Below are 230,686 nucleotides of genomic sequence, written 5' to 3'. Positions count from 1 at the left end.
GACAACGCAAACATCGCTGCCCGCAAAAGCTTCAGCCAAAAAAGCCCCTAAATAACTCAAGGTATCTGTACCAGTAATTAAGACAAAGCGTTTATGGCCTTGTGCATAAGCCGATAGTAGCAGCCGATAAAAATGAATAAAATCGTTAGGAGTAAGTTGGCTACTGTCTTTAATTAGACCGTTTTCTAGCCAAGATACGGGCGCTAGGTGCGTAGCTGCACTGTGTTCAGCCAATAGTTGTTGCAACGTCGGCAAAAAAACGTCTGCTGATAATGGCGTTAATGGACGTCCATAACTGCCAAAAGTGCCGCCAGCGTAAATGAGTTGAGTAGGTGTGGAGAGTGTTCTTTTCATAGCGGAAGAGGGCATAGTATGGTTACAATCAAGGAGTGGTGGAGAAAGTAATGATAATACGAGTAATTTAGCACGTTAAATAGTAGAAAAGCTAACTGCAAAAAAAATCAGCAAGTACTCTTACATTAATAGAATACTTGCTGATAGAAGAAAACGCTACTTTTTATGCAGTGCGATCTAGTAGTGCTTGCGCTTGGCTCTGCTGCTCGCTATTACCTTGGTTAATGACCTCAGTCAGTAAACGTTTGGCGCTATCATATTCACCCAATTGTACGTATTGACTGGCTAAGTCTAAGGTGACTTGATTGCTATCTAAGGTTTTAACAAAATCAAAGTCCGCCGCAAAACGTGATGAAAAGTCCTCTGTGGCTTCAACTTCAGTCTCAATAGTAGCGTTATCTAGCATATCAGTGCTATTGACATCACTACTGACATCATAATCGTTTTTAACCTCGACCGGTGTCGTCGCTGTTGGAGCGCTTGCTAAAGAGTCGAAGTCAAAATCATCATCGATTAAAGTATTGTCATCGAACCTGTCAGTAGTTGGCGCGTTACTAGAAGCTATTGTCTCATTTGTTTGATTGTCTGTCGTATCCACATCTTCGAAACTAATCTCGTCGATGCCATTGCTTTCCAAAACACGGTTATTCTCTGATGGATGGTCTTCAAGAACAAAGTTGTCAAATTCATCAAAATCATTCAAGCTATCATCAATAACAGCAGAAGTTTCATCTGATGATGATTGTACTTCAACTGGTGTGTCGTTATTATCATCTAAAATATCAAGAGATAAAGCAAAATCATCTTCTAATGAGCTGACGTCTGTCATAGACTCATTATTAAGATTCACATTAGCTTCGCTTGTATCAAGCTCTAAGTCTGCTAAGTCTAAGACAAAATCTTCATGATTTAATGTTATTTCATCATCAGCGTTGTTTAAATCATTTTTAGACAAAGAAGTATTAGTTTCCGACGCAGTATTATCCTGTTCTGCTAAGTCGAAGTCAAAATCCAGCTCACTATCGCTATTGTTGTCATTTGCGCCGCTGACCGTCGATGTTGATAAGCTTTCCTCATCGGCAATATCTAGCTCAATGACAGGTGCGGCACTAGTAGCAGCTGGCTCATCAATATCTTGTTCTAAGTCATCTAAACTGAGGGCAAAATCTTGCGTATTATTATCAAAATCATTAGAATTTGCTAATGCGCTGTCTGAGCTAGCGGTTAAATCGTTTTTATATTCTTGACGATTAGCTGCTTGTTCATTAAGACTAGGATCAATAATTGGATCGGTATTTTCGATTTTTTTCGCCGGCAAATCAAAATCGATACTTTCAAAGCCAGTATCTAGATTGTTATCAGCAGGTAAGGCACGTTCAGCCGCTTGGTTTTGTTCTTCCGTCAGCAATGCTTTTAAGTCATCAGCCTGAGCGATGCTTTTGGCATCACCATGCGTTTTAATGGAATCATAGACTTTATTAAAGTTATCAGACTCGTCTATTGTTGCGTATACTGCTAGAAGCTTTAGAGTTAGCTGGCTATCATTTGGCTTTTCAGCGAGACCACGATTGAGAGTTTCAATGGCTTTATCATAGCGCTGTTGCTCCATAAAACGCTGTGCTATCTCAATATGATCAAATCGCTTATCACTATTGACATTAGCTTGAGTATTAGTACCTTTAACGGCAGTATGTTTCGGTAAAGTTGCAGATTTATCTGCTTTATCTGCTTTGATACTTTGCTGTGCTGGTGGTTTTTGCGCTTTGTTCTTGCGCATTACCAAGACTGCTATTAGTACAATACATACCAATCCAGCGATAATATATAGCATATTGTCCATAGTTACTCCTATACCTACGATCATGGTTGCAGCATACGGCACTGATCGGCTAGGTAATTATTGATTGCGTAATTTTTCGAGACGAGCTTGTAGCTCCGCCAGTTTTTGGTTTTGTAATTGCAGTTTTTTAGTATAGCTGCCAAGCGTACTGTTGGCCTTTGATAAACGCTGCGCTTGGTCTGCGGTACTTTTTCTAGAAGATTTAAGAATATCTAACACATCTGTACTAAGCCCATTGCCCGTCGTCACACCTTTTTTAGTTTTAGTGCCATCGGCGCTACCGTCATAACCAGGAGCGAGCACGGAAAACTGGGCGGCTGGTAATATCTGCGTTTTCTTGGTTATGGGTTTCTCATTTGCTGCTTTAGGGGCAGGTTTTAGCGCAGCAGATTTTTTGGTAGTAGGTGTATTTGCTTGGCTATAATACTGTTTTTGAGTACTAATGGCTTCTTGCAACTTCTTCTGTGTTGGCATCACATCATAATTAGGTAGGCTTAACTCGGCATCAGCTTTTAGTTGATCGGCGTTTTTATTAATAAAAGCTTTCGGATTTTGCGCTTGAATCTCACTCATCACGGTTTGAACGTCAAGATTGTTTTTTTCTGCGATTTGCTGGGCAATAACCCATAAGTTATCGTTGCGTTGTACCGTATAGGTAATCTTGGAGTTATTATCATTATTCGCTGCGGTATTTACTAAGCCTAAAGAGACCGTTTTTATAGAAGGCTCAGTTGTCAGGATATTAGGTTTTGATGCGATTTGGTTTGTGGAAGCATTACTGTAAGAAACGTCCCTAGACGGTGCTTTATTTAAAAGAGTAGTCGTAGTCATTATATTATCAGTATTGTTTTTATCGGTTGCTACATTGCTATAAGGCGTGGCTGTAGTAGGTGCAGTGACCATGACGGCATTATTACTAATATCGTTGTTTTTATTATTCTTAAGCTGTATTTGACGAGTAATTTTTACATTTAGAATATCAAATATTTGCTCATTCATTGGCGCAGTTTTATGGTTGTCTAAAGCACCAGTTGGGTTTGGCGTGGTGTTTGTCTGCATAGCTACATTTTTGTTTGTAAGCGCTTTATTTATATCGGTATGATTATTCAAACGATTGACAGGAGAAGTCGTTGCGTTATTTTGCGTCATCGTTCTGACTGGCGATAAACTGGTTGCTGTAAGCGCCTGACTATTACTAACTTGAGATGCCGAGGCTTGGCTGCTCGGTAGTTGAATGCTAGGGACAGAGGTTTCTATAGCTCTTGGCTTTGAAGCCAGCAATTGAGTGGGTGGAGTCTTAGAGACGGGTAATAATGGAGGCGGATTGCCTTTTCTCACTGTTAATGGTTGCGCGTTAGTAGGAGAAACAGTCGGTAGATTAAGTTTGCTTGCTGCTGTCACACTATTTTTTGAAGGATTGATGGACAAGCTGCCATCGAGCGGCATAAGCAATGTTTTAGGGATAACGCTACGCTGCGCACCATCATTAATGGTTAGCACTATATCGGCAAAAGGTTTAGAGACAGGTTTTGTGGTCGTAATAAAGACCTGCCCACTGGTAGCTGAAGTAGGCTGAAAACGAACCGTCATTGAATCTGTTGGAGTCAAACCCATTTGCTGATAAAGGGTAGGGTCAGCTAAACTCGCGGAGAAATCAGGGGTTTGAATGTCATTAACAACAATACTGGCTGATAAAGGTTCATGCTGAGCTGAGGTAATGACAGTCTTACCCATGGTAGCCGCTTGGGCGTTAGATATAAGGGCGGCATAACTGATTGAATAAAGCAGCGCCATTGATACTGAGCGATGTATCGTAGTCAGGCGATGAGGTAAATGACAAGACATATGCAGCCCTTTAAAAATAAGTATTAACTATGTTGTTATAACAAAATAGCGTTTAGTTTACCAGTTTATTTCGCCGCCGTTATAAACAATATATTTATTGTTTGTTTAGTGTTTGCGCTTACGCTTTTATTTTTTTATCAAGTAACATGGCGTCGCCGTAGCTAAAAAATCGATAGTAGTTATTAATGGCATGTTGGTAAGCTTGTTCAATCGGGGCTTTACCTGCAAATGCAGACACTAACATGAGTAACGTAGACTTTGGCAAATGAAAATTCGTAAGCAGTTTATCTATCACACCAAATCTGAACCCAGGATAAATAAAGATATCAGTATCGCCCGCCCAGCTAGAAAGCGCTTGTCCATTAACCGCTGTTTTTTGATAAGCGGTCTCAAGGACGCGCGTCACTGTCGTGCCTATTGCAATCACCTGTTTGCCATTAGCATGGGTTTGGTTGATGAGGTCGGCAGTAACTTGAGGCAGATGAGCGTATTCGCTATGCATGGTGTGATTGAGTAAGTTGTCGGTTTTGACTGGCGCAAACGTACCAGCCCCTACATGCAAGGTAACAAAAGCAGTATGAATGCCTTTAGCAGCCAGCTTATCTAGGACGAATTTATCAAAATGCAAGCTGGCCGTCGGTGCAGCAACGCTGGCAAGTTTGGCTGGATCATGAAAAACGGTCTGATAACGGGTATTGTCAGTCGCATCGGCGTGGCGCTCAAAGTAGGGCGGAATAGGCAGCTCACCATAACGCTCTAAATCTGGCAAAATCAGCGCTTCAAAAGCTAAGATAAATAAGTTTTCTTGACGACCTATGACCACAGCCTGCATATGACCATCAGCAATCTCTAGCCGTTGCCCAAGCTTAGGTGCTTTACTGGCTTTAACATGACAAAGGGCGATATGCTCTTGGTCAATGCTCTTGCCATCTGTCGTTTCTAGCTGTAAGACTGTGCTATCTAAATCTGAAATGTTAACCAAACGCTCAATCAGCACTTCGATCTTACCGCCCGTGTCTTTTTGCCCGAACAAGCGCGCTTTCATGACTTTGGTGTCGTTAAAGACAATTAAATCGCCCGCATTTAGCAGATCGGGCAGCTCAGAGAATTGTTTGTCTATAATCTGGCTGTCGCTATCTTTCTGCTGATTAGTGGCTAAATATAGTAATTTTGACGCCGAACGCTGCGCTAAAGGATAACGGGCAATTAAGCTGTCCGGCAGTTCATAATCATAATCATCAACACTTAGATATTCTAAAGTTTCAGCATTTTTATCTAGCATCTTATTAGTGTTTTTAACGCTGCTCTTGTCAAGATTTTTGTCAGCAGTATCGGTGCAAGTCGTATCTAAGTTTACAGGTTGAGAATCAGTCATAGTTAGTCTTTCAGTAGATGGAGATTTTGCGGTAATTGTAGCAGAAATGCAGATATGAAAGAACGTTTTCCTCAGCTGCTACCGTTCATATTAAAGCTGAAAATAAATTAAATAGCCTAAGTAATAGTTATTGAGTCCTTAAAATTTATCTTTATCTTTGCAAGTCAAGTAAAGTGCCATTATTCAAACAAATCTAACTGTGGCAAAATTTGGGTAGCAGGCATCAATGAAGAAAACGTCACCCCGACAAGCCTAATAGGTAGTAAGCGCGGAATATCTGAAAACAACTTATCAAGCCAGTAATGGGCAGATTCGGCACTATCAAAAGCGGTAGATAAGGTATGTGAGCGCGTAACCTGAGTAAAGTCAGCGTATTTTATTTTAAGGGTAATGGTATAGGCGATGAGCTGTTTTTTGCGTAACTGATTAAAGGCGTCGGTATTTTGCTCATAGATTTGTCTGCGTAGCTCGTCATCGTGATTCAAATTATCCCTAAAAGTCGTCTCAGAGCCAACCGACTTGTGCGTACGCTGTGATTTAACGGGGCGTTCGTCACGGCCATGAGCGATGTCGTGATAAAACTGACCGCGCTTGCCAAATTCATTGACCAATAGTGCCGCGGGCGTGCGTCGTAGATCAGCGCCATTACTGATACCCATCGCATGCAAGCGCCGAGCAGTCGCTTTACCAATACCGTGAAAACGCTCAATGGGCAACGCGCTAATAAAGGCGTCGGCCTCCGCTGGCGTGATAACTGCCGTACCATTAGGTTTGTTAATATCAGAGGCAATCTTGGCGAGCATTTTATTAAATGACACGCCTGCAGACGCATTAAGCCCCGTCTGCACTAAAATCTGTGCCCGTAGCCAATTTGCCATTAGCGTGGCTGAGCCTTGATGTACGCTCAATCCTGTCACATCAAGATAGGCCTCATCTAACGATAATGGCTCAACCTGCGGCGTTAAACTGTGCATAATACGGCGAATATCTTGACTGACCGCGCGGTAGACATCAAAACGCGGCTGCACAAATATGACATCTGGGCAACGTTTACGTGCCTCATAACATGACATGGCGGAGCGTACACCAAACTGACGCACCTCATAGCTTGCCGCCGCAACCACGCCGCGACCATTTGGATCTCCGCCAACGACTAAGGGCTTGCCGCGTAGTTCAGGAAAGTCGCGTTGTTCCACACTGGCATAAAAAGCATCCATATCGATATGAATAATTTTACGAGGGGTAGGTTGAATAAGAGCGGTCATAACCACTATTTTACCTGATTTTATTATGAGTTTTAGCCTCTATCGCTTATAAAAGTTATAAAAGACTGAGCTTAATTTTGGGCTCATTATTTTACTTATCCTTGAATAAAGCGCCTCTTGTAAAAATTATAAATTTATACCGCTTGTCCTTAAATACCTACCGTCTGTCGGGAATGCTGCTTTCTATGTTACAGTTTTGCTACTAAAGTTCTACACTAGAGTTTCTATAAAAATAAAGAGTTGTTAATTAATTTAACGACCCATGTTGTATTGTTTTTAATAAAATAGGAGGTTGTTAGAGCTCGCGTCATTCTTATGGATTGAGTAATGCTAAAGCAGGATAGCTAAGGAGCTTGGTATGAATAATGAGCTAAAAGGGAGCGATTTAACCCGCGCGCTACTTAAACGAGGTTATAAGCGAGTATGGTGTGCAGTCGATGATGAAAGTGATGAGGAGGCGATAAAGGATCAATGTGGTAATGATTTTACCGCCTATATCGTGTCATTTAAAAATGGCTGCTTTTATTGTAGTGGCGGCATGTCATGGCTATGTGCGGTACCTATTAAGATAGTGGAGGTCACGCGAAAAGAGATGAAAATTTGAGCAGTGATATAAATAGAAAGCTATCTCTATTTAATAACCTCTAAATTAAGGGCAGTCCTTTTTTAGAGGTTGTTTCTCTAAGGCTAAGCATTTGGTGCATCAGGTTGCTGCATAGGGTCGGCGTCAGCAAAGGCTTTTAGCGTACGGCAATGGGCGTCGATTTGGACAATATTTGGATAAGGATTTAAGTCCACTTCAAAACGCCGCGCCGAAGAGACTTGCGGGATTAAATAACAATCTGCAAAGGTCGGGCTGTCGCCGTAGCAAAATTTCCCGCGAGTTTTGTCAGCGACCAAGCGTTTTTCTAACGCAGCAAAACCCTCACTTATCCAGCGATTACACCATTTTATGACCTCAGCCTCATCTACCGACAGCTCATTGCGTAAATATTGTAAAACACGGCGGTTATTAAGCGGATGAATATCACAACCAATCATTGCGCTTAACGCCCGTACTTGCATGCGCCCCGCAGCGTCTTTAGGCAATAATGGATTTTTAGGATAAACCTCTTCCAACCACTCTAAAATAGCCGGACTTTGAAATAACAGCAAATCATCGGCTTGTAAAACAGGCACCAACCCTTGAGGATTAAGTGCTAAAAATTCGCTTTTTAATTGTTCATCTTGTGCCAAATTAACCGCAATATAGTCATAATCTAAGCCTTTTAGGTTCATCGCGATACGCGTACGGTAAGACGTACTGCTGCGAAAATAGCCATAAAGTGTCATCATTATTTATTCCTTTTATTATGTTGTCTTGTTGGTTATATAAATGGGTATAATTATTGATAAAGTAAATAATTAATTGAGCAAAACATGCCCGTATCTGAAAACCTGACAGACAATCCTACTAGCAATAAAAACCAAGGTGGCGTGCAGTCACTTGAAATTGGATTGTCAGTATTAGACGTTCTAATCAATCACAACGAACCTATGATGCTAAAAGACATCGCTCAAGCTGTACAGATGCATCCGGCAAAGTGTCATCGCTACTTGGTCAGTCTTATTCGTAAAAATTATGCACGTAAGCTCAGTGATGGGCGTTATGGGCTTGGCGCTCGAGGAAATTCGCTTGGGCATGCGGACTTCAATCAACACAACCTATTAGAGCGCCTGACGCATGTGGCAACAGAGATTAAAGACACGGTAAACTGCGCGGTACAGATTGCCAAATGGTTTAGCGAAGGTCCGATTATTATTCAATCGGTTGAGCCAGACAGCCCGATTAGTATCATCACTCGTATTGGCTCGCGTATGCCATTGACGACATCAGCGACAGGGCAGCTGTTTGCCAGTTATCAGCCAGAAACGATTATTAAGCCATTGGTTATCGCTGAATGGCAGACAAATGATAAAGACACTATCGTAGAGCAATGGCAGAATTTTAACCAGTTGCGCGCCAACATTCTTACCCAAGGCTATGCCACAGTTACCGGCGATATGTTAATGGGGATTAATGCCATTACCATTCCAGTGCTTGTGCCGCAACTAGAAATCAACACCTCGACCACTAATCAGCCGCTTAGCAATAATCAACTATCTGCTAATGACAAACTATCTACTGATGATATGCCATTAGAATATGCCATTACCATCATTGGTACCACCGAGCAGTTACCAATGAGTGAGCAACATAACGTGGTTGAGCAGATACTAGCCATTGCAAGACGCTATCAAATAGCCTAGTCAAAACTTGCTATTTAACTTAACTACTGAATAAAGTAAGTTTTAACTATTGCATAAATTGACGCTGTTACTCACCAACGGGCGCCACGTCTCTTGCTTCAGCGAGTTCTTCTGCATGTAAAAACTGCGTATGAACGGGCGCACGTTTGGTGCGCGACCATTCATCTAGCATCTCATGTTTTATCTCTTCTGTAATCATCGAGACTTTTTCTTCTGAGGTACTATCATCGTAGGTAAGTTCCATACGATGGCCATTAGGATCAAAGAAATAGATAGAATGAAAAATACCGTGATTGGTCACGCCGACTACGTCGATGCCATTTTCTTCTAAATGCTTTTTTGCCGCGATTAAGGCATCCCGGTCTTTTACCTTCATGGCTAAGTGTTGCACCCAGTTTGGTGTATTGGGGTCAAAGCCCATTTCAGGCTGATTGGGTACTTCAAAAAACGCCAAGACATTGCCATTACCGGCATCTAAAAATACATGCATATAAGGGTCAAAGGCTTTGGTCGAGGGGACATGGTCCTCAGCGAATGCTAAGATAAAATCCATATTGAGATATTTTTTATACCATTCAACGGTTTCTTTAGCATCCTTGCAGCGATAGGCCACGTGATGGATTTTTTCAATTTTAAAACTCATATCAAACTCCTTTTGATAAAGCGTCCAACTTAATTGGCTGCCAGCACTTCGCTAAACTAAGTGGTGATAATTGTCTAACAGCCTAAGTAATTTTTTTACGCTTGTCTGATTTGTAATTACTTTATGAAATAGGCCTATTTGTCAAAATCAAAGCTAAGCGCAGGCAGTACTTTGCCGCGTACTTCACCAAAGCCAACACGAATGCCGTCTTTTTCGCTATAGCCTTTCATAATCACAGTATCGCCATCTTCGATAAAGCTGCGCGTTTCGCCGCCTTTTAAAGTGACGGGTTTGGTGGCATTCCAAGCAATCTCTAACATTGAGCCATAAGAGTCTGGCGTCGGTCCCGAAATCGTCCCTGAGCCCATCATGTCGCCGACTTCTACTTTACAACCAGTGATGGTGTGGTGGGTGAGCTGCTGCGCCATTGACCAATACATATATTTAAAGTTGGTCTCACAAACTACCGTTGCTTCATCGCTATTCTCAGGCAACAGCTCGACTGATAAATTGATATCAAAGCTATTGTTACTGTCTTTTTCATTGAGATAAGCCAGTGGTTTTGGTTCTTGCGTTGGGCATGCAGTCTTAAAAGGTGCTAACGCATCCATGGTCACAATCCAAGGAGATACCTCAGAGGCAAAGGTCTTGGCATTAAAGGGGCCTAAAGGTACGTATTCCCATTTTTGAATGTCGCGAGCTGACCAATCGTTGAGCAAAACCATGCCAAAGATATGATCCGCGGCTGCATCGACTGCGATCGGTTGACCGATATCATTGCCGCGACCCACGACAAACGCGGTTTCAAGCTCAAAATCTAGACGCTTACAAGGTGAGAAAATAGGACGTTCGTCAGGATTGGGTTTTAGCTGGCCTGATGGGCGTATTACATCGGTGCCACTAACGATGACAGTGCTAGCGCGGCCATTATAACCGACGGGCATTTCAGTCCAGTTAGCTAGTAGAGCGTTCTTTGGGTCACGGAACATGATACCGACGTTGGTCGCGTGTTCTTTAGATGAGTAAAAATCGGTAAAACCTGGTACGTGAACAGGCAGATGCATGGTGACGTCTGCTTGCTTAAACAGCGCTTTTGCCTGCAAGTCTTTGTTGTCGCGCAGTGTGTCACTATCAGCAGACAATAAGGTTTGAATGGTGCTGCGCGCCTTGGTCCAGTTGCCGCGACCAGAATCAATAAAAGCGTTTAGGGTTGGCTGATCAAAATAGGGGCCGCCTGCCAAACTTAATAAACCTTCTGCTTCGAGTATTGATAAGTCTAAAACGTGCTCGCCAATAGCAACACCTGCGCGACGATTGTTATTACCAGTAACGTCTTTAGCATCACTAAAAATACCATAAGGCAGGTTATGAATAGAGAAGTCAGAATCAGCGGCAATATCGATAAATGAGGTGAGGTTTTTGTCAATCGTTGACATGAGGTGCTCCTTGCTAAAGCGTGTATTGAATTACGTTATAATTAACTATTTACGTATAATGTAATTTATAGCCAAATAGATTGCAAGGTTTTTTGTGCAGTGTTTTTTATACAGTTTTTTAGAAAGTGGCAGACATAAAAAAAGGCTGAGTCATAACTCAACCTTTTTAATCACATGTTTTTTTTAAATTACGCTAGAGAGTTAGTCTTTTAAAACGTCAGCCATGGCATTGGCAACATAATCGATATTACTGCTGTTTAAGCCCGCCACACACATACGTGAGTTTGAAACCATGTAGATACCATATTTGCTTTGGAGTTTTTCAACTTGTTCAGGCGTCAGACCGGTAAAGCTAAACATGCCGTTTTGCTCAGTTAAATAATCGAAGTCACGGCCGGGGACTTTTTCTTCTAAGACCGATTTGAGCTTTAAGCGCATGGCTTTGATACGGTCACGCATGGCATAAACTTCGCCAACCCATTGCTCATGTAGCGCTTCGTCGTTCATGACGATATCGACCACGCGGCCGCCATGTGATGGTGGGCTTGAGTAGATGCGACGCACGGTTGCATTTAGCTGACCAAAGACGCGCTCCGCTTCGTCAGTGCTTGGGCACACGACCGACAGACCGCCGACACGCTCACCGTATAGCGATAAGTTTTTAGAGAATGAGTTACTGACAAATACGGGTAGACCTATCTCAACTGCTTTACGAATCGCGTAAGCGTCGCTGTCCATGTCTTTACCAAAGCCTTGGTAGGCGATGTCCATAAATGGAATCAATTCACGCTCTTTAATAACAGTTAGCGCGGTATCCCACTGTTCACGAGTCAAATCCATACCGGTTGGGTTATGGCAGCAAGGGTGCAGCAAGACAACATCGTTTTTATTCAAAGTTTCAAAAAATGCAATCATTTCATCAAACTTAACACTGCTGGTTGCTTTGTCGTAGTACGGATATTTACCGACCTCGACGTCAGAGCCTTCAAAGATAGCAATGTGATTGCCCCACGTTGGGTCGCTGACGTAGCATTTGGATTGTGGGAACCATTCATGGATAAACTCTGCGCCGACTTTTAATGCGCCAGAACCACCGATAGTGGCGATGGTTGCTACCAAACCGTCTTGTAAGATTTGCGCGTTTTTACCAAACAGCAATTCCTGGCAACCTTTACGGTGTCCTGGTAATCCTGCCATTGGCAAGTACGGACGAGGAGAGATAGGGTCAGCAATGCGCTGCTCCGCTGTTTTGACACACTCAAGGACAGGCAATTTGCCATCCTCATCATAATAAACGCCCACACCCAAATTTACTTTATCTGGATTGGTGTCAGCGGCAAATTTGTCCATCAATCCTAAAATCGGGTCACCGGCATAATAATCGATACGTTCAAACATTTTATTTCCTTACAAGGGAGATGAGTTAAGGCGTTAAAAAGCATAAACCAGTTTGGCGATTAACTCAATGTTAGATTCAGCGATACTGATTAATTAACGCATTTTTTTGTTTATTAGCAATTTTTTGGACAGATTTCAGCCTTTGCTAAATTGAAATAATAAGTGCTTTGATTGCCCTTAAACACGCTGCAAATCGTCAAAGTGGCTGGCAAAGTAAGTTTGCAAAAATTGCTTAAAAGCAATGCTGGCGGGCGATAAAGCGCGTGATGAGCGTTGATAAATAAAGAATCGGCGCATTTTAACCGGCTGTGCCAACGGGCGCATCTGCAAACCATTGGCGCTTACCCAATCTATCACCTCTGGCATATAAGGCAAGCACAAGGTAATGCCAAAACCTTGGCGGGTCATCTCAAGGGCGGTCGACATAAAGTTGACTTTATAGCGCGCCTGCTGAATATGGCTGGCGATTTCCTCATCAAGCTCAGCGGTGACTTGCTCGATAAATGGCCCTTGTAAAGTAATAAGAGGCGTATCTACCAAATCCTGCCAAATGACTTCTGATTTTTGCGCCAGCGCATGGTTATCTGGCATTACCACACAAAACGGCAGCTGATATAACAAATCGGCGCTGATGTCATCGTCAGGCTCCGTAAAACCACGCTCAGTACCGACGCCCAAATCTACCTCGATGTTTTGAATATGTTCTAAAACATTTTCTGCTGAGCAATCAAGTAAAGACACGCTGATATCCGGATATGCTTTAGCAAATCGAGCAATAACGGCTGGCATGGAGGAGGCAGCAAATTGCGATACCGCAAGTCTGACTTGACCTTGCGCCAAACTTGTCAAGCTACTGGCTTCATTTTCAAATAGCTGCATCTCATTTAAAATACGCCGCGCTTGCGGCAATAAATGATGACCAACGACGGATAATGACAGCTGGCGGGTGGTGCGGTCAAATAGCACGATACCAAGGCTGGACTCCAATTCTTTAATCAAACCACTGACGGCAGATTGGGTCAAATGCATCTGCTCGCTGGCACGGGTAAAACTGCCATTGTCAGCCACACTGATAAAAGCGCTCAATTGGCGAATACTGATATTCATAAGCAAACCTGATAAATAAATCAAAAAAAACGATTAGTCTTATAAATCAAGCTAATCTAATATAAATCACTCGTCAATAGGAATGATTGATGAAACTTATTTTTTGCTAATTTTTAGTGATGTATACCACCAATTGAAATTAAGGATGATGACAATGTCAGAGTTAAAGGCAGATTTATTTGATAACCCAATGGGCTTGCAAGGATTTGATTTCGTTGAGTTTGTCTCACCTGAGCCTGAGCTTGTCGAAACGCTATTTCGCAACCTTGGCTTTACTCATATTGCCAATCACCGCTCAAAAGATGTGGCCTTGTTTCGCCAAGGCGATATCAACCTTATTTTAAACCGTGAGCCAAAAAGCCATGGCAGCTATTTCTTAGGTGAGCATGGCGCGGGCGCTTGTAGCATGGGCTTTCGAGTAAAAAATGCGCAGCAAGCGTATGAGCTTGCTATCGAAAACGGTGCTGAACCAGTAGATGTGCCTACAGGGGTGATGGAGCTGCGCCTACCAGCGATTAAAGGTATCGGCGGCTCGCTTATTTATCTCATTGACCGCTTTAGCGATGGCAATTCTATCTATGATATCGATTTTGAATACCTACCGAGCGTCGACAAGCATCCAAAAGGCTTTGGCTTCAAGGTTATCGATCATTTAACTCATAATGTCTACCGTGGTCGCATGGCATATTGGGCCGACTTCTACGAGCGTATCTTTAACTTCCGCGAAATCCGTTATTTTGATATCACCGGTGAGTATACGGGTCTGACCAGTAAAGCGATGACCGCGCCTGACGGCAAAATTCGTATTCCATTAAACGAAGAATCAAAGCAGGGCGGTGGGCAAATTGAAGAGTACTTGATGCAATTTAATGGCGAAGGTATCCAGCATATCGCGCTATTGAGTGATGACTTATTATCTAGCATCGACAAATTAAGAGACATGGGTATCCCGCTGATGACAGCGCCAAATGATACCTATTACCAAATGCTGGATGAGCGCTTACCAAACCACGGCGAGAATGTCGCTGAACTACAAATGCGCGGCATCTTGTTAGACGGTACCACAGAAGGCGGTACGCCACGCTTATTGCTACAGATTTTCTCTGAAACCATCCTTGGTAGCCCCGTATTTTTCGAATTTATCCAGCGTAAAGGCGATTATGAAGAAGGCTTTGGTGAAGGTAACTTTAAAGCCTTGTTTGAATCCATCGAGCGTGACCAAGTCCGACGCGGCGCGATTGGTCAGCCAGAAACTGAAACGCCATAGTTTTAGCTTAATCGTTTATAAGTATAATAAATGGGCAGGGCAAAAGGAATTTGTCTTGTCCTTAATCAGCAAAGTACTGCTTGCGATGGTAAATCCAAAATACCTAAATTGAGGATTTACTGACGACAAGCGACTGTACTAACGCTAATAAAAGGAACACAGGCATGGAACGCCTACAAGCTAACAATACTATTCAAAAATCCCACAGTGCCAAGAGTGTGTCTTCAAATGCTCTCGGCGCTGATGATGCTAGCCATAGCGATTCAACCGCTGAGAAGCAACCTTACCTCTCGCATCAGCCAGACAGTCAGGGTCATATCCACTATAGTGACGATGAAAATGCCATGTGGCAGGCGCTGCTTACACGTCAAGCCAAGCAAATACCCAATCGAGCTTGCTCAGCCTATCTAGAAGGCTTAGAAAAGCTAAATCTGCCATCGACGCATATCCCGCAACTCCACGATATCGACGAAATCCTGCAAGCCACCACCGGCTGGCAAACCGCTGCCGTTCCTGCGCTTATCAGCTTTGGTAAGTTTTTTAAACTTTTAGCAAATAAACGCTTTCCGGTAGCGACCTTTATTCGCCGCTTTGAAGACATGGATTATATCGAAGAGCCTGATATTTTCCATGAAATCGTTGGCCATTGTCCGCTGCTGACCCATCCTGCTTTTGCCGCTTTTAATGAGACCTATGGCAAGCTGGGTCTTGATGCCAGTAAAGAAGAAAGGTGGTTTTTGGCACGGCTTTATTGGTTTACCATCGAGTTTGGCTTGGTAGGTAGTCACCCTGACAATCGCCGTATCTATGGCGGCGGTATCTTGAGCTCCCCTTCTGAAACGATTTATGCGCTTAATGGTAGCGATACATTGCAACAATCCAACCATCACCATCAGCAGCAACCTCAAAATCAGCCAGAACACCGCGCATTTGATTTGCTTGATGTTCTGCGTACGCCTTATCGCATTGACCATATTCAGCCGATTTATTATGTCATTGATGATTTGGATGCGCTGTTCGATATCGTCGATAGCGACATCATGGGCAAGGTCAAACAAGCAATGGCACTTGGCTTGTTTGAACCAACTTATGCACCAAAAAACTCTTAATACATTAAAAAATTTAGCATCGTTAAAATAACGATGGGGTAAAAGTGATGCTGTAAAAACAGTATTAACACGGACGTAACTGTATTAAACCTAACGGTATTAAAAAAATAATAGTTAACTTAAAAGGATATTATCATGACGACATTATCACAAGCCAGCTGTGAAGCCTGCCGTATCGGCGCTCCAACCGTCGACGACACAGAAGCACGCGAGCTATTACAACAAATTCCTGATTGGTCGCTCATCGAAGTCGACGGCATTAAGCAATTACAGCGTCAGTATAAATTCAAAAATTTTGTCACAGCGATGGCATTTGCCAATGAGCTTGCCGACATTGCGGAAGCAGAAGGGCATCATCCGGGTATTTTGGTAGAGTGGGGCAAGGTCACCGTCACTTGGTGGTCACATAGCATTAAAGGTCTGCATCACAATGATTTTATCATGGCAGCCAAGACCGATAGCCTACTGGGTAAGTCATGAGACTGGCAATAATCTTTGCAACTAATTAAACTTGTCCCACCCAAAACCAACCCTAACGCCAGAGTATATATGATGGCACCATAAGGATGTGTTATGCCTCCACAAGTACTTACCGAGCTATCTCCCAAGGTAGCTTTTATTATTGCCAGCGTTGTCATCGCGATTATGGGTGTGACCATGATCGGCTTTGGCTGGGTACCGCATCTGTCATTGATGCTTGCAATCGTTGTTTTATTAGGCCTTGGTATGTATAAAGGTCTAAGCTTTGAGAAGATGCAGGGGCAGATGTCATCGGGTGTTGTCAGTGGTATTGGTGCCATTTATTTACTATTTTTTATTGGTTTGCTGGTCGCCGCGCTGATGATGTCAGGTGCTATTCCTACCATTATGTATTATGGTTTTGATCTCATCTCACCGCAGTATTATTATATTTCGGCTTTTGTTTTGACCTCAATTATTGGTGTCGCTCTAGGCAGTAGTTTGACCACAGCCGCGACACTTGGTGTGGCCTTTATTGGTATGAGTAATGCCTTTGATGCCAACGTCGCTATTGCTGCTGGTGCAGTGGTTTCAGGTGCTTTTTTTGCCGATAAAATGTCGCCGTTGTCAGATACTTGTACGCTTGCCTCTTCTGTCGTCGGCATTGATTTGTTCGAGCATATTCGCAATATGATGTATACCACGGTACCGGCGTGGCTCATTACAGCTGGGCTATTTTGGTATTTCTCTGGCCAGACGGGTACGGGTGATTTAGGTCAAGTGACCTTACTGCAATCACAATTGGTCGATAGCGGCTTAGTCCATGGTTATGCCGTATTACCATTTGTCGTGCTAGTGGTATTAGCACTATGCCGAGTCAATGCCATTTATACCATCATTTGTACAATCGCGACCGCTTTAGTGCTTACTTATCTGCACAGCACGCCAAGTATTGGGCAGCTCGGCGGTTATCTATTTGCTGGTTATACGCCCGCCGAAAATTTAGAGCTGGGTGAAGTGGCGGGTATGATCTCACGTGGCGGTATGCAAAGTATGTTCTTTACTCAGACTATCGTGATATTGGCGTTAAGTTTGGGCGGTTTATTACGTGCTTTGGGGATCTTACCAGCGTTATTGTTAGGTATTCGTAATATGCTGACAAGCTCAGGACGTGCTATTTTTGCCGCGGCAATGGCAGCTTTAAGTATCAACGTGCTGATCGGTGAGCAATATTTGAGTATCTTATTATCAGGAACTGCGTTTCGTCCGACCTTTGAGCGTTTGAATTTACACCCCAAAAACCTATCGCGTACCATCGAAGACGCGGGCACGGTTATCAATCCATTAGTACCGTGGAGCGTGTGCGGGGTATTTATCAGCCAAGCGTTAGGTGTTCCGGTACTTGAATATTTGCCTTATGCCTTTTTCTGTTATTTATCGCTGCTGCTTACGATACTGTTTGGCTTCACAGGTATCACCATCAGTTGTAAAGATGGCTCTAGCATTCGTAAGCAACCAAAAGTACAAATGGCCAATTAGCGAACATTCATTTTTAAAATAAACCGAGATAGTATTGGTTGCATAAAAACCACTCTAAGTAACTTAGAGTGGTTTTTTTTGGTTAATTTGAGCGCCTAAACCATATATCTAAAAGTGGCTGAATAAGAGATAATAGAGGACATAGATTTTCGTTTACCTCAATAAAAAGGCAGTCCTGCATGACCCATAATAATCCATATAACCTGATACCCTTGCAACCTACGGGCAGAAATGAGACCAATACCGCCAATACCTATTCACCTGAAGATATGATTACCATTTACGAGCAGCAGTTTTTGACCGAAGTGCCAGAAGACAAGCTAACAGAGTTCTTACCTTTTTTAAAAGCGTTTTATGATATCGACGACCATACCTTAGATGTCAGTGCGGTGATTTTTGATGCGATTGCGGACGCTTGTATTATTTATAATCACAAAGTCAAAGTTGGGCGTTACGAAATATTAGAAGGCTTGGTAAAAGAAGAGATTGCAGAAGATATAAGTGATGCAGAAGGCGCTGAAGAGAAACAAGTACAAGCCTATACCCTAGAGTGTAAGCGTACTTTTTTTATCAATGAGGTGGAAATACCTTATCATTTTAATTTGTTTATCCATGGCGATAATTATTCTACCTTGACGAGAAGAGAGAGCGTGTTAGAAAAAATGTATTGGTTTGTCAGTGATAGCTTTGATGAGCAGTTATTGGATAATCCTGAAGATACTGAGAGCTTGGCGTCTATTAATAAGCAACTGGCAAGTTTGGGTATTCGAGAAATGGATCTGACTACTATTCATCAGCTAGTCGATTATTTAGAAGGTAACATCATAGATGATGACATGGCAGATGCGGTCAATAAGCTGCTAGATGAAGCCGAGTAGCATTGAATACACTATTCACTGTTATTCACTGTTAAAAAAGACCACGCTAAGCCAATTTAGCGTGGTCTTTTTTTGATAGGACAACCAATTTTAAACAGCAAGCAATAAAAAACCCTCGTAATCGATAGATTGCGAGGGTTTCGTATATGGTACCAGTGGTCGGTGCCATTGATTTGATATAATATATTGATATTTATGGTTAATTTTTTATTTTATTTTAATAGTGTACATGTAGGTGTACATAAAATTAAATATTCAACATACTATTGACCAAAAGCTATCCTTAAGCGATTAATTCTATCTACCTAAGTTATCTAGCCCTTATTGAAAGTTTTTTTGTACTCATCTTCAATAATTTGGCTTATAACCTTATTGGCAGTCGTTCCTTTAGCTTTCATGATAGAGTCCAATTGATCTTGATTTTTCTTATATATCTTGACTTCACTTAAATCTTCGTTTTTGTTGCTCGTTGAGAATTTAGCCCATGCGTCTTTCATGTTCTCTATAATTTTAGCTCTGTATGATATTTCTGCTATTGACTCAAGATCAATTTTAGGGTCGCTCATATCTATATCTTGAGTAGAAGTCTCATATGTGTATTTTACATTTGATAAGATATCAAGACTTGCTAAGATTAAATTGTACTTGTCCTCTAGAGAGGAGGGTATGAATACTTTCTGAAGTATAAGATAATCTCTCTTGTCTGAGCTCAGATAATTATAAGCCCATTCAATTTGATCACTATCATCACCCTTAAGCCACTTGATTTCTCTATCAGTACGATTTCTAAAATAGCTGGATTTGATTGTTTCTATACGCCCAATTAACGAATGATTGTTTACGTCTACGGGGTTTGCATAATACGGTAAGGTGAGTGGGGTATAGTTGAAATGCATGACCTCATATTTTAGATAATTCGAAATATGAGAAATTAACTCAGTACCTCCGACCATAGTTTTATCATAAAAAATACTTTGAACTAAATAAGCAATATGCAGAGCGTTACGGAGGTCATCTTTGATCCAGTTCAATGAGCTATCTGGCAGCTGGTTATTAATTTTAAATTGCATTAGGTCGTGAAAGTATGGAATTGGGTATGGCTGAGACTTGAATATGCTGATCAAAGTGGATTTGAAGGCTCCCTTATCCAATTCCATGTTAGCTGATGCATTCCCCCAATATATATTGTGCGCAAATACCAAGCTCTTGCAATCTGGCTGAAGAGTTTTATCCAGTAGAGACAGAGGATGTGAGCAGTACTCAGCAAGGGAATTATCAGAATGGGTTAGCCACTCAGAACGTGAGCAGCATTGAGCAAGGCTTACGAAAAAGCGTGACAGCAGTGAGCTAAAACCATCGGGCTAGAGATGCGACATAAGAAGGAGCTGATCATTCAGCTCCTTCTTTTATTGTTTCATACAAGGCCAGTCACTGGACTACATGGGATGCCGTAAAAAAATATGGGACTCCGTAACTGTATGAGAGGAAACGCTCTCATTAACTTATAAAGGAGAACACCATGGAACAGTTAAACGCTACACAACCAGTAATCGAGCAATGCAATCATATACCGCAGCTACTGAGTATTAAAGATGTTGGTCATTATACCGGTCTTAGTCGTTCTACGATCTACGAGATGGTCAATGAAAAATCTGATCGTTACGATCCAACGTTTCCTAAGAAGGTACAGCTGACACAGGTAAGGGTAGTGTGGGTAGCGAGCGAGATCGCTAATTGGATTAATACTAAAATTGCAGAGCGTTCAGCATAGATCTATCGTACAGTCTTAGTATTAAGGATAGGACGGTGTAATTTTTGTCCAAAGCAAAACAATTAGTTGATCTGTTATACGACTTTAATCCCATTAAGTCAGACTACTTAACTTCAATAAAATAATCTCTGACAGACTGATGTCGATTCAGGCTTTACAGGTTATGTCTCAGTGCTATATTGGATTTATACTTTAAATTTAACAGCGGACTCAAGAAACTCTAATTTGACGTCTAAGAAGTTAAAGCTATGCATAACAGCTAGTGATAAGTAAAAAGACACCAACTACATCCATGATACAGTTGGTGTTTTTTACATATACATTGACTATTTTTCTCTTGATCGCATACCGTCTAAAATTAATGCTTTTAGTAGGCTAATAGCCATTAAGATAATAATAAGCGAAAATGGTATTGCTGCGACAATCATAGCTGAGGTAATAGCATTTAGCCCTCCAGCCAGTAGTAACGCTGCAATTATGGCGGTTAAAGCAATACCCCAAACGATAATATGCTTTGACCCATTTTCAATTTTGTCTTTACCTGCAGAATTGAGCATATTAACGACTAATAATGCAGAATCTGCAGAAGTTACTAAATAGGTTAGTAAAAGTACCACTACCATGCCTGATAACATATTTGCCGTTACTGGTTCGAGCATAAAGCCAATAATCTCGAACAGCTGTGCGGTCAATCCTGAGTCAAATATTTTACCACCTGCCACACCACTTAACTCTAGGTTAATACCTGTACCACCAATAAATGAGAACCAAATAAATAAAGTGAGGCTAGGTGCTATAACACCGATCAAGCCAAACTCACGAATAGTACGATTCTTGGAAATACGAGCTAAAAACATACCAACAAATGGAGCAAATGCAATCCACCATGCCCAGTAAAAGATAGACCAGCTTGTTTGCCAGCTACCTAACTCGGAATTAGGGTCCCATACAGTAAAAACCATTGCGGGTAAATGCACGACATAAGTGAAAATACCTTTACCCAACATTTCTAAGGCAAACATAGATGCCCCGAAAATTAGGAAAAATGCTAATAGTAAGTAAGACAAGACCATATTAATATTACTTAACCATTTTATTCCACGTCCAACACCTGATAATGCCGATATTATCGAGAGGCACATAACCACAAACAGCGATACTAATAAAGCTCCCGTAGTTGGCTCCGGATTAACAGGATTAGTTACTAACCATGTGATACCAGTAATGCTATACAATCCTGAGGCAAAAGAACTCAAGCCTATACCAATAGTTTGAGCAATACCAAATAAAGTTGCAATTACTGCAGCAATATCAATCACATTACCTAATGGTCCTTCCAAATGCTTACCAAACAAAGGAGTTAGTGCGGAACGTATCGTTAATGGTAAACCACGGGAATAAGCAAAAAACGCTAAACAGATACCAACTAAACTGTAAGTTGCCCAAGCGCTAATACCCCAGTGGAGAAAGGAGTAGCGAAAAGCTGCATCTAAAGCACCTTCTGTCTTTGGTATGACGATACCATCAATAGCATTTAACGTATTAGCATTGACTTGATCTTGATAAAACGAAAATACATCAGCACCTTGAGGTAGTTTTAAGCCGTTGGCATTTAAAGCAGATATTATTATTTCTTTTGACATAATAGTATCTGGATTATTTGCTAAATGCCAAATTGGCTCGGCTGCACTATATGTTAATACACCAATACCAATACCTGCTCCAAAAATCATAGAAAACCATGAGAAGTTTGAGAACTCAGGTTTTCCATTAGGATCAGAGCCAAGTTTAGTGCGCCCAAATGCTGGCCATAAAATAACCGTCAGGCAAACCAATAGATAAAAGGCGATAGAGTAGGTGTAATAGCTATTGAGGTTGGCATACGACCAATTTTTCATAGCATCTAGCATAGCGCCGGAACGATCTACGTCACTTAAAATCCAGACTACGATTAACGTAACCAGGATTTTTGATGTGATAGTGACAAAGCGATTAAAATCCTTATAAAAACCTTTATCGTGAGTTTTTATATTCAACTCTTTTAAGGGGGGGCGGATAGGCATAGTTTTTTCCTTAAAACTTAATGCAGTTGACTACCTACGGTACTTGTTTATCGCATGATAAAAGGATTAGCCATCGGTTCAGCCGAAATATTAATCCATGTCGTTTTTGTACGTGTGTAGGCGAGTATTGATTCGCTACCGGCCTCACGCCCATAGCCTGACTGATTGTAGCCCCCAAATGGGGCCATTGGAGAAATAGCACGGTAAGTATTAATCCAACACACCCCTGAGTGAATTTGCTGTGAAACACGGTGTGCCCGGGCTAAATTCTGGGTGAAGACACCTGAGCCTAAACCATAAACACTATTATTTGCCATAGCTATGGCTTCTTCTTCAGTATCAAACGCAACTAGCGACATGACTGGACCAAACATCTCAATGGTTTGGGTTTCAATATCGGTATTCGGACATTCTACTAGTGTTGGACAAAAGTAGTTGCCTTCTGCCAAAGAAGCGTCTTTAGGAGAGTGACCACCAAAACGTATCGTAGCGCCTTGGGCGACAGATTTTTCTAGTGTATCTTTAATACGCTCAACTTGAGCTTTGGTACATAAAGGCCCAACGTGTGTCTCGGGATTTAGCGGATTGCCAATGACAATACCCTTGGCTTTTTCTTCTACGCGTTTGATGATTTCAGGCAAGATAGAGCGATGAACGAAGCCGCGAGAGCCTGCCACACAAGACTGTCCAGAAGCGCCAAAGTTGCCAGCGATCAAACCGTTAGCAGCACTCTCTAAATCCGCATCTTCGAAGACAATGATAGGAGACTTGCCGCCAAGCTCTAAGCTTGTGACCGCAAAACTATTGGCAGAGTTTCTGACCACGTGACGCGCCGCTTCAGGCCCACCTGTAAAGGCAATTTTATCGACATCAGGATGACTGGTCAGCGGAATCGCGCAGTTTTCGGCATCCCCTGTGATGACAGAGACCACCCCTTTTGGGAAGCCTGCTTGCTCAATCAATTCAGCAAACGCAAACATAGGACAAGGCGCGACTTCTGATGCTTTTAAAATAATAGTACAGCCCGCCGCTAGGGCTGGGCCAAGCTTAGTCGATGTTAAGAACATCTGGGCATTCCACGGTACGACAGCGGCGACCACACCGATGGGTTCACGAGTGGTGAAGACATGCATGTCAGGCTTATCAATCGGTAACGTCGCGCCTTCAACTTTATCAGCAAGACCCGCGTAATAACGGTAATAGTCACTGACATAGCGGGTTTGAGCGACCGTTTCGTGAGCCAGTTTGCCGCTGTCTGTCGTCTCGATCTCACCAAGTCTCTCAGCGTTTTCTTCGATCAGTTCAGCTAAGCGGTACAATAACTTGCCACGCTGAGTGGCGGTCATTTTTGCCCATTCAGGATTGTTAAGGGCGGCTTTTGCCCCGCTCACAGCGCGCTCAACATCTTCAGGGCTGGCACAGGCAAATGTTGCCCATGCTTCGCCAGTCGCAGGATTATAGCTGTCCAAGCGTTGGTTGTTACTGCCTTCGCACCACTCACCGTTGATATAAAGCTGGTAATGAGGTTTGGTCATGGTGATTCTCCAAATTTTTTAGGTTGTCTGTTTAGCCCGCACTAGAGTAAGAGACTCAAAATATTTATGCAAACGCAGGCATGACATCATCAATAAAACGGCGTAAAGAGTCGCGTTTTTGTTCATACGTCATACTAGAGTCGATCCAGAATGCAAATTCGTCATAACCCAATTCTTCATAGACTTTAAGCTTTTCAATGACTTGCTCAGGCGTTCCTATTGGCATGTTTTCTAACATTTTTTCAGGCGCATACATATCGATTGCTGCCATTTCTTCTTCGCTCAATGGCTCAAGTAATCCTTGACGAATTGGACGTTCGTTTTTGAACCATGCACCAAAATAGCAGTAAAAACGGCTGATAGATTTTGCCGCTGTCGCCACATCATCGGCATCACTACCAACATAAGCGTGCTGTAATAACATGATTTTTGGGTTCTTACCTTCGCCATGCTCAGCTTTGGCATTTTTAAATGCCGTCATGAGGTTTTGAATTTCGGTCATGCCTTGCCACAGTGGGGTGACTTGCACATTGCAGCCGTTTTCTACTGCAAAGTTATGGCTATGAGGGTCACGAGCTGCAATCCACATAGGCACGCCGCCACTTTGTACCGGTTTTGGCGCTGAGGTGGTCGATGGGAATTGGGTGTATTTGCCATCGTGGGCATAGTCGCCTTTCCACAGTTTTTGGACGGCAGGGACAAGCTCTCGCATGCGCCCGCCAGCTTCCATGGCATCCATACCCGGCATCAAGCGCTCGTATTCAAAATTATAAGCACCGCGCGCGATACCTAAATCCAATCTGCCGCCTGTGATAATGTCTGTCATGGCAGCTTCGCCAGCCAATTTGATCGGATGCCAGAAGGGTGCAATCACTGTACCCGTACCTAAGCGCACGTTTTTGGTGTGATGGGATAGATCAATCAAATTTAAAAATGGGTTGGGGGCGATGGTAAAATCCATACCATGGTGTTCGCCTGTCCAGATAGCGTGCATTCCGCCTTGGTCGGCCATTTTTGCCAGCTCAATAAAATCATTATGGAGCTGTTCATAAGATTGTGATTCGTCGAGGCGTTCCATGTGTAGGAATAGTGAGAATTTCATAAGGCATATCCTTTGCTATTTGTTTTTACTGACTGTATTTACAAGTCATGTTTGTTTAAGTGTCGTTTATGTATAAAATTTAGTGGACGCGACCTTGCTCTTCTTGGCCGACATAGACACCATAAAGACCGTTTTCGCTCTCTGCGGCGTAGCGAGTCATCATCGAATTCATGGCTGAGGTCGCAAAATCTTGTTTTTCAATATCATCGATTGCGACGTATTCACCAAGCTCTTTGGTCTCTGGCGAATTTGCAATGGCGCGGTAAAAGATATAGTTGGTATTGGTTTTGGTATTCTCATAGATTGAAAACACAGCGCCCAATTGCGCATCTATACCGTTATCTGTCAAAAACTGTTTGATGGCGCTGACCGCGTTGGTATTGTCATCGGTTGTCGTATTGGGTAAGACGGCTTTACCTTCGCTTTTGTTGATAATCACTTTACCGTTATGCTCGATAATGACGCCAACACAGACGTGTTTTTCTTGGGTACTGATGTCTGCCGCTTCGCGCTCTAATGCCAAACTAAAATAACCGCCTGATGCATAACCCAAACCATGGCCTTCACGGTTAGAGAAATTCAGTACTTCTCCCACCAAAAGATTGTGGTCACCTGCGTCGAGGTTACGTTCGGTTTTACAAGAAAAATGCGTGAGCGCACCATCGATAACAGGGTTGCCTTGCTCATCTTTGTGCCACTCAATCTGACTAAAACGGTCTTCTTTAGAGCTGGCAAATATGTTCGACACGGCCTGTTGGTCTTCACTTAAGATGTTGACAACAAAGCTTTCACAGTTAGCAAACACATCAAAGGTAGATAAAGATTTTGCTGGGCAAACCAGCAGTAATGGCGGATCAAGCGATACCGATGTAAAAGAGTTGGCTGTAAAACCGACAGGCGTACCATCTTTACTCACCGCTGTAATCACGGTCACCCCAGTCATATAACTGCCGAAGGCGTTGCGTAGCATTTTAGGATCAAGTTTTTTCATGAGAACCTCTTTTTTTAAATTAGGCATTAGCCGTATGGTACAAATCGCATTGGGTAAAAAATTTTGCCAATGCCGCATTAACAGCGTTAGCGTGTGTCATTTGTGCCATATGACGAGCTCCCGGTACGATAACAGCATTTGCATTGGGTAATATATCTACCATAGTTAATGACATTTTAGGGCTAGAATTTACATCCATTTCGCCTGTAAGCAATAACACAGGTATCGTGATGTTTTGCAATTCTGCTTTTTGTATACCGCGTAAGTATGCAAACATCTGATACGCTTTTGCATATCCTAAACGGTTACCGCCATTGAGCCATGATCGACACAAGTTAGCTTCGTTATCATATTGCGGATTACCATCGAACCATCTGGCAATCGGCTTATCGGTCACATTTTGATCAACATCATTGAGTAGCGATTCGGCACGGGCTTTTACATCTTGAGCGGCACTGTCTGGACGATCATAGATAGCGTTAAATGCAGCAACACCTCTTACCATTTCAGGATAACTAACTGCAGTTTGTAACGCTGTCATCGCGCCTAAAGAATGCCCAACGATAATGGCAGGCTCTCCGACGATATTCTGAATAAAGTTTATTAGCGCCGCTGCAAAGTCCTCTAACGTTAGCGTAGAAATGGGTAGTAAATCGCTTTCCCCATGTCCCGGCATATCAATCGCATAACAGCGATAACGGTCGCTAAAGGCTGCTATCTGCTGATACCAGCTTTCTGCTCGCAAACCTACGCCATGAACAAAAACGACGGGAGTAGTTTTGTCATTTTTATTATTACTGTCTTGATTACCACTAGAGTAATAAGCAATGCCGTCAGAAATTTCGCGTGACCATTCCATCAGTAGATGCTCCTTAAACGGCGGCTGGGTTATTCAAATCGTGACCGAGATCCTTTAGGTCTTGATAACGATCACCAATACGTTGGTGTGGACGACCACCTGTTGCACCACCTAATACAATCACAACTTCGTCGTCGCGAGGCGCATCAGGAATAGCAAATTGAACTGTCAAATAATGTGAGCGGCGACCAGCGTCATCTTTGTCCATCAGCGGAACCATGATAGGGGTATTAGCTGTGCCACGTATGTTTGTAAATGCTAAATACGTATTGGCAGATAATGCTTCACGATAAAAGTTACCGAAATGTAAAGTATGAATCAGACCTGAGGCATGCTCGATTTCACCATTTAGGCCTACTACAGCTGCTTTGCCATAAGCTTCAATCTTGTCAGCACCACCTGCTAAGGTGATAATTTTGTCAGTAAGCAGTTTACCCAACACAGGAGCGAAAGCTTGGATTCCAGGTTTTAAATCTTCAGCATAACGACCCGCCCACGGATTGGTGATGACTGCAGCGACCGCAAACATGCGTAATGGTGTGGCGGCTGATTTATAGCCTTCAATCAAAGTTTCTTCTTCAAAAGTGACAATTTTTCTAATCTCTGGTTTTTGCATGATAACTTCCTTTTAGTAATAAATAGTTCCTCACAACATTGGTATACCATAATACGGTATTAAATAAAATGCTAGCTTTTTTTGAAAAAAAATATTATGGTATACCATGATATGATGTACAAGGTTACTGATTTCTTGCACCATACTCGCTATACTTATTTTTTACATCTAAGAGAGCAGAGATTTTATGTTAGAAAAAGTAGAAAAACCAAAAACCTTAAAAGATACAGCGTTAGAGCAATTGCGACTGGCTATCATGATTGGACAGCTTGCACCAGGTCAAAGATTGGTGGAGCGCACCATTTGTGAACAGTTGGGCGTCAGTCGCACTGTCGTACGAGAGTGTATAAGGCATTTAGAGAGCGAGCATTTGGTGACTTTTTCTGCAGGCGGTTCTTCAGTAGCTGTTTTAGAGAGTGATGAGATTCGCCAGATTTATCATCTACGTGCAATGTTGGAGAGCGAAGCAGTTCGTTATTGTGCCGAGCAAGTGACACATGAGCTAGTAGAGATATTACAAAACCACTTAGTCCAAATTCGAGATAACTTACATACAGGAAACGTGGTTGAGGCGCTTGCGCATTCTTATTCGTTTTACGAGCATTTATTCGTGACGGCTGGAATGACGGTCGCATGGGAATTGACAGAGCGATTGAATGGCCGTATCGGTCGTTTGCGATTTATGACTTTATCTACCCAAGAGCGCGCAGTCAAAGGCCCAAATAATCTGCAAGAGATTGTTGATAATATTGCTCAGGGTGATAGCAAGTCGGCAGTCAAAGCCTGCCGTAAACATATTGATGAAGCTTGCCATATGGGGCTCTATCTCAACAAACAATAAAAGGGAATAATAATGGATAAACAACGATTTGAATTAGGTCTTACTCAGCGTAAAGCTACTTTGGGCGCCGAGTACGTTGAAAAGAACCTACAGGCTGCCGACGACTTTAATCGTCCATTTCAAGAAGCCATGACCGAATGGTGCTGGGGGTTTGGATGGGGTGATGAGGCGATTGATGCCAAAACACGTTCATTAATGAATTTAACCATGATTGCTGCTTTGGGAAAAATGCATGAATGGGAATTACATTTAAATGGGGCGATCAATAACGGTTGCTCTGTTGATGAAATACGTGCTGCTATACATGCTATTGCGATCTATTGCGGTGTGCCACAAGGTGTGGAGTGTTTTCGCATTGCCCGTGAAGTACTGACCGCACGCGGATTATTATAATCCTAAAGAAACCAGTTGGAGAGAGAGATGCAATTAAAAAACGATGCTTTGCTTAGACAACAAGCTTTTATCAATGGCATATGGTGTGATGCTGACAATAAAGAAACCCATGAGGTTTTAAATCCTGCAACAGGAGAGTTGATTGGTACTGTACCAATGATGGGAGCTGAAGAGACTCGCCGTGCCATTGAAGCTGCAAACAAAGCTCAGTCAACTTGGTCGAAAAAAACGGGTAAAGAACGTAGTAGTATTTTACGCCGTTGGCACACGCTGATTGCCGAAAATATGGAGGATTTGGCTATATTAATGACACATGAGCAAGGCAAACCCATAGCTGAAGCTAAAGGTGAAATACAAAGTGGACTGGATTATTTAGAATGGTTTGCTGAAGAAGCAAAACGTATCTACGGTGACTTTATCCCTGGACACATGCCAGACAAGCGCTTGATAGTGATTAAACAACCTGTTGGAGTAACTGCAGCAATTACCCCGTGGAACTTTCCGCATTCAATGATTAGTCGTAAAGCAGGCCCCGCGCTAGCAGCAGGCTGTCCGATGATTGTTAAGCCTGCAATGGAAACACCTTACTCTGCATTAGCAATGGCTTATCTTGCTCAGAAAGCGGGCGTCCCCGACGGTATTTATAGTGTCGTCACAGGTGACCCGATCGCTATCGGAGAAGAGATGACTACAAACCCTCTGGTTAAAAAAATCAGCTTTACTGGCTCCACTCGAGTGGGGAAAATCTTAATGAAACAGTGTGCCGACACTGTCAAAAAAATGTCGTTAGAGTTGGGAGGTAATGCGCCTTTTATCGTTTTTGATGATGCTGATATAGATGCTGCTGTGATAGGCGCAATGACAAGCAAGTACCGTAACAGTGGTCAAACTTGTGTGTGCGCCAATCGTCTATTTGTACAAGCAGGTATTTATGAAGAGTTCACCAAAAAATTGGCGGAGCAAGTGCGTGCTATAAAAATTGGTAATGGTTTGGAAGAAGGAGTGATGCAAGGTCCTTTAATCTCTCAGTCTGCGGCAGACAACGCTGAAGCGCTAGTCGCTGATGCTAAAAGTAAAGGAGCCACTGTATTGTGCGGTGGTCAAAGAGTTGAGGCAGGTCGCAACTTTTTTGAACCAACTATTTTGACCGACGTTAACAATGACATGCGTGTCGCCGATGAAGAGATTTTTGGTCCTATCGCGCCCATTTTCAAATTTGAGACAGATGAAGAAGGTATTGCTCTAGCAAATTGCACTGAATATGGTTTGGCAGGTTATTTTTATAGCCGAGATATCGGACGTGTATGGCGTGTCGCTGAGGCACTTGAAGTAGGTATGGTTGGTGTCAATACTGGTATGCTAACGACAGAGCTAGCCCCGTTTGGTGGTGTTAAAGAATCTGGCTTAGGGCGTGAGGGTTCAAAATATGGTATCGAAGAATATGTTGATACCAAGTATATTTGTCTAGATATAAATTGATATGAAGTCAAAATGATAAGTATTAGTGAATATAATATATGCTAAGAAATACATGTAAGTAAGATTAGTAAATAAGGTAACACTTTTTTCTTACTAGTAAGAGTCCAGAGGTTCTATGTTTCTGGACTTTTTTAAGGTTTGCTAGAACATTAGGATCAAGATTAGTTTTTTTATAACTACAGAGCAATGGAATTAACTAACGGCTTTTATTGCAATGAATTTTTAGAAAAAATATTGTAGAAAGGCACTTGGAATCAATAGAAGTTATAAATAGTCTTTTCAATAAAAAGACTATTTACAGACTATTTTAAAATAAAAAAACCATATAAATCAATAATTTAATCCTGTCTCTAGAGATTGAGTAAAAAGACTTTTCTAGTAATTAGTCTTATCTATTACCAACTGCATTAAAAATTCTAGAAAATTAAATAAGGGTCAAAACGTATAGTTTTACTGATTTATACGCTTACTTGAACACGCATATCTTCCGTATCTTCACAGTATTTTATTCTAAGCTCCTTAAAGCTAACCTGGCCATTTTGGATGGCTTGCTTGATGATTTTCTGTCGTTGGTTTAGCCTAGCATTTCCTGTTTTAACTTCTGCAATAATGAGATGCACGTCCTCGATAGGCACGTTGCCATCAGCGCATTCGTGCAAGTTTTGGAAGATGACGTAGTCAATCGGTTCACCCATAAATCGGCAGTCCGAAGGGTTGTAAGGAAAATCAGTGATAAAGGGTGTGAACTGCTCACCAATTTGACCTTTTAGTACATTGCGCTGCATATTGTTGGAACGCTTTTGAGCCTCTTTAATGTCTTTTGCTAATTGCTGTTGAAAGCCTGATTCTCTTTCAAGCATATCGTTCCTAATTTGCGCAACATCTCGTTCACTCTGTAGCAAGGCCTTATTTTGTAATTGTATCCGCTGTATAGCCCATATAAGCACGGCTAACATCAGCAGTATTATAATTAGTAAAGTAGTAGTGAGTGTCATAGCTTTATTCTCCGTATTATCAAGTAGAATCATATTTAAGCAGTAGGGGTCATATCCATTTCTTGCAGTCGCTGAAAGACAGTGTCTGAAAATGGTTTGAAGTAATTCCATGACTTATATTTTTGATTGTACTGACCACCGCCTTCGTTACGCCATTGCTTTAGTATCTCAATGACATCATGGTTGTAGGTCACACACTTAATAGATATCATGCCTGAATTGAAGACTCTGACATCTACCCAAGCATGGTTGATGGTAAAGCGATAGATCGTATAGCCTTTATCAAAGCTTCCGTTGCTATTCTCATCAGTACTGTTCTGGCAATTATAGATAGGCTCAGGTAATGGTGTAGGGGCTACTGGTATTGTGAGCGACTTCGGTGCTGGGAATATCCACTGCTTATTACTAACACAGTCTAAAATATGATCTTTGGCTTCCTCACTTGGCAACTCAATACCTTGCGTGATGATTTCTCTCAAATTAATCTCAATAGTCTTAACACCCAATTGCTTAATAAAATCCGCTTTATCAGTATCGATGAAAGAAGTCACAGCAACCTCAATAAACATCATTTCCCCGTCAACGGTTGCGACTATATCAGGTCGAATACAGCCAACAGCTTGTTCTTCAATAAGCTGATCAAACTCCCAAGTTTTATCCTCACTATTTTCGTCGTCAGGTAGTGATGGCAGTGTTAAATATCTCTCTTCCATAATGACTTGTTTAGCAAACTTGTGTAGGATACTTTCAGGATGAATAGTGCAGCTTTCCTTATTGCTGAGATGCGCAAAATGATGCTCATTCTTTTCACCTTTACGAGCCACTACAGGCTCCGCGCATTCAAAGCAAAAACACATACAAGCCAGCCCTCGCTCGACTTGCTTAACATTGACGATTTGCTTTTTCTCATTAACAGCGATTGACATTGACATAGTTACCATCCTCTTGTTAGTTGGTTAGGAGTGAGGTAACTATGAGGTGGAATTGAGTTTTAAAACAGCTAGCTATTAGGGTTTTAACAGGGGTTTAACCGGTACACTTCTATGAAAAACAAGCACTTAATAGTCTTTAGTGAGTTGCATGATCAGCTGTTAAATTATCCTCGTGATACCCTTTGGGATAAGTATTTGCAGACTATCGTCAATGAGCAGCTGAGAAAAATTGCATATTCAGATGAGGAGTTTGAGCCTGAGAAACTGTCAAGGCAACAGATATATGCTAAAGCAAAAAATGTTGATGAAAAAAGAGTAGACAGTCAACTTGCTAAAAATGCAGTCAAAATATCCAAGCTTGAACTTACGCTGGCAGCATTTATTGAGGATCAACCGGATTGTAAAAGAGCATTTATAAACCTAGGATATAAGCCGATCATTGTCACTTCAGCATCAGGGGGTGGTTCAAAAAATAAAACATTAATATGGATGGATATTGAGGTTATCGAAAATGAGGATGTAGCGCAGGAACGGATAGATGAATCTGCTGCTGTAGAGTCTGATGAGGAGGTTGATGACACTGAAGATGTAAGTATTGTTACTTACGAGCGTAAAGCTACTTCTGATATTAAGCTCTCTTTACTTGTTCGGCTTTTCTTCAGAAAAGGTGAGCTGAAGATGCTGAGTGTAAGCGGAATATTGCTTATGTTATTACTAATGCTGAATGCACTATTAGATGTTTTTATTGTCATATACTCAATACTAGTCCTTTTATTATTAAGTGATCTACCTAGCTTTAAACTTTGGCAAGCTATGGTTTTTGTAGTATTTATTCCTGTGGCTTATCTTAACTGGCGATATTTTCTTATGCCGTTACAGTCGTTACCTCAACATCGTGTGATTAAAGCACCTATGTTCTTTGCTAATATTAATGATGATAATGCTGATATTGAGATGTACCGAAACAAAGATAAGCTCAATATAGCAAGGATTACAGAGTTCACTGCGGTCTGTCCAATTTGCTCTGGAGTAATAGAGCTGGCTAACGGTAAGCCAGATCAAAAGGCACCGCTAGTAGGGCGGTGTAAGGAAGCACCTCATGCACATGTCTATAGCTTTGATCGGATGACGATGAAAGGCTACTTCTTAGGTGTGCCGAACTACTTATCTGATAAACTCTAAATCTTTAATAGTAAGGAACAGCGACTATATATTAGGCTCCCTTCTAAGATGCTGTTAAGATATGAGCCGAATTATTGTCTACATCCAGTTTTCATAACAAAGTTTATAGAATTCTAATAATAAGTGAAGGTGCATATGGATTCTGAATCTTATAGCTACGAACAGCAATATGATACTTCTATAAATATCATAGGAAGTATTAAAGAGCTAGATACGATCTCTAATCTGATTAAAGCTGAGTTATATCCAGACACCATGGATATAGAGCTGGTTAAGCGAGAGCTTGGGATTAGAACTGAAAGGAGTATTTCAAGAGTTGAGCATGGCGTCAAAAAAGCTTTCTTGTCTTTCGTTAGTGAGGAGCATGAACAGTTTTTTTATAAAATATTTAGTAAAGACCTTAATAAAGCCGATATGTCATTCATATTGTATTGGCAGCTTTTAGCCACAAACCCACTCTTTCGAGAGATAACGAAGGGACTGTTTGTTAAGTATTATTTTGAAGGTCGGGTGCACATCGATACAGATGACGTTTTAGGATATGTTGTAGAGCTCAAAAATAAAAATGGGACAGTAGACTGGTCTGAGAGCACGATAAAAATCATTGCCAATAAGTATCTTAACCTGATGGCTAAATTTGGATTCTTAGAAAAAAAAGGTAGAAAAAGAGTTTTTGTATATGCCACTTTATCGCCTGAACTACAAGTGATAGCACTGTATTTTTCTAGATTTTATCCGTCTGGAAGTAGTAGTGTTTTGTCTAATGAGTTAGCAAAGCTAAGCTTCATCTCACAAAATGACTTGATTCATAAATATAAGAAACTGTCAAAAAATGGATTGTTTGATATGAGCTTTAATGGTGAAGCCTTAGCATTTAAATTGAATGATGATATTGAGAGAGTAATTGATGTCTTATACGGGTAACTATCAAGCCAGATTTGCAAGCTTAGACGATGCACTTAGAAATAGTGATCAAATCGTTAGAAAGGCTAATGGTGGCAACAGCATCTTGTTCTCTTACCTCCCAGAAAAAGAGCAAGAGTATATCTCAGGTGCCAGACAGCACTATGGTGATCAATCTGAGTTCAAAGTAGAATTTATCGATATTAGTAAACTGCTTGTTACTTTTATTGATAGGGATGGTTGGGAGGATTTCTCCGCTTACTATAATGACATGAAGCCTAGCCACATTGTTTTTAAATCAGATGATCCAGAAGAAGACCTGTTTGACTTGATTATAAAAGCGATTAAAACAGCTAGTGCTAATGGTAGGATACCGTTTTTAATACGGAGCGGCTGCCTCTATGGTACTGGAATTGAAAACGTAAATATTATGGAACACAGAGATGTCATGAGCCTTCAGCATCCTTTAGTCATATTTTATCCATCAGCAATTTCTGAAGACAATATTCACTTTTTAAACTTTAAGCCAGCATCTAAGTACCGCTGCACTTTGGTAATGTAAGGAAAAAACATGACAACTATAAAAGACATACTTGTATTAGATCTTAATGAAGATATTAAGAACGTTATTGATCTTGAGGATCGGTCAGAGGCAGAGATCCAGCAAGAAATTGAGTCTTATATTGTTACTGAAGGGATTGGTAAGCATTTAGGTGAGTTTTCTGATGAGTTCACATCAAATATCAAAGAGACCGGGGTTTGGTTATCGGGCTTCTATGGCTCTGGTAAGTCTTATTTCGGAAAGATGCTAGGTTATATTATCGATAACCCTATCATTAATGGTACCCCTGCTAGAGAACGTTTTATACCTAGACTAAAAGGTGTAACTGACGCGAGCCTTATCGAGAACTCAATTCGTAATTTGGACAAGATTAATAGCCGTGTGGTTTTTTTGGACGTTGCAAAACAGAATACTGAACGTGGTTTAGCTTTCACCTTATTCGCCAATCTATTAAAAAACTTAGGTTTAAGAGACGATATCTATGGCTACATGGAGTTTGATCTTTTGATTGATGGCAAGCTCGATGAGCTTAAAGCCATAGTACAGAGACTTGAATCAGAGCCTTGGGATGAGCTTAAAAAAAGTAACCGCAGAGTTGCTGGAGTCATGCGTAGAGCTTATATCGAGATGGGGTATAGCGAAGGTGATTATGAAGATACCAAGAATATATACAGTGCTGCGATAGATGATTTCTCAGCCAGTAAATTTAAAGAAGCTTTAAATAGTTATTTTGAATTTGATTCTGACGAGACTTTGGTTTTTATTTTTGATGAAGCCAGTGAAGCTATTAGTCAAAGAAAATTCACACTATTAGACCTAGAGGGTATTAGTGAAGCGCTTTCAAGTGTTAGTAATAAAGTTTGGACGATTGCTATTGCGCAAGAAAAGCTTGATGACGTTATTAACAACGCAAACATAAGCCGAAGTAACTTAATAAAAGTAACGGATCGCTTTAAGACCAAGATTCATCTTGAATCGACCGAAGTAGACATTATCATTCGTAGCCGCCTACTAAAGAAAACAGAGCAAGCTAATGCAGACCTAATTGCTTACTATAAAAAGAATGAAGGTCTCATTAGTGATGCTACTAATCTAAAGTCTTCATTTCCAACGATAACAGAGTCAGCCGATGACTTCGCGATTTACTATCCTTTCCATAAGTATCAATTTGATATTTTACAAAAATTCCTATTCAGCTCAAATGCTTTAGTAGCTACACAGGTCGCTGCTCGTGGGATGATTATTACTACGTTTGATATCTTACGCAAGCAGATGCGAGATAAAGAGTTGTATGCTTTTACTCAAGGGTTTGAGATTTGTGATCAGGCTCAAACTGCACCACCAATCGATCTAGTTAATAAATACGATACAGCTAAGAAGACACTTAGAAATAGTGATATCGAAATTGATGGTGAACAGTTACTAAAAACCATACATTTACTCTCTGATTCCGAAGTGGTTGAACCAAACCTAGATAATATTACCAAGAGCTTTATTTCAGATATAACCAGCTATTACGACTACAAGCCTAAAATTGAGTCAGCTTTGGGTCTATTGCTTGATGCGAAAGTTCTACTATCATCTAATAATAACTTTAAGATCACCTCTGATCTTGAAGGTAAAATGTTAGAGGAGATGAATAGCTTTGATATCGAGTTGTTTAGAAAAAAACGTGAGCTCACTAAGCATTTAATTGATTACAAAGTATTTAATCCGGTGGCATCTTACAGTGATGGTAGCGACTCTTTTAAGTTTCATGTAATAACAGACTCAGGTGAAGAGTTAGTTGCATCCAATGATAAAGCGCTAAAAATTGTTGTTTATAGTTTATTTAATATTAATGAGGATAGGCAGGATGTCGTCGAGCAGTTGAAGCTTGATACACAATATCAAAAAGATACCATTACCTTAGTTCCTAAAACATCTGATTTTTCTAAAATTGATAAGTTAATAGGTGAGGTTGAGCGTTATAAGCATATTGAAGATAAGTACTCAAACGAAAAAGATGTTAATAAACGTCAAATTGTTCGACAGTTTCAAATCATTCGAGAAGAAAAACAAAGAGCGCTAAGAGGGCTAATCGAGGACGCCTATTACAACGCTACTCTAGTTTATATGTACAATGACGATCTGCTAGATAATGATGGTTTCAAGAGTGTTATAAATAGTAGTCAACGGGATGCAGTGAAGAATATCTTTACCAAGCGTTTATCAAACCAGCTGTCTGAAAGCTTAATTCCTAAGATTTTTAGCGCACACAAGGAGAGTGTCAGCGATTTATTTACGGCAAATGATTTTCAGTTTTTTGACAAAAACGGTAATTTTATCGGTGATAACCTTAAAGTTGTTGAAGAGCTGAATGCTAAAATTAAAGGGCGCTATATAGATGGCAAGTCTTTAGAGAGTGATTTTTCGGGAGCACCATGGGGCTATACCTATGGCACTTTAGCGGCTGCGCTTGCAGCTTTGCTTCGAGCTGGTCGCCTAACTGTTAAGTTTAATGACGTACCTTACTTTTCACATGACCAGAAAGCAGTGCATGAGGCCTTTACTAATACCACTAAGTTCAAGTCTGCTTCTTTTAAGTCGATTACCGCTAATTTAACGGCTACACAAAAGAGCCAAGCTGTACAGTTACTAATGGAACTATCAGCTGAGGATTATATTGATAAGAAAGTTGACTGGAACATTAACGACTTTGATTTAGCTGAAAGTATCAGCGCTGTGGCGACATATTTTATTAGCGCTATTAACAGCCTTCATAGTACTGAAGAAAATTTCGAAGAACTGTTCCCAGCAGTAATTGAGCTAAAAACTATATTACAGCCTTTTTCTGGGAAGGTGATAGAGAGTAACTATATTGATAAAGTTGAATTGCTCTTAGGTAATAAAGATGAGTTTAGTAATGCTATTAAGACGATTCTAAAAACACAGAAGTTTGTCAAAAACAACCTGCCAAAAGTAAAGGGTTTCCAACAGTTTATTGATAATGTCAAACAAGAGCTTGCGAAGGCAGAACGTAAGAACGTCGATATCGAAGACGCGTCTCAGAATTTTGATCGTCTATTTAAGCAAGATATAGTCAGAAACTTCGGTGAACTCCAACAGCAAGTACAGGTAGTGAAGGATGCTTACTATAAGCTCGTTAAAACGGCTTCAGAAGCAATGAGCCACGAGTATAGATCACTTCAGGGTAGAGTGGATGAAGCACAACGTGAGCTTCAAAAGTATCCTGCTGAACCTAACAAGCTAAACCTACAACAATTGGATTTAATAAAGAGTGCCGTTGACAAACGCGTGGTTGGTGAACCTACTCTAGGCTATAGTACCAACTGCTCAAATAGTGGTTATTCATTATCTGATATTTTGAATTACACTATTCAAGCACCTCTAAAAGACAATGATCTATTGATCTTAAGAAGTGGCTTTATTAAAGAGTTGCCACCACAGCCAGACGTCTCAGAACTTGTCACTAATATAGATAATAATGACGAGAATGACTCCGATGAACACATACCACCTGCACCTAAAAAACCTCGCAAGGTTGCTTTTAATATACCTAGCCGTGTAATGACTGTGCAGGACTACAAGACATTTTTAACTGGTCAACTGAGCGCGCTAGTGAGTGCAAAGCCAGAAGATGAAATTGAACTCGAAATAGAAATACAAGACTAAGGTAGAAATGGAATGAAGTTAGCTGATCACGTAGGGCAAATAAGAGAGTTAATAGAAGCCTCTTTCGATAAACAGTTTGCTCGATTAGGCTTTGGCAAGACCAAGCAAATGGACGACGACAAAGTTGCCAACCTACCTGACGAGGTTAAAGCTAAGCGTGAACGTTTTATCGCTATGCTCGATAATCATATCAGTGAGACAGGTAGCTACGAGAGTGGTCGTGAAAAGCTTTTAGATGAGCTAACTTTTACCCTGTTTAACCGTCTAGCTGCTATCAAAGTCATGGAAGCGGCTAACTTGTTTCCCCCAGTACTAACCAAGCAAGTAGAGCATGGAGACCGCTCACTTGGCCATAAAATGTGGTTAGAGATATATCCGCACATGCGTGATGAAGAGCTTGAAGGAATCCGAGACTATATTAAGTTTGCCTTTGATGAGTTAGGTGGGACGCTACCGCTCTATAGTAAAGCGTACGCCTATGCATTATTACCAGATACTATCAGTCTCAACGATATCATTGACCGATTCAATGCAGTCGAGAAAGATGAACAAATCACTAAAGAATATGTTGATGGTATTTGGAACAGTGATGATGTTTTAGGTTGGATGTATGAAAGCTACAATAACCAAAAGAAACAAGCCCACAAGGACAGTAAAGATAAAACCGAATACCATAAGGTCTCACTGCAATCGCAGGTTTATACGCCACGCTGGGTAGTGCAGTTTCTCGTTGAGAACTCACTTGGTAAAATGTATCTCGAAATGTACCCAAGCTCTGAGATTAAAGACAATCATAAAATTGCCAACGCACCTTCCACTCAGACTCGCACTCCCAAGCCATTACATGAAGTGAAAATCATTGACCCAGCGTGTGGCTCAGGTAACTTTTTACTGTACGCCTTTGACTTCTTCTACGAGCTATATATCGATCAAATAGAAAACTATGGCGCTGACTATGAAGAAAGTGATATACCCAAGCTCATTATAGAAAATAATCTGCATGGCATTGATCTTGATGATCGAGCCATTCAGCTAGCCCAGCTAGGTCTATTTATCAAAGCTAAGAAAAAGCGCAGCAGTATTGGTGAAATAAACTATAACGTCGTCTCATCAGACTTCTATCTACCTGAATATGATCATGTCCGCCAAATATTTGAACAAGGTAACACACTGGATAAAAACCAAAAAGAGCTGATAGAGAAGGTCTGGAGTGATCTACAGAACGCTTATAAGTTTGGTTCTCTAGTTAGAATTGATGAGCAAATACAAGAGCAGCTAAGAGCTGTTGAAGAGCGAGCTCATGATGATCTGTTTGCAGCAGCAGACTTAGCTGAGCACCAGAGCTTTGCTGAAACCTTCTTTAAGAATCTATCAGAAGCAGTAGAGCAGTATGCACGTACAAGCAGTGACACCTTTTTAACCAGTCAAACTCAGGATGCTATTACGTTCCTTGAGCTATTGACGACTAAATATGATGTGGCAACTGCTAATCCGCCATACACGGATAGTTCTGACTTTGGACCGGATTTGAAGGAGTTCATCAATAATAACTATAAGAAGCCTTATAACTTTAGTACTAACTTGTATGCAACCTTCATTAAACGTTGTTACGAGCTGACGAATGATAATGGCGTGATTGGAATGCTTCATCCTTTAACTTTCATGTATATTAAATCATTTGAATCTGTACGCGAGTTTATACTCAATAAGACAAGCATTAATATGTTGGTGGAGCTAGGCTTGGGAGGTGTTTTTACTAATACAAATGTACAAGTTGATGTTGCAATGTATGTTTTAGTAAAAGGAGAAGGTAATGGAGCTAGTACGTTTTTTGATTTAAAAAACTATAAAAACCATACTTTGAAATCTAAAATATTTGAAGATATTTATAACAATTATATCTTAGAAAAACCAGATAAACATATATATCAAATTTTACAGTCAAGTCTAAAGTCTATTAAAACATGGCCTTTTATTAGTTGGATTTCCGATGAATTTAGAGAGAAATTTAAAGGCGATTCTGTTAAAAGTCTTTTAAAAAATTGTGTGGGGCTTCAAACAGCTGATAATAATAGGTTCTTAAGGTTCTGGTGGGAGCTAGCTCCTTCAGAAAGTGCAGTCGATGGAACATCTTGGCTTACTTACGCTAAAGGTGGGCCGTTTCAGAAATGGTCTGGTAATTTATGGCTTAAAGTTAACTGGAAAAATAACGGCGAAGAAATAAAAAACTTTAATGATGAGAAGGGTAAACAAAAATCACGACCACAAAATGAAGCTTTGTATTTCAAAGAAGGAGTTACTTATTCTGCATCAGGATCTAAAGGTGCTTCATATCGGCTATTACCTGAAGGTTGTATTTTTGATGTAGGTGGTAGCGCTATTTTTCCAGTTAATAAATATAAAAATAACTCATATATCCTAGCTTTTTTTAATTCACCTTTTTCCAAATATGTTATCGAATGTTTGAATCCTACTGTTAATAAACAAGTAGGTGATGTAGAGCGACTTCCCTTTGTTATACCAGACAGAGAAATTGAAGAGATTGTTGAAAATCTTACTAACACTAATATAGGTATTATAGAGTTAGTTAATAGCTACAAAATTTATGATTCCAAATTTCGTAAAATGTCTTTTTATAACGGAATTAATGAATGGGTGCCTTCTTTTCGAACGTACTTAACTTATGAGAACCATCTTTTATCTCAGGTATTAATTAATGAAGTGGTTATAAATGAAAAGATATTTGAAGTATATGATCTAACAAAAAATGATAAAGAAATGGTAGTTGCTAAAGAAGGTAAAAGTGTTGGAGAGCTTCCAGTGCTGGAAGAAGCACGTCAAGCATATATTGCTGAGGATAGAAATACTATAGGATTCGAACTTGATAACGTAAAGGAGTTTATTAATTCGCTACCAGTTACAGAGTTCACAGAGGAATACGTTGCTAAAATTAATTCGGGCTTTGTTACGCTATATCATAGTAATAATGATTTAGAAGAATTCTGTATTCGTCATCAAGTTAACCCTATTAACGTATGGTACTGGTTTAAGCGAAGCAATGTAATACCAAAGCAGTGTATGCAAACGTTAGCAATGGAGTTTTTAGCAGATATAATACGTGAAATACTAATGGAAGATGATGATGGCGTTATTCCATTAGTACCTAATTCAGGTGAGAAGATTCTATTAGATCGCATAGAAGAAAAGTTTTTTGACAAAGGTTTGAACGCATTACAGTACTCTAGTTTTGATTCGGTACTTGGGCGACCACTTAATGACTATATCAATAAATACTTTTTTGCAGAACTGTCTGATCATTTAAAACTCTTTAAGCAGTTACCAGCTACCCCATTTATCTGGCACCTAACCAGTGGCCCAGAGCAGGGGTTTGAGTGCTATATCATTATCTATAAGTGGAGCCGTGATAACTTGATGCGTCTTCGCTCAGTCTATATAGAGAACCGTGAACGTGCCTTACAGAATCGTCAGAGTGATCTTGCTGAGAATGAGAGTGCCAGTGCTCAGAATGAAAAAGATCGTATCTTTAAGCAGCTAAAAGAGATTGAGGTTTTTAAGGGCAAGATTGATGAGTTGCTAGAAGAGGGTTATAACCCAATCCTAGATGATGGCGTAGGTAAGAATATCGCACCATTACAGAAAAAGAAAATGCTGGCTTACGATGTGCTAAATGCTGGCCAACTAAAAAAATACCTCAATGCTGACTGGTAAGGACGTCTTATTATGATTGACACTTGGTTTAAGAAAGACTTATCACGCATTCATGAAAAGTATCCAGTAGCAGTATTCATTGATGAAAGCGGTGAGGCTGAGTTCTTACTAAAAACTTTAGGAAGTGATAGTACGATTTATTTTACCAATACTGAATTGGGTGAGCTAGAGGCTAAGTATAAGATTGAAAAAGCGCTACAGCAGAACTCTCTATTGAATCAAAAGTTTGTGATCTACACTCAGCTAGCTAAGAGTAAGCTTACTTTTATACGTGAGTATTGTGAGACCAATGGTTGTGTTGAAATTCGCTATCTACAAAAGTATATCAGTGATAAAGTTCATGAAACCTTGAATATCAATATCAACCTACCTAAAGAAGACCTGATAGCTGCTGCTAAAGTGAGTGTTGGGAAAGATCGTACTTACTGGATGGATTTAAGTCATAAAGGTGCATCTGAGATATTTGATCTCAAAAAAGAACTTCTTCCTTTCGTTCATGATCCTAAGCGTTATGAAACAGAAAAGTATGATCAGGAAATACGTACAACTTTTTATCGTAAAGTTAACGATCTTCTTGGCCAAGAATATATGGACAAGCCAGCCAAAACACTAGCTGATGAAGTCGTCAAGGCCTTGTTAGATGGTCTAGCGACCAATAACTGTAATAGCACACTAATGGAAGTGTACTGCACTTGGTTAGACTCTATGAGCTATCGTGATTCATTTGCAGCTTACCTTGCTAAATACACGTTAGATGCGAACGTGGATGTATGGCGAGTTGATCCAAACCACCCTTTTAGGCAGGTAGATAATAATTGGCTAAAGCAAATAGGTCACAAGTTGGCTAACAACAAGCTTGAGCAAGGAGAGAAGTCTCAGCTGATAGCTAAACTAAGACAACGCCATAAGAGCAAGCAGGCTCAAGCAGTAGGAATTACCTTTTGGAAAGACATAATTACCTTGCTAGAGTTTGAGCCCAAAAATATTGCCTATCTAAATACTTTTGCTGAATGTGTCGATTACTATAAAGACCACTTCAGCCCTTTAGATACAGCAATACGTAATCTATATACTGAATTTTTGCAACAAGACGATGTCCTTGATCCTTTTCAAGAGTTGTATAAAGGCTATGTTGCATTATTTTTAGATAAATGGTTTATGTATTTCGATCAGTATCAAGAAGATCAGACTGGCATATTACAAGACATCATCGATTCAAACAGCGGTAAGATTGCAGTCATCGTAGGTGATGGGGTCGCTTATGAGATCGCTGAACAGGTAGCGATAAAGGTCGAAAGCTTAGGCAGCGACAGCAAATTAATACGGAAACATATCCTTGCTGACTGGCCTTCTGTCACTGAAAACAATATGAGCCATATTTATATCTCTGATGGAACCGTTGAGCCTATACAGAGTAAGCGTGAAAAATATCTCACAGCGAAAAACTCTGACACCAGTATCGACTATATACGTCTAGATGAAGTAAATGATGAAGCTTTGACAGGGCGAGTGCTAATTTGTACTTATAAAGACATCGACGACATGGGAGATAAGCTCAACAGTAAAGCGCTAAAATACTTCCCTGAGTCCATCGAATTTTTTGGTAAAAAAATCAACCAGCTGCTAAAAATTGGTTATGCAAAAGTTTATCTCATTACTGATCATGGTTTTGTACTAACTGGGCTTCTAACTGAAGCTGATAAGATTGTTATTAAGCCTACAGGCGACACAAGTATATCTGAACGTTATATGTGGACTGTGCACAAGCAAGATAATAATTTTGCAGAGAAGTTTGTTGAGAAAGCTAAGAGCTACAAAAACTTTAATTATCTTTACTTTGCTAAAAGTATGAGTCCTTTCAAAACGCCTAGTACTTATGGATTTGCTCACGGTGGGCTAGCGCCTCAAGAGCTGGTAACGCCATATTTTTGTTGGTCAAAAGACAGTGACGAAGGATTGAATTTAGAGGTATCTATTGCTAATAAAAGTGAATTGTTTAGCGTCACTGGAGAGCTCTATCGAATAGCACTGAAAGCAAATGCAAGTGAAGTAGATCTGTTCACACAAGAGCGAAAGGTCATGCTGTTATTTTCAGCTAATAAGAGCATGATCAATAAGAGTGATGTAATAGCCATTCAAAGTAACAGCGAGATCGGTAAAGAGTATACCTTTGATGGTCATAACGAAATTGAGGTGCAACTCATTGATGCGGTAACGAAACAGCAGCTTGATCGAGTTGTGGTCAAAAAGAATAGTGATCGCGACTTGGGTGGGCTTTTCTAAAAAGCTCATACTTCATTATCAGTATCGATATTACTATTAGAGCTTCTTTTAATTTTCCTAGCGGTATTTACTAAGAGTTAAAACAAGGAATTGGCAATGTTTGTCTTAAATGAGTTAGACCAAAAACTCTTAGAACATTTTAAAGGTTATGTGGTAAAAAAAGACTTAGTACGCTCAGTCAAGGTAGGGGCTAATGTACCTGTCTTTGTATTAGAGTACTTAATTGCTAACTCTTGCTCGACTGATGATGAAGAAAAGATCAAAGAGGGGATGAGCAACGTTAAGAAAATTCTTAGCGAACATTACGTGAATCCTGAAGAAAGCGCCTTAATACACTCTAAGATACGAGAAAAGGGTCGCTTCAAGATCATCGATAAGATTTCAGTTGAGTTGGATTCTAATAGAGATATGTACTGGGCTAGTCTACAAAACAGTAATATAAGAAATGGCAATATTCGAGATAGCCTAGTTACAGAACATGAAAAAATGCTGATGGGTGGCATCTGGGCAATCATCGACGTTGAATATGATTCTGATATTAAAATAGGCCAAAATATCTATCCTTTCGTTATCAGTAATATCAAGCCAATACAGCTATCTACATTTGATAATAGTAAAATAATTAGTAAGCGTAAAGAGTTTACTAAAAGTGAGTGGTTAGATGTTTTATTGAGAAGCTGTGGCTATGAGCCTAATGCAGAAGGCGTAAGCGAGCGCATTAAAATGTTATTGTTATCTCGTTTATTACCAATGGTTGAAAGTAACTTTAACTTTATTGAGCTGGGGCCAAGATCGACTGGTAAATCATTTGTATTTAAAGAGCTAACACCCTATGCAGTATTGATATCTGGTGGACAAGGAACAGTTGCTAAGCTATTTGTACATGGAACTACAAATAAAGTGGGGTCAGTAGGGCAATGGGATGCTATCTGTTTTGACGAAGCGACAGATAAGATTTTCAAAGATCGAGATGCCATCCCTTTAATGAAAGATTACATGGAGTCAGGATCGTTCTCACGAGCTGGTGCTGGAGGGGAAATTACTGGTGTCGCCTCGATAATTTTCAACGGTAATATTAACCAGCCAGTGGAAACCGTCTTACAGACTTCTCACTTATTTAGTCCGCTTTCAGATGAGGTGAATAACGATACAGCATTTTTGGATCGTATCCATTTTTATCTTCCGGGTTGGGAGATGATTAAGTTTTCACCTCATCATTTCACCTCTAACTTTGGCTTTAGTACGGATTATTTTTCAGAAGCGCTCAAGTCCCTGCGTAGAGTGACTTATACAGACGTCCTAGAGGATTACTTTTCATTAGGGTCTCATCTTAAGCAGCGTGATACTAAGCCTGTTAAAAAGACTGTATCTGGCTTTATCAAGCTAATGCATCCAGATGGGGAGTATACGAAAGAAGATGTTCGAGAATACCTAGAGATTGCACTCGAAATGCGACGACGCGTTAAGGAGCAGCTCAAACGTATTGGTGGTATGGAGTTCTGGGAGACTAACTTTTCTTATATCGACAAAGAAACTCAAGAAGAGCACTTTGTTGGTTTACCAGAAGAGAAAGGTTCGAATCTGATAGAAAACACACCGTTACCACCAGGTGTTTGTTATACCTGTACTAGTGATGGTGATAGTTTAGCTTTGGTTAGAATAGAGGCTGTAGTGACCTCTGGATCAGGCAAGATGTATATATCTGGAGTTAATAGTACGGTTGTTAAAGATAATATCAAAAACACCTATCAGTATATAAATGCCAATGAAAAAACGATTCTAAATGAGCAGCATTCTCTTAAGAATTACGATATAACTATTCAGATCACCAATATGCTAGGGGCTTCAATATCATCAGGTATTGGCTCAGCTGTGTACATAGCCATAGTGTCAGCTTTATATAAAAAGAACCTTAAGTCTGGACTTGCTGTACTTGGGAATATTTCTGTCGGTGGTGCTGTGGAGCGAGCTATTAACTTTGCAGATAAAATTACTATGCTTTCTGATAACGGTGCGAAGTCTGTGGTCGTACCAATTGATAATTTATCAGAGCTAACAGGTATACCTGCTACGGTGTTGGGTAACACTGACATACAGTTTTATCAAAACAACCAATTGCTAATGCAAAAAGCTATTCTTGTGGATTAACCTTTAATCATATAAGCAAGGTTTCAAATTAGATTTAATGAGTAATAGGGCTGAGCTATAGTGCGACATTTGGTGTCGCATTATAGCTCAGCCCTATTGTTTTATGTATAAACAAACGTTTATAATCATTATGTTTAGACTAGGCTTAGGAATTAAACATAATCAGGGATTATGGTATGTAGCTATCGGTCCAAACAATATGAAACAGCATAAATTGAAAGATTTAAAGGTATAAGTTACAGAGATTAATGTTAGTAAAAAATTTAAATAACTAATTATGGATAAGAGATATGCCTTTACCGTTTATTTTAGTGGGTACAGCTGTAGCATTAGCTGGCGTTGGTACGAAAAAAGGATACGATGGCTATCAAGACAAAGCTGAAGCGAAAAATATTATTGAAGGGGCTAAAAAACAGTATGAAAATGCAGCAAGCGATTTAGAGGCTGAGGACAAAGGTGTACAGGATAAGTTAGAAGAGCTAGGAGCATTACAGTTAGACATTGGTAAAGACTTCAATGAGTTTCAAATGATCGCTGAAGAATTATTGGGTAAACTGAATGATGCTAGCAAGGCAGATATAAAGGTAGATGTTCCGAAGTACCAACGAAAACGTATTGAAAGATTGTCAATGGATTCTATTACCTACGCTGGTAAAGTAGTTGGTGGTAGTGCAGTTGCAGGATATGCAGTATACGGAGGCGTGATGGCTTTAGCAGCAGCATCAACGGGTGCACCAATTTCTGCGCTTTCAGGTGTGGCAGCCTATAATGCGACAATGGCAGCTATAGGTGGTGGTTCTTTAGCTGCAGGCGGTTTAGGAATGGCAGGTGGAGCAGCGATCTTGGGTGGTGTGATAGCGGCACCAGCGCTTGCAATTGCAGGGTGGGCATATGCTTCCCATGCTGAAGAGGCATTATCAAAAGCAAAAGAAACAAGAGAAGAGGTAAGACAGTTTGTTAAAGAGACTGATATATCTCGTGGTTATTTGAGAGATACACGCCAGTATATTAGTAGAATTATCTTAGGATTGAACGGTATTCGTAAGGTTTTCAATAATTATTTGAAATACTTAAAAGCTGTTGAAGCAGAAATAAGCGAAGGTAATTTTGATATTTTGGAGAAAGAAAAAGACATCGTTTTAATGGTAGAAAATGGCTATGTCGTAGCCGCACTTCTTACAGATATTATTACTACTCCTTTGTTTAAGGTTAAAGAGAATAATGGTGTACCTATTATAGGTCAAGATGGAATACCTAAGTTCGAAACTAATGATGACGGCTCTAAAATATTAAACAAAAATAATATAACAAAGGTAATAGAAGACTCCCATCATAGCGTTGAGCAATTTAAACACTAGGAATTTATTATGTAAAGTTATTTTCTTGATTACTTTTTAACAGTTTAATCTGAAAGTATTTAAATATATAGATTTAAAAAAATAATATTAATCAAAAAATTTAAATAACTAATTATGGAGAAAAGATATGCCTTTACCGTTTATTTTAGTAGGTGCAGCTGTAGCATTAGCTGGCGTTGGTACGAAAAAAGGATACGATGGCTTTCAAGATAAGTCTGAAGCTAACAGTATTCTCGAGAAGGCTAAAAGAGATTACGATATAGCAGCAAGGGATTTAGAAATCGACGATAAGCAGGTCCAACAGAATTTAGAAGAATTAGGTGAACTTCAGTTAGACATAGGTAATGATTTTAACGAATTTCAAACCATTGCTGAAGAACTGCTAGGCAAATTAAATGATGCTAGTAAGACAGATATAAAGGTAAATGTTCCAAAGTATCAACGCAAACGTATAGAAAGGTTATCAATGGGTTCTGTTGCCTATGCTAGTAAACTAGCGGGTGGTGCATTAGGAGGTACAGCTGCGGCGTATGCAGTGTACGGGGGTGTAATGGCTCTAGCTGCTGCATCAACAGGTACGCCTATCGCCGCACTTTCAGGAGTTGCAGCTTACAATGCAACAATGGCGGCCATAGGTGGTGGTTCTTTAGCTGCAGGCGGTTTAGGAATGGCAGGTGGAGCGGCTATTTTGGGCGGTGTGGTAGCGGCACCAGTACTTGCGATTGCAGGTTGGGCATTTGCATCGCATGCTGAAGAAGCTTTGTCAAAAGCACAAAAAACTAGAGATGAAGTGCGGGATTTTCAAAGGCAGGCTCAAATCTCTCGTAATTACTTACAAGATACATGTCAGTACGTTAGCAAAATAACTTTATGTTTAAATCGTATACGTACTATATTTAATAGTTACTTAGAAGATTTGAAAATTGTTGAGATAGCAATGCGTAGAGGTCATGGCGATATCTTAGATCAAGAAGATAATATTGTTAGAATGGTAGAAAATGGTTATGCTGTCGCTGCAATTCTTACAGACATCATTACTACTCCTTTATTTAAAGTAAAAGAAAATGATGGTGTGCCTGTTGTTAATGAAGATGGAATACCTATGTTTGAAACCGATGAAAGTGGTGCTAAAATTTTGAATAAAACTGAGATAAGAAAAGTTGTGGAAGTATCAAAACGTAATGCTGAGCAATTCAGGGATTAGGGTTTTGATAAACTATTAGAACTGAGTTAGTTGATGTTCAAATTTAAAAGAGTAGAGGTGCTTCAAATTATGCTGTTCCTTTACTCTTTTTTTATGTGTTAAATATGGCTTTATATCTATAAGACTGAGTATTAATGAAATTGAGGAAGCTATTATGCAAAAAATCTCTAACACAGAATATGATTGGTTAGGTGAAGTAGGTAAAACGGTTACACATAGTTTAGTAACAACTTTCGGCTTAGATTTTCTGTTACTAGAAGATAAGAAAGGCGGTGATGTTGATACTATCCATAATGTTCGCAATGGTGTTTGGGCAACAGATGCTGAAAAAGAAAAATATGAAAATATTGAAAAGTACGACTCAGATTCTTATCATAAAGATAGAAACTATATAGCAAAAGGTAGAGAGGATAAAACTACTCAACAGGCGGGAGAGTTAGAAGATAGATACAGAAGCACTAGTATGGGAGTTGATGAGAAACGACAGTTAGATCATGTTATTTCGGCGCATGAGATACACTATGATGCTGGTAGAGTTTTGGCGGATATTGATGGTATAAATCTAGCAAATAAAGATACGAATTTCGCTTCTACTATTGCATATATTAATAATAAAAAAAGTAATAAACCTATACAAGAGTTTGTTGATGAGCTACCTGAGATGATTAGCTCAAAAAAAGAATCTGTAAGCAATAGTGAAAAAAAGATTGAGAGTATGCCTGAAAGTACTCCTGAGCAGCGTCATAAAAAGCAAGTGGTTGCGGATAAAATCCGTAAAGAAAAGAAGCATATTGAAGAGTTGGAGTCTGTCGATACTGTCGCTATGCTCAAAGCAGATGAACAAGCTAGACAAAGTTATAATAAAGAAGTAGCGAAAGCTTACTATAGTAGCAGTAAGTTCTTCAAAGGTACGGTTACTGCTGCCGCGAATAAAGGAGTTGCAATGGGTGCTAGACAAGCTATAGGTCTAGTATTGGCAGAGATTTGGTTTGAGCTCAAAGAAGCTTTACCAACTGTTTATCAAAATCATAAAGACATATTTGTTTTTGATGCTTTTTGGGAAGATATTAAGAATATCTTGTCGGCTGTTTTAGAGAGAGTAAAGCTGCGTTTCAAAGATGTAGTGAACACGTTTAAGGACAGCTTTATCGGTGGTATATTAGCCAGTGTCTCTACAACGCTATTAAACATAGTTTTTACAAGTGGGAAGCTGGTAGGAAAGTTAATTCGAGAGTCATGGAATAACTTAGTTCAGGCCATGAAACTGGTGTTTTTTAATCCACAGAAACTAGCTTTTGGTGATCTAATGCGAGAGGTTACTCGTATTATTTTAGCTAGTGTTTCAACGATCATTGGCGTAGCCATCAATCAACATTTAGTAACAGTTATCACTATCCCCTTTGGTACTGAAATAGCGGCATTTTTGAGTGCGTTATTTATAGGCCTCTTTACGGTAGGGACAGGATATTTTTTAGACCATAGCCCAGTGATGGAGAAGCTTTGGAATTTTCTGAATTCGATGAAAGATAAGTATGAAACTAGTCTCGATTTTATGAAAGAAGCAAATGCAGAAATAAATCTCTATGCAGCGGAACTAGCTAAGCTAGAATTTAACCTAAATGTAAACGAATTACAGTTACTAACTGATAACTTAAGTCTAGCTACAAGCGAGTCCCATAGAAGTATTGTTTTAAAAAATGAGATTGAAAAACGTAATATAGAATTACCATTCGAAATGGGCAATTCAGAGAGTACCAAGTCATGGCTACAAGCAAAATTCAACTCGAAGAAATAACCCCTTTTCCTTGTAACTCGTGCGGCAAATGCTGTCGCCGTGTTAACTTAAGCGAGTTAACTGTCTATTTAGATCGCGGTGATGGTGTCTGTCGAAACTTTAACGAAGTAAGTAATCTTTGCAATATCTATAATGAAAGGCCTTTAATCTGTAGAGTAGAGGACTACTATAGAACGTATTTAACTGATCAGATAGATTGGGATGATTTTGTCAAAATAAACATGAACGTCTGCGAAAACCTTTAAATGTATTATTGACTAAGAGTTTTAAGAATGGTTGTTAAACGTTTTTTAGTTAGCAATATATTGTTAAGTGGTTTTAAGTTTCGATAAATTAAGCGAGTTTTAATATGAACTATTAGGTATTATACTTCAGTAGCTCTAAAACCTTATCCTCTCCCAGCTGATCAATCAAAGCCTGTAGCTGGGCAGTGGAATCAGCTTGACCTTTAGCGTCCGCTCTAAACTTTGCTGTATCTCTGCCTTCTCTTAAGGCGTCTAGATAGTCCGCCCAATTCTGCATCATATCGCTACGATCATCAATGTACTCAAAACGCCCATAAGCGGCTCCGTTAGGATCTTTAGTGGTATGTCCTAGTGACATCTCTACAAGCAAGAGAGGGTACTTTAACTGCTCTTGCATAATGGTTTTTGCCGTGGCTCTAAAGCCATGTACACAATGTATGTTTTGATAGCCAAGTTTGTGCAGTTGATTGTTAGCAGTAGCGTCTGAAATGATCTGATGTTTTTTCGCTGTTTCACTATAAAAGACATATTCTGTATGACCATTAATCTTTTGCTGTTCACGTAGTATTGCCACTGCTTGAATCGGTAAAGGCACGACCATGTCTTTAACCATGTTCAACTTGCCTTGTCCCTTTAAAGGCTTAAACTGCCATGTGCTTTTTTCTAAGTCTAAATCTGACCATCTCATACGTCGCAAGTCACCATTACGCACAAATAGCAGAGCTAATAGCCTAAGGGAGTTGATCGTGTTTGGATCACTTTCTATAGTCTCGATATCACGTAGTAGCTTAGCTAAATCTTTAGGCTTAGTGATGGCAGGGCGATGACCATAATTAGATTTAGCTAATTGACTTTTAATCAATGCCGCAGGATTACTACTACAAAACCCGCGAGCACCAGCGTAAACAAATACATCACTGGCAATACCAGCACAGCGTTCAGCTTTGTCCGTAGGCTTACCATCTTTATTTAAAGACTTTCCTTGGATGTCTAAAAGCACTTCAAGCATTCTAGGTGAGTCAATCTCACTAATAGGATCATATAAGCTCTAAGCGTCCTTTCTTACGGATTAACGTATTGCTTTTCTGAGTCTGATCTAAGCTATCAAAATACTCCCAAGCAAAATGACTAAAAGAATTTTTAGTTTTACTAATAAGACTATTCTTTAATTCTTCACGGTGATTTTTGGGATCAATATTACGACTGAGTAGCTCTTCATAATCACGCCAGATTTCACAGGCACGGGCAAACGAGACGTTTGGATACACACCAAGCGATATACGTTTGTTTTTTGAGTGAGTAGGAGACAGGTAGCGATAAACCCATGACTTAGTGCCGTTAGGTCTGACCATGAGATACAGCATTGGATGGTTCTTGACAGAAACAAGATATTCTTTGGCATCAGCTTTATGACTGCTGATACTACGATCAGAGCTAATAGGTTTACGTGTTTCCATAGCTGCCACCCCAATGTACATTTAAAAGCCAGTGTACATGATAGTGTACATCAGATGCATGGATTGGGATAGATAAAGCAAGACAGTATAGGACGTCAGATACAACAAAGCCCCTGATATCAGGGGCTTTTGCGGCTCTATAAGATAGTATAGAACTAGGTATTGGTACCAGTGGTCGGACTCGAACCGACACGCTTTTAAAGGCAACGGATTTTGAATCCGTCATGTCTACCAATTCCATCACACTGGCATGTTAGGAGATAAAGTCTTTACTGCTAGACTATATTGAATTGGGCTACAAGGTTAACTCTGTATAGGCTGCGTATTATAGCAGGCTATTTTTAGCCGTCAAGAATTATTTATTATATTTAAGATAAAAATTCATTTTTAACCAACGAAGGCACGTTCAACGGCATAATCCGCTTGTACGCCCATACGTGGAGAGACGGTGAGACCGAAGTCGTCTAAAATTGTAGAGATATCCGCATTAAATGGCATACTACCGCAGATAAGTACTCGGTCATCGTCTTTATTCATTGGCGGTAGACCGATATCTTCAAAGAATTTACCTGATTTCATCAGATCAGTGATACGGCCGGTATTTCTAAACTCTTCGCGCGTGACGGTCGGGTAGTAGATAAACTTCTCACGGAACTCTTCACCAAAGATTTCATCGTTTGGCAGCTCTTCTTCGAACATTTCGCGATAAGCCAAATCCTTGACCTGACGTACGCCGTGTACCAAAATGATTTTGTCAAAACGCTCATAGACTTCAGGGTCGCGTGATAACGCTAAAAATGGCGCAAGTCCTGTACCGGTTGAGAGCATATATAAGTGCTTACCCGGCAACAAATCATCTAAGACCAACGTGCCAGTCGGTTTTTTACTGACCAGTAACTCATCGCCCACTTTGATATGCTGCAAGCGCGAGGTTAGCGGACCGTCTTGAACTTTAATAGAGAAAAATTCCAAATGCTCTTCGTAGTTGGGGCTGGCAATCGAGTAAGCGCGCAATAGCGGTCTACCATCGACAACGATACCAATCATCGCAAACTCGCCATTACGGAAGCGTAAGCCATCGTCGCGCGTGGTTTTGATGCTAAATAGAGAGTCATTCCAGTGATGAACCTCAGTGACCGTTTCGGTGCGGAGTTTTGACATAAAGCCCTCGTTAGTAAGTGGTAATGTGTATTCGCCCATTAAAAATGGTGGTAAGCAAAAATTTTTAAGGTAATAAAAAGTGTGAATAAGATTAAGCGCTTATCAATTATCAGTTCAGGCTAATTAAGCAAATGACATGCTAAGCAAATGAAACGGATAAAAAACCGTTATTTTAACATTATTATCAGGTTTTATAAGGCGTCAGATTGTAGCAAACAACGGCGCTGCCGGTAAAAGTAAACTTTGCTGCTTGTACTTTTAGACGTGTGCGTTATGAATGCAAGCCATTCTCAATAAATTTCTCGCTCATCATAACAAACTTTAAAATAAAAATCCGCCTAGCTGCCTGTCTGTACCATGATAAAATGGAATATCGTTAGCGAGTAATTTTCTATCATTGCCGCATGCCATGTATTATCAGCTATTTACTTTTGGAACTTGATTTATGACTTGTCAGACTTCCGCCGCTATTAACTATCATATATCGCCCATTATCGGTTACCACCGTGCGCCGCTGTCACAAAAGTTTGGCGCACCGAGGCAGCCAAATTTGGTGGCTATGACTAGTGTGATTGAAATGCTCGCGCCGTATGACACGCCAGCGGCATTTGTCGGACTGGAGGATTTTAGTCATATTTGGATCAGTTGGCAGTTTCATCATAACTATTTATATAAAGACAAGTTAGATAAAGACAAGCATTCACTTAATAATAAGCAGCAAGACAAAAATGATAGTAATTTTCGCCCGCAAGTGCGCCCACCGCGTTTGGGTGGCAATCAAAAAATAGGCGTATTTGCCAGTCGCAGTATGTATCGACCATCCGCGCTTGGACTGTCTGTGGTAAAGCTTGAGCGCATTGAGATGGTAGAAGGTCGAGTGTTACTTATTATCAGCGGTGCTGATATGATAGATGGGACGCCCATCATCGATATCAAGCCTTATGTGGCTTATAGTGATGCCTTGCCTGAAGCAAAAAGCGGTTTTGCGCCTTCGGCGCCGCATTTGTTGGACGTGACGACTACCGAATCGGCTTATGAGCAATTTGGACAAATTATCGCCAATCAAAGTGCAGATAATGCAGCGGAAGAAAATGCGCAAAATAAGCACTCATCCGTTAAAGCAGTCATTGATAAAATCCAAAAGCAGTTATTAAGGTCTGATTTTGATACTATCAAAGCCTTGATATCCCAAGACCCGCGCCCTGCTTATCGACATACAGAGACAGAGTCGTCATTTGTTATGCGCTATAAATCGGTTGATGTCAGTTTTAAATTGCTAGAAACAGGTGAATTGCAGATAATGAATATTGTCACAGTATAATTAAAGTAAAAATCGCCGCTGCCAAATGCCTTAAACCTCATAAGAACAAACCTTTAAAAGAAGACAACCATGCCTGTTCAAAAATATTCGATAGTGATTGATTTGCGTTGGTGCCTAGATGAATTATTGGCAGATAGGGTGATTGATCAGCGCGGTTATAATCTTGTCATTACCAGTCGCCGTAACAAGGCGCAGCATCCGCTGATTACGATTAGCGAGTTTGGGCTGCCAAATGGTCACGCGCTTAATAATAATTCTGAGAATAAATTGACGCTAGCATGGCTAAATCAGTGGCTTGCTGCCAAAGCAGATATGCCGCTGGTGCGTATTGATCCGTTAAAGGTCGATGTACCAGCAGTGACGCAGCTGATGTCGTTTGAGTATGCGCGTTCGCAGCATATTTTACCGATTGAAGTGACGCTTGATGAAGTGGTTATTGGTACTGACCAGCCATTTTATACCGATTGGCATGGCAATATCGAAAAGCTCATTAAATCAAAAAGCTATCGTACGGTCTTTATCAATCCTGAACAAATCAATCGCTATCGGCAAGAGTTTTATCAAGTCACGCAAGCGATTGCGGGCGCGAACTCCCTACATAAGCGTGCGGCAGCGGACGTCACCAACGTCGAAGCGTTGTTACAGCTGGGCGATAACATCAATCCCGATGCCAATGATCAACATATCGTCAAAGTGGTCGATTGGCTATTGCAATATGCCTTTGAGCAGCGCGCAAGCGACATTCATCTAGAGCCGCGCCGTGAGACTGGAAAAGTGCGCTTTCGTATCGATGGGGTGCTGCATAGTGTCTATGAGATGCCGCTTGCCATCATAGTGGCAGTCACTGCACGTATTAAAATTTTGGGACGGCTCAATGTGGCAGAAAAGCGTAAGCCGCAAGATGGACGCCTAAAAACCCGTACGCCCAAAGGCTTAGAAACTGAGCTGCGTCTGTCTACCATGCCGACTGCCTTTGGTGAAAAGCTTGTCATGCGGGTATTTGACCCAGAAGTACTGGTGCGCTCGTTTGCCCAACTTGGCCTGTCGGGTAAGCAGCTTGAAACGTGGCACGAGCTGACCGCGCATCCAAATGGGATTATCTTGGTGACGGGTCCGACGGGTTCTGGTAAAACCACCACCTTATATAGTACGCTCAAGCAGCTCGCCACCGAGCAGGTCAATGTCTGTACCATTGAAGATCCGATTGAAATGATTGAGCCGGCCTTTAATCAAATGCAGGTCAATCCAGGGGTTGATTTGCATTTCGCTGACGGTATTCGTTCTTTGATGCGTCAAGACCCAGACATTATTATGGTCGGTGAGATTCGCGATGCCGAAACCGCCAATATGGCCGTGCAAGCGTCTTTGACGGGGCATTTAGTGCTATCAACGTTGCATACCAATGACGCACCAAGCTCTATTACTCGTCTGCATGATTTGGGTATTCAGCCGTTCTTAACCTCAGCAACGATATTGGGCGTCATGGCACAGCGATTATTACGGACGTTATGCCCGCATTGTAAGCAAGCGCTTGATGTGACGCCAGATAGTGAGATAGCCATTCAATGGCAAGAGCTGGTGCAGCCTTGGCGCGCGCCTGTACCAACACAAGTTTATAAGGCGCAGGGCTGTGAGCACTGTCGCCATACGGGTTATCAAGGCCGCGTTGGTCTGTACGAGATTATGCCGTTATCCAATGAGCTGAAAAAACTGGTCGCCGCCGATGCTAATTTGGATACGTTGAAGCAGCAAGCGTACCGCGAAGGTGTGCAGCCGCTACGTTTATCGGGAGCAAAGCGTATTAGCGAAGGGTTAACAACCATAGAAGAGGTGATGCGTGTAGTGCCGCTGCATTAAAGGATGTCTCTAAAATACACCTCATTCAAAAAAACTATTCTTTAAAAAAATGCTCTGATAAAAAGCCTTTGTATAGACGTTTGTTAAACACGACTTGAAAAGCCAGCTTATCAGAGCAATTAATACTATTACTATTACCAAATCCATATTTTAAGATAATTTTATTTATTGATTCTTATTAACGAGATTGTTTATGTTTACAGATACGCATTGCCATCTAAACCGTTTGGATTTAACCAAGTATGATGGTCAATTGTCCGGCGCGATTGCGGCGATGAAAGAGGCGAATGTTAATCGTGCGATGGCGATTATGTGTGATTTTGCTGAATACGATGAGATTGCCAATATCGTCAGCACTTATAATGACGAAACGCTAAATCTTGGAATGAGCGTCGGTATTCATCCCTGTGAAGATATCGGCGTATTGCAGTCAGCGACAGTTGAGCGCTTGATAGAAACGGCTGATGCTGAGCACGTGTGGGCGATAGGGGAGACGGGGTTGGACTATTACTGGTCGACGGAAAATAAAAAAGAGCAACAAGCTAGCCTTGCGCGTCATATCTATGCCAGCCAACAGCTAAAGAAACCGCTTGTCGTGCATATGCGTGACGCCAAAGAAGATACGCTTGATATCCTAAAAGCAGAAGGCGCTGAACACGGTATTATCCATTGCTTTACTGAAGACTGGGAAACCGCAAAACGCGCATTAGACTTAGGGTTTTATATCTCCTTCTCAGGTATCGTCAGTTTTAAAAGTGCGCAAATGATTCAAGATGCCGCAAAAAATATGCCCAAAGACAGAATACTTATCGAAACCGATAGCCCGTATTTAGCACCCGTGCCTAAACGTGGCAGGCCCAATGAGCCGGCATACGTGCCATACGTGGCAAGCTATCTTGCCCAATTGTATGGCTGTAGTGGCGAGGAAGTCGGCGCATTGACTGCAAAAAACTTTGAAAATTTACTGGCACAGTATCACTAAAATGGTTATGCTATGACCAATCAGTCATTTATAGGCTTGTCTTGTAGTTCTGTGTTGAATGTGTTTTTGATGCTTAACTTAACCCTATGATTATCAATGACTATTTAGCAAACATAAGCATATTGCCTTTGATGGTATTGGCGTAGCCGTTATAAAATTTATAAGCGTGCTGCCAGTACACTGACAAAAGGGACGGTGGTATGCATGATATTGTCAGTTTTTAGGAGAAATTATGAGTCGTCAGCATCAGTTCAAGGCCCGAGAAGAAAATATCTTAGCGATGGCGGAGCAATTGCTACTTGAGTCAGGCGATGGTGATATCACTTTGGACAGTTTGGCAGACCAGCTTGATTTGGCTAAAGGCACCTTATATAAGCATTTCTCTAGTAAAGATGAGCTCTACCTGCGTATTATTATCCGTTACGAAGAGCAGCTGTTTGAGATTAACCGTATTGATGACTGTCCGTCGGCAGGCGTCGCGCGGATGATTTTTCAGCAGCTATTTAATCCGCAAAAAGCCATGCTCCTTAACCAAATCGAAGAGCGTTTGGCAGCATCAGTGACGGGTCTGAATCGCCTGTTCGGTGAGCTTTACGATATTCGTCGTCAGCGCATGAAGCGTTTGATTGATATTATCAGTGCGTATCTTCAAGAGCAGCACAGTAGCTTAAGTACGCGCGATTATTTGTCCTCGATTTGGGCGATGGGTCAGGGCGGTGCAGGATTATTAAACTCAAGCTTTTATCAGCGCTACTTAGGTCGCCGTGATACCTTGCGTTATGCTTTTGTGCAGCAAATGCTTGAGTTGCCAAGCCATTATCCCGCGGCCGATGATGAAGTCATGGATGAAGATATGCAAGAATTGGTAGAGCAAATCGATACTGAATCAGAAGAGCACCGTAATACCAATTACTAGCTTTTTATTCTATTTTAAACGCAGTCAGCTATTATTTTATAACGGTCCGTGTTGCTATCTTCTGTATGGCAACACGTTAAATTTCTCTTTTAACACGTGTACGAAGTCATAGTTTTTATAACTCGTCATGTCTTTCGTCGTTTGTATACCATTCAATATAGCGTTATTTTTAATACGGTGACGCCATTCTAGATGACTTCTGTATGTCAAAACCGACTTCCTCAATAGCAGCTCCTCACGCGCACATCCGCATCCGGCAAGCGGGCTTTACCCTTGTTGAAATCGTGGTGGTGGTGGTTATTTTATCCATATTTGCTGGCATGATGAGCTTGTCGGTCGGTAGTAGTGAGTCACGCAAAAACCGCGCCTTTTATGAGCATTTAACAGATTCTCTGAGCTACGTACGGCTTTTATCGGCTGAGCGTATGGCGCCCATGGGTTTGAGCTTACAAGCCGATAAACAAGGTCAAATGACGCCGGTCATTGTCACGCTATCAAACCCATATATTGCCTATCAAACTCAAGATTCTACGTCTTCTAGAGGCGATAGTACGCCTAAGAACGCCATGGAGCTGTCAGCAGATTTGACGAGTATGTCAGGTGCTGCTTCAGATAAAGTGCCCACACCAAGCTGGGAGATTGAGCCAGAAGTTAGTCTGCCTGAGTTGCCTGCTGGCATGAGTTTAAGCGTGCAAAGCCTAGATGCAGGGAGGCAAACAACCGCAGGCCAAACACAAGCACTGCAGCCATGGTTTACCGACCAAAACGTACCGCAAGTACTATGGTTTGGCACAGGTCAGGCCACGCCGGTGACGATTGAGGTGCGTCATAATTCGCGTTTGGTGGGTGAAGTCATTACAATTATGCCCGATGGTAGTATCTCGATAGGACAAGGGCTGTAGCTGATGATTAACAAAGATAAAGCCAAATTGACCTACAAAAATCCAAAGCCTGTTATATCAAGGCATGAGCAAGGATTTACCCTGATTGAAGTCATGGTTGCTTTAGCAATTTTGGCCGTCGTTGCCGTTGCCGCGAGCCGTGCGAGTAGTGCGTATTTAAGCTCAGTTGATGTTTTACGTACTCGCACGCTAGCGCAGTTTGTCGCACAAAACGCGGCAGCGGACTTGCATATTCAAGATACGTGGCTGACGGCCAACAAAACACAAACCATCAATGCCCAAGGTCGTGATTGGCAAGTGACAATGACCGCCACAGATGCCATCACACCTGCATTAAAACAGGTGAATATCGCTGTTGCACCCATTATAGATGGACAGACACGCAGCGCAGTAACGGATATCAACGTGATACTAAGTAACGCTGAGCAAGAGGTTGGTAGCTTGGATTTGAGCCGATTAAACCCTAATGGAGGCAATCCATGAAATCAAATCATGGATTCACCTTGCTTGAGCTGATGGTTGCGATGGCGATATTTGCTATGCTGGCGGTGGCAGGCTGGCAAGTATTTGATGGCGTTAACCGTGCGCGTGAACGGGCGCAGTTTCATGCGGATAATTTAGCGGTTTTGCAATATGCCTATCTGCAGCTACAGCAAGATATGAACCAAATGATTCCTTATCAGGCAGTGGATACGCAAGGTGCTAATTCCTTAATTAATAACGCCGCAACCAACAATACCGCAAATAATAATGGGAGTAATAATAACGCCAGCAATAGCAATCAAGAAAACGCACCAGCGCCCGAACCTTTTATGACTCTAGACGGCGCACGTATCAGCTTTGTGCGTTTTGCGGACCCCGACCCACGTTATCAGAGCAGCGCGAGTCTGCAGCATATCGAATACATTTTTGCCGATGAGGGCTTAATTCGTCGTCAATATACCAGTCTTGGCAGTGACAGCATCAGCTTAGATAGTGTATTGCTTAAAGGCGTCACGGCTGGGCGCTGGCAAGCTTATTTACCTGAATTAAGCACCAAATTTCCCAATAAAGACAATCGTAATAACATCAGCAATAACGCACCATCAGGGCAGACGGCGAATTCAGCCAATAAAACGTCTGAGACTATACTGTTACCAAAAGGGATTGCGCTTAACTTTACGTATCAAGATATGCCGATCACTTGGCAATGGGCACTGACGCCGCAGCCAATACCAAATGTCAGTACAAATAACAGTCATAAAAATACGCCTAACAATTCTAATGGCGATAGCAATAGTAATAACAACAATAACGGCAACAGTAATGGTGGCACCAATAACGATAGCGAAGCCAATGGCAATGCAGCCAATAATAGCTCAGGGAACGCTACTGAAAATACCCCTTTTGGTCAATGATAGAGGCTATTTATGCCAAACAAGCCACAAATAAGGCCAACGATGCCTATAACCTCTATAAAAGCCAATTCTCAATGTGGCGTCGCACTGCTAACTATTTTATTATTGGTGGTTAGTATTACTGTGGTTGCAGGGGCAATGCTTGCTAGCCAAAAAATTGCCATTCGGCGTAGCGGCTTATTGTTTGACCAAAACCAACTCTTACAAGATATTAATGCAGGTCAGCAATTGGCGGTTACCTTGATTCGTGCTGATGCCAAATTAAATGATACTGATAGCGAGCAGGATATTTGGGCGCAGCCAATACCGCCTTACACCCTAGGCGGACATAGTATCGACATCGAATTACGCGATGAGGGCAGTCGTTTTAATATTAATAATTTATATCATAATGGCGCTGTCGATACTGCTGCCTTGGCCGTTTTTCAAAGGCTGCTTACACAGCTAAATTTAGAGCCTGATATCGCCGTTGCGGTACTTGATTATCAAGATGCCGACAGCGAAGTCTACCAAGATGGCGGTGATGAAAATGTAGTATATGCTCAGCAGTCCAATCGCGGAGCGGATACAGCTTTACCCAACCAAGCGTTGCTTAGTATCGATCAATTAGCAGAAGTAAAGGGCGTTGATGCGCAAGTATTGGCGACACTGCGTCCCTATATTACGGCGGTACCATATTATTTACCCATTAATATTAATACCGCCAGTCCCGTTTTGCTTGCTGCCTTGGTAGAAGGTGCGAGCAGCCAGCAAATGCAGAGTATCGTTGAGTTGCGAGCAAAACAAGCCTTTAGCTCTGTCGATGATGTTTGGCAACTGCCCGTATTAAGTAGTGTAAAAGCAGAGCCGCGCAAAGCCTTGACGCCATTACTAGCGGTTGATAGCCAAGCCTTTATGGCACTTATTACCGCCTCTGATAATGCGACGGTTGGTCAGGCAAGACAACGCTTTGCGACCGTTATTATTAGCAAAACGGCTGCTGATAGTGAAAAAGAAAATAACAGTAATAATAACAGTAATGAAAATAGCAATGATGCTAATAACGCTGATGTTAATGCTAAAAACGTTCAAAATTCTGATAATAAAAAGCCCAAAGAGGTGCGTGTGCTAACGCAACGACTTTGGGCTTTTAGGCCAATTTTCTAATGGTTATAGATAATTAGTAATAAATAGCATGCAAAAATTAAGTCTAATTAATCATTTAAACGGGTTTCTTCGGTAGATTTCCAATTATAAGCACCATAAAACAGCATTTGTGCTTGGCGCGTGCAATTATGCAGCATCAGTTGTTTTTTCTTTTCTATCTCTGCCAAGTCGACCTCATCATCATGGTCTTCGGTATAGGTCAGCTCGAGCCAGTCAATAATCCAAGAAAAAAACATATTGACCCCAGCTTCTGCCAACAGTCTACGATCATAAGTATTGATGTGGGTAAACGCCGGCTGTAGCGCTAAGTCTTCTGCTAGGCTTTGACCGTGTTTTTTAATCAGCTCATTGATGGCTTTGCGTACCGCTTCTGAGCCGCCATAACGCTCACTGACTAAGAACTGCCAGTAGCAAGGTTGCTCGCTGACCATATATAAAAACATCTGAATACTTTTAGCGATTTGGCGCTCAAAGCTACGTTTGCGCCCAATTTGCAAGTTTTCACTTAACGTTGCCATCGTACCGCCCAACTCTTCGATGACTAAGGCGCGACCAAGCGACTCCATGTCATCAAAATGGCGATAAAACGCCGTCGGCACCACACCAACCTCGCGCGTGACTTGCCTGAGACTGATTGAGCTAAAAGACTGTCCTGTCATACACAAATCGAGCACCGCATTAAAAAAAGCGTGCCGTGTTTGAAGTTTCTTTTGTTCGCGACTACTCATAATATTTCAAAATTACCTGATAGATGTCTATCATACTCATTTCATTGCGAAAATACGAATAAAATAGAGGATTATCGTTAATGGTTTGCTTAAATTTTGGTTTGGCTCGGTTTTAAATTGTCTCTAAACTTCTTTTTAAACGAGCTGCTTAAACATGTTGTTTAAACAATGGTGCCCCAATGTCCTTGTAGCTCTTGCGCCAGTCGATAGGCTTCATGGTCATTCATACCGGTTATAAAGTCTAAAACATTAAGCATATTATCATAGGTATTATCTGCTAGAGTCCGGCGATGTTCATCGAGATGCGGCTGGAGTAATTTTAGCAAACGCTGCTGCTCAAAGGATATTTGGCTTATCGGCGCATTGGTTTCATTTGCCTCATTTGTCTGTTTTATCCAGGCGAGTGGCATAAAAGCATCGAGCAGGCGCTGCAAGCATTGATTGGCCATCAGCTCCATGCGTACCTTACTTGGGTGATTAAATATCTTTTCGCGTGCCAATTGCTTAGCTTGGTTAATGCCACTTTGTACGCTCGGCTCACAGTGCGCAAACAAGCTGCCTGGTAGCATCCCCGCCAACATAGTATCACTATTGGCTACAAAGGCATCGGTGACGGCATTGACCAAACGCATCATTGCACGTGCCCGCAGCGATGCCAGATGCTGTCTGACTGATACTTGAGTGGGTAGAATAAGCGTATCAGGGCGCTCGCCAATCAGCTCATAAAAAATCGCCGCAACCTCTGCATAGCTTAGCATATTCAAATTGATGCCATCCTCCAAATCTATCAGCGCATAGCAAATATCGTCTGCTGCTTCTAATAAATAGGCTAGCGGATGACGAGCAAAGCCATCGTGCTGCTTTGAATATGGCAAGCCTAACGTTTCTGCCAACTGCTCTAACTGCGCTGCCTCACTATAAAAGCAGCCAAATTTTTGCATGTTAATGGTGTGATTGCCTTGGTAAATGCGGTTGTTTTGATCAATAGATCTGTCTTGATAAACGGGATTGCTATGGGTCGCAAGCCAAGGGTATTTCATAAACGCGCCTAAAGTAGCGCAAGTTAATCGCATACCGCCTAAATCAGGGTGGTGCTCATTTCGGGTTAATATACGAAATCCTTGTGCATTGCCTTCATAAGCCAGTAAATCTAATTGCTCGTTATTATTCAGATTTTGCAAGATTTGCTTACGGTCAGGATGCATAAACCAGTCACGAATGGCGTACTCTCCGGCATGACCAAACGGTGGGTTGCCAATATCATGGGCAAGGCAAGCTGCTTGGACAATGACACCGACATCAGCGGGCGCGACACCGTTCGGTAAGCCGCCGCCCAACTTATCATGCAGCTTCTCTGCCGCCATGACACCTAAAGAGCGCCCAATACAAGAAACTTCGAGCGAGTGTGTTAAGCGCGTATGAATACCGAGCTGATTGGTCAGTGGATGAACTTGGGTTTTTTGGTTCAGCTGACGAAAGGAGTGTGAAAATACCAGTCTGTCGTAATCTTTATGAAAGGAGGAGCGTGCGCTGTCCTCGGCAGGAGCTTTTTTATGACTGCCTAAACGCTGCGCACTAAATAGTTTTGCCCAATGGTCACTAGAATTCGTGGTTTGATTAACAGAAACAGTCATCATTTATCGTCCGTTATTTATATCATTCTATTTTATTTTTGCTTTTAGAGAATTTAATTACTTTAACGTTATTCCCTTTATTATAATAAAAAAAGCCAGCGTTGAAGCTGGCTTTTGGTTGTTCTCTACTAAGACTGTGTAAACACGCAATCCGCTTGTACTTGTAAATATTAAACGTTGAACGTTAAACGTTAAAGCGGAAATGCATCACATCGCCATCTTGCACGATGTAGGTTTTGCCTTCTAAACGTGATTTGCCAGCAGCAGCTGCACCTTTTTCGCCGCCATACTCGACAAAGTCGTCATACGCAATGACTTCAGCGCGGATAAAACCCCGTTCAAAGTCGGTATGAATCACACCAGCAGCTTCAGGGGCTGTGGCACCAACAGCGACTGTCCAAGCGCGGACTTCTTTGACGCCAGCCGTAAAATACGTTTGCATATCAAGCAAATCATAACCGCCGCGAATCACTTGATCAAGACCAGCCTCTTCCATATCCATTTCAGCTAGGAAGTCTTTTTTGTCATCTTCATCAAGCTGAGCAATTTCAGATTCGATTTGATTGCATAGGGCAATGACAATAGAATCTTCGCCAGTGGCATAGTTGCGCACTGCATCTAGATATGGGTTATTTTCAAAGCCATCTTCGCTCACGTTGGCGATATACATGGTTGGCTTTAAGGTAATCAGACCATAACTTCTGATCAGTTTTTTCTCGTCTTTGTCTAGGTTAGCACCGCGGGCGGCTTTACCTTCTGCTAATAATGGCTCGATTTTTTTGAACACATCAAGCATAGCCGTCGCGTCTTTATCGCCACCTTTGGCTTTTTTGCTTAAGTTGGTAATAGCGCGCTCAACGGCCTCTAAATCGGCCAATGCCAATTCGGTATTGATGGTTTCGATGTCGTCGATAGGGCTGACGCGGCCGTCAACGTGGACGACGTTGTCATCATCAAAGCAGCGTACCACGTGGGCAATCGCATCGGTCTCGCGGATATTAGCCAAGAACTGATTGCCCATACCTTCACCTTTTGAGGCGCCAGCAACCAAACCTGCGATGTCGACAAATTCCATCGTTGTCGGTAATACGCGCTCGGGCTTGACGATATCAGCCAATTTTTTTAGGCGTGGATCTGGCACAGGTACGATACCGGTATTGGGATCTTTGGTGCAAAAAGGGAAGTTTTCAGCGGCGATACCCGCTTTGGTCAAGGCATTAAACAGGGTGGATTTACCCACGTTTGGTAGACCGACGATGCCGCAATTAAAACCCATAACATGCTCTCAATATATTAATAAAATCAGGCAATAACAGACTTGGTATGTAGTCAGTATAAAGCTTGGTAAAATAGGAACTCAAAATTGGGCATATTGTAGCAAATTTCAGCCAAAATGGGTGAGGTTGTTGTGCTTGCTATTTTAATTTTTACGCTCAATCACAATACTTAGTAATCTGTTTAATACCGCGGTTTAATACCATCCTTTAATATCATCGTTTCATATGAGTGTTCGTTATCAATGTCCTTCAGCGCCCTGTCTATTATGATAAGCTACTACCTATAAATGATGATGCATGCTGCTGCTGCGCTGTCATCAATAGCCAGCACGATAAACCATACCAAAGGCAATTGTTAATAATGACCACCATTTTTGCTACCCACCATTATAATTATCCGCAAAATTTCGTTGACATGAAACCCAAGCTGACGCGGCTTGAGCAGGCGATTAAAAAGCTCGAGGCCAACTTGATAAATGCGGATGCTGAAATATTAGAGAAACGGCTTGCCAGTCATTTAGGGTTACAAGTGGATTACGCTCGTGAGCTGAACCCTAACCAGTTGTTGGCTGCCACGACTATTGAGGGCAAAGTATTGGTCATCGCCGGTGCAGGCTCTGGTAAAACCAAAACCTTGACTTATAGAACCAGCTATCTGATAGAAAATGGCGTCGCGCCAAAAGAGATTTTGCTATTAACCTTTACCCGCAAGGCGGCCAATGAAATTAAAAGTCGCGCTAGAACTTTGCTGGCAAGCCGTCTAGATGATAGTCACATAAATGGTAAGGCGCTAAATGATATCACTAGCGGCACTTTTCACTCATTTTGCAATATGCTATTACGTCAATATTCTGGGCTACTTGGTATCAATCCGCGCTTTACGATTTTAGATACCGGCGATAGTGAAGATGCGATTGATTTGATTAATAAAGAAAAAAAGTATCCGACCAAAATAACCAATCAGGCGTTTCCGCGCAAAAAAACCTTGCAAAATATCTTTTCAACCTCTAGAAACCGCCGTATTCATATTCGCGACTTAATCGAGAACAGTTATCCTGATATTGCGGTTCATATACCTATTATTGAGCAATTGGCGGTCGACTTTCATGAATATAAGCGCGCCAATCATTTATATGATTTTGATGACATCATCAGCCAAGTGGTGCGCCATCTAAAGCACAATGATACCTTTCGTCAGCTGCTACAACAGCACTATCGTTATGTCATGGTCGATGAATATCAAGACACCAATATTCCGCAAAAAGAGCTGATAGATTTGATTTGTGCGCCGGCGTCGGTATCGCTGATGGTCGTTGGTGATGACAACCAAAGCATCTATGCTTTTCGCGGTGCCAATTATGAAAATATCTTACTATTTGGCGAGAGTTATCCTGAAGCAAAACTGATTAAATTAGAGCAAAATTATCGCAGTACGCCAGCGGTGCTTGATTATATCAATGCTTTATCGGCGCAAATCACGTTGGGCTATCAAAAGCAATTGTACTCGGGCGCATCTATAGAAGGCATTAAGCCAATATTTTGCCGTTTAAGTGATGAAACAAAAGAGGCTAAATATATTGCAGATAAAATCATCGAATTAAAACCAGATTACGATTATGAGGACTTTGCTGTCTTGTGCCGCACGTCCTTTCAATCCAACTACGTTCAGCTTGAATTTATGGAACGCAATATTCCCTTTATCGTCGTGGGCGGCATTCGCTTTATTGAGCGGCGTCATATCAAGGACGTTTTAGCCTTTGTCAAAATACTTTATAACCCAAATGATACCATTGCATGGCACCGTATTTTAACCTTGTTTAAAGGGGTAGGGGCAGTAACGGCGACGCGCTTAACCCAAGCGATTAATGCCGATAACAATGTTAATAATAATGTTAACAACAATACTTTTGAGCCGCTATTAGCACCATCATTTGCGAAGAAAAGCCCACAGCTTAAATCATTGCATACGACTTTAACCAAAGCCAGTCAGGCAGAGTCAGTGGAAATAGTGATTGAGCGAATTTTAGCGTTTTATATTCCTGTATTAAAAACGATTGAAGAGAATTGGCGTGAACGTAGTGAAGATTTTCGTGTACTCAAAAACTTAGCGACAGAACATGACAGTCTCGATAAATTCTTAGAAAATCTTGCCCTTGATCCGCCCAATGATTCTGTGGCGACTATGGATAAACCAGAAGACGACGATAAAGATAAGGTCACTATCTCGACCATTCATAGTGCCAAAGGGCTTGAATGGCCAGTGGTGTTTGTCAATTCTCTCGTCGATGGTATGACGCCGCACTATCGCTCGCTCAGTGATTTTGAAGAGTTAGAGGAGGAGCGTAAGCTGTTTTATGTTGCTTGTAGCCGTGCTAAGAGCAGATTATTTTTAACTGCGCCCGAGTATTTCTCAAGCTATTCGGGTTACTTTGATAAGCCGTCACGGTTCATCGCTGAGCTACCTGCCGATAAGTTGACGGTCGAGACTGGCAAGAAGCTTTTAGAAACACTAGCAAGTGAGGATCCAATTTGGTGGTGATTGGTTTATTCCTTGCATTTTGATTAGCCAAAATAGGTCTAATTTCTTAATAATTTCTACATTATTCCTATCAGAAATAGCTTTCAATTAAACGCATAACCGAAAGTATTAAATAGCAAAAATATTTCTATGATAAGGGTTTAATCTGATGCGCAATGCGTTACTATTACTCCCTTATCTGTTATTTCTCAACCTTGATATTCTGTATTAAAATCTTAAAAAAGGACGTGTTATGCGCTACGAAGTGATCGTTATCGGTGCAGGTATGGTCGGCACCTCAGCGGCTTGGCATTTACAAAAAAATAACGCCAAAGTTTTACTATTGGACAAAAAACTACCGGGCTCTGAGACTTCATATGGCAATGCTGGTTTGATTCAGCGCGAGGCGATTCATACTCATCCGTTTCCACGCCAGCTGACTGAAATGATACGCGTATTGCCAAACCAAGGCACTGATATTCGCTATCGAATCCCAGCGATTTTGCGCTATCATCAAGCGTTATTGCAGTATTGGAAATACTCGACGCCAGCTTCAATTAAAAAAATCGAAGCGGAGTGGCAGACACTGATTGAACATTGTACCAGTGAACACCAAACCATGATTGAAGCGTCTGGCGCTGAATATTTGATTAGCCGTAAAGGCTGGTTGCAGTTGCATCGCTCTGAAGAGACGTTTAAAGCAGCTATTGATGCTGCAATCAAAGACCGTGATCAGGGCGTTGAGCACAATGTCTTGACGCTTGACGAATTAAAAGCGATGGAGCCGAGTGCCAATTTTGATGAGTTCGTTGGCGCGATTCATTGGCTAAACTCTTGGCAAGTGTCAAACCCGAGCTTATTGGTGAAATCATACGCAAAAAACTTTCAAGAAATGGGTGGTACCATCAAAGAAAGCGGTGTCAATGAAATCGTCCAAGAAGCAGATGGCTGGAAAGTTGTTACCGACACTGACACTTTTTATAGTGATAAATTAGTCATTGCTGCTGGGCCTTGGTCTAACGATTTAATCAAACCGCTTGGTTATGATTTGCCGCTGTTCCCAATGCGTGGCTATCATCAGCATTTTAAAGTCACGGAAAAAAACACCATCAACCATAGTATGTTTGATATGGATAAGGGTTTTGTGATGGGTCCGATGCAGCAAGGTATCCGCATCACTACCGGTGCTGAGATGACCACCATGAATGCGCCAAAGAATTTTGGTCAATTAAATACCGTATTAAAAATTGCGCGCAAAATTCTGCCGCTAGAAGATGCCGTCGAGAGTGAAGCTTGGGCGGGCTCACGTCCTTGCATGCCGGATATGAAGCCAGTCATTGGTCCTGCGCCGCAGCACGATAAATTATGGTTTGCCTTTGGTCATAGCCATCAGGGTTTTACCTTAGGGCCGATGACTGGTCGTCTGGTGGAGGAGATGATTCACGAAAAACCGCTGTTGGTTGATATTAAACCCTTTAGTGCCGAGCGTTTTTCTCGCTAATTTTTGCTAAATAATGTCTAAGTAAAAATCGAGCCGTTATATATTTGACAGTTCAGGTATTTGAAAGAACTGAAACATTAAAAATTAAGGATAATAATTCATGCAAAAGCTGCATAGTAACCAACGTATGAGTCAGATTGTGATTCATAACCAAACCATTTATCTGTCCGGTCAAGTGGGTAATAGCGAAGAGGATATCAAAGCCCAAACCTTGACATGCTTAGAGAAAGTCGAAAAACTGCTGCAAGAAGTTGGTAGTGACAAATCAAAGCTGCTATCCGCAACCGTCTGGCTAAAAAGTATGTCAGACTTTGCCGCAATGAATGAGGTGTGGGATAAATGGTTTGAAGGCGTCCAGCCACCAGCGCGTGCATGCGGTGAATCAGCATTGGCTCGTCCTGAGTTATTGGTCGAGATTACCGTTATCGCTGCTGAATAATTGCTTATTTTACTTGTTTAGGTTGAAAGCCAGATAAAATAAAAGGGTGTGATTGCTATCACGCCCTTTTCTATGAGCTATTGTTATAAATTAGTCTATAATCAACATCATTCAACGCCTATAACGCGCAACCAACAGGGTAACCCATCATGATTAATACCAAAATATATAAATCCATCTATGTGTTAGCAGAAAAGCTGCTAGAAGCGGACAGTAAGAACGATCAAAAAACCTTTGATGCGCTATATGCGCAGCTAAAAGATTTGTGTAATGAAAATGAAAAAAGCGATAAAGACCATCCTGAACAGTGGGAAACCTTGGCTGACTTTACCGAGGATTTGGATGAAGCGCTGGTTATATATCAAAAAGCATTAGATAAAGCCGCAGCGATTAATTCAAAAGACCATTTAGCATCGATTGCTTTTTCGATGGCTGAGCTGCAAATCGAATTGGGCCAAACCGATGCTGCGATCAAAAGTCTACAAAACGCTAAAATCAGCGCCAATAAAATCGAAGATAAAGAGTTTAAAGTCGAAATAAATGAATTGTTGGCGAAGTTGTTGGCAGAGTAGCTTTGTTAAAGCTATTGGTTATTGAGAAAAGCATTTTTTATGATACAAAAAGCGAGCTTACCAATTAAGCATCTATAATATAGTTCTATAAATACTGTTTTAGGCGTTGACCCAATTTTATCGCTGCGGCAATATTAGTAGCGGTAATTTCAATATTGTTATAAGCGTTTTTAAAGACATTATCGAGGGAATCTAGCTTTTGGATACTGGGCACAATGATGTCAAACTGGCTAGTCTGAGCGGATTTTAGCCCATCAACACTGCCGCAAATAGCAATCACGGGGGTATGACTCAATTTAGCAATTTGGCTAATACCACCTGCCACTTTGCCCATAGCAGACTGAGCATCAAGCTTGCCTTCACCAGTGATGACCAAGTCTGCATCGGCGATATGCTGTGATAAATTGGCCACTTTTGCCACTGTATCAAAACCTGACTTTAACTCCGCTTGGCAAAAGCTCATTAACGCATAGCCCAGTCCACCTGCTGCACCGGCACCTGCTACCTCTTGATGGCCTTGATAGCCATGCTGCTCGCACACATTTACAAAATGCGTTAACGATTTATCTAGCTCATGGACTTGCTGCGGGCTAGCGCCTTTTTGAGGACCAAATATGGCACTGGCACCCAATTCACCACATAACGGATTGGTGACATCACAAGCCACTTCAAACACCGTGTTTAAGACGCTTGCATGAAAGCTGGTCGCATCCAATCGTTGCAAGTTAGCAAGTGCGCCGCCGCCTTGGGCTAAGATGTTGTCATTACTATCATGAAACGTCATACCAAGCGCCGTTAACATACCAAGTCCTGCATCATTGGTAGCACTGCCACCAAGACCAATGATAATCCGCTTGACGCCTTCATTTAGAGCATCCTCAATCAATTCGCCGACGCCATAGCTGCTAGCAATGACAGGATTACGCTCTGCTACCGTCAATAGATGTAAGCCACAAGCTTGAGCGACTTCAATGACCGCAGTTGCATCAGGGAGTAATAAATATTTTGCGTTAATTGGTCGCATTAAAGGGTCATGGACACGCACTTCTTTCCAGCGTCCACCTAACACATAAGACAACACTGCAGAAGTCCCTTCGCCGCCATCCGCCATCGGTAGCAGTTTATAGTCAGCGTCAGGAAACACTTGGCTGAAGCCAGATTGAATAGCGTGGCAGACATCCAGTGCTTCTACACTTTCTTTAAACGAGTCAGGGGCGATTAAAATTTTCATGACTTTCTCTTTAAATGTTTCTTTGAGTCTTTTTTAATTACTTAAATTTTAAAAATTGACTTTCAATAATTTACTTAAGGCGCTAGATAAATACCAAGGTCAATAGCCAAATAAAGATGATGCTGGTCACGCCTTGAATACCTGTCGCCATAGAATGGGCTTTGTAAGCCTGCGCCACACTCATACGACTAAACTGGCTAACAATCCAAAAGAAGCTGTCATTAGCATGCGAGACAGTCATCGCGCCTGCACCAATCGCCATCACACAAAATACGCGACCAAGCTCACTATCAAGACCTATTTGACCTAATAATGGAGCGACCATCGCCGAAGTAGTGACCAAAGCAACAGTGGTTGAACCTTGTGCTGTTTTGAGCGCCGCAGAAACGATAAATGGCATAAAAATACCAAGCCCTAGGGCAGATAACGTAGTACCCAAATAATCACCGATTGGCGTAACTTTTAGCATAGCGCCAAACGCGCCACCAGCACCAGTAATTAAAAGAATAGGCGCTGCGACTACCAAGCCTTGTGAGATGCTGTCACTAATCTGCTGTGTTTTTTGGTCAGTATTAATCAGTAAGAATGATAAAAACAAACCAATTAATAGGGCGGTTAATGGGTTGCCAATAAATATGAGAATATCGGTTAGTATGCCGCTACCAAATGGTGTGCTGGGTAAATTGGCAATAGACGATAAGCAAATCAATACAATGGGCACGATAATAGGTAAAAATGCCATAGTCGCTGATGGCAGTTTGCTGTAGTCGTCACGAGTCTTCATATTATCTGGTACGGCGACTGCGTCAAGGGCATCAATATTGTCAGGCGTGGCGTCAAGGAAGCGATTTGACCACAGCCAACCAGCAAGTACCGCAACGGTGGTGACGACAACACCGACCATGATGACCAAGCCCAAGTTTGACTCAAGACCCAAGTTGCCCGCTGCTGCAATTGGACCGGGTGTTGGCGGCACAAAGGTATGAGTGGCATATAAGCCAGTCGCTAATGCGACACTCATTGCCACGCTCGAAACTTTTAAACGCTCAGCCAAAGACTCTTTTAACGAGTTTAAAATAATATAGCCTGAGTCGCAGAACACGGGTACAGATACGACAGCACCAACGATAGACATGGTCAAAGTAGGGAAACGCGGTCCCAAAACTTTAATGACGGTTTCTGCCATCACGATGGCGGCACCCGTTTTCTCAAGGATTAAGCCAATGATGGTTCCAAACACAATGACCAGACCGATATATCCTAAGATACCGCCAAAGCCATCAGAGATAGTTTTTGCGACCGTATTAAGCGGTACTTGGTAGAAAAGTGCGACCAGAAAGGCAGATAGTATTAATACTAAAAAAGGATGCCATTTTAACTTCGCAGTGGCGAAAATGATAAAAAGAATGGTCAGCAGCAGCCAAAATACGATCATTACTGTCTCTATATAGTTGTTAATCTCTTATCGCTATTAATGCAACTCACACAGCATTTAGTGAGTTTGGCGTCTAGCTTAACATCAATAGTGATATGCATTTTTAAAGGTGCATATTCTATCGTAAATCTATCCTACTAGGGAGTCTATTCGGCTCTCATTTGATTTTATTCGTGGTAAAGCTGAGATACTCTGCTAGTATGTGGGTTTTGTTTTAATTGTATAAATACTAGGGTGGTTTGCTTGAACACATTTATAGCACCAACGATTGCAAATATAGAAAATAACGAGCTGCGTCAGCAATTGCAGCAAATCGTTGACCAAAAAACCAAGCCGCTTGGCGCCCTTGGACGTTTAGAAACGCTCGCGGTACAGTTGGGATTGATTCAAGGTACGACCACGCCGCATATTGAGCAACCGCAAATTCGGGTATTTGCTGCCGACCATGGTCTAACCAAGCATGGCACATCGGCATATCCTAGCGCGGTGACGGCGCAGATGGTTTATAACTTTTTGCAAGGCGGCGCTGCTATCAATGTCTTAGCGCGTCAGCATGATATTGAGCTAAAAGTGGTCGATGCTGGTGTCGATGCCGACTTTGCCAATTCTCCTTTTAAAGACCACGCGCAACTGCTCGATTATAAAGTGCGTTATGGAAGCCGCGACGCCCTTAGCGAGCCTGCGATGACAGCAGAAGAGTGTTTAGCCGCATTAGAAAATGGTATGGACGTAGTCAAGAGTATGGCGGGCAATCTATTGATTGTCGGTGAAATGGGGATTGGTAATACATCCGCCGCCAGTTTATTACTGGCAAGATTGGGCGATATACCGCTTGACGAGTGTATCGGTCGCGGCACTGGCCTTGACGATGCAGGATTAAAGCACAAGGCAAGTATTTTAACTCAAGTATTAGCGCGGCACAGTGAAGCGCAAACGCCATTCGACATACTTGCGGCATTAGGCGGGCTTGAGATTGCGATGATGGCAGGGGCGCTGATGCAAGCAGCCAGTGAGCGCCGTATTCTTCTTATCGACGGTTTTATCGCTAGTAGTGCGTTATTGGTCGCCGAGCGTCTAGCGCCTGGTGTTGCTCAATATGCTGTCTTTGCTCATCATTCTGTCGAGCCGGGACATACGCATTTATTAAAACTGCTCAATGCTGAGCCGTTACTCAATATGGGTATGCGCCTAGGTGAGGGTAGTGGCGCGGCGCTGGCGTATCCATTATTACAGTCGGCTTGTGCGATTATCAATGAGATGGCAAGTTTTAATGATGCTGGTATCAGTGGACAAAATAGCTAATGTCACAATTATCAAAAAAGCCATCAAAACAACCATTAAATCAGACATTGAATCAACCAAATGCATTACCCCAGTCTCCGTCTAAACCAAGTATTAGTCAATTTATAAAGTATGAATGGCGTTTATTGTTAGTAGCAGTACAGTTTTTAACGCGTCTGCCCGTACCGCAATTTGCCAATTACAATCCGCAGTGGTTGCACCAGAGCAGCCGTCATTTTCCTGGGGTAGGTCTGTTAGTTGGGCTGCTTTGTGCAGGTATATTTTGGCTGTGTAGTTTTTTATTTACGCCTTTGGTGGCGGCAGTGGTAAGTACGGCCTTTGGAATTAGGCTCACTGGCGCTTTTCATGAAGATGGACTTGCGGATAGCTGTGATGGTCTAGGTGGTGGTCTGACTCGCGCGCGTACTTTAACCATTATGAAGGATTCGCGCTTAGGGACTTATGGTGTACTAGGATTGGTCTCGGCGTTACTTATCAAAATCAGCTTATTGGCGTCTATGTCTTTATCAGTGGCTATTGTGGCGCTGATTATTGGACATACGCTCTCACGTTTATTATGTATTAGTTTACTGGCGCTATTGCCTTACGGCGGTGAGATTGAGCATGCTAAAGCCAAACCGATAGCGCAGCAGCTGACGCCATTACAAGGATTATTGAGCAGTGGTTGGCTCATATTAGCGGGCTTGCTGGTCGTGCTCCTATTTCCTAATACCGTGCAGCAAATTGGTATTTGGCAATGGTCATTGGCTTTATTACTAGGCATCGTAGCGACGGATTATATGCGGCGCTTGTTGCGCAGGCGTTTAGATGGCTATACCGGTGATGGGTTAGGCGCCACGCAGCAGTTAAGTGAAATTGCTATTTATATCGGACTTGCTGCCTCGAACCCTTTTATTTAATTTTGAGCGTACTATTTAGAAAGGATAATGATAGCGAATGGTTTTGTATATTTGGCGCCATCCAAAGCCCATTGCGGCTAATGGCTTTTGTATCGGACAGACTGATATCAGTGTCGATAAACGCAAAATTAAACGCCTTGCTAATAAAATACAGCGCTTCGTGCGTTTTCATCAATTGCCAAAAGTGATTTGGGTCAGCCCACTACAGCGCTCGTTAAAAGTCGGAGAAATATTGGCGCCGCATGGCTTTCAATATCATGTCGCCCCTGAGCTGGCAGAGATTGATTTTGGCGGCTGGGATGGCAGGCCTTGGGCGCAAATTCCTAAACAACAGATTGATGATTGGTGTGATCATTTTGCAGATTTTGCCCCTAAGGGCGGCGAGAGTTTACAGCAGTTATTTGAGCGTGTGGAAAACTGGTTAAATGAGATGGCTGCGCAAAATAGGGGTCAAAAACCAGTATTAGCAGTCGGTCATGCGGGCTGGATAAATGCTGCCAGTATGATTGCCGCTCGGCAAGAGGCGCCAAAAATAGCGGCTGATTGGCCACAAGCAGTAAATTATTTACAATGCCGTAAACTAGTTTTTCAACCAAAAAAGCTGACTGTTTATAACAGCCAGCTTTTTGAGTAATGATTTTTCTATCTAATTTTTATAATCGTTTATCTTTCATCAATATAGCAATAAAAACCTCTAATCTATCTTATCAAACCATGCTTTATTGTCTTTAGGGCTCATAGAATCAAAGCTAACATAAATACCTTCATCGTCTAAGGTTGCATACCAATGGTCGGCATTATTGCCGGTCAATATCTGGAAATACTTATTATTTACAATCCTACCGACCGTATAGATTTCACCTTCTTTATAAAACTCGTTACCTTGGATGCATATTAATTTGTCATCAGTGTTTATCATATCGTCCCATTTTATCTATGGCTAAATACAGCTAGGATAGCAATAGCACTGAGATTAATGAAGATGACTTTATAAGCAGTATTTTATTATTAGGTATAGGTTATGCAGGTGTTTTATTACCAGTTATTGCTACACAATACTATTGTAAGTATTAATGAGATAGCATTTAGCAAATTTTAGAAATAAAAAAGCCAGCAACATGACGTTACTGGCTTTCTTAGACGGGTAGTAAGTTTACACTACCACCAAAAATTACTCTTCTGAGTAATCTTCGTTGTCGTCTTCAACTTCTTCAGCGGCATCTTCGTTGTCGCCATCTTCAGAAAGAATGGTTACTAAGATGCTAGCAGTTACGTCATGGTGTAGTTGAATATCAACATTGTATTCGCCCACTTGACGTAGTGTACCTTCAGGTAGCTTGATTTCAGCACGGTCAACTTCTAGACCTGAGTTAGTCAATGCTTCAGCGATATCGCGAGTACCGATAGAGCCAAATAGCTTGCCTTCGTCACCTGATTTAGCGCGCATGATAACATTAACGTCCGTTAACGCGTCAGCACGTTCTTGAGCAACCGCTACTTCTTTTGCTTCTTCAGCTTCAAGCTCAGCACGGCGTGCTTCGAACTTTTCAATGTTTGCTTTAGTTGCAGGTAGTGCTTTGCCCTGAGGGATAAGAAAGTTACGTCCGTAACCTGGTTTCACATCGACAGTTTCACCGAGTTTACCAAGGTTGACGATACGCTGTAACAAAATAATTTGCATGAGTCATTCCTAGTTAACGGTTAAATTACTGATGGTTGTCAGTATACGGAAGTAGCGCAAGATAGCGAGCTTGCTTGATAGCAGTGGCTAGCTGACGCTGATATTTAGTAGATGTACCGGTGATGCGGCTTGGTACGATTTTACCATTATCACTGATGTACTGTTTTAGCAATTCAACATCTTTATAATCGATGTGAGTGATGCCTTCAGCAGTGAAACGGCAGAATTTGCGACGGCGATAGAAACGTGCCATGAGTATTCTCCTTTAATTAGTCTTCACTGTTGTCGTTGTCGTCGTTTTCACGATTGTCTGGACGACGAGTCGTTGCTTTGCGTGCGCGTTTTTCATCGGCATTCTTGGCTAACTGCGACTCTTCAGTGACAGCTTCGTCACGGCGCATAACTAGACTACGAATGATCGCGTCGTTATAACGGAATAATTCTTCAAGTTCAGCCAAAGTCTCACCGTCAGTTTCAACGTTGAAAAGAACGTAGTGAGCTTTGTGAATTTTGTTAATTGGGTAAGCCAATTGACGACGACCCCAATCTTCTAGACGATGGATCGTACCGCCGTTGTCTTGAACCAACTTGATATAGCGTTCAACCATGCCGACCACTTGGTCGCTTTGGTCTGGGTGTACAAGTAACACCAGTTCGTAATGTCGCATTATGACTCCTTACGGATTAGTAGCTATTAACCCTATGTTAATAGCAAGGAGATTTATAAGGTAAGCCCAAATCTTATCGAATTTTGCAAAAACAATAGTAATAAGCTTAGTTTATAAAGCGCCGTATTATAACAGTACTCAGCCTTTAACACAAAGGTTAATCACTGAGCGTCTGTCAATAAATAATAAAAGACGTAAATATAAATTCTTCAATAAAAAAGCAGCGTATAAACGCCACTTTTTCATATAACCTTATGATATTTATAACAATCGTTTTTATAATAAACTTATAAACCCATTATTTTGCCTTGGGTTGTTTGACCAATTGGCTATTATCGGCTTTCACTACTAAGGTTTTAGCCAGTTTGTCATGCCAACCAATGTTTTCAGGACTTTTTGAAGCCATATAATAATGAACAATAATAACCACAAAACCCAAAAAGCTAGTAAATGAAAATAATAAGTTGTAAATAATAAACAGTAGTAGCGTACGCATGCCAATAAGCTTGCTAAAAGAAGGCAAGCGGTGGGTGGTTTGGTCAACGACGCGAATACCAGTAATCAGCTTACCAAGTGATTGTCCACGCAAGGTAATAAATACTAGCTGCAGCGCAAACAAACCAAACACCATCACTTGTGACATAATCAAAGTGCTGCTAGGAATACTTTCCATCAAGGTCATGGAATACTGATACGCGGCATCCATATCTTGGATGTTTTGAAATTTGGTATAGTCCACATCCATTTTGGTTAATGCCATGACCAGCGGTAAAATTGCTAATACATAGAGCAAACCATTGATTGCGGTCGCTAACACCCGCGACATAATCGGCGCAAGGACGACATTACCGACGACTTTATCTTTAGGCGAGGCAGCTTTTACTGTAGCAGACTTATTCAATGATACATTTTTATTGGGCGTATATTGACGATTGGTGGTCATGTCCAGATTGGTATTTTTAGCATTGTCTGCTGGACGTTCAGGCTTACCATACAATCTGTCTAGCGATACCGCTTTGTCATCTTTAGAGGTGCTACTAGCAGAATCTTCTGGGAAGATAGTGACGTTATTGATAATAGAGTCATTATCATCTGCCGACACTATAGGAGCAGGACGATAATAAGTCTGATTATTGGTTAAATTACCAACACGCTGCCACTGATCTAGGCCTTCATGCCACATCAAATCATCTAATACCACTTCACCTGAGGCGAGCATAATATTGAGCTGATCCAACGTGTATGGACCCGCTTGTACGTTATTTCGAGCAAGGAAAATCTGCATAATTGCCTACATAGTTAGTCATATCTTAAGTCACTTTTTCAAGCCACTTTCGCTAATACATTATATTAGGGTCTATTTGAAAAAATCAAATAGACCCTAATGTTAGTATATTAAATGACTCTGTCAATTAACGCTGTGACGTATCGTTACGTCTTATTTCGTTTCTTCGCCAGCTAAGAAGAACCAAGTATCTAACACTGAGTCAGGGTTTAGTGACACTGAGTTGATGCCTTGTTCCATGAGCCAAAAAGCAAGATCTGGATGATCTGATGGACCTTGACCGCAAATACCAATGTATTTGCCTGCTTTGTTACAAGCTTCAATCGCCATAGATAATAGCTTCTTAACCGCAGGATCACGCTCATCAAATAGATGTGAGACGATACCTGAGTCACGGTCAAGACCTAGCGTTAACTGAGTCAAGTCGTTTGAACCGATTGAGAAACCATCGAAGTGCTCTAGGAAATCTTCTGCTAATAGCGCGTTGGTTGGTAGCTCACACATCATGATGACGCGCAGACCATTTTCGCCACGTTTTAGACCGTTTTTCGCGAGTAGCTCGATGACCTCTTTTGCTTCGCCAACGGTACGAACGAATGGAATCATAATCTCAACGTTGGTCAAGCCCATCTCATCACGGACGCGTTTTAGTGCTTTACACTCAAGCTCGAAGCAGTCACGGAAGTTGTCAGACACATAGCGACTGGCACCGCGGAAACCTAGCATTGGGTTTTCTTCTGATGGCTCGTATAATTTACCGCCGAGCAAGTTGGCATATTCGTTTGATTTAAAATCAGACATACGCACGATAACTGGCTGATCCATAAAGGCAACGGCTAGGGTTGAGATACCTTCGACCAATTTATCGACATAGAAATCGACTGGTGAGGCATAACCGGCGATACGCTCATTGATCGCTTGGGCGATTTCACGTGGCAAGCTGTTCATATTTAGTAGCGCTTTTGGATGCACACCAATCATACGGTTGATGATGAACTCTAAACGCGCAAGACCGATACCTTCGTTTGGCATTTGGGTAAATGAGAAGGCACGATCTGGGTTACCCACGTTCATCATGACTTTGAATGCAAGCTCTGGCATAGATTCAACAGAGTTGGTCTGTACTTCAAAATCAATCTGACCTTCATAGATAAAGCCAGTATCACCTTCAGCACAAGAAACAGTGACGTCTTGACCATCAACCAATAATTCAGTGGCATTACCACAGCCAACGATAGCTGGAACACCAAGTTCACGGGCGATAATAGCCGCGTGACAAGTACGACCACCACGGTTGGTGATAATCGCAGAAGCACGCTTCATGACGGGCTCCCAATCCGGATCGGTCATGTCTGATACTAAGACGTCGCCGTCTTGAACTTTGTCCATCTCGTTTAAATTGCTAACGATACGTACTTTACCAGCGCCGATGCGTTGACCGATTGAACGACCTTCACATAGGATTTTAGCATCGCCAGTATTGATGATATAACGCTCCATGACATTGCTGTCTTGGCGGCTCTTAACGGTTTCTGGACGTGCTTGGACGATAAAGATTTCACCGCTGTCGCCGTCTTTTGCCCACTCGATATCCATCGCTTGACCATAATGCTTTTCAATAGTCATGGCTTGTTTGGCAAGTGAGTTTAGCTCTTCAGTGGTTAAAGAGAACTGCATGCGGTCTTGTTTTTCAACATCGACGGTTTTGACAGACTTAGTGGTGCTACCTTCATCACCATAAATCATTTTCTTATGCTTGCTGCCTAGATTACGGCGAATGACCGCAGGCTTGCCATTTTCAAGCAATTTTTTAGAGATATAGAATTCGTCAGGGTTGACTGCACCTTGCACAACCATTTCACCTAGACCGTAGCTTGAGGTGATAAAGACCACTTGATCAAAGCCACTTTCCGTATCTAGGGTGAACATCACGCCAGCAGCGCCAGTTTCTGAACGTACCATGCGCTGTACAGCAGCAGATAGGGCAACGCCTTCGTGCTCAAAACCTTTATGCACACGATAAGAAATCGCGCGATCATTATATAAAGAGGCGAATACTTCTTTAATAGCAATCAGGACGTTATCAATGCCGCGAATGTTCAAGAAAGTTTCTTGCTGACCGGCAAATGACGCATCTGGCAAATCTTCAGCCGTGGCAGAAGAACGTACCGCAACCGCGATGTCTTCGCCGCCACTCATGGTTTCAAACGACTGGCGCACTTCTTGCTCAAGGTCGCTTGGCAGCTCTTGCTCAATAATCCAAGTACGGATTTTTTTACCAGTCTCAGCAAGCTTATTAACATCATTCACATCAAGCGTTTTAAGCTCGTTGTTGATTTTGTCAAGTAAGCCTGTTTCTGTCAAAAAGCGATTGAACGCATTTGAAGTGGTCGCAAAGCCACCTGGAACGCTGACACCCAAATCAGATAAATGGCTGATCATCTCGCCAAGCGAGGCATTCTTGCCGCCAACCATCTCAATGTCATCTTTTCCTAGCTGATCAAGATTGATTACAAGTGCTGTAGATTGCGCTGCCATGATAACTCCAGAAAATAAGGTTATTTAGTAAAGATTATAACGGTCGATTATACCCCTATATTTGGATAATTTCGATACCTAGAACCAAATAAATCGTCAAAAATATACAAATTGTGGCGTTTGCTACATATTTGCGCGGTCAAAAATCAATATTTGTTTGTTAGAATATAACAAAGAGTAAAATATAACTGGTTTCTAGAGCAAAAATTTGCTGATAAGAAACCTTCCTTTATAGCAATACTATAATAGATGCATAAATACTCTTAATAGATATCCTTATTACATCGTACTTACTAAGTGTACGCCTGTAACATTGATTTCTATTAGACAGCTATTGTGCGTATAATATAGGGCACAATAAACTAACCGCTACAGATTTTCTGCGCTAAATAAAAGCGCCTATTGAGATCTTAACCAAGGTGTTCACGTTATGTTTGTAAATAATCCGCCAGAAGCCGCCAAGCCGACCATTCAAAACAAACAAGCGTTGCAAGTAGATAACGACCAAAATATCAGAACGGCGTTTTTTATCTCTGATGGGACGGCGATTACCGCAGAAACCCTTGGACGCGCCATTTTAAGTCAATTTGCCTCTGTGCCTTTTGAAACTCGGGTGTTGCCTTATGTTGATAGCTTAGAGCGCGCCGAAGAGGCGGTCGAACAAATCAATATGGCCTATCAGCGCGACGGTTTGCTACCCTTGGTGTTCGATACGATTGTTAGCCCTGAAATTCGTGAAAAAATTAACTCAGCGCATAGCTGTAATTTGGATATGTATGAAGGGTTAATCGGCCGAGTCGCAGAAGAGACGGGCGTCGAGCCGGACGCGCATTCGGGTCATGCCCACGATAATGTCGATTCTGAAACCTATAAAGAACGTATCGATGCCGTGCATTTTGCGCTAGATAATGATGATGGTGCACGTACTCGTCATTATCATGCAGCAGATATCATTCTTATCGGTGTTTCGCGCTCTGGCAAAACCCCAACCTCACTGTATTTAGCGCTACAATTTGGTATTCGAGCGGCAAACTATCCGCTAACCGAAGAAGATTTAAACGACAATCAATTGCCAAAAGCCTTACGTGAGCATAAGCACAAGTTATTTGGCTTGTTAATCGATACCGATCGCTTAGTAAAAATCCGCCAAGAACGCCGAGCGGGTAGCCGTTATTCAAGCTATCAGCAATGTCAGCAAGAACAGCGCGCCATACAGGGGATTTATATCTCGCAAGGGATTCCAAGTCTCGATGTCTCTGAGATGTCTGTTGAAGAGATTGCCACACGTATCTTGCAGATGACGGGACTTAAACGCCGTATCGGCTAAAGGGATTAAGCAACAGCGTATAAAGAATAACGTCTATGGCGATAACGTAACTGTCGCCAATATTGCAAAATATCCTATCAGCACGTATGGTAGGCACGCTTTAGCGCTATGAGTCTAACTTGATCGTTACTTGTAGACATTCATAGTCTAAAAAATACACAGATTTATAAATTAATAAAAGAGGATACGATGGGAAGCAAACCGATAAGCGACGCGACCAATGACACGGGTAAAGACATTCATACCGAAGTGTCTAATAAAGAAAGCGGCCGCGCGCCGAACCCTGAGCATACTGAAGGCAAAACTAAAAAAGCAAAAATTGAGCAAACCCATGAGCAAGTCACTGAAGATATCATGCATCACCCTGATTTGGTCAATCCGCTTGATGATATCCGCATCGATATTAAAACTCCTTTCACTAAAGACTCGCAGCGCATCAAAGGCGATAAGCATAAGTATGAATATGACGCCGTTGTCCTAGGCGCAGGGCCTGCTGGTGAAGCGGCGGCGATGAAGCTGACGAAGGCTGGCAAAAAAGTTGCGGTGATTGATCCGCGTGAACAGGTTGGTGGTAACTCGACCCATGTAGGCACGATTCCAAGTAAAGCCTTGCGTCAATCGGTCTTTAACTTGATTAACTTTCGCCGCGATCCTATGTTTACCAAGGCGATGGAGTATCAGCAAGTGCCCCTAAACCGCGTACTGGCTAATGCGCGCCGCGTAATCCGCAATCAAGTAAGCACCCACACCCGTTTTTATGAGCGCAACCGTATTGATGTGATTCATGGTTGGGCAAGCTTTGTTGATGCGCATACCTTGAGTGTCGAAAAGGACGACGGCGTCTTTGAAACCGTGACCTTTAATAAAGCCATTATTACCGTTGGAAGCCGTCCTTATCGTCCTGATATTTTAGACTTTGACCATCCGCGTGTGTTTGACTCTGATAAAATCTTGCAAATGGATTATGTGGTCAAAAAAATCATCATTTATGGTGCAGGCGTTATCGGTTGTGAGTATGCCTCAATCTTTACTGGTCTTGGCTATAAAGTTGACTTAATTAATAACCAAAATCAATTGCTCAATTATCTAGACAGTGAGATTAGTGATGCCATCGCTCATGACTTTAGACAGTTTGGCGTCTTGATTCGTAGCAATGAAGAGATTGACCACCTTGAAACTCACGATGATTACGTGGTCTTGCATCTAAAAAGCGGTAAACGTATCAAATCAGATGCCATTCTTTGGTCAAATGGGCGTTCGGGTAACACCGAAGGCTTAAACTTAGAAGCTATTGGGCTGGAAGCCAATAGTCGTGGTCAGCTAAAAGTAGATGATACGTACTGTACGGGCGTCGAAAATATCTATGCTGCTGGTGACGTCATTGGCTGGCCCTCATTGGCATCAGCGGCCTACGACCAAGGGCGCTGTGCCGCAGCGTTTATGGTTGGCGATAGCGATGCCGAGCCAGTATCAAGCGTTCCAACCGGTATCTATACCATCCCTGAGATTTCTTGTATCGGTAAAACTGAGCAAGAGCTGACCGATGAAAAAGTCCCTTATGAAGTCGGGCAGGCGTTCTTTAAACATCTGGCACGGGCGCAAATCATTGGTGAGCGTTCGGGCGTGTTAAAGATTTTGTTCCACCGTGAGACGCTTGAGATTTTAGGCATTCATTGCTATGGTAATCATGCCTCAGAGATTATCCACATTGGTCAGGCGGTCATGAAATGCAACAATACCCTTGAGTATTTTGTGAACACAACTTTTAACTATCCAACGATGGCAGAAGCCTATCGCGTCGCCGCTCTCAATGGTTTAAATCGCGTTTTTTAAACCAAACACCATCAAGTCAAATAAATAAAAAAGCGCCTGCTTCTTGAGTAGGCGCTTTTTTGAGGTATTTTTTATAGCATAAATGCCAATACTATCCATATATTTTTATGCTAAAAGGCGGTTTTGCTTTGGCTGGTACGCCAGCGGAAAAGTAGCAGTAATAAAAAGTAAAACGCCCACAATCCTGCTAATGCATAAAAGCCAGTTGCGACTTGCGCCACACTCGCGCCCATTTGATTGAGCTGAACAGAGGTATTGATACCAGGCGTCGTCGGTATGACCCAGCGAATGATTTGTAAAAATTCTGGTAATTGATTGGCAGGCCATGGATATCCGCTGACAAAAAACATCGGTAGCGAGCTAAAAATCAAGATTTGAATACTGCGCTCACGCTGACGGAACCAGAGCCCAAACACACAGCCAAGCGTGGCGACTGTCGGGCAAAACAGCAGCAGAAATAACAAGCTGCCAAGCATGTTTTGACCACGTGGATAATGGTGCAGCTCAAAGGTCCAGCCATAATAAAAACAGCCGATGATAAAGCTGAACATACTAAGCGCTGCGATACGGCCAAGCCAGCCGCGAATACTGGCAGTATGACGACGCTGCTCATACCAGGTGCCAATTAACATCGCTGTCGACATCAACAGGGTTTGTTGCAGAATAAGAATAGCGACTGCTGGCACCACATAAGCGCCATAGCCTTCGGTTTGATTATATAAAGGGATGATTCTTAACGGTACCGCTTGGGTATTTGCCGCTGCGGTTGCAGAATACGCCCCTTGCGCCACGCTTTTTTTAATCTCAACGCCCGCTGAAACCGTACTGACCGCCTGCAAAAAACCCATTTGAACGTTTTTATTTAACAGAAAATAACCCCCATTGCCTAATACGCTGACGCTCGCTGCTTTGCCAGATAGGACTTGCTGCTCAAGTCCGCTTGGAATAATCATATATCCAGCGATGTCATCGGACCATATCGCTTCTTGAGCATCTTGCTCATTTAAAAAACGCTTGGTATCGAGCTGCGGGCTGGCACTGGCATAACGAGCGATGGTTTGAGACAGATTAGTATTGTCTTGATCGACAATACCAACGGGCACATGGTTGACCACTTCGGTTGAATAGGGCCAAGGATAAAAGAAGCCATAAATAATTGGCGCAATCATGAGCAGTAGTAGCACGCCTTTATCAGAAAAGACGTCTTTGATAGTTTGCAAAAAACTGCCGAAAAAGCTTTGCGCTGGCGAATGACTTTTTGCCTCTAACATAGCACTAGAAGGCTGATTTTTTGTTGCTATGAGGTTTTCTTGAGATAAAGGTTCTTTTGGTGTCATAACCATTAGCGGGCTCCCCAGCGTTCAGGATGTGCGAGCGCGCGCTTGCTCAATAAGGCGGCTAAAAACATAGTGACAATCGTTGCAAGCGTCAGTCCATAGACGATGGGTAATGAGATGGCAACCGGCGCTTGCATTTGTAATTGCGCTATATGCAGCTTAAGGTAATGGGTCAGTGGTAGGGCATCCGACCAATGCTGAGCGTTTTTACTGATGGCGATATAGGGAAATGTTACCCCAGCAAAGGCATAAGAAGGCGCTGAGATAAATCCGGTTGACGATAAACCCATGCGTAACGAAAATGAGGTTAAGGTAAATATTGCACCCAGCCAAAATGACAACATCATTAGCAATACAAGGCCGATATAAGTCGCAATGATTGAGCTGATAGCAACCGCTTGCTGCGGCGTGGCGAGCCATAACGCTAAAACTGACCATAAGCTATAAGCCAGCATGGGCCAAAAGTACTTACCCAATAAACCAAAAAGCAAAACTGATACACTAGCTTTTCTTGGCGTAGTATCTTCAATGAGTGTTTGATTATCTTCAGTTAAGACTGAAACGGCCGTGGTCTGACGGTCTTTATTTTGGCTACCTTGAATCTCATTGTCTTTAATAGTGGTTAAATCAGGCTGACCACCATTAACAAAGTCATACCAAATACCGATTTTCTTATCGCGCAATTCACGCCCAATGGTCGTCGCGCCAATGACCATGGCTAAAATATGCAGCAGTGCTGGGATAACGGTTGATGCTAAAAACTGTTGATAGTCGGTTGCTGCGTTAAACAAACTGATGCGTTGAATACCAATGGGAGAGTAAGCAATCGCCGCTTGTGATGGGGCCATGCCTTTTTTGACTAAACGCTGTATTTCAACGCCTGCCGATAGTGTACCAGTCACCGATTGGACACTGGTTTGGATGATGCCGGAATGAGTACCGTATTGGGCATTTACTTGCAATACAATCGGCGCCGGTTTACTCGATGAGATATTGCGCGAGAAATCCTCTGGAATAATAACCACCGCATAGATATCACGTTGCAGGAGCGCTGCTTCTACTGCTGCTGGCGAGTGATAAAGCTGTCTGACCGTCAGGTTTGGGTTGGCTTCCAAATAACGCACCGCAGTATTGGCAACAGGACCACGATCGTTATCCACGACGCCGATGGGCAAGTCGGTGATTTGTATTTGTGAAAAAATCCACCAAATCAAGAGCACGGTCGCAAGCGGTATCCAGACCACCATGCTTAAATCCCACGGATTTTTGGCTAAAAACCGGCGCTCGTATCCAGCACTACGTATAAAGGCGCCGATTAATCCGCCGCGTTGCCCGTTTTGCTCAGTCAGGCGCATGGTTTACTCTTTGGTCTGATTGGCAAGGGCTGGATTGATATTGACAACCACGCTCATCCCCGAGCGGATACGTCTATCAGGAGCAGATGGTCGCGCTTTAACTTCAAAGGTGCGCACATCAAAGCCATCGTTGTTGTTGGTCGGACGCCAAGTAGCAAAGTCAGATAAGGTTGAGGTTGCATAAACGGTAAACTGCTTGGTATAAGGCTTTTCAGGCGAGGATAAAGCAGGAATCGTACCCATAAAACGCTGCCCTATGGTAAACTGGTTTAGGTAGGTTTCAGTGACGTTCAGTACTACCCATTGATCGTCGGTATTAACCAAAGTTAGGATAGGCACACCTTGCCCAATGACTTCGCCCGCGTTGACGATGACATTATCCACGATACCGGCAATCGGACTTTTTAGATTGGCTTCTTCTTTAGCGACCAATGCTTCTTCTAGTTGCGCATCGACTTGGGCAACTTGGGCGGTTGCGGCAGATTTATCCTCACTGCGAGCGCCTTCTTTTGCCAAATCATACTGCAAGCGCGCCGCTTCTGTCTTATCTTGAGTCGCTAGATACTGCGCATAAGCTTCATCGCGCTTTTGCCGTGCCATCAGACCTTCTTCATAAAGACGATTGACGCGCTGATAAGTATTTTCTGCCAAATCAGACGCCGCTTTATTGGCTTGCCAAGCCGCTTTTGCTTGGGCAATTTCTTGTGGGCGGGCGCCGTTTTCTGCTTTATCAAGCTGGCTTTGCGCCATTTGCTTGCCAGCGCGCGCCTGATTGATTTTAGCGTTAATTTCAGGTGAGTCCATTTCAATAAGCTGCTGACCGACTGTCACCGCATCGCCTTCTGTGACCATGATTTGTGCAATACGCCCCGGCACTTTTGCCGCAATAGACGTTTGCTGCATTTGCATTTGACCTTGTAAGGTGATGACTTCAGGCGCATTGTGTTGATTGCTTTTATACAAACCATAAGCAATTGCCCCTAATATAAGCAGCACAAGAAGTACCAAAATCGCCTTTTTAATACCGACAGATTTATCCGCGTTTGAAGGCTCGCGTTTATAAGGCGGCACCGCTTGTTCTTGGTCAATATCAGTGCTGTCGATTCTATTAGTGCTATCGACGCTATCAGTATTATCAAAGCCGGATTCAGTCGGTTTAGTACCATTAATCGCATCAGCATCAACGGGCGTTTGCTCATGATGACTGCGGTTTGTTTCAGTAGCTTGGTCTGTAGCAGGTAGTTTGCGTGAGTCGCCTGATTCGTTATTAGATTCAGTCATGACAGTGAGATTCCTAAAGCGATAAAGTCGATAATAAGCAGAATAGTATTGGCGTTATTTAATCTTGGCAATTCATATGATTACTGAATACGGTGTACTAAATAAGCTACTTGTCATATAGGGTTGGTAGACGAATATCAGCGGCGTTCAAGTAAGCATTAAAAGCAAGCGGCGTACCGCAGCTTTGCATCAAGGCGGCAAGCGACTGGACATAAGTATTTGCTGCCTGCGCTTGCTCGGTGCGCGCTTTGAGGTATTGTGTCTGAGCTTGTACCACATCGATGGGCGTATTCAGGCCTTCTTGTAGCCCAAGTTGACGTAAGCGCAATACCTCTGCTGCCAAATCCACATTACTTTGTAAGGCTTGATAGCGCGACTGAGCGTTATTGACATCGTGCCAGTTTTTTTCGACCAATAATAACAGGTTGTCACTGACTTCTATCTCTGACAAATCTGCTTGGCGTATTTTGGCGTTACTGGAAGCTAAAGACGCCTTTTTATCTAGCCCGCCCCAAAGCTTCCAGCTGGCTGAAATACCAGCGACCCAACTGGGGTCTTTTTCAACTTGGCTATAGCCATAAAGCATGACCGTAGGTTTGTAGCCGGTATCAGATAGCGCATGTAACTGCTGCGCTTGCGCTCGTTTGGCGGCAACTTTTTGCAAACCTGGATGGTTGGTCAGTGCTAAGTCTTGAAAGTAATTCACATCAGGCAGAGGACGGCTTGAGACAAATAAAGGCGTGCTGGGTTTGATACGATAATCGGTACGCAATAGGCGCTGCAGCGCCATCATTGCCAGACGCGCATCATTATTAGCATTGACCGATTCGCTTTTTGCATCGGCAAGCGCCGACTGGGCTTCTAAGCGATCGACACGGGAGATAAAGCCTTCTTCAAGCAGACGCTGCGCCATATGGTCAACTTGCTGCACCGTATCATAAGCATCGTCACGTAAATAAGCGGCAATAATCGCCAACTGTGCCTTAAAATAACGCTCAACTAAGGTGTTATACAGCTCGTTGGTATCTAGTATGCTATCAGCAACGGCTTCTTGGGTGCGAGCAGTGGAAGCGCCTGTCAATGCCGCTGTGCGTCCAGCGGTATAAATAGGCCATACCACGCCAAGGCCTGCGCCCGTCGTTGAACCCGAACGTTTCAAATCGTAAGTATCTGGGATACGGTCACCGACCAATTCACCAAAGTCTGGCAAATTTTCTATGTCTATCGGCGGGTTGATACCATCAATACTACTATTCACATCGTTGATAATACCGTTTTTAATTGACGATAAATCAACATCGGCGTCCAAGTTATAAGCAGTGGCGGAGGCGCGCGCAAATACTAACGGGTGGTCAATGGTTTTTAAGGCATCGGTTTCATATTCACTGGCAGCAATCGCGGCTTGATTGGCGGCGATTTTTGGTGAAACTTGCAATAAAATATTTTGCGCTTGCTCAAGACTAAGCAGACTCGATACTTCTAAAGGATAGCTATTTTCAATGCTTTTATGGGTAATAGGATCGATAAGGGTGGTTAAATGACCATTTGACTCAGCTTTAACTGGCTGTGTTTCTATCGGCGCGGCTTTATTTTTTATGATGCTTTTTTGCGCAAGGTTTTTATCAGTTTGAGTGTGAGTTATTTGAGTGCCGTTTTCTTGAACACTGTTTTTAATACCACTACTGTCTTGCAGGCTGCTTGGCGTATCCGCGTCAACAATTTGCGTCACGACAACGGGCGCTACTTCATTTTGGGGCGTGTTAATATCATCATTGGCGTTTGCGGAGTGAGACGCGGCTAAGCCCATGAGCGTAACCGTCATCACCGCAGTAGACAGAGTCGATAAAGCAAATTTCATAAGTCACATAAGCCATTAATTAGAATGCAAAGTGTTTAAAGCGCAAAATTTCTAGCAGGTAGTCAAACAGGGCAATATTATAGACCATTAATAGAAAGCAAAAATTGGTTATTCATAACAAAGCGTACACTGTAGTGGCACAATGGTGACGGGTCAATGCTCACTATTCGCTTATTTTTCGTTGAATGGACACCAGTTTTATGTTAAGTGTCTAGCTTCAAGCTAGATAATAGCATTATTTATGAATTGGTTTATAAATCAGTGATAAAACCAGATAAAAATTAGCCGATAAAAAATAACATTATATAAAATAGGATGCGAGTAATGGCAGGATATATTTTAGCGCTAGATCAAGGTACGACGTCGAGCCGCGCAATATTGTATGACGACCATGCCCGCCCGATTAAAATGGCCCAGCAGCCGACGACTTTAAAAACTCCGCAGGCAAGTTTTGTTGAGCAAGACGCGCAGCAGATTTGGCAAACGCAGATTAGCTGTGCTCATGATGTGATTAATCAAGCAGGGCTGCTAGCCACCGATGTCACCAGTATTGCCATTACCAATCAGCGCGAGTCTATCGTGATGTGGGATAAGCAAACGGGCAAACCGCTAGCGCCGGCCATTATTTGGCAAGACCGCCGTACTGCCAGCTATTGTAAAACGCTTGCTGCGAAAAGCCCAAGCGCTAAGACGGATAACAGCCATGATGATATGGCCAGTGAGATTCAACGTCTTACAGGCTTGCGTTTGGATCCATATTTTAGCGCCAGTAAAATTGCATGGTTGTTAGAAAACGATCCCAAATTAAGGGTGCGCGCTAATAAAGGCGAAATCGCGGTCGGTACTATAGACAGCTGGCTTATTTATAAATTGACCGGTGGCGAGCATGTCATTGACGTCACCAATGCTTGTCGTACCTTATTATATGATGTCCATAAACTGGTATGGTCGGAGGAGCTATGTACCTGCTTTGGGATACCGATGAACATATTGCCCAAGGTACTACCGTCTGATGGCGATTTTGGTAAAACCAAAAAAGGACTGTTTGCTAAACAAATTCCCATTCAGGCGGTATTAGGTGACCAGCAAGCGGCGCTGTTTGGGCAAGGTTGCCTCAATGCAGGGATGGCTAAAAACACCTATGGCACCGGCTGTTTTATGCTGATGAATATTGGTAAAGAGCCGAAACTGAGCGAGCATAAGTTACTGACGACCATTGCTTGGCAACGCAAATCAACGCCAACCCGCCCAGACAATCTATCCTTTGATCAAATCGTGCAGTCTGGCAGACGCTTGCTACAGCCGCCCAAAAGAGAAGTCACTTATGCCTTAGAGGGCAGTGTGTTTATGGCGGGCGCTATCGTGCAGTGGTTGCGTGACAATCTTGGCATGATTCAACAAAGCAGTGAGGTTGAGCATTTAGCGCGGCAAGTAGATAGTAGTGAGGAGGTGGTGTTACTGCCAGCATTTACAGGGCTTGCGGCGCCTTATTGGCGCTCAGATATCAATGCCAGTATTACCGGTATGAGCCGTGGCACGACCAAAGCCCATATTGCGCGCGCGGCTCTCGAGGCCATTGCCTATCAAACTTACGATGTGCTGATTGCCATGCAAAAAGACAGCCCGCACCCTTTGACTGAATTAAGAGTAGATGGCGGTGCGGCGAATAACGACTTGCTCATGCAGTTTCAAGCCGACTTGTTAGGCGTACCGGTGCTACGCCCTAAAGACACAGAGATTACCGCTAAAGGTGCAGCTTTATTAGCGGGATTAAAAACCGGTCTATACGATGAGACTACGATACAAGCCTCGTGGCAGATTGATCGCATCTTTGAGCCTGAGATGTCTGCAGATAGGCGTGAACAGCATCTTGATAAGTGGCAACAAGCGATTGATAGAGCGCTAAAAGTCTTATAAATATTTAAATGAAAAATTAAGGCATTAGTGAATAGACGCTTATAAATTACTCAAAATACTCTGCTGCCCTACAAAATAGTGATAAAGATACAGGCTGTAACGCAAGGCAATCGTAATTTGGACATAGTTTACATAATCTGTGTATCGGTCATTATCCATAAGTTCCTATACTTTAGATGAATCAAGCAATACTGCTGATTTATAAGAGGTAATTTTTAGCAATTATTTTTATTGGTTAATTCTAATATTGCATAGTTTGTTAAATTTAACGCTTTATAAATGAGTGAACAATAAATCTAATATATAACAAATAATTTAAGGATAATATTATGAATAACGATGGACGTATTACCGACCCTAATAACCGCGTAGTGAATGATGATTATGTTGAAGTGGGCGACAGAGAACGTATTATCGATGATAACGATCGCCGCTTAGCAGGCACTGACCGTGATATTAATGGCAATAGAGTTGTCGGTCATGAAAACGACAATATCATCAATGACCATGATGCTATTGACCGTACTGCCGTTAAGCATATGACGAAGGAAAGCAGAGAAGATTTAAACGCCGATCCAATTACAGGTGAGCCAGGTTCACATCCAATTGGTACTGGTATTGGTGGTGTTGGCGGGGCAGCAGCAGGCGCGGCAATTGGTACAATGGCAGGCCCATTAGGTACTTTAATTGGCGGAGCTATTGGTGCTATCGTTGGTGGCGGCGTAGGTCATGCAGCAGCAGAAGCGATTGATCCTACTCGTGAAGAAGCTTACTGGCGTGCAGAACATGCCAATGCCGATTATTACCGTGAAGGTCACGACTTTGACCGCGATTTACACCCAGCGTATGCAGTAGGTTATGCAAATCGTGCTCGTTATCCAGCTGGTGCTCGTTTTGAAGACCATGAATCAGACTTAGAGCGCTCATGGCATGAAGTGAAAGGTGAGTCGCGCCTAGAGTGGAATGAAGCACGCCGTGCCTCACGTGACGCATGGAACCGTGTATCGTAATAAAGCGATGAGTTCATAGATACTGGCTATAAGTCAGGTTAGCCTTAAAAAATCAAGGATAAGTTACGTTTTGTTGAACTGCTTTTTGCTAAACATATAAGTTAAGTTTAACTAATGAGGTATTTAATATAAGTAAGCAAAGGATAAGAAAACTTACTCCTTCATTACTAGAGTTAGTTTGATTGTAGAACTGGCTCTGCTAACTCATAAATATAGTCAGTTTTATGTTATTTTAAAGCTTCCAAAGATGTCTTTGGAGGCTTTTTTAATGTATATTATTATGTATGAATATAGAGTGATAAAAGGTTATTTTAGAAAATAGCCATTATTAAACAAAGACAATCATCAAAAACAGTTACTCGTAAAAAAGACAATTATTAAAAATAAAAATAATAATAATAGGTAATTCATGGTTAATAACGCTGAAGACAATAGCCCTAAGCAATTTTATATAGCAACGGCCAATTTACTTAATTTTGCTAACCCTAATCGAATTTATTATGAAAACGCGCCGGCTTATAGCGATAACGAATACCAGCATAAGCTGCACGGCATTACCGACTTACTGGCAAAGGCCCATGCTGATATTATAGCCGTACAAGAAGTATGGGACAGTCAGGCGCTTGAAGCACTGGCAGTAGGGTTAGGATTCAAACCTGAGCATGTGGTTATTCCGCTGGCAAGTAATGATAAGGCCAGTCCTTATACCCAAGGCAAAGGCGCGCAACATACGCCAGCTGTCGGAATTATTACGCGTTTTGAGCAGTTAGAAAACACTTTGTTAGAACAGGTAGAACCAAAAGCGGTCATTGATATTCCTGATATCGGTCTTTATCAGCGCTTTAATCGTCCGCCGCTTGTATTACGAGTCAATGCCTTTGGACAACCGATTACGATTGTCACCGCGCATTTAAAAAGCAAACGGGCTTTTTTCCTACGCGATGAAAACGGTCAGTTGCTAGAGGATATGGACGATCCAAATATTCGCGTTCGTGCCAAGCTGCGTAGTTTGTGTATGCGCGCCGCAGAGGCCGCTTCTATTCGTATGTCCATTATTCAGCGCCTGCATCATACGCGTGAGCCACTGATTTTATTAGGCGATATGAACGATGTCACCGGTAGCGTGACCACCCAACTGATGAGCGAGACAGGCGAAGTCAATTATGATAAAAGTATGCGCGATGTCGCGTTATTTGACGCCGCTCGTATCCAAGCACGTTATGGTTGGATGAAAGATGTTGCTTATACGCATATTTATCAAGGTATGCCTGAAGTGATTGATCAGCTGTTTGTTTCAGAAGAGTTTTTACCTGATAGTAAGTTTTCGCTTGGTCAGGTTGAACGAGTTGACTATTTTAATGATCATTTAAAGTGGGATTATGCCGATAGAGTCATCGATCATGGTATTATAAGAGCGAAAATTAAACTTCACAATTAACCCTGTTTACTTAGTAATTAGTGAGTTATTTTTTAACCTATTCATGTCCCTTGCTTGATAGTTTACAAGCGTTTATCATGCTGCTTCATTTTAGTATAGTAGCGGTGCTATTGGCCCAAATTACCGGTTGATAGAAAATAGTCCTTCGATTTAGGACAAGTACTATCTGATGAAAACTATATAAAGTTAGGGCGTAACCTTAAGAGATTTATGATGATTGAAAATAAAGAAGACAAGATTGAAGATGTACTGGTAGATTCTGAGCTGGCAAAGAAGCTGGTGCCAAATAAATTCAAATTTACCAGTCAACAAGGCCGCGCACGCCGTCAAAAACTATTGATGGGCGCGAAAAAATTGAGTGAAACTCAAGCAATTAACGACATCACTTTGGCAGCTGTCTGCGAAGAAGCGGGTATTCCAAGAGCTTCTGCTTATCATTTCTTCCCTAATATCGAAGCGATATTTTTAGCACTGCGTTTTTTAAATGCCATCGATATTTTAGAAGTGCTGACAACGGTTGAAACGGTTGATTATGACAGATGGCAAGCGTACTTGACCGCGTTGATTGAGCGCTGTGTACAAATATTTGATGAAGATCAAACCAAAGCCAAATTGATTTATGACACCAATACGCCTGATTTTGAAGGGGATAGCTATGGTGAGCATATGGACAATCAAGTGGTGCAATTGGTCTATAAGCGCTTATCAGAGCGTTATGAGATGCCAAAATTCGAAGATATTCAAGATGTATTATTGATTACCTTCAGCATCATCAATGCCATCTTTACGGTTTCTTATCGCCGTCATCAAAGCATTACTGAGAAGTATTTGCAAGAAGCCAATACGGCGTCTATCGCTTATCTGCGTTGCTATCTGCCAGAAAAATTACCGCGTAAAAACCGTTAATTTTTATTGAGTTAGACAAGAGTTTTGAGCCAAATGACGAATATAAAAAAGCCGACATGATGTCGGCTTTTTTTGTGCAATTTTATGAGATTGTATTAATCGTTTAGTGTTTTAAGAGGACATTTAATTTTTATTCATTATCGGTAGCGCTTGACCGTTACAACCGTCATCGCTTGAATCTAAAGGAGCGTATTCTTCATAATAGCGCACGATAAGCGCTTCTAAAGCGACATTCGCTTTTGAATCATGAGTATTTACAAAAGCCTCGCGCGCTTGCTCAAACCAGCGGTCTGCCATCCGAAAGTGACTGTTTGATGATTTCGCGCCACGCTCACACTGGTCGGTAGCTGCCCATATTAATGACACTTCGCTAAAGGCGATTTCGCGTGGCGCGCTATCGATACCGCCACTATCTTTAAGAGCGCTTAACGTTGCCCATAAATCAGGTCGCATGAGCGCAGAAGTAGACGGAATGTCTTCAATAAGTGCAAGCTCTTCAACCTTATCATTTTTTAACGCTTGCAAGATATTTTCTGCCGTTTGGGCAGCTTCCACACCAACGTCTGAGCGACTATTCATACTGCCTTTATGATTTGCATAGTTTAGCCAAGCTTGGGCTTTGTAAGCAAAGTATTGTTGCCGCGCGCTCATGTTTTTTTGTTGATAAGTTTGTAATTCGTTCAGCATGCAATCCATAGCACGCTGCTGTACGCTTTGTGATTTAGAAGGTGCTAGAGTTTTAGTATCGTTGCTGCTGCGACAGTAATCTGCTGTCTTTAATGTATTCTCTTTTGGCGTAAGACTTGTAGTTGATACACAAGAAACCGCTGACAATAGTAACGCAGCTGATAAGACAGTATATAAAGGTTTTTTATAGCCAGTGGCTTGAATGCTAGTGCGAGGCATAAGAACAACCTTATAGTAAGGTAATAAGTATTTCGAGAAAACTAATTTACCGTGGTATTTAAAGATACATTGGCAGATTTTCTTGCAGGTAAAAGTTTGATATTCCAACGGATATAGCGATATTCAGAAAGCGGCGTATTAGTCATTTTTCCAGCTACTTGACGCACTAAGGGTATATCAGCAAAGTTTTTTCCATCGGTACTAGCTTGAGCGCTAGCAGGATGTGCTTCACCAGTAAATGTCATACTTGAAGGAATTGGTAGAGTAATAATTAAGTCATTGATATCTTTGGCTAAAGTATTAGTATAAATGACTTTATACTGGATAATAGTGCCTACTGGAGCAGTTCTGACAGGTATATAAACTACTTTGCCTTGCTTATCACTCACTACTTTATTAGTTGTCAGTTCCATTTTTACTCCATTATTAGCATATCCCAGAGTTAATGAAAGCATAAATAATAAAACTGTTGACAAAATAACCTTTAAAAATCTAAGGCAATTCATAGTATATTTCTTCCTCAATTCTCATATCGCTATCTACTTGCTGACTGTATCAATGTTAAATGAGATATCACCTTCATTATTTAGAGATTATGAGGTAATTATAAGGAAGATGCTATTTAATTATAGGGGTGGTGAATATTTGCTAATCTGTGCAGTTATAAATATGTACGCTTTTGTTTTTATAGCTCTCTACTAGATTATAAATATTTTTTACCAATTCTCTTATAGCAGCTCTAAAAACGGACGAAAGGCAGTTTTAGTATGACCAAACACATCAAAATGCTAAATTTAAGTAATGGCTCCGTAAAATAAAACGACTAAACAATATTCTGAAGTATCGCAAAAAAATATCCACTATTTATTTCAAAAATACTTGTCATATTGGCATTTCTCCATAGCTATAAACAAATCCACAATAAGTACCTATAATAGAGTGTCATTATCATTTGATAGTGAGAAGCGCATAGTGGCTATCGTTTAATTTTACAACGGTGTTTATTCGCGCCTAATGCTACTCTACAGTGATACGATTTATTTAGAGTTCTCTGTTATAACCCTGAACGTAAATGCGATGCTTAGATGCGGCAAGGAAGTTATAGGGAAGGCATCAAGTCAATCGATTGCTCATTAAGATACGTACCACCCTCTGATTTAATAACACCCTGTTATCGTGCAGGGCTGACTGATAAAAAGGATTAATTAAGATGAACTATTATAAGGATGCTGATAGCACCGAAACCCAAGAATGGCTGGAAGCCTTTGAGTCGGTTATCAAACATGCCGATAAGGATCGGGCGCAGTTTTTATTAAAAGCGTTATACAACATGGCGGTACAAGAAGGACTGCCATTTAACCGTCTCGATACCGCTTATATCAATACCATCGCGGTTGAAGATGAGCCAATGTACCCAGGTGACTTGACAATTGAGCGTAAAATTCGGGCTTTGATTCGCTACAACGCATTGGCAATGGTTATGCGTGCCAACAAAAATGATGATGATTTAGGCGGTCACCTAGCAACTTTTGCTTCAAGTGCGACCCTTTATGAGACAGGATTTAACCATTTCTTTCGTGCGGCAAGCGATCATTTCGGCGGTGATATGATTTATTATCAAGGTCACTCAGCGCCCGGTATTTATGCGCGCTCTTATTTAGAAGGTCGTTTAGATGAAGAGCAATTAGATAATTTTCGCCGTGAAGTGGGCGGCAAGGGTCTGTCAAGCTATCCGCATCCATATTTGATGCCAGATTATTGGCAGTTCCCAACCGTGTCGATGGGTTTGGGCCCAATTATGTCCATTTATCATGCGCACGTGCATCGCTATATGGAAAACCGCGGCTTGCTAGAAAAAGAAGATCGCAAGATTTGGACTTTCTTGGGTGATGGTGAAACCGACGAGCCAGAAAGCTTGGGTGCCATTTCGCTTGCTGGTCGTGAGAAGTTGGACAATTTAATTTGGGTCGTCAACTGTAACTTACAGCGCCTCGATGGTCCTGTGCGTGGTAACGGCAAGATTATTCAAGAGCTTGAGTCGGTATTCCGCGGTGCAGGCTGGCGCGTGATTAAGGTGATTTGGGGTGGTCAGTGGGATACCTTGTTAGATAAGGATACCACCGGCGTGCTTAAATATCGCATGGAAGAAGCGGTCGACGGTGAATATCAGTTATATGAAGCGCGTACGCCTGAATTTACGCGTAAAGAGTTCTTTGGCAAATATCCTGAGCTAGAGGAGATGGCAAACGAGCTGTCTGACCATGATATCTCGCGCTTAAACCGCGGCGGTCATGATCCGATGAAGGTTTATGCTGCCTTTAGTGAAGCCATGAAAACCAAAGGTCAACCGACCGTTGTCTTGGTCAAAACTGTTAAAGGCTATGGCTTGTCGACCCAAGCACAAGCGGTGAATAAATCGCATCAAATTAAAAAACTCGACCATGAAGCTTTGATGTATTTCCGTGACCGCTTTGACTTGCCATTTACCGATGACGAATTACAGACGCTACCGTTTTATCGTCCAAAAGAAGATTCACTTGAGATGAAGTACCTAAAAGGTCGCCGTGAAGCCTTAGGTGGTCATCTGCCCAATCGCCGTAGTGGTCATATTCCATTAAATATTCCAGATTTGTCTATTTTTGATCGTGTGCTTAAAGGCAGTAATGGTAAAGAGCAATCGACTACCATGGTGTTTGTACGCCTGCTATCAGCCATGCTAAAAAATAAAGACATTCAAGACCGCGTTGTGCCTATCGTTCCTGATGAAGCGCGTACTTTTGGTCTAGAAGGTATGTTCCGTCAATTGGGTATTTACTCGGCTTCTGGGCAAAAATATACGCCAGAAGATAGTGAAGCATTAATGGGTTATAAAGAAGCCATCGATGGTCACATGTTAGAGGAAGGGATTAACGAAGCGGGCGCGATGAGTACTTGGATTGCACTGGCAACCAGTTATTCTGTCAACGCGTTACCGATGATTCCGATGTATATTTACTACTCGATGTTTGGTTTCCAACGTATTGGTGACCTTGCATGGGCGGCAGGTGACTGTCAGGCGCAAGGCTTCTTACTTGGCGCAACAGCGGGTCGTACTACGCTAAATGGCGAAGGCTTGCAGCATCAAGATGGTCATTCACAAATTCTATTTAACGTCGTACCGAACTGCGTGACTTACGATCCTTGCTTTGGTTATGAGTTGGCAGTGATTATGCATGATGGTCTACGCCGCATGTATGGCGAGGGCGAGCGCGTTTATTATTACTTAACGTTAATGAATGAAAACTACGAACAGCCTGCCATGCCAGAAGGCGTGGAAGAAGGTATTAAGCGTGGTATGTACTTACTAGAAGACAATGGCTCAAGCCAAGTTCAGCTGCTCGGTTCTGGTGTTATTTTACGCGAAGTTCAAAAAGCGGCACAAATATTACACGACGAGTTTAATATCAGCTCCAACGTCTGGAGCGTGACCAGCTTTAACGAGCTGACTCGCGATGGTATGGCTTGTGATGATTATAACCGCCTGCATCCGATGGAAGAAGAAATAGTACCTTGGGTTACTGAGCAGTTGGCTCCGCACGAAGGTATCGTAGTTGCTGCTACAGATTATATGCGTAACTACTCAGAACAAATCCGTGCTTGGTTACCGGATAATCGCCCTTATACGACTTTAGGTACTGATGGCTATGGTCGCTCGGATACCCGTGAGAATCTACGTAGCTTCTTCCATGTTGATGCCGCGCATATCGTGGTCGCCACGCTTAAACGCTTAGCTGATGAAGGTGAAGTTGAGATGCGTTTGGTAAAAGATGCGATTTCAAGCTTCGGTATCGAAGCGGATCAACCGCCTGCATGGCAACAACAGCCTCATTATGATCATTTCCCAGACGCGCCAGCCCCTGATAATGTTAATCCGAGCCCTGTACCAGAGTTTGTCGATGAAGATGATGATGAAATAAGTAGTGAAGGTCGCGCAGAAGACCCAGCTGACGCCGCCTTACTCAATGATGATGACGTCAAAGAATAGCCAAAAGACAAGGCAATCATAATACAAGGAGAATTACGGATGGACATTAAAGCCCCCGATTTGGGTGTCGATAGCGCCGAAGTCAGTGAGATTATGGTCGAAGTTGGCGACGTTATTGCAAAAGACGACAATATCATTTTATTAGAATCTGATAAAGCGTCAGTAGAAGTACCAAGCTCGGCTGCTGGTAAAGTAACTAAAATAAGCGTGGCAGTTGGTGACCAAGTGAGCGAAGGTATGGTGCTTATTGAGCTTGATAGCGAAGCCGATGCTGACAGTCAAAATGATAGTCAAAGCGCTGACACAGAAAACAAAACAGAATCTGTCGCTGACAAAAGAAATGAGCCGCAGGATAATCAGCAAACAGAGAAACAAAACGACACTAAAACCGCCGAGGAAAGTACTTCTCAGCCTGCCAAACAAGCAAGTGAGCAAGCAGGCGAACAAGTAGGAAAAGCAACTACTCATGCCTTGCCAGACCTAGGTGTTGATGAAGCGCAAGTGTCCGAGATTATGGTCAGTGTCGGTGATATGGTTACTGCTGATCAATCCATTTTGCTGATTGAATCTGATAAAGCGTCGGTTGAAGTGCCAGCGCCAGAAGCGGGCAAGGTCGAAAAAATATTGGTGCAAGCGGGCGATATGGTCGCCAATGGTCAAGACTTTATTGTCATTATTGGTGAGGGTTCAGATAGCGCCAGTAATAATGCTAGTGAGTCTAAGGCTGATACTTCTGAATCGCAAGCATCAAAGCCAGCTGAATCAACTAGCAAAACGGAATCAGCTGAGCAGTCTGACAAGTCGCAACCAACAGACGAGCCTAAACAAGCCGCTAGTTCTTCGACTAATACTAAGGCTACAAATGCCAAGCTGACCGAAGCACAAGTCAACGAAAAAATGGTCGATATCTATGCCGGTCCTGCCGTGCGTAAGCTTGCGCGTCAGCTAGGGGTTGATATCTCTCAAGTGACGGGTTCAGCGCTTAATGAGCGTATCTTAAAAGAAGATTTATTTGCCCATGTAAAAGACAGCTTGAGCAAGCAAAAAGCCGCGCCTGCTAGTGGTAATGGGGTCAGCTCAAGCTTGCCAAGCTTACCTGATATGAGCAATACCGAGATATGGGGTGAGACGGAGGTACAAGATTTAAGCCGCCTACAAAAAGTGTCAATACCGCAGCTTAATTATAATACCTTGTTGCCGCAAGTGACGCAGTTCGATCTATCTGATATCACGGAGACTGAAAAGTTACGTGGTGAGCTCAAAGGTGCTATGAAAGCGGAAGGTATCGGCTTCACTATTTTAGCCTTTGTTGTCAAAGCGACCGCTTATGCGTTAACCCAGCATCCGCGTTTTAACAGTCATTTGAGTGATGACAATACCCAAGTTATTTTACGTAAAAGCGTCAATATGGGTATTGCGGTAGCGACTGATGACGGCCTCATTGTACCTGTTATCAAAAATGTGCAAGATAAAGGACTTAAGCAGATTGCTATTGAGATTGGTGAGCTTGCGGTTAAAGCGCGTGATAAGAAACTGACGACTAAAGAATTGCAAGGCGCGAGCTTTACGATATCTAGTCAAGGTAACTTAGGTGGTACCGCATTTACGCCACTGGTAAATTGGCCACAAGTGGGTATCCTAGGGGTATCAGAAGCCAGTATGCAGCCGCGTTGGAATGCTAGTAAGCAATCTTTCGAGCCGCGTTTGATGCTGCCGTTATCGCTATCTTATGATCATCGGGTGATTAATGGCGCTGATGCCGCGGTATTTACCCGTTATATCGCAACTTTATTGGCGGATCCACGCCGTATTTTGCTATAGTTTTAGGGTTAAGTAAAAATAGCATGGTTAATAGAAAAGACTATCTGCGGATGGTCTTTTTTATATCCTTTATTACAAAAATATCTATTCATAGACACAAAGAAGCCAGCTATTAAGCTGGCTTCTTTTATTTATGGCGTTCAGTCTATAGCAATGAGCTATATTAGAACTGTTTTACAAAAGCAACGCCATATACCCAAGGGCTGATATCAATTTCACCAAGCTCATAATTAACGCCCGCACCATTTACTACGGTAGCGTCTGTTTTGATGTCCATATAGCGGGCATCAATACGCAAAGACTCAGTAGGCGCAAATGGGATATCAAGACCGATATGACCAGCAACACCAACGCTATCATCAAGTTTTAACTCAAGACCTAAGTTGTTATTAAGTTTTTCTTTGAAGAAAGTTGTATAGTTCACACCAACACCAACAAAAGGTTTCACATTCATAGGCAGGTTATAGCCATCGAAGTGGTATTGTAGAGAAAGAGTAGGTGGTAAATGTTGAGTCTTGCCTGTAAAAATCTCTTTACCATCAGCATCATTTAAAGTGAAATCATGATGAAATGGAATGGCAGCCAGTAGCTCAACACCAACGTTATTAGCGATAAAATATTCACCACTGATGGTTGGACGTACATCGCCATCAACATCAACATTAGCAACTAAATTAAGATCACTGTTTGCTAGAGTACCGTTATCACTTTTTGGATCAACATAGTGAGCACCAGCAGCCACAGACCAAGTACCAGCAGGTACAGCGAAAGCAGTAGTCATGGTAAGTGCAGTTGCAGCAGCTAAAACTAGGGATTGTAGTTTCATCGTTTGATTCCTCAACATAATAGATGATTATTGGTCAGTCGCTAATGAGGGATGACAGTAGTGACTGATTACACAATGTTATGGTTAACTTGTAACATTATCTCTCTATTATAGTACAAAAACCTCACGAGGAGTAAGGTTTTAAACAGGAAGTTGGCTTAATTGTATTTTATGTTACAGTCGTGATGGATTTTATGGATTAAATTACCCTTTCCATTTTTAAATGCTTGTCTTATGCTACATCTGCGTTTTTAAACATTAGTATTAAACAATGACATGGATAGAAGGATAGATTGGATATTATGCTCGGTTATTGTAGTAACTCTCCGCTGCGCTGCGAAAATGCCCGCTCAATTAAGCTTTTAAACCAAATAGATGCCTGTTGTCCTAAATGCGGCTTGTTTTTATTACCAGCCCAAAACTTAAGCAATCAATTACGAGCGGATGAGCGTTTTTTACGTTTGATATTTTTTGTCACGGCGCTGCTATTAGTAATCGCGACCTACATTTATTACATAAATTTTGTATAATCATAACGTCTGAAGCAAAAATTGCGATAAATTGTTTAAAAAACCCTCATTGATTCTGCAAGCGCAACTGCCTTTTTGTTGATATCTCCCACCTGATTTTTATAACATAAAACCGGTATTACACCACATAGGGACGGCATGCTATTCCAATCTATTCGGCGCTTGCGTCTTTTCGTCTATAATATTTTACAAAACGATGAGCATGACACGCTCTTTAGTCGCTATGTCGATTACTTTCTCATTTTTTTGATTATGGCGAACGTCACGGCGGTTATCGCTGAGTCGGTTGACAACTGGTATTACCCGTATCAAGCGTGTTTTACGTGGTTTGAAAACTTCTCTATCGTGATCTTTTCTATTGAGTATTTACTGAGGCTATGGAGTGTCGCTGAAGCCAAACCTGATAATACGACGTGGCGTCAGCGCTGGGATTGGCTAAAAAGTCCGTCGGCGTTGATTGATATCGTTGCCATTGCCCCCGCATTTTTGAATTTCTTTGTCAGTATCGATTTGCGCTTCTTACGTATTTTGCGCCTGTTTCGAATTTTGAAACTTACCCGCTATTTTGTCTCATTGCGTATTTTATTGGTGGTTATCAGTAAGGAAAAAGGCTCGTTTCAAGCGGTCATTTTTATCTTAATTATTATGATTGTGACAGCGTCGAGCGGCATTTATTTGGTCGAAAACCACGTCCAGCCCGAGGAGTTTGAGTCGATACCCAAAGCTATGTGGTGGTCGGTGGTCACCCTGACGACGGTAGGCTACGGCGATGTCACACCTATCACCAATGCTGGTAAGATACTAGGTGCACTTATCACCATACTAGGCGTTGGTCTTGCGGCTTTGCCAGCGGGTATTTTGGCGACGGGTTTGGCAAATGAGCTGAGTCAGCGCCGAGAAGAGCTCGAGCAAGATTTTCGTGAGCAACTGGTCGATAGTAATTTTGATTTGGTGCAAAATCAGATGATGATTGAAAAGATTCGCCGCGAGCTTGGATTGGATAAGGAGCAAGCACAAGAAATCGTACTGCAAGTACTGCGCGAAAAAGAGCTTGAGCGCCGAGAAAAGGAAGTGCGGCAAAAGAATTTTTGTCCGCATTGCGGTGAGCCGTTAGAATAAAGTAAGTATTTAAAATTTTTTGGATGAAAATGGAAAGGGTAAAACGTGAAATCTCAACAGCGTTTTGTCCTTTTTTAATTGATAGGTTTTTTAATTGGTAGCTAAAAACCAATCTAATACTGGTTATGCATCAGTTATACATAGTTGGCGTAATCGGTAGAGCGCGTGCCAATTCATGCGCCACTTCTTGCGCGGCGGTTGCTAAATCTTTTGCAGGTAGCGGTAGATTTTGCAGGGTCAAATGCCAATCATCCACTTCTCGCTGCAAGTGTGCCGCCCAAAGCGTTACACAGTCACGTGGTAGCTGCTTTAAATTAACCTCAAAAACGCGATTGCCTTCATCATCGCTTAAATGAATCTCGCCTTTTTTGACTCTGCTAAACGGTAGGTTGTGGTAAGAGTTAGCGATTAAGGCAATGTGGGTAATGTGCGCAGGTACTTTATCCAAATAAATTCTGATTTGCTCTTGGTCAAGGGGCGCAAGATACATCGCTTGTTCACCTCGGTCCTTACCGTTGAGACTATCGCCTTGATGTTTGACGGATTCTGCCTTATCCCGTAACTGTTTAAACCAAACGATATCGCTGATGGTGCAGTTGTCGTTATATAGTACGCAGGCCAAATCAATATCAATCGCGCCTTCATTTTTCTTAAAGCGTTTTTTTAGGTTTTTAAATAAGCCTTTTTGCTCAATCTTAGTAAATTCATAATTGAGCGCAAAAAATAATGTCCCCGTGTCTAAACCCAGCGCTCTTAAACTGTCTGAAAGTAACGGTGATGGGGTAGTGGCTGACATAATATTCCTTTTGGGTTTTTAATTTTGTATTAGGTTTTTAATTAAGATAAACGTTGGCTTATTGGCTACAGCGGTTAAATTTTTATCATCGTTAATAATTATAATCATTAGCCACCTTTTTATTGCCGCTGTGCATCATTGATGGGTTTGTCTAAAACCGCTTCGTATAGGAGCGCAGGTTTGGCGTCTAATAGACCACTGCCAAAGCCACGTAGCCACCAAACCAGCTGTGAGGTTAAGTTGACGGTTGCGCGTATGGTTAGGGTTCCATCACTATTGATGATTACAGTTTGATCGTCACTCAGCTTGCTTTCCGTTAAGCTTTTCCCCGCTTGTTTGGTAAATTGTAGCTCAACTGAGGTATGTTTGCCACGATCGGGTAGCTGGCTAAATAAAGGATGGCTAAAGCCCATGCCGCCTGCATCTAAATAGTTATCGAGGTGGAAGTTATCAGGGGTTTGAGCCGCGCTTTCTAGTATCTCAACGCTGGCAAAGCGGTGTAGAGCAAAGGTACGAATAATTACGTCTGGGTCATCGATACGCGTCGCCAGTAAGTAAATAATCACCCCACGCTGAATGATGGCGATAGGATTTAAGGTATATTCGCTGGCTTGTGATTTATCGCTACGAGTATAACTGGCTTTTATTTGTAGTTGATAAAACAACGCATGATAAATATTGTCTTTACTTTCCAAATCAATATGCGGCGCAATCAAAGGCTGCGAGGCAGGCTCGATGCGTACCCTATCAATCCATGAATGGGTGACTTTACTGTTTTTAAGTTGCCGGCGTGCCAAATCGAACCAAGGAAAAAGCTCATCTAAAATAACCGGCGGCAGCAGCTGGCTTAGATTGGCTTCGACCATATTAAAGGCAACCGCTTGCGATAAATTCATATGCGGTAAGCTTTGCAGCGGCGCATCGTCTTTCCAACGCCAGCCTTGTGGATTGGCATTGTTTTTTTCGATAGGAAAGCGTTTGGCAAGGGCATTTAAATCGCGTTGCACGGTGCGTAAACTGATATCAAAACCTGCCAATTTAAGCTGCTCGTAGACATGGGTGGTACCTACCCAACGATTGCGCTGCAACTGCGACAGTACTTGCCATTGCCGCGCGGTTGTCGCAGCGCCATGACGATTATCTGCTGCTTCCTCAGACGCTTTATTATCTGTCACAACTTCGTCATTTTGCTCAGTAACTTTTTTAGGCACGTCTCCTAGCACTAGGGCAGTTGCTGACTCATCAACAGCTGATTGCGATTGAAGACCATCGGCGTCAGTAGAATGTACAGTCATTAAAGATAACCTTTATTCAGTCACGAGTTTAATTTTTATAAGGGTATTATTTATGAATACAGCTTATTAAAACAGCAAAGCGCAAAAAACTCATCATCGCAGAAAAGCATATCAGCGTCTAGAGTTGCTCTGCTGTATTTGCGCAGCAGTCATCTGGTTCTTTCTTGGCCTTTTTTTGCTTATCTTGTTTTTTTTGACGTTTGGCCTTACGCTTCTTTTTATCCTTTTTCTTCGATTTTTTATCATCGACTTCGTCATCAGCGTTTTGATTTTCATCCCAAAGCATCAACCGACTTAACACTTTACCAAATAGAGTGTCTTTACGGTAGCGACCTTTTTTATTAATGGTGTCGACAGGCAGACCCGTCATTAAGGTCAAGGCTTCACTAAGCGTCTGCACGCCATAAATATGAAACTGGCCGGCTTTGACGGCGGCAATGATGTCGTCACGCAGCATTAATTGTTTGACGTTGGCCATCGGAATAACCACGCCTTGTTGTCCCGTCAGCTCTTGCTCGCGGCAAGCGTCAAAGAAACCCGCGATTTTAGAATTGATACCGCCAACCGCTTGGACTTCGCCTAACTGATTCATTGAGCCGGTAATCGCAAAAGATTGATTGATCGGGACGTTTGCTAAAGCGGACAGCAGCGCGCAGCCTTCACTGACTGTGGCACTATCACCATCGATATGAGCGTAACTTTGCTCAAAAGCGAGTGAGGCGCTAAAGTTGAGCGCATGATGCTGACTAAATAAGGCGCGCAAATAGCTGGTCATAATCAGCATACCTTTTGCGTGTAAGCTGCCGCCCAAGTCCACATCGCGCTCGATATCGAGGATTTCACCCGCGCCAATATTTGGCTGAATGACGGCAGTCAGACGCGCAGGCATACCAAACTCGCTATCGGCATAGCTGACGACGGTGAGTGCATTGACTTGCCCGACCGCATCACCTTTGGTCTGAATCAGCTGTTGGCCATTTTTTAGCTCATCCCAATATAGGTCGCGCAAGTATCCTGAGCGCTCGTCCATATCGTCAATAGCGTGGGTCACGTGTATGGCGCTAACGATATTTTTACCGCTCAAACGTGCATGGCGGTTGGATTCATGCAACAGCTTGATCAATAAATCACTATGCAAACTCAAGCGGTCTTGGTCTTCGGCTTGTAAGCTTAAATGCTCAAGTAAGGCAGCTTGGGCGCTACTATCAAACGGATAAAGGTTGGCATAATCAATGATGTCTGCCATTTTTGCCACCAATGCCAATTCATGTTCAGGGCTACGTGTCACATCATCATGAAAATCGGCACGTACTTTAAATACCGCATCAAACTCCGGCTCAAGCTCGAGTAATTCGTAATATAAATCCGCTTCGCCAAGCAAAATCACCTTAATATCAAGGTCAATCGGTGCGGGCGCAAGCGACAAGCTGCCTGTCAAGGTTAGCATCTGCTCAAGGCTAGATAGTCTGATTTTACGTGATTGCAGGGCGCGCTTAAGGCCTTGCCAGGCGTAAGGATGCTCAAGCAGATGACTGGCTTCTAACAACAGATAACCGCCATTGGCACGGTGCAGGGCGCCGGCTCGAATCATACTGACATCGGTGGTTACTGTGCCCAATTGGGTGATTTGCTCGACATGACCCAATAGGTTTAAATGCGTCGGCAAATCTTCAAAGATGACGGGGGCGCCACTATCTGGCGTATGACTGACAATGACGTTGATCGCATAACGGCTCGGCGTTGTGGCAAGAACGGCCGTCACAAACTCCTCATCATCACCATTGACGATACGCTCGACATGCGTAACCATATCGGCAAATACGGTTTTTAGATACTCGACAACCAAGGGATGAGCAGCAAATTGCTCATAAATAGGCGCAAATAAAGGTTGTAGCGCACGGCGTGCAATATTGCGATGCAATGCTTCAATGGCATCATTGGCTTCGTCTTCTAATTGCTCTAAGGCGATGGTTAGCTGACTTAAGCGCTTTTGCATATGGTTTTTTTGGGCAAAATTATTCAGCTCAGCTTCATATTCGCTTTTGCCGTATGCGTTGCCATACTCGCTGTTAGCATTATCATCATCAAGATTATTTTTAGTAGGGTGCGCAGTCTTTTCTACTGTTGTTTGATTTTTTTGGCTACTAGAAATTTTTAAATGGTCAATGCTCTGATTGTTTTCTTCGGTAGATAACTTGCTAGGATGGACAAATACCGCTTTATTATCAAATGCGCGAAACGTCAGTGCCAAATCGTACTGTTTACCTTCGGTATTAAGGTCATCGTAAGCCTGACTTTCTTTTTGATGGGTGTCATTTTTAATCGCTTCGATTTTGCTTTGATACTGGTCGCTACGAAAACGTTGGCTAAGTCGTTTTTTTGCTTGCTGCCATAATTGGTTGACCTGCTGTTGCAATATCTGCCCTTGCCCGGCAGGTAGGCGCAGTGCTTGCGGTGTACGCGGATCAGTAAAGTTGTGCACATAAACCCAATCATCAGGCGTCGGTGCATCAGCGGCAATGCGTTGTAGTAAGCGACTGATCACTGTGCGTTTGCCTAAACCATTTTCGCCCGCGGCAAAGACGTGATAGCCGCTGGCATGAATGTCTAGCGCCGTCTGCAAGGCTTTCAGGGCGCGCTGTTGCCCAAAGCCGACATCTAGATCAGGGGCAGTACGGGTATCGGTCGGTAGCTCATCAGGATTGGTATAACGCTTAAGCTGCTCGGCACTAATAAGGCAGCGCTCATTAACCTCGATAAATACTGGATGAGGCGTATTAGGCATATCTAAAGTGCGCTCTTGCTCATCAGTCTCGTTCGCCTTTATTGCTGTCGGCTTTGTATTGTCTGGCTTAGAAGCTTTTGTTACTGCTGAATTTTTAACAGGTGTTGCCATAGATTTGCTGTCTTTTGAGTCTTGATTTATAGGGGTGTTTTGCGGTTCGGTCATAGTTATATAGTAGGTCGTTTTAAAAGGGTGGAATGGTTACTGATTTTTTACTGTTTGCGCTTTAAGTTTAGGAATGTATTTTTAATCATGCTTACATTTATAATAGTAAATAAGAACATCTTACAAGATATCGGCGCGTTTTAGACAAGACATTCAGCGCAGTTTTGTATCATAGTAAAGTGAAAGTTTTAGCTTATTAGGCTGTAATAATAGAGATTTTATTACGTTGACTTGCTGGTTATTGAAGAAGATAGGCCCTCGACATAGGCGTAGATAGTATAAGATGGCGTACATTGGCGTAATCTGCAACTATTCAATGGGCAGAGCGCATGATAAAATAGACGGTTCACATGTTAAAACTGGATAACCCGTATGTCAGATTCTACTAAAACCTCTTCATCGTCTGCTAGCACGGGTAACAGTCATATTGACCCGACAGGTTTTGTCAAGCTTGGTGCGCAATTACCTAAGCTTGCAACTATGCTGGCGCAAGCAATAGACGAGTTGGGTCTTACGTTAAGCGCACAGCAGCAGCGCACGTTATTATTGTATTTAGACCAGCTTTTATTATGGAATAAGGCGTATAATCTGACCGCGATTACCGATCCAGTCGAGGCCCTTATCAAACATATTATCGATTGTTTGGCTATTATAACGCATTTACCGTCAGGGTCGCTGCTTGATATTGGTACGGGGGCGGGCTTGCCAGCGGTGATTATTGCTATCTGTCAGCCTGAGCGCCAATGTACCGCCCTCGATAGCAATCAGAAAAAAATTCGTTTTATTAAGCAAATCAGTAGCGAGCTTGGTTTGAGTAACATGCACCCAATCGCCTCGCGTATTGAGGCGCATGAAGCCAGCTACGAGGTGGTAACCTCAAGAGCCTTTGCCAGTCTGATTGATTTTGTCGAAGTGGCTCAGCCGCGCTTGGCAGAAAATGGCTATTTATGCGCGATGAAAGGCAAAGCCCCAAGCGATGAAGAGTTGCAAGCGCTAAGTGACGCTTGGCAGATAAGAACGATTGCATTAAAAGTACCGCGTTTACAAGATAGTCGTCATTTAATTGAATTATCTTATAAAAATGTCTAAGCTATGAGCACGTCACGCTATGTGAGGCAACAATTGTTCTTTAGTCATAAGTGGCGTGTACGCTGGTGTCTAAATAGACTTATAGGTAAGTGTCAGGTATTTGAGTAATATAATAAGCTTGAGCGGCAAAAATACTGTAGTAAAAATCAGTAACAGATTCTAATTAAATTGAGTGAGTGTATGGAAATCATAGCGATTGCGAATCAAAAAGGCGGCGTGGGGAAAACCACGACGGCAGTAAATTTGACCGCCAGCTTAGCGTCCAAGCGCAAGCATGTACTACTGATTGACTTAGACCCACAGGGCAATGCGACCAGTGGCACAGGTGTCGATAAGAACGCCTTGGACTTGACCATCGCTGATGTACTGCTCGATGGCGTTGCGCTATCTGAGGCGATTGTGAGTAGTCCAGCTGGGTTTGATGTCATCGGCGCCAATCGTGATTTGGCAGGGATGGACATTACTTTAATGAGCAAAACCAATAGTCATGAGCTCTTTAAGACGGCAATGGCGCAGTTGGCCAAGGATCAAATCGCGACCAATAAATCTGCTTACGATTATGTCATTATCGATTGTGCACCAAGCTTAAATTTATTAACGATTAATGCATTAGTTGCCACCGATAGCGTTATTATTCCCATGCAGTGTGAATATTATGCCCTAGAAGGTTTGGCGGATTTGTCGCAGACGATTGAGCGTCTCACTGAACTTAATCCTAAGCTCTATATTCGCGGTGTGGTCAGAACCTTGTTCGATGCGCGCAATACCTTGGCGCGTGATGTCTCTGCTGAGTTAGAGGCGCACTTTGGTGATATTATGTATAAAACTCATATTCCAAGAAATATTCGTTTGGCTGAAGCACCCGCACATGGCTTGCCAGTTATTGCTTACGAAAGATGGTCAAAAGGTGCGCGCGCCTATCAAAAACTGGCGGCTGAGGTGATAAAGCAGAGCGCATCATTATAAGTTCATGTTGCAAGTTAATAAAAGAACAGCAAATTATATTTATCAGTAAGCCGGTATTTAGCAATATTTGGCTTTTTATTTTAGCGTTAGAGGATAGGTAATCATGGCAAAGAAAAGAGGGTTGGCTGCCAATCGAGGCTTAGATGCCTTATTAGGGTCAATCAAAAAAGAAAAGCAAATTGCCGCCTCTGCCTTACAAGATGACACGGTAGTGCGTGAGCATACTGAGTCAACCAAAATACCACAACCTATTGAGCAAGAAGATAGCGCAGCTGCGGCTGTTAACAAGCCTTCTGCCTTGCCAGTGTCTGAACAAACCAATGACAATAATAATCGTAAAGCGCGGACGATAAAAAAAGCCCCTGTTAATAAGGCTCGCACAAACGTCACAGAAAATAGTACCTCTGAAGACCAAATCAGCTTGGTGCAAATCGATGTAACACGTCTGCAAGCAGGTAAGTATCAGCCGCGCCGTGATATGAGCGAAACGGCGCTGGCAGAATTGGCTTCTTCTATTGAGCAGCATGGCGTCATGCAGCCGATTGTTATTCGTCCATTACTGGCGAATGAAGATAAAAGCGAAGCCTTGGTGACGCATGAGATTATCGCTGGCGAGCGCCGCTGGCGTGCGGCAAAAATGGCGGGTAAATCGGTTATACCAGCGATTGAACGTGCACTATCTGATGAATTGGCCATAGCATTAGCCTTGATTGAAAATATTCAGCGCGAAGATTTATCGGTGATTGAGCAGGCGGCTGCCCTGCAGCGCTTTCATACAGAATTTGGTATGAGCCATGCCATGATTGCCGAAGTCGTTGGTAAAGCGCGTACCACGGTATCGAATCTTTTGCGCTTGAATCAGCTGCACGATACAGTTAAAGATCATTTGGCAAATAGTGCTTTAGATATGGGACATGCGCGTACCCTGTTGGCGCTATCATCAGAACAGCAGCCTATTATTGCGCAAAAAATCATTGATGCAGGCATGACGGTGCGCGAGGCTGAGAAATTGGTTAAGTCAATCTTGCAGCCAGCACCAAAAGCTAATCGCACCGAGCAAGTACAGTCTCGCGATGTTGAGCGCTTAACCCAGCGTTTAACTGATATGTTAGGCGCAGAAGTAAAGCTTAAACATAAAAAAGATGGGCAGGGTAGTGTTGAGATATTCTTCCACAATCATGATCAACTAGCGGCTTTGATCAAGCATATAGAAGCGCAGGCTTAGAGCTTTTTATACCCCTGAACTGGTTATTCAAATGTAAAACCGTCTTTTAATAATTAACAAAAACATAGAAGAGAGTGCGTATGTGGGAGCTGGTAAAAGCAGGTGGTTGGCTGATGACACCTATCGTGGTGTGCTCAATATTGGCATTGGTGATTATTATCGAGCGTAGCCATACGTTGCAGTTTAATAAAATTGTACCTAATAGATTGCGCGAACAGCTAATAACCCGTCTACGTGAAAACGGTGATATTGGCCGCACGCAGCTGATGAATGTCAAAGAAAAAACCCCTTTGGGTGATATTCTGGCAACTGGCCTTCTGTATCGCCAATACGGCCTAGACTCGATGACGATGCATATGCAAAACCGCGCCAGTGTGCAAGTGCATCAGTTAGAAAAAAATATCAATATGCTCGGTACTATTGGGGCGATTGCGCCGCTGCTTGGTTTGCTAGGTACGGTGTTGGGTATTATCTCGTCGTTTTTGGCGATTACGGATGGCGCGATGCAAGACCCAACGATGCTAGCTGCTGGCGTGTCACAAGCATTGATTACCACGGCGGCTGGTATGATTGTGGCTATTCCGGCTCTGGTTGCTTACCGCTATTTTCAGCGCCGTATTATCGATATCAATGCGCAGTTTGAGACGCAAGCGGGACTGATGATTCAAGAATTGTATGATTATCAATTGCTAGACAATACGCATGCCTCTACCATGTCTCTACCTGCTAATGGGTCGGAAACAACTAAAACTAAGGGTTATGAGCTTTCACTTGATACCTCAGATTTAGAGACAGCCGCTACAGCAACTTAATTGTGTGATGTCACTTATTTGTTGAATCTGTACATTGCAGCCCATTAAAGAGAGCGATATGCGTTTTAGAAAACCGACCGTTGAGCCACTTGAAATCAATCTGACGCCGATGATTGATTGTTTATTATTTTTAATCGTATTTTTACTGCTTGCCACCTCGTTCAATCACTTTAGCCGCTTAAATATTATTCTTCCGGAAGCGGAAGGAGTGGCATTAACAGAAGAGAAAAATAGTATTGAAGTCGCTGTGCAAGAAGATGGCAGTTATTTGGTTAATGGCATCACCCTTGCGAGTAGCGATGAGGCCGAGCTGACTAACGTGCTTCAGCAAGAGGCGGGAAGCAATCGTGATATGCTATTTGTCATTGCTGCTGATGCAAATGCCACCCATCAATCGGTGGTACGGGTCATGGATATCGCTGGTAAACTGGGTTTTTTAAATCTCAATATCAGTACGGTTGTGCCGCTTGGGCAGCCTTTACCAACATCTGCGCCGCAATAGATTTTAGGGCGTTTGATATATTGCTACAGTAAAAGCATCAAACGCCACTATCATGACCCTTGGTGTTTTTACTGCTGTATTTTATGTTCACTTGCCACTGCTGCATTTGTGTCATTTCCTTTTATACCTAAATTGAGGCTTTTATGAGCCAAGCTTATCAACCTGACTCTAAAAAAAATTCTGCTAAAAAGTTGTCAGCAGCGCCATCAAATACGCCCAGGCATAGGACTTTATTACGTCTGTTAAGCTACCTTAAACCTTATTGGTGGGCGTTAATTTTGGTTATAATAGGTTTTGCGATTAATGCGGCGACAGAGATTTGGATTGCCAAGTTATTGCAATATATCACTGATGCCATCAATCAAAACGACCAAAGCAAACAGGATTTATTTCCATTTATTATTGTGGCGCTGTTTTTTGTCCGCGGCGTGGGCAGTTTTTTGGGTAATTACTATACGGCATTGGTGTCGCGCAATCTTGTTTATGAGTTACGCGTTCAAGTGTTCAATAAGCTTTTGCGTTTGCCAAGCTCATTCTATCTGGCAAATCCAGCAGGGACGATTTCATCCAAGCTTATTTTTGATGTTGAGCAGGTGACTGCTGCCAGTACCGATTCGATGAAAACCTTGTTGCGCGATGGTCTGACCGTTGTGGCTTTGATAGGATTTTTGCTTTATAGCAACTGGCGTTTAACTTTGATTTTATTTGTGGTGCTACCACCGATTTTATGGCTGATACGGGTGGCTTCAAAGCGTTATCTAAAGCTGTCTAAAGGTATTCAAGAAACCATGGGTAGTGTCAGCCATATCACCAATGAGGTCATCGGCGGCTATCAGGTAGTGAAAAACTATGGCGGACAAGCGTATGAAGCCAAGCGTTTTGATATAACCTCGAAGAAAAATCTGCGCCAAGGCATGAAGGTCGTTGTGACCAATAGCATTAATACCCCAGCGGTGCAGTTATTGATGGCGATGGCGATGGCGGTCGTTGTATGGCTCGCGCTGCGCCCTGCGGTGATAGATAATATCTCGGCGGGTGAGTTTATTTCCTATATTGCTGCCGCAGGATTATTAAGTAAGCCGGTGCGCTCGCTCACTGATATCAACCAAAAATTGCAAAAAGGGCTTGCCGCCGGTGAGTCAATCTTTACTTTATTGGATGAGCCAGAAGAACAAGACACAGGCATACTTAGCCCGACTCTAGCAGGTGACATTCAGTTCGATAATGTCAGTTTGGTTTATCCTGATTCAACAGTAGCGCTGCGTGATTTTACTTTGGATGTGCGTGCAGGCGAGACGATAGCACTGGTCGGGCGTAGCGGCGCTGGTAAGTCTTCACTCGTTAACTTACTCACGCGTACTTTAAATACGTCCTCGGGGCAAATCACCCTTGACGGTATGCTAATTGACGATATCAAACTTGAAAGCTTGCGCGCGCAGATTGCGATGGTCAATCAACAAGTGGTACTGTTTAATACCACGGTGTTTAATAATATTGCCTATGGCAGCCTAGCGGATAAAACCCAAGCTGAGGTCGAGCGCGCTGCAAAAGACGCTTTTGCCCATGATTTTATTATGAAAATGCCAAATGGCTATCAAAGTGAGATTGGCGCTGAAGGCTTGCAGCTGTCAGGTGGTCAACGTCAGCGTATCTCGATTGCGCGTGCGTTATTGAAAGATGCACCAATTTTGATTTTAGATGAAGCCACTAGTGCGTTAGATAACGAGTCAGAGTACTATATTCAAAAAGCACTCGATAACGTCATGAAAGATAGGACGACACTGGTGATTGCCCATCGTTTAACAACGATTGAAACAGCTGACCGTATTGCGGTGTTAGATAGTGGTCAGGTTGTTGAACTAGGCACCCACGAAGAGCTGATGCGATTGCATGGCCATTATGCGCAAATGTACGCGCGTGATTTTGAATAAAGCTGCTGTTTGAGTCAAGCTACTGTTTGGGTAAAGCTAAGGAAAGCAATGATTGTACGTTGCGGTATAGGTATGACTCAATAAATAGGATAAATAACACATCACTATGAGTATTGAAACCACAATGACGCGTGCATGGCAACGTCAGGCCGCTTGGCTCTGGCTGCTACTGCCTGTCAGCTGGTTGTATGGATTCATTACGATGGTGCGCCGTCAGGCTTATAAGATAGGCCTATTTGCCAGTTATCGTGCGCCTATCCCGCTGATGGTGATTGGTAATATCACGGTAGGCGGTAGCGGTAAGACACCGTTGATTATTGCCTTGGTCAACTATCTACAAAAGCAAGGCATAAAGGTAGGCGTTATCAGCCGCGGCTATGGCGGTGATAGTAACCAGATGCCAGCTTTGGTACATGCCGATAGCTTGCCAAGCATCGTAGGGGATGAGCCCTGTTTAATTGTCAATATGACAGGCGCGGCGATGGCCGTTTGCCCCAATCGTAAGCAGGCTATTACCACTTTGTTAAACGCACATCCTGAGTTACAACTGATTATTGCTGATGATGGCTTGCAGCATTATGCGCTGCAACGTGATATCGAATGGATTGTGGTCGATGCGTCGCGTGGTTTTGGTAATCAGCAATTGCTACCAACCGGTTTTTTACGCGAACCCATGTCGCGCTTAACAGGCGCAAATGTGGTTTATCATGAAAAAGCGGATAGGACGACCAAAGATAATAAGCAAGCTAAAGCTAAGCGTTTAACGATGTATCTACAAGCGGATAAATTGCAGCCTTTATGGTCTTCTGCTGTTGAGATAGATGGTTTAAGTGTCGCAGCAAAAACGCCTATGCTACTTATGCCACCTATACCAAATGGTCGGGTACATGCGGTAAGCGGTATCGGTTATCCGCAGCGTTTTTTTGATACCTTAATGGCGCTCGGTTTTGATGTCATTGGGCACGCTTATCCCGATCATTATGATTTTAGCTTGACTGAGCTTTTACAATATAGCGAGCTGCCGATCATTGTCACCAGTAAAGACGCGGTCAAAATCAGAGCGTTACTAATAAATATGTCTAGCCGCCAACCACTTAACGATGAATATCAAGAACTCGTTCATCGCTTATGGGTATTGCCAGTGACTGCGGTGTTATCAGACGGTTGCTATGTCAGCTTACAGCAGCAATTAAAAGCTTTAAATATTAATTTATCTAAAAGCACAAAAGCGTAAATGATTTTATAGGAATAAACCATGTCGTCAGACTTAATATCAGCTGAAACAATGCCAATTGAAGCTGCGCCAGCCAAAACTCATATTGTTATTCCTGCGCGCTTTAAAAGTACGCGCTTACCCGGTAAGCCATTATTAAAGATTCATGGCAAACCAATGATACTGTGGGTGGCTGAAAAAGCACAGTTGGCTGATTTTTCTGACGATATGTGTATTGCGACTGATGATGAGGCGATTGCTAAAGTTTGCACAGAGGCAGGTTTTGATGTGGTGATGACCAGTAATGAGCATGCGTCAGGGACCGACCGTTTGGCGGAAGTTGCCGCTATCAAAGGCTGGGCTGAGCATGATATCGTGGTCAATATGCAGGGTGACGAGCCTTTGGTACCGCCGTTATTGTTACAGCAAGTCAAAGCCCTGCTAGTGCAAGATAGCGACAGCGTGATGGCGACTTTATGCGAGCCTATCGAAGACTACGAAACTTTTATGCGCCCATCGGTCGTAAAAGTTGTCAGTCAGACGTCCAGCAATTTACAGCGTGCATTATATTTTAGCCGTGCACCGATTCCGTGCGACCGTGATGTGGTTTTGGCAAAAGATAAAAATATACAGCAGCAACCACCAAAAAACGCTTATCGTCATTTGGGGCTATACGCCTACCGCGTTAGCTTGTTACAGCAGTTTGTGCATTGGTCACAAACGCCGCTCGAGATATTAGAAAGCCTAGAGCAATTACGAGTTTTAGAAAATGGTGGTCATATTGCTATTGCCACTGCAAGCTGTCATCTACCAGCTGGCGTCGATACCCAAGAAGATTTAGATCGGCTAAATGCCATGAGCTTAATTGATTTTCAAAACTGCTAATTTACATAATTAATAATAGCCTAAGTAAATGTTTATAAAGTATTTTATTAAATAGAGTAGGATTGTTTGTTACTCAAAGGTTGTAAGCGTATTGAACGTATTTAAGGTATTGAGCGATGATCGTGAATGAGGTAACTGAAATGACCAGCGCATTGCCTTTGACGGATAATATATATTTTGCACCGCTATTACCGTGGCAAAATGAGTTGTGGTCACAGCTGACTAAGCGGGTATTAATGCCGCAGCAATCTTTGCCGCACGCGCTCTTAGCGGCAGGCATGCAAGGTATGGGCAAGCGCGCCTTTGTCTGGCGTTTGGTCGCATGGTTATTATGCCGAGAGCGCAATAACCATCCGCTCGGCGCTTGCAGTATTTGTGAGAGTTGTCAATGGCTCAGATCAGGAACGCATCCAAGCTTACAAGTCCTGCCAATGATTGGTATACCAGTCAGTGTCGACCATGCTGATGCTAAACAAGCGGCAACTAACAGCGCAAAAGACAAAAAATCTGCCAAAGCTGCCAGTAACGCTGCGTTAAAAATAAAAGTTGATGATATCCGTGCTTTGCAGCCGTTTATTTATCAAGGCGGGCAGGGCATGCGGATTTGTGTGCTAGATTATGCAGAGCAAATGACCATTGCTGCGGCTAATGCGCTGCTTAAAACTTTGGAAGAGCCACAAGCGCAAGTGCATTTATTCCTCATCAGTGATACTCCGGCGCAGTTACTGCCAACCATAAAAAGCCGCGTTCAGCAGCTGGCATTGCAAACGATTGATCCTGCTGTTTCAGTCGATTATGTCACTCAGGCTTTAGGTAGTACGGTCAATCGTGAGGCGGTCGGCACAGCGGCCATTGAGCAGCTGATACAGTTGGCAAATGGCGCGCCTTTAGCCGCGGTCGCCCTTGCGCAAGCACCATGGTATAGCAAGCGCGCACTATGGCTGACAACGTGGCAAGCGTTGCGTAGCGGCAAGCGTAGTAGCATAGCGGCAAGCGACTATTGGCAGCCCCAGCTTAGTATAAGCGAGTTTATTCAATTGTCGGAGCTAATGCTTGTTGATATACGCCGCGTATGCTTGGGTCTTGATGCGCTGCAAAAGGATATTGATTTACCAGCGTCTTTACACAGTCATCAACCTACTGAAAGTAGTTTAGAGACGTTTATGAAAAGTATGCAAGAAATAAAAACGGCTCTACAACAAAATGTGCAAGAAAAATTCGCTTATGATAAGCTGATGCAAGAATTGGCTTATTTATAAATCAGATTAAAAAATAAACCTCACTTATAAAGGAAGCGGACTATGGCAATGCCAGGACGTGGCGGGATTTTAACCTGCCATATTGAAGATATGGAAACGTTATACGCAAGCTATTTATCCTTTGTGACCAATGGCGCGTTATTTGTGCCGTCTGATAAAACTCAAAAGCTGGGCGATGAGGTGTTTATTGCTGTCACTTTACCCAATTCTAGCGAACGGCTACCAATGAATGGTAAAGTGGTTTGGATCAATTCAAAAAGCCAAAGCGGCCGTCCAGCAGGCTTTGCGGTGCAAATAGGCACTGATGTCGCTGGGCTAAGAATCAAAAACGAGGTCGAGCGCTTATTGGCCGGTAAGCTTGATAGCTTGCAGTCGACTTATACGATGTAGTATTTTGCAGAGCTTGAAATGTATTTGCTATTAGCATAATACATTTAGCGAAAAAATGAAAAAAGCAGCCTTCTATATTGATGAGGCTGCTTTTTTATGCGCCGTATTTTATTGAATGCTATAGTGAGGGAAAAGTAATATCGATACATCACGCACTGCTGATATCAATTTTTCTTGCTTGCTGTGCCTGCGCAGATAGAGGCTACAAAAAATTAATATCAGCAATACCGTCGCGTTTTTAGAATATTTTGACTATACAGGCATACATTTGGCTAATAGCGCGGTGGCACGTACATATCATCGGGAATTGGCTCGCGGTAATACTCATCATCGCGCTTGCGTTCGGGCAACTCAATCTCATCGCGCGGTACTTCTTTATAGGGGATTTGCTCAAGTAAATGAGCGATACAGTTTAGCCGTGCGCGTTTTTTATTATTGCCTTCGACCACCCACCACGGCGCTTCAGGGATATGGGTGCGCTCAAACATGGTCTCTTTGGCTTTGGTATAATCCTCCCAGCGCCGACGTGATTGTAAGTCCATCGCTGACAGCTTCCACTGCTTAAGTGGGTCATGAATCCGGCTCATAAAGCGTGAATGCTGCTCGTCATCGGTAATCGAAAACCAGTATTTGACCAAGCGAATACCTGAGCGTACCAGCATACGCTCAAATTCAGGTACTGATTGGAAAAACTCTTCGTACTGGGCATCGGTACAAAACCCCATGACGCGTTCAACGCCCACACGGTTGTACCAGCTGCGATCAAACAAGACAATCTCGCCAGCGGCGGGCAAGTGCGCTACATAACGCTGGAAATACCACTGCGACTGTTCGCGTTCGGTTGGTGCGGGTAGCGCAGCCACGCGGCAAACACGCGGGTTTAAGCGCTGGGTAATACGCTTGATAGCGCCACCTTTACCCGCAGAATCGCGCCCTTCAAATATCACCACAATGCGCTCGCCGTATTCGACCACCCAATCTTGCAGTTTGATAAGCTCTCGTTGTAGTCGCAGTAATTCTTCAAAATAAGTACGCCGATCGAGCTTTTCTTGCTCACTCATCGCGCGGCCATCAAAACGAAAGTCGCGCACGTAATCGTCTATCTCATTTTCCAGCTCTTCGTCATAGCTGTCGATCAAATCTTGATGCATTTTGCGTCGTAGCTCATCGTCAAACACTTCTTTATCCATACGAGTAATAAAGCTGTCTTGTTCGAGTGCTGACCGCGCTTGCCGCTTTGAGGCATTTAAGGTTTGCCGGTCGATCGATGAGGAATCTTTGCTCATAATAAGCTCCTAAGCAATATTTTTATGGTTATTATTCACTATGATAGTGCTATATGTGGTTTATTACTCTAGCATATTTACAATAACGCTATGAGTACGCCATGTTTACTTGTTGCAGTCTTTTTAATGTTTTTTTCAACCAAAACAAAAAACTCCCTCTAATCATCAGATTAAAGGGAGCATTAACATTGAATGCTATTTATTGGCTAATTAACTTAACTAATAAATTATTTCTCTAGAATACAGGTTACGCCTTGACCGCCAGCGGCGCAGATTGAGATAAGTGCGCGACCTGAACCTTTTTGGTCTAACAATTTGGCAGCAGTGGCTAGGATACGACCACCGGTTGCGGCAAATGGATGACCTGCGGCAAGTGATGAGCCATTGACGTTTAGCTTGCTACGATCGATAGAGCCTAGTGGCGCATCAAGACCCAAACGCTCTTGACAGAACTTCTCATCCTCCCAAGCTGCTAGCGTTGATAACACTTGTGAGGCAAACGCTTCATGGATTTCATAGAAGTCAAAATCTTGCAGCGTTAAACCAGCGCGCTCAAGCATACGCGGTACCGCATAAGCTGGCGCCATGAGTAAACCTTCTTTATCGCCAGATTTACCGATAAAATCAACAGCAGCTGTTTCTTGATGAACGATGTATGCTAGTGGTTTAAGACCACGCTCTTTTGCCCATTCGTCATTGGCCAATAGCACACAAGAGGCGCCATCGGTTAGCGGCGTCGAGTTAGCGGCTGTCATGGTTGGGTTGGCGTTCTTTTTACCAAACACGGGTTTGAGTTTAGCAAGCTTGTCTAACGTCGTATCTGGGCGCAAGTTGTTATCGCGCGTCAAACCTTTGTATGGCGTGATTAGGTCGTCAAAAAAACCTTCGTCATACGCGCGTGCTAGATTTTTATGGCTGTTAAAGGCAAGCTCATCCTGATCTTCACGGCTGATGTTCCACTCAAGGGTGGTAATCGCTTGATGGTCACCCATGGATAAACCCGTACGCGGCTCGCCATTTTGTGGTGAGTCGATCAAATCTTTAGGATTTAAACCCATTAGCGCTTTTAGACGTTGTTTGTTGTCTTTAGCCGCGCCCAATTTGATTAGCACTTTACGTAAGCCATCACCAACAGCGATAGGGGCGTCAGAGGTGGTATCCACACCGCCAGTAATCGCCGAATCAATAATACCAAGGGCGATTTTATTGGCAGAAGCAAAGGTTGCTTGTAAGCCAGTACCGCAAGCTTGTGAGATATCATACGTTGGCGTATGTGGGTTTAAGGCGGTGCTTAGTGTCGCTTCACGCGTCAAGTTGATATCACGGCTCAATTTCATCACCGCACCAGCAACGACTTCACCGACTTTTTCATCTTGTAAGTTAAAACGCTCGACCAAGCCATCTAACGCGGCGGTTAGCATGTCAGTATTGCTGTCATCAGAGTAAGCACCGTTTGAGCGCGCAAACGGAATACGGTTGCCGCCTAGGATAGCGACGCGATGTTGACCCGAGCTCAGGCCAGCTTTGCTCGATTCTTTAGCGGTTGTTTTTTTACTAGCTGTGTCAGTCTTTTTATTGGCATCTTTAGCCGCACTATCATCTTTAGTAGCGTTAGTAGTTTTGCTGTCTTTTGAGCTTTTTTCAGCGGTGCTCTCCTTTTTAGACTCATCTTTTTTAGACTCATCTTTTTTAGACTCATCTTTTTTAGACTCGTCTTTCTTAGAATTATCTTTATTAGAGCTGTCTGTTTTCGTATCCGCTGCTTTTGTATCAGACTTTTTATCGTCCGCTTTTTTTGGCTCAGCGGTTTTTGAGTTTGCCATTGTGTCAAAAACGTTTGGCTGCTTGGCGTCTTCAGTTGCTGCTTTTTTGGTTGCTGCGTCAGTCGCTGTTTCGGTATTTTGGCTATCACCGGCTTTTACTACGGTCGTTTCAACAACAGGGCTATCAGGGTGATTGTTTTTAGTACTCATAATATTATCCTTAAAAAATATGGGTAGAAGATAAAAGGGAAAAACAAAATAAAAATAAAAGAGAAAAACATAGTACACGGCAGAGAAGGTTAGCATAAGGCGCTTTTTACGCGCTTACTGTATCTCTTTAGCAAACGATGTGACGCTAATTTTAAGCTCATGCCTTCAATGCTAATTATCAAACGCTACTGATCATACTGGTTAGTATTGACGAATAACATTGCATAACGGCGCTTTTGATAATATATTGTTATCTATAAATGCATTTGCCATAACTTATACGTTATATTTTAACATAAGTGGGGTGTTTTTAAGGCGAGAAAAAGTTGCTATCTTGTATACTGGCTTGTCTACAGATTATGATAGACAGGCGCAGCTTTTGGACTTGTTTTGCATGGAAGTGTATAGTTAGAGCAATTTTGAACCTGTTTATTTATATTAATAATTTTTTTCTTCTCATCAATTATAGGATTATATTATGTCAGACCGTTATGGTGATTTTGTGCAGTCTTCTATTGGCCGAAAAGTGGCAAAAAATCTAGGCTTGCCGATGCCAGTAGAGCTAGACCGTTTTGATAGTGGTCAGCCGTCAGTACGCGGTAGTGTATTGGTTGGCCGTGCTGATGGCGACAATACTGCCATCAGCGAATCAGTTGCTCGTATTTTGTCAGACCTGCACGCTGATGTATTTGTAAACAGCCGTGATGCGGTAAAAGACGCGCTGGCTGATGCAGGCGTGAAAGCCAAAGCCAATACCGGCGGCGATGACGAATTTAAAGTTTTATTGTTTGATGCCAGCAATATCAGTAATGCTGATGAGCTCAAACAAGTGTATGAGTTCTTTCATGCAGTAGCGCGCCGCGTCGAAAAATCAGGTCGTGTTATCGTTATCGGTCGTCCACCAGAAGATCTAAAAGATATTGAAGCGGCATTGGCACAGCGCTCGCTTGAAGGTTTTGTGAAATCTGTTGGTAAAGAGTTTAAGCGCGGTATCACCGCCCAGCTTATCTACGTGGCAGAAGGCGCTGAAAAGAACCTAGACTCAACGTTACGCTTCTTTGCCTCAGCGCGCTCAGCTTATGTGTCAGGACAAGTGGTACGTGTTACTAATGGCGCCAACGTTGATGTCGATTGGACGCAGCCTTTAGGCGGTAAAACCATGCTCGTCACTGGCGCAAGTCGCGGTATCGGTGAAGCCATCGCTCGTGTGTTGGCACGCGAAGGCGCCCATGTTATCTGTCTTGATGTACCGCAGCAGCAAGCGGACTTACAAAAAGTCGCCAGCGAAATCAGTGGTTCAGTATTAACCGTTGATATCACTAGTGAAGATGCGGGCAAAGAAATCGCAGAAGCGGCGCAAAAGCGTGGCGGTTTAGATGCCGTTATTCATAATGCTGGCGTGACCCGTGATAAGACACTGGCAAAAATGGATGAGAAAAAGTGGGACATGGTTATCAACATCAACTTGGGCAGTATTGCCAAGCTAAACCGCTACTTGCTAGATAATGATGTACTAAAAGACCATGCACGTATCGTCTGCGTTTCATCTATCTCAGGTATCGCTGGTAATCTAGGTCAAAGTAACTATGCGACTTCTAAAGCGGGCGTTATCGGTTTGGTAAACGCGACTGCTAAGCAATTAGAAGACGGTTCTAAAGGCATGACTATCAACGCTGTAGCGCCAGGATTTATCGAAACGCAAATGACAGAAGCGATTCCGTTCGCCATTCGTGAAGCCGGTCGCCGTATGAACTCAATGAGCCAAGGCGGTTTACCAATCGACGTTGCTGAAACTATTGCATGGCTTGCGTCACCAGCTTCTGGTGGTCTAAATGGCAATATTGTACGTGTTTGTGGTCAAAGCTTGTTGGGTGCATAATTGAGAGAATATAGATAAAATATTGCTCGATAAATGACTAAATCATAGTGAGCAAGCCTATATTAAGTAAGTAGGGTGTATGAGGTTTTTAAATGGACCTCACATATGCTTACGAAAAATTGCTGATAAATTGTAATAAAGCTGCCCGAGGGTGGCTTTTTTATGATAAAAACAGGTATGAATAAAAGCATGTGCCAGTAAATAAACCAGTAAACAAATAAGCCGACAAACGAATGCTTCACTGTTTACAAGTAGCCAGATAATTTGCTCCAGCCTCAGTTAGCTCAACCCCATTTAGGATTTATTATGTCAGACAAACATTATGATGCGTTGCCAAAAGCGCATACCACCTACGCCAATATCGTCAAGAGTCTATTGCCTATTGGTAATAACGAAAAGGTCAGCCGCGATCAGTTGCCACAAGCGACGTATTATGTAGATAATTTGCACATCGACCAAAATAATCTTGACGATTATCGTAAGATTTGTGGTTTCGCCGACAATGGCAAAATACCGATTACCTATTTTTCTGTTTTATCACAGACGTTACAAATGAATATGATGGTCAAAGAGCCATTTCCCTTTGCTATGCTAGGTTTGGTGCATGTGGATAATAGCGTGACGCAGTATCGTCCTATCGGTGAGCGTGAAACGGTAGCGATGGCGGTGAAGTTTGATAATCTACGCGACCATGCGCAAGGCCAGCAGTTTGATTTTGTCACCACCGTTAAGTCAGATGACGAGGTAATTTGGGAAGGCACTTCTACTTATTTGTCACGTGGAAAAAAATCAGGTAGCAAAGATAAAAAAAGCACACCGCGTCCAGTGACCGTTAAGCCTTTAGTGAATGAAGAAGGCGTGCACAGTATCTTTGAAGTACCAGAAGATATCGGCCGTCGTTATGCGTTTGTTTCAGGGGATTTTAACCTTATCCACTTGCACCCACTATCGGCACGCGCATTTGGTTTTCCAAAAGCCATCGCCCACGGCATGTGGTCAAAAGCTAAGTGCCTCGCCTTGATGGATGAGCTACCAGATGCTTGCACGATCAATGTATCATTTAAGCTGCCTATCTTTTTGCCAGCTGAAGTAGAGCTGATCGCTGAGCCGATAGCGCAGTTAAAGAGCCCAACCGATACTTGCGAGTTTGGCTTATTTAGTGCTAAAAACGACAAGCCGCATCTTGCTGGTGTGATCAAACTGCAAAGCGAAAATCAATAGATTGCGCCATATTTTTAACCTTTATATTTTATTAACCAATTATTCATTATGACTTTACATGACAATGCAACAAGCGTAGCTGCGCCCGATAACTCAGCTACCATAGATGAATCTACTGCTAAAGATAACGGTATCGATTTGGAAAATATGTTTGAGCCGTATTTTCGCCCTGATGACAACACCATCGTGTGCGGCGCCCTCGACGACGAAAAGGTCGCTACTTTAGCGGCGGCTGGCGTTGAGTTGGTGCTTAACTTGCAGCCAGATGACGAGCTAAATTTTGATGAGCGCGCGGCGGTAGAGCGCGCTGGTATGCATTATGAGCAGCTGCCTATCAGCGGGGCCAAGGATTTAAAACAGTTAAATATATTGGCGTTTGATAACATCTTGCGTCAGTACCATGGCAAAAAAACCGTCTTGCACTGTGGTTCTGGTAATCGCGCTGGTGCAGCGGTAGCACTGCGTGCGGGCTGGTTACGCGGACGCAAAATGGATACGGCAATGGAGCGCGGGCGCAGTCATGGTTTGACGAAGCTAGAAGAAGAGGTTCATAATCGTTTATTGGTGCCACGCTAGACTCATGGCATACTAAGCATGTATGGCAAACTGTACGCGTTACATATGAGCGACATGCAACAAAAAAGGCGACCAATAGGTTGCCTTTTTTATGAGCATAGGTTGCCTTTTTTATGAGCAAATTTCGTGATTAATTAGCTAATGAATTTTTTGACTATAAAAAATGTTTTTATAAATAAAGCGAGTGAAGAATGAAAAATAATAATGAGAAAGCTGATAATCAAAACGTCTATACGTCTATTAATCCTGTTATTCAGCAAAAATTACAACAATTGCTAACATATTTGCAGCTTGATGACGCACCAGCTGGCGGTGCCTTGGTGGTTTATCAAGCGGGGCAATGTATTGCTCAGGCTAGTGTGGGAATGGCGCGCGCGGATTTGTCATGGAGCCCCGATACCCTATCGCTGAATTTTTCAACAGGGAAAGGGGTGTTGGCGACATTGGTGCATGTGTTGGTCTCCGAGCATATGCTTGATTATGACCGAGCGATTGCGGATTATTGGCCTGCTTTTGCCGCGCAAGGAAAAGGGCAGATTACTTTGCGTAGCGTCATGTCGCATCAGGGCAATTTATTCTCGATTCAAAGTATCGATGTCGATAACGACACAGTGCTCGATTGGCAGCTCATGCTAGAAAAGGTTGCTGCTATGCCAGTAATAGCGCCTGAAGACAGCGCCTTATATGAGAGCGCTTATAGCGCCTTGGTTTATGGCTGGGTACTGGGCGGCGTGATAGAAGCCGTTACCCATATGTCATTAGCCACAGCGCTGCGTCACTATTTGACTGAGCCGCTAGGAATTGCAGACAGCTGTTATTTTGGGGTGCCAGACGATAAAGTAGATGAAGTGGCTCATTTGGTTAAATATTTCCAAACAGACGAACACACAGCCCAGCAAATAAGCAATCAGGAGCTGTCGCAAGCGCGACCTCGCCGCAGCAAACCCGTGTTAAGAGCGGATTCTGAAAATACTTTGCGCATTTATTCAAGCCTACCAAGCTATACTTGTTGGCAAAAAAGAGCGCTAACCAATCAAGCAGGCGCAAATGAAAGCGCAATGGCAGATGGGCTGCCTAATTTGGATACAGCAAAAATTAACCGTTTATACTTTAATAACAGCCAGCTTAATCTAAAAAACTATAAATCGGCTCTTGTGTTGGCTAATAAACAACCTATCGATTATTACGATAAACGGACGCTACAAGCCATCATTCCCGCTGCCAACGGCGTGGCATCAGCGCAAGCATTAGCAACTATTTATGCCATGCTAGCCAATGGCGGTACATGGCAGGGGCAGACATTAATTGACGACGCAACATTTAAGCAGCTTTCAACCCCGCAAACCACTGGCATGGACGCGGTAATGCCGGCGAAAATGAACTGGCGCTTGGGCTATCATCGCAGGTTTAGCATTTGTCAAAGTGAAGCTTCTAATATGAGCGCGCAAGGTTTTGGGCACATGGGTTATAACGGTTCGGTTGCGTGGTGTGATCCTGCGCGGCAATTGTCGTTTACCTTTATCCATAATTTTGATGTAACAATGCTCAATGATGTCCGCCAGTTTGCGCTGACGGAAGCGGTATTAGATTTGATTGACGCTGGAATCTAGTAGACGTGACTCTTGAACTTAACTCAATATTCTTGTTGCCAGTATGAAAAACAGAAATACAGGTGCTTAAAGGATAAGTAGCAACACTATAACTAACAAAAGTATTGAGGTAGTCGTCCGAAATTATCCATGGCGCGGCTTATTAGGCGTGAGCTTAAGCAACCTTGGGGAAATCAAACCATGGATAAAGATAGACGCCAAAATGACAATTGAGCAGACTATCCAAAGTTTAACAGCGTCTACTTCATCAAAGAAGCCTTGATTGAGGGCGTAAGACAGATAATATAAGGTGCCAATACCGCGTATACCGAGGGCAGAAATGGCATACTTTTCAGTATAGGGCAGCTTTAATCCTGATAGAGCAATCAATCCGCCAATCGGTCGAATCAATAATAAAAAGGTAAAGCTGACGATATAGACGCGCCATGTCAGCTCAACGCCCGCTTGCAGTCCTTGACCTAAAAACATGCCAAAAACCACAAGAACTAAGGACATCAGTAAGCCTTCTGACTGCTCAGCAAAATCGTGCAGCTTTTGGTGATAACTGTGTTCACGCTCCGAGCGTCGAAAGGCAAAGGCGGCGACAAATACTGCAATGAAGCCATAGCTGTGTACATATTCTGCCAAACCATAGGCCAGCAAGGTGAGAGCTATCACCACATAACCTTGAGAGATGGAGGTATTGTGGCTGTATTTTGAAAAGACCAATTTTGCTAGTAATTTACCAACCACAATCCCGACCACCAAACCTGCGCCAATTTTCCACAGCACATCAGTCGTAAACCATTGCCACAGCATCTCACCTGTGAACTGCTGCCCGCCGCTATAAGCTTCTGCGACCTTAATCGCTAAATAGACAAATGGGAACGCCAAGCCGTCATTTAACCCTGCTTCTGAGGTCAAGGTAAAGCGCGGTGTATCCTCGCCGCCAGTATTGGGCGGTCCGACTTGGATACTAGAGGCTAGCACAGGATCGGTCGGAGCCAGTACCGCACCGAGCAAGATGGCCGCGCCTAATGTCAAACCAAAAGCATAATAGCCTAAGAGCGCCATGGCAAAAATACCAATCGGCATGGTGATAAGTAGTAAGCGCACAGTCGGGCGCCATAAGTGCCACGACAGCTCAGTATCTATCTTGATACCTGCACCAACCAGCGAAACCAATACCACGATTTCGGTCAGTTTTTCGATAATTAAACCGTTATCCATCGGATTTAAAAAAGATAAACTGGTCCACCAATAGCCCATGAATAGACCAAAGCTTACTTGCAGCATGGGCAGCGAGATGGGCGTACGTTTAAAAAGAATAGGAAACAGTGCCCCGAATAAAAAGGCAATACCGCAGACCAATAAGAATAAATTATAGTTTTCAATCATAAGTTTGGTGCACGCTATTTTTTGGTTTTAAAAAGATAAAGTTACAAGAGGTTTAATCGCTATTAATAATGAGCGCAAATGCTTTTTATTACCGCAAAAAAACGTTAACAGAACGGCGGTAGCGTTGTTTTTTGGTGAAAAAAAGCCTGCATGGCGCAGGCTTTGGGTAATTCTATAAGGTTAGTGATAAATCATTGCGTTTACAGATTTATTTAACGCTCAACTTGGCTCACATCACGGACGGCACCCGTATCGGCACTGGTAGTCATAGCTGCATAAGCACGCAGCGCAGGCGAGACGTGACGCTCACGGCTCACAGGCTTCCATGCGTTACGTCCACGCGCTTCCATCTCTTCACGGCGCGCAGCAAGCTCGGCATCGCTGACTTGCATATTGATGGTACGGTTCGGGATATCAATATGAATGGTATCGCCTTCTTGTACTAAACCAATCGCGCCACCTTCAGCTGCTTCTGGGCTGGCGTGACCAATGGATAAGCCTGAGGTGCCGCCAGAGAAACGACCATCTGTGAGCAGCGCACACTCTTTGCCCAAACCTTTAGACTTAAGATAAGTGGTTGGATAAAGCATTTCTTGCATACCAGGCCCACCTTTTGGGCCTTCATAGCGAATGATGACCACATCGCCGGCGACAATTTGGTCATCAAGCACGGCGGCTACGGCAGCGTCTTGTGATTCAAAGATACGTGCGCGTCCGGTAAAGACTAAGATGCTTTCATCGACGCCTGCGGTTTTAACCACGCAGCCGCGCTCAGCAATATTGCCGTATAGTACTGCTAAGCCGCCATCGGTTGAATAGGCATGCTGAGCACTACGAATACAGCCCGACTCACGATTGACGTCAAGGTTTGGCCACTCTTTTGATTGCGAGAAGGCCTGCGTGGTACGGACGCCACCAGGAGCGGCAATATAGCGCGCACGTGCCTCAGTATTATCAGGATTCATGATATCCCATTTATCGATAGCATCTCTCATGCTTGCGCTATGAATGGTTGGGATATCGGTGGTCAGTAAACTGGCACGGTCAAGCTCGGCAAGTAACGCCATCACACCACCAGCACGGTGGACATCTTCCATATGATATTTTTGTGAAGCAGGAGCGACTTTCGACAGGCAAGGGACACTACGGCTTAGGCGGTCAATATCATGCATTTTAAAATCAACTTCCGCTTCATTGGCGGCGGCAAGTAGATGCAAGATAGTATTGGTCGAGCCACCCATCGCAATATCTAAGCTCATCGCATTTTCAAAAGCGGCTTTGGTAGCGATAGAGCGCGGTAATACCGAATCATCATCTTGCTCATAACGGCGCTTGGCCAATGATACAATCGTGCGACCCGCTTCTAAAAACAACTCGCGGCGTAACGAATGCGTGGCCAATAGCGAGCCATTACCCGGCAATGATAAGCCGAGAGCTTCGGTCAAGCAGTTCATTGAGTTGGCGGTAAACATCCCAGAGCATGAGCCACAAGTTGGGCAAGCCGAGCTTTCAATCGCTAAGACATCTTCATCGCTGATATTATCGTCGGCGGCGTCCATCATGGCATCGACCAAATCAAGCTTACGAATGGCATTGCCTTTACTGTCAGTGGTATGGACGTCGCTACCGCCATCATTATTATGGCTATGAGCGACAGTACTAGCGATGACCTTGCCAGCTTCCATCGGGCCGCCAGAGACGAAAACAACAGGGATATTGAGGCGCATGGCTGCCATCAGCATACCAGGGGTGATTTTATCGCAGTTAGAAATACAGACTAGGGCGTCGGCGCAGTGGGCGTTGACCATATACTCAACCGAGTCCGCAATCAAATCACGGCTTGGTAATGAATACAACATCCCGCTATGACCCATGGCAATACCATCATCGACCGCAATGGTATTAAACTCTTTTGCCACGCCGCCCGCTTTTTCAATCTCACGCGCCACCAGTTGCCCCAAGTCTTTTAGATGCACGTGACCGGGGACAAACTGGGTAAAGGAGTTGGCAATGGCGATAATCGGTTTGCCAAAGTCGCCATCCGTCATACCCGTCGCACGCCATAGGGCACGAGCACCTGCCATATTACGACCACCAGTAGAAGTTTTTGAGCGATAATCCATGTGATATTCCTTACAAATAAGCGAGATTTATAAACGTCTGCAGCATCCGCTGTCATACGGATAGTGTGCTTTTTATGCTATGAGAGTACTAGTGAATAATACTAAGGCGTTACCATACCATTAGATATGGATAACTGAAAATCATTAACCAATAATCATAAAGACTTGAGGGTCAATATTTAAACGAGGCGCTCTAAAATAGCGCTCTCAAACCAAGGCAAATCGGCTTTATCGGTTTCAAGTTTGGCGATGACGACTAAGGCGTGAGGCGCTGGCAAGAATTGATAGTCAGGACTGGCAGCAATAGTCAGTAGCTGTTTATCGTTTTCGGCTTGCTCATCAATACTGATAAGTGTTTGCTTAGTATTCTTATAAAGCACATCAATACGACCAAAAAACTGCCACTCTTTAAAAGCAGCAGTAAGCGCATCGGCTTCATCTTTGGTATAAATTTGCTGGGTGTCTTTACCAGTATTGGTCCAATGCAGGCGTACGGCCAATTGCAGCGCTTCGCTAAACACCACCAATGAGCCAATCACTTTGACATGCCAAGGGCTGGTGATCAGCGCCTTATCAATACCGATAAGTTTCGCTGCCTCGTCAGCTGTCATGGGGGTATTAAACTGGGCAAGTAGGGCAGGTGTTAATGAATAAGTCTGTTTAATGCTGTCATCTAAACTGTCGTAATGATACAAAAAGGGCAGTGGCATATCCTGCGTCATGATTTTTTTGCTGATTTTACAATTATGGATGCGCCAACTGATCGTTTTATCAGTCAATGCTTCAGCTAAAATAATGGCGTTTGGCTCAATGCTTGACAAGGTTGACGGTGCGCTATCTTCAAGCGTTTCATTAACCGCAGTATGATTTCTCATAGTGTCATAAGCGTGGTCGCTATGAGCGTCAGTAGTGTTTGATGATTGGGGTAATTGGGTTGGCAAGGCAGTCAAATCCATAAACCTGAGGTGATTAAAATAGAGGATTAATATAACATTTAAAGCGCACGGCTCGCCAATAAATTAATCGTATCACTTATAGAATTGTTGGTAGCAAAACTCAGTAAAATTGAAAGTGGCTAGTGAATGTATCAGCCACTTGTACTCAATCCAAATTTCGTCCACTATATTTGCTGAGCTATTTACCCTTTAGTACTGATAACCACGTAATGATAAATAATTAATGACCACCAATTAAGGAATAAAAATGAGTCAAGATAATCAAACCAAATACGATGATAATAATATCTTTGCCAAAATGCTTAACGGTGATATCCCTTATCATAAAGTTTATGAGAATGACAAAACCCTCGCCTTTATGGATATCATGCCGCAAGCAAAAGGTCATGTACTGGTCATTCCTAAGCAAAAAGCCGTTGATTTAGTCGATCTTGAACCAGAATATGCCGCAGCAGTACTGATGACGTCCAAAAAAGTCATGCAAGCGCAGCGTCAAGTATTCGAGCGTGAGGGTATTATTCAAATGCAGTTAAATGGCGCACAAGCCGGACAAACTGTTTTTCATTACCATGTGCATCTGATTCCATCGAGCATTCATGAGCTAGGTCGTCATGCGGTCACGCAAGCAGATCAAAGTGAGCTTGCTGAGATGGCGAAACAGTTAGCAGGCGCTATTAATCCTTAATGTCTTAAATTGACCATTCATAATGCAATCAGCAATAAAAAAGGCAGCTAACAAGTTGCCTTTTTTATTGCTGAGTAATAGTCATGTAACAAACGTTAAAATAGTGTTACGAGTCAGGCACTTGCCTAGGGTTTTTGCAGAGAGTGTGATAAAAATTATATTTGCTTTATAAGCGGTTTGATAAGAGCCGAACGAGATACTGCCTTTATTCGTACAAATTCATAAAGTTGGCAGTGCTACCTTTTCTTGTTGTATTTAGCTTTTTTATTGATTGTTATTTTTTGAGGACATCATTTTTTATGAGTAAATTACCTCGCTCCACTATTTTGTTACCCGTCTTTGTGCCCGCCGCCACCATTATGTTGTTATTGGTGATTGGTACAGCCATTAATCCTGAGGCAGCTGGTGAGTTGTTTAGTAAGGTATTGGCATTTACCACCGATACGTTCGGCTGGTTTTATATGTTGGCAGTTGCCATATTTTTGATGTTTATTATTGCCTTAGCCTTCTCGCCGTATGGCAGTATTAAGTTGGGCCCTGACCACGCGGATGCTGAATATAACTTCCTTGAATGGTTTGCCATGCTATTCTCAGCGGGGTATGGCATTGCCTTACTGTTTTATGGCGTTGCAGAGCCAGTATTACATTTCGCCAGTCCACCCCTGTCCACACCGCAAACTATTGCAGCTGCAAAAGAGGCGATGCAAATTGCTTATTTCCACTGGGGTTTTCATATTTGGGCGATTTATGGTGTGGTTGGCTTGTCACTGGCGTACTTCTCGTTTCGGCATGGTCTGCCATTGTCCGTGCGCTCAACGCTCTATCCACTAATCGGTGACAAAATCCATGGCCCCATTGGGCATACCGTCGATGTGTTTGCGATTGTCGGTACTATGTTTGGTATCGCCACCAGTTTGGGATTGTCAGTCGCGCAAATTAATGCAGGTTTAAATTATCTGTTGCCAAATACGGTGCCAGTCAGTACCACGGTACAAGTGATTATTATTGCCTTGGTGACGGCGGCGGCACTCGTTTCTGTACTAGCAGGTATGGACAAAGGGGTAAAGCGCTTATCTATCTTAAACATGGTGCTCGCCACTGCCTTGATGCTATTTGTATTTGTTGTTGGACCTTCAGTATTCATTCTAAATGCCTTTATGGAAAACACGGGCAGCTATCTAGGCAATATTGTCGAGCGTACCTTTAGTTTACAAGCCTATCAATCGAGCGATTGGATCGGTAGCTGGACACTATTTATTTTTGCATGGACCATTGCGTGGGCGCCTTTTGTTGGGCTATTTATCGCCAAGATTAGTCGTGGACGTACCATTCGTGAGTTTGTTCTTGGTGTAATGCTGGTGCCAACGTTGTTTACCTTTTTCTGGTTCTCGGTATTCGGTGATACTGCGCTACACATGATTATGGTCGATGGTTATGAGGCACTGATTAGCGAGGTACAAAACAACCAAGCCATTGCGTTATTTAAGCTTTTAGAGCAACTACCATTTACCCAAATTGTTTCATCATTGACCGTGCTATTGATTATTACCTTTTTTGTGACCTCGTCGGATTCGGGCTCATTGGTGATTGACTCGCTCGCGGCAGGTGGTCGTAGTGATACGCCATGGTGGCAGCGTACGTTTTGGGTTGTCACTGAGGGTGCAGTCGCTGCGGTGCTACTTATTGCCGGTGGTTTGAGTGCGCTACAGACCGCCGCTATCGTCAGTGCCTTGCCGTTTGCGGTGATTATTCTGATCTCGACCTTTGGTATGTGGCGCGCGCTGCGTATCGAAGGCCATCGTAACGAGAGTTTGGCCAACGACAATCATTTACCGCCGCATCTGTTAAAACTAGACGCTTGGCGTGACCGTATTGATTATATGACCAATCAGCCAACGCGCGATAAAGTACTGGGTTATATCAAAGGTACAGTGCTATCGTCGATGCAAGAGGTGGCAGAGAAATTTGCCGAAACCGGCTGGTTACCTGAGGTTAACTATGATGAGATTAACAATCGCGCCGTACTAGAACTAAGACGCGGGGATAATGTAGAGTTCTGGTACGAAGTGCGCTTGTCAGAGCACGAGGTGCCTGATTATTACACCGAAAACATGGCCAATGAATTACCACAAGAGCATCATCACCGTGCCGAAGTTTATCTGCGCCGCGGTGGTCAGACCTATGATTTATATGGCTATCAGTCTGAATCGGTGATTAATGACATTATCGATCAATTTGAAAAGTATCTACACTTTGTCAATGTTTCGCCAAATATCTTGCCGTGGCGTATGCAGCAACATGATGATGACATCACGCTGGAGCAAGGCAGTGTGTTTGATAAATAAATGTGTATTCGTGTGTTAAAAAGGGCAGCTAAGCAGCTGTCTTTTTTCGTTAAATAGCGATGTTTTTCAATATTAATAAACAAAGCAATATTTTTTATCATTATTAGGTAATGTAACTATTGGCTCAGTGATTTAAGATTTATTTGAATAACTGGGCGTTATATAACAATATTAGACGCATACCCAAATTTAAGATTTTTTGAGAATTTTTTATGAGTAAACCTCGCTCTACTATTTTGATGCCAGTATTTATACCGACGGCCATTGTCATGTTATTGCTGGTAGTGGGGACATCGGTCAACCCACAGCTGGCGAGTGGTTTGTTTGTCCAAGTACTAGAGTTTACCACCGAGACATTCGGCTGGTTTTATATGCTAGCAACCGCGCTGTTTTTGATGTTTGTGGTGGTGCTCGCATTTTCGCCTTATGGCAGTATCAAACTAGGGCCTGACCATGGTGAGGCACAGTACAATTTTATTGAATGGTTTGCGATGTTGTTTTCGGCAGGGTACGGGATTGCTTTGCTATTTTATGGGGTAGCGGAGCCAGTGACGCATTTTGCCTCGCCGCCGCTATCAGAGCCACAAACTATAGCTGCGGCAAAAGAAGCCATGCAGATTGCTTACTTCCATTGGGGTTTCCATATTTGGGCAATTAATGGCGTCGTGGCCTTGACGCTAGCGTATTTTGCTTTTCGGCACGGTTTGCCACTATCGATGCGCTCGACGCTGTATCCCATCATCGGTGAAAAAATTCATGGGCCTATTGGTCATGCGGTTGATGTGTTCGCCATTTTGGGTACTTTATTTGGTTTGGCCACCAGTCTTGGCATTTCAGTGTCGCAGATAAATACGGGTTTGAATTATCTCGTACCAAGCATTCCAGTCAATACAACCGTGCAAGTAATCGCCATTGTCTTGATTACGGGGCTGGCCTTGATATCAGTGCTTGCAGGTATGGACAAAGGAGTTAAACGCTTATCTATCTTGAATATGATACTGGCAACGGCGCTGATGCTATTTGTATTTGCGGTAGGGCCGACGATATTTATTCTCAACGCCTTTATGGAAAACACGGGTAGTTATCTAGGTAATATTGTCGAGCGTACCTTTAGTCTGCAGGCGTATCAGCAAGGCGATTGGATTACCAGTTGGACGCTATTCATTTTTGCATGGACGATTTCTTGGTCGCCTTTCGTCGGTATTTTTATTGCCAAGATTAGTCGTGGTCGTACCATTCGCGAGTTTATCGTTGGCGTGATGCTAGTACCTACCATCTTTACTTTCTTTTGGTTTGCGGTGTTTGGTGATACAGCACTAAATATGATTATGGTTCAAGGCTATGAATCGCTGATTACTGAAGTGCAAAATAACCAAGCGATTGCTTTATTTAAGCTACTTGAGAATCTACCGTTTACCCAAGTGGTATCTGTACTGGCTGTGGTACTTATCATTACCTTTTTTATCACCTCATCCGATTCAGGTTCATTGGTAATTGACTCGCTCGCAGCGGGCGGCCGTAGTGATACGCCGGCATGGCAGCGTACGTTTTGGGTATTGATACTTGGCGTTGTTGCCTCGGCGTTGCTCTTAGCAGGTGGCCTGCAAGCGCTGCAAACAGCGGCAATTGTTAGCGCCTTGCCCTTTACGATTATTATTTTGATTGCGATGTTTGGCATGTGGCGAGCGCTGCGTATCGAAGGTCATCGTAATCAAAGCCTGGCCAGTGACAATCATCTGCCGCCACATCTGTTGAAACTAGATGCATGGCGTGACCGCATTGACTATATGACCCAGCAACCAACGCGCGATAAAGTTTTGGGTTATATTAAAGGTACGGTTTTATCGTCGATGCATGAGGTTGCTGAAAAGTTTGCCGAAACGGGTTGGTTGCCTGAGGTGAATTTTGATGAAGTCAATGACCGCGTGGTATTTGAGCTCAGAGGCGGCGATAACGTCGAGTTTTGGTACGAAGTGCGTTTATCGGAGCATGAAGTGCCAGATTATTATACGGAAGAGATGGCGAGTAAACTGCCGCAAGAGCATCATTATCGGGCGGAAGTTTATCTACGCCGCGGCGGGCAAACCTATGATTTATATGGCTATCAATCAGATTCAGTGATTAACGATATTATTGATCAGTTTGAAAAATATTTGCACTTTATTAATATATCGCCTGACATTTTACCGTGGCGTATGCAAGTACATGACAATGATATTACCTTAGAGCAGGGCAGTGTTTTTGATAAATAGGCATTTTTTCCTTGACGTGCACTAAGTAAATGATTGCCTCAATCACTTGCAATAAAGTTAAGAACCCTTAGAATAACGGCTTGTTTTCACTACGAATCAAGCCGTTTTTTATGCTTATAAATAATCCCGTGTCTAATCAAGCATCAGCAGAAGCTAATAATGACCATCCTTTATTGCAGCCCTTGGTTATTGGCGGCTTGACGATTGAAAACCGTCTGATGGTCGCACCGATGGCTGGCGTGACGGATAATCCGTTTCGTAGACTTTGTAAATCCTTTGGCGCAGGGCATGCCGTTAGTGAAATGATCATCGCTGATACGGCGCTTTATGCGCGCAAAAAATCGCTCTATCGCGCCAATTTTGATAATGAGATTGCGCCTATTTCTGCGCAGATAGCGGGCGCAGAACCGGATAAATTGGCAGAAGCGGCACGCTATCAGATTGATAATGGCGCGCAGATTATTGATATCAATATGGGCTGCCCGGCCAAAAAAGTGTGCCGTAAATTGGCAGGATCTGCGCTCTTGCAAGACGAAGATTTGGTCGCGCGCTTACTGGATGCGGCGGTAGGAGCCGTTGATGCTCCTGTGACCTTAAAAACGCGTTTGGGGTTTGAAAATGGCCGCGAAAATATTTTGCGCGTGGCCAAGCGAGCAGAGCAGGCGGGTATTGCTGCGATTGCCATTCATGGTCGAACGCGTGAGGATATGTATACTGGGGAAGCGCGTTATGAGCTGATTCGAGAAGTCAAAGAAAGCATTAATATTCCTGTGATTGCCAATGGCGATATCGATAGCGCGCAAAAAGCGCAGCGTGTCTATGAGCTGACCGGCTGTGATGCGGTGATGATAGGGCGTGCTGCGCAAGGGCAGCCTTGGATATTTCGCGATATCGAGCATTTTTTGCGCTCAGGAGAAGTGCTTGCTGCACCTAGTGTGAGCGAGATAAAAGAGATTGTCCTAGCGCATTTGCAAGAGCTATATGAGTTTTACGGCGAATATTCAGGCTGCCGAATTGCTCGCAAGCACATTGCGTGGTATACCACCGGCATCCCTAATTCCAACGCTTTTCGCCAAGCCATGTATGGTGAAGAGAGTACCGCTGGGCAGTTTCGCGTGGTCGAAGACTTTTTACACGCGCACGAATAGCAAGAAAAAACGGTCAGTTTAAGCAATCCACTTGATAATAAATACCTAACTGCTAATATTCATGATATTAAATGCATTTTACGGCTTATTTATTAACTTCAATCCAATTATATTTGTTATGCTTTAGGCGAACATTAACGGAAGTATCATTTACGAAAAGGATCTTTTATGGCCAACCCCTCAAAAAAAGCAATCAGCAAAGCAGTCAAAGATAAGCATATTATTATCACAGGGGCATCAAGTGGTATTGGTGAGCGTACGGCCTATTTGCTCAGTGAATGCGGTGCTCATGTGATCTTGCTGGCACGTACTGAAGACAAATTAAAAGCTGTGAAAGACAGTATCGAGGAGCTTGGTGGTAAAGCTACTTATTACCCTTGTGATCTGACCAATATGGATGATATAGAAAAAGTCAGCGCGCAAATTTTGGCAGATTTCGGTCATGTAGATGTCTTGGTTAATAATGCCGGTCGCTCAATTCGCCGCTCGGTGCACGAGTCTATAGATCGCTTCCATGATTTTGAGCGTACCATGGATATTAATTACTTTGGCGCGGTTAAAATAGTGCTTGGGTTTTTGCCGACGATGATTGAACGTCAGACTGGTCAAATTGTTAATATATCATCGATTGGTGTGCTGGCGAATAGCCCGCGTTTTGCCGCTTATGTCGCTTCAAAATCGGCATTGGATGCCTTTAGTCGCTGCTTGGCTGCTGAAGTAAAAGGCGATAATGTCACCATTACCAATATCTTTATGCCATTGGTGCGTACGCCGATGATTGAGCCCACTAAGTTATACCGCTACATGCCTGCGCTTATGCCGGATGAGGCGGCGATGATGGTTGCCAAAGCGATTGTCCATAAACCAAACAGTATTGCCAGTAACATGGGTAAATTTGCCTCAGCGACTTACTCATTAGCACCAGCAATTAACGTTGGTATTCAATCGATGGGTTATCGTATTTTCCCAAGTACTCGTGCTGGATTGACTAGCAATAAAAAACCAAACCTTGCTCAGCGTGCCTTTGCTAGAATTTTACCGGGTGAGCATCACTAAGATAACATGTCTGATGAATTTAAAAAAAGAGATGCTACGGTATCTCTTTTTTAATGTCTTGAAGTTATTCGTAATTTATATGAATTGGTAGGCGGCGAGGTTTATTTACCATAACGCCCGTTATGGGAATATGTTCGGTGCGCTATACAGGTAGCGAAGCATTGGCTATATAATTAGCATTCTTTTGTCTATCATCCTAAATTGTACGAAATTAATTGACCACAGACTTTGATCATAGGAAAGAAAATGTCGTTCTTTTATCCTAAAGATGTAGATTTTATGGAGATGTTTGGATGCGAGAGTCATATAGATAAGGATGGTTTGCTAGAATCCACATTCATTGATACACAAAATAAAAAAATGGTTTTTTCTATCAGTGATATGCAGAACTCAATATCTGCTTATGTATATCAAGATGAAGCAGTAATATTTAAGATATATGAAGAAGGAGCGATGAGGGTCATGATATATGAAAATCAGATCATTATAGAATATCTGAATTATCAGGATTTATACGCTAAAAGACTTACTATTATTGATGTGTATCCAATATTTAAAATTGACCACTGTACTCTGATAGACAAGGATATGAGCCAACTAAACTAAATGCCTTACAGGTATTTTTATATTAAGATATACCTACACCGAACCAATCAGCCCTTCACTGGTTCGGTACCCTAGTGAGGACTTGAATCTTTGGCTGTGAGCTAATGGTATTAAGGTTTCAACTTGCTGAGATAGCCACAGTGTACTTCATGATGTACTTACCATAGATATTCTATCTATGATCGGTGCGCTAGTGAGGACTTGAAGAGACCATCCCAGATTCTGTGTAACTGACGTTTAGATTAAATACTTACACAAAATTTAGGAAGGTCTCTGAAAATTAACCACCTGACACAACTCGTCACCTACTAACAGATCTTGGCGGTCATAAAAGTTGCCCCAACGCTTATAATTATTATCCGTTCTCGACTCAGGGTTATAAGTAATGGCGATGTAGGTTTGAATTTTATTAGTGTCCTAAATTAGTTGACCACCACCAGATTCTTATCAAAGACTTCATCATCTATTATTCGCCAAACGGCAACTTGCTGATGGTCTTTGGTGGTGACTAGATTTAAAGTTTGTTCAATCATTGCTTGAGGTCTCATATCCTTATGATGTTTATTTGCTTCAAACCCAGTTACTTTACACTTAGCGGTTTAATTAAGCTACTTACTTGAGCTATTTGCTTCAGTTATTAGGCTTGGCTACTTACTCAACTTCAATATTCTAAAGGCGCCCTGAATAACTAAAGCAAATACGATGCTACCAATAATCAAATCAGGCGTACTAGAGTGTAACCAATTAACCAAAATCCCTGCAACAATTACCCCTAAATTGATAATCACATCGTTTGAAGTGAAAATCATACTGGCTCGCATATGGGCTTCTTCTTTGCTTTTCGATTTTTGTAGTAAATAGAGGCAAATCGAGTTTGCAATTAGCGCAAGAATCGATATGACTATCATGGTAGAAAAGTCAGGTAACTGCTCATTGCCAAAGAAACGTCTTAGTACTTCTAAAAAACCAAGAATCGCTAGCGTAATTTGAAAATATCCGGCAATTCTAGCAATCCGTTTTTTCTTAATGACCGTTCCACCGACCGCAAATAAGCTAATTCCGTACACGAAGCTATCTGCTAACATATCTAAGCTGTCGGCGACCAACCCCATCGAACGAGAAATCAGTCCCGTGCTCATTTCAATAATAAAGAAAGCAAAGTTAATGACCAGCACTATCCATAGTAGCTTTCTTTGCTCAGCATCTTTTTTGTGACTAGAGTCAGCATCAATTTTAAAATTATTGTTGGGATCAGAGGGGTCAATGGTTTCGGTCGAGAGTAGGGTGTCTCCTAATTTTAGGTCATGAATAGCAGTCTCTATCCCTTCTATATTGTCATGATGAAACACAGTTAATTGACGGTTAGGAATGTCGAACTCAAGATGTTCAATATTCGAGTGGCCCTCTAATTTCATTCGGATTAGGTTTTCCTCCGAAGGGCAGTCCATCTTCGATATTTTAAAAGTTGTTTTATTCATAGCTACATTTATATCCGGGTGGTGGTTCAAAAAGTAGGCTGAAAAAAACAGGCTGAGAAATTGATAAATAGTGAAATGCAAATGACACTATACATCAAATGCCCAGCCTGTCTAAGTGACAATATAAAGAAAAATGGTTTCAAAAGCTATACCCTAGCGGAACCAGCAATTTCACCCTTAAAACCTATTAACAGACCACTTAAAACAGACTGCTATAATGGAACCGCTTATAACAGACTAGCCAAAAATTCGCCACATTATCCAAAACAATCCTGCCATAACGATAGCAATGACCAATAGCCGCTTTGCCCAATAAGGGATGAGCGGTTTTTTATAGCCCAAATCATTAAGCTGGCTGTCAACGCCGTCTTGTAGACTTTGGAAGCCTTGCTCAGAGGGCGTGCTTTTGACTTTACTTCTAATCAATTGCTCAGGCTCTTCTTGCACTTGTTCTCTATCAAAGCTAAAAGCTTGGCTTGGGATACCTTGTTTATTGGCGATAGTCGTGAGAGTTTGCTGCTGCTTGTTCTTTAGCGCAAGCTCGTAAGCATCTATGCGAGATTTAGCGGCATCCATACTGATATTTTCATCAGCGGCCAAGGTTTTAATTGCCTGCACCAAATTGCCTTTTTCGACCATCATCATCACAGCTTTTGGCAGTTTTTTATTGGCGGGCGTTGAGCCTGAATCAGAGTCGAACATGACAGTCCTTATTTGGGTGAGATACTAGGTAGGTGAGGGTATTATAACCATTTTATCCCCGCAAAATTCAAGCAAAAAAATACCGCAACCATTATCATGTCTGCGGTATTTTCATAGCGCTTAGCGAATTTTAATAAAAAATTGCCATAAACGCTTGTTTAAATTATCTAGGATAATTTATAGGTCTTTCCAGCGTTGGATAGACTCTTTGATGACTTCTTTAGCTTCTGCAACGTCACCCCAAGATTCGACCACCGTTGTACCGGCTTTTTTAAGGTCTTTATAGTGGCTAAAATGGAATTGTAATTGGTTGATCAGCTGCTTTGGTAAGTCTTCTAGGCTGTTGTAAGCATTGCCTGTATCACGGTCGTCAGCAGGTACGACGACGATTTTGTCATCGACTTCGCCATCATCAACGAATTTCATCACGCCGATAACTTTCGCTTTTAAGAAAATGCCAGTAGGCAAAGGCTGTTCTGTGATGATAAGCGCATCTAACTCATCGCCATCTTCATCAAGGGTTTGCGGGATAAAACCGTAGTTACAAGGTTTGGCGAAAATCTGTGGGTCAACACGGTCAAGCTCAAATACCGCCAATTCGCGGTTCCACTCAATTTTATGGCTGCTACCAGTTGGGATTTCTACGACCACATTAATGATGCCACCATCGACGTCGCCTGCGTCCAAAATTTTATTAAAATCTGCCATAAATTGCTCCAAGGTGCTTTTGTTATGAATGCTTCAATGATAAAGGGTTAGATGTTGGCGCGCTAAGGTTTTTGCTGCGCCCAATTTGTGCGCCTGCGATTATAACAAGTTTGACTCAAATTTTCTCACAATGCTTAAGTCTAAGCGTGCACGATATTATGCAAAAAAGGATTATGCAAAAACAGTAATTAAAAACTATTTAGGAGCGAGGGCACGTAATTGGATATGTCCAGCATGACGCTTGGCAATATTAGAGATAAGTTTTTGCGTCACTTGTTCATAGCTTAAACAGTTGGTCATTGCTGGCATAGATTGCTCTGCTGCCTGCGCTGCCAGTTGTTTATCCTGCGCTTGCTTATCCATGGCGGCAAAGTCAGCCAGTCGTAACATTTGCATGCCCGCATAGCCGCAAGGGTTAATGGCATTAAAGGCCGATAAATCACAATCTAAATTAATCGCGACCCCATGATAACTAAAACCATGCTTGATTTTAAAGCCAAGTGAAGCGATTTTACCCAGCATAATGGCGTCATCAATCGGAAGCTCAGTGACTGGTTGAGCCTTGTCATTGCTGGCAGTATTCAGATGGCTATATAAATAAACCCCGGGCGCATCGCGGCGGGCATGGGCGCTGATAAGACTGCTATTAGACGCGTGGCTTTTTAGGCAGTCATTGACCACATCTTCAATCGCTTGCTCGGCGTGCGATACCATGTTACGCACACTCCAGCCCAGACTTTCCAAATCAAACAACCAATAGATAACCAACTGTCCATGCCCGTGCCATGTCACCTGACCGCCGCGGTCGGTCTTGATAATCGGGGTATTGGTACGTTGTAGGATATGCTCTTCTTTACCGGCTTGTCCAAGCGTATAGACATCATTGTGATCGACAATCCAAAGCTCGTCAGGCGTGCGTAGACCTTGCTCTTTTTTGAGCGCGATACGTGCTAACGTACGCGATAGCATAGCATCAAGGGTAGGGACGTAATCAGCAGCTGAGAGTGATTTGCTGACCAGCATATCATTGAGTGGTTGCGCGGTATTTTGCATGAGAGTGATTGTCTTATGGTTTGGTTATTAAAAAAGGGGCTTCTTATTGATATTTAGTGTAGCAGTTTTAGCTTTTGTGCCCAAATCTAAATTTCGCTATTTAATCTATGAATTAATTGTCCGAGCTGCGTTAAAAATACGGTTAAATTGCGGCAATATAACCCTTGCCTGACACGTATTTCATACAAACCCAGTAGTCAATCAAAGGTGCTGTTCATTGATTGGACAATGCGCTACATTAAACGGCATTGAATAAAATACTGTTTAGCAGCATTGAATGGAATCTCAGGCGCTTTTCGTACTTTAGAGACTGCTTATTTTAACGACCATAGATTCAGAGTCCTAAATCGATAATAGCGTACTGACTCTAACGCTCATAACAAGGAAGACAAATGACTGATAGTAATCAAAATACACCCTCTCAAAATGAGCCTACGCCAACCAATCAAACTCAAAAACCAAATCATGCCCATAATGCAGATGAGTCTCTTAGTATCATTAAAACGGTCGCTGATATGCAAGCGCAATTTGCGCGCTTACAAAAGCTGAGCCGCACGCAGCCTATCAATGATTGGACCACGCGTGAAAATCAACTCGATAATTTAGAGGTGATGCTAAGCGACAACCAAGCGCTACTTGCCAAAGCGATTAGTGCCGATTTTGGCTATCGTAGTGAGTCCGAAACACAGTTTGCTGAGCTATTTCCAAGCTTTACCGGTATTAGCCATGCAAAAAAGAATGGTAAAAAATGGATGAAGCCGCAGCGGGTATCGATTTCAGCGCTTTATATGCCAGCTCATAATGAGATTCAGCCGCAGCCGCTTGGCGTGGTCGGTATTATGGTGCCTTGGAATTACCCGCTATTTTTAGCAGTCGGACCGATGATTGATGCGCTGGTAGCGGGCAATCGCATTATGATTAAGATGAGCGAGGCGGCACCGCAATTTGCTCAAACCTTTGCTGAGACTATTTCGCGTTATTTTTCACCGGATATGGTTTCTGTGGTGATTGGCGAAGTTGAGATTGCCGAAGCCTTTAGTAAACTGCCTTTTGACCATTTATTGTATACCGGCTCGACTGCGGTCGGCAAAAAAGTCATGGCGGCGGCGGCACCGAACTTAACGCCAGTCACCCTTGAGCTGGGTGGTAAGTCGCCGGTTATCGTTTTAGAAGGTGCTAATTTAGAAAACGCTGTTAATCGCGTGATGATGGGTAAAACGCTTAATGCGGGTCAAACCTGTATTGCGCCTGATTATGTATTGGTTCAACGTCAATATCATGAGGAATTTACCCGTCTGGCAAAAGAGTGGATGGAAAAGCATTATCCCAATATTGCAGACAATCCTGATTACTCGCACATCATCAACGGCGAGCAGTTTAAACGCGTCAAAGGCTATCTCGATGATCTAGAAGATGACCATATCCATCAGTTGACGGATGCAGATGCTGATCACGACAGCCGCCTGATGCCGCCAGTGATTGTCAAAGAGCCTGCGCCTGATAGTGAGCTGATGCAAAACGAGATTTTTGCGCCGATTTTGCCCTTGATGCACTATGACACTCTCGATGATGCTATTGATTTTATCAATGAGCGTCCACGCCCGTTGGCACTTTATGTCTTTGGTGACAACAGCAGCGAGATAGATCAGGTGCGTAACAATACGGTGTCAGGCGGTCTGTGTATCAATGAAGTCATTATGCATGTGGCGCAGCATGACTTGCCGTTCGGCGGGGTTGGGCACTCAGGTACGGGCGCTTACCACGGTAAAGCTGGTTTTGAGCGACTTAGTCATATGAAGCCGGTATTCATACAATCGAAGCTCAATGGTCTTAATATTTTATTGCCGCCGTATGGTGGTGTATTTAAAAAAGCCATGGCACTGTTTTTAAAATAACAATACGCTCTAAATAAGTAGCATTATAAAAAATAGCATCTACTCAGGTAGGTGCTATTTTTTATCTAAAAGTTAATCCATTACCTTCAGAACATTCTAAAAAGCAGTTAAAAACCGCTTTTTAGAATGAATGAGCATTTGTCATCTTATCTATAAATCGCTACACTTTGTAGACCACCTAAACAAAATGATGCTAGTTTTTAGACGCACTCTAAGTAAATAAATTAATAATAAACAACAGACTTTAGGTGTAAAAATAAGCTTTACTAAACTTAGAGATAATTTCAAGAATAATAACGATAAATAGGATCTGCCGTGCCCCAATGGATTGCTTTTAGCTTATTGTTAATAAGCTCACTCATATTGTCGTTGCCCGTATCTGCTGCTGTATCAAGTTGTGATGCGCCGATTAAATTTGGCGCGCTTACGTGGGAGAGTGGGCAATTTACCACTGGGGTGTTGAAATATATCACTGAAAACGGCTATGGCTGCCAAGTGACTGAGGTACCGGGTGCTGGTCCGGCGCTTGAAAATGCTCTGCTGCAAGATGATATCCAAGTAATCGGCGAACAGTGGATAGGGCGCTCGCCGATTTTAGAGCAAGCGATCGAGGACAAAAAGGTGGCCATTATTGGCGATACGCTTGAGGGTGGTGCGACTCAAGGTTGGTATGTGCCCAAATATGTCCTAGAGGAAAATCCGGGTCTGCGTCGTTATCAAGATTTGCCCAAATACGCTGAGCTATTTGAAGATCCTGAAGACCCGAGTAAGTCGCGCTTTATGAACTGTCCGTCAGGATGGGCATGTGAGATTTTTAATACCCGTTTATTAAAAAATACCGGTTTAGATAAGACTTTTAACAGTGTCCACCCCGGTACAGGCGCTGCGCTTGATGCCGAAATATCCTCTGCTTTTGAACAGCATAAACCCTTATTATTTTATTACTGGCAACCGACTGGGCTCATGGCAAAATACGACTTTGCGCCATTAGAGTTCCCTGCGCACGATGACGCCTGTTGGCAAGATTTATTAATAGCTGATGGTACTTCTGATTGCATCTCAGGCTTTCCTGTTTCTCCTTTGAGTATCGCGGTATCGATGCCTTTTATACAATCTAATCCTGAGCTGACCGATTCTTTTAAACAAGTTAAATTTACCCCGGATCAGCTCAACGGCGCTATTTTAGAGATGAGTGAAAACAAGCGCAGCGGTGATGAGCAAGCGCTGGTATTTTTACGTCAAAATCCTGATGTTTGGCAGACGTGGATAACGCCAGAAGCGGCGCAGAAGATGGCGGCGACGCTTGGTGTCAGCCTGAATGGTGGCGCTTTGTCAAATAACGCTGCCTCAAATAGATCAACAAACAATAATACCGCTAACTTATTCAGCGTGTCTTCAAGCTTTCCTGCATGGTCGCTTGAAACCTCGCTCAATAACGTCTTAGCGACTGTGGTTAGAAACTATGGTGACGTTTTTCGCAGTGTTAGTAGCGCCGCTTTAACCTATCTATTGTTGCCCATTGAACGCTTTTTAACCTTTATGCCGCCGTGGCTAATCATTACGCTCGTAACCGTTTTAGCATGGTTTGGCGTTCGTAAAATATGGTTTGCGCTGGCATGTGGCGTCGGATTATTTCTAATTGGTGCGTTTGGATTATGGGGCGCATTGATTGATACCTTTGCGCTGCTCATTGTCTCAGTGTTGGTCACGGTGGTGGTTGGTATTCCAATCGGTATCGCCATGTCTGGTAGTAAAATCTTGCGTAAAATTATCACACCGATACTCGATGTGATGCAGACCATGCCAAGCTTTGTCTATTTAATACCCGTTCTGATGTTATTTGGCATCGGCAAAGTGCCCGCGCTATTTGCCACCATTATTTATGCTTTGCCGCCGCTGATTCGTCTGACCACTTTGGGAATTACCCAGGTCAACCATGAAATGGTCGAAGCAGGGCGCTCATTTGGTAGCACGCATTTGCAGCTGCTGATTTGGATTAAGTTGCCACAAGCCCTGCCTAGTATCATGGCGGGTATTAATCAAGCGGTCATGATGTCGCTGTCTATGGTGGTGTTAGCTTCTATGATTGGCGCGCCGGGTCTTGGTGAAGATGTGTTGCAATCGATTCAAACGCTTAATATCGGTCAAGGCTTACAAGCGGGTACTGCTATTGTCATTGTCGCTATTATCATTGACCGTATTACGCAGGCCTTTGGGCAAGGAAAACGCGCGCGGCAAAAAACCATTGATGCAGGCAGACGCCCAATTGGTTAATGATGAATCATAAAAATAAAAAATGAGAGCCACAATGAACCATATTCAATTAGAAAATATCAGCAAGATTTATAATGCCAATAGCTCGCAAGCGCAGTCCGCCTTGGCATTATTGGCAGAAGGTATGGACAGCATTGCCGTAAAAAAGCAGACTGGCTATTCGGTCGGTCTTTATGATATCAATTTAAGCGTTAAAGCGGGCGAGCTGCATTGTATTATGGGTTTGTCAGGCTCTGGTAAATCAACCTTGATACGCCATATCAATCGTTTGATTGACCCAACCAGCGGCAAAATTTGGGTTGATACCGCTATTAACGCGAAAGAATCCACAGCTCAAATCGTTTCTAATTCAGCGGTCGCAAGCGAAGAGCAATTAACGGATAGAAACGAAAAGTCTTCTGCTATTAATATCCTAGCGCTCAATGATAAAGAGTTACAGCATTATCGCCAGCAAACGGTCAGTATGGTGTTTCAGCATTTTGGTTTGGTGCCTCATATGACGGTGCTACAAAACGTCGCTTACGGTTTACGTGTGCGTAAAATGAGTACCAAGGAGCGCCATGAAGTGGCAAGTTATTGGCTCAATGAGGTCGGGCTACCCAATCTAGAACGCAGCTATCCTGATGAATTATCTGGCGGTATGCAGCAGCGGGTAGGGCTGGCACGGGCGTTGGCAACCGACAATCCAATATTGCTGATGGATGAGGCATTCTCCGCACTTGATCCCCTTATTCGCGCGCAGCTACAAGACCAGTTGCTTGATTTACAAGAACGGCTTAATAAAACCATCGTCTTTATTACCCATGATATCGATGAGGCGGTCAAAGTTGGTCAGCGTATCAGTATTTTAAATGGTGGGCGGCTGGTACAAACTGGTAGCGCCACTGAGTTACGCAACAATCCCGCTGATGATTATGTGGCGCAATTTATGGGTGCTAAAAGTTAACTATCTTATAGTCTTAATCCAACTGATATTAACTATTAAATGTCTTATTAAGTAATTGATTAGTTTCGTAATATTGATTTTTTATTATTTTATCCTCATATAAATATAATCGCCCATTAATAATTGCTCACATCATTTCTTTGTGCTCACTTGTGTATATCACTACTCTTACGGCGTTGTTAAAGAAGTGTAGCAACCGCTTATTTACTATTAAAGTAAACTCCACTAGCGATGTATACTATTAAGATAGTCTAATGTCGTTATCATTCTTTTTATTTTCATATATCTCGCAATCTATTTGCTTTCACTAACATTCATTCTGCTTTATTGCTGTTTAATACGCTTAATAACTATTAATCATTAAGCGGGTGCTCGCAAGATTTTGTGAAAAGGATTCTTCATGCTACCTGATAAACAAGATAATAAGTCTCATAATACCAATCGCTCTGATAAGGGCAGCAACCCTCATGATTTAGCGACACAGTCCCCACGAACAGCTGCGCGTTGCTTAAAAAACGTCAGTGCTTTTGGGGTAACGACGGTGTTAAGTGCAGGGATTTTGGTTGCTTGCGGGCAAATGAGTAGCGCAGAAAACAATGCTAAGAACAATGCTAAGAGCAATGCTAATGCCAGTAGCCAAAACAGCGGCGTAAAAAGTTCACGGGATATGCTGCCATCTGATATGCTCGGGCAAATGCAGGCGTTACCGCAATTAACCAAGGGTTTGGGCAACACAGGTGCGGCGGTTATTGACCCCAATAAACCTACCTTGATTAAGTTTTGGGCAAGCTGGTGCCCGTTATGTCTAGGCACGCTTGCAGAAACCGAAGAGTGGCGTACCGATCCTAAGTTTGCCGGTTTAAACCTTGTTACCGTTGCCAGTCCCGGTCATCTCAATGAAAAAGCAGAGAGCGATTTTAGGACTTGGTATGCAGGCGTGCAAGCTGATTATCCTAAACTACCCGTATTGTCCGACGCTTCGGGTGAGCTGATTAATAAGCTCGGCGTGCAAGTGTATCCAAGCTGGGCGATACTCGATAAAAAAGGCAACTTGGTGCATTTGGTCAAAGGTAATATATCAGCAGAGCAAGCCTATGCCCTTGCTGAAAATGCTGATAATGACTTTGCCGAGCTAAAAGCGGGTAATGCCAAACCGGCAAACGCCCAAGCATTGAATAACAACAGTAAAATTGAAACCATCAAGCAAAAAGATGGCGTTTATTATAACGATAAAGGTAAGGCGATTAATACGCGCTCAATCTATTTAGCAGGTGGCTGCTTCTGGGGCGTTGAAGCTTATATGGAGCGTGTCGAAGGTGTGGTCGATGCAGTCTCAGGCTATGCCAATGGCGACACGGCCAATCCAAGCTATGAGCAAGTGATTCGCGGCTCAGGTCATGCCGAGACGGTTAAGGTTACTTACGATGCCGATAAAACCGATCTTGATACGATTCTAAAATACTACTTGCGCGTGATAGATCCAACCAGCCTCAATAAGCAAGGCAATGATCGCGGCGTCCAGTATCGTTCGGGCGTTTATTACACTGATAAAGCAGACAAAGCGGTGATTGATGCGGCGCTCAAACGTATCCAAAGCCAGTATAAACAAAAAGTCGTGGTAGAAAATAAGCCTTTAGATAACTTTTATCTGGCTGAGATGTATCATCAAGATTATTTGGCAAAAAATCCAAATGGCTATTGTCATGTCGATTTAAGCCTTGCCGATGATAAACCAGAAGGCACTGCGCGAACCAAGCTTGCACCGGTCAGCACGGTTGCTGAAACTTTAGATCCCAAACGCTATGCAAACTTTGATAAAGGTGCGCTAAAAAACACTCTAACCAAAGCCCAGTACAATATCACTCAAGAGGCGGCGACAGAACGTGCGTTTAGTCATGAGTATGATAATTTATTTGCGCCAGGGATTTACGTCGATGTGGTGAGCGGTGAGCCGTTATTTTTATCCACCGATAAATACCAATCTGGCTGCGGTTGGCCAAGTTTCACCAAGCCGATCGATAAGCAAGTGATTACTCAGCATGAGGATACTGCCTTTAACATGGTGCGTACTGAGATTCGCTCACGGGTAGCAGACTCGCATTTGGGGCATGTATTCCCTGATGGCCCAAAAGACCGCGGCGGACTGCGCTATTGTATCAATGGCGGTGCACTACAATTTATCCCAGTCAGCGTGATGCCGCAGTCAGGCTATGCGCCGTTGGTAAAATTGGTAAAGCCTGCAAAACCTTAATGGTTCATACTGAAAATTAAACCTATGATGAGACGTTACGCTGATGCTTGGCGTCTTTTTTATGGCTGTTATTCCAAACCTATAAGTCAAAGTAAAAGGATGAATACGTTTATTATCGTTGTAGTTTTGCTGTTATAAGCCTTGAGTTATGAAAAATGAGGCAAACTTCGTTATACTCAAAATCTGAACCTTTTCTATTATTGGCATTTTGATAACTTTGGCATCTTGATAACTATTGCTACCTATTTCGTCGCTATATTTTTTAGCGGCTTTTCATTTTTGCATTTAAGGCTGTAACATGACCGTTACTCAAACTTCTAAACCTTTTGAACCTATTATTACCTCGTTATTGGATAACGACTTATATAAATTTACCATGCTACAAGCCATGCTGCATCAGTTTCCGCAGACCCATGGCGTTTATCGTTTTCGCTGCCGCAATAACGAAGATACGCTGTATCCATTGGCGGATATCAAAGACGATTTAGAGCAACAGCTAGACAGCTTGTGTGAATTGCGATTCTTAGAAGATGAGCTGGAGTATTTACGCGGATTGCGCTTTATGCGTTCAGACTTCGTTGATTATCTAGAATTGTTTAAGTTAAAGCGCCGTTTTATCACCGTTAGCACCGACGAAAAAGGCCGCTTGTTTATTGACATCGAAGGGCCGATGATTCAGGCAATGTTTTTTGAAGTATTTGTCCTATCCATTGTTAATGAGCTATATTTTAGTGCCTTATCTAATGCCAGCGTCATTGAGGAAGGGCAGCGTAGGCTAGATGAGAAAGTTGAGTTATTGCACCAATATGCCGTAAAGCAGGAAAGATATGATAATAATACACCACCACTTATCGTAGCCGATTTTGGTACTCGTAGACGTTTTAGCAAAGTCTGGCAAGCGCATGTGGTTGAGACTTTACATAACGCTGAACCGAAAATCGTCAGCGGTACATCAAACGTTTATTTAGCAAAAAAACTCGGCATGACGCCGATAGGAACGATGGCACATGAGTTTATGCAGGCATTTCAGGCATTGGATGTGCGTTTGCGTGATTCACAAAAAGCGGCACTTGAAGCGTGGGTACATGAATATCGTGGTGATTTGGGTATTGCGCTGACCGACGTCGTTGGGATGGATGCATTTTTACGCGACTTTGATTTGTATTTTGCCAAGCTGTTCGATGGTCTGCGTCATGACAGCGGCGACCCGTATGTTTGGGGTGATAAGGCCATTGCGCATTATAAGAAATTAAAAATAGACCCAAGAACCAAGATTTTGACCTTTAGTGATGGATTGGATTTAAATAAGGCGTGGAATTTACATCAATATTTTAAAGGTCAAATAAGAACCAGCTTTGGCATTGGCACCAATTTGACCAACGATATGGGTATCACCCCGATTAATATCGTCCTAAAATTGGTTGAGTGCAATGGGCAGCCGGTTGCCAAATTGTCAGACAGCCCAGGCAAGACCATGATCAATAATGATACCTATCTTGCCTATTTGCGCCAAGTCTTTGAAGTCGATGAGCCAGAGTAAAATTGGTTTAACTTAAATGTCGCTTTTCTCGATGCTATCTTCTTCGGCGAAAGCGGCATCTAATGCTTGCTGCACGGCATTAATACGAGTTTCGCAAACACGATAAGCGGCAATCGACTCTTCCACTGTCGTCATCAGATTATCGATATCAGGCTCGTCTTGTTGCTGTAGCTCAGCGGCATTGGTTTTTAAAATATCATAAGCTGCCTTAAAGGTCTTTGGGGCGGCTTTTTTACGTTTGCGAGTAGGGGTTGTCATAAGGTTTCCTAACTTTAAAATAAAGTCTTTGATTAAGTTGAATGGGCGGTAGGTTGTATTTCTTACTTATCAATATTTACATCAATAATCTGTGCTTTTGCTTTACCATCTTTTAAGACGATATGTAGCGTTTGCTCAGCATAAAGTTGCGTACTGCTGGTTAGTATTTTTTTATCTTTTGCATCAGTCAGCATGGTATAGCCTTGCTTAAGCACACGAGAAGGACGATGCAAGAGCACAATATCGCGCAGATATTCGCTATCACGTCGTGCTTGTAGCAACTGCTGCTGTGCATTATGTATAATCGTCTTTTTTTGGTTTTGGCTATAACTTGATGCAATGGTTAATTGCTGATAAGCAGAATTTTGAGTTTGGACTCGCAGCTCACTGGTTCGTCTGGCTGCTTGTTTGACTTGGCGCTGGGCACTTTGCTGAATACTCTGCCAAGCATAATCACTGTCTTTTTGCAGGGCGGTCAGTTGACCAATCGTTTGCGACTGAATGTGACTCAACTGGCGTGTCGTTTGTTGCTCAGCGATATTCAGTTGACGCTGCGCTACTTGTTTGATTTGCGCTTGGTATTGCAGCGTTTGCGTGACGAGCTGGGCTAAATGCGCCATGATAGCGGCAATCACTTTTGATGGCGTATCAAAGCTGCTATGCGCCACTTCATCTAAAATCACTTTATCACGCTCATGACCGATACCAACCCAGACAGGGATAGGCTGCTCGGCAACGAGGGCAGCAAGCTCATAGTCATTGAGATATGCCAAATCACCAACCGCGCCGCCACCACGGATAATGACTAACAAATCTGGCAGGCGTTGATAGGTGTCGTAAAACTGCTGCTGGGCGCTGACGATAGCTTGACGGATTTCACTTGGTGCGTGATTGCCTTGAAAAGTAGCATGGTGATAATGAAAATGACAGGCGCCTGTACGAGCTAAGCGGTCCGCATCGGCTTGAAAGTCGCCCAATCCCGCCGCTTTTTCAGGGGCGATGACTAAGACATGCTCAATATCAAATGGGATGGGTAGCTGCTGATTGAGGTTTAATAAGCCTTCGCCAGTCAAGCGGTCGACCATCTCCGCATATTGCCGCGCCAAGTCGCCTAAAGTATAGCTTGGGTCAATATCTTCAATGGTCAGTGAGAAACCGTATTGTGCATGAAAGCCTGCCGATACTTTGAGTAGTACGGTCAAATCACGGTCAAGCGGCATGCCGGTTGCGCGCTCAAACTTTGCTAAGACGCGCGCCGCTTTAAAGCGCCAAAGATTACCACGGCAGCTGGCAATGACTTTACCGTCGTCATCTTTTTCTGCCAGCTCAAAGTAATAATGCCCACCTTTACTTGATAGGTTGCGAATCTCAGCTTTGACCCATACGCGGTGATTAAAGGTCTGTTTGATGACCATATCGACCGCCGACAAGTAATCACTTAGGCGCAAAACCGTATCTTCTAAACTGACTTCCAGACTGTTTTCTTGCTCAGCCAGTTCAGCCTCCAAGGTCGCTAAATCTTTGGCAGGCACCAATACTTTGTCTTTTTTAGAGCTGGCTTGTTTCATATTTGCTAGATTGGGTTTGCGCATAATAGGAGACCAAAGGTAATCGAGGCTGAAAGGTTAACGGCGTTAGATTAACTCATCAAAGTAAAGGTTGCAGGCATAAAACACCAGACAGGATAGTTTACCCCAAAAGTGCCGCGACAAAAAGTAAAGCCAATAAGCTGCGATGAATATAATAGCTATCTCGCAAACTTATTGGCTAAGAGCTTTGTTAAATTATCATTTTTTATTGGCAACGAAAATTAATCATATACTCATAATCATCTTTACGTGATAAATCTGGCGTGCCCGTCCCAAAGATTGAACCGATGACCGCGCCTGCTTGTCCGACCATACGACCCGTTTGCTCATTTAAAATACCGTTATATTTTACTTTGTCATCAACGATAATCACTTGTTTTCTTCCACAGGTTTTTTGCGCACTGTCTATTGCATTTTGCTGAGCTTTGACTTTGCTCTCAGCGATGCCCGTGGTTTCATAAATCGAGTTAGCGCGCTGAATCACCGGTGAAGAAGGCGTGCTTTGACAGGCACTCAAAGCCAGAGCCGAAGCCAGTGTTGCTGTTAAAGTAGCGGTTTTATTAAAAATATTCATAATAGTTTCCTTTTTCCTATAAGTTCAATATATTACTCGACAACTTGTGTGAATCTAACGTATTGCGACAAGGAGTGTCTAGGCGGTTATTGTGTGCAACGTTGCAGGTACACAGCAAATTACTTGAAATATAAACCATATCTAGGATAATTGGGGTATTCACTTTTAACCAATAAGTAAATTTATGCAACTGATTCCTGCTCCTGCTGGCGTGCTCGAAGTCGACGCGCTATGGCAACAAGACAATCCTAAAGATGCGAATACCGATACAGTGGCGCTGCTTTGTCATCCTAATCCGTTATTTGAAGGCACAATGAACAATAAAGTGGTCACGACCATGTATCGTTTTGCGCGTGATAGCGGCATGCATGTGGTACGTTTTAACTTTCGCGGCGTCGGCCAGTCAACCGGCGAGCACGACTACGCAGATGGGGAGGTAGTCGATGCGATGACCGTGCTACAATGGATTGCAGAGCAAACCAACGCTCGTAAGCTATGGCTAGGTGGCTTCTCCTTTGGTGGTTATGTGATAGCGCGCGTCGCTGAGCAAATCATGGTATCGCCACACATTTGGGGATTGAGTGATTTTGAAATAGCAAACGTTGCTCTTATCGCACCCTCCGTTGAAAAAAACGCCACCGATGATTTGAGCTTACCGATTGAGAAAACCTTTGAGATATATGGCAATGAAGACAATGTAGTTGCGCCTGCTAGCATGCAGGAGTTTGCTGAGCGTCTCGGACTGCCGGTTAGTATCGTTGATGGCGCTGGGCACTTTTTTCACGGACGTTTATCTGAGCTAAAAGGTTTGTTGGAAGAGCATAGTTTTGGGTCTAAAGATTCGCACTAAAAGCATTGTCAGCCCGTTTAGCTAACAATGCTTTTAGTTTTTTATATTTATTTTGTCTAATGATGAGTCGTATTATGAGTTTATCTCCCTTGCAACGTTATGAGCAGGCCATTAGCACTGATGAGTTTACTCGAGATGAGCAGCAATATCAGGCGATGAGCTATTTAGATGGGTTGTATCATCAGCTCAATGATAGCGTGGCACAAAAAAAAGGCTTTTTTAGCTTTCTAAAATCAAAACCCGCTGCGCCCAAAGGCTTATATATGTGGGGCGGGGTAGGACGCGGTAAAACATGGATGATGGATATGTTTTACGACTCTTTGACCATTGAGCGTAAGATGCGCCAGCATTTTCACCACTTTATGCAGCGCGTCCATCAAGAGCTAAATAATCTACAAGGTCAAAGCGATCCGCTAGAAAAAGTCGCGGATATCATTTATGCAGAAGCAGTGATTATTTGTTTTGATGAGTTTTTTGTCTCCAACGTCTCAGATGCGATGATTTTGGGTGATTTGTTTACCATGCTATTTAATCGCGGCGTGACTTTGGTCGCCACATCAAACATTGAACCAGCAGGGCTTTATAAAGATGGTCTACACCGTGATCGCTTTATGCCAGCTATCGCCGAAGTTGAGCGTCACACCACAGTGATGAATATTGATTCTGGTATTGATTATCGCCTACGTGTCTTACAGCAAGCGGAGTTATATGAGTCGCCGTTGACTAAGGCCAATCATCACTGGCTTGCCAACCGTTTCGCCAGTTTGTCTAACAATCAAAAAATCAGCAACGCGCCTATTACCATCAATGGTCGCGAAATAAAAATCAATGCCCGTACCGAAGATATTTTATTTTGTGACTTCCGTCATTTATGTATGGAGCCGCGCTCAGCGTCTGATTTTATCCAAATTGCCAAAGAATTTAGCACGGTGTTAATCAATTCTGTGCCCGCTTTAGATGATGATTTGCGTGATCCGACCCGCCGTTTTATTTATCTGGTTGATGAGTTTTATGATCGCCGCGTCAAACTATTGGTAAGAGCAGAGCAGCCAATTCTCGAGCTTTATCAAGGACAAAAATTGGCCTTTGAGATTGAGCGTACACGTTCACGCCTGCTTGAAATGCAGTCAGAGGACTATTTGCGCATGGATCATCGCATCGAAGGCTCAGAAGCGGCGTAAGGCATATCGCTAATGCAGTTGCATAATAATAAATAAGGATAAAATATGAATAGTTCTGAAAATAATATGGATAACGGTAACGAACTGAACAGTAATAGCGAAGAAAATCAAGCCGAAAGCCCGAGAGAGGTAAACGCGCAAGTAACCAATGAACAGCTGATTAACTGGATTAAATCAAGACGTAGCATCGGCAATCTGAGCATTCCGGCACCGACAGAGTCTCAGATTAAAGCAGCTATTGACTGTGCGGTTACCGCTCCTGATCATAAAAAACTGCGGCCATGGCGCTTTATCGTCACTCAAGGTAATGCGCGTCATGACTTGGGCCGGGCCTTTTTAGCGGCTGCTGAAGCACAAGCGGCGCAAGCGGGCGAAGAGATGTCTGAGAAATCACGCAAGAAAACCTACAATATGCCACTGCGTGCGCCGGTTATTATTACAGTCGTCACCCACATGCAAGTTCATAAAAAAGTGCCACCTTTTGAGCAAATGCTCAGTGCCGGCGCGGCAGTGCAAAACTTAATTTTGGCACTACAAGCTCAAGGTTTTAGCACAGTTTGGCGTACGGGTTTATTGGCCAATGAGCCTGCCGTCAAAGCCTATTTTGGCGTTGGGGCAGATGATTATGTCACGGCTTTTGTTTATACTGGCAGCAGTCCGTGCGATATGCCCACGCGCAAGCCGATTGATATTGAGGCATTACTGCGTTTTGAGTCATAGCGTCCAGACAGGTCTATGATTACGGCGATGTTTCAAAATAGTAAGCGTTGCTATAACGTGATACAGCAAAGCAAAACAATGACCAAACTGGTCACGTTATTTCAATAAAATAACGGTTCTATATCAATAATTGTTGAAACATACCCTCAATCTCACTGTATACTCAGCACAAATTCTATTCATAATTCAGTCAGTCAATACGGATAAAATAATATGACCAGCGCTAATGATAAAAAGACAGATGCAAATATAGAGGACAGTCAAACGGACAATCAAGGTGCTGAAAAACAAAACAGTTTGCTATCCGGTATCATTGAGCGTGCCACCAAATCTGGGCTAGGGCGTAAGAAGTTAAATCCTAGCGCGGTTGAGTCTGCGGTGGCAAAAAATATGGCAGAAATCCATAACAATCCAACCAAGCTGCGTTTGGCATTTTTAGGTGGCGGTAGCTTTGGTACGGCGATGGCAAACTTGGCTGCCCGCAATGGCTGTGATACCACGCTGTGGGTACGCAATAAACGTACTGTTAAGGCTATGGCAAAGACGCAGACCAATAAAAAATATCTGCCCGGTTATAAGCTTGATGATCGCCTCAAATACAGTCATGATTTACAGGCGGCGGTCAAAGATACCGATATTGTATTCATTGCTGTCCCAGGCCTCGCGTTTCGCGAAACCCTAAAAAGTATCGCGCCCTTTATTAGCGGACAATCTATTGTCTCTTTGACCAAGGGTATGGAAAAAGATACCTTTGCTTTGATGAGTGATATTATTAAAGATGAGCTGCCGGAAGTGAATTTTGGCGTGATGTCAGGGCCAAATCTCGCCATTGAAATCATGAAAAATATGCCGTCTGCTACGGTCATTGCCAGTGACTCTGAGCCACTACGCCATGCGGTACAAGCAGCATTACATAGTGCTTTCTTTAGAGTGTTTGCCAGTGACGATGTTCGCGGTGTTGAGCTTGGTGGCGCGCTAAAAAATATTTATGCCATTGCCATGGGAATGGCGGCAGCTTATGAAGTCGGTGAAAATACCAAAGCCATGATATTAACGCGCGGTTTAGCAGAAATGAGCCGTTTCGGCGTCCATGCTGGTGCCAATCCGCTGACCTTTTTAGGTTTGTCGGGCGTCGGTGATTTATATGCGACTTGTAGCTCAGAGCTGAGCCGCAATTACCGTATTGGTAATATGCTTGGTCGCGGTATGACCATTGATGCGGCGGTCAAAAAATTGGGTCAAACCGCTGAAGGCGTCAACACCATTCAGCAGGTACATGAAAAAGCCACCAAAGAAGGCATCTATATGCCGATTACCCATGCGCTTCATGCAGTCATTTATGAAGACAAAGCGGCACTTGGCGTTGCTTTACATCTCATGGAAGCAGGATTCCGTAGTGATGTTGAGTTTGTCATGGAGCATGACCATAGCAATGCTGCCCTAACCGCGCAAATGCAAACGGCAAGCAAGACTAAGCACAAAAAAGATGATGACGATAAGAAGTAAAGTAATTAGCAGAATGTAGCCTGTTTCATTGTTAACATTACTTTATCATCAAAATAGTCAGGTAAACGTAACACACAAGGTGGTTAAGATTATGAAAATTATCTTAGTACGTCATGGTCAAGCAGAAGATGAGACGCGCCCAGACAGTGCGCGGCAGTTGACGGATTTTGGCCAGCAGCAAGCGGCGCAAACGGCAGAATATATTACCATCCATTATCAACCTGACTGTTTTGTTGTGAGCCCTTATAAGCGGGCGCAGCAGACGCTGGCAGAATTACAGTTGCGCGCTCCTAACGTGCCCTCACAAATACAAGAGAATATCACGCCATCCGACGATGCCCATCAGGCGCTCATCGATATTGGTAATGTTGAAGCGGAGTGTCTGGTGGTCGTCTGTCATATGTCTATCGTTGCTCACATCGCAGGCCTACTAACGGGTGATTATCCTGAATCCTTCTCTTTGGCAGAAGCGCGCGTGTTTGAGATGGATTTTGTGATGATGGGTATGGCAACCGAGATCGACCGCTTTGTCCCAGAACAACCTTATTAGTATCAATCATACACATGCTCATAAGACATTTAAATGCTTGCTAGACCATAGCTTTAATAAATGACAGCTTTAATCAGCAATGACTCTAAACAACAGCTTGGATAATTAAGGACACATTTGGTGTTACATGTTTGGTTAAGAGCGCAGCACAGTCCTCTAGCGGTCTGGCACGAAGATATAAAACAATGGCAATTGGTCGATGGCTGGCAACAGCTGCATGATATCTATGGTAGCTATAAAACCAATAGCCAAAAATCGGTTTGCCTGTATTTCCCATCAAGCCATGTCTTACAAGTAGAGTCTGAGCTAAATACGGCTCAGCTTAAACAATTAGGTATGAGCGGTAAGCAGTATTTATTTGAAGAAACTTCTCTGACGCCGGTTGAACAATTAGCCATTCGCCAAATGACTGAAAATACCAGCCACCATCTCTATGCTTTGGCTCAAAGCGATATCGAAGCATGGCAGCAAAGCGCTAAGCTTGTTGGCATGAACATCGTAGCGTTATTGCCTGATTTTTTATTACTGCCAACGCCAGAAGAGGGTGCAGGTCAGCAACTTGTATTGTACCAAGACAACCACACCATGCTGCTGCGTCAATCCTTACATCAAGGTATGGCAGTCAGTTACTTGCCTTTAATCTTTGAGCGTTTTCCGCATTTAAGCGAAGTACTGCTATTACCAGCTATTGATGACGCCTTCGTAGATTCGCGCCACGCGTCTGATATGGTTAATGAGCCAGCGTTCGATGATATCGATTTAACCAAGCATGAAACTACCGCCAAAGCATCTACTCAAACGGCGACAATGATTGCCGAGCATCAATTATTATTAACCACGCTAGCCGCTGCGCCTAAACCGCTTGAAATTCCTGAACGTCATGCGCTGAACTTTTTTATTAAATCGACCGATTCGCAATTATCACCATATCTGCGGGTGGCGATGATGGTGGCGCTGTCAGCACTGATATTACAGATGGCGACCGATGGGGTACAATTCTACCAGTATCAGGCGGCAGCAGCAGCGACCAAAACTGAGATCGCCACCCAGTACCAGTCTTGGTTTCCTAATGAGCCGCTTAGTACGCGCACGAAATTGCAAGTGCAGTTGCAACCAAAACTGCGTAGTGACAGCCAAGCGCCTAACGCTCACATAGCCGTATTATCACGTATATCACCGCTGATTAAACAGTCGTCATTACGAGCGCAGGCGTTAATCATGCAGCCAACTGCGCTTAGCTTTACACTGATTGCGCCCGACCGTGGCAGTCTTGATCAATTTACCAATACGCTTGTCGCCCAAGGCTTAAACGCCAAATTAGAACAAGTGAATGGCAATGAGCAAGGGCAGTTTAGCGGTCAAGTGACCGTTGATGTGGTAGCAAACAATAGCAGCGTCAGCAATAAAGGGTAACCATGAAAAGATTACAGCGCCTCGCCAAACGCAGCACTACTGCTACTAACCCTCGCCCTCGAAGTGGTGCTTTATCAACGCGGATGAGTAGCTATCAAAGTATCTTAATGACACGTTGGCAGACATTGTCTGCGCGCGACCAATTAGCTCTGCTGTTATTGTCAGCGTTTTTGCTGTTATTTGTCGGTGGCTATGGCGGCTATAGCGTCCATCAAGCAGCAAAAGCGAGCAAAAATGAGTATCAAGAGCAGGTCGCCGATTATTTTTGGTTACGTGCCCAAGCTCGTAACATTGACAGCAATGCGTTAAATGCAGCTAGTAGTGCAGATGGCGTAGATGCCATGCCGCCGGCTAGCAGTATTAATGCGCTGCTAAACAATTCAGGTATTGCCGATGCGCAGGTCATTGCTGCTGGCGATGCGGTGCAATTAAGCTTTAATCATCCAAGCCAAGCGGTGGTGAGTGGCGCACTCGGTAAGCTTGAACAGCAAGGTTGGCAATTTACCCAACTGTCGATGCAACAAGACTTGGTTACCAAGGCCATTCAAGTACAGGCGACCGTGACTTATTAATATTTTTAGTCAATTATGTAAGAAAAATATTTAACCACGTTAAAGCTTTAACAATTACCACATTGAAAACCTGATAATTTGCCACAATAAAAATAACTAAAGACCACAGAATATAACGAGTGACAGCATGATAAATAATTCTAATAATACGATGAGTGATGATAAACGCCGCTCTTTGACGACATATAACCATATTACCTATTTGCTTTATGTGCTCAGCTACTTTACCGCTGGGCTATTGTGGATTGTGCCTATCTTTATGAACTATGCCAAACGCCGTGATGCTGATGGTACTTGGCTTGCCACCCATTTTGATTGGCAAATCAAGACGTTTTGGTACAGCATTGTCCTATTCGTTATTGGGGTGCTTATTGTCACCTTTGCCTTAGGCGGTTTTGGTGTCAGTATGTTCGCTGAAACCAACAACATTGCCATCGGCTCAGTATTATTGGCTATTTTAGGTTTTGTTATTATGGGCTTTACTTTTATTTGGCATCTGTACCGTATTGTACGCGGTTGGATTGCGCTTGCTGATGGCCGCCCAGTGCCTTAATCTGAGAATATGAATATCAATAAGTGGTAGATGTGGATAAAAATGCTGTCTGATAGGGGTTTCTTTACTTGGTTAAGTCAGTCAATTAACAGTATTAACGCTTATTTATTCGAAGGATAGGGCGTAATTTTCCTGATGAAACTTTGGTCTTATTTCAGTTAAGCTGATATAATCGCAGCGCTTGACCTCATTCGTTTTTCTTATTTATCATTTCTTTTCAAGCAGGGTCTGTCATTACTATGTCTTACGCCTTACTTCGCCCTTTTTTGTTTAATATGGACCCCGAGCACGCTCATGAGATGACCTTATCTTTATTAGATAAAGCTCATAAAGCGCGTGTATTGGGCTTAGTATATGGTCAGTCAATGCAGCCAACCGACTGTATGGGTTTGCAGTTTGCCAATCCCGTTGGGCTTGCTGCCGGATTGGACAAAAACGGCGACTATATCGATGCGCTGGCAGAGTTGGGTTTTGGTTTTATCGAAGTGGGTACGGTCACTCCAAAACCGCAAGTTGGCAATGATCGACCGAGACTATTTAGAATCAAACAAGCCGATGCCATTATTAACCGCATGGGTTTTAATAACGAAGGCGTTGATTACCTGATTGAAAACGTCAAACGCTGTAAATACCAAGGCAATATCGGTATCAATATTGGTAAAAATGCTGCGACTCCGGTTGAAAATGCGGCTGATGATTATGTCTATTGCTTAGAGCGTGTCTATCCGCATGCGTCTTATATTACGGTCAATATCTCCTCGCCGAATACCAAAAATTTGCGCGACCTACAAAGCGGTGAAGCGTTAACCCAATTATTAGCTACCATTAAAAATCGCCACAATCAGCTGGCAACCGAATATGGTTTTTATGTACCATTGGTATTAAAAGTCGCTCCCGATTTAGAGCCATTACAAGTGGATTACATCTCTAAGCAGTTGCTGGACTTTGAGATTGATGGTTTGATTGCCACCAATACCACGTTGAGCCGCGTGGGTGTCGAAGATTTGCCCGATGGTGAGCAAGCAGGCGGCTTATCCGGTCGTCCGGTCAGCCACATTAGTACGCAAATTCTACAACAATTCTCCGATCAGCTGGGTGGTAAGGTCACGTTGATTGGCGTTGGTGGTATCGATAGCGGTGACAAAGCCGTCAAAAAAATTGAAGCAGGTGCAGATTTGGTGCAGCTATATTCAGGACTTATCTATAAAGGGCCGGGACTGGTACAGTCTTGCATTCAATCTATCGGTGGCTATTACGATGCGATGGAAGGTTAAGATTGTTAAAACTGCAAGCTTTTCACCTTCACTGAAGTACACCAAATAAGATGCAAATGAGGCGATAAACATGAGTGGTTTAGATATTGTAATTGCTGTGGTTGTCCTGATTGGCTTATGGCGTGGTTTTCAGGTAGGTCTGATTAAGACAGCTGTCGGTTTAGTCGGTTGGTTTATCGCACTTATTGCTGCCACGCGTCTGGCAGGTTCGGTCGCGCCGCAATTATCAAGTATGGTAGAGAATCCTGTTTTACAAATGGCGCTGGCGTTTTTAGTGATTGTGATTGCTATTTTAGCCATTATGCATCTGGTTGCGTTTGTGTTTTCTGGCGTACTTAAAACCTTACGTCTTGGCGTCCTTGATAAAATGGCGGGCGGGGTACTTGGCGCGGGAAAAAACGTGCTTATGGTTTTGGTGGTGCTTAGCGTCAGCGCGCCATTGTTGGTACAAATGCCGCAGTGGGAAACCTCAGTGCTCGCGCCTGAATTACTGCCTTATGCGCCCATGGGTAAAGAGCTGGTCTCAGATATGTTTGGGATGGCATGGGATCAGGTCAATCAGTCTTAAATTTTATAGATCCAAAGGCATGCTAAGCACTTAAAAAAAACTATTCAAGCGTCTTTAATATTCGTAAAATACACCTCTATTTATCATCATTAACTCGTCTTATGGATAATTAGCCTTATCTATTGTCCGTAAGTCGTTATTCTTAGTAAGATCATCAGCGTTGCGGCAAAAGATAGGCAAACATTTAAGACAACCTTATCAGCCGTTATTGTGTTATCAATGTGTGGTACAAAATAGGATACAACTATGTGTGGAGTCGTTGGGGTCGCAGCTCATGAGCCGGTCAACCAAATTCTTTATGATGCCTTAACCATGTTGCAGCATCGCGGGCAAGATGCGGCAGGTATTGTGACTTTACAGGATGGGCGTCTTTATTTACGTAAAGAAAATGGCATGGTACGTGACGTGTTTATGAACCGTCATATGCTAAAACTGGTGGGTAAGTTTGGTATCGGTCACGTTCGTTACCCGACCGCTGGTACCTCAAGTAGCGCCGAAGCACAGCCTTTTTACGTCAACTCGCCTTATGGTATTACCCTTGCGCACAATGGTAACCTAACCAATGCTGAAGGTTTGGCAAAATCTTTGTATCAAGAAGATCGCCGTCATTTAAACACTGACTCAGATTCTGAGGTGTTGCTAAACGTGCTTGCGCATGAAATGCAAAATATCAATAAAACCCACCCGACGCCTAAGGATATCTTTGCAGCAGTGACAGCGGTTTATAGCCGTATTGAAGGCGCTTATGGCGTGGTTGCCATGATTACGGGTCATGGGTTGCTAGCATTCCGTGATCCAAACGGTATCCGCCCGCTGATTTTTGGTAAGCGTATGGCTGCTAACGGCGGCACAGAATATATGGTTGCGTCAGAGTCAGTCGCATTGACAGGTTCAGGCTTTAGCATTGTCCGTGATGTCAAACCAGGCGAAGCGATCTTTATTGATTTGGACCATAAACTGCATACGCATCAGTGCGTTGAGCAAAAAGAATACACGCCTTGTATCTTTGAATATGTGTATTTTGCCCGTCCAGATTCTATTATGGATAATATCTCGGTTTATAAATCACGCCTACGTATGGGTGAAAAACTGGCTGATAAAATCCTTGCTGAATGGGGCGAAGATCACGATATTGATGTGGTTATTCCTATCCCTGATACCTCGCGTACTTCAGCGATGGAGCTGGCGCTAAAAATGAACGTCAAATACCGTGAAGGGTTTATGAAAAACCGCTATATCGGTCGTACCTTTATCATGCCAGGTCAGCAGCAACGTAAAAAATCCGTGCGTCAAAAGTTAAGTGCGGTACCGCTTGAGTTTAAAGGCAAAAACGTCCTTTTGGTCGATGACTCAATCGTTCGCGGCACGACTTGTCATGAAATTATCCAAATGGCACGTGATGCCGGTGCTCGTAAGGTATTCTTTGCCAGTGCTGCGCCGCCGGTTAAATATCCAAACGTCTATGGTATCGATATGCCAGTGCGTAGCGAGCTAATTGCTTCAGGTCATAGCGTTGAAGAAGTACGCGAGATTATCGGTGCCGACCGCTTGATTTTCCAAGATTTGGACGATTTGATTGAAGCAGTAAAAGATACCAAGCATAGTAAAGTTGAAGGCTTCGATTGCGCGGTATTTAATGGCTGCTACATCACTGGGCAAATCAATGAAGCGTATCTCGATCATCTACAAGAGCAACGTAACGACACCGCCAAAACAGGCAAAAAAGGCGTGCAAATCGTTGCTGATACCCCAGTCGATATGATGGGCGTAGAAGAGTTATAATAGAATAAGTAACTCAAAAATGGTAGTAAGTAAAAAGGCTGGATTCGTAAAGATTCTAGCCTTTTTTATTAGCACAAATAAACGTAGTCAGTATGAAATAAAATGATGAATAAACAGCCATAGGTGGCTGGTATAAATTTTCCTTGCTTACTGTTATCACAGAGGTTACGAAAAATTTATCCCAGCCGCGCTGTATCTTTTTTAAGATTAATCTACTATATAAAACGAACCTTTAACGTTTAATCAGCCTAAAAAACGCGTAAATAACCACAAAAAGCCATTAATCGCCGCGATACCGACGATCATGCTGACCAGCAATTGACGACTAAGATGATAGATAAGTAGCACCAATAATAACGCGCCAATTTGTGCCATAAATAAATGTACTTCGGCACTATTTAAGCCAGCTTGGAAGCCAGCATCGCCTGACAAACCTTGATAAGAAAGGCTGGTTAAAATCAGTAATACCATCACAGATAGCGGCAAGCTTTCATTTAAGCGATGTAGCCACGGTGTATCTAGCAGCTTTTTAGGTATTAAAGCGGGCAGGGCACGGGTAATAAAGGTCACGGCTGCCATCGCCAGTGTGGCAAGAATCAAATAACTACTGCTCATTGCTGCCTCCTTGCACACTGCGCTGTAACCAAAAACCACGCGCTAAAATCAGCAGCATACAAATCGTAATCGCTACTAATAACAACCAATTACTGGTAAATAATGAGGCAATCATCAAAGCAATCACCGCAATGCCAATCGGGAAATAGCGTTTGATACTTTGGAATTGCTCATAAGCTAAAATGGCAAATAAACAGACCAAGGCAAAATCCAAATGCGGTACCAAGTCACTGAGTGCACTGCCAATCATTACACCAATCGCACCAGCTAATACCCACCAACTTTGGTTAAACAAACTAATCGGCAGTATGAGTGATTGGCGCGACTCGTTTGGCAAACTGGTCATTACCGAAAACGTTTCATCGGTGAGGGCAAATAAACAGTAGGTTTTCGCTATTTTATTTTTTGGCAAATACTGCAATAACGGCATACCATAAAAGACGTGACGCAAGTTAATGGCGGCAATGTTGGTAGCAATATTACCAATCGGTAGCCCAGCACTTAGCATCGGTAAACACGCATATTGCGCCGCGCCTGCATATAAGACTACACTTAGCATAATAGTCGCCCACACTGGTACACCGGCTACTTGTGCGAGCACGCCAAAGGCGATGCCTGCTGGCAGATAACCCATGGCGACTGGCAAGCTTTTTTTAAAGCCTTCTGCCCAATGGTAATAATAGGCTTGATTTTGGTTTATCTCATTTGATTGAGTAGTCACGTGATATCCTAATTTTTCTTAATCTCTAATTTTTCTTACTTTTATGTATCGTTTATTATCTCTTTTGTGTTTATTAAACGCCTCATGTTAGCTAATTACTTTAATGGTCAAGCTTCAGGCTGCAATTTTTCATAGCTGCCTGTTTGATGGGCACGATATAAAAATCCACCGAGGATAATCAATCTTAATAATAATAAGCACCAAACGCTCAGCCAGATGCCGGTCATATCCCATTGCTGGTAGAGTAGCCAGCTTAAAGGGAAAAAGATAAGCGCCAATATCAGCGCGGCATTACGAATGACGCTACCAGCCGTTAAACCAAAAAATATTCCATCGAGCCAATAAGCGCCAACGCCAACCAGTGGCAGTAGTACCGCATAAAGGTGATAGTCATAAGCCAGCGCAAAGACGGGTTCGATATTGGTCATAAAATCCAAATAAGTTGGCATCGCCAGCCACCAAATCGCGCTTAGCATCATGGCAAGGCCGTAACTGACCACGCCTGTGCGTTTGACGATAATACGAAAGCGCGGCCAATCGCGTCGTCCTGCTGCTTGTCCGCTTAAGGTTTCTGCCGATACCGCCACGCCGTCAAGGGCGAAGGCTGAGATGCTTAATACCTGCAATAAAATAGCATTGGCGGCCAAAATAACATCGCCGCTTTGGGCAGACAGTCGGGTAATCCAAGCAAAGCTTAAGGTTAAAATAAGCGTACGGATAAAAATATCTTTATTTAACGAAAATAGCCTAAGCATCTTATCTTTAGTAAAATGTTCCTTATTAGCATTAAATAACGCGCGCCAAGAGATTTGCAAATGTCGACGGCTAAGCCACAATGCTAAGACCACCCCAAGCCAAAAGGCAATGGTCGTCCCTAATGCTACCCCAACCAAGCCCATCTGCAGCACATAAACGAAAAATAAGGTCAGAATAATATTAAGCATGGCGATAAAGCCTTGCTGATAAAGCATATAGCGGGTTTTGCCTTGACCAGCAAACCAGCCGATAAAGGCAAAATTCATTAGCTCTGCGATAACGCCCCAAAAGCGGACATCTAAATAAGTCTTGGCTGCACGACCGCTATCAGGATTGGCAGAAAGCGCTTGCAAGCCAAAATCAATGAGCCAAGGTTTTGCAATAAGTAGCACTGCGCCAATCATAAACGCAAGTAACAAAGCCCGCTGCAAAATTGATAGCAGCGGCGATTGCGTTTGTTTATGCGCATCATTATGAGCCAGCTGACCGAGTGCTTGTGCGGACAGTCCAGATGACGCGTATTGCAAAAAGTTAAAGCTGACTAATATCAAAGACAGCAGCTGAATAGCCAAACCCATGCCAGCAAGCTTGGCAGTGTCATTCATATTACCGACAATAGCTGTATCAATGACGCTTTGTAGCGGCATCGCAAGGTTAGCCAATAATACAGGTAAGGCAATCGCGATGATACGCGCATAACGAGTATCAATAGGCGGCATAGCACTTGGCGGCAGGGTAGATGACATAGCTTAGTCGCTTATATAACCATATAATAAGACAGAAAAGTTTAGTGATGACTTATCGAATAGTATTAAAAGATGGATAAAAATAGTATAAAGACAAAAGCACCTAGAGTTTAGGTGCTTTTATCGTGATAACGTTTGCTAAACAACTAAAAGTCTAGTGATTGGCTTTTATACAAGCGTTAATCTTGCTCATACATTTTTGGATCATTAAACGTGACGATTTCTTCTTCAAACTCAGGCTTTACTTTAACGATAAAGTCATCACGTGACAAACCCATCGCTAGAGGAATCGAGCTTGCGATATAAGTAGATGAGTAAGTACCAGCAAGTAGACCAATAAACAGGGCAGCCGAGAACCAGAATAAGCCATCACCGCCTAAGAATAACATCGCTAGTACTACCAATAGTACCGTTGAGATGGTCATAATCGTACGGCGCAGCGTCTCTGTCAATGACAAATCAACCGTTTGACGCGGCGTGATACCACGCACGCGGCGGAAGTTTTCACGAATACGGTCATAAACGACGATCGTATCGTTCAGCGAGTAACCAATCAACGCCAGTACAGCAGCTAGGACAGTTAAATCAAACGGAAAACCAAATAAGGCAAAGACCCCGATGGTTACCACCGCATCATGGAATAGCGACAGTACTGCGCCAAGCGCTAGCTTAAACTGGAAGCGTAGGGCAACATAGCCAAGCATACAAGCCAATGCCAATGCCAATGCCATAACCGAGTTTAAGTAGATTTCGTTACCGACTTGGCTACCGATTATATTAACGTTACTGATTTCAACGTTATTATTAGGCAATGCTAATGCTTTACTCAGGCTGGCGTTCAGTCCATCGACGTTATCTGACTGTGGTGGCAAGCGTACTAAAAGCTCTTGGCGCGTACCTAGATACTGTACGACCGCATCGTCAAAGCCATTATCGGCTAGGGCATTTACCACATCGGCTTGCTCAGCAGGCTGCTCATAACGCACATCTGCTGAAACCCCGCCGGTAAAATCAAGACCTAGATTTAGACCATTAACGGCGATGGCGATAATACTGCCAATCACCATCAGAAGCGATAGAAGTGCCATCGGCTTTTCTAACTTCATAAATGGGATGATACGCTGATCGCCAATGGCTTTGATACCACCTTCTGCGTAAGCAGCGGCATCTTCGGCAGAACCACCTAACATCAAATTAGGATCAACCGCTGCTGTGTTACCAGATGCTTGGGTCGCCAAGGCTTGATTTTCTTTCCCACCGCGGCGGGTTTTTGAACCGGTCAATTTAGAGGTTCTAGGGTTATTAGCTTGCGTATTACTGCCTTTGCCATCACGGCGCGGTTTTTTACGGCGGCGCGTACCAGTAGTATTTGCTTCACCGTTTGAGCCATTTCGATCTGGGTTATTTTCTTGTTCTAGCGGATTGTTATTATCGATAGCCATAGTTTTCTCCTAACCGATGCTCAGACGTTTGATAGATTTGCGCTTGCCGTAAGCAATTTGTATCAGCGCACGCGTCACCAAAATGGCGGTAAATAGCGAGCTGACAATACCAATCGCGAGGGTAATCGCAAAGCCTTTAATCGGACCCGTACCTATCGCAAATAAAATAAAGGCGACCAGTAAGGTTGTGATATTGGCATCGAAAATACTACTAAAAGCACGGTCAAAACCTGCGACGATGGCGGATTTTGGCCGGACACCATTTGCCAGCTCCTCACGTATCCGCTCAAAGATCAGCACGTTGGCATCGACCGCCATACCAATGGTCAAGACAATACCAGCAATACCCGGTAGGGTGAGTGATGAGCCTAAGATTGACATGATAGCAATGATAATAATGACGTTAATTGCTAGGGCCACGTTGGCAATGACGCCAAATAAGCGATAGAAAACAATCATAAAGGCGAAAACTAATAAATAACCCACTTGGGTAGAGAATAAGCCTTTTTCGATATTTTCTTGACCGAGTGATGGACCAATCGTACGCTCTTCCACGAAATACATCGGTGCTGCTAGCGCCCCTGAACGTAGTAAAAGGGCAAGCTCAGCCGCTTCAGCGCTACTGTCAAGTCCAGTAATACGGAATGACGAGCCCAGTACCGCTTGGATATTGGCACGGTTAATGACTTTGGTTTCTGCATACGGTGTACGTACTTCAACCGTCTCACCAGTCGCTGGGTCTTCTTTATAAGCGATACGTTGTTTATTCTCAATAAACAGCACCGCCATTTGTTTACCGACAGCAGTACGGGTAGCGTTTTGCATGAGCTTGCCACCAGCACTATCTAGGGTAATGCTGACTTCAGGCGAGCCATTTTCATCGATGCCTGTCTGAGCATTGGTGACTTTATCACCGGTGACAATCGCTTGACGCTCAAGCAATACTGGCGGACCATCGAGTGTTTCAAAGGGGAACGCTTCAGTGCCAGCAGGCGGAATACCGCCCATATAGTTTTCAGCACCTTCAGCAACCATACGGAACTCAAGGTTAGCCGTACGACCAAGGACACGTTTTGCCTCAGCGGTATCTTGTACGCCTGGGAGTTCAACGACGATACGGCTAGCACCTTGCGATTGTACCAAAGCTTCAGTCACGCCAAGCTCAGCAATACGATTGCGTAGGGTGGTCAAGTTTTGGTTGACCGCGTAGCTATTGATTTCATCTAAGGTGGCATCGTTATACGCTAAAATCAGCGCAGGGCCCTGCTCATCAATCGAAGACTGTAGCGTGAAAGTATTACCCATCGAGCCTTGCAAGATGTTTTGCGCACGGTTACGGGTATCGGTATCAGCGAAATGCAGCACCACGCCACGTTTTTCGGTTTTGATACCTTTTACCGCAATACGCTCAGCACGTAAGTCACGGCGCATATCACGACTGGCACTGGTCAAACGCTGCTCGAGCGCTTTATCCATATCCACTTCTAGTACAAAACGTACACCGCCGCGCAAATCAAGCCCGAGTTTCATCGGTTTTGCACCGATATCACGCAACCACTCTGGGGTCGTTTGTGCCAAGTTTAGTGCGACCACATAGTCCTCGCCCAAATTCTGACGCAGCACTTCCTGAGCTTTTAGCTGATCGACTGGATTATCGAGACGCACCAGCGCGCTGTTGCCCTCAAAGGTACCATCATGATTATTGATGCCAGCCTCTTCAAGTAAGCTTTTAGACTGGGTCAAAATACCTTCAGATAGCTGTGTACCTGCTGCGGCACTGGTAATCTGTACGGCAGGTTCATCAGGATAGAGGTTAGGGGCCGCATATAGACCGGCAATGATAAGCACGACGGCGATGAGTAAGTATTTCCAAGCGGGATATTGCATAATCACTTCTTTAAGTTGATAAACTACTGGCGACGCAGGCCACAAGTTAGCAGATGGGAAGTTAGCGATAACAATGGCAGGTGATTAAATGGAGAGCTACTATTGTGTGTTAGTAGTCGTACTAAATTCTGCACCACTGCGATCATCCGCGATGATAGTAAAGCAAAAAACGGTTAAGCGTAAACAGTAAAGCGAAAAATGACCGTAAATAATGTACGGTCATTTTACAGTCATTACAACCAATAATTGATATCTAGCAGCAATTAAGCTCAATAAAAGTTTGTCAATTATTGAATTTCTAAATGACAATTAAACGCTTTCAATGGTGCCAGCCGGCAATACTGAAATCACGGACGCACGTTGCACTTTAACATCGGTATGATTGTTTAAGCTCACTACCGCATAATCACCTTCCAATGCCTTAATACGGCCCATAAGACCACCAGCAAAAATGATTTCGCTGCCAACGGTCAACGCGTTGACCATCGCACGGTGTTCTTTGGTACGTTTAGACTGTGGGCGAATCACCAAAAAGTAAAAAATGGCAAAAAAGGCAACCGGCAACAAGATTTGTCCAAACATTGACGCAGCGCCGGCAGTTTCTGGTGCCGCATGGGCCGCTTGAATGAATAAGCTCATAATTTCTCTCAGTAAGTCATAGATAAGAATAAATTTACACGCATAGTAACAAAAAATCTCAGGCTTGGTAACTGTTAATCATAGGCTGAGGGCGTTTTTGTTGCAATTCATGGGGTGGCTATGATAGTTATAGTGATAGAGGATTTGTTATTATAAGCAAAGCAAGGGCAATTATGCAGTAGACATAACAAGCCAAATGTTAAGTTAATATAAAGTTGTTATTATTTTATAATTTTCAAAAATATGGGTAGCTATATTTCTAAGCAATTGATAATAATAGCTATTTATCGCAAATTGCCAGTATCATAAACAGAATGGCTGTATAATAGAGTGGTTTGAGCACGTTTTTAATGATTGGGTAGAAAAGCATTCGTATTTATCGGCTATTATTTTCTATCTGCCAGCGCTTGCTCATGATATATTGTGATTTCCTTTTTCTTCTTTGTTTAGGTTACCTAACTTGTTTACCTTTTTTATGTCTGTACCTCGCTTATACCGTCCTCGCGCTTGTCGTAAAGACGCCTCTGCTGAACCTCCCCCGACGATGGGTGACAGCGATCGCTCTTATATGACACGCTTTAATAGCAAATCGTTTTCGGCGTTTATTCTATTGCTAACCTCTTTGCTACCACAAGCGGTTTGGGCAGCAGGTGAGGTAGCAAATCCTACTGCTAGTAGCGTGCTACTGCTTATTTTATTTGTGCTCATTGCCATTGGCATCTCGTTCATTTGTTCGCTCGCCGAGGCGGCACTCCTCAGCATGACGCCGTCGTATATTGCTGACTTGCAGGAAACGAACCCAAAAAAATCCAACATGCTAAAACGCCTAAAGGTTGATAATATCGATCAGTCGTTGGCAGCTATCTTAACGTTAAATACCGTGGCGCATACTTTAGGCTCGATTGGGGCGGGTGCGCAGGCGACGATTGTCTTTGGTAGCGCTTGGTTTGGTCTGTTTTCGGCGTTCATGACCTTGGCTATTTTGTTTTTATCCGAAATCATGCCAAAAACCCTAGGCACTATCTATTGGCGTCAATTGGGCGGCATGGTTGCTTATTTTGTTCGCGGTATTATTTTGCTGCTCTATCCTTTGATTTGGTTCTCAGAAAAATTAACCAAACTGCTGGTACGCGGTAAAGAGCCGCAAGCGTTTAGCCGCCGTGAATTTGCGGCACTCGCCAGCATCGGCGAAGAATCAGGACAGATTGATCCATTAGAGTCACGTATTATTCGTAATCTATTGGCATTTGGGGCGATTAAAGTTGAAGATATCATGACCCCGCGTTCGGTGATGCTTGCATTTGAAGAGCATAAAACCGTCGCTGATTTATTGGTTGATCGGCCAAAACTGACCTTTTCGCGTTTGCCAATTTATGATGGCGATTTGGACAATATCACCGGTTTTGTCTTAAAAACCGACATGCTCTTAGCAAAATTTAACCATGCCGCTCATAAACCATTGACCCAGTTTAAGCGCGACATTACCTTTGTATTTTCAAAGATGAAGTTGTTTGATTTATTAGAGCTGATGCTAAAAAACCGAATTCATATCGCCATTACTGTCGGTGAGTACGGCGAAGTTAAAGGCTTGGTAACTTTAGAAGATGTGTTTGAAACTTTATTAGGGCTTGAAATTGTCGATGAGATAGATCGCGTCGAAGACATGCAAGCTTTGGCTCGGCAGATGATGGACAGACGCGTTGAGCGTTTAGGCATGAAGCTCAGCGATGATGAAAGTTATGAAGACGGTCATAATGAACATAAGCATGAGAAAAATGGTCATTAAAGATTGGATTAAGCAGATAAATGCACAGGACTGTTTTGCGTGAGATTCGCAATAATCACACAGGGTGTCACATAGCTGTGAGAATTGAGTGATAGGCTAAAACTAACATAACAATGTGTCGTTAATTAACCTAAGTTTTACACACAAATAGCCTTAAACACAAAAGAATTATAAGCGCCTGATAGATTTAGGTCTTAAGTCAATATATGACCATAATCTATAGCCATAATATTATTTGGCTTTAACGACACACGACGATAATGATAATAGTATTACTAAGGAATATCATGAAACGACTATGGGGAAAAGGGCTGCTGGCTCTATTGATAAAAAGTGCTGGCGTGACAGCAGTAGTGGCCGCTGCTAGCGCTATAAGTATCAACGCGCAAGCGGCGACCATGAGCAATGCACTGGTACAAAACTATGCCGCTGCTATGAAGTCAGCTGCCAATAGCCAAAACTCCAACCAAGTGGCGCGCTTGGTGTCAGATGATGCGCTGATTTCGATGTCCAGAAAAGGCAAAACCACCAGCCTTGATAAAGACGCTTATCTGCAACTACTGCAAAGAAGCTGGCGTGATACGTCAAACTATCGCTACGATATTACGGTGGATAACATTGTGATTACGGGCGACCAAGCCAAAGCCAATGTCACCACCAATGAAAGCTGGGTAAAAGACGGTCAAAAAGTTTCATTTGTTACTTCATCGCGAGTCACACTGACGTTATCTACGGGTAATGCGGTGCTTTTACGCGCGGTCTCACAAGTGACCATCAACTAAAAATTAGTCATATATCAAGTTCTGTATTATGAAGTAAGCCATCAAAAGATAAGGCAAATGACTTTTTGCGCATTATCTTTACGATTAGGCTGGTTTTTGTTTGATATTGCGTACTATACTGTCGATTAACTTTATTTTATCACTTATTGTTGTTAGGAAACTTCCACTATCATGTCTACTGTGTCATCAAAATCTCGCTCCTTTATCGCTTTACCATTGACGCTGGCGGTGTCGACTTTACTTATCAGTGCTTGTAGTAATACCTCAGCGGTAAAAAAGACGGGTACGACTGGCAGCTCAGCTGTGGTTAACAAACGTCCCGCTACCCAAGTGACTAAACCAAGCACGGGCGCTGATTATTCGACAGCTTTTTTGGATGCTGAAAGCTTAGATGAGCTGGCAGATTTATTAGAAGCGACTGATATGACGATGGTTGAAGGTAATAAACTTGCTATTCAACAATATGGTGATTTGTGGAATCGCTTGCGCGCAGGCTACCGTATGAATGGTGGACGCCCTGTTTATAATCAGCGTATTGAAGCGCAAAAAGGTTGGTTTACCAGTCGCCAAGACTATCTAAACCGCTTGACCGCTCGTGCCAGTCGCTATCTTTACCATACCGTTCGAGAAGCTGAGCGCCGTAATATTCCAACCGAACTTGCGTTATTGCCAGTGATTGAGAGCTCCTACGATCCAAGTGGAACCAGTAGTGCCGCCGCCGCCGGTTTATGGCAGTTTATTCCAAGTACCGGACGCATTTATGGTCTAAATCAAAGTAGCACCTATGATGGTCGCCGTGACGTGATTGAATCAACGCGTGCCGCTTACGACTTTTTGACCGCATTGCACAATCAATTTGGTAGTTGGGAGCTGGCATTAGCTGCTTATAACGCCGGTCCTGGTCGGGTGCAAAAAGCCATTGATGCCAATGCGGCGCGCGGTTTGCCAACCGATTACTGGTCGCTCAGACTACCGACTGAAACCATGAACTATGTACCGCGCTTTTTAGCGGTTGCCGAAATCGTTGCCAAGCCTGAGCAATATGGCGTCTATCTGCCTGCTATCGCTAACCGTCAGCATTTCCGTAGTGTACCGGTCAATTATGGTGTGAGCCTAGCGGAAGTGTCGCAAGTGACAGGGGTTAGTTACGATGAGTTAGAAAGGCTGAATACGGCGCTGACATCAGCGCGCGTCGACGCATCAGGGCCGCAGCGTATTATCATTCCAAACGATGTCAGCTTGACGACAGATGCTAAGCTTAGCTCGTTAAGAGGTAATGGTAGCAGTAACGTGATAGCTTCTAGTAATACGAGCACGAGTACAACGCCTAGCTATTCAGGCTCAACCACACCAAGCTACAATAATAAACCATATACCAGTAGTGGCTCGTTACCGACTACCGGCAGCGCCCTTGCAGAGTATGCCGCGAGCGCAAGCGTACCACAGCAGACCACCAGTTATATTCCGCCGACGGCTTCACCGACCAGCAGCTCCGTTTACAGTAACAACAATACCGTCCGTACTGAGCCACCGCTGACGTCTGCTGAAACCAAAAAGATTAACGCTGAGCTAAAGAGCAGTAACAGCTTACCGACCACATCGGCGCAAATCACACAAAACAATACCATTATTCAAGAGCCGCCATTAAGTAAAGCGGAACGTGATTACATTGCCAATCAGATTCGTATTAGTACGCCTGAAACCAATGTCGTCAACGCCGATGGTAATATCAACCTATCAGCCGTTCAGACGCAGCAATCTATTTTAGAGGCAACTGGGCAAGAGAAGAAACTGAGCTTCCCGAAAAAATCGGCTAGCAAACCAAAACCACAAGGCACGCGTACTACCTATACGGTTAAGCGTGGTGATACCTTGGCGAATATCGCCAGCCGTGCTGGTGTTAGCTGGCGTGATATCGCTGAATGGAATCAGATAGATGCGAGTGCCAATCTGTTGGCTGGCAGTACTTTATACCTATACAACGCTAAATCTATCGAGCCATTGAGTAGTGCGAGCAATACCACTAGCCAGCCTGAAAGCTATATCGTTCAAGGTGGCGACACGCTAATCGGTACTGCCAATCGTTTTGGCTTATCGGTGACTCAGCTCGCCACATACAATAATCTGAGCAGTAGAGCAGACTTGCTACGTGGACAAAAACTGTGGTTGGTACCTGGTAAAGTCACTGCACCTGCTGCCACGCCTGCTGCGCCATCAACCAAACCTAGTAAATCTAGTACGGCTACCAAAAACTACAAAGTCAAGCCGGGCGATGGCTTGATTGCGCTATCTCGTCAATTTAATGTACCGACCACCACCTTGGCAAACTTAAATAATATGGGTACGACGGACTCACTATACGTCGGTCAAATCTTAAAAGTGCCTGCCAATGTAGACTTTACTGCCGCAAATACTAGCTCAAGTAGCGCTAGCAATCCTGTGAAAACCAGTGCTCCTACAAGTATAGTGGCAACGACCAACTATAAGGTCAAATCGGGCGATACTTTAATCGGTATTGCAAATAGTGTTGGTATCAGTCCTGAAGAGCTAGCAGCCGTTAACCCTAACTTTGATGCTAGGGCACGCTTACAACGTGGTCAGACAATCAAAGTGCCGGTTTCAAAAGATTTGGTCGATCGTCAACTTAATGACAAAGCGGTCAGCTATAAAGTGAAATCAGGCGATACGTTAACGGGCGTAGCGCAGCGCTATAATATCGGTTTAAGTGATTTGGCCGCCGCCAATAATTTGAAAACCAATTCTAATCTGATATTGGGTCGTACGATTACCATTCCTGCAAATGGTACGGTCAGTGTTACTAGTACGTCTAACAGTAATACTAGTAGCACCAGTAACAAGAGCACCGCAAGTACAGAAACAGCCAGTAGTACCAGCACTGGTAAAAAACTTGGTAATACCGAAAGCTATAAAGTAAAAGCGGGCGATGGTCTGATTGCGCTAGCACGTCAGTTTGGGATATCGGTAGAGGATTTGGCGGCGACCAATAATTTGGCGACCAACGCCCAGTTACAACGTGGGCAGACCATCAAAGTACCAAAAGCAACCGTCAGCTATACCGTAGGCTCGGGTGACAGTTTGATTGGCCTAGCACGTAAGTATGGTGTATCTACCAAAGAGCTCGCTGATATGAACAATATCGCTGTCGATACCATGCTGCAACGCGGTCAACGTTTAACCGTACCGAATCGCTAATGTAGAATGTAGTCGCATTTGACAAATTTTAAGCATTAAAAAAAGCTGCTCTAATTAAGAGCAGCTTTTTTGTTGGCATTATTTTGTTCAAGATTTAAGACTTTATTCAAGGTTTAGAGCCTTTAGCAAAACCATATTAAACCGTTTGCGTCTTAATGGTTTCAAGATAACTTCTAATATTACTCACATAATGCATGGCCTGACCATAACGGCTGTTTGACGCTCTGTTTTCTGACAAATAAGCATATATGTTTGCCCAGCTTTTATCATCGATACCATTGGCGCTCAATTTACGCTGGATACTTTTTACAGCATTTGGACCCATATTATAAGCGGCGAGGGCAAACCAGATGCGATCAGTCTTTGGTACATCGGCGAAATCGGCTTTCATTTGCTCCAAATAACGCGCCCCACCACCAATACTTTGATACGGGTCAACGCGATCAGAGACGCCCATCGCCTTAGCGGTATTATTGGTCAGCATCATGATACCGCGCACGCCAGTCGGAGAGACAGCATTAGCATTTAAATGCGACTCTTGATAACCCATGGCGACCAGTAGCTCCCAGTCGTGATTATAATTACGCGCTTGCTCTTGAAACGATGACTGATAATCAGGCAACTTTTCTGTCAAGGTCTTTTTAAAATGGTCTTGGCTATAAGCATCTTTTAACAAGTTCTGATTATAAAACGCCGCCAATTTTTGCGTGTGTTCAAGCTTAATACTATCACATAAAAAGTAACTGGCTTTTTGCGATAATGGATCGTTGGCAGAATTAAATGTCCAACTGACCTTAGGATGCAGCCCATTTTTAGTCAAGCTGGCATCATAGCCGCAGCTCACATTAACAGAGGCTAAGTCTAGCTGGCTTTTTAGCTGGGTACTGGCGGTGGTCAAAGCCATATCGGCATCGCCTGATTTTAAAGCTCTGAGCGCTGCTTCTTCGCTAGCATAGGCTTTGAGATTGATGTTGACGCCAAGCCCATCTGCATAGCTACGCACTAAATCATAGCCAAAACCGTGCTGAAAGCCGTCGGTTGCAAAGTAGGTGCTGTCACCCGGTACAGCAGCAACCGTTAGAGTGTTTTCTAACATAACGTGCGCATAGGCAGGCACAGGCGCGTTCATCGTGGTCAAGCTCTCAGCCGGTAAAGAGAGCAGAGCGATGCTTGATACTTGTGCCAATTTCTTGGTTTTGGAAAATTTGGTTTTGGCGCAACCAGTCACTTTGATAGGTGCAACTGCTGGAACGAAGTTACTTTTGGTGTGCAGTAAGCGCTTAGATGGACGCAGTAAATAAGAAATACGGCGTTTGGCCCCTTGCGCAGATACTTTCACACGGTAAGTAATACGCTGCATGGATGTCTCCTGATTTTAGCCATCCTGCATACCATAAAAATGCTTAATCAATTTATGCGGCTTATATAGTTATAAAAAGCGTATGGCTATATAAGTGGCATAAACTGGCGTTACATTTTAGATCACATCAGCCTGATAAATAGCATAAGGTCGCTGTCATCTTGTTTACATATGGCGCTGCTAACATCAAATATATAACCGTTAGCACAACCGTCTTTTTATCATTTAACGCATAGGTAGCTACTTTTTAGAAGATAAAACACGCACTTCAAACATCATTCTAAAAAAAGACGCACCACAGCGCGAAGGGTATAAATCGGATGATTCCTTCATCGCTATAAAATGAGTTAGTGATTAAAAGACTGGCTATAAAACCATATGAAACATAGGTAAGGTCATGAATAAATTATTGAGACAAATATACAGCATAAGCGCCGTACAACTGCACTTAATCGTTGCTGCGTTTATATTAATCACGAGCTACTCTTTAAATCGATTGTAGTAGAGGAGCTGGCTAATAATATGGTTTGCTCAGCGATAAAGATGAGTAATACCCCTTGTCTGCTAGCGAGTAAAAAAAACACCATCAGAGAAATTTTGCTCTAATCTTATCGCGACGCTAAAATAAAAATACTGTTTAAAAACCACTGTCTCATCAGCTAAATAAGGCAAAGAGAGTATTTAAATGATCACCGTTAAAAACCTTATTAATTTATTAAAAAATAGAGCTTTAATCGATGAAAAAAATTTTAGCGCCATAACCGGAAGCTATAAAAATGGGAAGTCTCATGACAAGACATTCTTTCTTCAGGAACTAATATGCGGATATTCATTATATTATTCAAGTGGAGTTAATAAATTAGCGATAAAACTTAACAATAGCACTATAAACGGTAAAAAACGCCTTTGTTTTGGCTGACCCAGTGACAAAAAGTGCTATAAGAAAAGATTGCGCCTAAGCAGCATTTTCTGTATTTGACGCAAAATATTAATATTAACGCTTAATAAACTTAGTGCTTCAACTGAGAAAAAACAATTGTAGGTAGATAAAACTGTTTGATTATCAAGCGGAGCTTAATGGTTAGGCTGGGTTATCAATGTCAATAAAAGTCACGGGCAAGCCAAGTTGCTCAGCCAGTAGTTCGCCCAACGCTTGAATACCGCCGCGCTCGGTGGCATGGTGACCGCAGGCAAAGTAATCAATGCCAAGCTCACGGGCGCTATGGGTAGTGCGCTCTGATATTTCACCAGAAATATAAGCATCACAGCCCATCAATGCTGCTTGCTCAATCATATCTTGCGCGCCGCCTGTACAGATACCCACGCGTTCAATCAATCTGCTGTCCGCTTGCGTAGGCTCAGCGTTGGTTGCGGCGTTATAGGTGGCGGGAATGTGTAATGGCACCCGACCTAAAGCAGCGGTAATCTGGGTAATAAGGTTTTGAGCGCTTTGCGGCTGGCAGCTGGCAATATTGCCAACCGGATGCGACTCATGCGGATAAAGCGCACCGATGATATTCATATCGAGTAACTCAGCAAGTTTGGCATTATTGCCAATAATAGGATGGGCATCGAGTGGCAGGTGGTAGCCAATCAAAGAAATGCCATGCTGCATCAGTTTGCGAATACGTTGACCTTTCATGCCTGTGATGGTCTCAGGCTCGCCTTTCCAAAAATAGCCATGATGCACCACGATAGCATCGGCGTTATCAGCAATCGCGGCGTCAATCAACGCCTCACAGGCGGTGACACCGGTGACAATACGACCGATAGGTCGCCCGCCATCTACTTGCAAGCCATTTGGTGCATAGTCTTTAAAGGCTGCTGCTGATAAGTAGTCGTCACAAAAATCCGTCAAAGCTTGTGCGCTAATCGTCTTATTTGGCGTTTGGCTTGAAAACTGACTTGAGAACTGATTTGAAAGCTGGTTTAAGGTTTCGGTCGAGCTATTGTGTTCGGTCATGGTCTTTCCTTATAATTGTTGCCGTTACGGACGGTTCTTGATTGTTTGTTATTTACAAATTTCAAGCGTTCAATGCAGTAAGTATTGCCGCTAAATAAGCAAAATATCTGTTTATAATTAACTTTGCTCTAAGTCGTTAGGGTGTTTAATAGCGCCATTTTAGCATGGTGCTGTAAAAGAGTAGATAACGCGGATAACTGAAACGGTACACGATACGTTACTATTTATCGATGTTGCCAGTTATAATTTGCATACCTGAATCTATAGAATCCGTAGCGCTTATATTATTCAATCTTGTCTTAGGTATTATTAGGCATCACTGCCCAACGAGAAGCGTTTGCGTATAGTTATCATTCATTCACTGTTTTTACCAAACTGTTTTCACAAAACTATTTTTAAAATAGAGAGGTTTTTATATGTCGTCATCTCGGAATACCAATAACAATAACAAGGCCGGCGCGTTAACGTGGTTGCCTTGGGTTTTGTTGCTGATAGTGGTTGCAGCGTTTATTTGGTTGTTTACGAGTATGAAGACGGCATCAGAGCAAGCGTGGGAGCCGCCTAGAACCATGCCTGCCGAGCAGCAAGCATCAGCGCCAGCGTCCGATACACCTGCGCCGATTGCTTCTTATCATAATGGCGTTGCTCGCGCGTCACAATCTGTCGTCAATATCTATACCACGCAGACGATGGCCGAGCATCCTTATATGAACGATCCGGTATTGCGCCGATTTTTTGAGTTTCATGGTGGGCCGTCCCAAGAGCAGGGCAATACTAACTTGGGTTCTGGGGTCATTGTCTCAGAAGATGGTTATATCGTGACCAACGCTCATGTCCTTGAAAAAGCTGATGAAATTACGGTGGCCTTTAATGATGGGCGCAAGAGTCGTGCGAAATTGATTGGTACCGATCCAGACAGCGATTTGGCGGTGATTAAAGTTGATATGACTGATTTGACGCCCCTTGGTTTTCGTAAAGACCCTATTCGTGTTGGCGATGTGGCATTGGCGATTGGTAATCCATTCGGGGTTGGTCAGACGGTGACGCAAGGTATTATCTCGGCGACAGGGCGAACAGGACTTGGGGTTAATAAGTTTGAAGACTTTATCCAAACCGATGCGGCGATCAATCCGGGTAACTCAGGTGGCGCGCTGGTTGATGCTTACGGCGAGCTCATTGGTATTAATACCGCTATTTACTCGCGCTCTGGCGGTTCGATGGGTATTGGCTTTGCCATTCCTACTGCCATCGTTGAGCAAGTGATGAATGCCATTATTAAAGATGGAAAGGTTAGTCGTGGTTGGTTGGGTATCGAAATCCAATCGCAGCTACGAGATCCTACGCAGCTTGAAACTTCAACAGGTGTCGAAGTATTTAATGTCGTGCCTAAAAGTCCAGCGGCTAAGAGTGGCTTACGCATTGGCGATATTATTTTGTCAATTGACGGTATTGAGATGACCGATGCCAATACCTTAATCCAATATGTCGCTCGTAAAGCACCAAATACCACGCTTAATGCCCAAGTCTTACGCCAAGGCAAAAACAAGCAAGTAAAAATCCTGCTAGAAGAGCGTCCAGCGCAAGAACCTATGGCGCGCCCTGTTATCATTCACGATGAAACGCTTGGTGGTATGGGCGATCCTAGTCTACAAGATGAAGGGACAGAGGTGCCTATGATGTCAGAAGCGGAGCGTGACCGTATGCGCGAAGAGCTATTGCAGCTATTTGAAAGAGATGGCGCACCTTTATAAAAGTATGGTTTACACATATTACTGTGGAATTTAAAAAATAAAAAAAGCGCGCTATCTTCAAAATAGCGCGCTTTTTTATTAGCATTTTTACTTTTAAAAATAACTTTATGAATGTCGCTGCTATTTTTCTATCAGCTCATGATTGATATAAATGACGCCTTGCACGCGGCAGCAGCAGGGCAAGATTTCGTCTTCTTCAATCATAGCAAGCGGCTCAAACGGATAATCAATAACGTGTGAGCTGGCGATGCGCTTGATGCGGCAACTGCCACAATAGCCTTCCTTACACTGATAATTGATATCGTGTCCGGTGCGTAGCAATCCATCGAGCAGACTTTCGTCATCATGCAAGTAGAATTGCTTCTTACTCGTCATTACCCAAGTCATAATTCAACCTTATCTTAATTTTCCCATCGCATGTAAAGTGCCTTTAATGGTAATTTTTAATCATAAAATCTTGCTAAAACGATAGTGGCCTAACCTTAAAATAGTAAAATTAAGCCATGACAATCATATTATTAAAGCCAAACGTTTAAAGCTCTTAAAGCTCAAAGTCGTCAAAATCGCTATTGGATAAATCTGAATCAATTTGACCGACCAAGTATGAGCTGATCTCCGTTTCTTGCGGCGCAACTTGCACGTTATCAGACGACAACCACGTATTAATCCATGGAATAGGGTTTGATTTTGAGTTCGGGAACGCTACTGGCAAGCCAACCGCTTCCATACGTAAATTGGTGATATATTCGATATATTGGCAAAGGATGTCTTTATTTAAGCCGATCATTGAGCCGTCTTTAAACAGATAACCCGCCCATTCTTTTTCTTGCTGCGCCGCTTTGGTAAAGATTTCGATGCTTTCTGCATAGCATTCATTAGCAATCTCAACCATCTCTGGATCGTCACGACCATTACGCATCAAGTTTAGGATATGTTGCGTCCCAGTTAAATGCAGCGCCTCATCACGGGCGATTAATTTAATAATCTTGGCATTACCTTCCATCAGCTTGCGCTCAGCAAAGGCAAACGAGCAAGCAAATGACACATAAAAACGAATGGCTTCTAGGACGTTAACCGCCATTAAGCACAAATACAGCTGCTTTTTCAGCGATTTTAAGCTAACGGTCACTTCTTTGCCATTGACGGTATGCGTGCCTGCGCCATACATATTATAAAGCTGTGAGTCGTAGTACAAATCATCGTAGTACTTGGCGATATCAGAGGCGCGTTCTAAAATGTGCTCATTTTGCATGATGTCATCGAAGACCACGCCGGGATCATTAACGATATTACGAATGATATGGGTGTAGCTGCGCGAGTGAATGGTCTCAGAAAACGTCCACGTCTCAATCCACGTCTCAAGCTCAGGAATTGACACCAGCGGCAATAGCACCACGTTTGGGCTACGACCTTGGATAGAGTCCAGTAGGGTCTGATATTTTAGATTACTGATAAAGATGTGCTGCTCATGCGACGACAGGTTGCCATAATCGATACGGTCTTTTGAAACGTCGACTTCTTCTGGACGCCAAAAGAATGACAGCTGCTTTTCAATCAACTGCTCAAAGATAGGGTGTTTTTGTTGGTCATAACGCGCCACGTTGACCGGCTGACCAAAAAACATCGGCTCTGTTAGCGCATTGTTTGGCGTTTGGGAAAAAATCGAGTAAGTCATAGTTCCACCTTTATAAGTGCTACAGTTGTGAATCAAAAGTTTTAAAATACCGTCTAAAGAATACGGGCAAAACGGCGTTATAGGTTCTCTAAAGATATTTGCGTTGGTTCTTGTCCATCATTCATATACGCTTTAAAAATCTCGCTAAGCTCACTATCGTCTAAGCTTTCTAGCTCATCGATAGCACTCTTACGCAGTGTACTTAATTCTACCTCTGCGGCTTTCTGAACTTCTTTTTTTGTCTGCTTTTTAACGGGTTTTTTTGCTGGTCTTGGCGCGTCCATCTTTTCTACTGCGCTACTATCTAATTGCTGACGAACGTCGTCGATATCGACTGCTACTTGCACGATATACGAGTTACCATCGTTTAGGTCTGAAAATACGTTAGGGATAAACAAACCACCGTCTTTGATGATTGCGGTATATTGCACGTCTATGACCTCCGTCATTTTTATTCTTTGTGTGTTTCAATTATAGAGGTAAAGCCAAAGTGTTTTTATTTAATAGTCATTATATTAAGTAGCCAATCCCGCCTACCGCTTGTATCTGCCTAGCCGCTGGCGTGCAGTCTATCGTGTCTGACCGCATTCCTGTTGTCTCGATACTACGTCCAGCCACAGACTGCATCGCCATCGTCGTCAGTAGGATACCGCTATAGTCGGGGCTAGACAACCGTGTTAGGGCGTGGTTTATAATCTATCAATGATAGATTTTAGCGTAGGGCAGGCTACTTTTTAATACTCTAATCGCTTTCTAATATAGCTGTAGTGATTTATATAAACCTCTATGCACTGCAATAGTATGGTTAAAGTTTAATTTTGCTTCAGTGTTAATATGTCTAGAGACCAGTTTATTAGTATCATTGCTATGATTACCTATCACACTAAATTTGAATAAAGCTAGTAAAACGAATTTATAGTCTTTATGAGGTGTATCACTTTCAGCATAAAGTTCTTCATACGAAGATTTAAACTCTTCTATCTTTAAATGAGCTTTACCGATTCTGGAGAGTAGTTCAAATATTTTTTCAATGTCAGGAAGTATAACGTGAATTTCATCTGCTAACTCACTTCGGAAATAGCTTGAATACGTTATATCTTGTGTAGTCACAGTGGATGGTAGAACTTCATTCTCATTAGATTCGTAAACTTTTTTAGCACATAATTGAATAAATTTAATATAATCTCTTGGTCTGATCAGTGTTTCTCTAGTAATCCAATCGTATATAGAAGTCCTTTTATCCCGATTTCCACCAAAACGTATAGTTCTGTTTGAGAAGAAGTAACTCCACACCTTATCGAAACTATCAACTGGATGTTCTGGACTAATAGCTTTAGATAACCTATATGCTATCAATGACTGGATAGAATATTTTGTCCATTTTAAAGATATTGATAAATCACTCCATTTAGTTTTGTCGTGGTCTTGAATCAAATCGTAGATATCGTCTCTTAAAAAATGACAGGGTTTATTTTTAGCTTATGCTCGAATGAAAGAGATTTAATATATTGGACAGCCTTGAAAAGACCTGCTATCAAATCTAAATATTCACCGGTTGATTCTAATACTGACTGATACCGATAGTCTTCATCTAATTCATCAAATATGATGAAATAGGTAGCATTACCAATATTTTTAAAAATTAATTCCTCTAATACATCGACTTTTTCTATCCAACTTAGTTGATCTTCAGCATCTGACGTACCATATGAAAAAGAAAATATCTTTGCATCAAATTTAAATTCTTTTGAAGTAATACTTTTAATTCTTCTAGATAAACTATTGATAGGCTTATTAGGCAAAATTGATTCAATAGCTTTTCTTAAGCCTGAATCTAATGATTCATTGGATTGCATTAAGTATAGTATTTCTATATATATTATATATTTCCAGATAGTTATGTATTCATTAGGATTTGTATAACTACTATCTTTCAGAATATAAAGCTCATTAAAAGGAAAGTGTTTAAGAGATATGCTTCTAACAAAATAATCATAGGAAGCATTAGATTTTAAAAAATTAGCTATAGCAGTTTTACCTGTACCTTTTCTTCCTATTACATAAGACTTTTCCCCTTTAAGAAGCATATCTACTTCAAAAGTCTTATAAAAGTACCTTTCGTTATCTTCAAGATTAGAGTCGATTTTCCAGCTAGCCACTTCTTTAAAGGCTTCTATTCGTTCGTCAGGCATAATTATCTCCGTCCTTGAGGCTAACTAAATTTAAGAGTTCAATAACAATAAACAGCGAGCTTAACCCAAAAGCCAAACCCGCCATCCATCAATAGCCTAAATCTTACATGCACCGCCAGCACAATCATCTTCCATATCCGCTTGGGCATCGTTCGCACCATCACGAGTGTTATGATAATACAAGGTCTTCACACCTAGCTTATACGCGTTCAGCAGATCTTTAAGCAATATCTTCATCGGTACACGACCACCTTCATAACGAACAGGATCGTAGTTGGTATTGGCAGAGATACTTTGATCGACGAACTTTTGCATGATAGCGACCAGCTTTAGGTAACCGTCATTATTCGGCATTTGCCATAGTAGCTCGTACTGGTCTTTTAGCTTATCAATCTCAGGCACGACTTGTTTTAAGATGCCATCTTTTGAGGCTTTGATAGACACCAGACCGCGTGGTGGCTCGATACCATTGGTGGCGTTGGCAATCTGACTAGAGGTCTCAGACGGCATCAAAGCAGTTAGGGTAGAGTTGCGCAGACCGTGAGTGGTGATTTCACCTCGTAGCGTTTCCCAATCGAGATGTAGCGGCTCTTGGCAGATTTGATCCAAGTCTTTTTTATAGGTATCAATCGGTAGGATACCTTGCGAGTAAGTAGTCTCATTAAACGCAGGGCAAGCGCCTTGCTCTTTGGCCAATTTGTTCGAGGCTTTTAAGAGGTAATACTGTAGCGCTTCAAAGGTTTGATGGGTCAGACCAAGCGCGCTGCCGTCTGAATAGCGTACGCCATTTTTCGCAAGATAATACGCATAGTTAATCACGCCAACACCTAAGGTACGGCGACGCATACTGCCATTTTCAGCGGCTTTGACTGGATAGTCTTGATAGTCGAGTAGGGCATCAAGCGCGCGGACGATAAGCTCGGCTGGCTCTTCGATATCGCTGACGTTTTCAACTTTGCCTAAGTTGACTGCTGATAGCGTACAAAGAGCAATCTCGCCAGTTTCGTCATTGATATTATCAAGTGGCTTGGTCGGTAGCGCGATTTCCATACATAGGTTTGACTGGCGAATCGGCGCAACTGTCGGGTCAAATGGGCTATGAGTGTTACAATGGTCGACGTTTTGGATATAGATACGACCAGTGCTGGCGCGCTCTTGCATCATCAGACTAAACAATTCTGTCGCTGGAATTTGACGGCTACGGATATTAGGGTCGTTTTCATACTTGGTATATAGTTCTTCAAAGGTGTCTTGATCTTCAAAAAATGCATCATACAAACCCGGAACATCGGACGGTGAAAACAGCGAGATATCTTGACCTTTAATCAAACGGGTATACATGGTTTTATTTAGCTGGACGCCGTAGTCCATATGACGGACACGGTTGTCTTCGACGCCGCGGTTGTTTTTTAGCACCAATAATGACTCAACTTCTAAATGCCATAATGGATAAAATAACGTCGCTGCACCGCCGCGTACGCCGCCTTGTGAGCAGCATTTCACCGCCGTTTGGAACAGTTTGTAAAATGGAATACAGCCAGTATGCTGTGCTTCGCCGCCACGGATAGGGCTACCAAGGGCGCGGATACGACCAGCGTTGATGCCGATACCAGCGCGCTGCGACACATAACGGACGATGGCACTGGTGGTGGCGTTGATAGAGTCTAGGCTATCACCACATTCGATTAGGACGCACGAGCTAAACTGGCGCGACGGCGTACGTACACCTGACATGATAGGCGTTGGTAGCGAGATTTTAAATTGTGAGGTCGCATCATAAAAGCGTTTGACATAGCTTAAGCGCTCGCTCTTTTCATAGTTGGCAAACAAACACATGCCTACGAGCATATATAAAAACTGCGGACTCTCGTAAACGGTCTTGGTCACGCGGTCTTGCACGAGGTATTTACCCGCCATTTGCTCAACGGCAGCATAAGCCAAATTCATATCGCGCCAGTGGTCGAGGTATGCTTCTAATTCATCAAATTCTGCGCGGCTATAGTCTTTTAGAATATGTTCGTCGTATTTACCAGCATCGGTCAACGTTTTGACATGGTCATACAGATGCGGCGGGGTAAATTTGTTATAAGCAATTTTACGTAAATGGAAGATGGCCAAGCGCGCGGCTAAATACTGATAGTCAGGCGTGGTTTCAGAGATAAGGTCGGCGGCTGACTTGATGATGGTTTCGTGAATATCACGCGTTCTGATGCCATCATAAAACTGAATATGCGACTTTAGCTCAACTTGCGATACCGACACATTATCTAAATCATGAGCTGCCCACTCGATAACCTTATGAATCTTGTCTAAATCAATGGGCTCTAAACGTCCATCACGTTTGGTTACTTTGATATTATCGATATGTGTCATGCTGACCTCGTAAGTTGATTGCTAGGTAGTTATTTATAATGTTGCTTTATAGGCTGCTGCGCGGTTAAATCTGGCAGACATGCTTTGTCACGCTATCTTTCAGACGCTATCTGTTTTAAGACAAGATATCCTGTCATGGCAGATGTTTTTTTAGGCAAAACGATGCCGCGGCTCATAGTGACGGTTTAAATCACTGAGCACTACATATAGCGTATTTGTTAGTAGGTGGACACAATATAGCGGGAAAATTTTGAAAATGCTATATTGATTTTAAGGGCAAACTATGTTGATGCGAGGGTAAAGCGTGTCCAAATTTTGGCAAAGGACGATGGGATAAGGGTTAGACGCCGATAAGAAAAATAATAAAAGTTTTGTAAAAAATGGCGCGGATTTACTTTTTATTGTTGGCTAAATTTATAAGTGCCAATTGTCTAAATAGCAGTTATATTTCGGGTGGAGATTGTACCGCAGACAATAAAAAATCGCCACCCATATGAGTGACGATTCGGATGAAAAACGGGCTAGATTTTATAAAATTAGCAAAACTGAGTTTAAACCACCATACGTACGGTTTTTGCATTATCAAGCGCCGCATAAAGCGTGTTCACTTGCTCAACAGTGGTTAAGTATAAATTGGCACGTACCGAATGGAAGCGTCCTGTTTTTGATGGTTTGACTTCCATAGAGGCCAAATCAAACTCAGGGAATTGGCTACCCAAGATAAGCTTCACTTCATTAAGCAAGCTTTCGTGCTCACCTTCATGACCGATGATGCTCATTGGGTAGTTCATTGGAAACTCCCACAGCTCAGGGTTTTGCACGTCGGTTTTTTTGCCTTTTAAGATACCGTCATTGGCGACCAGCTCAGTGACTTTGACTTCTCTTTTAGGCGTTTGATTTGGGTTAGTGGTGTCTTTTGGATCATCAGTCATGATGTGGTCCTTATCTTTGTGAAAATATGAGCTTATGGGTTATGTCGATAAGCGCTTTATGCACCATTTATAAGGGCGTTCGGCGTATTATTCAAGTGTCACCCAGCGATAACGCACATTAAAACCGTTATTTTTTATAACCACAAATTGCTACATAGTCGCCGCGATCATAGCCTTCGATGACCTCTTGTACCTTGTCGTTGGCATACATAGGATGGGTCAATAAAGTCTGCGCATATTCAAAATCAACGAAACCATTGGCTTGCATTAAGGCGATTTTTTCATCAGAGGTACGCCAGTTAGCTGACTTAACCAGCTCGATAGGATAAGGATCAGCAGGCGAGATGTGCGCAAGTAGTGGATGCTCCCACGTATCTACCGCGCTGGCAAGGTTATATAAGCTGGCAAAGCCACTTTCTTTTGGTACATCAATCAGAATAAGTTTGCCGCCCGTTTTTAGAGCGTCAAAGGCTTTTTTGATACAGGCATCTAAATCGCTGATATAGCTGACGCTGCCGTTAAACATGATGATGTCAAACTTATTGGGCTCAATCTCGCAGGTTTCGGCAGGGCTGATATCGACTTGCATACCGCGCTTTTCTGCAACTGCTGCCATGTCTTTTGACGGCTCGATACCATATTTGATATGAATGTCATAGTCTTTTGCCAGTAGAGACTCAAACAGTCCGCTACCACAGCCGACAGACAATATCTCGCTGTCTTTATCCAAGAAATGAGCAACCAGTTTTAGTTCGCTGGTCAGTAGATTTTGATTGTCAAAAAACCAGCTGTCATACGCGCTTGCGTGTTCATCGAATGCTGCCATGATGTTTTTCCTTGTGGATCGTTATTATTGATCATTGTTTTTGATTGTAGAGGGCTTTTTTAGAACCAAGTCAGATTGTTTATAAATTAAGACAAATCTAACGCCTGCTGCCAAAAATTAACTTCCATACGCGCTGCGGCATTAAATAAGTATTGGAACTTGGCTGCTTGAGCAGGGCTGGCATCGGCTAATAGCGTATTAATTTGTGCTTCGTTTTGTGCGGTAATTACTTGAAACTCGTCACTGGAAAACACGTCAATCCATGGCTGATACGGATTATCAGCGATAAATCCTTGTTCTTTTATAGACTTACCAATTTCCCCATAACCCATCAAGCAAGGCGCAATTGCAGCATACAGTTCAGCTAGCGAGCCTGACATTGCCGCATCTAAGATATAGCGACTATAGGCGATGGTGACGGCAGACTCAGGAGCATTTTTTACTTGTTCAAGTGGGATATTCCACTGATGACAGAAATCCAAATACATCCCAATTTCCATGTCGAGCATGGCATTGACACCCGCTTGACCGACGCGCATTTGTGCTAAGTTATCGCTTTTATAAATACTGAGCGCCATCACGCGGGTATAGTGAATTAAGTATAAATAGTCTTGAATGAGGTAGTGGCGAAAGCTGTCAGGAGCAAGCGTGCCGGCGGTCAGCTGCTTGACAAAGTCGTGCTGAATATAATCATCCCATGTGGGACAATTGTGACGTAGCGTTTGGTAATCCATAGTTTTTACTTACTGTTATAAAGTGCAGTAAGCTAAATATAAGAAACGAGAAGTGATAAGGCACAATAAATTTGCCAGTCTAGGGTAACTAGATTGGCAAAATATAAAGTAAATGTGACTTATATATCGACACGCTTGTTTCCTACGTCAGTGCTAACTGCATCAGGTTCGCGGGTAACTCTCAGCTATGATTTTGATGGTAGTTAAATCATCAAAAATCAAAGCACCCCGACAAGGTTTTTATGATTTAAATGTTGGTCTTTATGGTTATAAGACAACCAAGCGTCCCTATGATAGGCGAGAACAGTCATCATTAGCAAGTGATGTCCAAATAACGATAAAAAAAGCAGCTTAGATTTAAAAAGTTATTTTTTAGTAAGCTGTGCAATAGCTGTATGATACAGCATCAGCATGGCTTTAAAACGGCGCTCATATAAGCCTTCTGCATAAAGCAACTCCACACTTAAGCTATCGATAACGCCTAAATAGGCGTCGGTATAAAGCGCTAGCTGCTCAGCATCAAGCTCATAAGGCTGTAGAGCTAGCTGTATTTGCTCAGTCAACACCTTTATATAAACGTTAAAAGTCGCCGCGCTGGTATTGGTCAAATGCGCAGGTGCGGCATAGGCCATGCGAATTAAAAACCGTAAGGTAATTGCGCTTTTATAACGTACTTCAAACGCTCGGCAATACGCTTCACCGGGAGCAGGAAATTCACCAGTCGTCGCAAAGCATGATTCAATAAATGCACATTCTGACTCAAGCGCATCTTGTAGTAATTCTAAGTATACTGCTGCTGATAGCAATTTTTCTTGCTTGCTGTGCCTGCGCAGACAGAGGCTATAAAAAATTGATATCAGCAATAACGCAGCGTTTTTAGGATATTTTGATTAGATAAGTTAATAGCATAAGCTAATAGCTATTAAATAACCGCCATCAAATAACGGGCACAAAAAAGCTGAGACATGCTCAGCTTTTTTGATGTAATTTTAAGAAATTTTTAGACAATGAATTTTGTCTAGATAAATTAGTCATTTTCTAAGAACGAGCGCAGATGCTCAGAACGTGAAGGATGACGCAATTTACGTAGCGCTTTTGCTTCGATCTGACGGATACGTTCACGCGTGACATCAAACTGCTTACCGACTTCCTCTAACGTGTGATCGGTTGGCATATCGATACCAAAGCGCATTTTAAGCACGCGTGCTTCACGCTCAGTCAGATTGCTCAAGACATCACGCGTGGCCTCTTGTAGACCAGCTGCCGTCGCATCGTCAACTGGGCTTGAAATTGTACCATCTTCGATAAAATCACCTAGGTGCGAATCTTCATCATCACCGATTGGCGTTTCCATTGAGATAGGCTCTTTGGCAATTTTGAGCACTTTGCGGACTTTGACTTCGTCCATCTCTAAGCGTTCGCCCAATTCCTCAGGTGTAGGCTCACGTCCCATTTCTTGTAGCAACTGACGAGAGACACGGTTTATCTTATTAATAGTCTCAATCATATGCACAGGGATACGAATGGTGCGCGCTTGGTCAGCGATAGAGCGGGTGATTGCCTGACGAATCCACCATGTCGCATAAGTTGAGAACTTATAACCACGGCGATATTCAAATTTATCGACCGCTTTCATCAGACCGATGTTACCTTCTTGGATTAAGTCCAAGAATTGCAGACCACGGTTGGTATATTTTTTAGCGATAGAGATAACAAGACGTAAGTTAGCTTCGACCATTTCTTTTTTGGCGCGGCGTGCTTTAGCTTCACCGACAGCCATACGGCGTGCGACGTCTTTCATATCGTGGATTTTCATATCGAGCTGCTGCTCGTAGTCACGAATGCGGCGCTGCAATAAAATCACATCGTCGGCGACTTTTTCTAGCGTACCGGCAAACGCAGGCTTACCTTTAATACGTTCAATCAGCCAATCGACGTTGGTTTCATTGCTTGGGAATGTCTTACGGAACTCGTCACGCGGCATACGGCCACGGCGAATTACCAAACGCATGATTTGACGCTCATGCTTACGCACATCATCATAGACATCATGCATGATTGCCATGACTTGGTCTGACAAGCGATTATTGAGTTTGAGCATCATAAAGCGCTCAGCAAGTAGGGCGTAAGCCGCTTCAGCTTCTACGCTACCACGACCATAATCAAGCAAGGCTTGCTTGGCTTTGATAAATAGATGTTCAATTTCTTCTAAACGCAGACGAACTTCTTCTGGGTCGATGCCGCCGGTTTCTTCTTCGGCTTCTTCTTCAACCTCTTCTTCGTCTTCATCATCATCGTCAAGCGCCAATTTGGCATTGGCTTTTGCTTTGATGACAGGCGGATTTTCTTTTTCTTCTTTGATACGCTCGCGCTCTTCTTTAGCAGCATCTTTGGCTTCTTGCGCGGCGATCTTATCTTCTTCGGTTTCAGGGTCTAAAAATCCTGTGATAACGTCAGACAGTTTTTTCTCGCCATCTTGTACTTTTTCGTACTCATCAAGGACAAACTGTACCGTACCCGGCCAGTAGGCCATGGCATGTTGCACATCACGAATACCTTCTTCGATACGCTTAGCAATGGCAATCTCGCCTTCGCGGGTCAAAAGGTCAACCGTACCCATCTCGCGCATATACATACGTACAGGGTCAGTGGTGCGTCCCGGTTCGGTCTCAACCGAAGCCAATACTGCTGCGGCCTCATCGGCTGCCATGTCATCATCGCTTGAATCATCGTTCATCAAGATGTCATCGGCGTCGGGCGCAGATTCAAAAATTTTAATGCCAACGTCCGTTAGCATTTGCACGATATCTTCAATCTGATCACTTTCAGTAATAGAGTCGGGCAGTTGGTCATTCACCTCGGCATAGGTCAAATACCCTTGCTCTTTACCCATTTGGATTAAGGTGGCCAGTTGAGATGTGGACTTAGAAACTGACTTATCGTTCATAAATACTCGCTTGCTTGTATCGGACATTTTTATATTGTGACTCGCTATCGCTTACGGGGTGCGTTGATATAATCAATCGATTCATCAAAATATGGCGTAAAGGTTGTCAATAATAACAAAAATGAGTGGATATGAATAAAGGCTCAAAATACGACAATTACAATACTAAAAAACCGCTAAAAACTGTTCCTGCATAAATACGTCAAAACACGCTTACCTAAAAAATACCGTTACTTAAACTTGCTTAAAATGGCGATTTAAAATCTAAAAGCATTTAAAATGAATAGTCTAAAAAACGCTTTAAAAGTTGTTCGCTAAAATTGCGCTTGCACCAAAAATGCTACTCAATAATATGGGCGTATTGTCATCTATTAAATCGGGCTAGAAATATACAGCGACACAGTTTAACACAGACCAGGCTCATCAAGCACAAGCTAGTGAATCTCGCAGGCATTTATTATCTGTATTGATGATTATTTCTTAGCCATGACATTTTTATCATTTTTTAACCAGTGCTTGCTTTGGCGCTCAATATGCAACTGGGCATAATCATTAATAGTGGGGGCAATGGCTGTGCTTTTAAAGGGCTACCGATGATAAATAAAGTTTTGCCTAGCTATTAAGATTTCACCGTGGCCATTTGTGCTGAGCGTTCCGCGTGCTGTTCGCGTAGCCAATCATTCAATAACTGTGATTGCTTACGGACAATTGCCAGTTTTATGTTGTCTGGGTTTTTTACCAAGTCTTGAATTTTTTTCTTCATGTGGCGTTCAAGAAGTTGACTGACCAGCTCTTCGACCAAGCCATCTAAACTTAAGATATTACGAGCAGTAAGGGCTTTATAAAAAGCGCCCCAATCACCGCTAAGCGTTTCTTGGGTGCTCGGTTTGACATTCGATAAAATAAAGTGCGCCGCAGCATTGGCGTCTTTTGGCAGATAATTAAGACAGCGCTTAATGGTGCTGACGATATCGAGCAAGGCATTATCTTGCAAATCTTCCCATGCTAGCGGGCGCAGAATATCGGCCGAGGCTTTTTGTTTAATATGCGCTGGTAGCAGCAGCTCATGAATACCTGCCTGCTGCCAAATGGCTTCGATAGGGTCATCGATTAAGGTGCGCGGCTGGAATAAAAAACACAGCTGCAGCTGCTGACTGATGGTCATCTCACCATCGAAATCTAACAGCGCATCTCTTGCGTCTTTGTTTTGATTGCGCCTGCCGCCAAGCTTTTGATAAATATCATTATTGAGCAAATAACGAAAGCTGCTACCTTTCGGCAGGGCAGTGGTCAAGGCGCGCACTTGTGACATCAGCTTGGCTTTGCCTTCGACCAGACTTAGATCATAACGCTCACTCAAATAAGCAAATATATACTGCGATAGCGGCATGGCATTGGCAATTTGCTCGCGCATGGCGTCCGCGCCCTGACTTTTGATAAAAGTATCAGGATCATGATTATTTGGTAAGGTTAAAAACCGCAGCTCTTTATCATCACCAAGCACAGGCAGCGCCACTTCAAGCGTACGCCAAGCGGCTTTTTGCCCTGCGCTATCCCCATCGAAACTCAATGTCAGGGTAGGGTTTAATGTCAACAGCCGTGATATCTGGCTCTCATTAATCGCTGTGCCCATCGACGCCACCGCACCATAAATGCCCGCTTGATACAAGGCAATGACATCCATATAGCCTTCGACCACTAACCAGTTATCAGCGCGCTGCTGGCGAGATTCATAGTAGCCGTATAAGACGTGCTGCTTATGAAAAACGGGTGAGTCGGACGAGTTGATATATTTAGGTTTTACCTCATCATCAAGCGCGCGACCGCCAAAACCAATGGTGCGACCTTGGTTATCGCGAATCGGGAAAATCACTCTGTCACGCAGTAGGTCGTAATCGCGCCCAGATTCTGACTTTCGTACCAAGCCTAAAGCTTTAAGTCCCTCGATATCTTGCGGGAATTGATGCTCAAGATGCTGCCAACCAAAGGGCGCATAGCCGAGACCAAAAGCCTCAAAAATGTCTTCAGTAATACCGCGCGATAAAAAGTAATGCTTGGCATGCGGATGAGTGGTGAGATTATGCTGATAAAATTGCTGGATTTGCTCTAATAGCTCGTACAGGTTGCCATCTTTATCAGAGACGCTAGTTTCATCATAAAGAGCAGTTGTATCAGCAGCGCCACTACCACCAGTCAACCATGCAGGCGGATAACTATTATCGTCTTGATCGTTAGCACCTTGATAATGGGTATTATAGTCATCGGCTGTATAAGGCATCGAATCATACGCGTCTAATGGCGAATAATTTTCATAATTATCATTATAAGTTGGCGGCTGCATATCAGCAGTTGGCAAGTTTGTGGACGTTAAATTGTCAGCTACGGGCTGGCTATGAAACGCTTGCGGTTGCGTTGCCGCTGCCGCTGCCGATGTTGTTGGCTGAATAGCGAGTCTTGGCTTGGTTGCCGGCTTAGCTTTTGGTTTAACGGGCGCGCGCTGATAGCTAACGTTTTGCTGCTCGTCTTTTGGGACTTCAATGCCCGTTTGTTTGGACAGCTCATTAACCGCTTCGATAAAGGTTAGGTTTTCATAGTCACGTAAAAAACTGATGGCATTACCACCAACGCTACAGCCAAAGCAGTGGTAGATGTTTTTTTGTGGATTGACATAAAACGATGGTGACTTTTCACCATGGAACGGGCAGCAGCCTTTGTATTCACTGCCCGCACGTTTGAGCGTGGTATGACGCCCAATGATACTGATTAAGTCAGCTTGGCTATTTAATTGTTCGAGAATATGGTTAGGAATGCTCATACAAAAAACAGTTTACCATAGGTCAATTACATTAAGTATCGACAATCAGCTACAAAAAACTGACAGTAGATAAAAATTATAATAAGTAAAAACAGAAAAATAAGGCCAACAGAATGTTGACCTTATTTTTGATGATAGGTACTAAGCGTCTAAAATAGACGCGAGCCGTATCAATTTACTCAGCAGGTAACGTGGTACGGCGTACAGGGTTCATGTTTTGTGGGTCGACCTCGGCTTCTCTAGCAGTATCGCCAGTGCTCGATTGGCTCGTCACGCGCTCAGTCGATGCTTCAGGCAAACCTAAGCCTACATTGATACCGCTATTGGCACGCTTAGGAGACATATTTAACGGTGCGTTAGCATTCGCTGCTGCCGCATTATCACTTGGTAATCTTAATTGATTGGCATTGCGAATCACTTGGGTTTTGGTAGCCCCGCTGTAGTTGCCTGTTGCAACCGAGGTATCTTTATTAAAACGGTTTAATTGCCCAAAGGTGAGTTTATTAAATAAAGTACGCTCACGTTTGGTGTTGAGTTTGACGCGTCCATCAGCGCTGAGCATGTTTGGATAGTTGATTTGCAATAGTGTTTTATACTCATTTGCTAAGTCATTAAGACCGAGCTTTTCATGGCTATAAGCCAATATGGCGAGGGCATCAGGCACAGATTCACTTAATGGATAATATTGGAATACCCATTTAGCACGGTTGACCGCAGCGACATAGGCTTCGCGCTCGACATACCAGTTGGCTGCACTCATCTCGCTTTCGGCAAACTGATTATAGATAAAGGTCATACGCTGAGCAGCATCGGGCGCGTAAGGACTGTTTGGGTATTTATTGATAAGCTCTTGGAAGTTGGCAAAGGCAATACGCAAATACGCAGTATCACGCTCAGCTTGATTGAGCTTAAACAATTTTAGACCTTCTGATGAGCCTTGCATATTGGCCACGCCGCGCACGTAGTAAGCATAGCTGACTTGCGGATTAGAAGGATATAGGCTGATAAATTGCTCCGCACTGGCCGCAGCCGCCTCGAACTTTCCACTTTCATATTGGGCGTACATCACGTCAAGCAAGGCTTGTTCGGCATATTGTCCCGTTGGATAAAAAGTGCGCAGATTGTTCAAATCTTCGATAGCTTGTGTATAGCGACCCTTATCAATCTGAGCGATGGCGTCGTTATAATAACCTTGCTCAGACTTCTCAGCAGTGGCAACCGCATCCACGTCTTTACCGCCAGTTAGGTTTTTAAACGTTTGACAACCCACCAAGTTGACGCTTAACGCCAGTAAGGTGATTGAGGACAGTTTGATAAACGTATTGCCAACAGCTTGCATACTTCTTCTCCGACACAAGACGCGTAATAGCAGCGACGCTATTAGGCTAAATTATAAAAGGGTAATAAGGCTAATAATAAAAAACGATGCTGGCGGCATCCATTAAGGGTCTGCTACTAAGTAAGCGCTAGCAATTAGCGCACTTATTATCCACATCGTTTTATCAAATGCAGTTTTGCCAATATTAATAAAATAAATTATTTTAAAAGTTCTTATTTTAAAAAATCAGTGCCATAGCATACAGCAAAACAACGCTTACTTTATAGAATAACGCCTGCTTCGTCTATTTTTTCGTTATCTATTTTGTAGTTAAAGGGCTAATGCTTTATGTATGTTGGCTTCGGTCTGTAGTTTAGCATGAGCCGTCGTCACGAGCGATATTGAATATGGCTGACAAGGATAAATATACAGTAAATTACAGCCATGTCATATTTTAGAGAGTTAATCTGCTAAATAGTCACCATCGGCTAGCGACTTAATTTTCATCACGGCTCACTACCTTTGGAAAAATGGTAACGATAAAAACGCAGATAACGCGCAGCTTCTGTAGGGCATAAGCGCTTGGCATGTTACACTATGACGATATGACTGCTGCTTTTTTCGACCGTCCTTATTTTTGCTGGTCTGTGAACGCCAGTCCACTTTCTTATCTCGTTTCCTTATGAAGTCGGCTTATAAAGCTGTAAGCGACTTTACCCTATATCAATCCGCTATGAATAATGATGCTATGACGACCAATTTCCCTAAGAAACAACCGTTAGATACCGATATGTCAGCACAAGAGTTACCAATGCCAAATGAATTATTAAATGACCATCAGCGTGCGCTTGATGAGCAAACGCCGGATATGTCCAATGATGAGTTTGATGAGTTGGTCGCTGACGATATTGTCGACGATGAAGATGAAGATGAAGATGAAGATGAATACAGTGAGGATTCAGTCGTAGTCGCTGGGCAAGCGGTTCCGGTCGTTATTGATGTCACCCATACCGTCATAGAAGACGAAGCGGGCTTACGTATTGATAAACTGGCATCAAAAGTATTTGCCGATTTCTCGCGTGCCCAGCTGCAAGGCTGGATTACTGATGGCAGCTTACTGTATAACGGGACGGTACAAAAACCGAAAATCCGTGTCAAAGCTGGTGATGTCTTGCATTTATCGACGACACTGCAGCAGCATAGCGAAGATCAGCCAGAAAATATCGATATCGAAGTTGTCTATGAAGATGATGATGTCTTAGTGATTAACAAACCTGTCGGTATGGTTGTCCATCCGGGCGCTGGCAATCAGACGGGCACTTTGGTCAATGCGCTTCTCTATCATTATCCGCAGCAGCACCACTTGCCGCGTGCTGGATTGGTACACCGCATTGACAAAGACACCTCAGGACTGCTGTTAATTGGTAAAACCAAGCCTGCGCAAATGGCTTTAATGGAGCAGTTAAAGGACAAATCTGTCTATCGTCATTACCAGTGTGTGGTCGCAGGGGATGCGGCAAGTTTACTGCGTCATCGCCGTATTGACGCGCCGATTGGGCGCCATCGCAATCAACGTACCAAAATGACGGTGATGACAGCAGGGCGTGAAGCGGTGACGCATTTATTGAATGTCACACCGCTGAACGATAACTATTGCCTATTAGATGTCGGTCTTGAAACGGGGCGTACGCATCAGATTCGTGTGCATCTCAGCCATATTACCTATCCGATAGTCGGTGACCGCGTCTACGGTGGGCGTCGTCAATTGCGAGCAGGCTTAACAGAAGCGCAGCGTCAAGCGATTAATAATTTCCCGCGTCAAGCATTGCATGCTTATACTTTAGGTTTCGTGCATCCAACGACTGGTGAAGATATCGAAGTTACCACGCCAATTCCTGAAGACATGCAGCAATTGATGGCGGTATTAAGCGAAGGTTATGACGAAGAATAAAATTTGATGAGCTCTATTAAATAATGATATTAGTCTGGTAACAATCTGGCTGTAATGCTCTAATAATAACGATAAGACTGGTGCACTGACCATGCCTAACATAACAAACAATCTGCCTGTCACCTTAGTTACTCAGCTTGATGACGTGACGGTTTTTCAAACGGCAGCTTTTAGCAGCGATGATAGTGAAGCGGCTAATGAGGTAGATAATCAGGCAAATTATGGTGCGCTAAATTTAGGCTTGCATGTCAATGATAACGCCAAAACAGTCTTAAACAATCGTATGCGTCTATTAACGGCGATTAATGAGCAATTAGCGGCGGGGCAGCGTGCGCCAATCAATAGCTTGCACTGGCTCAATCAAGTTCATGGGCAGCAGATTTATGATGTCGATGCGACGGCGCTCCTTATGCGACCGCTAGACGCCGATGCCATGGTCAGTCAACAGGCGGACTTGGGGCTTGCGATTATGACCGCCGATTGCGTACCGATTGTTTTATACCAGCCCGCAACGGGGCAGATAGCTGCTATCCATGCAGGCTGGCAAGGGCTGGCGTGCGGCGTCATAAAGGCAACCGCCGAGCGCTTTGATGATGATAAACCAATCACGGCATGGATTGGCGTCTGTATCAGTCAAGAAAATTATGAAGTCGGCAGCCAAGTACGAAATAAGCTGCTGGCAGGCTGTATAGATAATAAAGCCTTGTCATCACAGCATCTTGAGAGCTTTGAACAGCGTTATGTCTTAGCATCTGTAGCGGACAAGATTAAACTGAACCTACCAAAGCTTGCCGCTGACCAATTAAGTGCAGCAGGCATTACCGTTAGCAATCAATCCGAAATACCTTGCAGCTATGCGGATTCGCATTATTATTCTTATCGACGTCAAACGCATCTTGGCCAGCCTGCAACCGGACGTATGGCATTGATTATTACCCGTAGCGCTTCTAGAGAGTTGGCTTGATTCAGCTCTTGAGCTTCTATTTTTATTTCATTTTTAATTGTCATTATTAGAGTTCGTATGAATACACCTGACACACAGCCTGCCATTTTAGAGCATGAGAACAATCTCACTAGCGTCTCAATGGCGGTCATTTATCATAGTAATTATGGGCATACCAAACGCGTTGCCGAAGCAGTGGTGACGGGCGCGCGTCAACAATTACCAGATTCGCAGGTTAAAGCGGTCGATGTGCATGACGTTGATTGGGATTTTGTCGATCAGGCGGATTTATTGGTGTTTGGTAGTGCCGTGTATATGGGCAGCGTGACCGCAGGCTTTAAGACTTTTATGGATGAGACCTCTAAGCGTTGGTATCACCGTAAATGGGAAGGCAAGTGGGCTGCAGGTTTTGCCAATTCGGGCGGTCTGAGCGGTGATAAGCTTGCCGTCCTGCAACAGATTTGTCTTTATGCCATGCAGCACGGAATGAATTGGATCGGTTTACCACTGATGCCAACAGGACATGAAGCGCATGATTTAAATCGTCTTTCGAGCTTTTTGGGCTTGATGACGCAGTCGCTAGATGGACCGCCTGACGTCACGCCTGGCGCAGGCGATATTGATACCGCCATTTGGTTTGGCGATCATTTGGCTAAGACTATTATCAAGCGTCAACCTAAACAGCAGATAGTCATTGCAGAAGATTAGAATTAACTAAGGCGTGTTCTCGATTCATAATAAAAAAAGCAGCTATCAAACCGATAGCTGCTTTTTTTATTGGCCATTATTTATAGTAGAAGGGATTTGAGGGGGAACAGCGTTAGAGGGTCGGCGCGCGTTGGATAAATTTTCCACAATAAGCGTTTTAGAAGACACCCTTTTAGAAGAAACAGTTTTAACAGGTATCGGACTTTCGACAAACTGAAAAGATTGGCAACCTGTCACAGGGATTGTCGCTGCCAACGTAAATATAAAGAAGAGTGATTTCATAAGGACATCTCGAGCGTTATTGGCAACATGGCAATGGTTGGCGATATTAAACAGCACTTATCATAAATAAAATGCTGCATCAGTCAAAAGGGTTTTTGCGAGTAGGGCAACGCTTATTTGGAATGCAAGGTGGATGACAAACGGCCGCTATGTATCCATTATGTACGCTTAAAACCTGTAATAACAAGTGCAGAAGTCGTTTTTTGCTATATATAGCGATTTATATCCACGCGTTAATAATGGATTTAATAAATTTTCTAGGTTTAGTAATTGTTTTTTAAAGGATTAATCATCTTTCTCAAATTTATAATATGAAAATATATAGTGATTAAATATAAATTAAATCTCTTAAGAAGTTTTTTAACTTTTGTAAAAGTGTGCGGTGAATGAGTTACTATTTAAGTAATAGTGGCGAAATAGTTTTACATTAGTGGGGTGAGGAGACATTTTTTAGAAACTATCTCTATTAAGTTGTTTTATTACGCCACTTTATTAAGCATTTTACTGGACGATTTGCTAAATCACGTAATGGATTATCCGTTGAGTACTGACGTTATTTAAATCATTTTACTCAATATCAAATGTCTTATCCTGACCAATCGTTCTAATAATAATTACAACACCCTAGGTGCCAGCTATATGAGGATATTATGAAGCCACTTTCTGTGATGTTATCGATGCTTGTCATTGGTATTACCTCCAGCGCCGCGATGGCTGAAGGTGCTAACCTTCCTAATGCCAATTTACCCGATGCTAGCTTACCTAATGTAAGCCCCGCCAATAGTGAGCTTGTCAACCGCGGTGCTTATATCGCTCGCGCTGCTGACTGTATGGCTTGTCACGGTGAGAATTATACGGGCGGCACAGCGATTGAAACCCCTATGGGGAAAATTTATTCAACCAATATTACCCCTTCTAAACGTTACGGTATCGGCAATTATACCGAAGCAGATTTAAAGAACGCTTTACAAAAAGGCCGAGCGCCAGACCATATGCTGTATCCTGCCATGCCTTATCCTTCTTATAGCGGAATGAAAGAAGAGGATATTAGTGCCTTGTTTGCTTATCTACAAACCGTACCGGCTGTCGATGAAGCGCCTAAGCAAGAAACCAAATTACCTTTTCCCTTTAATTTCCGTAGCTTAATGATCGGCTGGAATCTGCTCAATATACCCTCTACTGAAAAGCGCGACGGTCTAAATGAGACCCAAAAACGTGGCGAGTATCTGGTCAATAATCTCGAGCATTGCGGCACTTGTCATACGCCGCGTAACAGCACCATGGGCTTTGATAAAAAAATGTATTTATCAGGCGCGTCGCTTGGTAATTGGCATGCGCCGAACATCACGCCTGACGAGTCGAGCGGTATTGGCAGTTGGAGCGAGCAAGATATTATCACGTATCTACGCACCGGTGAGCTTGACCAACGCGCCTATGCAGGTGGGCCAATGGGTGAAGCAGTTGCGCACAGTACGCGTTATCTGAAAAATGAAGATTTGAGCGCGATTGCCTCTTATCTAAAAGCCATACCCGCTATCCAAACAGAAGACAAGGTCAATAGCGTCAATGTGGCGCGCCTGCCAACGCCTGTGAACGAATCTATCACGCATGACTTACTGGCGCAAAAAGACTACTTGGCGCAAGCAAAGTCAGAAGTAAGTAACGGTAGTAACTCACCAGAAGCGTTATATTTAGCCGTTTGTGGTAGCTGTCATGGTGTTGATGGTTATGGTCAGCCTGACGCGCGTTACGCGCCTATCGTTGGACTGAGCAGTCTGCGCCGCGAAAAGCCTGACGCTCTCGTTAATATGATTTTGCATGGGGTAGAGAGTGCGACCAATACTTCGCCTATCATGCCAGGATTTTCAGAAGAGCTCAGCAGTGAGCAGATTGCGGGTATCACTAACTACGTCCGTACTAGCTTTGGCGGTCATGCAAACAGCGAGGTCAGTGCCGCTGATATTGAGCGCATCGCGTCTATAGGCGTCGAAAAGCCTTTTTTAATTAAGTACGCAGGCTTATTAGCGATTGTCGGAATCATTGTGGCGATACTGATTATTATATTTATTGTGCGAGCCATTTTACGTTCTAGACGCCGCCGTTAATCATAGTTTATCAGTTGCAACGGGTTTAGAATTTATTACCAGACAAGGATTAACGGCAAAACGGTAGGGCATGACAGCTTGGCAAATAAGCGCAGAGTTAAGCCAAGCTGATCAAATTACAAAGACTTATAAATGATATAAGCGTTTATTACTAGAAATAGAACAAGTGCCTACGGTTATGTACGAACGTCTACTTTAAGGATATTATTATGAAAGACATGCTTCAATCACCAACGCGGCGCCAACTGCTCTCGATGATTGGTAAAACAGCGGGCGCGACCGCCATGTATCAGGCGATGACGACGTTAGGATTTGCCTCAGAATCAAGCTTTAAAGAAACGATGGACTTAAAAGGGGCGCCTCCCGGTGCTAGCATCATCGTTTTAGGTGCCGGTCTTGGCGGACTGACCGCGGCGTATGAGCTGCGTAAAGCTGGCTATGACGTCAAAGTCCTCGAGTTCCAAAATCGTGGCGGCGGTCGTAGTTGGACGCTGAATAGTGGCGATAGGTATACCGAGCTTGGCGGCGAAGAAGTTACTTGTGATTTTGAAGAGGGCAACTATTTTAATGGTGGACCATGGCGTCTACCAAGTCATCACTATGCCGTTTTCCATTACTGCAAACAGTTTGGCGTTGAGATGCAACCCTTTATTCAAACCAACGACCGCGCTTATTTGCACCGTAGTACTCATTTCAATGGTGTGCCGCAGCGCTTAGGTGATGTAAAAAACGACATCCAAGGACACGTAGCAGAATTATTGTCAAAAGCGGTGAATGTTGGCGGTTTGGATCGTTCGGTCAATAAAGAAGATAAAGAAAAACTACTTGAAGGCTTAAAAGGTTGGGGCGTGCTCGATAAAGACTACCGCTACCGCGCCAGCAATGCTACTAGTAAGCATCGTGGTTATAGTGTCCTTCCGGGCGGTGGCCTGATGCCTGATGAAACCCCATCAAAGCCTTTACCGGTCAGCGAAATATTAGATTCGGGCATGTGGGCCGATATTTATGGTAACCATATGACCTATGCGCATCAGCCAACGATGTTTCAACCGGTTGGCGGTATGGGTAAAATCGGTGATGCCTTCACCCGTGAATGCCGCGATATGATTGAGTTCAATGCCAAAGTGACTAAGATTCATCAAGATGAAAGCGGCGTTACGGTCAATTATGTCGACAGCAACAGTCCAGATGGCGCGACTAAGACCATCCGTGCCGACTGGTGTGTCTGTAATATTCCACTAACTGTACTGACCCAGCTTGATATTAATGTTTCAAAGCCGATGAAACAAGCGATGGCAGCGGTACCTTATGAGACTTCTTATAAAGTAGGTTTAGAGTTTAATCGCCGCTTTTGGGAAGAAGACGAGTGGATCTATGGCGGCTTGACCTATACCGATATGCCGATTGCCCAGATTGCTTATCCTTCAGAAAATATGTTTAAAGACGGTACAGGGGTATTATTAGGGGCCTATGGTTATGGACCAACCTCATATAAATTTAATACGTTAACCCCGCAAGAGCGTATCAATGTTGCGCTTGCTTATGGTAAGTATATTCACCCGCAGTATCCAAAAGAGTTCCGCGCAGGTACGTCAGTGGTCTGGCATCGCATTCCTTGGACACTGGGTTGTTATGGTATTTGGAATGAGTCGACCCGCCGTCAGCATTATGACACCTTATGCAGTATCGATAACCGTATTGTACTCACAGGCGAGCATTGCTCACACATTCCAGCATGGCAAGAAGGCGCTATTTTATCTGGCATGGATGCCGCCAAGCGCCTACATAAAAAAGCAAAAATGCTGGGTTAATATGAATAACTATAAAAATTCAGAGGCTATCATGGACAATGCAATCGTAAAGAAGGCAATCGTGAATAAAAAAGTCATGAGAGAAATGACCCCTAAACTGCTGACTGTGATGTTGTTGGGTGCGACCGGTAGTGCAGCACTTTTAGGCTGTAGTCAACAATCAGACGATGTACAAACGGTGGCAACTCTACATGAGCAAGACCCCATCGTAACGGACGATTATCAAGCAAGCCGTAATACCGGTAGCTGGGGCGGCGTTTACATGAGTCGTGAGGAGCTTACTGCACCAGCCGTCAATGTCGTTGATCACAGCTCGCTTCCTACTATGGACAATGACCCAAGTATTGCTGAGTGGGAAACCAAGTTCGAGGGGACAAATGCCTTTGTGACAACAGATGGCAAAAAACTCTACCATGACTCTTGTGCTGCTTGTCATATGCACAAAGGCGAGGGCGCTTATGGTGCTGGTTATTATCCACCACTTGCCAATAACAGCAAAATGCAGTCAAAGTATTACATCATTGATATCTTAATTAATGGCTTTCGCGGTATGCCATCGTTCCATAATATGATGAATGATGAGCAGATGGCAGCGGTCACGCAGTACGTGGTCACTGATTTAAATGGTTATACGGATACGGTCACCGCCGCAGATGTTGAACAATTGAGACACGCTGTGCCGCCGGCTAGTGATCCAAGTGATGAATAGGGATGAATAATGCTTTTTATTATTCCAGCTCATAACTTTTAAAAGTGGATTGCTGATATAAGAATCATATCATTCTTGGTAAAATAAAAAAGCGCCCGATATGTTTATCGAGCGCTTTTTTATTTTTGAGCATTCAGTCCTGTCTAACCTTATTTTACGTAATAAAGATGGCTAAGTTATCTAGGACTAGATGACCAAACTGGGGAGCGGATAGTACCTTGACCAGATTTACCGAATGCATCGCCGCCGTTCAATGACTTAATAGTCAGTACGCCTTTACCGCCCTGCTTTGAAGCAAAAACCACACGCTTACCGTTCGGTGAAAAACTTGGTGCTTCATCGATACCTGTAGCGCCTAAGTTCGCAGTAATGGCGCCGCTACTGTTCATAATGGCAGCTGAACGACCACTTAAAAAGGCGATTTGCGAGCCATCGCTACTAAACTGCGGGCTGGTCGCATAGCCACTATTCGATACTTGCGTGGTACGGCCTGAACCAAACTCATAACGATAAATGCGTGGTTTGTTAAACCCTGCACGGTCACTAACAAAGACAAAAGATTTGCCATCAGGGGCATAACTTGGTTGTACTTCACTGCTTGGCCAATTGGTCAGACGTCGTGGTTGACCGCCACTAGCGCTCATCTCATAAATATCGGCGCTACCCTCAAAGCTACTAGAAAACAATATTTTGCTACCATCGGGCGAAAATGACGGACTAAGGTTGCTACCTGGGAATGGCGTCAATGGTGTAGCTCCGCCCCCGCTTACGTTTTGAATATAAATAACAGGGTGAGATTTATCGCGTTGCACTGAATAAGCAATGCGATTGCCATCAGGTGACCAAGTTGGCGAAAAGATAGAGCCTGCCACTTCTGTGATGGTTTTGGCGTTTTCGCCGTCAGCATCCATAACCTTTAAGCGCGAGATTTTCTCTTTGCCAATGCCTATTTCTTCGATATAAGCAATGCGTCCTGAGAAGTCACCAGGAATACCGGTAATAAGCTCATATACTTTGTCCGAAATCACGTGGGCGGCGTAACGCATGCTTTCTTTATTATTATCAGCGGTTAACGTTTGCTTGCCTTCTAGCACGCGTCCGGTTTTAACCTCAACGACTTCATAATCGGTGACCACTTTACCGCGATTGCTGCGCGTGCTACCGATGACAAGGTAAGGAATGCCCATACTTTGCCAAACGGGCAAAGTACCTGCTAACTCGCTACTGCTGTGCGGCTGCTGCGGTAGGTTTTGACTGGTTACTTTTAGCTCAGTTTTGCTCAAATCATTTAATATAATCGGTGATAAGGTAGAATCGCCAGCAAAGGAGACAAAAGCCACTTGGCTTTGTTGTACCGGAATCTCATAATCCAATTCTAAAACGACAGGCGCCGCCAAGACGCTAGGAGCAAGCAATAAGCTTGAGGTAGTGGCAAGTAAAGAAAGGCATAGTTTTTTATGAATGCGCATAACTAAGTCAAACTCCTAGATGGGAACAATGTTTTTTATAAATACTAAATCAATGATAACGTTAAAATGATATCGCCGCGGGTGCAAGTTGCTTAAGGTAACGTTAGCAATAATATCGTGTATGGGCAACTGCTTAATTACTGCCTTTAAACTGTATGGTAAAAGTGGGATATTTGGGGTCATTAGCATCAATTGGCAAGCTGCCGGTATTGAGCACCGCTTGTTTAGCGGCTTCATTGACCGCGCTATCAGGTCCTGACGCTGAGACATTCACGACAGCGCCACTGGCATTGACTGTGATGGTCAAGGTAGCACGCTGCGTCGAGCCTTTTGCTGCTGTCGGCGGATTATAGTTGCGTTTGATTAAATTGATGATTTCACTATTACTGGTGCCGCGACTACCGCTTGTTGATGCCGAGCGACTGCTACCTTTTGCAGTGCTGGAAGTGATGGCGTCACCAGACAGTGTTGATTGTCCATCATCTCCCAAGCTAAGGGTCTGTCCTGCGCTACCTGAGCCGCCCGTATTGATTTCTATATTTTTGTCATTGGCAGTAGGGCGTTTAATCTTAGGCGGATTGTTTTGTTTATTACGAAAATCTCGCAGCCTTTTTTGCTCTTCTATCAGCTGCGCTCTTCTTTCTTGTTCAACCTGATCATGCTCATCTAGTACAGATTCGTCCAACTGCGCTGCCCACTCAGCCATATTGCGCTCATATTCTTGATTTTGCTCAAGTAGGCGCTGGTGTTGCTCTTCGCTCATCAGCATCGGGCGAGGGTTCACCGCCTCGTCAGAACGAGTAAAAACAGGCACGCGCTGTGAAATCGGCTCGTTTGGATTGTCGTAGCTGACGCTGTCATCAAAGCTAGTTTCTGGCATATTAGTTGCTGAGCCACTTGCACCGCTATCGGCTGGCATCGCGCTCGCTGCTGCGGCACGATTGGCTAGTATCTCGCCTTGCATCTCAGCCAATTGCTCAGGAGATATCATCACGGTTTCGATGCTACCTGCGGTCTCGACTTCCATGTTTTGATACGTATAAGCCAGTATGCCAATCACAAGACCGTGTGCCAACAAGCTTAAAAGTGTCGGTAAAGTCAGCCCGTTACCTTCAGGTTCGGTCGGTACATAAACGGTGGGCGCATTACGCATAGTTGGGATACTCAAATACGATATTTATCAAATGAACGACTTTATTATAACCAGCTGAGCCAATCAAAGTTAATCTAAGAGCAGGGTAGACAGATTATAAAGAAGGGGCGGGTAACGGTACACCTGTCAATAGTCCTACCTTTTGGATGCCTGCTTGTTGCAAGGTTGCCATCAGTGTCATGATAGCGCCATACTGATTGTTTTTATCAGCGTTAATCATCACTTGTAAAGGCTGAGCGCCAGCATCGGTATTTTGATTTTGTAAGTTGGTTAAGGTATCAATCAGTTCCGGCTCACTAATCGGCAGGTCGATGTTATTTTCATAACTGATAAAAATCTCGCCGCTATCGGTCAAGGAGACAATCACAGGTAGCTGGCTTTGACTGATGGTATTGGTTTGTTCTTTTGGCAAATCAACATCGACGCCCGTTATCAGCATTGGCGCGGTGACCATAAATATCACTAGCAGCACGAGCATGACGTCGATATAAGGAACGACGTTCATCTCCGCATTTAGCGCTTTTTTCTCACGGCGATAAGGGCTTTGTTTCATAGACCAGTTACCTGAGTACTTTGGCTATTTTGAACGCTTTGATTGGTTTGGCTTACTTGCGTACCCGCTTGCGGAATCTCAATATTGGTCTCGCGCTGTAGCATGCCTGTCATCTCGTCACAAAACAAGGCACGAGAGTCGTATAAGCGGCTCGCTTTGGCGGTAAAATGGTTATACGCCAATACCGCAGGGATCGCGGCAAACAAACCCATAGCAGTGGCAATCAAAGCTTCGGCAATACCGGGCGCCACAGTCGCTAAGGTCGCTTGCTCGCTTTGTGACAGTCCCAAAAATGCATTCATAATACCCCAAACAGTACCGAATAAACCGACATAAGGCGCCACTGAACCAATACTTGCCAGCGTCGTTAGCCCCGACTCTAATAATTGCTGCTGACGACCCAATCCAACCCGTAGCTTACGCTCAACGCCGTCAATAATGTCGTCTTTAGGCTGACGTTTTTTATGCATTCTTAGGTATTCAGAGAACCCAACATAAAAAATTTGCTCAAGCCCTTGGCGCTCAGGCGAGCCTTGGACGCCTTGATACAGCTTTGCCAAATCTTCCCCTGACCAAAACCAGGTTTCAAACTGCTGGTCAAAATTTCTGGCGGTACCAAGACGCGCACTCATACGAAAAATAATCACCCAGCTGAGCAATGACGCTAATAACAACAATGCCATCACAATCTGTACCAATAAACTGGCTTGGGTGATTAGGTCGATAATATTTAAGGATTCAGGCATGTAAGCGGCTCATGGATAATGAATAATAGTTAATCTAATAAGGGGTTTTATATCAACCCGTTAGTGTACTGCTAAATCACGCAAATATCATTAATAATATGTTAATGGCAGTGCATAAATCGCTCTCAATAAATATATGAAAAAAATAATGACAGCATGAGCATTTCATAATATTGTCCATATGGTCAACTAATTTGCACTCTTATACTAAGAAGATGTCGCCATTCATTGAAATTTTAAGCGAATTTCACTAGAATGTTATGGTTTGTTGCTGTCATTTTTCATGATGGTTCGTATTTACCAAATTATGTGTGGATAACGGATTAAAAACATCGTCTTTAACCTTAGTGTATCAGCGTCATTTACAGTCGCAATCTGGAAGCGTCATTTATCGTCGCAATTTGGGTGTATTTTATATGTTTGATTTAAACGCAGCATCGAGCGTCGCAATTTGGAAGCGACACTTATCAATACAGTTAAATAATGATAATTTACTTACTGCAATTTGGAAGCGACTCTTATGAACGCAATCGAACGCTATTTTGGTATTAATGGTGAAAATACCACGATCAAAACAGAGATTTTAGCCGGTGTCACCACGTTTTTAACGATGGCTTACATTATTTTTGTCAACCCTAACGTCCTTGCTGACGCTGGTATGGATAAAGGTGCGGTGTTTGTCGCCACCTGTCTTGCCGCCGCAGTTGGGTGTTTTATTATGGGGATTTATGCTCGCCTGCCAGTCGCGCTAGCTCCCGGTATGGGACTTAACGCCTTCTTTACGTACGGCGTGGTTTTAGGAATGGGCTACTCGTGGCAAACCGCACTTGGCGCGGTATTTTTGTCCGGTTGTATATTTATATTATTAAGCCTTTTTAAAATACGCGAAATTATCATCAACTCTATTCCGGACAGTATTAAACAAGGCGTAGTTGCTGGTATCGGTGCGTTTTTAGCCTTTATCTCCTTACAAACCGCAGGCGTCATCGTCAATAATGACGCGACGTTAGTGGGACTGGGCGATATGACCGCGTTCTCACCTGCGATGGCGGCATTGGGCTTTATTGTTATCGTTGGCTTGTCGCATAAAAAAATACCCGGCGCAGTAACGATAGGGATTTTATTGGTAGCGCTTATCAGCTTAATTACTGGTAACACACAATTTACTGGCATTATATCGGCACCGCCACCGATAGCGCCAACGCTGATGCAGCTTGATATTGCTGGTGCATTTGACGTAGCGATGATTAGTGTTATTTTTGCTTTTTTATTCGTCGATTTATTCGATACCGCTGGAACCTTGATTGCAACGACCAGTCAAGCAGGCTTAATTGGTAAGGATGGCAAAATACCTAATATGGGCAAAGCGCTACTGGCAGATTCGAGCGCCACGGTTGCCGGTACGCTACTAGGTACTTCATCGACCACCAGCTTTGTTGAGAGTGTGTCAGGTATTGCAGCCGGAGGACGTACTGGATTAGTCGCTGTGACGGTCGGGGTGCTATTCTTATTAAGTATGTTTTTTGCTCCACTTGCTGGTATGATTCCAGGCTATGCAACAGCAGGCGCTATTTTTTATGTCGCTGTACTGATGATGGGTACTCTAAAAGATGTTGATTGGTTAGATCTAACAGAGGCGGCGCCCGTTGTCGTTGTGTTGTTGTTTACGCCATTAACTTACTCAATCGCTGATGGTATCGCGCTTGGATTTATTACCTTTGCTGCTATTAAAGTCGTCGCCGGTAAGTTCTCTGACGTGAGTATTCCTGTTTGGATATTAACGGCCGTGTTACTTGCGAAGATTGTGTTTATCTAAGATTGTAATTTAAATTGCAGTCATTTTTAGTCATTTGATAAATGCTCAGCTTTGCTCATTAAACCCTTCTTATTTTAAATGAGAAGGGTTTTTTATGCGTAAAAATAAATACTATAAACCGCTATCTTCAGCACTAAATAAAATGATTACGTTATTGATTCGCTCATATTCTGTATGGGTTTAAATTAAATGGCTGTAATAAATAAAGACAAGTCATTGATTCAAAAACGATTAATTAGCCATAGTAAATATAAATTTATAACTAAAGCGTCATTTCTAATAAGTGGTTAATAACCATTTGTTTTTAAACAGTATTTTGTTTGGTTAAAATAGGTAAATTCGTTAGTTGGAAAATTTTTTTCATGCTACCATGTCGAAGTTAAGCGCATCACCTCAATCAACGCCGTAGAGGTTTTTCTTACAGTGAATTAGTATTCTATAAGATGACAGATAAGTGTTTATTAGGCTTTAAGTTTCCATAAAACTCAGATGTTATAAATGTTAGATTTTATGAACGCAAACCTCTATGAAACGTCACTTACCTTTGAGCATCACCTCCTTTCACTACTAACAAGAAGAAGGCACTAATGCCGCTTAGCTGTTTGTTGTTGCCTTTATATTGTTAACGTAGCCCGTTTAACACTAAAACGACCTACTTGACCGTTTCCAGCCTATGCTGGATTTTCTCGTTTTATAATGGCGCTGTTTGGTCTTTTGTTTATTGCTAATTGGCTTATTTCTATAGTTATTATTATTTATCCACTATTCGATAGCAAAGATGTTTGTTATCAAGAATAGTAGGGGTGAAGTTTTAAGAATGTTTGACAATAATTGCCGCTATATTTTTAGCAATCAAAGCTCCCACCGCACCATTTATTATGGTTTTTAAACGATAGTTATGGAGTTGTTATGAACCCAGTAGACCAATTTACCCCGCAAGAGCCGATTTTATTTAATCCGCTCGATATATTAAAGCCCGCTTATCTCGGTCAATCGTCGAACGAGCTATTCTCCCGTATTTCACCTTTATATAGTGTGGACGAGGAGCGCTGGTTGACGGACTTGTTGCCGCTCGCCAAACCAACGGATGCCGAGCGTGAAGGGGCTGCTACGCAAACTCGTCAATTGGTCGAGCATGTGCGTAATGATGGCAAAGCCGTAAAAATGGTTGATTCATTATTGCTTGAATATAGCCTTGATACCCAAGAAGGTATCTTGCTCATGAGTTTGGCAGAAGCCTTGATTCGGGTGCCAGACAATTACACCGCTGATGCGCTTATCCACGACAAAATGAGCGTCGCTGACTGGAAAAAACACATCAAAAATGACAACGGTTTTATGGTCAATGCCTCGACGTGGGGCATGATGATGACGGGCCGCGTTGTCAGTATTGATCGTGATACTACCGCTGCTGGGTTTTTGGACCGTATGACCAAAAAAATGGGCGAGCCGGTCATTCGTAGTGCCATGCAAAAAGCCATGCGCATTATGGGGCATCAGTTTGTACTTGGCGAAACCATCGAGGGCGCCAATAAAAACAGCCAGCCTTATCGTAATAAAGGCTATACCTATTCGTTTGATATGCTAGGTGAGGCGGCGATTACCCATAAAGATGCGGAAAAATACTTTAATGATTACCTGCATGCGATTAAAGCGACGGCTAGCATTAAGGTAAAAGAAGGTATGCCAAAGCCGTCAGTGTCTATTAAGCTATCGGCATTGCATCCGCGTTATGAAGCGACGCAAGAAGCGCAAGTGATGGGACTATTGCGTCAGCGTTGCTTGTTATTGATTGAAGCGGCTCGTGAGGTCAATGTCGATATCAGTATCGATGCCGAAGAAGCAGACCGTCTTGAGATTTCTTTAAAGCTGTTTGAGTCTCTTTACCGTGATAACTTAACCACCGGTTGGGATGGCTTAGGGTTGGTGGTACAAGGTTACTCTAAACGTGCGATTGCCGTTTTGACGTGGCTTGCGCGTTTGGCAACTGAAGTCGGTGACCGTATTCCAGTACGTCTGGTCAAAGGCGCGTATTGGGATACTGAAATCAAACTGGCCCAGCAAAAGGGACTGTCCGGCTATCCGGTCTGGACCCGTAAAGAAGGCACAGACACCGCTTATCTTGCCTGTGCGCGCTTCTTATTGTCAGAGCATTTGCGCGGTTTGATTTGGCCACAGTTTGCTACCCATAATGCGCACACGCTTGCTTCAGTGATGACCATGAGCGCGCACAGAGAGTTTGAGTTCCAGCGTCTTCATGGCATGGGCGATGCGCTTTATGACCATATTCTGCAAGCTTACAAAATCCCCGTGCGTATTTATGCACCTGTTGGCGCTCATAAAGACTTGCTACCGTACTTGGTACGCCGCTTACTAGAAAACGGTGCCAATAGCTCGTTTGTGCATCAGTTATTAGATAAGTCTTATCCCATTGATAAGCTCACCGTGCACCCATACGATAAGTTATTGAGCAATGCTACTTTGCACAATCCTGATATTCCGTTGCCATTAGATATCTATGGCGCGCGCCGAGCCAGTTTTGGCCCTAATATCTTTGTAGAGTCGCAGTGGCTACTATTTAAAGCCGCTATCGATAGCCATTTGCATAAAACTTGGTCGGCAACTTCTATCATTAACGGCAAAGCAGTTGATGCAGATAAAGTCCATGGCAATTCTGAAAAACTTGAGTCGCAAACCGTACGCGCGCCTTGGAACCATGAAGTCATCGCCGGTGAAGTCGCCTACGCCAATGCTGATATTGCGCAGCAAGCCATTGATGCTGCCATTGCAGGTCAAAGCGTATGGCGAGCCGTACCTGCTGCCAAGCGCGCGGCTATTTTGCATAAAGTGGCGGACTTGTATGAAGAAAATTATGCCGAATTGATGGCGCTTTGCCAAATCGAAGCGGGTAAAACCATGCAAGACGGCATTGATGAAATCAAAGAAGCGGTTGATTTTTGCCGTTTTTATGCCGATGAAGCAGAACGTCTCGACGCCAAGGTTTATGAGTTTACCGACTTAGCAGGCAAGCAATCACGTCAAGTGTATAAGCCGCGGGGCACCTTTGTTTGTATCAGCCCGTGGAATTTTCCTTTGGCAATTTATACTGGTCAAATCATGGCGGCGCTTGCCGCAGGTAATACTGTAGTCGCCAAGCCTGCCGAGCAAACCAGCTTAATCGCGCATTTTGCTGTGCAGCTGATGTATCAAGCTGGCGTGCCGGTAGACGCTTTGCAGTTTGTTGTTGGCGCTGGCGAAGTTGGCGGCACGTTGACCGCTGCCGATAATATTGCAGGCGTTATTTTCACCGGTTCAACCCAAACGGCGCAGCATATCAATCAGAGCCTGCATCGGCAAATCAGTGGTGAGTTGCCAGTATTGATAGCCGAAACCGGCGGTCAGAATGCCATGGTTGTCGATTCAACCGCATTGCCCGAGCAAGTGGTTAAAGATGCGGTATTATCTGCCTTTGGTTCGGCAGGTCAACGCTGTTCTGCGTGCCGTATCTTATGTGTGCAAGAAGAAGTAGCGGACAATTTAATCGAGCTGTTACAAGGAACGATGGCTGAACTGGTCGTCGGCAATCCATTGTATGCCGCAACCGATGTCGGTCCAGTGATTGATGCCGACGCCAAGCAAAGTCTGGACGCGCATATCGAGCGTATGGCAGCTGAACCAACGGCGACGATTTTGGCGCAGACGCCGATGAGCGCAAGCTCAGTGGTTAGCGAAGAGCACTCTACCTTTGTCTTGCCAACCGCGATTGAGGTGAAAAGTATCGATGTGATTGGTGGCGAGCACTTTGGTCCGATATTGCATGTGCTACGTTATCAAGCGCGTGATTTAAATAAGCTTATTGATGCGATTAATAGCACGGGTTTTGGTTTGACCTTGGGTATCCACAGCCGTATTGAAAATATCGCCGAGCATATCGAGCGCCGTGCCTTTGTCGGCAATACTTACATTAACCGCAACCAAATCGGTGCCGTCGTTAACGTGCAGCCGTTTGGTGGTTGTGGTCTGTCTGGTACGGGTCCAAAAGCTGGCGGGCCGCATTACGTTGCGCGTCTGATGCAGCTGTGTACTGAGTCGAACACGGCGGTAGAAAATAATAGCACTGAAACCCAAACCCAAATCGCATAAGGAGTAGCAAGATGGCGAATGAATTTAAAAAGAATCATGCCCAAGTTTGTGAAGCTTGGCGGTTATTAAGCGCGGTAGAGCGAGCAACTTATCTGCAAGCAGCTGTTGCTAAATTGGCTTTGCTTACTGGTGACGCCAATAAAGCCAAGCGTTTATTTACCCATCTATTAAATGCCGCGCCGATGCTCGATGACGTGCAGCGTATGACGGGCGCAACAGGTGAGTCCAATGATTTGTACGTGACTGCTCGCGGCAAAACCATGGTTATCGGCGGCGAATCTGCTCGCGCGATGGCGGTACTTGGGCAATTGGTTGCAGCTTTACTGACTGGCAACGAGGTGATATTGCATTGCCCAAGTCAGAGCGAGATGTGTGTTGAAGCGGCAAAAATATTGCATGACACTGGCATCAGCGATGATGTCTTAAGCGTTGCCAATGATTCGCAAACCATTACACTGCTATATATCGATCGATTAGCGCAAGTTGCGGTCGCAGGCAACCAAAGCGAGGTGCAAGCCATCAGCCAAGAGCTTGCTAAGACCGATGGTATCTTGACGCAGGTCATTGCGGTCACTGATATGGAGGGGATGTCAGAGATGCTAACGCCCGATTATCTGTACCGCTTTGTCACTGAGCGGGTGAGGACCATTAATACCACAGCGATTGGCGGTAATGCCAGCTTGCTCGAGCTTGGCACCGAGTAAGTGCTGTAAAGCTAAATAAAAAAACTAGGATTGTATAAGCGGCGGTCAGTAGCCATTTTCCAAGCAATTTGGGAAATGATTACTGACCGTTTTTTATTGTTTTATGAAAAATTAAGGATAAAATTAATCAAAAAGGTTAGCTAAAAATATATAGTATTAAAAAGTTTTTGAATTATTAAACAAAATAATGTGCTTTTTTGAGTTGTAAGTTAAATAAAGTTAGTGCTAGTATAAGTTAACCGTTTAGTCAGCATTTATTCATTGAATGCTAATAGACAGCTTCAACACGGAATGTTGAGGTACTTTAAGCTAAAAAGGAGTGTGACCCATGCTTATATTCTCCGTTTTTTCGATAGGGTAGTTAGCTTTACCTTTACCTATACCCGACCTTTATGACCGCTTTTTAATTGACGCATAGATGATTGGTGAATTAAAAAGTTCAAACCGCAAACCGATTAAGCCTGAGCAAGTCAGTAGTCAGATAGGCAGTCAGCTTATTCAATACCCGTATAACTATCAGTATTGATGTAGGTATGATGATCGTCATCGTATAAATATTATTAACATGATAATTGAATACTACCTTAGGGCGGTGTCGTAATAACGCCTGACCTTTGCAGATATTGATTGTTAACATTTTATATTCGATTTCAGATAAAACTATAGTTTTTATCTGCCTTTTATCCTGACAGCCGAGCGTTGCTATGATTCGTTTTTATTTGAACGGTCAGTACAAACAAGTCACTGATCTAAACCCGAACACCACCGTTCTTGAGTATCTACGCCTGCATGAAAAGCAAACCGATACCAAGGAAGGCTGCGCGAGTGGCGACTGCGGCGCGTGTACCATCATGGCGCAGCGCTTGCCTGCTCATGACGCAGACCAATCTATGCAAGCACCTTTTTATACTCTTAATACTTGTATCACGCTACTGTCATTGATGGATGATCATCATCTGATGACTGCCGCTTATATCGCCGATAATCCCGCCAATCACCCAGATCGCGCCTTATTGCACCCAGCTCAGCAAGCCATGGTCGATTGCCATGGCTCGCAGTGCGGTTTTTGTACGCCTGGATTTGTCATGACGCTGGCGAGTACTTATGAAAACCAACGTTTGCAAGTGGCAGCAGGACTGGCATCGGACGATCTTAGTTACAATGATATTGTCGCTGCTATATCCGGAAATCTGTGCCGCTGTACCGGTTATCGTCCTATTATCGATGCGGGTTTAGCGATGGGCAAAATTGGCAAACAGCGCGATGCTGGGCAAATCATTGCTAAAGATTTAACGATAAAGCTGGCAACCGATGCAATGGCAAACAGCAAACACGCTGCTAGCAATACTATTGAGCCTGCACTCACGCAAGCAGCACGCAAACTTTTTATTCCGCAGTCCATTGACGAGCTCAATCAGGTGTTAGCCGCGTATCCAAACGCAACCATTTGGGCAGGTGGTACTGATTTGGGGTTAAGCGTGACCCAGCACCTGGTCGATCATGAAGTGATTGTGCAACTGTCAGCGGTTGAGGCGCTAAAAACTTGGTCGCTACAAGACTTACATCAACATACTGATGAGAAATCTAGAGTTAATGCCGATAAAGTTAACAGCGACAAGGTTAATAGCGAAATGAAATCGGCAGTACCATCTTTAATATTGGGCGCGGGCATGAGTTATCAGCAACTGCTACCTGTCCTTGAAGAGTATTTTCCAAGTTTTGCTCATTTATTTGAACGCATTGCCTCGCCGCAAATTCGCAATATGGGCACCATTGGCGGTAACGTCGCTAATGCTTCACCGATTGGTGATTTGCCCCCGGTTTTATTGGCACTAGATGCGCAAATTCATTTGCGTCATTGCGCAGCTATTGATGGTAGCGATGCTAATAAAAATGGTTATATTGATGAGATTATACCTTTACAGGCATTTTTCTTGGATTATAAAAAGACCAAACTGCGCGCTGGTAGTTATATCGTCGCCCTGCATATTCCGCTGTTGCAAGACCATCAGCATTTATATGTTCATAAGGTAAGTAAGCGTTATGAAGACGACATTTCTGCTTGTTTATTGGCAGCAAGAATCGATTTGGTAGCAGATGGGTTGACGATTAAAGATGCAAAATTCGGTCTTGGCGGTATGGCGGCGATTCCTTTATTGGCGACAAATTGTCAGGAAATGCTGGTTGGGCAATCTGTTGAAGTTGCCAGTTTTGAAGCAGCGGCGCAAAAGTTGGCGTTAGATGTCTCGCCCATGACGGACGTTAGAGCCAGTCGTGAGTATCGTATGCATGTCGTGCAGCGCTTAATGATTAAATGCGGTAAGCAATTGGTCGCAGATATACAACCTGCGAGCGCTTAACGTTTATCGCCATTTGTAAAGAATACAAGGAAGAGACACTATGAGCCATCATTCTTCACTATTTGACAGTTATAGTATACGCCGACAGCGCCCGCCAAAAAATAAAATCGGTACGGGAGTCAAACATGACAGTGCTATCAGCCATGTAATGGGAACGGCCACATACGTCGATGACATGCTAAAACCGCAAAACACCCTGCATTTAGCGATTGGTAAAAGCACTCACGCCCATGCCCGTATCTTACATATGGATTTAAGTGCAGTATGGGCGGCCGATGGGGTGGTCGATGTCATTACTTTTCAAGATTTACCTGCCAAAACTGATATCGGGCCCGTGTTCGATGGCGATCCATTAATGGCAGATAAAATCACCGAATACGTCGGTCAAACCTTGTTTGCGGTCGTCGCAACCAGTCATCGTGCCGCCAAAAAAGCAGTGCTGAATGCGCTGATAGAATATGAGCCATTAGCAGCCATATTGACTATCGATGAGGCGTTAGAGCAAGCGCAGTTTGTACGGCCGAGCCACTTTATGCAGCGCGGTGATACGCAAGCTGAGCTAAAATCAGCACCGACGCGTATTGCAGGGCATATTCATATGCTTGGTCAAGAGCATTTTTATCTTGAGGGGCAAGTATCATACGTTGTGCCTTGTGATGATGGCGGTCTTGAAGTTTATACGTCGTCGCAGCATCCAAGCGAAGTGCAGCAACTGGTCGCTGAAGTAGTCGATTTACCCTTTCATGCAGTGACTACCATTGTGCGTAGAATGGGCGGCGGCTTTGGCGGTAAAGAAACCCAAGCTGCGGCGTGGGCGTGCCTGTGCGCTATCGTGGCTAAGCGCCAAAATATGCCAGTCAGTATGCGCTTAGATCGACAAGATGACATGGTGGTGACTGGTAAACGGCACGAGTTTTCCAATCGCTATGAGGTCGGCGTCAATGAAGACGGACAGATACTTGGAGTCGATATGAAGCTAGCAGGACTATGTGGCTATTCGCCTGATTTGTCCGATGCTATTGTCGATCGGGCGATGTTTCATTGTGATAATGCTTACTATTATCCGGCCGCGCAGATAGCAGGTCACCGCTGCAAGACCCATACGGTATCTAACACTGCTTATCGCGGTTTTGGTGGGCCACAAGGTTTGCTAACCGCTGAATATATGATGGATCACATTGCTTATACGTTAGGTAGAGATCCGTTGCAGGTACGTCTAGCAAACTTATATCAAAACGGTCAAAGCACCCATTACGGTCAGCCGATTGAGCATTTTGATTTGGGGACTATCATGCGGACGCTCGCACAGGATAGCGATTACGATAAGCGCCGTCAGCAAATTATCGAAGCAAATAAAAAGGCTGAAGCTGAAGGCAATGATAAACGCTGGGGTCTAGCGTTAACGCCAGTGAAATTCGGTATCTCATTTACCGTGCAAACCCTCAATCAAGCTGGCGCTTTGGTACTTATTTATACCGATGGCACGATTCAAGTCAATCATGGCGGCACCGAGATGGGTCAAGGGTTATATATTAAAATTGCCCAAATCGTTGCTAATGAATTTGATGTCGATTTAGATACGGTAAAAGCCACTGCTACTCGCACCGATAAAGTGCCAAATACCTCGCCGACGGCTGCCTCATCGGGTACGGATATGAATGGTAAAGCGGCGCAAAATGCCTGTATCACCATTAAAAATCGTTTGCTTGAGTTTGCTGCCGAGCATTTTCAAGTCAATGCCGAAGATGTCCGTTTTGAGCGCAATCACGTTTATATCGGTGCTAAAGAGGTGCTTACGTTTGCAGATTTTGTCTTGCTCGCTTATCAGCACCGTATTAGCTTGTCTTCGACTGGCTATTACAAAACCCCCAAGATATTTTACGACCGCTCAAAAGCGTGGGGGCGACCCTTCTTTTACTTTGCTTTAGGTGCAGCCTGCGCAGAAGTTGAGATTGACACTTTAACAGGAGAGTACAAGGTGCTGCGCTGCGATATCTTGCACGATGTCGGACAATCGATTAATCCTGCAGTTGATATTGGTCAGATTGAAGGAGGCTTTGTGCAAGGTATGGGCTGGCTAACCACTGAGGAGCTTATTTGGGATAAAAAAGGTAAGCTTGCTTCTAACAGCCCCGCTAATTATAAAATTCCTACGGCACATGATTTGCCTAAACAATGGCGCGTCAAACTGTTTGATCGTAAAAATGAAGAGCAGACCATTTATAATTCTAAAGCCGTTGGTGAGCCACCGTTTATGTTAGCAGCGAGCGTTTGGTGTGCGATTAATAATGCCATCGCAAGCTTGGGTAATTATAAGAAAAATCCAGAGCTGACCATGCCAGCGACGCCAGAGGCCGTACTAAAAGCCGTCATGCGTCTACAAGGTCAAGCGTGGGAAATCGCTTCTAAACCAGATACCGAAACTATTGAAAGCTTAACGCCAGCTGACGATGACTGCGGCATTGATGACGATCGCGTACTGCCGCAGCAAGTACCGCATGCGACAGACACGACACCGCCTGCGTCTGAAGGTCAATTGTTTGATGAAGAGCCTGAGGCGATAGAAAACCCCAACGTCTCAACGGCTCGTGGACCTGCGCACAGTGAATAAGTCACTTATCACGCAGATGCCACCAACGAAATGGTATGAGGGACTGGCGCAATATCAGCAGCAGGGGGTTGCCCATGTATTAGCGACGGTCGTTGCCGTCAATGGTTCGGCACCTCGCGATCTACAATCTAAAATGATTGTCACACTCGATGACTGCTGCGATACATTGGGCGGTGGGAGTTTAGAGCATGATGTGACGCTAACAGCGCGGCAACTGCTTAATGGCGAGCTTGAGCCAAATAATTCGAAAGCTTCCTCTCAACCATTAAAAGCAGGCAGGTCTGCAAAAGCACAAGCGGTACGCCGTGAAGCAGTTTACAGCAAACATTATCCATTGGGCGCTAAGTTAGCACAATGCTGCGGTGGTAGCGTGACGGTGATGTTTGAATGCTTTCATTTGACACCGCCGATGTCGCTATTGGTTTTTGGGGGCGGGCACGTAGCTACCGCATTAATGAGTATACTGGCTGAGCTGCCATGCCAAGTGGACTGGGTAGACAGTCGTCCTGAGATGTTTGAGCGTTATTTGAGCGCTGAATCTGGCACAGCGGACGGACAGGTAAATGACCAATTACCAGCGCATATTCGTGTGCATATTGACGACGATCCGGTTGATTTTATTCGCCCATTTCTAGCTAATGGCGCTCGCAGGCTATCTATTAATAAAGGCACGCAGTATTTTATTTTAGTCATGACCCATGATCATAGTCTTGATTTTGACTTGGTGCGCGCGGCTTTAGATTGTTTGCTAGCTACTGATTCAAAGACTGCATTAAAGGAAAGCAGTGCGCGGCCTTATGTCGGCTGTATCAGCTCGGCAACCAAAGCCAAGCGCTTTAAAGAAAAGTTGCTGCAGCGCGGTTATAGCGAAAAAGTCGTTGATAAGGTAACGATGCCAATTGGCCTTGAGATTGGCGGTAAAGAACCAATGGCCGTTGCGGTATCTATCGCCAGTCAAATTTTGCAGCTGTATCACCAAGCATAAATATTATTTCTAATTAACATTTATCAGTAAAACTTTATTGCCTTTTACTCTATTTAGGTGAGACGCCTTTATGACCATACATATTTATCAAGCACGACTGCTGCATTATCTAACCGAAGACAATCTGGCTAAGAGAGAAAAAAGCACCAACAGCAGTGATACAAGCACTAATGATACACATGCCAATGATGCCACACTACCAGTGGTTGATAAAAATGTCATATTGCGCCCTGTAATCGCAGGTATTAATGTTTATCCTGAGTATATTGCCGAAGGTGCTTTGGTCGTCGATGATGTGAGCGGTCGCGTGCTAGACTATGGCAGTAAAAATGTGATTATGGCGCGATATGCTAGTAGTAGCGCACAACAGAGCAAAGCGCCCGTACAGATTCACGATTATCAAGACAAGCTTATCATGCCAGGCTTTATTGACACTCATGTCCACTATCCGCAGATAGATATGATTGCCGCCTTTGGTGAGCAATTGCTTGATTGGCTCAACAATTACACCTTTGTCACCGAAGCCAATTTTAGTGACCCACAGGTTGCGCATGATACCTCAAAGTTCTTTTTAAACCAGCTGCTTGCCAATGGTACGACCAGCGCTTTGGTGTTTTCGACCAGTCATCCTGAGTCGGTTGAAGCGTTTTTTGAAGAAAGTACTCGCCTAAATACGCGCATGATTACTGGTAATGTACTGATGGATCAAAATGCGCCTGAGCATTTGTGTGTGCCGACTGAGCAAGGTATCCGCGATTCACAAAATATTATTGATAAATGGCATGAGCGCGGGCGTCAACATGTGGCGATTACGCCAAGATTTGCCATCACATCGACGCCAAAACAGCTGCAAATGGCTGGTGAGTTATATCGCAGCTATGAGAGTGTATATCTGCAAACGCATCTGGCCGAAAACCTGGCTGAAATTGCCTTTGTACGTGAACTTTATCCCAAACATACGGGCTATCTCGACGTTTATCATGATTTGGGGTTACTGGGAAGGCGGACTACTTTAGCGCATGGTATTTATCTTGAAGCATCAGAGTATGAGGTACTGCGTGATACTGGGACGCAAATTGCCCATTGTCCAACGTCCAATTTATTTTTGGGTAGTGGTCTGTTTGATTTATCTAAGACTTTACGTTATACCGGCGTTAGTATCGCCACCGATGTAGGGGCAGGAACCAGTTTGTCGATGCTGACGACGTTATCGGAAGCTTATAAAGTGCAACAATTACAAAACAACCCATTATCCGCGCATCAAGGCTTGTATCATATTACTTTAGGTAACGCGCAGTCGCTATTATTAGACGATAAAATCGGTAACTTTATGCCTGATAAAGAAGCGGATTTTGTGATAATAGATATGGGCGCGACAGAGCTACTCGCGCGCCGTATGAGGCAGACAAAATCACTCGATGAGCAGTTATTTGTGCTGATGATGCTTGGCGACGATAGAGTGATTGAAGAAACAGTCATTGCTGGCATGAGCTGTTATAAGAAAGGCGCGGTATAAAAAAGAGGTGACATAAAATAAGCTGACAAATAGTCAGCTTATTTCAAGGTGAATTTTTTAAATAACAATCATAATTGGCGAGTGGTTATAGGTATTATATTACTCAGCGTAATCTAACCATACCCAACCATTCTCTAACCATTCGCTCAAATCGTCTGGGTCAATACCCTTAACATCTTGAATTTGTAAATGCTCACCATTGGCCAAACGCATTAGCACAGCGGCCGCTTCCGCATCCAAACCATCAAGGCGCTGACCGTTGGCATATAGCGTCACGCCATCATTGGTTTGGCTATACAGCAAACGATTGCTATAGTCGGCTTGTAGTGTCGCGCCTTCTGATAGAGCCTGCATAAGCTCATCAGTATCTAGCGTTTCTTCTGGCACCAGCGCATCATACTGGCGTTTACTCACCACTTCAGATACCGCTTGACGAATGATATCGTCGCCGCGCTCAGATTGCAGCATTTGTAGTAGCTGCTCTTTAATCGCTTCGATACTGCTGGCTGTCAATTCACCTGACGCTTGCAAAGATTGAGGCAGTAGCATTGGTATAAATAAATCACTGTCATTGGTAGCAATATCAGCCAGACTGTCGATGATTTGCATCAAGTTCGGACGACGGCAACCAAAAGAGAAGGTTAGGCAATCATCTTGCGCAACGCCAAAGTGCGATAATTTTGGTGGCACATAAAGCACATCACCCGCTTCTAGTATTTCGTCAAAAATAATCTCGCCCATATCATCGAACAATCTAATCGGCTCATCGGCGACAAACTCAGTGTTTTTATCACAAAATTTGCCAAGCTGCCAACGACGCTGACCGTAGCCTTGCGCTAAAAACACATCGTAATCATCATAATGCTTGCCGACTGAGCCGCCTTTTGGCGCATAAGACACCATGATATCGTCGCGTTGCCACTGCGGAATAAAGTCAAATGCTTGCCACAATTGCCCAAGCTCAGGCGACCATTGCTCAAGGTTTTGTACCAGTACCGTCCATTGTTCAGGCAAATTGTCAAAATCGCTTTCAGTTAAGGGACTTTTTTTAAGTTGCCATTGCGCTAGGCCGTCTTGCTTAGTAGCGGCTTGGGTGAGCAGGCGTGCAGCCGCGTCTTCTTCAATAGCAAGACCAAGCATATCGTCTGGCTCAAACATGCCAATTAGCTGCGGTAAGCCTTGCTTAATAAGGAGCGGTCTTTTTTGCCAATATTCACTTAAAAATTGCTCAGGCGTGATAGAGTCGGGCAAGCAAAGAGGAATTGTGGTCATTGATAAATCCATGTCTAAAAATGGGTATAAGAGAAATAACAAGAGATGCTTTATAGGAAAGTTTTAATAGTTTATGATTATCGCCTAGCTGATAGCGAGTATTACCGTATGAATAGTTGCTGTCAGAACACCTCATCAATCGTAGGAAGTTTATGAAAAAATTACATTTTATCGTTATTATCGCCAGCGTATTTTTATTACAAGCTTGTGTGCACAAGGTTGTGACCGTGCCAGCTAAAATCGCTTATAAAACCACCAAAGGCGTGGTCAAAGGCACAGTGGCGGTCGGTAAAGCCATCATACCGGGCGACAGTGATGACGATGATAAAAAAGATAAAAAATAAAACCTTACCCATTAACTAACTGTCTTTTAAGACAAGTAATAGTAGGTAAGGTTAATGTTTTTCTTAATATAAATGAATAGGCAGTCCTACTCATTTATATCTATTTCAAAATATGTCCGCTAGCTACTTCAAGCTTGATCAGAGATTAAATCTTAGCAATCCAGTCTTTAATCGTGCGAGCTTGCTCAGCGGCATTACCAGTATAAGTCGCAGGCGTCAGTTCACGTAGGCGCGCTTTATCGCTATCTGAAACCGCAGATAATTCATCGCTTTCTACGAAAGTCAGCATGGCCTCACGTGTCATAGCATTGCCACGGGTCAAGGCTTTGAGTTTTTCGTACGGGTTCTCAACGCGGTAACGACGCATGACCGTTTGAATCGGCTCAGCCAATACTTCTTGCGCGTTATCTAAGTCGTCATTTAAACGCTGTGCATTCAATTCAAGTTTACCAACGCCTTTTAGGCACGCATCATAAGCAATCATACTTTGCGCTAAGCCAACACCGATATTACGCAGTACCGTCGAGTCTGATAAATCGCGCTGCATACGTGAAATCGGTAGTTTTTCACCCAAATGTGCAAGCATCGC

Annotated in this window: 182 protein-coding genes, 1 tRNA gene and 2 pseudogenes (2 of these 185 only partly in view); 101 read left to right on the top strand and 84 right to left on the bottom strand. The window is 43.1% G+C overall.

Annotated features, from left to right (window positions below; genetic code table 11):
- The 5 genes from JMX70_RS09190 to dinB form a co-directional block, all read right to left on the bottom strand.
- Positions 1–354: the 5' portion of an asparaginase gene (locus tag JMX70_RS09190; RefSeq protein WP_201591469.1), read on the bottom strand. It extends 732 nt beyond the left edge of the window; only the first 354 of its 1,086 coding nucleotides appear in the window; the start codon lies at positions 352–354; its stop codon lies off the left edge, out of view.
- Between the two features lie 163 nt (positions 355–517).
- Positions 518–2,194, bottom strand: a complete 1,677-nt coding sequence (locus JMX70_RS09185) for a FimV/HubP family polar landmark protein (protein WP_201591467.1) — start codon at positions 2,192–2,194, stop codon at positions 518–520.
- A 57-nt stretch (positions 2,195–2,251) separates the two neighbouring features.
- Positions 2,252–4,039: a type IV pilus assembly protein FimV gene (locus tag JMX70_RS09180; RefSeq protein WP_201591465.1), complete on the bottom strand. Its 1,788-nt coding sequence runs from the start codon at positions 4,037–4,039 to the stop codon at positions 2,252–2,254.
- A 118-nt stretch (positions 4,040–4,157) separates the two neighbouring features.
- Complete coding sequence (gene queA / locus JMX70_RS09175; RefSeq protein ID WP_201591463.1) at positions 4,158–5,414, bottom strand: tRNA preQ1(34) S-adenosylmethionine ribosyltransferase-isomerase QueA; 1,257 nt, start codon at positions 5,412–5,414, stop codon at positions 4,158–4,160.
- Positions 5,415–5,593: 179 nt separating this feature from the next.
- Complete coding sequence (gene dinB / locus JMX70_RS09170; protein WP_201591461.1) at positions 5,594–6,679, bottom strand: DNA polymerase IV; 1,086 nt, start codon at positions 6,677–6,679, stop codon at positions 5,594–5,596.
- A gap of 358 nt (positions 6,680–7,037) precedes the next feature.
- Between dinB and JMX70_RS09165 the strand changes: the two genes are divergently transcribed.
- Positions 7,038–7,283, top strand: coding sequence for a hypothetical protein (locus JMX70_RS09165; protein WP_201591459.1), 246 nt, complete (start codon positions 7,038–7,040; stop codon positions 7,281–7,283).
- Positions 7,284–7,366: 83 nt separating this feature from the next.
- On the opposite strand, the gene maiA is transcribed toward JMX70_RS09165, so the two are convergent.
- A complete protein-coding gene (maiA, locus tag JMX70_RS09160) occupies positions 7,367–8,014 on the bottom strand; it encodes a maleylacetoacetate isomerase (RefSeq protein ID WP_201591457.1) in 648 nt (215 codons plus the stop codon).
- Between the two features lie 84 nt (positions 8,015–8,098).
- On the opposite strand from maiA, the gene JMX70_RS09155 reads away from it, so the two are divergent.
- Positions 8,099–8,968, top strand: coding sequence for an IclR family transcriptional regulator (locus JMX70_RS09155; RefSeq protein WP_201591455.1), 870 nt, complete (start codon positions 8,099–8,101; stop codon positions 8,966–8,968).
- A 67-nt stretch (positions 8,969–9,035) separates the two neighbouring features.
- On the opposite strand, the gene JMX70_RS09150 is transcribed toward JMX70_RS09155, so the two are convergent.
- The 4 genes from JMX70_RS09150 to JMX70_RS09135 form a co-directional block, all read right to left on the bottom strand.
- Positions 9,036–9,611 (bottom strand): VOC family protein, encoded by a 576-nt coding sequence (locus JMX70_RS09150; RefSeq protein ID WP_201591453.1) that lies wholly within the window; start codon positions 9,609–9,611, stop codon positions 9,036–9,038.
- A gap of 134 nt (positions 9,612–9,745) precedes the next feature.
- Entirely contained in the window at positions 9,746–11,047 is a 1,302-nt protein-coding gene (gene fahA, locus JMX70_RS09145) for a fumarylacetoacetase (RefSeq protein ID WP_406947871.1), read from the bottom strand.
- A gap of 201 nt (positions 11,048–11,248) precedes the next feature.
- Positions 11,249–12,445 (bottom strand): amino acid aminotransferase, encoded by a 1,197-nt coding sequence (locus JMX70_RS09140; RefSeq protein WP_201591450.1) that lies wholly within the window; start codon positions 12,443–12,445, stop codon positions 11,249–11,251.
- Positions 12,446–12,622: 177 nt separating this feature from the next.
- The gene (locus tag JMX70_RS09135) at positions 12,623–13,552 is read right to left on the bottom strand and encodes a LysR family transcriptional regulator (protein ID WP_201591447.1); all 930 of its coding nucleotides are present in this window, start codon (positions 13,550–13,552) and stop codon (positions 12,623–12,625) included.
- 154 nt (positions 13,553–13,706) lie between these two features.
- On the opposite strand from JMX70_RS09135, the gene hppD reads away from it, so the two are divergent.
- From hppD to JMX70_RS09110, 5 genes are all read left to right on the top strand, one after another.
- On the top strand, positions 13,707–14,819 hold the full coding sequence (gene hppD, locus JMX70_RS09130; protein ID WP_144296438.1) for a 4-hydroxyphenylpyruvate dioxygenase: 1,113 nt from the start codon (positions 13,707–13,709) through the stop codon (positions 14,817–14,819).
- Positions 14,820–14,983: 164 nt separating this feature from the next.
- Complete coding sequence (gene phhA / locus JMX70_RS09125) at positions 14,984–15,928, top strand: phenylalanine 4-monooxygenase (RefSeq protein ID WP_201591444.1); 945 nt, start codon at positions 14,984–14,986, stop codon at positions 15,926–15,928.
- A gap of 135 nt (positions 15,929–16,063) precedes the next feature.
- Positions 16,064–16,408 (top strand): 4a-hydroxytetrahydrobiopterin dehydratase, encoded by a 345-nt coding sequence (locus tag JMX70_RS09120; RefSeq protein WP_144296436.1) that lies wholly within the window; start codon positions 16,064–16,066, stop codon positions 16,406–16,408.
- A gap of 93 nt (positions 16,409–16,501) precedes the next feature.
- Entirely contained in the window at positions 16,502–17,926 is a 1,425-nt protein-coding gene (gene nhaC / locus JMX70_RS09115; RefSeq protein WP_068405572.1) for a Na+/H+ antiporter NhaC, read from the top strand.
- A 179-nt stretch (positions 17,927–18,105) separates the two neighbouring features.
- On the top strand, positions 18,106–18,804 hold the full coding sequence (locus JMX70_RS09110; protein WP_201591441.1) for a hypothetical protein: 699 nt from the start codon (positions 18,106–18,108) through the stop codon (positions 18,802–18,804).
- A gap of 314 nt (positions 18,805–19,118) precedes the next feature.
- Here JMX70_RS09110 and JMX70_RS09105 read toward each other — a convergent pair whose 3' ends face one another.
- Complete coding sequence (locus tag JMX70_RS09105; protein ID WP_201591438.1) at positions 19,119–19,961, bottom strand: hypothetical protein; 843 nt, start codon at positions 19,959–19,961, stop codon at positions 19,119–19,121.
- Between the two features lie 362 nt (positions 19,962–20,323).
- Between JMX70_RS09105 and JMX70_RS09100 the strand changes: the two genes are divergently transcribed.
- On the top strand, positions 20,324–20,575 hold the full coding sequence (locus JMX70_RS09100) for a helix-turn-helix transcriptional regulator (protein ID WP_201591435.1): 252 nt from the start codon (positions 20,324–20,326) through the stop codon (positions 20,573–20,575).
- Positions 20,576–20,901: 326 nt separating this feature from the next.
- Here the strand turns inward: JMX70_RS09100 and JMX70_RS09095 are convergent, their stop codons facing one another.
- From JMX70_RS09095 to JMX70_RS09070, 6 genes are all read right to left on the bottom strand, one after another.
- Complete coding sequence (locus JMX70_RS09095) at positions 20,902–22,638, bottom strand: BCCT family transporter (RefSeq protein WP_201591432.1); 1,737 nt, start codon at positions 22,636–22,638, stop codon at positions 20,902–20,904.
- Between the two features lie 47 nt (positions 22,639–22,685).
- On the bottom strand, positions 22,686–24,173 hold the full coding sequence (locus JMX70_RS09090; RefSeq protein ID WP_201591430.1) for an aldehyde dehydrogenase: 1,488 nt from the start codon (positions 24,171–24,173) through the stop codon (positions 22,686–22,688).
- A gap of 64 nt (positions 24,174–24,237) precedes the next feature.
- Positions 24,238–25,275: an LLM class flavin-dependent oxidoreductase gene (locus tag JMX70_RS09085; protein ID WP_201591427.1), complete on the bottom strand. Its 1,038-nt coding sequence runs from the start codon at positions 25,273–25,275 to the stop codon at positions 24,238–24,240.
- A 79-nt stretch (positions 25,276–25,354) separates the two neighbouring features.
- Positions 25,355–26,266 carry a flavin reductase family protein gene (locus tag JMX70_RS09080; protein ID WP_201591424.1) on the bottom strand — a complete coding sequence of 304 codons (912 nt, stop codon included), beginning with the start codon at positions 26,264–26,266 and terminating at the stop codon, positions 25,355–25,357.
- Positions 26,267–26,285: 19 nt separating this feature from the next.
- Positions 26,286–27,125, bottom strand: a complete 840-nt coding sequence (locus tag JMX70_RS09075) for an alpha/beta fold hydrolase (protein WP_201591422.1) — start codon at positions 27,123–27,125, stop codon at positions 26,286–26,288.
- A 13-nt stretch (positions 27,126–27,138) separates the two neighbouring features.
- Positions 27,139–27,741 (bottom strand): amino acid synthesis family protein, encoded by a 603-nt coding sequence (locus JMX70_RS09070; RefSeq protein WP_201591419.1) that lies wholly within the window; start codon positions 27,739–27,741, stop codon positions 27,139–27,141.
- 187 nt (positions 27,742–27,928) lie between these two features.
- Between JMX70_RS09070 and JMX70_RS09065 the strand changes: the two genes are divergently transcribed.
- Genes JMX70_RS09065 through JMX70_RS09055 form a run of 3 tightly spaced genes read left to right on the top strand, consistent with a single transcriptional unit; the run spans position 27,929 to position 30,454 of the window.
- The gene (locus JMX70_RS09065; protein WP_201591416.1) at positions 27,929–28,582 is read left to right on the top strand and encodes a GntR family transcriptional regulator; all 654 of its coding nucleotides are present in this window, start codon (positions 27,929–27,931) and stop codon (positions 28,580–28,582) included.
- Between the two features lie 12 nt (positions 28,583–28,594).
- Entirely contained in the window at positions 28,595–28,975 is a 381-nt protein-coding gene (locus JMX70_RS09060) for a carboxymuconolactone decarboxylase family protein (protein WP_201591413.1), read from the top strand.
- 27 nt (positions 28,976–29,002) lie between these two features.
- Positions 29,003–30,454, top strand: a complete 1,452-nt coding sequence (locus JMX70_RS09055; protein WP_201591410.1) for an NAD-dependent succinate-semialdehyde dehydrogenase — start codon at positions 29,003–29,005, stop codon at positions 30,452–30,454.
- A 458-nt stretch (positions 30,455–30,912) separates the two neighbouring features.
- On the opposite strand, the gene JMX70_RS09050 is transcribed toward JMX70_RS09055, so the two are convergent.
- Both JMX70_RS09050 and JMX70_RS09045 read right to left on the bottom strand, forming a co-directional pair.
- On the bottom strand, positions 30,913–31,449 hold the full coding sequence (locus tag JMX70_RS09050; protein WP_201591408.1) for a Holliday junction resolvase-like protein: 537 nt from the start codon (positions 31,447–31,449) through the stop codon (positions 30,913–30,915).
- A gap of 35 nt (positions 31,450–31,484) precedes the next feature.
- On the bottom strand, positions 31,485–32,381 hold the full coding sequence (locus JMX70_RS09045) for a competence protein CoiA family protein (RefSeq protein ID WP_201591406.1): 897 nt from the start codon (positions 32,379–32,381) through the stop codon (positions 31,485–31,487).
- 111 nt (positions 32,382–32,492) lie between these two features.
- Between JMX70_RS09045 and JMX70_RS09040 the strand changes: the two genes are divergently transcribed.
- The 11 genes from JMX70_RS09040 (at position 32,493) to JMX70_RS12695 (ending at position 51,465) form a co-directional block, all read left to right on the top strand.
- Positions 32,493–33,563, top strand: a complete 1,071-nt coding sequence (locus JMX70_RS09040; RefSeq protein WP_201591404.1) for a hypothetical protein — start codon at positions 32,493–32,495, stop codon at positions 33,561–33,563.
- A 135-nt stretch (positions 33,564–33,698) separates the two neighbouring features.
- The gene (locus JMX70_RS09035) at positions 33,699–34,487 is read left to right on the top strand and encodes a BrxA family protein (RefSeq protein ID WP_201591402.1); all 789 of its coding nucleotides are present in this window, start codon (positions 33,699–33,701) and stop codon (positions 34,485–34,487) included.
- Positions 34,471–35,028, top strand: coding sequence for a hypothetical protein (locus JMX70_RS09030; RefSeq protein ID WP_201591400.1), 558 nt, complete (start codon positions 34,471–34,473; stop codon positions 35,026–35,028). Before JMX70_RS09035 ends, JMX70_RS09030 begins: the two co-directional genes overlap by 17 nt.
- A 9-nt stretch (positions 35,029–35,037) precedes the next feature.
- Positions 35,038–38,703 carry a BREX system P-loop protein BrxC gene (brxC, locus tag JMX70_RS09025; protein WP_201591398.1) on the top strand — a complete coding sequence of 1,222 codons (3,666 nt, stop codon included), beginning with the start codon at positions 35,038–35,040 and terminating at the stop codon, positions 38,701–38,703.
- A 12-nt stretch (positions 38,704–38,715) separates the two neighbouring features.
- A complete protein-coding gene (gene pglX, locus JMX70_RS09020; RefSeq protein ID WP_201591396.1) occupies positions 38,716–42,432 on the top strand; it encodes a BREX-1 system adenine-specific DNA-methyltransferase PglX in 3,717 nt (1,238 codons plus the stop codon).
- Between the two features lie 12 nt (positions 42,433–42,444).
- A complete protein-coding gene (locus tag JMX70_RS09015; protein WP_201591393.1) occupies positions 42,445–44,715 on the top strand; it encodes a PglZ domain-containing protein in 2,271 nt (756 codons plus the stop codon).
- A gap of 96 nt (positions 44,716–44,811) precedes the next feature.
- Positions 44,812–46,863 carry a protease Lon-related BREX system protein BrxL gene (brxL, locus tag JMX70_RS09010; RefSeq protein WP_201591391.1) on the top strand — a complete coding sequence of 684 codons (2,052 nt, stop codon included), beginning with the start codon at positions 44,812–44,814 and terminating at the stop codon, positions 46,861–46,863.
- A 290-nt stretch (positions 46,864–47,153) separates the two neighbouring features.
- Complete coding sequence (locus JMX70_RS09005) at positions 47,154–48,221, top strand: chemotaxis protein (RefSeq protein ID WP_201591389.1); 1,068 nt, start codon at positions 47,154–47,156, stop codon at positions 48,219–48,221.
- Between the two features lie 127 nt (positions 48,222–48,348).
- Positions 48,349–49,425 carry a chemotaxis protein gene (locus JMX70_RS09000; RefSeq protein ID WP_201591387.1) on the top strand — a complete coding sequence of 359 codons (1,077 nt, stop codon included), beginning with the start codon at positions 48,349–48,351 and terminating at the stop codon, positions 49,423–49,425.
- Positions 49,426–49,579: 154 nt separating this feature from the next.
- Complete coding sequence (locus tag JMX70_RS08995; RefSeq protein ID WP_201591385.1) at positions 49,580–51,220, top strand: DNA repair protein; 1,641 nt, start codon at positions 49,580–49,582, stop codon at positions 51,218–51,220.
- Positions 51,187–51,465, top strand: coding sequence for a YkgJ family cysteine cluster protein (locus JMX70_RS12695; protein WP_227671222.1), 279 nt, complete (start codon positions 51,187–51,189; stop codon positions 51,463–51,465). The genes JMX70_RS08995 and JMX70_RS12695 overlap by 34 nt, the downstream gene beginning before the upstream one ends.
- A 112-nt stretch (positions 51,466–51,577) precedes the next feature.
- On the opposite strand, the gene JMX70_RS08990 is transcribed toward JMX70_RS12695, so the two are convergent.
- The 4 genes from JMX70_RS08990 to JMX70_RS08980 all read right to left on the bottom strand — a co-directional run bounded on the left by JMX70_RS08990 (position 51,578) and on the right by JMX70_RS08980 (position 54,083).
- Positions 51,578–52,474 carry a tyrosine-type recombinase/integrase gene (locus JMX70_RS08990; RefSeq protein WP_227671221.1) on the bottom strand — a complete coding sequence of 299 codons (897 nt, stop codon included), beginning with the start codon at positions 52,472–52,474 and terminating at the stop codon, positions 51,578–51,580.
- 28 nt (positions 52,475–52,502) lie between these two features.
- Positions 52,503–52,922: an Arm DNA-binding domain-containing protein gene (locus JMX70_RS12500; protein WP_227671220.1), complete on the bottom strand. Its 420-nt coding sequence runs from the start codon at positions 52,920–52,922 to the stop codon at positions 52,503–52,505.
- A gap of 163 nt (positions 52,923–53,085) precedes the next feature.
- Positions 53,086–53,172, bottom strand: a tRNA-Leu gene (locus JMX70_RS08985).
- A gap of 137 nt (positions 53,173–53,309) precedes the next feature.
- Positions 53,310–54,083: a ferredoxin--NADP reductase gene (locus JMX70_RS08980; protein ID WP_144296434.1), complete on the bottom strand. Its 774-nt coding sequence runs from the start codon at positions 54,081–54,083 to the stop codon at positions 53,310–53,312.
- A gap of 445 nt (positions 54,084–54,528) precedes the next feature.
- On the opposite strand from JMX70_RS08980, the gene JMX70_RS08975 reads away from it, so the two are divergent.
- The 8 genes from JMX70_RS08975 (at position 54,529) to gspK (ending at position 62,604) form a co-directional block, all read left to right on the top strand.
- Positions 54,529–55,404, top strand: a complete 876-nt coding sequence (locus tag JMX70_RS08975; RefSeq protein WP_201591383.1) for an SAM-dependent methyltransferase — start codon at positions 54,529–54,531, stop codon at positions 55,402–55,404.
- A gap of 69 nt (positions 55,405–55,473) precedes the next feature.
- Positions 55,474–57,261 (top strand): GspE/PulE family protein, encoded by a 1,788-nt coding sequence (locus tag JMX70_RS08970; RefSeq protein ID WP_201591381.1) that lies wholly within the window; start codon positions 55,474–55,476, stop codon positions 57,259–57,261.
- A 193-nt stretch (positions 57,262–57,454) separates the two neighbouring features.
- A complete protein-coding gene (locus tag JMX70_RS08965) occupies positions 57,455–58,243 on the top strand; it encodes a TatD family hydrolase (protein ID WP_201591379.1) in 789 nt (262 codons plus the stop codon).
- Positions 58,244–58,475: 232 nt separating this feature from the next.
- Positions 58,476–59,159 (top strand): TetR/AcrR family transcriptional regulator, encoded by a 684-nt coding sequence (locus JMX70_RS08960; protein ID WP_068405549.1) that lies wholly within the window; start codon positions 58,476–58,478, stop codon positions 59,157–59,159.
- Positions 59,160–59,362: 203 nt separating this feature from the next.
- Positions 59,363–60,061, top strand: a complete 699-nt coding sequence (locus JMX70_RS08955) for a prepilin-type N-terminal cleavage/methylation domain-containing protein (RefSeq protein WP_201591377.1) — start codon at positions 59,363–59,365, stop codon at positions 60,059–60,061.
- Between the two features lie 3 nt (positions 60,062–60,064).
- Positions 60,065–60,544, top strand: coding sequence for a type II secretion system minor pseudopilin GspI (gspI, locus tag JMX70_RS08950; protein WP_201591375.1), 480 nt, complete (start codon positions 60,065–60,067; stop codon positions 60,542–60,544).
- Complete coding sequence (locus JMX70_RS08945; RefSeq protein WP_201591373.1) at positions 60,541–61,458, top strand: prepilin-type N-terminal cleavage/methylation domain-containing protein; 918 nt, start codon at positions 60,541–60,543, stop codon at positions 61,456–61,458. The genes gspI and JMX70_RS08945 overlap by 4 nt, the downstream gene beginning before the upstream one ends.
- 42 nt (positions 61,459–61,500) lie before the next feature.
- Entirely contained in the window at positions 61,501–62,604 is a 1,104-nt protein-coding gene (gene gspK / locus JMX70_RS08940) for a type II secretion system minor pseudopilin GspK (protein ID WP_227671219.1), read from the top strand.
- A 47-nt stretch (positions 62,605–62,651) separates the two neighbouring features.
- On the opposite strand, the gene JMX70_RS08935 is transcribed toward gspK, so the two are convergent.
- From JMX70_RS08935 to ychF, 3 genes are all read right to left on the bottom strand, one after another.
- Positions 62,652–63,332, bottom strand: coding sequence for a TetR family transcriptional regulator (locus tag JMX70_RS08935; protein ID WP_102077092.1), 681 nt, complete (start codon positions 63,330–63,332; stop codon positions 62,652–62,654).
- 161 nt (positions 63,333–63,493) lie between these two features.
- Positions 63,494–64,966: a deoxyguanosinetriphosphate triphosphohydrolase gene (locus JMX70_RS08930; protein WP_201591527.1), complete on the bottom strand. Its 1,473-nt coding sequence runs from the start codon at positions 64,964–64,966 to the stop codon at positions 63,494–63,496.
- A gap of 184 nt (positions 64,967–65,150) precedes the next feature.
- Complete coding sequence (gene ychF, locus JMX70_RS08925) at positions 65,151–66,242, bottom strand: redox-regulated ATPase YchF (protein WP_201591369.1); 1,092 nt, start codon at positions 66,240–66,242, stop codon at positions 65,151–65,153.
- Positions 66,243–66,604: 362 nt separating this feature from the next.
- Here ychF and JMX70_RS08920 point away from each other — a divergent pair, with 362 nt between their 5' ends.
- From JMX70_RS08920 to JMX70_RS08905, 4 genes are all read left to right on the top strand, one after another.
- A complete protein-coding gene (locus JMX70_RS08920; protein WP_227671218.1) occupies positions 66,605–68,782 on the top strand; it encodes an ATP-dependent helicase in 2,178 nt (725 codons plus the stop codon).
- Positions 68,783–69,014: 232 nt separating this feature from the next.
- Positions 69,015–70,262: an NAD(P)/FAD-dependent oxidoreductase gene (locus JMX70_RS08915; protein ID WP_201591366.1), complete on the top strand. Its 1,248-nt coding sequence runs from the start codon at positions 69,015–69,017 to the stop codon at positions 70,260–70,262.
- Between the two features lie 100 nt (positions 70,263–70,362).
- On the top strand, positions 70,363–70,701 hold the full coding sequence (locus JMX70_RS08910; RefSeq protein WP_068405525.1) for a RidA family protein: 339 nt from the start codon (positions 70,363–70,365) through the stop codon (positions 70,699–70,701).
- A gap of 149 nt (positions 70,702–70,850) precedes the next feature.
- A complete protein-coding gene (locus JMX70_RS08905; RefSeq protein ID WP_191692141.1) occupies positions 70,851–71,273 on the top strand; it encodes a tetratricopeptide repeat protein in 423 nt (140 codons plus the stop codon).
- Positions 71,274–71,358: 85 nt separating this feature from the next.
- On the opposite strand, the gene JMX70_RS08900 is transcribed toward JMX70_RS08905, so the two are convergent.
- Positions 71,359–72,504, bottom strand: coding sequence for a glycerate kinase (locus JMX70_RS08900; protein WP_068405519.1), 1,146 nt, complete (start codon positions 72,502–72,504; stop codon positions 71,359–71,361).
- Between the two features lie 82 nt (positions 72,505–72,586).
- On the bottom strand, positions 72,587–73,939 hold the full coding sequence (locus tag JMX70_RS08895) for a GntP family permease (protein WP_068405516.1): 1,353 nt from the start codon (positions 73,937–73,939) through the stop codon (positions 72,587–72,589).
- Positions 73,940–74,173: 234 nt separating this feature from the next.
- On the opposite strand from JMX70_RS08895, the gene cobT reads away from it, so the two are divergent.
- Genes cobT through JMX70_RS08880 form a run of 3 tightly spaced genes read left to right on the top strand, consistent with a single transcriptional unit; the run spans position 74,174 to position 76,774 of the window.
- Positions 74,174–75,241, top strand: a complete 1,068-nt coding sequence (cobT, locus tag JMX70_RS08890; protein ID WP_265089133.1) for a nicotinate-nucleotide--dimethylbenzimidazole phosphoribosyltransferase — start codon at positions 74,174–74,176, stop codon at positions 75,239–75,241.
- A complete protein-coding gene (cobS, locus tag JMX70_RS08885) occupies positions 75,241–76,140 on the top strand; it encodes an adenosylcobinamide-GDP ribazoletransferase (RefSeq protein WP_201591361.1) in 900 nt (299 codons plus the stop codon). The genes cobT and cobS overlap by 1 nt, the downstream gene beginning before the upstream one ends.
- A 37-nt stretch (positions 76,141–76,177) precedes the next feature.
- Positions 76,178–76,774: a histidine phosphatase family protein gene (locus JMX70_RS08880; RefSeq protein WP_201591358.1), complete on the top strand. Its 597-nt coding sequence runs from the start codon at positions 76,178–76,180 to the stop codon at positions 76,772–76,774.
- A 60-nt stretch (positions 76,775–76,834) separates the two neighbouring features.
- Here the strand turns inward: JMX70_RS08880 and JMX70_RS08875 are convergent, their stop codons facing one another.
- The 6 genes from JMX70_RS08875 to ppsA form a co-directional block, all read right to left on the bottom strand.
- Complete coding sequence (locus tag JMX70_RS08875) at positions 76,835–77,059, bottom strand: hypothetical protein (protein WP_144298031.1); 225 nt, start codon at positions 77,057–77,059, stop codon at positions 76,835–76,837.
- Between the two features lie 252 nt (positions 77,060–77,311).
- Positions 77,312–77,821, bottom strand: a complete 510-nt coding sequence (gene rplI / locus JMX70_RS08870; RefSeq protein WP_068404825.1) for a 50S ribosomal protein L9 — start codon at positions 77,819–77,821, stop codon at positions 77,312–77,314.
- A gap of 25 nt (positions 77,822–77,846) precedes the next feature.
- The gene (rpsR, locus tag JMX70_RS08865; protein ID WP_068404827.1) at positions 77,847–78,074 is read right to left on the bottom strand and encodes a 30S ribosomal protein S18; all 228 of its coding nucleotides are present in this window, start codon (positions 78,072–78,074) and stop codon (positions 77,847–77,849) included.
- A 16-nt stretch (positions 78,075–78,090) separates the two neighbouring features.
- Positions 78,091–78,489, bottom strand: a complete 399-nt coding sequence (gene rpsF / locus JMX70_RS08860) for a 30S ribosomal protein S6 (RefSeq protein WP_068404828.1) — start codon at positions 78,487–78,489, stop codon at positions 78,091–78,093.
- A 298-nt stretch (positions 78,490–78,787) separates the two neighbouring features.
- A complete protein-coding gene (locus JMX70_RS08855) occupies positions 78,788–79,774 on the bottom strand; it encodes an RDD family protein (RefSeq protein WP_227671217.1) in 987 nt (328 codons plus the stop codon).
- A gap of 153 nt (positions 79,775–79,927) precedes the next feature.
- Positions 79,928–82,312, bottom strand: a complete 2,385-nt coding sequence (gene ppsA / locus JMX70_RS08850; protein WP_191692359.1) for a phosphoenolpyruvate synthase — start codon at positions 82,310–82,312, stop codon at positions 79,928–79,930.
- A 430-nt stretch (positions 82,313–82,742) separates the two neighbouring features.
- Here ppsA and ppsR point away from each other — a divergent pair, with 430 nt between their 5' ends.
- Together ppsR and sthA are read left to right on the top strand one after the other, a co-directional pair.
- The gene (gene ppsR, locus JMX70_RS08845; RefSeq protein WP_068404832.1) at positions 82,743–83,639 is read left to right on the top strand and encodes a posphoenolpyruvate synthetase regulatory kinase/phosphorylase PpsR; all 897 of its coding nucleotides are present in this window, start codon (positions 82,743–82,745) and stop codon (positions 83,637–83,639) included.
- A gap of 189 nt (positions 83,640–83,828) precedes the next feature.
- Positions 83,829–85,472, top strand: coding sequence for a Si-specific NAD(P)(+) transhydrogenase (gene sthA, locus JMX70_RS08840; RefSeq protein WP_068404833.1), 1,644 nt, complete (start codon positions 83,829–83,831; stop codon positions 85,470–85,472).
- Between the two features lie 110 nt (positions 85,473–85,582).
- Here the strand turns inward: sthA and JMX70_RS08835 are convergent, their stop codons facing one another.
- The 4 genes from JMX70_RS08835 to JMX70_RS08820 all read right to left on the bottom strand — a co-directional run bounded on the left by JMX70_RS08835 (position 85,583) and on the right by JMX70_RS08820 (position 91,303).
- Positions 85,583–86,743, bottom strand: a complete 1,161-nt coding sequence (locus tag JMX70_RS08835; RefSeq protein ID WP_227671229.1) for an ABC transporter permease — start codon at positions 86,741–86,743, stop codon at positions 85,583–85,585.
- Between the two features lie 71 nt (positions 86,744–86,814).
- Positions 86,815–88,164 (bottom strand): ABC transporter permease, encoded by a 1,350-nt coding sequence (locus JMX70_RS08830; protein WP_201591355.1) that lies wholly within the window; start codon positions 88,162–88,164, stop codon positions 86,815–86,817.
- Between the two features lie 3 nt (positions 88,165–88,167).
- Positions 88,168–89,445 carry an HlyD family secretion protein gene (locus JMX70_RS08825; RefSeq protein ID WP_201591352.1) on the bottom strand — a complete coding sequence of 426 codons (1,278 nt, stop codon included), beginning with the start codon at positions 89,443–89,445 and terminating at the stop codon, positions 88,168–88,170.
- A 106-nt stretch (positions 89,446–89,551) separates the two neighbouring features.
- Positions 89,552–91,303 carry a TolC family protein gene (locus JMX70_RS08820; protein ID WP_201591350.1) on the bottom strand — a complete coding sequence of 584 codons (1,752 nt, stop codon included), beginning with the start codon at positions 91,301–91,303 and terminating at the stop codon, positions 89,552–89,554.
- A gap of 324 nt (positions 91,304–91,627) precedes the next feature.
- Between JMX70_RS08820 and glpK the strand changes: the two genes are divergently transcribed.
- The 4 genes from glpK to JMX70_RS08800 all read left to right on the top strand — a co-directional run bounded on the left by glpK (position 91,628) and on the right by JMX70_RS08800 (position 96,574).
- Positions 91,628–93,220 (top strand): glycerol kinase GlpK, encoded by a 1,593-nt coding sequence (gene glpK / locus JMX70_RS08815; protein ID WP_068404840.1) that lies wholly within the window; start codon positions 91,628–91,630, stop codon positions 93,218–93,220.
- A 539-nt stretch (positions 93,221–93,759) separates the two neighbouring features.
- Positions 93,760–94,230 (top strand): glycine zipper domain-containing protein, encoded by a 471-nt coding sequence (locus JMX70_RS08810; RefSeq protein WP_225211729.1) that lies wholly within the window; start codon positions 93,760–93,762, stop codon positions 94,228–94,230.
- Between the two features lie 409 nt (positions 94,231–94,639).
- Positions 94,640–95,668, top strand: a complete 1,029-nt coding sequence (locus JMX70_RS08805; RefSeq protein WP_201591348.1) for an endonuclease/exonuclease/phosphatase family protein — start codon at positions 94,640–94,642, stop codon at positions 95,666–95,668.
- A gap of 213 nt (positions 95,669–95,881) precedes the next feature.
- Entirely contained in the window at positions 95,882–96,574 is a 693-nt protein-coding gene (locus JMX70_RS08800; protein ID WP_200663669.1) for a TetR/AcrR family transcriptional regulator, read from the top strand.
- Positions 96,575–96,697: 123 nt separating this feature from the next.
- Here the strand turns inward: JMX70_RS08800 and JMX70_RS08795 are convergent, their stop codons facing one another.
- Positions 96,698–97,480 (bottom strand): hypothetical protein, encoded by a 783-nt coding sequence (locus JMX70_RS08795; protein ID WP_201591346.1) that lies wholly within the window; start codon positions 97,478–97,480, stop codon positions 96,698–96,700.
- A 41-nt stretch (positions 97,481–97,521) separates the two neighbouring features.
- Complete coding sequence (locus JMX70_RS08790; RefSeq protein ID WP_223808581.1) at positions 97,522–97,893, bottom strand: hypothetical protein; 372 nt, start codon at positions 97,891–97,893, stop codon at positions 97,522–97,524.
- Between the two features lie 797 nt (positions 97,894–98,690).
- Here JMX70_RS08790 and aceE point away from each other — a divergent pair.
- Positions 98,691–101,504, top strand: a complete 2,814-nt coding sequence (aceE, locus tag JMX70_RS08785; RefSeq protein WP_201591343.1) for a pyruvate dehydrogenase (acetyl-transferring), homodimeric type — start codon at positions 98,691–98,693, stop codon at positions 101,502–101,504.
- 39 nt (positions 101,505–101,543) lie between these two features.
- Positions 101,544–103,325 (top strand): 2-oxo acid dehydrogenase subunit E2, encoded by a 1,782-nt coding sequence (locus JMX70_RS08780; RefSeq protein ID WP_201591341.1) that lies wholly within the window; start codon positions 101,544–101,546, stop codon positions 103,323–103,325.
- Positions 103,326–103,488: 163 nt separating this feature from the next.
- On the opposite strand, the gene JMX70_RS08775 is transcribed toward JMX70_RS08780, so the two are convergent.
- A complete protein-coding gene (locus tag JMX70_RS08775) occupies positions 103,489–104,151 on the bottom strand; it encodes an OmpW/AlkL family protein (RefSeq protein WP_201591339.1) in 663 nt (220 codons plus the stop codon).
- 668 nt (positions 104,152–104,819) lie between these two features.
- Here JMX70_RS08775 and JMX70_RS08770 point away from each other — a divergent pair.
- Entirely contained in the window at positions 104,820–105,800 is a 981-nt protein-coding gene (locus tag JMX70_RS08770; RefSeq protein ID WP_191691816.1) for an ion transporter, read from the top strand.
- Positions 105,801–105,930: 130 nt separating this feature from the next.
- On the opposite strand, the gene JMX70_RS08765 is transcribed toward JMX70_RS08770, so the two are convergent.
- The 3 genes from JMX70_RS08765 to JMX70_RS08755 form a co-directional block, all read right to left on the bottom strand.
- Entirely contained in the window at positions 105,931–106,596 is a 666-nt protein-coding gene (locus JMX70_RS08765) for a TerD family protein (protein ID WP_201591337.1), read from the bottom strand.
- Between the two features lie 119 nt (positions 106,597–106,715).
- Positions 106,716–107,891, bottom strand: a complete 1,176-nt coding sequence (locus JMX70_RS08760) for a helix-turn-helix transcriptional regulator (RefSeq protein WP_201591335.1) — start codon at positions 107,889–107,891, stop codon at positions 106,716–106,718.
- Between the two features lie 118 nt (positions 107,892–108,009).
- Entirely contained in the window at positions 108,010–110,841 is a 2,832-nt protein-coding gene (locus JMX70_RS08755; protein WP_201591333.1) for an ATP-binding protein, read from the bottom strand.
- Between the two features lie 372 nt (positions 110,842–111,213).
- On the opposite strand from JMX70_RS08755, the gene rsmG reads away from it, so the two are divergent.
- From rsmG to JMX70_RS08705, 10 genes are all read left to right on the top strand, one after another.
- Positions 111,214–111,930 carry a 16S rRNA (guanine(527)-N(7))-methyltransferase RsmG gene (gene rsmG / locus JMX70_RS08750; RefSeq protein ID WP_144297590.1) on the top strand — a complete coding sequence of 239 codons (717 nt, stop codon included), beginning with the start codon at positions 111,214–111,216 and terminating at the stop codon, positions 111,928–111,930.
- Positions 111,931–112,110: 180 nt separating this feature from the next.
- Positions 112,111–112,896 (top strand): ParA family protein, encoded by a 786-nt coding sequence (locus tag JMX70_RS08745; protein ID WP_068404866.1) that lies wholly within the window; start codon positions 112,111–112,113, stop codon positions 112,894–112,896.
- A gap of 103 nt (positions 112,897–112,999) precedes the next feature.
- Complete coding sequence (locus JMX70_RS08740) at positions 113,000–114,121, top strand: ParB/RepB/Spo0J family partition protein (RefSeq protein ID WP_201591331.1); 1,122 nt, start codon at positions 113,000–113,002, stop codon at positions 114,119–114,121.
- A gap of 80 nt (positions 114,122–114,201) precedes the next feature.
- A complete protein-coding gene (locus tag JMX70_RS08735; protein WP_201591329.1) occupies positions 114,202–114,933 on the top strand; it encodes a MotA/TolQ/ExbB proton channel family protein in 732 nt (243 codons plus the stop codon).
- Positions 114,934–114,991: 58 nt separating this feature from the next.
- On the top strand, positions 114,992–115,435 hold the full coding sequence (locus JMX70_RS08730) for an ExbD/TolR family protein (protein ID WP_144297593.1): 444 nt from the start codon (positions 114,992–114,994) through the stop codon (positions 115,433–115,435).
- A gap of 143 nt (positions 115,436–115,578) precedes the next feature.
- A complete protein-coding gene (gene msbA / locus JMX70_RS08725; RefSeq protein WP_227671216.1) occupies positions 115,579–117,366 on the top strand; it encodes a lipid A export permease/ATP-binding protein MsbA in 1,788 nt (595 codons plus the stop codon).
- A gap of 106 nt (positions 117,367–117,472) precedes the next feature.
- Positions 117,473–118,600: a tetraacyldisaccharide 4'-kinase gene (gene lpxK, locus JMX70_RS08720; RefSeq protein ID WP_201591326.1), complete on the top strand. Its 1,128-nt coding sequence runs from the start codon at positions 117,473–117,475 to the stop codon at positions 118,598–118,600.
- 21 nt (positions 118,601–118,621) lie between these two features.
- The gene (kdsB, locus tag JMX70_RS08715) at positions 118,622–119,464 is read left to right on the top strand and encodes a 3-deoxy-manno-octulosonate cytidylyltransferase (RefSeq protein ID WP_227671215.1); all 843 of its coding nucleotides are present in this window, start codon (positions 118,622–118,624) and stop codon (positions 119,462–119,464) included.
- 116 nt (positions 119,465–119,580) lie between these two features.
- Complete coding sequence (locus JMX70_RS08710; protein WP_227671214.1) at positions 119,581–120,723, top strand: DNA polymerase III subunit delta'; 1,143 nt, start codon at positions 119,581–119,583, stop codon at positions 120,721–120,723.
- A gap of 42 nt (positions 120,724–120,765) precedes the next feature.
- On the top strand, positions 120,766–121,113 hold the full coding sequence (locus JMX70_RS08705; protein WP_068408248.1) for a PilZ domain-containing protein: 348 nt from the start codon (positions 120,766–120,768) through the stop codon (positions 121,111–121,113).
- 272 nt (positions 121,114–121,385) lie between these two features.
- On the opposite strand, the gene ppk2 is transcribed toward JMX70_RS08705, so the two are convergent.
- Positions 121,386–122,399: a polyphosphate kinase 2 gene (gene ppk2 / locus JMX70_RS08700; protein ID WP_242465329.1), complete on the bottom strand. Its 1,014-nt coding sequence runs from the start codon at positions 122,397–122,399 to the stop codon at positions 121,386–121,388.
- 227 nt (positions 122,400–122,626) lie between these two features.
- On the bottom strand, positions 122,627–124,222 hold the full coding sequence (locus tag JMX70_RS08695; RefSeq protein WP_227671228.1) for an acetyl-CoA C-acetyltransferase: 1,596 nt from the start codon (positions 124,220–124,222) through the stop codon (positions 122,627–122,629).
- A gap of 628 nt (positions 124,223–124,850) precedes the next feature.
- Between JMX70_RS08695 and JMX70_RS08690 the strand changes: the two genes are divergently transcribed.
- The 4 genes from JMX70_RS08690 to JMX70_RS08675 all read left to right on the top strand — a co-directional run bounded on the left by JMX70_RS08690 (position 124,851) and on the right by JMX70_RS08675 (position 129,658).
- Positions 124,851–126,251 carry a 3-oxoacyl-ACP reductase gene (locus JMX70_RS08690; protein WP_201591323.1) on the top strand — a complete coding sequence of 467 codons (1,401 nt, stop codon included), beginning with the start codon at positions 124,851–124,853 and terminating at the stop codon, positions 126,249–126,251.
- 306 nt (positions 126,252–126,557) lie between these two features.
- Positions 126,558–127,472, top strand: a complete 915-nt coding sequence (locus tag JMX70_RS08685; protein WP_201591320.1) for a MaoC family dehydratase — start codon at positions 126,558–126,560, stop codon at positions 127,470–127,472.
- A gap of 48 nt (positions 127,473–127,520) precedes the next feature.
- Positions 127,521–128,048 carry a phosphatase domain-containing protein gene (locus tag JMX70_RS08680; protein ID WP_068408240.1) on the top strand — a complete coding sequence of 176 codons (528 nt, stop codon included), beginning with the start codon at positions 127,521–127,523 and terminating at the stop codon, positions 128,046–128,048.
- A 191-nt stretch (positions 128,049–128,239) separates the two neighbouring features.
- The gene (locus JMX70_RS08675) at positions 128,240–129,658 is read left to right on the top strand and encodes a serine hydrolase domain-containing protein (RefSeq protein ID WP_201591317.1); all 1,419 of its coding nucleotides are present in this window, start codon (positions 128,240–128,242) and stop codon (positions 129,656–129,658) included.
- Positions 129,659–129,781: 123 nt separating this feature from the next.
- On the opposite strand, the gene JMX70_RS08670 is transcribed toward JMX70_RS08675, so the two are convergent.
- From JMX70_RS08670 to JMX70_RS08660, 3 genes are all read right to left on the bottom strand, one after another.
- Positions 129,782–131,035: a cation:proton antiporter gene (locus JMX70_RS08670; RefSeq protein WP_068408236.1), complete on the bottom strand. Its 1,254-nt coding sequence runs from the start codon at positions 131,033–131,035 to the stop codon at positions 129,782–129,784.
- A gap of 212 nt (positions 131,036–131,247) precedes the next feature.
- Positions 131,248–133,158, bottom strand: a complete 1,911-nt coding sequence (ilvD, locus tag JMX70_RS08665) for a dihydroxy-acid dehydratase (RefSeq protein ID WP_068408234.1) — start codon at positions 133,156–133,158, stop codon at positions 131,248–131,250.
- A 179-nt stretch (positions 133,159–133,337) separates the two neighbouring features.
- Complete coding sequence (locus tag JMX70_RS08660) at positions 133,338–134,114, bottom strand: hypothetical protein (RefSeq protein WP_191691841.1); 777 nt, start codon at positions 134,112–134,114, stop codon at positions 133,338–133,340.
- A gap of 247 nt (positions 134,115–134,361) precedes the next feature.
- Between JMX70_RS08660 and JMX70_RS08655 the strand changes: the two genes are divergently transcribed.
- The 6 genes from JMX70_RS08655 (at position 134,362) to JMX70_RS08630 (ending at position 142,206) form a co-directional block, all read left to right on the top strand.
- Positions 134,362–134,799 carry an HIT family protein gene (locus JMX70_RS08655; RefSeq protein WP_201591314.1) on the top strand — a complete coding sequence of 146 codons (438 nt, stop codon included), beginning with the start codon at positions 134,362–134,364 and terminating at the stop codon, positions 134,797–134,799.
- A 299-nt stretch (positions 134,800–135,098) separates the two neighbouring features.
- Positions 135,099–137,144 (top strand): BCCT family transporter, encoded by a 2,046-nt coding sequence (locus JMX70_RS08650; RefSeq protein ID WP_201591311.1) that lies wholly within the window; start codon positions 135,099–135,101, stop codon positions 137,142–137,144.
- 212 nt (positions 137,145–137,356) lie between these two features.
- Entirely contained in the window at positions 137,357–139,396 is a 2,040-nt protein-coding gene (locus tag JMX70_RS08645; RefSeq protein WP_201591309.1) for a BCCT family transporter, read from the top strand.
- 110 nt (positions 139,397–139,506) lie between these two features.
- Positions 139,507–140,544 carry a tRNA dihydrouridine synthase DusB gene (dusB, locus tag JMX70_RS08640; protein ID WP_144297609.1) on the top strand — a complete coding sequence of 346 codons (1,038 nt, stop codon included), beginning with the start codon at positions 139,507–139,509 and terminating at the stop codon, positions 140,542–140,544.
- 168 nt (positions 140,545–140,712) lie between these two features.
- Positions 140,713–141,600: an SDR family NAD(P)-dependent oxidoreductase gene (locus JMX70_RS08635; protein WP_201591288.1), complete on the top strand. Its 888-nt coding sequence runs from the start codon at positions 140,713–140,715 to the stop codon at positions 141,598–141,600.
- Between the two features lie 246 nt (positions 141,601–141,846).
- Entirely contained in the window at positions 141,847–142,206 is a 360-nt protein-coding gene (locus tag JMX70_RS08630; RefSeq protein ID WP_201591285.1) for a hypothetical protein, read from the top strand.
- Between the two features lie 422 nt (positions 142,207–142,628).
- Here the strand turns inward: JMX70_RS08630 and JMX70_RS12615 are convergent, their stop codons facing one another.
- Both JMX70_RS12615 and JMX70_RS08625 read right to left on the bottom strand, forming a co-directional pair.
- Positions 142,629–142,754 carry a hypothetical protein gene (locus JMX70_RS12615; RefSeq protein ID WP_256713876.1) on the bottom strand — a complete coding sequence of 42 codons (126 nt, stop codon included), beginning with the start codon at positions 142,752–142,754 and terminating at the stop codon, positions 142,629–142,631.
- Between the two features lie 99 nt (positions 142,755–142,853).
- Positions 142,854–143,684: a cation transporter gene (locus JMX70_RS08625; protein WP_201591282.1), complete on the bottom strand. Its 831-nt coding sequence runs from the start codon at positions 143,682–143,684 to the stop codon at positions 142,854–142,856.
- Positions 143,685–143,759: 75 nt separating this feature from the next.
- Between JMX70_RS08625 and JMX70_RS08620 the strand changes: the two are divergent.
- Positions 143,760–143,834, top strand: a pseudogene (locus JMX70_RS08620) (IS1 family transposase); the annotation flags it as partial.
- A gap of 87 nt (positions 143,835–143,921) precedes the next feature.
- Here JMX70_RS08620 and JMX70_RS08615 read toward each other — a convergent pair.
- The 3 genes from JMX70_RS08615 to JMX70_RS08605 all read right to left on the bottom strand — a co-directional run bounded on the left by JMX70_RS08615 (position 143,922) and on the right by JMX70_RS08605 (position 146,147).
- Positions 143,922–144,386: a hypothetical protein gene (locus JMX70_RS08615; RefSeq protein ID WP_201591279.1), complete on the bottom strand. Its 465-nt coding sequence runs from the start codon at positions 144,384–144,386 to the stop codon at positions 143,922–143,924.
- A 177-nt stretch (positions 144,387–144,563) separates the two neighbouring features.
- Positions 144,564–145,094: an inorganic diphosphatase gene (locus tag JMX70_RS08610; RefSeq protein ID WP_025651820.1), complete on the bottom strand. Its 531-nt coding sequence runs from the start codon at positions 145,092–145,094 to the stop codon at positions 144,564–144,566.
- 195 nt (positions 145,095–145,289) lie between these two features.
- Entirely contained in the window at positions 145,290–146,147 is an 858-nt protein-coding gene (locus JMX70_RS08605) for a lipoyl protein ligase domain-containing protein (protein WP_191691852.1), read from the bottom strand.
- A gap of 392 nt (positions 146,148–146,539) precedes the next feature.
- Between JMX70_RS08605 and JMX70_RS08600 the strand changes: the two genes are divergently transcribed.
- The 5 genes from JMX70_RS08600 (at position 146,540) to pncB (ending at position 155,053) form a co-directional block, all read left to right on the top strand.
- The gene (locus JMX70_RS08600) at positions 146,540–148,042 is read left to right on the top strand and encodes a coniferyl aldehyde dehydrogenase (protein WP_201591276.1); all 1,503 of its coding nucleotides are present in this window, start codon (positions 146,540–146,542) and stop codon (positions 148,040–148,042) included.
- 315 nt (positions 148,043–148,357) lie between these two features.
- Positions 148,358–150,316, top strand: coding sequence for a glycine betaine ABC transporter substrate-binding protein (locus tag JMX70_RS08595; protein ID WP_201591274.1), 1,959 nt, complete (start codon positions 148,358–148,360; stop codon positions 150,314–150,316).
- 34 nt (positions 150,317–150,350) lie between these two features.
- Positions 150,351–151,262, top strand: a complete 912-nt coding sequence (locus JMX70_RS08590) for an ATP-binding cassette domain-containing protein (protein ID WP_201591272.1) — start codon at positions 150,351–150,353, stop codon at positions 151,260–151,262.
- 400 nt (positions 151,263–151,662) lie between these two features.
- Positions 151,663–153,513 (top strand): bifunctional peptide-methionine (S)-S-oxide reductase MsrA/peptide-methionine (R)-S-oxide reductase MsrB, encoded by a 1,851-nt coding sequence (msrAB, locus tag JMX70_RS08585; RefSeq protein WP_201591270.1) that lies wholly within the window; start codon positions 151,663–151,665, stop codon positions 153,511–153,513.
- Between the two features lie 298 nt (positions 153,514–153,811).
- Positions 153,812–155,053 (top strand): nicotinate phosphoribosyltransferase, encoded by a 1,242-nt coding sequence (pncB, locus tag JMX70_RS08580; protein WP_193030601.1) that lies wholly within the window; start codon positions 153,812–153,814, stop codon positions 155,051–155,053.
- A gap of 12 nt (positions 155,054–155,065) precedes the next feature.
- On the opposite strand, the gene xseB is transcribed toward pncB, so the two are convergent.
- The 3 genes from xseB to JMX70_RS08565 form a co-directional block, all read right to left on the bottom strand.
- Positions 155,066–155,311: an exodeoxyribonuclease VII small subunit gene (gene xseB, locus JMX70_RS08575; protein WP_144297620.1), complete on the bottom strand. Its 246-nt coding sequence runs from the start codon at positions 155,309–155,311 to the stop codon at positions 155,066–155,068.
- Positions 155,312–155,373: 62 nt separating this feature from the next.
- Entirely contained in the window at positions 155,374–156,903 is a 1,530-nt protein-coding gene (gene xseA, locus JMX70_RS08570; protein ID WP_201591268.1) for an exodeoxyribonuclease VII large subunit, read from the bottom strand.
- Positions 156,904–157,105: 202 nt separating this feature from the next.
- Positions 157,106–157,474 carry a hypothetical protein gene (locus tag JMX70_RS08565; protein ID WP_144297622.1) on the bottom strand — a complete coding sequence of 123 codons (369 nt, stop codon included), beginning with the start codon at positions 157,472–157,474 and terminating at the stop codon, positions 157,106–157,108.
- A 184-nt stretch (positions 157,475–157,658) separates the two neighbouring features.
- Here JMX70_RS08565 and JMX70_RS08560 point away from each other — a divergent pair, with 184 nt between their 5' ends.
- The 11 genes from JMX70_RS08560 to purF all read left to right on the top strand — a co-directional run bounded on the left by JMX70_RS08560 (position 157,659) and on the right by purF (position 168,443).
- Positions 157,659–158,324 (top strand): alpha/beta hydrolase, encoded by a 666-nt coding sequence (locus JMX70_RS08560; RefSeq protein WP_201591266.1) that lies wholly within the window; start codon positions 157,659–157,661, stop codon positions 158,322–158,324.
- Positions 158,325–158,398: 74 nt separating this feature from the next.
- Positions 158,399–159,505, top strand: coding sequence for a cell division protein ZapE (zapE, locus tag JMX70_RS08555; RefSeq protein WP_144297624.1), 1,107 nt, complete (start codon positions 158,399–158,401; stop codon positions 159,503–159,505).
- Between the two features lie 45 nt (positions 159,506–159,550).
- Entirely contained in the window at positions 159,551–160,225 is a 675-nt protein-coding gene (locus JMX70_RS08550; RefSeq protein WP_068408199.1) for a nitroreductase family protein, read from the top strand.
- A gap of 213 nt (positions 160,226–160,438) precedes the next feature.
- Positions 160,439–161,731, top strand: a complete 1,293-nt coding sequence (locus JMX70_RS08545) for an NAD(P)H-dependent glycerol-3-phosphate dehydrogenase (RefSeq protein WP_201591264.1) — start codon at positions 160,439–160,441, stop codon at positions 161,729–161,731.
- Between the two features lie 91 nt (positions 161,732–161,822).
- Complete coding sequence (locus JMX70_RS08540) at positions 161,823–162,281, top strand: SixA phosphatase family protein (protein WP_201591262.1); 459 nt, start codon at positions 161,823–161,825, stop codon at positions 162,279–162,281.
- A gap of 120 nt (positions 162,282–162,401) precedes the next feature.
- Positions 162,402–163,694 (top strand): type II secretion system protein GspL, encoded by a 1,293-nt coding sequence (gspL, locus tag JMX70_RS08535; protein WP_201591259.1) that lies wholly within the window; start codon positions 162,402–162,404, stop codon positions 163,692–163,694.
- Positions 163,695–163,696: 2 nt separating this feature from the next.
- Positions 163,697–164,266: a type II secretion system protein GspM gene (gene gspM / locus JMX70_RS08530; RefSeq protein ID WP_201591258.1), complete on the top strand. Its 570-nt coding sequence runs from the start codon at positions 163,697–163,699 to the stop codon at positions 164,264–164,266.
- A 127-nt stretch (positions 164,267–164,393) separates the two neighbouring features.
- On the top strand, positions 164,394–164,819 hold the full coding sequence (locus JMX70_RS08525; protein ID WP_144297630.1) for a DUF4870 family protein: 426 nt from the start codon (positions 164,394–164,396) through the stop codon (positions 164,817–164,819).
- Positions 164,820–165,058: 239 nt separating this feature from the next.
- Positions 165,059–166,093, top strand: coding sequence for a quinone-dependent dihydroorotate dehydrogenase (locus JMX70_RS08520; protein ID WP_068408193.1), 1,035 nt, complete (start codon positions 165,059–165,061; stop codon positions 166,091–166,093).
- 70 nt (positions 166,094–166,163) lie between these two features.
- Positions 166,164–166,661 (top strand): CvpA family protein, encoded by a 498-nt coding sequence (locus JMX70_RS08515; protein ID WP_201591256.1) that lies wholly within the window; start codon positions 166,164–166,166, stop codon positions 166,659–166,661.
- A gap of 246 nt (positions 166,662–166,907) precedes the next feature.
- Positions 166,908–168,443, top strand: coding sequence for an amidophosphoribosyltransferase (gene purF, locus JMX70_RS08510; RefSeq protein WP_191692043.1), 1,536 nt, complete (start codon positions 166,908–166,910; stop codon positions 168,441–168,443).
- 243 nt (positions 168,444–168,686) lie between these two features.
- Here purF and JMX70_RS08505 read toward each other — a convergent pair whose 3' ends face one another.
- From JMX70_RS08505 to yajC, 6 genes are all read right to left on the bottom strand, one after another.
- Positions 168,687–169,058: an AzlD domain-containing protein gene (locus JMX70_RS08505; RefSeq protein ID WP_068408190.1), complete on the bottom strand. Its 372-nt coding sequence runs from the start codon at positions 169,056–169,058 to the stop codon at positions 168,687–168,689.
- On the bottom strand, positions 169,048–169,779 hold the full coding sequence (locus tag JMX70_RS08500) for an AzlC family ABC transporter permease (protein WP_068408189.1): 732 nt from the start codon (positions 169,777–169,779) through the stop codon (positions 169,048–169,050). Before JMX70_RS08500 ends, JMX70_RS08505 begins: the two co-directional genes overlap by 11 nt.
- A 107-nt stretch (positions 169,780–169,886) precedes the next feature.
- Entirely contained in the window at positions 169,887–171,281 is a 1,395-nt protein-coding gene (locus JMX70_RS08495) for an MATE family efflux transporter (RefSeq protein ID WP_201591254.1), read from the bottom strand.
- Between the two features lie 179 nt (positions 171,282–171,460).
- Complete coding sequence (gene secF, locus JMX70_RS08490) at positions 171,461–172,723, bottom strand: protein translocase subunit SecF (RefSeq protein ID WP_068408187.1); 1,263 nt, start codon at positions 172,721–172,723, stop codon at positions 171,461–171,463.
- 9 nt (positions 172,724–172,732) lie between these two features.
- Positions 172,733–174,610, bottom strand: a complete 1,878-nt coding sequence (secD, locus tag JMX70_RS08485; RefSeq protein WP_068408185.1) for a protein translocase subunit SecD — start codon at positions 174,608–174,610, stop codon at positions 172,733–172,735.
- A gap of 309 nt (positions 174,611–174,919) precedes the next feature.
- Positions 174,920–175,249: a preprotein translocase subunit YajC gene (yajC, locus tag JMX70_RS08480; RefSeq protein ID WP_068408182.1), complete on the bottom strand. Its 330-nt coding sequence runs from the start codon at positions 175,247–175,249 to the stop codon at positions 174,920–174,922.
- Positions 175,250–175,724: 475 nt separating this feature from the next.
- On the opposite strand from yajC, the gene JMX70_RS08475 reads away from it, so the two are divergent.
- From JMX70_RS08475 to JMX70_RS08465, 3 genes are all read left to right on the top strand, one after another.
- On the top strand, positions 175,725–177,035 hold the full coding sequence (locus JMX70_RS08475; RefSeq protein WP_144297644.1) for a hemolysin family protein: 1,311 nt from the start codon (positions 175,725–175,727) through the stop codon (positions 177,033–177,035).
- A gap of 287 nt (positions 177,036–177,322) precedes the next feature.
- Positions 177,323–177,817, top strand: coding sequence for a nuclear transport factor 2 family protein (locus tag JMX70_RS08470; protein ID WP_201591252.1), 495 nt, complete (start codon positions 177,323–177,325; stop codon positions 177,815–177,817).
- A 171-nt stretch (positions 177,818–177,988) separates the two neighbouring features.
- The gene (locus tag JMX70_RS08465; protein ID WP_201591250.1) at positions 177,989–181,030 is read left to right on the top strand and encodes a LysM peptidoglycan-binding domain-containing protein; all 3,042 of its coding nucleotides are present in this window, start codon (positions 177,989–177,991) and stop codon (positions 181,028–181,030) included.
- Positions 181,031–181,166: 136 nt separating this feature from the next.
- Here the strand turns inward: JMX70_RS08465 and JMX70_RS08460 are convergent, their stop codons facing one another.
- Positions 181,167–182,390, bottom strand: a complete 1,224-nt coding sequence (locus tag JMX70_RS08460) for a transglycosylase SLT domain-containing protein (RefSeq protein WP_201591248.1) — start codon at positions 182,388–182,390, stop codon at positions 181,167–181,169.
- 1,081 nt (positions 182,391–183,471) lie between these two features.
- Positions 183,472–184,353: a Nif3-like dinuclear metal center hexameric protein gene (locus JMX70_RS08455; RefSeq protein WP_201591246.1), complete on the bottom strand. Its 882-nt coding sequence runs from the start codon at positions 184,351–184,353 to the stop codon at positions 183,472–183,474.
- Between the two features lie 416 nt (positions 184,354–184,769).
- Between JMX70_RS08455 and JMX70_RS08450 the strand changes: the two genes are divergently transcribed.
- Complete coding sequence (locus JMX70_RS08450; protein WP_201591243.1) at positions 184,770–186,104, top strand: S1C family serine protease; 1,335 nt, start codon at positions 184,770–184,772, stop codon at positions 186,102–186,104.
- A gap of 120 nt (positions 186,105–186,224) precedes the next feature.
- Here the strand turns inward: JMX70_RS08450 and yfaE are convergent, their stop codons facing one another.
- The 13 genes and pseudogenes from yfaE to JMX70_RS08380 all read right to left on the bottom strand — a co-directional run bounded on the left by yfaE (position 186,225) and on the right by JMX70_RS08380 (position 201,937).
- Positions 186,225–186,491 (bottom strand): class I ribonucleotide reductase maintenance protein YfaE, encoded by a 267-nt coding sequence (gene yfaE, locus JMX70_RS08445; RefSeq protein ID WP_068408173.1) that lies wholly within the window; start codon positions 186,489–186,491, stop codon positions 186,225–186,227.
- Between the two features lie 154 nt (positions 186,492–186,645).
- Positions 186,646–187,779 (bottom strand): class Ia ribonucleoside-diphosphate reductase subunit beta, encoded by a 1,134-nt coding sequence (gene nrdB / locus JMX70_RS08440; protein WP_144296877.1) that lies wholly within the window; start codon positions 187,777–187,779, stop codon positions 186,646–186,648.
- 77 nt (positions 187,780–187,856) lie between these two features.
- Positions 187,857–188,228 carry a hypothetical protein gene (locus tag JMX70_RS08435; RefSeq protein ID WP_227671213.1) on the bottom strand — a complete coding sequence of 124 codons (372 nt, stop codon included), beginning with the start codon at positions 188,226–188,228 and terminating at the stop codon, positions 187,857–187,859.
- 61 nt (positions 188,229–188,289) lie between these two features.
- A complete protein-coding gene (locus JMX70_RS08430; protein WP_201591240.1) occupies positions 188,290–188,451 on the bottom strand; it encodes a hypothetical protein in 162 nt (53 codons plus the stop codon).
- Positions 188,452–188,532: 81 nt separating this feature from the next.
- Positions 188,533–189,866, bottom strand: a pseudogene (locus JMX70_RS12690) (P-loop ATPase, Sll1717 family).
- Between the two features lie 201 nt (positions 189,867–190,067).
- Positions 190,068–192,344: a class 1a ribonucleoside-diphosphate reductase subunit alpha gene (gene nrdA / locus JMX70_RS08415; protein WP_201591231.1), complete on the bottom strand. Its 2,277-nt coding sequence runs from the start codon at positions 192,342–192,344 to the stop codon at positions 190,068–190,070.
- A gap of 551 nt (positions 192,345–192,895) precedes the next feature.
- Positions 192,896–193,276 (bottom strand): YbeD family protein, encoded by a 381-nt coding sequence (locus JMX70_RS08410; protein WP_201591228.1) that lies wholly within the window; start codon positions 193,274–193,276, stop codon positions 192,896–192,898.
- Between the two features lie 127 nt (positions 193,277–193,403).
- The gene (locus tag JMX70_RS08405; protein ID WP_201591225.1) at positions 193,404–194,102 is read right to left on the bottom strand and encodes a class I SAM-dependent DNA methyltransferase; all 699 of its coding nucleotides are present in this window, start codon (positions 194,100–194,102) and stop codon (positions 193,404–193,406) included.
- An 86-nt stretch (positions 194,103–194,188) separates the two neighbouring features.
- Positions 194,189–194,836: a thiaminase II gene (gene tenA / locus JMX70_RS08400; RefSeq protein WP_201591221.1), complete on the bottom strand. Its 648-nt coding sequence runs from the start codon at positions 194,834–194,836 to the stop codon at positions 194,189–194,191.
- Positions 194,837–195,201: 365 nt separating this feature from the next.
- Positions 195,202–195,642 carry a hypothetical protein gene (locus tag JMX70_RS08395; RefSeq protein WP_201591219.1) on the bottom strand — a complete coding sequence of 147 codons (441 nt, stop codon included), beginning with the start codon at positions 195,640–195,642 and terminating at the stop codon, positions 195,202–195,204.
- A gap of 221 nt (positions 195,643–195,863) precedes the next feature.
- Positions 195,864–197,783 (bottom strand): RNA polymerase sigma factor RpoD, encoded by a 1,920-nt coding sequence (rpoD, locus tag JMX70_RS08390; RefSeq protein WP_144296886.1) that lies wholly within the window; start codon positions 197,781–197,783, stop codon positions 195,864–195,866.
- 619 nt (positions 197,784–198,402) lie between these two features.
- The gene (locus tag JMX70_RS08385) at positions 198,403–200,598 is read right to left on the bottom strand and encodes a DNA primase (RefSeq protein ID WP_201591217.1); all 2,196 of its coding nucleotides are present in this window, start codon (positions 200,596–200,598) and stop codon (positions 198,403–198,405) included.
- Between the two features lie 175 nt (positions 200,599–200,773).
- Complete coding sequence (locus JMX70_RS08380; protein ID WP_201591215.1) at positions 200,774–201,937, bottom strand: outer membrane protein assembly factor BamD; 1,164 nt, start codon at positions 201,935–201,937, stop codon at positions 200,774–200,776.
- 847 nt (positions 201,938–202,784) lie between these two features.
- Between JMX70_RS08380 and JMX70_RS08375 the strand changes: the two genes are divergently transcribed.
- The 6 genes from JMX70_RS08375 to JMX70_RS08350 all read left to right on the top strand — a co-directional run bounded on the left by JMX70_RS08375 (position 202,785) and on the right by JMX70_RS08350 (position 210,425).
- Positions 202,785–203,867: an RluA family pseudouridine synthase gene (locus JMX70_RS08375; protein WP_201591511.1), complete on the top strand. Its 1,083-nt coding sequence runs from the start codon at positions 202,785–202,787 to the stop codon at positions 203,865–203,867.
- 91 nt (positions 203,868–203,958) lie between these two features.
- Positions 203,959–204,831, top strand: a complete 873-nt coding sequence (locus JMX70_RS08370) for a polyphenol oxidase family protein (protein ID WP_227671211.1) — start codon at positions 203,959–203,961, stop codon at positions 204,829–204,831.
- 57 nt (positions 204,832–204,888) lie between these two features.
- Positions 204,889–205,518, top strand: coding sequence for a flavodoxin family protein (locus JMX70_RS08365; RefSeq protein ID WP_144296889.1), 630 nt, complete (start codon positions 204,889–204,891; stop codon positions 205,516–205,518).
- Positions 205,519–206,450: 932 nt separating this feature from the next.
- Entirely contained in the window at positions 206,451–207,905 is a 1,455-nt protein-coding gene (locus JMX70_RS08360) for a cytochrome c (RefSeq protein ID WP_191690947.1), read from the top strand.
- 209 nt (positions 207,906–208,114) lie between these two features.
- Positions 208,115–209,716 carry a flavin monoamine oxidase family protein gene (locus JMX70_RS08355; protein ID WP_102076755.1) on the top strand — a complete coding sequence of 534 codons (1,602 nt, stop codon included), beginning with the start codon at positions 208,115–208,117 and terminating at the stop codon, positions 209,714–209,716.
- Between the two features lie 76 nt (positions 209,717–209,792).
- Complete coding sequence (locus tag JMX70_RS08350; protein ID WP_191690970.1) at positions 209,793–210,425, top strand: c-type cytochrome; 633 nt, start codon at positions 209,793–209,795, stop codon at positions 210,423–210,425.
- Between the two features lie 176 nt (positions 210,426–210,601).
- On the opposite strand, the gene JMX70_RS08345 is transcribed toward JMX70_RS08350, so the two are convergent.
- The 4 genes from JMX70_RS08345 to tolQ all read right to left on the bottom strand — a co-directional run bounded on the left by JMX70_RS08345 (position 210,602) and on the right by tolQ (position 214,346).
- The gene (locus tag JMX70_RS08345; RefSeq protein ID WP_144296891.1) at positions 210,602–211,894 is read right to left on the bottom strand and encodes a PD40 domain-containing protein; all 1,293 of its coding nucleotides are present in this window, start codon (positions 211,892–211,894) and stop codon (positions 210,602–210,604) included.
- A gap of 133 nt (positions 211,895–212,027) precedes the next feature.
- A complete protein-coding gene (locus JMX70_RS08340; RefSeq protein WP_201591213.1) occupies positions 212,028–213,047 on the bottom strand; it encodes a cell envelope integrity protein TolA in 1,020 nt (339 codons plus the stop codon).
- 94 nt (positions 213,048–213,141) lie between these two features.
- Positions 213,142–213,600, bottom strand: coding sequence for a protein TolR (gene tolR / locus JMX70_RS08335; RefSeq protein WP_201591211.1), 459 nt, complete (start codon positions 213,598–213,600; stop codon positions 213,142–213,144).
- On the bottom strand, positions 213,597–214,346 hold the full coding sequence (tolQ, locus tag JMX70_RS08330; protein ID WP_201591209.1) for a protein TolQ: 750 nt from the start codon (positions 214,344–214,346) through the stop codon (positions 213,597–213,599). Before tolQ ends, tolR begins: the two co-directional genes overlap by 4 nt.
- 520 nt (positions 214,347–214,866) lie before the next feature.
- Here tolQ and JMX70_RS08325 point away from each other — a divergent pair.
- The 7 genes from JMX70_RS08325 (at position 214,867) to guaD (ending at position 228,481) form a co-directional block, all read left to right on the top strand.
- Complete coding sequence (locus tag JMX70_RS08325; RefSeq protein ID WP_201591207.1) at positions 214,867–216,162, top strand: NCS2 family permease; 1,296 nt, start codon at positions 214,867–214,869, stop codon at positions 216,160–216,162.
- 909 nt (positions 216,163–217,071) lie between these two features.
- Positions 217,072–220,305 carry a bifunctional proline dehydrogenase/L-glutamate gamma-semialdehyde dehydrogenase PutA gene (putA, locus tag JMX70_RS08320; protein ID WP_201591205.1) on the top strand — a complete coding sequence of 1,078 codons (3,234 nt, stop codon included), beginning with the start codon at positions 217,072–217,074 and terminating at the stop codon, positions 220,303–220,305.
- Between the two features lie 11 nt (positions 220,306–220,316).
- Positions 220,317–221,009, top strand: a complete 693-nt coding sequence (locus tag JMX70_RS08315; protein ID WP_068408665.1) for a 1-pyrroline-5-carboxylate dehydrogenase — start codon at positions 220,317–220,319, stop codon at positions 221,007–221,009.
- Positions 221,010–221,713: 704 nt separating this feature from the next.
- Positions 221,714–223,369 (top strand): xanthine dehydrogenase small subunit, encoded by a 1,656-nt coding sequence (locus tag JMX70_RS08310; RefSeq protein WP_201591202.1) that lies wholly within the window; start codon positions 221,714–221,716, stop codon positions 223,367–223,369.
- 40 nt (positions 223,370–223,409) lie between these two features.
- Positions 223,410–225,980 (top strand): xanthine dehydrogenase molybdopterin binding subunit, encoded by a 2,571-nt coding sequence (gene xdhB / locus JMX70_RS08305; protein ID WP_201591199.1) that lies wholly within the window; start codon positions 223,410–223,412, stop codon positions 225,978–225,980.
- Positions 225,973–226,965, top strand: a complete 993-nt coding sequence (gene xdhC, locus JMX70_RS08300) for a xanthine dehydrogenase accessory protein XdhC (RefSeq protein WP_227671210.1) — start codon at positions 225,973–225,975, stop codon at positions 226,963–226,965. Before xdhB ends, xdhC begins: the two co-directional genes overlap by 8 nt.
- A gap of 70 nt (positions 226,966–227,035) precedes the next feature.
- On the top strand, positions 227,036–228,481 hold the full coding sequence (gene guaD, locus JMX70_RS08295; RefSeq protein WP_201591197.1) for a guanine deaminase: 1,446 nt from the start codon (positions 227,036–227,038) through the stop codon (positions 228,479–228,481).
- A 99-nt stretch (positions 228,482–228,580) separates the two neighbouring features.
- Here guaD and JMX70_RS08290 read toward each other — a convergent pair whose 3' ends face one another.
- Entirely contained in the window at positions 228,581–229,753 is a 1,173-nt protein-coding gene (locus tag JMX70_RS08290) for a cupin domain-containing protein (RefSeq protein WP_201591195.1), read from the bottom strand.
- 152 nt (positions 229,754–229,905) lie between these two features.
- Here JMX70_RS08290 and JMX70_RS08285 point away from each other — a divergent pair, with 152 nt between their 5' ends.
- Complete coding sequence (locus JMX70_RS08285) at positions 229,906–230,097, top strand: NF038104 family lipoprotein (RefSeq protein ID WP_068408670.1); 192 nt, start codon at positions 229,906–229,908, stop codon at positions 230,095–230,097.
- 145 nt (positions 230,098–230,242) lie between these two features.
- Here JMX70_RS08285 and purB read toward each other — a convergent pair whose 3' ends face one another.
- Positions 230,243–230,686: the 3' portion of an adenylosuccinate lyase gene (purB, locus tag JMX70_RS08280; RefSeq protein WP_201591193.1), read on the bottom strand. Its footprint extends 948 nt past the window's final position; 444 of the gene's 1,392 nt are visible here — the last part of the coding sequence; its start codon lies beyond the right edge, outside the window; it ends in the stop codon at positions 230,243–230,245.

The organism is Psychrobacter pulmonis (assembly GCF_904846465.1).
In the GTDB taxonomy this organism is placed as follows: Bacteria; Pseudomonadota; Gammaproteobacteria; order Pseudomonadales; family Moraxellaceae; genus Psychrobacter; species Psychrobacter faecalis.
This window is presented reverse-complemented; position numbering and strand designations above follow the sequence as displayed.

Bases quoted from the DNA above. Each gene is read 5' to 3' on its own strand.
- putA (WP_201591205.1), top strand. From the start codon at position 217,072: ATGAACCCAGTAGACCAATTTACCCCGCAAGAGCCGATTTTATTTAAT.
- fahA (WP_406947871.1), bottom strand. From the start codon at position 11,047: ATGTCAACGATTGACAAAAACCTCACCTCATTTATCGATATTGCCGCT.
- JMX70_RS09105 (WP_201591438.1), bottom strand. From the start codon at position 19,961: ATGGAATTGGATAAGGGAGCCTTCAAATCCACTTTGATCAGCATATTC.
- JMX70_RS08980 (WP_144296434.1), bottom strand. From the start codon at position 54,083: ATGTCAAAACTCCGCACCGAAACGGTCACTGAGGTTCATCACTGGAAT.
- JMX70_RS08755 (WP_201591333.1), bottom strand. From the start codon at position 110,841: ATGACCGAACCGCAAAACACCCCTATAAATCAAGACTCAAAAGACAGC.
- JMX70_RS09135 (WP_201591447.1), bottom strand. From the start codon at position 13,552: ATGAATATCAGTATTCGCCAATTGAGCGCTTTTATCAGTGTGGCTGAC.
- JMX70_RS08550 (WP_068408199.1), top strand. From the start codon at position 159,551: ATGAATAGTTCTGAAAATAATATGGATAACGGTAACGAACTGAACAGT.
- JMX70_RS08765 (WP_201591337.1), bottom strand. From the start codon at position 106,596: ATGTCAGCCACTACCCCATCACCGTTACTTTCAGACAGTTTAAGAGCG.
- dusB (WP_144297609.1), top strand. From the start codon at position 139,507: ATGCTTATAAATAATCCCGTGTCTAATCAAGCATCAGCAGAAGCTAAT.
- JMX70_RS08545 (WP_201591264.1), top strand. From the start codon at position 160,439: ATGACCAGCGCTAATGATAAAAAGACAGATGCAAATATAGAGGACAGT.
- JMX70_RS08310 (WP_201591202.1), top strand. From the start codon at position 221,714: ATGATTCGTTTTTATTTGAACGGTCAGTACAAACAAGTCACTGATCTA.
- JMX70_RS08460 (WP_201591248.1), bottom strand. From the start codon at position 182,390: ATGCAGCGTATTACTTACCGTGTGAAAGTATCTGCGCAAGGGGCCAAA.
- JMX70_RS08830 (WP_201591355.1), bottom strand. From the start codon at position 88,164: ATGCGCCTGACTGAGCAAAACGGGCAACGCGGCGGATTAATCGGCGCC.
- JMX70_RS08960 (WP_068405549.1), top strand. From the start codon at position 58,476: ATGAGTCGTCAGCATCAGTTCAAGGCCCGAGAAGAAAATATCTTAGCG.
- JMX70_RS09095 (WP_201591432.1), bottom strand. From the start codon at position 22,638: ATGCCTATCCGCCCCCCCTTAAAAGAGTTGAATATAAAAACTCACGAT.
- xseB (WP_144297620.1), bottom strand. From the start codon at position 155,311: ATGACAACCCCTACTCGCAAACGTAAAAAAGCCGCCCCAAAGACCTTT.
- JMX70_RS09180 (WP_201591465.1), bottom strand. From the start codon at position 4,039: ATGTCTTGTCATTTACCTCATCGCCTGACTACGATACATCGCTCAGTA.
- JMX70_RS08745 (WP_068404866.1), top strand. From the start codon at position 112,111: ATGGAAATCATAGCGATTGCGAATCAAAAAGGCGGCGTGGGGAAAACC.
- JMX70_RS08790 (WP_223808581.1), bottom strand. From the start codon at position 97,893: ATGGAACTGACAACTAATAAAGTAGTGAGTGATAAGCAAGGCAAAGTA.
- JMX70_RS08635 (WP_201591288.1), top strand. From the start codon at position 140,713: ATGGCCAACCCCTCAAAAAAAGCAATCAGCAAAGCAGTCAAAGATAAG.
- JMX70_RS08855 (WP_227671217.1), bottom strand. From the start codon at position 79,774: ATGCAGATTTTCCTTGCTCGAAATAACGTACAAGCGGGTCCATACACG.
- JMX70_RS08835 (WP_227671229.1), bottom strand. From the start codon at position 86,743: ATGTTAGAGGCAAAAAGTCATTCGCCAGCGCAAAGCTTTTTCGGCAGT.
- JMX70_RS08590 (WP_201591272.1), top strand. From the start codon at position 150,351: ATGAACCATATTCAATTAGAAAATATCAGCAAGATTTATAATGCCAAT.
- JMX70_RS08410 (WP_201591228.1), bottom strand. From the start codon at position 193,276: ATGACTGATGATCCAAAAGACACCACTAACCCAAATCAAACGCCTAAA.
- JMX70_RS08900 (WP_068405519.1), bottom strand. From the start codon at position 72,504: ATGAAAATTTTAATCGCCCCTGACTCGTTTAAAGAAAGTGTAGAAGCA.
- JMX70_RS08770 (WP_191691816.1), top strand. From the start codon at position 104,820: ATGCTATTCCAATCTATTCGGCGCTTGCGTCTTTTCGTCTATAATATT.
- tolQ (WP_201591209.1), bottom strand. From the start codon at position 214,346: ATGCCTGAATCCTTAAATATTATCGACCTAATCACCCAAGCCAGTTTA.
- nhaC (WP_068405572.1), top strand. From the start codon at position 16,502: ATGCCTCCACAAGTACTTACCGAGCTATCTCCCAAGGTAGCTTTTATT.
- rplI (WP_068404825.1), bottom strand. From the start codon at position 77,821: ATGCAAATTATTTTGTTACAGCGTATCGTCAACCTTGGTAAACTCGGT.
- JMX70_RS08825 (WP_201591352.1), bottom strand. From the start codon at position 89,445: ATGACTGAATCTAATAACGAATCAGGCGACTCACGCAAACTACCTGCT.
- JMX70_RS09030 (WP_201591400.1), top strand. From the start codon at position 34,471: ATGTCTTATACGGGTAACTATCAAGCCAGATTTGCAAGCTTAGACGAT.
- JMX70_RS08895 (WP_068405516.1), bottom strand. From the start codon at position 73,939: ATGATCGTATTTTGGCTGCTGCTGACCATTCTTTTTATCATTTTCGCC.
- JMX70_RS08465 (WP_201591250.1), top strand. From the start codon at position 177,989: ATGTCTACTGTGTCATCAAAATCTCGCTCCTTTATCGCTTTACCATTG.
- gspM (WP_201591258.1), top strand. From the start codon at position 163,697: ATGAAAAGATTACAGCGCCTCGCCAAACGCAGCACTACTGCTACTAAC.
- secD (WP_068408185.1), bottom strand. From the start codon at position 174,610: ATGCAATATCCCGCTTGGAAATACTTACTCATCGCCGTCGTGCTTATC.
- JMX70_RS08600 (WP_201591276.1), top strand. From the start codon at position 146,540: ATGACTGATAGTAATCAAAATACACCCTCTCAAAATGAGCCTACGCCA.
- gspK (WP_227671219.1), top strand. From the start codon at position 61,501: ATGCCTATAACCTCTATAAAAGCCAATTCTCAATGTGGCGTCGCACTG.
- JMX70_RS08995 (WP_201591385.1), top strand. From the start codon at position 49,580: ATGCAAAAAATCTCTAACACAGAATATGATTGGTTAGGTGAAGTAGGT.
- JMX70_RS08435 (WP_227671213.1), bottom strand. From the start codon at position 188,228: ATGACGGAGGTCATAGACGTGCAATATACCGCAATCATCAAAGACGGT.
- JMX70_RS08505 (WP_068408190.1), bottom strand. From the start codon at position 169,058: ATGAGCAGTAGTTATTTGATTCTTGCCACACTGGCGATGGCAGCCGTG.
- JMX70_RS08730 (WP_144297593.1), top strand. From the start codon at position 114,992: ATGCGTTTTAGAAAACCGACCGTTGAGCCACTTGAAATCAATCTGACG.
- rsmG (WP_144297590.1), top strand. From the start codon at position 111,214: ATGTCAGATTCTACTAAAACCTCTTCATCGTCTGCTAGCACGGGTAAC.
- JMX70_RS08405 (WP_201591225.1), bottom strand. From the start codon at position 194,102: ATGGCAGCATTCGATGAACACGCAAGCGCGTATGACAGCTGGTTTTTT.
- JMX70_RS08920 (WP_227671218.1), top strand. From the start codon at position 66,605: ATGACCACCATTTTTGCTACCCACCATTATAATTATCCGCAAAATTTC.
- JMX70_RS08880 (WP_201591358.1), top strand. From the start codon at position 76,178: ATGGTTTTGTATATTTGGCGCCATCCAAAGCCCATTGCGGCTAATGGC.
- JMX70_RS08810 (WP_225211729.1), top strand. From the start codon at position 93,760: ATGACGAAGGAAAGCAGAGAAGATTTAAACGCCGATCCAATTACAGGT.
- JMX70_RS08735 (WP_201591329.1), top strand. From the start codon at position 114,202: ATGTGGGAGCTGGTAAAAGCAGGTGGTTGGCTGATGACACCTATCGTG.
- JMX70_RS08325 (WP_201591207.1), top strand. From the start codon at position 214,867: ATGAACGCAATCGAACGCTATTTTGGTATTAATGGTGAAAATACCACG.
- JMX70_RS08655 (WP_201591314.1), top strand. From the start codon at position 134,362: ATGAGTCAAGATAATCAAACCAAATACGATGATAATAATATCTTTGCC.
- JMX70_RS08625 (WP_201591282.1), bottom strand. From the start codon at position 143,684: ATGAATAAAACAACTTTTAAAATATCGAAGATGGACTGCCCTTCGGAG.
- JMX70_RS08515 (WP_201591256.1), top strand. From the start codon at position 166,164: ATGAGTGGTTTAGATATTGTAATTGCTGTGGTTGTCCTGATTGGCTTA.
- JMX70_RS08905 (WP_191692141.1), top strand. From the start codon at position 70,851: ATGATTAATACCAAAATATATAAATCCATCTATGTGTTAGCAGAAAAG.
- tolR (WP_201591211.1), bottom strand. From the start codon at position 213,600: ATGAAACAAAGCCCTTATCGCCGTGAGAAAAAAGCGCTAAATGCGGAG.
- JMX70_RS08675 (WP_201591317.1), top strand. From the start codon at position 128,240: ATGAAAAATAATAATGAGAAAGCTGATAATCAAAACGTCTATACGTCT.
- JMX70_RS08450 (WP_201591243.1), top strand. From the start codon at position 184,770: ATGTCGTCATCTCGGAATACCAATAACAATAACAAGGCCGGCGCGTTA.
- JMX70_RS08315 (WP_068408665.1), top strand. From the start codon at position 220,317: ATGGCGAATGAATTTAAAAAGAATCATGCCCAAGTTTGTGAAGCTTGG.
- JMX70_RS09035 (WP_201591402.1), top strand. From the start codon at position 33,699: ATGGATTCTGAATCTTATAGCTACGAACAGCAATATGATACTTCTATA.
- nrdB (WP_144296877.1), bottom strand. From the start codon at position 187,779: ATGACTTACTCGATTTTTTCCCAAACGCCAAACAATGCGCTAACAGAG.
- JMX70_RS08355 (WP_102076755.1), top strand. From the start codon at position 208,115: ATGAAAGACATGCTTCAATCACCAACGCGGCGCCAACTGCTCTCGATG.
- JMX70_RS08650 (WP_201591311.1), top strand. From the start codon at position 135,099: ATGAGTAAATTACCTCGCTCCACTATTTTGTTACCCGTCTTTGTGCCC.
- JMX70_RS09140 (WP_201591450.1), bottom strand. From the start codon at position 12,445: ATGTTTGAACGTATCGATTATTATGCCGGTGACCCGATTTTAGGATTG.
- ppk2 (WP_242465329.1), bottom strand. From the start codon at position 122,399: ATGAGCAAAGATTCCTCATCGATCGACCGGCAAACCTTAAATGCCTCA.
- ppsA (WP_191692359.1), bottom strand. From the start codon at position 82,312: ATGGCAGCGCAATCTACAGCACTTGTAATCAATCTTGATCAGCTAGGA.
- nrdA (WP_201591231.1), bottom strand. From the start codon at position 192,344: ATGACACATATCGATAATATCAAAGTAACCAAACGTGATGGACGTTTA.
- JMX70_RS08705 (WP_068408248.1), top strand. From the start codon at position 120,766: ATGGCAATGCCAGGACGTGGCGGGATTTTAACCTGCCATATTGAAGAT.
- phhA (WP_201591444.1), top strand. From the start codon at position 14,984: ATGGAACGCCTACAAGCTAACAATACTATTCAAAAATCCCACAGTGCC.
- JMX70_RS09120 (WP_144296436.1), top strand. From the start codon at position 16,064: ATGACGACATTATCACAAGCCAGCTGTGAAGCCTGCCGTATCGGCGCT.
- JMX70_RS09100 (WP_201591435.1), top strand. From the start codon at position 20,324: ATGGAACAGTTAAACGCTACACAACCAGTAATCGAGCAATGCAATCAT.
- JMX70_RS09015 (WP_201591393.1), top strand. From the start codon at position 42,445: ATGATTGACACTTGGTTTAAGAAAGACTTATCACGCATTCATGAAAAG.
- tenA (WP_201591221.1), bottom strand. From the start codon at position 194,836: ATGGATTACCAAACGCTACGTCACAATTGTCCCACATGGGATGATTAT.
- dinB (WP_201591461.1), bottom strand. From the start codon at position 6,679: ATGACCGCTCTTATTCAACCTACCCCTCGTAAAATTATTCATATCGAT.
- JMX70_RS12500 (WP_227671220.1), bottom strand. From the start codon at position 52,922: ATGGAAACACGTAAACCTATTAGCTCTGATCGTAGTATCAGCAGTCAT.
- gspI (WP_201591375.1), top strand. From the start codon at position 60,065: ATGATTAACAAAGATAAAGCCAAATTGACCTACAAAAATCCAAAGCCT.
- JMX70_RS09185 (WP_201591467.1), bottom strand. From the start codon at position 2,194: ATGGACAATATGCTATATATTATCGCTGGATTGGTATGTATTGTACTA.
- kdsB (WP_227671215.1), top strand. From the start codon at position 118,622: ATGTCGTCAGACTTAATATCAGCTGAAACAATGCCAATTGAAGCTGCG.
- cobS (WP_201591361.1), top strand. From the start codon at position 75,241: ATGTCACAATTATCAAAAAAGCCATCAAAACAACCATTAAATCAGACA.
- JMX70_RS08610 (WP_025651820.1), bottom strand. From the start codon at position 145,094: ATGGCAGATTTTAATAAAATTTTGGACGCAGGCGACGTCGATGGTGGC.
- JMX70_RS08520 (WP_068408193.1), top strand. From the start codon at position 165,059: ATGTCTTACGCCTTACTTCGCCCTTTTTTGTTTAATATGGACCCCGAG.
- JMX70_RS08795 (WP_201591346.1), bottom strand. From the start codon at position 97,480: ATGCCTCGCACTAGCATTCAAGCCACTGGCTATAAAAAACCTTTATAT.
- JMX70_RS08630 (WP_201591285.1), top strand. From the start codon at position 141,847: ATGTCGTTCTTTTATCCTAAAGATGTAGATTTTATGGAGATGTTTGGA.
- JMX70_RS09080 (WP_201591424.1), bottom strand. From the start codon at position 26,266: ATGAAAAAACTTGATCCTAAAATGCTACGCAACGCCTTCGGCAGTTAT.
- JMX70_RS08525 (WP_144297630.1), top strand. From the start codon at position 164,394: ATGATAAATAATTCTAATAATACGATGAGTGATGATAAACGCCGCTCT.
- JMX70_RS09045 (WP_201591406.1), bottom strand. From the start codon at position 32,381: ATGTCAATGTCAATCGCTGTTAATGAGAAAAAGCAAATCGTCAATGTT.
- rpsF (WP_068404828.1), bottom strand. From the start codon at position 78,489: ATGCGACATTACGAACTGGTGTTACTTGTACACCCAGACCAAAGCGAC.
- JMX70_RS09085 (WP_201591427.1), bottom strand. From the start codon at position 25,275: ATGAAATTCTCACTATTCCTACACATGGAACGCCTCGACGAATCACAA.
- JMX70_RS12615 (WP_256713876.1), bottom strand. From the start codon at position 142,754: ATGAGACCTCAAGCAATGATTGAACAAACTTTAAATCTAGTCACCACC.
- JMX70_RS08670 (WP_068408236.1), bottom strand. From the start codon at position 131,035: ATGATTGAAAACTATAATTTATTCTTATTGGTCTGCGGTATTGCCTTT.
- JMX70_RS09150 (WP_201591453.1), bottom strand. From the start codon at position 9,611: ATGAGTTTTAAAATTGAAAAAATCCATCACGTGGCCTATCGCTGCAAG.
- JMX70_RS09165 (WP_201591459.1), top strand. From the start codon at position 7,038: ATGAATAATGAGCTAAAAGGGAGCGATTTAACCCGCGCGCTACTTAAA.
- JMX70_RS08820 (WP_201591350.1), bottom strand. From the start codon at position 91,303: ATGAAATTTGCTTTATCGACTCTGTCTACTGCGGTGATGACGGTTACG.
- guaD (WP_201591197.1), top strand. From the start codon at position 227,036: ATGACCATACATATTTATCAAGCACGACTGCTGCATTATCTAACCGAA.
- JMX70_RS08375 (WP_201591511.1), top strand. From the start codon at position 202,785: ATGTCCAATGATGAGTTTGATGAGTTGGTCGCTGACGATATTGTCGAC.
- xseA (WP_201591268.1), bottom strand. From the start codon at position 156,903: ATGCGCAAACCCAATCTAGCAAATATGAAACAAGCCAGCTCTAAAAAA.
- pncB (WP_193030601.1), top strand. From the start codon at position 153,812: ATGACCGTTACTCAAACTTCTAAACCTTTTGAACCTATTATTACCTCG.
- JMX70_RS08935 (WP_102077092.1), bottom strand. From the start codon at position 63,332: ATGAGTAGTCGCGAACAAAAGAAACTTCAAACACGGCACGCTTTTTTT.
- JMX70_RS08365 (WP_144296889.1), top strand. From the start codon at position 204,889: ATGAATACACCTGACACACAGCCTGCCATTTTAGAGCATGAGAACAAT.
- aceE (WP_201591343.1), top strand. From the start codon at position 98,691: ATGAACTATTATAAGGATGCTGATAGCACCGAAACCCAAGAATGGCTG.
- JMX70_RS08695 (WP_227671228.1), bottom strand. From the start codon at position 124,222: ATGGCAAACTCAAAAACCGCTGAGCCAAAAAAAGCGGACGATAAAAAG.
- JMX70_RS09005 (WP_201591389.1), top strand. From the start codon at position 47,154: ATGCCTTTACCGTTTATTTTAGTGGGTACAGCTGTAGCATTAGCTGGC.
- lpxK (WP_201591326.1), top strand. From the start codon at position 117,473: ATGAGTATTGAAACCACAATGACGCGTGCATGGCAACGTCAGGCCGCT.
- JMX70_RS08385 (WP_201591217.1), bottom strand. From the start codon at position 200,598: ATGAGCATTCCTAACCATATTCTCGAACAATTAAATAGCCAAGCTGAC.
- JMX70_RS09070 (WP_201591419.1), bottom strand. From the start codon at position 27,741: ATGCAAAAACCAGAGATTAGAAAAATTGTCACTTTTGAAGAAGAAACT.
- sthA (WP_068404833.1), top strand. From the start codon at position 83,829: ATGGGAAGCAAACCGATAAGCGACGCGACCAATGACACGGGTAAAGAC.
- JMX70_RS08975 (WP_201591383.1), top strand. From the start codon at position 54,529: ATGACTTGTCAGACTTCCGCCGCTATTAACTATCATATATCGCCCATT.
- JMX70_RS08470 (WP_201591252.1), top strand. From the start codon at position 177,323: ATGAAACGACTATGGGGAAAAGGGCTGCTGGCTCTATTGATAAAAAGT.
- JMX70_RS09090 (WP_201591430.1), bottom strand. From the start codon at position 24,173: ATGACCAAACCTCATTACCAGCTTTATATCAACGGTGAGTGGTGCGAA.
- JMX70_RS08285 (WP_068408670.1), top strand. From the start codon at position 229,906: ATGAAAAAATTACATTTTATCGTTATTATCGCCAGCGTATTTTTATTA.
- JMX70_RS09065 (WP_201591416.1), top strand. From the start codon at position 27,929: ATGTTAGAAAAAGTAGAAAAACCAAAAACCTTAAAAGATACAGCGTTA.
- zapE (WP_144297624.1), top strand. From the start codon at position 158,399: ATGAGTTTATCTCCCTTGCAACGTTATGAGCAGGCCATTAGCACTGAT.
- JMX70_RS08380 (WP_201591215.1), bottom strand. From the start codon at position 201,937: ATGCAAGCTGTTGGCAATACGTTTATCAAACTGTCCTCAATCACCTTA.
- JMX70_RS09075 (WP_201591422.1), bottom strand. From the start codon at position 27,125: ATGGAATGGTCACGCGAAATTTCTGACGGCATTGCTTATTACTCTAGT.
- JMX70_RS08680 (WP_068408240.1), top strand. From the start codon at position 127,521: ATGACTTTACATGACAATGCAACAAGCGTAGCTGCGCCCGATAACTCA.
- JMX70_RS08955 (WP_201591377.1), top strand. From the start codon at position 59,363: ATGTCAAAACCGACTTCCTCAATAGCAGCTCCTCACGCGCACATCCGC.
- pglX (WP_201591396.1), top strand. From the start codon at position 38,716: ATGAAGTTAGCTGATCACGTAGGGCAAATAAGAGAGTTAATAGAAGCC.
- JMX70_RS08565 (WP_144297622.1), bottom strand. From the start codon at position 157,474: ATGAATATTTTTAATAAAACCGCTACTTTAACAGCAACACTGGCTTCG.
- brxL (WP_201591391.1), top strand. From the start codon at position 44,812: ATGTTTGTCTTAAATGAGTTAGACCAAAAACTCTTAGAACATTTTAAA.
- JMX70_RS08910 (WP_068405525.1), top strand. From the start codon at position 70,363: ATGCAAAAGCTGCATAGTAACCAACGTATGAGTCAGATTGTGATTCAT.
- JMX70_RS08990 (WP_227671221.1), bottom strand. From the start codon at position 52,474: ATGCTTGAAGTGCTTTTAGACATCCAAGGAAAGTCTTTAAATAAAGAT.
- JMX70_RS08930 (WP_201591527.1), bottom strand. From the start codon at position 64,966: ATGACTGTTTCTGTTAATCAAACCACGAATTCTAGTGACCATTGGGCA.
- JMX70_RS09060 (WP_201591413.1), top strand. From the start codon at position 28,595: ATGGATAAACAACGATTTGAATTAGGTCTTACTCAGCGTAAAGCTACT.
- JMX70_RS08760 (WP_201591335.1), bottom strand. From the start codon at position 107,891: ATGACTGTACATTCTACTGACGCCGATGGTCTTCAATCGCAATCAGCT.
- JMX70_RS08780 (WP_201591341.1), top strand. From the start codon at position 101,544: ATGGACATTAAAGCCCCCGATTTGGGTGTCGATAGCGCCGAAGTCAGT.
- msbA (WP_227671216.1), top strand. From the start codon at position 115,579: ATGAGCCAAGCTTATCAACCTGACTCTAAAAAAAATTCTGCTAAAAAG.
- brxC (WP_201591398.1), top strand. From the start codon at position 35,038: ATGACAACTATAAAAGACATACTTGTATTAGATCTTAATGAAGATATT.
- JMX70_RS08800 (WP_200663669.1), top strand. From the start codon at position 95,882: ATGATTGAAAATAAAGAAGACAAGATTGAAGATGTACTGGTAGATTCT.
- JMX70_RS09055 (WP_201591410.1), top strand. From the start codon at position 29,003: ATGCAATTAAAAAACGATGCTTTGCTTAGACAACAAGCTTTTATCAAT.
- hppD (WP_144296438.1), top strand. From the start codon at position 13,707: ATGTCAGAGTTAAAGGCAGATTTATTTGATAACCCAATGGGCTTGCAA.
- JMX70_RS08775 (WP_201591339.1), bottom strand. From the start codon at position 104,151: ATGAAACTACAATCCCTAGTTTTAGCTGCTGCAACTGCACTTACCATG.
- xdhB (WP_201591199.1), top strand. From the start codon at position 223,410: ATGAGCCATCATTCTTCACTATTTGACAGTTATAGTATACGCCGACAG.
- JMX70_RS09155 (WP_201591455.1), top strand. From the start codon at position 8,099: ATGCCCGTATCTGAAAACCTGACAGACAATCCTACTAGCAATAAAAAC.
- JMX70_RS08875 (WP_144298031.1), bottom strand. From the start codon at position 77,059: ATGATAAACACTGATGACAAATTAATATGCATCCAAGGTAACGAGTTT.
- JMX70_RS08970 (WP_201591381.1), top strand. From the start codon at position 55,474: ATGCCTGTTCAAAAATATTCGATAGTGATTGATTTGCGTTGGTGCCTA.
- JMX70_RS08660 (WP_191691841.1), bottom strand. From the start codon at position 134,114: ATGGATTTGACTGCCTTGCCAACCCAATTACCCCAATCATCAAACACT.
- JMX70_RS08965 (WP_201591379.1), top strand. From the start codon at position 57,455: ATGTTTACAGATACGCATTGCCATCTAAACCGTTTGGATTTAACCAAG.
- JMX70_RS09110 (WP_201591441.1), top strand. From the start codon at position 18,106: ATGACCCATAATAATCCATATAACCTGATACCCTTGCAACCTACGGGC.
- msrAB (WP_201591270.1), top strand. From the start codon at position 151,663: ATGCTACCTGATAAACAAGATAATAAGTCTCATAATACCAATCGCTCT.
- queA (WP_201591463.1), bottom strand. From the start codon at position 5,414: ATGACTGATTCTCAACCTGTAAACTTAGATACGACTTGCACCGATACT.
- JMX70_RS08370 (WP_227671211.1), top strand. From the start codon at position 203,959: ATGCCTAACATAACAAACAATCTGCCTGTCACCTTAGTTACTCAGCTT.
- JMX70_RS08290 (WP_201591195.1), bottom strand. From the start codon at position 229,753: ATGACCACAATTCCTCTTTGCTTGCCCGACTCTATCACGCCTGAGCAA.
- JMX70_RS08340 (WP_201591213.1), bottom strand. From the start codon at position 213,047: ATGCGTAATGCGCCCACCGTTTATGTACCGACCGAACCTGAAGGTAAC.
- purF (WP_191692043.1), top strand. From the start codon at position 166,908: ATGTGTGGAGTCGTTGGGGTCGCAGCTCATGAGCCGGTCAACCAAATT.
- JMX70_RS08805 (WP_201591348.1), top strand. From the start codon at position 94,640: ATGGTTAATAACGCTGAAGACAATAGCCCTAAGCAATTTTATATAGCA.
- JMX70_RS09040 (WP_201591404.1), top strand. From the start codon at position 32,493: ATGAAAAACAAGCACTTAATAGTCTTTAGTGAGTTGCATGATCAGCTG.
- JMX70_RS08945 (WP_201591373.1), top strand. From the start codon at position 60,541: ATGAAATCAAATCATGGATTCACCTTGCTTGAGCTGATGGTTGCGATG.
- JMX70_RS09000 (WP_201591387.1), top strand. From the start codon at position 48,349: ATGCCTTTACCGTTTATTTTAGTAGGTGCAGCTGTAGCATTAGCTGGC.
- maiA (WP_201591457.1), bottom strand. From the start codon at position 8,014: ATGATGACACTTTATGGCTATTTTCGCAGCAGTACGTCTTACCGTACG.
- JMX70_RS08915 (WP_201591366.1), top strand. From the start codon at position 69,015: ATGCGCTACGAAGTGATCGTTATCGGTGCAGGTATGGTCGGCACCTCA.
- JMX70_RS08615 (WP_201591279.1), bottom strand. From the start codon at position 144,386: ATGTTCGACTCTGATTCAGGCTCAACGCCCGCCAATAAAAAACTGCCA.
- JMX70_RS08345 (WP_144296891.1), bottom strand. From the start codon at position 211,894: ATGCGCATTCATAAAAAACTATGCCTTTCTTTACTTGCCACTACCTCA.
- JMX70_RS12695 (WP_227671222.1), top strand. From the start codon at position 51,187: ATGGCTACAAGCAAAATTCAACTCGAAGAAATAACCCCTTTTCCTTGT.
- rpoD (WP_144296886.1), bottom strand. From the start codon at position 197,783: ATGAACGATAAGTCAGTTTCTAAGTCCACATCTCAACTGGCCACCTTA.
- ychF (WP_201591369.1), bottom strand. From the start codon at position 66,242: ATGGGTTTTAATTGCGGCATCGTCGGTCTACCAAACGTGGGTAAATCC.
- JMX70_RS08455 (WP_201591246.1), bottom strand. From the start codon at position 184,353: ATGACCGAACACAATAGCTCGACCGAAACCTTAAACCAGCTTTCAAAT.
- secF (WP_068408187.1), bottom strand. From the start codon at position 172,723: ATGGCTATCGATAATAACAATCCGCTAGAACAAGAAAATAACCCAGAT.
- JMX70_RS08475 (WP_144297644.1), top strand. From the start codon at position 175,725: ATGTCTGTACCTCGCTTATACCGTCCTCGCGCTTGTCGTAAAGACGCC.
- JMX70_RS08360 (WP_191690947.1), top strand. From the start codon at position 206,451: ATGAAGCCACTTTCTGTGATGTTATCGATGCTTGTCATTGGTATTACC.
- JMX70_RS08710 (WP_227671214.1), top strand. From the start codon at position 119,581: ATGATCGTGAATGAGGTAACTGAAATGACCAGCGCATTGCCTTTGACG.
- ppsR (WP_068404832.1), top strand. From the start codon at position 82,743: ATGTTTGTAAATAATCCGCCAGAAGCCGCCAAGCCGACCATTCAAAAC.
- JMX70_RS08690 (WP_201591323.1), top strand. From the start codon at position 124,851: ATGTCAGACCGTTATGGTGATTTTGTGCAGTCTTCTATTGGCCGAAAA.
- JMX70_RS09050 (WP_201591408.1), bottom strand. From the start codon at position 31,449: ATGACACTCACTACTACTTTACTAATTATAATACTGCTGATGTTAGCC.
- yajC (WP_068408182.1), bottom strand. From the start codon at position 175,249: ATGAGCTTATTCATTCAAGCGGCCCATGCGGCACCAGAAACTGCCGGC.
- ilvD (WP_068408234.1), bottom strand. From the start codon at position 133,158: ATGGATTATCGCTCAAAAACTTCTACTGGTGGTCGTAATATGGCAGGT.
- JMX70_RS08645 (WP_201591309.1), top strand. From the start codon at position 137,357: ATGAGTAAACCTCGCTCTACTATTTTGATGCCAGTATTTATACCGACG.
- JMX70_RS08560 (WP_201591266.1), top strand. From the start codon at position 157,659: ATGCAACTGATTCCTGCTCCTGCTGGCGTGCTCGAAGTCGACGCGCTA.
- glpK (WP_068404840.1), top strand. From the start codon at position 91,628: ATGGCAGGATATATTTTAGCGCTAGATCAAGGTACGACGTCGAGCCGC.
- JMX70_RS08350 (WP_191690970.1), top strand. From the start codon at position 209,793: ATGAGAGAAATGACCCCTAAACTGCTGACTGTGATGTTGTTGGGTGCG.
- JMX70_RS08685 (WP_201591320.1), top strand. From the start codon at position 126,558: ATGTCAGACAAACATTATGATGCGTTGCCAAAAGCGCATACCACCTAC.
- JMX70_RS08495 (WP_201591254.1), bottom strand. From the start codon at position 171,281: ATGTCATCTACCCTGCCGCCAAGTGCTATGCCGCCTATTGATACTCGT.
- yfaE (WP_068408173.1), bottom strand. From the start codon at position 186,491: ATGACTTGGGTAATGACGAGTAAGAAGCAATTCTACTTGCATGATGAC.
- JMX70_RS08540 (WP_201591262.1), top strand. From the start codon at position 161,823: ATGAAAATTATCTTAGTACGTCATGGTCAAGCAGAAGATGAGACGCGC.
- rpsR (WP_068404827.1), bottom strand. From the start codon at position 78,074: ATGGCACGTTTCTATCGCCGTCGCAAATTCTGCCGTTTCACTGCTGAA.
- JMX70_RS08740 (WP_201591331.1), top strand. From the start codon at position 113,000: ATGGCAAAGAAAAGAGGGTTGGCTGCCAATCGAGGCTTAGATGCCTTA.
- JMX70_RS08605 (WP_191691852.1), bottom strand. From the start codon at position 146,147: ATGCAAAATACCGCGCAACCACTCAATGATATGCTGGTCAGCAAATCA.